At 71.5% G+C, this 228,510-nt stretch carries 205 protein-coding genes and 7 tRNA genes (1 of these 212 only partly in view); 108 read left to right on the top strand and 104 right to left on the bottom strand.

From position 1 onward, the window contains the following. Positions 1-108, bottom strand: the beginning of a protein-coding gene (locus AB0K67_RS28550; protein ID WP_364066452.1) for a zinc-binding dehydrogenase. The gene continues 864 nt to the left of window position 1, outside the view; only the first 108 of its 972 coding nucleotides appear in the window; its start codon is at positions 106-108; its stop codon lies off the left edge, out of view. A 178-nt stretch (positions 109-286) separates the two neighbouring features. On the opposite strand from AB0K67_RS28550, the gene AB0K67_RS28545 reads away from it, so the two are divergent. Next, positions 287-814 (top strand): GNAT family protein, encoded by a 528-nt coding sequence (locus tag AB0K67_RS28545; RefSeq protein ID WP_364066449.1) that lies wholly within the window; start codon positions 287-289, stop codon positions 812-814. A gap of 8 nt (positions 815-822) precedes the next feature. Here AB0K67_RS28545 and AB0K67_RS28540 read toward each other — a convergent pair whose 3' ends face one another. The 3 genes from AB0K67_RS28540 to AB0K67_RS28530 are packed head-to-tail and all read right to left on the bottom strand — an operon-like array spanning position 823 to position 3,429. Continuing rightward, positions 823-1,365, bottom strand: coding sequence for a TIGR00730 family Rossman fold protein (locus AB0K67_RS28540; RefSeq protein ID WP_364066446.1), 543 nt, complete (start codon positions 1,363-1,365; stop codon positions 823-825). A gap of 24 nt (positions 1,366-1,389) precedes the next feature. After that, entirely contained in the window at positions 1,390-2,484 is a 1,095-nt protein-coding gene (locus AB0K67_RS28535; RefSeq protein ID WP_364066443.1) for a zinc-binding dehydrogenase, read from the bottom strand. A gap of 24 nt (positions 2,485-2,508) precedes the next feature. Continuing rightward, positions 2,509-3,429 carry a LysR family transcriptional regulator gene (locus AB0K67_RS28530; protein WP_364066440.1) on the bottom strand — a complete coding sequence of 307 codons (921 nt, stop codon included), beginning with the start codon at positions 3,427-3,429 and terminating at the stop codon, positions 2,509-2,511. A 68-nt stretch (positions 3,430-3,497) separates the two neighbouring features. On the opposite strand from AB0K67_RS28530, the gene AB0K67_RS28525 reads away from it, so the two are divergent. The 5 genes from AB0K67_RS28525 (at position 3,498) to AB0K67_RS28505 (ending at position 11,876) form a co-directional block, all read left to right on the top strand. Next, positions 3,498-5,015, top strand: a complete 1,518-nt coding sequence (locus AB0K67_RS28525) for a HAMP domain-containing sensor histidine kinase (RefSeq protein WP_364066437.1) — start codon at positions 3,498-3,500, stop codon at positions 5,013-5,015. A gap of 546 nt (positions 5,016-5,561) precedes the next feature. Next, entirely contained in the window at positions 5,562-7,454 is a 1,893-nt protein-coding gene (locus AB0K67_RS28520) for a cellulose binding domain-containing protein (protein ID WP_364066435.1), read from the top strand. 269 nt (positions 7,455-7,723) lie between these two features. After that, the gene (gene rpoB, locus AB0K67_RS28515) at positions 7,724-11,191 is read left to right on the top strand and encodes a DNA-directed RNA polymerase subunit beta (protein WP_364066433.1); all 3,468 of its coding nucleotides are present in this window, start codon (positions 7,724-7,726) and stop codon (positions 11,189-11,191) included. Between the two features lie 98 nt (positions 11,192-11,289). Further along, a complete protein-coding gene (locus tag AB0K67_RS28510) occupies positions 11,290-11,475 on the top strand; it encodes an AAA family ATPase (RefSeq protein ID WP_364066430.1) in 186 nt (61 codons plus the stop codon). Positions 11,476-11,504: 29 nt separating this feature from the next. Then, positions 11,505-11,876 carry an ATP-binding protein gene (locus AB0K67_RS28505; RefSeq protein ID WP_364066428.1) on the top strand — a complete coding sequence of 124 codons (372 nt, stop codon included), beginning with the start codon at positions 11,505-11,507 and terminating at the stop codon, positions 11,874-11,876. A gap of 5 nt (positions 11,877-11,881) precedes the next feature. Here AB0K67_RS28505 and AB0K67_RS28500 read toward each other — a convergent pair whose 3' ends face one another. From AB0K67_RS28500 to argG, 9 genes are all read right to left on the bottom strand, one after another. Further along, positions 11,882-13,090, bottom strand: a complete 1,209-nt coding sequence (locus AB0K67_RS28500; RefSeq protein ID WP_364066425.1) for an MFS transporter — start codon at positions 13,088-13,090, stop codon at positions 11,882-11,884. Between the two features lie 221 nt (positions 13,091-13,311). Then, complete coding sequence (locus tag AB0K67_RS28495; RefSeq protein WP_364066423.1) at positions 13,312-13,707, bottom strand: hypothetical protein; 396 nt, start codon at positions 13,705-13,707, stop codon at positions 13,312-13,314. A gap of 361 nt (positions 13,708-14,068) precedes the next feature. Then, positions 14,069-14,302, bottom strand: a complete 234-nt coding sequence (locus tag AB0K67_RS28490) for a hypothetical protein (RefSeq protein WP_364066420.1) — start codon at positions 14,300-14,302, stop codon at positions 14,069-14,071. Beyond that, positions 14,290-15,072: a nucleoside hydrolase gene (locus AB0K67_RS28485; protein ID WP_364066418.1), complete on the bottom strand. Its 783-nt coding sequence runs from the start codon at positions 15,070-15,072 to the stop codon at positions 14,290-14,292. Before AB0K67_RS28485 ends, AB0K67_RS28490 begins: the two co-directional genes overlap by 13 nt. A gap of 412 nt (positions 15,073-15,484) precedes the next feature. Further along, positions 15,485-16,663 (bottom strand): glycosyltransferase family 4 protein, encoded by a 1,179-nt coding sequence (locus tag AB0K67_RS28480; RefSeq protein ID WP_364066415.1) that lies wholly within the window; start codon positions 16,661-16,663, stop codon positions 15,485-15,487. Beyond that, positions 16,660-17,529, bottom strand: a complete 870-nt coding sequence (locus tag AB0K67_RS28475; protein WP_364066412.1) for a sulfotransferase — start codon at positions 17,527-17,529, stop codon at positions 16,660-16,662. The genes AB0K67_RS28480 and AB0K67_RS28475 overlap by 4 nt, the downstream gene beginning before the upstream one ends. A 382-nt stretch (positions 17,530-17,911) precedes the next feature. Continuing rightward, a complete protein-coding gene (locus AB0K67_RS28470) occupies positions 17,912-18,271 on the bottom strand; it encodes an ATP-binding protein (RefSeq protein WP_364066409.1) in 360 nt (119 codons plus the stop codon). 156 nt (positions 18,272-18,427) lie between these two features. Beyond that, positions 18,428-19,228, bottom strand: a complete 801-nt coding sequence (locus AB0K67_RS28465) for an SAM-dependent methyltransferase (RefSeq protein ID WP_364066406.1) — start codon at positions 19,226-19,228, stop codon at positions 18,428-18,430. Positions 19,229-20,168: 940 nt separating this feature from the next. Further along, positions 20,169-21,635, bottom strand: coding sequence for an argininosuccinate synthase (gene argG / locus AB0K67_RS28460; RefSeq protein WP_364066403.1), 1,467 nt, complete (start codon positions 21,633-21,635; stop codon positions 20,169-20,171). A 296-nt stretch (positions 21,636-21,931) separates the two neighbouring features. Here argG and AB0K67_RS28455 point away from each other — a divergent pair, with 296 nt between their 5' ends. Genes AB0K67_RS28455 through AB0K67_RS28435 form a run of 5 tightly spaced genes read left to right on the top strand, consistent with a single transcriptional unit; the run spans position 21,932 to position 25,947 of the window. Continuing rightward, a complete protein-coding gene (locus AB0K67_RS28455) occupies positions 21,932-22,600 on the top strand; it encodes a TetR family transcriptional regulator (RefSeq protein ID WP_364066400.1) in 669 nt (222 codons plus the stop codon). Next, positions 22,597-22,797 (top strand): ferredoxin, encoded by a 201-nt coding sequence (locus AB0K67_RS28450; RefSeq protein ID WP_364066397.1) that lies wholly within the window; start codon positions 22,597-22,599, stop codon positions 22,795-22,797. The genes AB0K67_RS28455 and AB0K67_RS28450 overlap by 4 nt, the downstream gene beginning before the upstream one ends. Then, on the top strand, positions 22,794-24,017 hold the full coding sequence (locus AB0K67_RS28445; protein ID WP_364066395.1) for a cytochrome P450: 1,224 nt from the start codon (positions 22,794-22,796) through the stop codon (positions 24,015-24,017). Before AB0K67_RS28450 ends, AB0K67_RS28445 begins: the two co-directional genes overlap by 4 nt. Before the next feature lie 48 nt (positions 24,018-24,065). Beyond that, the gene (locus tag AB0K67_RS28440) at positions 24,066-24,722 is read left to right on the top strand and encodes a nucleoside/nucleotide kinase family protein (RefSeq protein ID WP_364066392.1); all 657 of its coding nucleotides are present in this window, start codon (positions 24,066-24,068) and stop codon (positions 24,720-24,722) included. A gap of 58 nt (positions 24,723-24,780) precedes the next feature. After that, positions 24,781-25,947, top strand: coding sequence for an MFS transporter (locus tag AB0K67_RS28435; protein WP_364066390.1), 1,167 nt, complete (start codon positions 24,781-24,783; stop codon positions 25,945-25,947). 1 nt (position 25,948) lies between these two features. Here the strand turns inward: AB0K67_RS28435 and AB0K67_RS28430 are convergent, their stop codons facing one another. After that, positions 25,949-26,371, bottom strand: a complete 423-nt coding sequence (locus AB0K67_RS28430) for a hypothetical protein (RefSeq protein WP_364066388.1) — start codon at positions 26,369-26,371, stop codon at positions 25,949-25,951. A gap of 242 nt (positions 26,372-26,613) precedes the next feature. On the opposite strand from AB0K67_RS28430, the gene AB0K67_RS28425 reads away from it, so the two are divergent. Continuing rightward, positions 26,614-27,096, top strand: a complete 483-nt coding sequence (locus tag AB0K67_RS28425; RefSeq protein WP_364066385.1) for a hydrogenase maturation nickel metallochaperone HypA — start codon at positions 26,614-26,616, stop codon at positions 27,094-27,096. Here the strand turns inward: AB0K67_RS28425 and AB0K67_RS28420 are convergent. After that, positions 27,084-28,376: an ArsB/NhaD family transporter gene (locus AB0K67_RS28420; RefSeq protein WP_364066383.1), complete on the bottom strand. Its 1,293-nt coding sequence runs from the start codon at positions 28,374-28,376 to the stop codon at positions 27,084-27,086. The genes AB0K67_RS28425 and AB0K67_RS28420 overlap by 13 nt on opposite strands. Before the next feature lie 152 nt (positions 28,377-28,528). On the opposite strand from AB0K67_RS28420, the gene AB0K67_RS28415 reads away from it, so the two are divergent. The 6 genes from AB0K67_RS28415 to AB0K67_RS28390 all read left to right on the top strand — a co-directional run bounded on the left by AB0K67_RS28415 (position 28,529) and on the right by AB0K67_RS28390 (position 33,280). After that, entirely contained in the window at positions 28,529-29,263 is a 735-nt protein-coding gene (locus AB0K67_RS28415) for a class I SAM-dependent methyltransferase (RefSeq protein WP_364066381.1), read from the top strand. 199 nt (positions 29,264-29,462) lie between these two features. Then, positions 29,463-29,861, top strand: a complete 399-nt coding sequence (locus AB0K67_RS28410; protein WP_364066378.1) for a hypothetical protein — start codon at positions 29,463-29,465, stop codon at positions 29,859-29,861. A gap of 138 nt (positions 29,862-29,999) precedes the next feature. Then, positions 30,000-32,246: a protein translocase subunit SecD gene (gene secD / locus AB0K67_RS28405; protein WP_364066376.1), complete on the top strand. Its 2,247-nt coding sequence runs from the start codon at positions 30,000-30,002 to the stop codon at positions 32,244-32,246. A gap of 205 nt (positions 32,247-32,451) precedes the next feature. Beyond that, positions 32,452-32,841, top strand: coding sequence for a VOC family protein (locus AB0K67_RS28400; protein WP_364066374.1), 390 nt, complete (start codon positions 32,452-32,454; stop codon positions 32,839-32,841). A 51-nt stretch (positions 32,842-32,892) separates the two neighbouring features. Further along, the gene (locus AB0K67_RS28395; RefSeq protein WP_364066371.1) at positions 32,893-33,141 is read left to right on the top strand and encodes a hypothetical protein; all 249 of its coding nucleotides are present in this window, start codon (positions 32,893-32,895) and stop codon (positions 33,139-33,141) included. Beyond that, a complete protein-coding gene (locus tag AB0K67_RS28390; protein ID WP_364066369.1) occupies positions 33,107-33,280 on the top strand; it encodes a hypothetical protein in 174 nt (57 codons plus the stop codon). Before AB0K67_RS28395 ends, AB0K67_RS28390 begins: the two co-directional genes overlap by 35 nt. A gap of 30 nt (positions 33,281-33,310) precedes the next feature. Here the strand turns inward: AB0K67_RS28390 and AB0K67_RS28385 are convergent, their stop codons facing one another. Next, positions 33,311-35,401, bottom strand: coding sequence for a SpoIIE family protein phosphatase (locus AB0K67_RS28385; protein ID WP_364066367.1), 2,091 nt, complete (start codon positions 35,399-35,401; stop codon positions 33,311-33,313). Positions 35,402-35,565: 164 nt separating this feature from the next. Continuing rightward, the gene (locus AB0K67_RS28380) at positions 35,566-36,192 is read right to left on the bottom strand and encodes a TetR/AcrR family transcriptional regulator (protein WP_364066364.1); all 627 of its coding nucleotides are present in this window, start codon (positions 36,190-36,192) and stop codon (positions 35,566-35,568) included. Positions 36,193-36,333: 141 nt separating this feature from the next. Between AB0K67_RS28380 and AB0K67_RS28375 the strand changes: the two genes are divergently transcribed. The 4 genes from AB0K67_RS28375 (at position 36,334) to AB0K67_RS28360 (ending at position 41,456) form a co-directional block, all read left to right on the top strand. After that, complete coding sequence (locus AB0K67_RS28375) at positions 36,334-37,521, top strand: SGNH/GDSL hydrolase family protein (protein ID WP_364066362.1); 1,188 nt, start codon at positions 36,334-36,336, stop codon at positions 37,519-37,521. A gap of 198 nt (positions 37,522-37,719) precedes the next feature. Then, positions 37,720-39,120, top strand: coding sequence for a xylan 1,4-beta-xylosidase (locus AB0K67_RS28370; RefSeq protein ID WP_364066359.1), 1,401 nt, complete (start codon positions 37,720-37,722; stop codon positions 39,118-39,120). Positions 39,121-39,276: 156 nt separating this feature from the next. Next, the gene (locus tag AB0K67_RS28365; protein ID WP_364066357.1) at positions 39,277-40,275 is read left to right on the top strand and encodes a sporulation protein; all 999 of its coding nucleotides are present in this window, start codon (positions 39,277-39,279) and stop codon (positions 40,273-40,275) included. Positions 40,276-40,478: 203 nt separating this feature from the next. Further along, positions 40,479-41,456, top strand: coding sequence for a winged helix-turn-helix domain-containing protein (locus AB0K67_RS28360; protein ID WP_364066355.1), 978 nt, complete (start codon positions 40,479-40,481; stop codon positions 41,454-41,456). A gap of 69 nt (positions 41,457-41,525) precedes the next feature. Here the strand turns inward: AB0K67_RS28360 and AB0K67_RS28355 are convergent, their stop codons facing one another. Together AB0K67_RS28355 and AB0K67_RS28350 are read right to left on the bottom strand one after the other, a co-directional pair. Beyond that, on the bottom strand, positions 41,526-42,062 hold the full coding sequence (locus tag AB0K67_RS28355; protein ID WP_364066353.1) for a hypothetical protein: 537 nt from the start codon (positions 42,060-42,062) through the stop codon (positions 41,526-41,528). Positions 42,063-42,195: 133 nt separating this feature from the next. Continuing rightward, complete coding sequence (locus AB0K67_RS28350) at positions 42,196-43,674, bottom strand: Nramp family divalent metal transporter (RefSeq protein WP_364066350.1); 1,479 nt, start codon at positions 43,672-43,674, stop codon at positions 42,196-42,198. 200 nt (positions 43,675-43,874) lie between these two features. Here AB0K67_RS28350 and AB0K67_RS28345 point away from each other — a divergent pair, with 200 nt between their 5' ends. Continuing rightward, positions 43,875-44,294, top strand: coding sequence for a hypothetical protein (locus AB0K67_RS28345; protein ID WP_364066348.1), 420 nt, complete (start codon positions 43,875-43,877; stop codon positions 44,292-44,294). A gap of 325 nt (positions 44,295-44,619) precedes the next feature. Here the strand turns inward: AB0K67_RS28345 and glgC are convergent, their stop codons facing one another. After that, on the bottom strand, positions 44,620-45,855 hold the full coding sequence (gene glgC, locus AB0K67_RS28340) for a glucose-1-phosphate adenylyltransferase (protein ID WP_364066346.1): 1,236 nt from the start codon (positions 45,853-45,855) through the stop codon (positions 44,620-44,622). 157 nt (positions 45,856-46,012) lie between these two features. Here glgC and glgA point away from each other — a divergent pair, with 157 nt between their 5' ends. Then, positions 46,013-47,185 carry a glycogen synthase gene (gene glgA, locus AB0K67_RS28335; protein WP_364066343.1) on the top strand — a complete coding sequence of 391 codons (1,173 nt, stop codon included), beginning with the start codon at positions 46,013-46,015 and terminating at the stop codon, positions 47,183-47,185. Between the two features lie 165 nt (positions 47,186-47,350). Here glgA and AB0K67_RS28330 read toward each other — a convergent pair whose 3' ends face one another. Then, positions 47,351-47,755: a nitroreductase family deazaflavin-dependent oxidoreductase gene (locus AB0K67_RS28330; protein WP_364066341.1), complete on the bottom strand. Its 405-nt coding sequence runs from the start codon at positions 47,753-47,755 to the stop codon at positions 47,351-47,353. 98 nt (positions 47,756-47,853) lie between these two features. Here AB0K67_RS28330 and AB0K67_RS28325 point away from each other — a divergent pair, with 98 nt between their 5' ends. Then, positions 47,854-54,912, top strand: coding sequence for a CHAT domain-containing tetratricopeptide repeat protein (locus tag AB0K67_RS28325; protein WP_364066339.1), 7,059 nt, complete (start codon positions 47,854-47,856; stop codon positions 54,910-54,912). 113 nt (positions 54,913-55,025) lie between these two features. Here the strand turns inward: AB0K67_RS28325 and AB0K67_RS28320 are convergent, their stop codons facing one another. From AB0K67_RS28320 to AB0K67_RS28300, 5 genes are all read right to left on the bottom strand, one after another. Beyond that, complete coding sequence (locus AB0K67_RS28320) at positions 55,026-55,472, bottom strand: hypothetical protein (RefSeq protein ID WP_364066336.1); 447 nt, start codon at positions 55,470-55,472, stop codon at positions 55,026-55,028. Positions 55,473-55,583: 111 nt separating this feature from the next. After that, positions 55,584-56,132: a GNAT family protein gene (locus tag AB0K67_RS28315; protein ID WP_364066334.1), complete on the bottom strand. Its 549-nt coding sequence runs from the start codon at positions 56,130-56,132 to the stop codon at positions 55,584-55,586. 43 nt (positions 56,133-56,175) lie between these two features. Beyond that, positions 56,176-56,883, bottom strand: a complete 708-nt coding sequence (locus tag AB0K67_RS28310; protein WP_364066332.1) for a hypothetical protein — start codon at positions 56,881-56,883, stop codon at positions 56,176-56,178. 162 nt (positions 56,884-57,045) lie between these two features. Then, positions 57,046-57,978: an SPFH domain-containing protein gene (locus AB0K67_RS28305; protein WP_364066329.1), complete on the bottom strand. Its 933-nt coding sequence runs from the start codon at positions 57,976-57,978 to the stop codon at positions 57,046-57,048. 132 nt (positions 57,979-58,110) lie between these two features. After that, positions 58,111-59,442, bottom strand: a complete 1,332-nt coding sequence (locus AB0K67_RS28300) for an MFS transporter (protein ID WP_364066327.1) — start codon at positions 59,440-59,442, stop codon at positions 58,111-58,113. A 103-nt stretch (positions 59,443-59,545) separates the two neighbouring features. Here AB0K67_RS28300 and AB0K67_RS28295 point away from each other — a divergent pair, with 103 nt between their 5' ends. The 3 genes from AB0K67_RS28295 to AB0K67_RS28285 all read left to right on the top strand — a co-directional run bounded on the left by AB0K67_RS28295 (position 59,546) and on the right by AB0K67_RS28285 (position 61,282). Beyond that, positions 59,546-60,217 carry a GntR family transcriptional regulator gene (locus AB0K67_RS28295; protein WP_364066325.1) on the top strand — a complete coding sequence of 224 codons (672 nt, stop codon included), beginning with the start codon at positions 59,546-59,548 and terminating at the stop codon, positions 60,215-60,217. A gap of 11 nt (positions 60,218-60,228) precedes the next feature. Continuing rightward, on the top strand, positions 60,229-60,588 hold the full coding sequence (locus AB0K67_RS28290; RefSeq protein WP_364066323.1) for a DUF2203 domain-containing protein: 360 nt from the start codon (positions 60,229-60,231) through the stop codon (positions 60,586-60,588). A 64-nt stretch (positions 60,589-60,652) separates the two neighbouring features. Further along, the gene (locus AB0K67_RS28285; RefSeq protein WP_364066320.1) at positions 60,653-61,282 is read left to right on the top strand and encodes an alpha-ketoglutarate-dependent dioxygenase AlkB; all 630 of its coding nucleotides are present in this window, start codon (positions 60,653-60,655) and stop codon (positions 61,280-61,282) included. A 135-nt stretch (positions 61,283-61,417) separates the two neighbouring features. On the opposite strand, the gene AB0K67_RS28280 is transcribed toward AB0K67_RS28285, so the two are convergent. Then, positions 61,418-62,296 carry a D-alanyl-D-alanine carboxypeptidase family protein gene (locus AB0K67_RS28280; RefSeq protein WP_364066318.1) on the bottom strand — a complete coding sequence of 293 codons (879 nt, stop codon included), beginning with the start codon at positions 62,294-62,296 and terminating at the stop codon, positions 61,418-61,420. A gap of 323 nt (positions 62,297-62,619) precedes the next feature. Next, positions 62,620-63,798 (bottom strand): glycosyltransferase family 4 protein, encoded by a 1,179-nt coding sequence (locus tag AB0K67_RS28275; protein WP_364066316.1) that lies wholly within the window; start codon positions 63,796-63,798, stop codon positions 62,620-62,622. Positions 63,799-64,082: 284 nt separating this feature from the next. Here AB0K67_RS28275 and AB0K67_RS28270 point away from each other — a divergent pair, with 284 nt between their 5' ends. Next, a complete protein-coding gene (locus AB0K67_RS28270) occupies positions 64,083-65,057 on the top strand; it encodes a LacI family DNA-binding transcriptional regulator (protein WP_364066703.1) in 975 nt (324 codons plus the stop codon). Positions 65,058-65,175: 118 nt separating this feature from the next. Here the strand turns inward: AB0K67_RS28270 and AB0K67_RS28265 are convergent, their stop codons facing one another. After that, positions 65,176-66,672, bottom strand: a complete 1,497-nt coding sequence (locus AB0K67_RS28265) for an alpha-N-arabinofuranosidase (RefSeq protein WP_364066314.1) — start codon at positions 66,670-66,672, stop codon at positions 65,176-65,178. 303 nt (positions 66,673-66,975) lie between these two features. On the opposite strand from AB0K67_RS28265, the gene AB0K67_RS28260 reads away from it, so the two are divergent. Genes AB0K67_RS28260 through AB0K67_RS28250 form a run of 3 tightly spaced genes read left to right on the top strand, consistent with a single transcriptional unit; the run spans position 66,976 to position 70,057 of the window. Further along, positions 66,976-68,310: an extracellular solute-binding protein gene (locus AB0K67_RS28260; RefSeq protein WP_364066311.1), complete on the top strand. Its 1,335-nt coding sequence runs from the start codon at positions 66,976-66,978 to the stop codon at positions 68,308-68,310. Continuing rightward, complete coding sequence (locus tag AB0K67_RS28255; RefSeq protein WP_364066309.1) at positions 68,307-69,227, top strand: sugar ABC transporter permease; 921 nt, start codon at positions 68,307-68,309, stop codon at positions 69,225-69,227. The genes AB0K67_RS28260 and AB0K67_RS28255 overlap by 4 nt, the downstream gene beginning before the upstream one ends. Beyond that, on the top strand, positions 69,224-70,057 hold the full coding sequence (locus AB0K67_RS28250) for a carbohydrate ABC transporter permease (RefSeq protein WP_364066307.1): 834 nt from the start codon (positions 69,224-69,226) through the stop codon (positions 70,055-70,057). The genes AB0K67_RS28255 and AB0K67_RS28250 overlap by 4 nt, the downstream gene beginning before the upstream one ends. Before the next feature lie 382 nt (positions 70,058-70,439). On the opposite strand, the gene AB0K67_RS28245 is transcribed toward AB0K67_RS28250, so the two are convergent. The 4 genes from AB0K67_RS28245 to AB0K67_RS28230 form a co-directional block, all read right to left on the bottom strand. Next, positions 70,440-70,514, bottom strand: a tRNA-Val gene (locus AB0K67_RS28245). Positions 70,515-70,518: 4 nt separating this feature from the next. Then, positions 70,519-70,589, bottom strand: a tRNA-Cys gene (locus AB0K67_RS28240). Positions 70,590-70,608: 19 nt separating this feature from the next. Continuing rightward, a tRNA-Gly gene (locus tag AB0K67_RS28235) sits at positions 70,609-70,680 on the bottom strand. Between the two features lie 42 nt (positions 70,681-70,722). Next, on the bottom strand, positions 70,723-71,358 hold the full coding sequence (locus tag AB0K67_RS28230) for an ACT domain-containing protein (RefSeq protein ID WP_364066304.1): 636 nt from the start codon (positions 71,356-71,358) through the stop codon (positions 70,723-70,725). Between the two features lie 83 nt (positions 71,359-71,441). On the opposite strand from AB0K67_RS28230, the gene dusB reads away from it, so the two are divergent. Continuing rightward, the gene (gene dusB, locus AB0K67_RS28225; protein ID WP_364066302.1) at positions 71,442-72,554 is read left to right on the top strand and encodes a tRNA dihydrouridine synthase DusB; all 1,113 of its coding nucleotides are present in this window, start codon (positions 71,442-71,444) and stop codon (positions 72,552-72,554) included. Positions 72,555-72,671: 117 nt separating this feature from the next. Here dusB and AB0K67_RS28220 read toward each other — a convergent pair whose 3' ends face one another. Beyond that, the gene (locus tag AB0K67_RS28220) at positions 72,672-73,826 is read right to left on the bottom strand and encodes an ROK family protein (RefSeq protein ID WP_364066299.1); all 1,155 of its coding nucleotides are present in this window, start codon (positions 73,824-73,826) and stop codon (positions 72,672-72,674) included. A 171-nt stretch (positions 73,827-73,997) separates the two neighbouring features. Here AB0K67_RS28220 and AB0K67_RS28215 point away from each other — a divergent pair, with 171 nt between their 5' ends. The 7 genes from AB0K67_RS28215 (at position 73,998) to AB0K67_RS28185 (ending at position 83,635) form a co-directional block, all read left to right on the top strand. Beyond that, positions 73,998-75,317, top strand: coding sequence for a glycoside hydrolase family 36 protein (locus tag AB0K67_RS28215; protein ID WP_364066297.1), 1,320 nt, complete (start codon positions 73,998-74,000; stop codon positions 75,315-75,317). Next, the gene (locus AB0K67_RS28210; protein WP_364066295.1) at positions 75,314-76,258 is read left to right on the top strand and encodes a sugar ABC transporter permease; all 945 of its coding nucleotides are present in this window, start codon (positions 75,314-75,316) and stop codon (positions 76,256-76,258) included. Before AB0K67_RS28215 ends, AB0K67_RS28210 begins: the two co-directional genes overlap by 4 nt. 7 nt (positions 76,259-76,265) lie before the next feature. Continuing rightward, complete coding sequence (locus AB0K67_RS28205; RefSeq protein WP_364066292.1) at positions 76,266-77,093, top strand: carbohydrate ABC transporter permease; 828 nt, start codon at positions 76,266-76,268, stop codon at positions 77,091-77,093. A gap of 41 nt (positions 77,094-77,134) precedes the next feature. After that, complete coding sequence (locus AB0K67_RS28200) at positions 77,135-78,481, top strand: sugar ABC transporter substrate-binding protein (protein ID WP_364066290.1); 1,347 nt, start codon at positions 77,135-77,137, stop codon at positions 78,479-78,481. 8 nt (positions 78,482-78,489) lie between these two features. After that, complete coding sequence (locus AB0K67_RS28195) at positions 78,490-80,031, top strand: alkaline phosphatase D family protein (RefSeq protein WP_364066288.1); 1,542 nt, start codon at positions 78,490-78,492, stop codon at positions 80,029-80,031. Between the two features lie 137 nt (positions 80,032-80,168). Continuing rightward, on the top strand, positions 80,169-82,013 hold the full coding sequence (locus tag AB0K67_RS28190) for an NPCBM/NEW2 domain-containing protein (protein ID WP_364066285.1): 1,845 nt from the start codon (positions 80,169-80,171) through the stop codon (positions 82,011-82,013). Positions 82,014-82,027: 14 nt separating this feature from the next. Next, positions 82,028-83,635 carry a beta-N-acetylhexosaminidase gene (locus tag AB0K67_RS28185; RefSeq protein WP_364066283.1) on the top strand — a complete coding sequence of 536 codons (1,608 nt, stop codon included), beginning with the start codon at positions 82,028-82,030 and terminating at the stop codon, positions 83,633-83,635. Between the two features lie 18 nt (positions 83,636-83,653). Here the strand turns inward: AB0K67_RS28185 and AB0K67_RS28180 are convergent, their stop codons facing one another. The 4 genes from AB0K67_RS28180 to AB0K67_RS28165 form a co-directional block, all read right to left on the bottom strand. Beyond that, positions 83,654-84,157, bottom strand: coding sequence for a DUF2087 domain-containing protein (locus AB0K67_RS28180; RefSeq protein WP_364066281.1), 504 nt, complete (start codon positions 84,155-84,157; stop codon positions 83,654-83,656). A 239-nt stretch (positions 84,158-84,396) separates the two neighbouring features. Continuing rightward, entirely contained in the window at positions 84,397-86,895 is a 2,499-nt protein-coding gene (locus AB0K67_RS28175) for a DUF3516 domain-containing protein (RefSeq protein WP_364066278.1), read from the bottom strand. A 54-nt stretch (positions 86,896-86,949) separates the two neighbouring features. Continuing rightward, positions 86,950-87,453, bottom strand: a complete 504-nt coding sequence (locus AB0K67_RS28170; RefSeq protein ID WP_364066276.1) for an N-acetyltransferase family protein — start codon at positions 87,451-87,453, stop codon at positions 86,950-86,952. A 68-nt stretch (positions 87,454-87,521) separates the two neighbouring features. Continuing rightward, positions 87,522-88,814: an acyltransferase gene (locus tag AB0K67_RS28165; protein ID WP_364066274.1), complete on the bottom strand. Its 1,293-nt coding sequence runs from the start codon at positions 88,812-88,814 to the stop codon at positions 87,522-87,524. A gap of 191 nt (positions 88,815-89,005) precedes the next feature. Here AB0K67_RS28165 and AB0K67_RS28160 point away from each other — a divergent pair, with 191 nt between their 5' ends. Together AB0K67_RS28160 and AB0K67_RS28155 are read left to right on the top strand one after the other, a co-directional pair. After that, positions 89,006-90,253: a sensor domain-containing protein gene (locus tag AB0K67_RS28160; protein ID WP_364066272.1), complete on the top strand. Its 1,248-nt coding sequence runs from the start codon at positions 89,006-89,008 to the stop codon at positions 90,251-90,253. Next, on the top strand, positions 90,244-90,891 hold the full coding sequence (locus AB0K67_RS28155) for a response regulator transcription factor (RefSeq protein WP_364066269.1): 648 nt from the start codon (positions 90,244-90,246) through the stop codon (positions 90,889-90,891). The genes AB0K67_RS28160 and AB0K67_RS28155 overlap by 10 nt, the downstream gene beginning before the upstream one ends. Before the next feature lie 780 nt (positions 90,892-91,671). Here the strand turns inward: AB0K67_RS28155 and mihF are convergent. Together mihF and AB0K67_RS28145 are read right to left on the bottom strand one after the other, a co-directional pair. Continuing rightward, positions 91,672-91,977 (bottom strand): integration host factor, actinobacterial type, encoded by a 306-nt coding sequence (gene mihF, locus AB0K67_RS28150; protein WP_364066267.1) that lies wholly within the window; start codon positions 91,975-91,977, stop codon positions 91,672-91,674. Between the two features lie 590 nt (positions 91,978-92,567). After that, positions 92,568-93,905 carry an ROK family protein gene (locus tag AB0K67_RS28145; RefSeq protein WP_364066265.1) on the bottom strand — a complete coding sequence of 446 codons (1,338 nt, stop codon included), beginning with the start codon at positions 93,903-93,905 and terminating at the stop codon, positions 92,568-92,570. Positions 93,906-93,928: 23 nt separating this feature from the next. On the opposite strand from AB0K67_RS28145, the gene AB0K67_RS28140 reads away from it, so the two are divergent. The 10 genes from AB0K67_RS28140 (at position 93,929) to rbsK (ending at position 105,614) form a co-directional block, all read left to right on the top strand. Continuing rightward, positions 93,929-95,533 carry an MFS transporter gene (locus tag AB0K67_RS28140; RefSeq protein ID WP_364066263.1) on the top strand — a complete coding sequence of 535 codons (1,605 nt, stop codon included), beginning with the start codon at positions 93,929-93,931 and terminating at the stop codon, positions 95,531-95,533. Positions 95,534-96,146: 613 nt separating this feature from the next. Then, a complete protein-coding gene (locus AB0K67_RS28135; protein WP_364066261.1) occupies positions 96,147-97,187 on the top strand; it encodes a LacI family DNA-binding transcriptional regulator in 1,041 nt (346 codons plus the stop codon). Then, positions 97,184-98,098, top strand: a complete 915-nt coding sequence (locus AB0K67_RS28130; protein ID WP_364066258.1) for a sugar ABC transporter permease — start codon at positions 97,184-97,186, stop codon at positions 98,096-98,098. The genes AB0K67_RS28135 and AB0K67_RS28130 overlap by 4 nt, the downstream gene beginning before the upstream one ends. After that, positions 98,095-98,913, top strand: a complete 819-nt coding sequence (locus tag AB0K67_RS28125; protein WP_364066255.1) for a carbohydrate ABC transporter permease — start codon at positions 98,095-98,097, stop codon at positions 98,911-98,913. The genes AB0K67_RS28130 and AB0K67_RS28125 overlap by 4 nt, the downstream gene beginning before the upstream one ends. A 9-nt stretch (positions 98,914-98,922) precedes the next feature. Continuing rightward, on the top strand, positions 98,923-100,221 hold the full coding sequence (locus AB0K67_RS28120; RefSeq protein ID WP_364066252.1) for a sugar ABC transporter substrate-binding protein: 1,299 nt from the start codon (positions 98,923-98,925) through the stop codon (positions 100,219-100,221). After that, positions 100,218-101,264, top strand: a complete 1,047-nt coding sequence (locus AB0K67_RS28115) for an ADP-ribosylglycohydrolase family protein (protein WP_364066250.1) — start codon at positions 100,218-100,220, stop codon at positions 101,262-101,264. Before AB0K67_RS28120 ends, AB0K67_RS28115 begins: the two co-directional genes overlap by 4 nt. Positions 101,265-101,270: 6 nt before the next feature. Continuing rightward, positions 101,271-102,269 (top strand): ADP-ribosylglycohydrolase family protein, encoded by a 999-nt coding sequence (locus AB0K67_RS28110; protein ID WP_364066248.1) that lies wholly within the window; start codon positions 101,271-101,273, stop codon positions 102,267-102,269. Continuing rightward, positions 102,266-103,405, top strand: a complete 1,140-nt coding sequence (locus AB0K67_RS28105; RefSeq protein WP_364066245.1) for an ADP-ribosylglycohydrolase family protein — start codon at positions 102,266-102,268, stop codon at positions 103,403-103,405. The genes AB0K67_RS28110 and AB0K67_RS28105 overlap by 4 nt, the downstream gene beginning before the upstream one ends. After that, positions 103,402-104,733, top strand: a complete 1,332-nt coding sequence (locus AB0K67_RS28100) for an ADP-ribosylglycohydrolase family protein (protein WP_364066242.1) — start codon at positions 103,402-103,404, stop codon at positions 104,731-104,733. Before AB0K67_RS28105 ends, AB0K67_RS28100 begins: the two co-directional genes overlap by 4 nt. Further along, a complete protein-coding gene (gene rbsK, locus AB0K67_RS28095) occupies positions 104,730-105,614 on the top strand; it encodes a ribokinase (RefSeq protein ID WP_364066239.1) in 885 nt (294 codons plus the stop codon). The genes AB0K67_RS28100 and rbsK overlap by 4 nt, the downstream gene beginning before the upstream one ends. Positions 105,615-105,860: 246 nt before the next feature. Here rbsK and AB0K67_RS28090 read toward each other — a convergent pair whose 3' ends face one another. Further along, complete coding sequence (locus AB0K67_RS28090) at positions 105,861-106,556, bottom strand: FadR/GntR family transcriptional regulator (protein ID WP_364066236.1); 696 nt, start codon at positions 106,554-106,556, stop codon at positions 105,861-105,863. A 209-nt stretch (positions 106,557-106,765) separates the two neighbouring features. On the opposite strand from AB0K67_RS28090, the gene leuA reads away from it, so the two are divergent. Beyond that, complete coding sequence (leuA, locus tag AB0K67_RS28085; RefSeq protein WP_364066701.1) at positions 106,766-108,514, top strand: 2-isopropylmalate synthase; 1,749 nt, start codon at positions 106,766-106,768, stop codon at positions 108,512-108,514. Positions 108,515-108,589: 75 nt separating this feature from the next. On the opposite strand, the gene pyrF is transcribed toward leuA, so the two are convergent. After that, on the bottom strand, positions 108,590-109,414 hold the full coding sequence (gene pyrF / locus AB0K67_RS28080) for an orotidine-5'-phosphate decarboxylase (protein WP_364066233.1): 825 nt from the start codon (positions 109,412-109,414) through the stop codon (positions 108,590-108,592). A 152-nt stretch (positions 109,415-109,566) separates the two neighbouring features. On the opposite strand from pyrF, the gene AB0K67_RS28075 reads away from it, so the two are divergent. Further along, a complete protein-coding gene (locus tag AB0K67_RS28075; protein ID WP_364066230.1) occupies positions 109,567-109,836 on the top strand; it encodes a hypothetical protein in 270 nt (89 codons plus the stop codon). A gap of 14 nt (positions 109,837-109,850) precedes the next feature. On the opposite strand, the gene AB0K67_RS28070 is transcribed toward AB0K67_RS28075, so the two are convergent. Continuing rightward, on the bottom strand, positions 109,851-110,234 hold the full coding sequence (locus AB0K67_RS28070) for a hypothetical protein (RefSeq protein WP_364066227.1): 384 nt from the start codon (positions 110,232-110,234) through the stop codon (positions 109,851-109,853). A gap of 63 nt (positions 110,235-110,297) precedes the next feature. On the opposite strand from AB0K67_RS28070, the gene AB0K67_RS28065 reads away from it, so the two are divergent. Beyond that, positions 110,298-111,101, top strand: coding sequence for an HAD family hydrolase (locus AB0K67_RS28065; protein ID WP_364066224.1), 804 nt, complete (start codon positions 110,298-110,300; stop codon positions 111,099-111,101). 157 nt (positions 111,102-111,258) lie between these two features. Here the strand turns inward: AB0K67_RS28065 and AB0K67_RS28060 are convergent, their stop codons facing one another. The 5 genes from AB0K67_RS28060 to AB0K67_RS28040 form a co-directional block, all read right to left on the bottom strand. Further along, positions 111,259-111,855, bottom strand: a complete 597-nt coding sequence (locus AB0K67_RS28060; protein WP_364066221.1) for a hypothetical protein — start codon at positions 111,853-111,855, stop codon at positions 111,259-111,261. 43 nt (positions 111,856-111,898) lie between these two features. Continuing rightward, a complete protein-coding gene (locus AB0K67_RS28055; protein WP_364066218.1) occupies positions 111,899-112,525 on the bottom strand; it encodes a TIGR00645 family protein in 627 nt (208 codons plus the stop codon). After that, positions 112,525-112,671 (bottom strand): hypothetical protein, encoded by a 147-nt coding sequence (locus tag AB0K67_RS28050; RefSeq protein WP_364066215.1) that lies wholly within the window; start codon positions 112,669-112,671, stop codon positions 112,525-112,527. Before AB0K67_RS28050 ends, AB0K67_RS28055 begins: the two co-directional genes overlap by 1 nt. Positions 112,672-112,767: 96 nt before the next feature. Continuing rightward, on the bottom strand, positions 112,768-112,968 hold the full coding sequence (locus tag AB0K67_RS28045) for a hypothetical protein (protein WP_364066213.1): 201 nt from the start codon (positions 112,966-112,968) through the stop codon (positions 112,768-112,770). 72 nt (positions 112,969-113,040) lie between these two features. Further along, complete coding sequence (locus tag AB0K67_RS28040; protein WP_364066210.1) at positions 113,041-113,400, bottom strand: helix-turn-helix domain-containing protein; 360 nt, start codon at positions 113,398-113,400, stop codon at positions 113,041-113,043. Between the two features lie 103 nt (positions 113,401-113,503). Here AB0K67_RS28040 and AB0K67_RS28035 point away from each other — a divergent pair, with 103 nt between their 5' ends. Continuing rightward, positions 113,504-114,322: an NAD(P)-binding domain-containing protein gene (locus AB0K67_RS28035; protein WP_364066207.1), complete on the top strand. Its 819-nt coding sequence runs from the start codon at positions 113,504-113,506 to the stop codon at positions 114,320-114,322. Positions 114,323-114,437: 115 nt separating this feature from the next. Next, the gene (locus tag AB0K67_RS28030) at positions 114,438-114,809 is read left to right on the top strand and encodes a hypothetical protein (protein WP_364066204.1); all 372 of its coding nucleotides are present in this window, start codon (positions 114,438-114,440) and stop codon (positions 114,807-114,809) included. 169 nt (positions 114,810-114,978) lie between these two features. Here AB0K67_RS28030 and nfi read toward each other — a convergent pair whose 3' ends face one another. Next, positions 114,979-115,635, bottom strand: a complete 657-nt coding sequence (nfi, locus tag AB0K67_RS28025; protein ID WP_364066201.1) for a deoxyribonuclease V — start codon at positions 115,633-115,635, stop codon at positions 114,979-114,981. A 45-nt stretch (positions 115,636-115,680) separates the two neighbouring features. On the opposite strand from nfi, the gene AB0K67_RS28020 reads away from it, so the two are divergent. Further along, positions 115,681-116,871 (top strand): alpha/beta hydrolase, encoded by a 1,191-nt coding sequence (locus AB0K67_RS28020; protein WP_364066198.1) that lies wholly within the window; start codon positions 115,681-115,683, stop codon positions 116,869-116,871. Positions 116,872-116,938: 67 nt separating this feature from the next. Here AB0K67_RS28020 and AB0K67_RS28015 read toward each other — a convergent pair whose 3' ends face one another. From AB0K67_RS28015 to AB0K67_RS28000, 4 genes are all read right to left on the bottom strand, one after another. Beyond that, positions 116,939-117,655 carry a type 1 glutamine amidotransferase gene (locus tag AB0K67_RS28015; protein ID WP_364066195.1) on the bottom strand — a complete coding sequence of 239 codons (717 nt, stop codon included), beginning with the start codon at positions 117,653-117,655 and terminating at the stop codon, positions 116,939-116,941. Between the two features lie 122 nt (positions 117,656-117,777). Beyond that, a complete protein-coding gene (locus AB0K67_RS28010; protein ID WP_364066192.1) occupies positions 117,778-118,605 on the bottom strand; it encodes a bifunctional 5,10-methylenetetrahydrofolate dehydrogenase/5,10-methenyltetrahydrofolate cyclohydrolase in 828 nt (275 codons plus the stop codon). Positions 118,606-118,642: 37 nt separating this feature from the next. Further along, positions 118,643-119,248 carry a cyclodeaminase/cyclohydrolase family protein gene (locus AB0K67_RS28005; RefSeq protein ID WP_364066190.1) on the bottom strand — a complete coding sequence of 202 codons (606 nt, stop codon included), beginning with the start codon at positions 119,246-119,248 and terminating at the stop codon, positions 118,643-118,645. Between the two features lie 29 nt (positions 119,249-119,277). Next, positions 119,278-119,799, bottom strand: a complete 522-nt coding sequence (locus AB0K67_RS28000; protein ID WP_364066188.1) for a hypothetical protein — start codon at positions 119,797-119,799, stop codon at positions 119,278-119,280. 170 nt (positions 119,800-119,969) lie between these two features. On the opposite strand from AB0K67_RS28000, the gene AB0K67_RS27995 reads away from it, so the two are divergent. Next, positions 119,970-120,890 (top strand): superoxide dismutase, encoded by a 921-nt coding sequence (locus tag AB0K67_RS27995; RefSeq protein WP_364066185.1) that lies wholly within the window; start codon positions 119,970-119,972, stop codon positions 120,888-120,890. A gap of 51 nt (positions 120,891-120,941) precedes the next feature. On the opposite strand, the gene AB0K67_RS27990 is transcribed toward AB0K67_RS27995, so the two are convergent. The 8 genes from AB0K67_RS27990 to AB0K67_RS27955 form a co-directional block, all read right to left on the bottom strand. Further along, positions 120,942-121,601, bottom strand: a complete 660-nt coding sequence (locus AB0K67_RS27990) for an FMN reductase (protein WP_364066183.1) — start codon at positions 121,599-121,601, stop codon at positions 120,942-120,944. Positions 121,602-121,634: 33 nt separating this feature from the next. Then, the gene (locus AB0K67_RS27985) at positions 121,635-122,729 is read right to left on the bottom strand and encodes an LLM class flavin-dependent oxidoreductase (RefSeq protein WP_364066699.1); all 1,095 of its coding nucleotides are present in this window, start codon (positions 122,727-122,729) and stop codon (positions 121,635-121,637) included. Between the two features lie 148 nt (positions 122,730-122,877). Continuing rightward, the gene (locus tag AB0K67_RS27980) at positions 122,878-123,528 is read right to left on the bottom strand and encodes an epimerase (RefSeq protein ID WP_364066180.1); all 651 of its coding nucleotides are present in this window, start codon (positions 123,526-123,528) and stop codon (positions 122,878-122,880) included. Between the two features lie 27 nt (positions 123,529-123,555). Beyond that, a complete protein-coding gene (locus AB0K67_RS27975; RefSeq protein WP_364066178.1) occupies positions 123,556-124,284 on the bottom strand; it encodes a helix-turn-helix domain-containing protein in 729 nt (242 codons plus the stop codon). A 284-nt stretch (positions 124,285-124,568) separates the two neighbouring features. Next, positions 124,569-124,640: transfer RNA gene (locus AB0K67_RS27970), tRNA-Val, on the bottom strand. A 10-nt stretch (positions 124,641-124,650) separates the two neighbouring features. Then, positions 124,651-124,721, bottom strand: a tRNA-Cys gene (locus tag AB0K67_RS27965). A 15-nt stretch (positions 124,722-124,736) separates the two neighbouring features. Then, positions 124,737-124,808: transfer RNA gene (locus AB0K67_RS27960), tRNA-Gly, on the bottom strand. An 89-nt stretch (positions 124,809-124,897) separates the two neighbouring features. Next, a complete protein-coding gene (locus AB0K67_RS27955; RefSeq protein WP_364066175.1) occupies positions 124,898-126,097 on the bottom strand; it encodes a hypothetical protein in 1,200 nt (399 codons plus the stop codon). Between the two features lie 124 nt (positions 126,098-126,221). Here AB0K67_RS27955 and AB0K67_RS27950 point away from each other — a divergent pair, with 124 nt between their 5' ends. Genes AB0K67_RS27950 through hutH form a run of 3 tightly spaced genes read left to right on the top strand, consistent with a single transcriptional unit; the run spans position 126,222 to position 129,092 of the window. Next, positions 126,222-126,773, top strand: a complete 552-nt coding sequence (locus AB0K67_RS27950; RefSeq protein ID WP_364066172.1) for a hemerythrin domain-containing protein — start codon at positions 126,222-126,224, stop codon at positions 126,771-126,773. Between the two features lie 44 nt (positions 126,774-126,817). Further along, positions 126,818-127,525: a helix-turn-helix domain-containing protein gene (locus AB0K67_RS27945; RefSeq protein WP_364066169.1), complete on the top strand. Its 708-nt coding sequence runs from the start codon at positions 126,818-126,820 to the stop codon at positions 127,523-127,525. Positions 127,526-127,541: 16 nt separating this feature from the next. After that, positions 127,542-129,092 (top strand): histidine ammonia-lyase, encoded by a 1,551-nt coding sequence (gene hutH, locus AB0K67_RS27940; protein ID WP_364066166.1) that lies wholly within the window; start codon positions 127,542-127,544, stop codon positions 129,090-129,092. A gap of 3 nt (positions 129,093-129,095) precedes the next feature. On the opposite strand, the gene AB0K67_RS27935 is transcribed toward hutH, so the two are convergent. After that, the gene (locus tag AB0K67_RS27935; protein WP_364066164.1) at positions 129,096-130,349 is read right to left on the bottom strand and encodes a Rid family hydrolase; all 1,254 of its coding nucleotides are present in this window, start codon (positions 130,347-130,349) and stop codon (positions 129,096-129,098) included. Between the two features lie 58 nt (positions 130,350-130,407). Here AB0K67_RS27935 and AB0K67_RS27930 point away from each other — a divergent pair, with 58 nt between their 5' ends. The 4 genes from AB0K67_RS27930 (at position 130,408) to AB0K67_RS27915 (ending at position 133,840) form a co-directional block, all read left to right on the top strand. Next, positions 130,408-131,325 carry a LysR family transcriptional regulator gene (locus AB0K67_RS27930; protein ID WP_364066162.1) on the top strand — a complete coding sequence of 306 codons (918 nt, stop codon included), beginning with the start codon at positions 130,408-130,410 and terminating at the stop codon, positions 131,323-131,325. Then, positions 131,292-132,305: a chorismate-binding protein gene (locus AB0K67_RS27925; protein ID WP_364066160.1), complete on the top strand. Its 1,014-nt coding sequence runs from the start codon at positions 131,292-131,294 to the stop codon at positions 132,303-132,305. Before AB0K67_RS27930 ends, AB0K67_RS27925 begins: the two co-directional genes overlap by 34 nt. Beyond that, positions 132,302-133,132, top strand: coding sequence for an aminotransferase class IV (locus tag AB0K67_RS27920; RefSeq protein WP_364066157.1), 831 nt, complete (start codon positions 132,302-132,304; stop codon positions 133,130-133,132). The genes AB0K67_RS27925 and AB0K67_RS27920 overlap by 4 nt, the downstream gene beginning before the upstream one ends. Positions 133,133-133,369: 237 nt before the next feature. Continuing rightward, a complete protein-coding gene (locus tag AB0K67_RS27915; RefSeq protein WP_364066155.1) occupies positions 133,370-133,840 on the top strand; it encodes a hypothetical protein in 471 nt (156 codons plus the stop codon). 6 nt (positions 133,841-133,846) lie between these two features. Here the strand turns inward: AB0K67_RS27915 and AB0K67_RS27910 are convergent, their stop codons facing one another. Next, complete coding sequence (locus AB0K67_RS27910) at positions 133,847-135,451, bottom strand: hypothetical protein (protein WP_364066153.1); 1,605 nt, start codon at positions 135,449-135,451, stop codon at positions 133,847-133,849. A 221-nt stretch (positions 135,452-135,672) separates the two neighbouring features. On the opposite strand from AB0K67_RS27910, the gene AB0K67_RS27905 reads away from it, so the two are divergent. Beyond that, the gene (locus tag AB0K67_RS27905) at positions 135,673-136,212 is read left to right on the top strand and encodes a DUF305 domain-containing protein (protein ID WP_364066151.1); all 540 of its coding nucleotides are present in this window, start codon (positions 135,673-135,675) and stop codon (positions 136,210-136,212) included. Between the two features lie 75 nt (positions 136,213-136,287). On the opposite strand, the gene AB0K67_RS27900 is transcribed toward AB0K67_RS27905, so the two are convergent. After that, the gene (locus AB0K67_RS27900) at positions 136,288-136,704 is read right to left on the bottom strand and encodes an SsgA family sporulation/cell division regulator (RefSeq protein ID WP_103958541.1); all 417 of its coding nucleotides are present in this window, start codon (positions 136,702-136,704) and stop codon (positions 136,288-136,290) included. Between the two features lie 463 nt (positions 136,705-137,167). Here AB0K67_RS27900 and AB0K67_RS27895 point away from each other — a divergent pair. Continuing rightward, positions 137,168-137,242, top strand: a tRNA-Val gene (locus AB0K67_RS27895). A 380-nt stretch (positions 137,243-137,622) separates the two neighbouring features. On the opposite strand, the gene AB0K67_RS27890 is transcribed toward AB0K67_RS27895, so the two are convergent. From AB0K67_RS27890 to AB0K67_RS27845, 10 genes are all read right to left on the bottom strand, one after another. Then, positions 137,623-138,771, bottom strand: coding sequence for a site-specific integrase (locus AB0K67_RS27890; RefSeq protein ID WP_364066148.1), 1,149 nt, complete (start codon positions 138,769-138,771; stop codon positions 137,623-137,625). After that, complete coding sequence (locus AB0K67_RS27885) at positions 138,771-138,992, bottom strand: helix-turn-helix domain-containing protein (protein WP_364066146.1); 222 nt, start codon at positions 138,990-138,992, stop codon at positions 138,771-138,773. Before AB0K67_RS27885 ends, AB0K67_RS27890 begins: the two co-directional genes overlap by 1 nt. Continuing rightward, complete coding sequence (locus AB0K67_RS27880; RefSeq protein WP_364066144.1) at positions 138,989-140,116, bottom strand: AAA family ATPase; 1,128 nt, start codon at positions 140,114-140,116, stop codon at positions 138,989-138,991. Before AB0K67_RS27880 ends, AB0K67_RS27885 begins: the two co-directional genes overlap by 4 nt. After that, entirely contained in the window at positions 140,113-141,009 is an 897-nt protein-coding gene (locus tag AB0K67_RS27875) for a bifunctional DNA primase/polymerase (RefSeq protein WP_364066141.1), read from the bottom strand. Before AB0K67_RS27875 ends, AB0K67_RS27880 begins: the two co-directional genes overlap by 4 nt. Before the next feature lie 12 nt (positions 141,010-141,021). Continuing rightward, entirely contained in the window at positions 141,022-141,273 is a 252-nt protein-coding gene (locus AB0K67_RS27870; RefSeq protein WP_364066140.1) for a hypothetical protein, read from the bottom strand. 142 nt (positions 141,274-141,415) lie between these two features. Beyond that, positions 141,416-143,593 (bottom strand): cell division protein FtsK, encoded by a 2,178-nt coding sequence (locus AB0K67_RS27865; protein ID WP_364066137.1) that lies wholly within the window; start codon positions 143,591-143,593, stop codon positions 141,416-141,418. A gap of 148 nt (positions 143,594-143,741) precedes the next feature. Beyond that, positions 143,742-144,695 (bottom strand): DUF2637 domain-containing protein, encoded by a 954-nt coding sequence (locus AB0K67_RS27860; RefSeq protein WP_364066135.1) that lies wholly within the window; start codon positions 144,693-144,695, stop codon positions 143,742-143,744. A gap of 20 nt (positions 144,696-144,715) precedes the next feature. Then, positions 144,716-144,940 (bottom strand): hypothetical protein, encoded by a 225-nt coding sequence (locus AB0K67_RS27855; protein WP_364066133.1) that lies wholly within the window; start codon positions 144,938-144,940, stop codon positions 144,716-144,718. 224 nt (positions 144,941-145,164) lie between these two features. Continuing rightward, positions 145,165-145,482: a WhiB family transcriptional regulator gene (locus AB0K67_RS27850; protein WP_364066131.1), complete on the bottom strand. Its 318-nt coding sequence runs from the start codon at positions 145,480-145,482 to the stop codon at positions 145,165-145,167. After that, positions 145,479-145,670 (bottom strand): hypothetical protein, encoded by a 192-nt coding sequence (locus AB0K67_RS27845; RefSeq protein WP_364066128.1) that lies wholly within the window; start codon positions 145,668-145,670, stop codon positions 145,479-145,481. Before AB0K67_RS27845 ends, AB0K67_RS27850 begins: the two co-directional genes overlap by 4 nt. A 202-nt stretch (positions 145,671-145,872) precedes the next feature. On the opposite strand from AB0K67_RS27845, the gene AB0K67_RS27840 reads away from it, so the two are divergent. Beyond that, entirely contained in the window at positions 145,873-146,685 is an 813-nt protein-coding gene (locus tag AB0K67_RS27840; protein ID WP_364066126.1) for a GntR family transcriptional regulator, read from the top strand. Further along, complete coding sequence (locus AB0K67_RS27835; RefSeq protein ID WP_364066124.1) at positions 146,678-147,238, top strand: GNAT family N-acetyltransferase; 561 nt, start codon at positions 146,678-146,680, stop codon at positions 147,236-147,238. Before AB0K67_RS27840 ends, AB0K67_RS27835 begins: the two co-directional genes overlap by 8 nt. 10 nt (positions 147,239-147,248) lie before the next feature. Here AB0K67_RS27835 and AB0K67_RS27830 read toward each other — a convergent pair whose 3' ends face one another. Both AB0K67_RS27830 and AB0K67_RS27825 read right to left on the bottom strand, forming a co-directional pair. Then, a complete protein-coding gene (locus tag AB0K67_RS27830) occupies positions 147,249-147,473 on the bottom strand; it encodes a hypothetical protein (protein WP_364066122.1) in 225 nt (74 codons plus the stop codon). An 87-nt stretch (positions 147,474-147,560) separates the two neighbouring features. Then, a complete protein-coding gene (locus AB0K67_RS27825; RefSeq protein ID WP_364066119.1) occupies positions 147,561-147,809 on the bottom strand; it encodes a hypothetical protein in 249 nt (82 codons plus the stop codon). A 101-nt stretch (positions 147,810-147,910) separates the two neighbouring features. On the opposite strand from AB0K67_RS27825, the gene AB0K67_RS27820 reads away from it, so the two are divergent. Next, on the top strand, positions 147,911-149,140 hold the full coding sequence (locus AB0K67_RS27820; RefSeq protein ID WP_364066117.1) for an XRE family transcriptional regulator: 1,230 nt from the start codon (positions 147,911-147,913) through the stop codon (positions 149,138-149,140). 174 nt (positions 149,141-149,314) lie between these two features. Here the strand turns inward: AB0K67_RS27820 and AB0K67_RS27815 are convergent, their stop codons facing one another. Continuing rightward, a complete protein-coding gene (locus AB0K67_RS27815; RefSeq protein WP_364066114.1) occupies positions 149,315-150,322 on the bottom strand; it encodes an endonuclease domain-containing protein in 1,008 nt (335 codons plus the stop codon). Positions 150,323-151,047: 725 nt separating this feature from the next. Here AB0K67_RS27815 and AB0K67_RS27810 point away from each other — a divergent pair. Continuing rightward, entirely contained in the window at positions 151,048-151,659 is a 612-nt protein-coding gene (locus AB0K67_RS27810) for an amino acid transporter (protein WP_364066697.1), read from the top strand. A gap of 100 nt (positions 151,660-151,759) precedes the next feature. On the opposite strand, the gene AB0K67_RS27805 is transcribed toward AB0K67_RS27810, so the two are convergent. From AB0K67_RS27805 to AB0K67_RS27795, 3 genes are all read right to left on the bottom strand, one after another. Continuing rightward, positions 151,760-153,292 carry a hypothetical protein gene (locus AB0K67_RS27805; RefSeq protein WP_364066112.1) on the bottom strand — a complete coding sequence of 511 codons (1,533 nt, stop codon included), beginning with the start codon at positions 153,290-153,292 and terminating at the stop codon, positions 151,760-151,762. A 1-nt stretch (position 153,293) separates the two neighbouring features. Continuing rightward, complete coding sequence (locus AB0K67_RS27800; protein ID WP_364066110.1) at positions 153,294-153,614, bottom strand: hypothetical protein; 321 nt, start codon at positions 153,612-153,614, stop codon at positions 153,294-153,296. Positions 153,615-153,816: 202 nt separating this feature from the next. Then, positions 153,817-154,413: a GntR family transcriptional regulator gene (locus AB0K67_RS27795; RefSeq protein WP_364066695.1), complete on the bottom strand. Its 597-nt coding sequence runs from the start codon at positions 154,411-154,413 to the stop codon at positions 153,817-153,819. Between the two features lie 62 nt (positions 154,414-154,475). Here AB0K67_RS27795 and aceE point away from each other — a divergent pair, with 62 nt between their 5' ends. Then, positions 154,476-156,932: a pyruvate dehydrogenase (acetyl-transferring), homodimeric type gene (aceE, locus tag AB0K67_RS27790; protein WP_364066107.1), complete on the top strand. Its 2,457-nt coding sequence runs from the start codon at positions 154,476-154,478 to the stop codon at positions 156,930-156,932. Positions 156,933-157,008: 76 nt separating this feature from the next. On the opposite strand, the gene AB0K67_RS27785 is transcribed toward aceE, so the two are convergent. From AB0K67_RS27785 to AB0K67_RS27755, 7 genes are all read right to left on the bottom strand, one after another. After that, positions 157,009-158,304 (bottom strand): HAMP domain-containing sensor histidine kinase, encoded by a 1,296-nt coding sequence (locus AB0K67_RS27785; protein ID WP_364066105.1) that lies wholly within the window; start codon positions 158,302-158,304, stop codon positions 157,009-157,011. After that, positions 158,301-158,990 (bottom strand): response regulator transcription factor, encoded by a 690-nt coding sequence (locus tag AB0K67_RS27780; RefSeq protein WP_364066103.1) that lies wholly within the window; start codon positions 158,988-158,990, stop codon positions 158,301-158,303. Before AB0K67_RS27780 ends, AB0K67_RS27785 begins: the two co-directional genes overlap by 4 nt. Positions 158,991-159,082: 92 nt before the next feature. Beyond that, entirely contained in the window at positions 159,083-160,423 is a 1,341-nt protein-coding gene (locus AB0K67_RS27775; protein WP_364066101.1) for a cation:proton antiporter, read from the bottom strand. Next, positions 160,380-161,978 (bottom strand): cytochrome P450, encoded by a 1,599-nt coding sequence (locus tag AB0K67_RS27770; RefSeq protein ID WP_364066098.1) that lies wholly within the window; start codon positions 161,976-161,978, stop codon positions 160,380-160,382. The genes AB0K67_RS27775 and AB0K67_RS27770 overlap by 44 nt, the downstream gene beginning before the upstream one ends. Next, positions 161,972-163,042 (bottom strand): alpha-hydroxy acid oxidase, encoded by a 1,071-nt coding sequence (locus tag AB0K67_RS27765; protein WP_364066096.1) that lies wholly within the window; start codon positions 163,040-163,042, stop codon positions 161,972-161,974. Before AB0K67_RS27765 ends, AB0K67_RS27770 begins: the two co-directional genes overlap by 7 nt. A gap of 284 nt (positions 163,043-163,326) precedes the next feature. Further along, positions 163,327-164,883, bottom strand: a complete 1,557-nt coding sequence (locus AB0K67_RS27760) for an NAD(P)-binding domain-containing protein (protein ID WP_364066094.1) — start codon at positions 164,881-164,883, stop codon at positions 163,327-163,329. Between the two features lie 340 nt (positions 164,884-165,223). Continuing rightward, the gene (locus tag AB0K67_RS27755; RefSeq protein WP_364066092.1) at positions 165,224-165,994 is read right to left on the bottom strand and encodes a DUF4352 domain-containing protein; all 771 of its coding nucleotides are present in this window, start codon (positions 165,992-165,994) and stop codon (positions 165,224-165,226) included. 136 nt (positions 165,995-166,130) lie between these two features. Between AB0K67_RS27755 and AB0K67_RS27750 the strand changes: the two genes are divergently transcribed. Both AB0K67_RS27750 and AB0K67_RS27745 read left to right on the top strand, forming a co-directional pair. Further along, entirely contained in the window at positions 166,131-166,877 is a 747-nt protein-coding gene (locus AB0K67_RS27750; RefSeq protein WP_364066089.1) for an SDR family oxidoreductase, read from the top strand. A gap of 93 nt (positions 166,878-166,970) precedes the next feature. Then, a complete protein-coding gene (locus AB0K67_RS27745; protein WP_364066087.1) occupies positions 166,971-167,876 on the top strand; it encodes a hypothetical protein in 906 nt (301 codons plus the stop codon). A 70-nt stretch (positions 167,877-167,946) separates the two neighbouring features. Here the strand turns inward: AB0K67_RS27745 and AB0K67_RS27740 are convergent, their stop codons facing one another. The 3 genes from AB0K67_RS27740 to AB0K67_RS27730 are packed head-to-tail and all read right to left on the bottom strand — an operon-like array spanning position 167,947 to position 173,180. Then, entirely contained in the window at positions 167,947-171,165 is a 3,219-nt protein-coding gene (locus AB0K67_RS27740; protein WP_364066085.1) for an AAA family ATPase, read from the bottom strand. Beyond that, the gene (locus AB0K67_RS27735) at positions 171,149-172,447 is read right to left on the bottom strand and encodes an oxygenase MpaB family protein (protein WP_364066082.1); all 1,299 of its coding nucleotides are present in this window, start codon (positions 172,445-172,447) and stop codon (positions 171,149-171,151) included. Before AB0K67_RS27735 ends, AB0K67_RS27740 begins: the two co-directional genes overlap by 17 nt. Positions 172,448-172,469: 22 nt before the next feature. Further along, entirely contained in the window at positions 172,470-173,180 is a 711-nt protein-coding gene (locus AB0K67_RS27730; RefSeq protein WP_364066080.1) for a Crp/Fnr family transcriptional regulator, read from the bottom strand. A 179-nt stretch (positions 173,181-173,359) separates the two neighbouring features. Here AB0K67_RS27730 and AB0K67_RS27725 point away from each other — a divergent pair, with 179 nt between their 5' ends. Further along, a complete protein-coding gene (locus tag AB0K67_RS27725) occupies positions 173,360-173,974 on the top strand; it encodes a sigma-70 family RNA polymerase sigma factor (protein ID WP_364066078.1) in 615 nt (204 codons plus the stop codon). Here the strand turns inward: AB0K67_RS27725 and AB0K67_RS27720 are convergent. The 3 genes from AB0K67_RS27720 to AB0K67_RS27710 all read right to left on the bottom strand — a co-directional run bounded on the left by AB0K67_RS27720 (position 173,952) and on the right by AB0K67_RS27710 (position 177,378). After that, entirely contained in the window at positions 173,952-175,247 is a 1,296-nt protein-coding gene (locus AB0K67_RS27720; RefSeq protein ID WP_364066076.1) for a hypothetical protein, read from the bottom strand. The two genes, AB0K67_RS27725 and AB0K67_RS27720, sit on opposite strands and share 23 nt — an antisense overlap. Positions 175,248-175,577: 330 nt before the next feature. Further along, positions 175,578-175,997, bottom strand: coding sequence for a hypothetical protein (locus AB0K67_RS27715; RefSeq protein ID WP_364066073.1), 420 nt, complete (start codon positions 175,995-175,997; stop codon positions 175,578-175,580). A 214-nt stretch (positions 175,998-176,211) separates the two neighbouring features. Continuing rightward, positions 176,212-177,378: an alpha-hydroxy acid oxidase gene (locus AB0K67_RS27710; protein ID WP_364066071.1), complete on the bottom strand. Its 1,167-nt coding sequence runs from the start codon at positions 177,376-177,378 to the stop codon at positions 176,212-176,214. A gap of 88 nt (positions 177,379-177,466) precedes the next feature. On the opposite strand from AB0K67_RS27710, the gene AB0K67_RS27705 reads away from it, so the two are divergent. Continuing rightward, positions 177,467-178,132, top strand: coding sequence for a metal-dependent phosphohydrolase (locus AB0K67_RS27705; RefSeq protein WP_364066069.1), 666 nt, complete (start codon positions 177,467-177,469; stop codon positions 178,130-178,132). Here AB0K67_RS27705 and AB0K67_RS27700 read toward each other — a convergent pair. Together AB0K67_RS27700 and AB0K67_RS27695 are read right to left on the bottom strand one after the other, a co-directional pair. Beyond that, positions 178,085-178,348: a DUF4031 domain-containing protein gene (locus AB0K67_RS27700; RefSeq protein WP_364066693.1), complete on the bottom strand. Its 264-nt coding sequence runs from the start codon at positions 178,346-178,348 to the stop codon at positions 178,085-178,087. The two genes, AB0K67_RS27705 and AB0K67_RS27700, sit on opposite strands and share 48 nt — an antisense overlap. Before the next feature lie 516 nt (positions 178,349-178,864). Then, positions 178,865-180,046, bottom strand: coding sequence for a cytochrome P450 (locus tag AB0K67_RS27695; protein WP_364066067.1), 1,182 nt, complete (start codon positions 180,044-180,046; stop codon positions 178,865-178,867). A 456-nt stretch (positions 180,047-180,502) separates the two neighbouring features. On the opposite strand from AB0K67_RS27695, the gene AB0K67_RS27690 reads away from it, so the two are divergent. The 3 genes from AB0K67_RS27690 to AB0K67_RS27680 all read left to right on the top strand — a co-directional run bounded on the left by AB0K67_RS27690 (position 180,503) and on the right by AB0K67_RS27680 (position 183,141). Then, on the top strand, positions 180,503-181,744 hold the full coding sequence (locus AB0K67_RS27690; protein WP_364066064.1) for a hypothetical protein: 1,242 nt from the start codon (positions 180,503-180,505) through the stop codon (positions 181,742-181,744). Between the two features lie 57 nt (positions 181,745-181,801). After that, on the top strand, positions 181,802-182,497 hold the full coding sequence (locus tag AB0K67_RS27685) for a DUF2786 domain-containing protein (protein WP_364066062.1): 696 nt from the start codon (positions 181,802-181,804) through the stop codon (positions 182,495-182,497). A gap of 89 nt (positions 182,498-182,586) precedes the next feature. Further along, positions 182,587-183,141, top strand: coding sequence for an SDR family oxidoreductase (locus tag AB0K67_RS27680; protein WP_364066691.1), 555 nt, complete (start codon positions 182,587-182,589; stop codon positions 183,139-183,141). A 115-nt stretch (positions 183,142-183,256) separates the two neighbouring features. Here the strand turns inward: AB0K67_RS27680 and pgm are convergent, their stop codons facing one another. Next, positions 183,257-184,888, bottom strand: coding sequence for a phosphoglucomutase (alpha-D-glucose-1,6-bisphosphate-dependent) (gene pgm, locus AB0K67_RS27675; protein WP_364066060.1), 1,632 nt, complete (start codon positions 184,886-184,888; stop codon positions 183,257-183,259). 96 nt (positions 184,889-184,984) lie between these two features. Here pgm and AB0K67_RS27670 point away from each other — a divergent pair, with 96 nt between their 5' ends. From AB0K67_RS27670 to thrS, 3 genes are all read left to right on the top strand, one after another. Then, a complete protein-coding gene (locus AB0K67_RS27670; RefSeq protein ID WP_364066055.1) occupies positions 184,985-185,887 on the top strand; it encodes a TIGR03564 family F420-dependent LLM class oxidoreductase in 903 nt (300 codons plus the stop codon). Positions 185,888-185,926: 39 nt separating this feature from the next. Next, the gene (locus AB0K67_RS27665) at positions 185,927-186,523 is read left to right on the top strand and encodes a GH25 family lysozyme (protein WP_364066053.1); all 597 of its coding nucleotides are present in this window, start codon (positions 185,927-185,929) and stop codon (positions 186,521-186,523) included. Between the two features lie 67 nt (positions 186,524-186,590). Continuing rightward, on the top strand, positions 186,591-188,555 hold the full coding sequence (gene thrS, locus AB0K67_RS27660) for a threonine--tRNA ligase (protein WP_364066051.1): 1,965 nt from the start codon (positions 186,591-186,593) through the stop codon (positions 188,553-188,555). A 590-nt stretch (positions 188,556-189,145) separates the two neighbouring features. Here thrS and AB0K67_RS27655 read toward each other — a convergent pair. After that, the gene (locus tag AB0K67_RS27655; protein WP_364066048.1) at positions 189,146-189,871 is read right to left on the bottom strand and encodes a PIG-L deacetylase family protein; all 726 of its coding nucleotides are present in this window, start codon (positions 189,869-189,871) and stop codon (positions 189,146-189,148) included. Positions 189,872-190,114: 243 nt separating this feature from the next. Further along, entirely contained in the window at positions 190,115-190,429 is a 315-nt protein-coding gene (locus AB0K67_RS27650; RefSeq protein ID WP_364066046.1) for a hypothetical protein, read from the bottom strand. A 76-nt stretch (positions 190,430-190,505) separates the two neighbouring features. On the opposite strand from AB0K67_RS27650, the gene AB0K67_RS27645 reads away from it, so the two are divergent. Beyond that, on the top strand, positions 190,506-191,036 hold the full coding sequence (locus tag AB0K67_RS27645; protein ID WP_364066044.1) for an HIT domain-containing protein: 531 nt from the start codon (positions 190,506-190,508) through the stop codon (positions 191,034-191,036). On the opposite strand, the gene AB0K67_RS27640 is transcribed toward AB0K67_RS27645, so the two are convergent. From AB0K67_RS27640 to AB0K67_RS27630, 3 genes are all read right to left on the bottom strand, one after another. Continuing rightward, complete coding sequence (locus tag AB0K67_RS27640) at positions 190,992-193,094, bottom strand: hypothetical protein (protein ID WP_364066042.1); 2,103 nt, start codon at positions 193,092-193,094, stop codon at positions 190,992-190,994. The genes AB0K67_RS27645 and AB0K67_RS27640 overlap by 45 nt on opposite strands. A 202-nt stretch (positions 193,095-193,296) precedes the next feature. Beyond that, positions 193,297-194,856, bottom strand: a complete 1,560-nt coding sequence (locus AB0K67_RS27635) for a family 10 glycosylhydrolase (RefSeq protein ID WP_364066039.1) — start codon at positions 194,854-194,856, stop codon at positions 193,297-193,299. 166 nt (positions 194,857-195,022) lie between these two features. Further along, positions 195,023-197,161 carry an elongation factor G-like protein EF-G2 gene (locus tag AB0K67_RS27630; RefSeq protein ID WP_364066036.1) on the bottom strand — a complete coding sequence of 713 codons (2,139 nt, stop codon included), beginning with the start codon at positions 197,159-197,161 and terminating at the stop codon, positions 195,023-195,025. A 255-nt stretch (positions 197,162-197,416) separates the two neighbouring features. On the opposite strand from AB0K67_RS27630, the gene pgsA reads away from it, so the two are divergent. The 21 genes from pgsA to AB0K67_RS27525 all read left to right on the top strand — a co-directional run bounded on the left by pgsA (position 197,417) and on the right by AB0K67_RS27525 (position 220,969). Next, complete coding sequence (gene pgsA, locus AB0K67_RS27625; protein WP_364066033.1) at positions 197,417-198,061, top strand: phosphatidylinositol phosphate synthase; 645 nt, start codon at positions 197,417-197,419, stop codon at positions 198,059-198,061. Then, a complete protein-coding gene (locus tag AB0K67_RS27620; RefSeq protein WP_364066030.1) occupies positions 198,058-198,969 on the top strand; it encodes a phosphatidylinositol mannoside acyltransferase in 912 nt (303 codons plus the stop codon). The genes pgsA and AB0K67_RS27620 overlap by 4 nt, the downstream gene beginning before the upstream one ends. Beyond that, entirely contained in the window at positions 198,966-200,096 is a 1,131-nt protein-coding gene (locus AB0K67_RS27615; RefSeq protein WP_364066027.1) for a glycosyltransferase family 4 protein, read from the top strand. The genes AB0K67_RS27620 and AB0K67_RS27615 overlap by 4 nt, the downstream gene beginning before the upstream one ends. Positions 200,097-200,157: 61 nt before the next feature. Beyond that, on the top strand, positions 200,158-200,700 hold the full coding sequence (locus AB0K67_RS27610) for a hypothetical protein (protein ID WP_364066024.1): 543 nt from the start codon (positions 200,158-200,160) through the stop codon (positions 200,698-200,700). A gap of 62 nt (positions 200,701-200,762) precedes the next feature. Continuing rightward, positions 200,763-201,785 carry a DUF3048 domain-containing protein gene (locus tag AB0K67_RS27605; protein ID WP_364066021.1) on the top strand — a complete coding sequence of 341 codons (1,023 nt, stop codon included), beginning with the start codon at positions 200,763-200,765 and terminating at the stop codon, positions 201,783-201,785. A gap of 129 nt (positions 201,786-201,914) precedes the next feature. Next, entirely contained in the window at positions 201,915-202,829 is a 915-nt protein-coding gene (gene pdxS / locus AB0K67_RS27600) for a pyridoxal 5'-phosphate synthase lyase subunit PdxS (RefSeq protein ID WP_364066689.1), read from the top strand. Positions 202,830-203,032: 203 nt separating this feature from the next. Then, entirely contained in the window at positions 203,033-204,721 is a 1,689-nt protein-coding gene (locus tag AB0K67_RS27595; RefSeq protein ID WP_364066018.1) for an alkaline phosphatase D family protein, read from the top strand. 162 nt (positions 204,722-204,883) lie between these two features. Continuing rightward, positions 204,884-205,264 carry a MarR family transcriptional regulator gene (locus AB0K67_RS27590; RefSeq protein WP_364066015.1) on the top strand — a complete coding sequence of 127 codons (381 nt, stop codon included), beginning with the start codon at positions 204,884-204,886 and terminating at the stop codon, positions 205,262-205,264. Between the two features lie 49 nt (positions 205,265-205,313). After that, positions 205,314-206,504 (top strand): MFS transporter, encoded by a 1,191-nt coding sequence (locus AB0K67_RS27585; RefSeq protein ID WP_364066012.1) that lies wholly within the window; start codon positions 205,314-205,316, stop codon positions 206,502-206,504. Positions 206,505-206,656: 152 nt separating this feature from the next. Then, positions 206,657-207,250: a pyridoxal 5'-phosphate synthase glutaminase subunit PdxT gene (pdxT, locus tag AB0K67_RS27580; protein ID WP_364066010.1), complete on the top strand. Its 594-nt coding sequence runs from the start codon at positions 206,657-206,659 to the stop codon at positions 207,248-207,250. 4 nt (positions 207,251-207,254) lie between these two features. Next, complete coding sequence (locus tag AB0K67_RS27575) at positions 207,255-208,007, top strand: YebC/PmpR family DNA-binding transcriptional regulator (protein ID WP_364066007.1); 753 nt, start codon at positions 207,255-207,257, stop codon at positions 208,005-208,007. A 259-nt stretch (positions 208,008-208,266) separates the two neighbouring features. After that, the gene (locus tag AB0K67_RS27570) at positions 208,267-210,102 is read left to right on the top strand and encodes a hypothetical protein (RefSeq protein WP_364066005.1); all 1,836 of its coding nucleotides are present in this window, start codon (positions 208,267-208,269) and stop codon (positions 210,100-210,102) included. 10 nt (positions 210,103-210,112) lie between these two features. Beyond that, positions 210,113-211,255 carry a GNAT family N-acetyltransferase gene (locus AB0K67_RS27565; RefSeq protein ID WP_364066002.1) on the top strand — a complete coding sequence of 381 codons (1,143 nt, stop codon included), beginning with the start codon at positions 210,113-210,115 and terminating at the stop codon, positions 211,253-211,255. A 90-nt stretch (positions 211,256-211,345) separates the two neighbouring features. Then, a complete protein-coding gene (gene ruvC / locus AB0K67_RS27560) occupies positions 211,346-211,870 on the top strand; it encodes a crossover junction endodeoxyribonuclease RuvC (RefSeq protein ID WP_364066687.1) in 525 nt (174 codons plus the stop codon). Positions 211,871-212,239: 369 nt separating this feature from the next. Further along, the gene (gene ruvA / locus AB0K67_RS27555; RefSeq protein WP_364065999.1) at positions 212,240-212,860 is read left to right on the top strand and encodes a Holliday junction branch migration protein RuvA; all 621 of its coding nucleotides are present in this window, start codon (positions 212,240-212,242) and stop codon (positions 212,858-212,860) included. Positions 212,861-213,370: 510 nt separating this feature from the next. Further along, positions 213,371-214,405 carry a Holliday junction branch migration DNA helicase RuvB gene (ruvB, locus tag AB0K67_RS27550; protein WP_364065996.1) on the top strand — a complete coding sequence of 345 codons (1,035 nt, stop codon included), beginning with the start codon at positions 213,371-213,373 and terminating at the stop codon, positions 214,403-214,405. Positions 214,406-214,616: 211 nt separating this feature from the next. Next, the gene (yajC, locus tag AB0K67_RS27545; RefSeq protein ID WP_364065993.1) at positions 214,617-214,997 is read left to right on the top strand and encodes a preprotein translocase subunit YajC; all 381 of its coding nucleotides are present in this window, start codon (positions 214,617-214,619) and stop codon (positions 214,995-214,997) included. Positions 214,998-215,087: 90 nt separating this feature from the next. Further along, complete coding sequence (gene secD / locus AB0K67_RS27540) at positions 215,088-216,914, top strand: protein translocase subunit SecD (protein ID WP_364065990.1); 1,827 nt, start codon at positions 215,088-215,090, stop codon at positions 216,912-216,914. A gap of 1 nt (position 216,915) precedes the next feature. Next, complete coding sequence (gene secF / locus AB0K67_RS27535) at positions 216,916-217,905, top strand: protein translocase subunit SecF (protein ID WP_364065987.1); 990 nt, start codon at positions 216,916-216,918, stop codon at positions 217,903-217,905. A 168-nt stretch (positions 217,906-218,073) separates the two neighbouring features. Further along, the gene (locus tag AB0K67_RS27530) at positions 218,074-218,592 is read left to right on the top strand and encodes an adenine phosphoribosyltransferase (protein WP_364065985.1); all 519 of its coding nucleotides are present in this window, start codon (positions 218,074-218,076) and stop codon (positions 218,590-218,592) included. Positions 218,593-218,779: 187 nt separating this feature from the next. Then, complete coding sequence (locus tag AB0K67_RS27525; RefSeq protein ID WP_364066685.1) at positions 218,780-220,969, top strand: bifunctional (p)ppGpp synthetase/guanosine-3',5'-bis(diphosphate) 3'-pyrophosphohydrolase; 2,190 nt, start codon at positions 218,780-218,782, stop codon at positions 220,967-220,969. A gap of 115 nt (positions 220,970-221,084) precedes the next feature. Here AB0K67_RS27525 and AB0K67_RS27520 read toward each other — a convergent pair whose 3' ends face one another. The 3 genes from AB0K67_RS27520 to AB0K67_RS27510 form a co-directional block, all read right to left on the bottom strand. Further along, positions 221,085-222,176 carry a cupin domain-containing protein gene (locus AB0K67_RS27520; RefSeq protein ID WP_364065982.1) on the bottom strand — a complete coding sequence of 364 codons (1,092 nt, stop codon included), beginning with the start codon at positions 222,174-222,176 and terminating at the stop codon, positions 221,085-221,087. A 185-nt stretch (positions 222,177-222,361) separates the two neighbouring features. Beyond that, positions 222,362-223,591 carry a DUF349 domain-containing protein gene (locus tag AB0K67_RS27515; protein WP_364065980.1) on the bottom strand — a complete coding sequence of 410 codons (1,230 nt, stop codon included), beginning with the start codon at positions 223,589-223,591 and terminating at the stop codon, positions 222,362-222,364. 62 nt (positions 223,592-223,653) lie between these two features. After that, positions 223,654-224,520 carry a peptidylprolyl isomerase gene (locus AB0K67_RS27510; protein ID WP_364065977.1) on the bottom strand — a complete coding sequence of 289 codons (867 nt, stop codon included), beginning with the start codon at positions 224,518-224,520 and terminating at the stop codon, positions 223,654-223,656. Positions 224,521-224,658: 138 nt separating this feature from the next. On the opposite strand from AB0K67_RS27510, the gene AB0K67_RS27505 reads away from it, so the two are divergent. Genes AB0K67_RS27505 through aspS form a run of 3 tightly spaced genes read left to right on the top strand, consistent with a single transcriptional unit; the run spans position 224,659 to position 228,387 of the window. Then, positions 224,659-225,339 (top strand): MBL fold metallo-hydrolase, encoded by a 681-nt coding sequence (locus tag AB0K67_RS27505; RefSeq protein ID WP_364065974.1) that lies wholly within the window; start codon positions 224,659-224,661, stop codon positions 225,337-225,339. Further along, positions 225,339-226,601: a histidine--tRNA ligase gene (gene hisS, locus AB0K67_RS27500; RefSeq protein ID WP_364065971.1), complete on the top strand. Its 1,263-nt coding sequence runs from the start codon at positions 225,339-225,341 to the stop codon at positions 226,599-226,601. The genes AB0K67_RS27505 and hisS overlap by 1 nt, the downstream gene beginning before the upstream one ends. Before the next feature lie 55 nt (positions 226,602-226,656). Beyond that, positions 226,657-228,387, top strand: a complete 1,731-nt coding sequence (aspS, locus tag AB0K67_RS27495; protein ID WP_364065968.1) for an aspartate--tRNA ligase — start codon at positions 226,657-226,659, stop codon at positions 228,385-228,387. The last annotated feature ends 123 nt before the right edge of the window (positions 228,388-228,510 follow it).

The following is a 228,510-nucleotide window of genomic DNA, read 5'->3' as shown; positions in this document are numbered from 1 at the left end:
GGCCTCGACCGCGACGAGCGCCTGCCCCTCGCCGGGGACCGGGGCGGGCAGCTCGACGACCTCCATGCCCTCGGGCGGGCCGAACTCCTGGATGACCACTGCTTTCACGGGTCTCGCCTTCCTTCATCGCGCGCATGCGCGGGCTTAGCGGACGATGTTATTCCGCTTAATCAGCTTACCGGACGATGCCCTTCCGCTTATCCGGGGGCTGGAGGGAAAATGCGTTGTCCCTCGTCATGGCCGGTTGGTAGACCTGGCGTTCTCCGACGATGAGGGGGATGTCGCGATGCTCACCGGTGCGCTCGTCCGGCTGCGGGCCCTGGAGCCCGCCGACAGCGAGGCCATGTGGCGCTGGTACCACGATCCCGAGGTCGGCCGGTGGATGGACGCCGGCCCGCCCATCTCGCTGGCCCAGAACATGGAGAAGGGCCAGAACCGGCCGCGCAACACGTTCGAGCAGATGCAGCTCGGCATCGAGACCCTGGAAGGGCAGAAGTTCATCGGCTACGTCGCGCTCGGCGACACCGACTTCGTGCGCGGCGAGGCCGTGCTGCAGAGCGTCGCCATCGGCGACCCCGGCTACCGGGGCGGCGGCTACGGCACCGACGCCGTCCGCGTGATCAGCCGCTACGCGTTCGAGGAGATGGGCCTGCACCGCCTGATGCTGTGGGTGGTGGCCGACAACGTGCGGGCGGTGCAGGCGTACAAGAAGGTGGGCTTCGTGGAGGAGGGACGCCGCCGCGAGGCGTTCCGCGCCCGCGGCAAGCGCTACGACTACCTGATGATGGGCCTTTTGGAGCACGGGCTGAAGTAGCCCGTACGTCAGCTCCGCAGGCCGGCCCGCTCCTCCAGATAGGCGAGGGCGCCGACGGCGTCCTCGGCGAAGAACACCAGCTCGGTGACGGGGACGGGGAGGAAGCCCTCGGCCTCCATGCGCTCGAACTGCTGCTTGAGCCCGTCGTAGAAGCCGGCCGTGTTGAGCAGCACGACGGGCTTGGCGTGCATGCCGTGCTTCTTCAGCTCAAGGATCTCGGTGGCCTCGTCGAGCGTGCCGCTGCCGCCCACCATGACGACGAACGCGTCGGCACGGGCCAGCAACCGCGCCTTGCGCTCGGCCAGGTCACGAGTGATCACCATCTCGTCGGCGCCGGGACGGGCCAGGTGGGCGAGGAACTCGACCGAGATGCCCACCAGCCGCCCGCCCGCCTCCTGCACGCCGTCGGCCATCACCTTCATCAGTCCCGAGTCGGAGCCGCCCCACACCAATGTGTGGCCGCCCTCGCCGATCAGCTTCGCCAACTCGCGGGCGGGCACGGTGTAGCGGTCGTCGAGGTCGGCGGCGGAGCAGAAGACGCAGATGTTCACGCCGGCCACTGTACGCCCGTGCGCTCACGGCACGATCAGCGCTTTGACCACCCGCTGAGCCGCCACGTCCTCCAGGGCGCGCTGCGCGTCGCGCAGGGCGTACTCGCCGCTGACCAGGCTCGACCACGGGAACAGCCGCTGGTAGCGGGCCAGCACCTGCACGCCGCGCCACAGGTGCCCGGCGTCGCTGCCCCAGCAGCCGCGCAGCTCCAGGTGGCGGCGGTTGAGGTCGCGGTGCGGGTTGAACGTGGCCTCGCCGGTGTCGGTGTACTGGCCGGCGACGACGTACCGGCCGGCATCCCGGGTCAGGCGCATGCCCTGCGGCACCGCCGACGGCACCCCGGTGGCCTCGATGGTGACGTCCGCGCCCCGGCCGCCGGTCACGTCCATGATCGTCTCCAGGCGCTCGTCGGCGGTCATGGCGGCGATGTCGAGCACGAGGTCGGCGCCGAGCCGCGCGGCCGCGTCCAGCCGCACCCGCGAGCCGCCGATCGCGATCACCTGTCCGGCGCCGCGGAGCTGGGCCAGCGCCACCGCGCACAGTCCGACGGGGCCGATGCCCTGGACGACGACGGTGTCGCCGTACGCGATCTCGCCGAGCGTGGCCGCGTGCAGCGCGGTCGGCAGGCCGCAGCCGCCCGCCAGGAACGACCGCCAGTCCAGGTCGGGCGGCAGGGCCACCACGTGCACGCCGGGCTTGAGATGGATGTACTCGGCCCAGCCGCCGAACAGCCCCTCGTCGGCGGGCATCGTCACCCCGTACACCTTCCGCTCCGGGCAGCGGGTGGTGGCGTGTGCGACCGTGCAGAACCAGCAGCGGCCGCAGGTGCCGTGCACGTCGTGGAAGGTGACGGTCTGGCCGATCTCCAGCTCCTCGCCCCAGATATCGTGCGCCGGCGGCCCCGGGCCCAGCTCGGCCACCTTCCCCACGCTGATGTGCCCGGGGATGATCGGGTACGGCACGCCGGCCAGCCGCCCCTCCCACAGGTGCACGTCGGTGCCGCACACCTCGCTGCCGAGCGTCCTCAGCAGCACCGCGCCGGGCTCCAGGTCGGGACGCTCGTACGAGCGCGGCTCCAGCGGCGCCCGAGGCCCCGGCATGACGACCGCAGAGATCATCCGGTCTCCCTTCCGCCAGGTCCGCTATCGGCGCCGGCCCGTGGCCGCGACGGCCCTGTCCACGGGCTCTCGCGGCAGGCCGTCACCGGGCGGCACGGAGCCGTACAAGCTGCGGATCATCGCGAGCAGCGCGGCGAGGTACGGCGGCGGGTCGTCCTTCCACCAGGCCAGCAGTACCTGGACGTGCGGCGCGTCGGTGACGTGGCGGTAGGCGACCCCGGGGCGCGGGTTCTGGTTGGCGGTGGACTCCGCGGTCACGCCGACGGCCTGGCCGCAGGCGATGACCGTGAGCCACTCGTCGACTCCCTGCACGGTTCTGATGGCCGGGCGCGCGTCCGGCGGCCATAGCTCGGGCGTGGCGGTGCCGGTGCGCGGATCCAGCGCGACGGTGTAGCGGGCGAGCTGGTCGAGCCGTACGGAGCGGCGCCTGGCGAGCGGGTGGTCGGTGTCCATGGCGGCGTAGCGGGCCTCGCAACCCACCAAGGCCACCTCGAACCGGTCGTCGACGAGGGGGCGGCGGAGGACGGAGACGTCGGCGACGCCTTCGGCGAGGCCCGCCGTGGCCGTGTTGGAGTGCACGAACACCAGCGGCAGCCACGGGTAGGCGGCGGCCCACGCCTTCATCAGGTGGCGGGTGTGCTTGCCCAGGGCGCCGAAGGCATAGCCGAGCCGCAGCTCCGAGTACGCCTCCTGGGCGATTCGTTCGAGCCGGGCGACCTCGTCGAGCACCCGCCGCGCGCGGGTGACGAGCCGGGCGCCGGACTGCGTGAGCTTGACGCTGTTGTTCGAGCGTTCGAGCAGCCGGGTGCCGAGCGTGCTCTCCAGAGCGGCGACGGAACGGGAGACGGCCGCCTGCGAGCAGCCGAGGAGGATCGCCGCGTCGGTGAAAGTGCCCGCGTCGACCACCGCCACGAAGGCGCGGAGGTGTCGAAGCTGCACGTCCATGCGCCTAGCGTATAAACCCGACAAAAGGCGTATTGCATAACAAACGTCATAATTTGGACACTGGGGTCATGCCGAGGTCATGGAAGGGCTCCATCCGAACCAGGTACACGGTGATCGCCGCCGTGTTCTCCTTCGTCGTGTACTCCGCGCTCGGGGTGGCGCTGGACCTGGCCGTGCGCCACCACCTGGAGACCGCCGTGTTCGAGAAGATGGAGCGGGCGGCCAGCCAGTGGAGCGCGGCCGCGCACCATGGCGCCCTGGATCGCCCCGTTCCCTCGTACGAGCCGATCGAGCTCATCCAGATCGTCGGCGCGAACCACCAGGTGAAGGCCGCCGGCCGGCGCGCCTCGCCGACCGTCCCGCTCAGCCTGCGGCGGCCGCCGCCCAACGACCGGTTCCAGCGCTACGTCGAATGCGACGAGGGCACCGGCTGCCTGGCCCTGATGGCCGTCCGGCTGAGCCCCGACGAGGAGTCGTGCGTCGTCTACGCGGCCGCGCACGAGCCCGGGCTGCTCGTCGGGCACCGCCTGGAGCTGCTCATCGGCGGCGTGATCGTCTTGTTCACGGGCATCACGGCGTACCGGACCTGGACCGTGGTCGGGCGCACGCTGCGGCCGGTCGCCGCGATCAGGTCGCGCATGTCCGAGATCACCGTGAGCGACCTGAGCAAGCGCGTCCCCGTACCGGACGGCGACGACGAGATCGCCGAGCTCGCCACCACCGCCAACCAGACGCTCGCCCGCCTGGAGGACGCGGTGGAGCAGCAGCGCCGCTTCGCCTCCACCACCTCGCACGAGCTGCGCACCCCCATCGCCGGGCTGCGCGCGCTGCTTGAAGAGGCGGTCAGCTACCCCGACGACATCGACCCGCGCGAGACCATCCGCGACGCCCTCACCAGCACCGACCGGCTCGCGGCCATCGTGGACGACCTGCTGGCGCTGGCCCGCCTTCAGGTCGGCGAGCCCGTGCCGCCCGAACCCGTCGATCTCGGCGAGCTGGCCCGCGCCGAGATCGCCGCGCTGCCGCGCCGCGTGCCCATCGCGGTGGACGCGCCCGAGGGCGTCGTCGTACTCGGCTCGCGCGTGCAGCTCGCCAGGGTGCTGAACAACCTCATGGCCAATGCCCAGCGGCACGCCGGCTCGGGCGTCGAGGTCACGCTGACCGCGCAGGACGGCGAGGCCGTGCTTGCGGTCACCGACGACGGCCCCGGCGTCGACCCCGCCAACCGCGAACGCATCTTCGAACGCTTCGTCCGCCTGGAGGACGGGCGCCTGCGCGACCCCGGCGGGAGCGGGCTCGGCCTGGCGATCTCCCGCGAGATCGCCTGCGCTCACGACGGCTCGCTGCGCGTCGAGGACTCGCCGAAGGGCGCGCGCTTCGTGCTCCGCCTCCCGCTGGCCGATCCGGAGAAGCCGACCTGCCAGGAGGAGCGGCCCTCCCCGGGGGAGGGGTCCCGCTCGGGGGAGGGGTCCCGCTCGGGGGAGGGGTCCCGCTCGGGGGAGGGGTCCGGCGCCGAGGATCCGGACGAGTGGTCCGGCCCGGAGGACCCGGACGAGCCGCCCGCCATGGCACAGTCCGGCCGGTAGGGCTCCGCCGTGGAGCGCGGCCCGCCTGCCCCGCCCGCCGATGCGCCCCGCCTGCCCGGCCTGCCGGTGCGGTCCGGCTGTCCCGCCTGTCGGTGCGGCGCTGCCGTCCCAGCCTGCGGGTGCGGACCCGGCCCCAGCGCGTGCTCGGTCACTGGGGCCGAGCAGGCAGAGCCGACACGAGGGATCGGGCAAGGCCGAGCAGGCAGAGCCGACACGAGGGATCGGGCAAGGCTGAGCAGGGGATGGCAGCGGTCGCCCGGCCGAGGAGTTCTGGCAGCGTTTCTCGCCTGCTCGGCCCCGCCTGCTCGGCCCCGCCTGGGGCGAATCGTCCCCTACCGAGAGCGCCGCACTGGGCCTCCGTGGGGGCGGCTCTTAAGCCTTAATTTCACCTAATTTCCGATAATTTCGGCGTCCAACGGCTCGTTCTACCAGTTCAGGGCGATGAGGCGTCTGAGAAGACCCGAAACATTTCGGCCGATGATTGACACCTTTCGGAGGCGTTCGCACACTGATCGCCAACTACCCCACCCGGAAGGGAGCCCTCTAGTGATCACCGGCTTGGCCCGCTCCAAGATCAGGTTAAGGATGGTCGCGTCGGCGCTGGCGGCCATGCTCGCGGCCGCGGGAGCGGTGGCGACGATCCCGGCCGAGGCGCACGCGGCCTCGGGAGTCGAGAACGAGGGCGCCGACTGCCAGGTCCCCGGCCTGCCCGACGAGGGCTCGCTGCCCACCGTCTCCCGGCTGCCCGACCCGTTCACCAAGCTGGACGGCACCCGCATCACCGGCAAGTCCGACTGGCGCTGCCGCCGGGAGGAGATCAAGAGGCTGGCGGAGAAGTTCGTCTACGGGGAGAAGCCGCCCAAGCCGTCCAGCGTCACGGGCACGGTGTCGCCTACCGGCATCACCGTCAATGTCTCCCACAACGGCAGGAGCGCCTCCTTCTCCGCGGGCGTCGATCTGCCGAGCGGCAACGGCCCCTTCCCGGCCGTCGTCGTGCTCGGCGGGTTCGGCGCCGACACCGCCGCGATCAAGGCGGCGGGCGCGGCCGTCATCAGCTACGACCCCCTCGCCGTCGGCAGGGAGGGCACGCCGCGCGACAACAAGCAGGGCGCCTTCTACACCATCTACGGCGCCAACAGCTCCACCGGCATACTCGCCGCCTGGGCCTGGGGCGTCAGCCGGATCATCGACGTGCTCGAACAGTCGGGCGGCGGCATCCTGCGGGCGGACGCGACCGGCGTCACCGGCTGCTCGCGCTACGGCAAGGGCGCGTTCGTCGTCGGCGCGTTCGACCAGCGCATCGCGCTGACCATGCCGATCGAGTCGGGCAGCGGCGGCGTGGCCGCCTTCCGCGCCATCCCCGGTGAGAGCGGCGCCCAGCCGCTGAGCAGCGCCTACTCCGAGCAGCCCTGGCTCGGCGACGCGTTCGGCTCGTTCACCGGCAGCCCGGCCCGGCTGCCCGTGGACACCCACGCGGTCATCGGGATGATCGCGCCGCGCGGGCTGTTCATCATGGACAACCCGCACATCGACTGGCTCGCCGCCAGGTCCGCGAGCGTGGCCGCGCTGGGCGGCGCCGAAATCTACAAGGCGCTCGGGGCGGAGGGCAACATCACGTACTGGTCGGCTGTGCAGGACGGCACCCACTGCGCGAGCCGATCGGAGTGGCGCACGCCGCTGCAGCAGAACATCCAGAAGTTCCTGCTCGGCACCGGCAGCTACACCGGCTCGATGCGGATCGCCGCCAACAAGAGCGGCAACCTGGCCGAGTGGCGCGACTGGCAGACGCCCACCCTCGGCGACGGCGGCGGCGATGACGACACCACGCCGCCCACCGCGCCGACCGGCCTGGCGGCGGCGGACACCACCGCCACCGGCACCACCCTCACCTGGACGGCCGCCACCGACGACACCGGCGTGGCCGGCTACGACATCCTGCGCGCGCCGGGCGCGAGCGGCGGCACGTTCACCCAGATCGGCACGTCCGCCACGACCTCGTACGCCGACACCGGCCTGACCCCCGCGACCACCTACCGCTACCAGGTCAGGGCGCGCGACGCCGCCGGCAACGCCTCGCAGGTCTCCAACACCGTGCAGGTCACCACCCAGGAGGGCTCGGGCTCGCCGGAAGGCGGGTGCACGGCGGTGCCGACCGTGCAGACGCAGTGGAGCACCGGGTACGTCATCCAGCCGCTCACCATCACCAACACCGGCACCGCGACCATGAACGGCTGGACCGTCACCTTCACCCTGCCCGCAGGCCACCGGCTCGCCGGCTCCTGGAACGGCACCGCGACCGTCAGCGGCCAGACGGTGACCATCAGGAACGTCGCGCACAACGGCACCCTGGCGCCCGGCGCCTCCAACGGCAGCGTCGGATTCCAGGCCGACCGCCCGAGCGGCGACACGAGCCTGCCGTCCGGCTACACCTGCGCATAAGCCCTGGTCCCCCTCGGCCCGCCAGGCAGAAAACGGGCCGAGGGGGACATGACACGAACGCCGGGGTCTGTTGACGGGCCGTCCCCGTCGTGACATAGTGAAAGCGGCACGGAGGGTTGACTTCCCCTTAGTGGTGGACATTCGTTTCTCATCTGCGTTAATCTACTGCCCTCACGCTGCCGTGACGTCCCGCTTTCGCCTTAGTGATCGACGGGTCGTTTGGCATGCGTGGAGCTCTGCCCCATCCGTGCCATCCGGAAGGACCTCTGTTGGCAGTCTCGCGCACCGCCTCCGCCGCGTTCACCGGGCCCCGTCGCGTCTCGTTCGCCCGTATTCACGAGCCTCTCGAAGTCCCGCACCTCCTCGCGCTGCAGACCGAGTCGTTCGACTGGCTGGTCGGCAACGACCGATGGCGCGCCCGCGTCGAGGCGGCCCGCCAGGCCGGGCGGTCCGACGTACCGCTCCAGTCGGGCCTGCAGGAGATCTTCGACGAGATCAGTCCCATCGAGGACTTCTCGGGGACCATGTCCCTGTCGTTCCGCGACCACCGGTTCGAGCCGCCCAAGCACTCCGTTGACGAGTGCAAGGAGAAGGACATGACCTTCTCCGCCCCGATGTTCGTCACGGCGGAGTTCATCAACAACACCACCGGTGAGATCAAGAGCCAGACGGTGTTCATGGGCGACTTCCCGCTCATGACCCCGAAGGGCACCTTCATCATCAACGGCACCGAGCGCGTGGTGTCGTCGCAGCTCGTCCGCTCGCCGGGTGTCTACTTCGAGCGCACCGTCGACAAGACCTCCGACAAGGACCTGTTCGGCTGCCGGGTCATCCCCTCGCGGGGCGCCTGGCTGGAGTTCGAGATCGACAAGCGCGACAGTGTGAGCGTCCGCGTCGACCGCAAGCGCAAGCAGCCCGTCACCGTGCTGCTCAAGGCGCTCGGCTGGACCAGTGAGCAGATCCTCGAGCGCTTCGGCCGGTTCGAGGCCATGCGGGCCACGCTGGAGAAGGACCACACGATCGGCCAGGACGACGCGCTGCTCGACATCTACCGCAAGCTGCGGCCTGGCGAGCCCCCGACCAAGGAGTCGGCCCAGGCCCTGCTCGAAAACCTGTACTTCAACCCCAAGCGCTACGACCTGGCCAAGGTCGGCCGCTACAAGGTCAACAGGAAGCTCGGCGTCGACGCCGACATCACGGTCGGCACGCTGACCGAAGACGACATCGCCGCGATGATCGACTACCTGCTCCACCTGCACGCGGGTGAGGAGTCGATGCCGGGTGCCCGCGGTGACGTGGTGGTCGAGATCGACGACATCGACCACTTCGGCAACCGCCGCCTGCGCAGCGTCGGCGAGCTGATCCAGAACCAGGTCCGCCTGGGTCTCGCCCGCATGGAGCGGGTCGTGCGCGAGCGCATGACCACGCAGGACATCGAGGCGATCACGCCGCAGACGCTGATCAACATCCGCCCGCTGGTGGCGGCGCTGAAGGAGTTCTTCGGCACCTCGCAGCTGTCGGGCTTCATGGACCAGATCAACCCGCTGTCCGGGCTGACCCACCGCCGCCGCCTGTCGGCGCTCGGCCCCGGTGGTCTGTCGCGTGAGCGGGCCGGCTTCGAGGTCCGTGACGTGCACCCGTCCCACTACGGCCGGATGTGCCCGATCGAGACCCCTGAAGGCCCCAACATCGGTCTCATCGGCTACCTCGCCTGCTACGCCAGGATCAACCCGTTCGGCTTCATCGAGACGCCGTACCGCAAGGTCGTCGACGGCAAGGTGACCGACCAGATCGACTACCTCACCGCCGACGAAGAGGACCGTTTCGTCATCGCGCAGGCCAACACGGCGCTCAACCCCGACGGGTCGTTCGCCGAGCGGATGGTGTCGGTGCGGCGCAGGGGCGGCGAGTTCGAGCTGGCCAGGCAGGAAGAGGTCGACTACATCGACGTCTCGCCGCGCCAGATGGTGTCGGTGGCCACCGCGATGATCCCGTTCCTCGAGCATGACGACGCCAACCGGGCCCTGATGGGCGCCAACATGCAGCGTCAGGCCGTGCCGCTGATCAAGGCCGAGGCGCCGCTGGTCGGCACCGGCATGGAATACCGTGCCGCGACCGACACCGGTGACGTGATCCTCGCCGAGCAGGCGGGCGTGGTCGAGGAGGTGTGCGCCGACTACGTCACCACGCACAACGACGACGGCACCCGCACCACGTACCGGATCGCCAAGTTCAAGCACTCCAACCAGGGCACGAGCTTCAACCAGAAGCCGATCGTGTCCGAGGGCGACCGGGTCGAGGCCGGTCAGGTGATCGCCGACGGTCCCTGCACCGACCAGGGCGAGATGGCGCTGGGCAAGAACCTCCTGGTGGCGTTCATGCCGTGGGAGGGCCACAACTACGAGGACGCGATCATCCTGTCCCAGCGGCTGGTGCAGGACGACGTGCTCTCCTCGATCCACATCGAGGAGTTCGAGGTCGACGCCCGCGACACCAAGCTCGGCCCTGAGGAGATCACCCGCGACATCCCCAACGTGTCGGAAGAGGCGCTCGCCGACCTCGACGAGCGCGGCATCGTCCGCATCGGTGCGGAGGTCGTCCAGGGTGACATCCTGGTCGGCAAGGTCACCCCGAAGGGTGAGACCGAGCTGACCCCGGAGGAGCGGCTGCTGCGCGCGATCTTCGGTGAGAAGGCCCGCGAGGTGCGCGATACCTCCCTGAAGGTGCCGCACGGCGAGCAGGGCAAGGTCATCGGCGTGCGGCTGTTCTCCCGCGAGGACGGCGACGAGCTGCCGCCGGGCGTCAACGAGCTGGTGCGCGTCTACGTCGCCCAGAAGCGCAAGATCACCGACGGTGACAAGCTGGCCGGCCGCCACGGCAACAAGGGCGTCATCGCCAAGATCCTGCCGATCGAGGACATGCCGTTCCTGGAGGACGGCACCCCGGTCGACATCATCCTCAACCCGCTGGGCGTTCCCGGCCGAATGAACGTCGGCCAGGTCCTGGAGACACACCTCGGCTGGGTGGCCGCACGCGGCTGGGACATCTCCGGCATCGAGGAGGAGTGGACCGCCCATCTCAAGCAGAACGGCCACGAGAAGGCCGAGCCGTGGACGAAGATCGCCACCCCGGTCTTCGACGGCGCGGGCGAGGACGAGATCGTGGGCCTGCTCGGCAACACGCTCGTCAACCGCGACGGCGACAGGCTCGTGCAGCCGACGGGTAAGGCGCAGCTGTTCGACGGGCGTTCCGGCGAGCCGTTCCCCTACCCGATCGCGGTGGGCTACATCTACATCCTGAAGCTGCTGCACCTGGTGGACGACAAGATCCACGCGCGGTCCACCGGCCCCTACTCGATGATCACGCAGCAGCCGCTGGGCGGTAAGGCCCAGTTCGGCGGCCAGCGGTTCGGAGAGATGGAGGTCTGGGCCCTTGAGGCCTACGGCGCCGCGTACGCTCTGCAGGAGCTGCTGACCATCAAGTCCGACGACGTTCTCGGCCGAGTCAAGGTCTACGAGGCCATCGTCAAGGGCGAGAACATCCCCGAGCCGGGCATCCCCGAGTCCTTCAAGGTCCTCATCAAGGAGATGCAGTCGCTGTGCCTGAATGTCGAGGTGCTCTCCAGCGACGGCATGTCCATCGAGATGCGCGACGCCGACGAGGACGTCTTCCGCGCGGCGGAAGAGCTCGGTATCGATCTGTCCCGGCGTGAGCCGAGCAGCGTGGACGAGGTCTGATCGAGCACCCGGGGGTGGGCACGCCATCGGGCACGCCGGTGGGTGCGCCGGTGGGTGCGCCGGTGGGTGCGCCGCCCACCCCCGCGATCACCACGCCTATGACGCGTTTCATCCTCACCGGCACCCCCGGCGCGGGAAAGACCACGATCCTGCACGGCCTGGCCGCGCGTGGCCACGCCACCGTCGAGGAGGCGGCCACCGCGGTCATCGCCGCCGAGCAGGCGCGCGGCGATGCCGAGCCGTGGACCCGCCCCTCGTTCATCGGCAAGGTCGCCGAGCTGTAGCGGCGGGCAGGATCAGGGCCGGGGGCGGGGTGCGGTTCTTCGACCGCTCGCCGGTGTGCACCCACGCGCTCAGCACGTACGCCGGCCACCCCGTGCCGCCCGCGCTCACCGCCGAGATCGAGCGGATCACCCGCGAGCGGGTCTACGACCGGCACGTGTTCTTCGTCCGTAACCTCGGCTTCTGCGAGCCGACCGACGCCCGCAGGATCAGCTTCGAGGAGTCCCTGGAGTTCGAACGCCTCCACGAGGAGACCTACCGGGCGTTCGGCTACCACCTCATCGACGTGCCCGCCGGGCCGCCGGACGAGCGGATCGCGCTGGTCGAGGAGACGGCGTACCGGCTGGCGGACGGCGCGGGCTGCCCCGCCCGCTCTCAGCCGTCATCACGGGTGCTCTTCTGACGTCATCACGGGGTCACCGGCACCGCCTGGCGGACCGCGGGGGAGAGCCACGACAGCGCGAGCGCGGTCAGCGCGGCGGCGAACGCGGTCAGGATCGGCAGCACGGAGGCGACCTCGTACAGCGCGGTGCCGAGCAGCGGGCCGACGATGAACGTGGCGCCGATCGTCGCGTTGATCAGCCCCGCCACCGAGGCGTGCTGTCCCGGCTCGGCCACCAGGGTCGGCGCGGCGGTGAAGCCGGGCGCCGCCAGGCCGAGCCCCAGCCCCAGCACCACGAACGAGGCGACGATCAGCCAGAGCGTGTTCGCCGCGGCGAGCAGCGCGAAGGCCACGGCCGTGATCGGGGCGCCCACCCGCATCAGCCGCAGCACCGGCCAGCGCAGCACCGGGATGAGCGCGCCCTGCACGGCGACGAGGATCAGCCCGGCCGCGACCAGCGTGACGCCCACCGCCCCGGCCGTCTCCTGCGGTCCGAGGTGCAGGCGGTCGGATACCAGGAAGCCGACGATCACCTGCACCAGGCCGAGCGAGAGGTAGAGGCAGAAGCCGATCGCGAGCAACGGCCACATGCGCGCGTTCCAGGGACGCAGCTTCGCCGGGGGCCGCTCGGGCGGCGGGTCCTGCGCCGCCGCCGGCGGCCGTACGGTGGCCAGCACCCACACCGTGAGCAGCAGGCACACCACGGGCGCCAGATAGACCGGCAGCATGAGCGAGACCACGGCAAGCGCGCCGCCCCCAGCCGGTCCGAGCACCAGCGAGAGCCCCTGAGCCGCGCCGATCAGGCCCGTGGCGCGGGTGCGCTCATCCTGAGTGCTGGTGCTCGCGGCGGCGACGGCGAGCGTGGCCACCGGCAGCGCGGCCAGCCCCGCGCCGAAGACGAGGCTGCGGGTGACCAGCAGCAGGCCGAACAGCAGCGGGGACGACAGGCGGCCGTCGAGCCCCAGGGCGGCGACGACCCCGAACCCGGTCATGCCCGCCGTCGCCAGGCCGAGCCCGCACAGCAGCACCAGGCGTAATCCGAGCCGCCGCAGCGCGAGCCCCCACAGCGGGCTGGCGACGGTCAGCGCCGTGGCGGCGGCGGTGACGACGAGGCCGAGCTGGGTCTCGGTCAGGTGCAGCTCGCGGGAGAGCGGGGCGAGGACGGGGGTCAGAAGTTGCTGGGCCGAGAAAACCACCAGGACGGTGAGAAGTAACGGGATCAGGGCCTTGCGCACCAGATGTCCTTTCTCCGAAAGGTCAGGGACAGCGTACGTGTGCGCAGGAATAACGACAATCATTTCCCGACATGATGGTGTTAGTCAGCACAACCCCATTTCCCGATTTTTCGTGAAACGGGGTTTTTCATTTGGTGCGAAAACTCAGGGCTTGCGGACCGCCCGGCAGACCGCGTTCCGTGCCCCGCCGCGATGCCGTGACGGGGTGGCAACCACCGAGATCACGTCCTGAATGACCTGATCGACGTGGACGCCAAGGGGAGCAGGGACATGAGCGGGTTCACGAACCCTCCGATGATCGACACGCCGGCCGCGCCCAGTGAGCCGGCCGCCGGTCCCGCCGCTATCTGGCCGAGCGGTAAGGCCGCGAACGAGCCGAGATCGTCGTGGGAGGCCACACGGGAAAGCGCCCTTTCCGGTACTCCATGCTGGAGAGCCGTCTCCCAGGCGACGGCGAGGGCTCCGGATCCCAATCCTCCTATTGCCGCGCTGAGAATGAGCAGGGGAATGCGAGCGTGAAATCCGATGGCGATAAGGGGCGGGCACGTCAGTGCGAACGCGATCCGCCCGAAGACGAGAGGCGCCCGAACCGTCAACCGGTACATGGCGATGCTCATGGCGAGCACTCCGGCGGCTCGCGCGCTGAGCGCCGTTCCCCAAGTGGCCGCGCCGAATGTGCCGGCGGCGATGCTGGGGCCGATCACCCCCCCAGACACCGGCGGAGATGCAGTTCGACACGGACGACGTGCACACGATGACCCATCGCCAGGTCGTGCGGCGGAAGATCCGCCGCCCTTGCGTGACCGGAGCCATCGAGCCGCCCATCAAGGAGGCGGCGCGTGGGATGAAGAAGAGACGGAACGACCGCTGTCGAAGAGGCGTGGACACTAAGACTTTCCTCCACGCCGGTCGATCTCGCCGTCCATCGACGCATCGTCATCGAGGGACGGCGGGCGATCGATCTTGTCCCTGCGCTTCTCAGCGGCCGTTCAGCACGTCGAGGAAACGCTGCTCGAAGGCGGCGGTGCCGGCCGTCGTGGCGTACTGGATCAGGCGTCCGGTGGGGGAGAGCACCGTCCGGCCGGCCGAGGGGCCGTCCGTCACGACGTCGATCCTGCCCCGCGCGAATCCGACGTGCCCGGGGCGTACGGCGCTCATCGCGGCCAGCGGGTCCCACCAGTAGAGCAGCCGGTCGGCGATCAGCGGCCGCACCTCGGGATGCGTGACGATCTCCAGTACGGTGTCCGCGGCCGGCGTGCCGTGGTCGGCGGCGAGCCGGTCGAGGAAGCGTCCGTGATGAGCACCTCGTTGGCGGCGTCCAGCGACACCATCCTGAACACGCCCGTGCCGCGCGTGACCACCGACCGCGCCGCTCCCGGGTCGAGCCAGTAGTTGAACTCCTGCGTGCCGTCGAACTCCGGCGGTGTGCCGCAGCACAGGTTGCCCGGCACGTGCACCGCACCGCCCATCGAGGTGAGCCGGGCGGGGGAGTGCGGCAGCGCGGCGGCCAGGCTGGTCAGCGGCTCCGTGGCGATCACCGGGATCCCGGGGTCCTCTCTGACGAGCTGCCTGATCAGCTCGGGCGCGCGGGTGCGCGACGGGCTCTCGTCACCGGCGCAGCCCGGCGTCGCGGCCGTCAGCACCCGGTCGAACGGCTCGCGGAGATCGGCGGGGAAGGAGTGAGGGCCGGTACGGGAGTCGTCGGCGATCGCCACCCCGCGCAGGCCCAGGCGGTCGGCCAGGCACCTGGCGTACCTGATCGCCCGGCCCGGCAGCCCCGCGCCGGCGCTCGTGACCGTGATCGCGCGCAGCTCGATGCGGCCCGCCCGGTGCTCCTGGGAGAGGTACGCGAGCGTGGCCGCGTCGTCGAAGTCCATGTCGGTGTCGAAGATGACGGCGGGCGGACGGGGGTGGGCCGCCGCCGGTGTCGTGAGGGAGGTGAGGGTGAGGGCCAGGGTCAAGACGAGCAGGAGACTTCTCATGGCGCTCCCGTGGTCGGAGACGTTGACGTCCAGTTGAACCGAGCGCGATCGGCTTGTGGAGGAGCGATCCGGAGCGGCCCGAAGTCACGCCCGCCCGCCCGAACGCCGACACCCAGGCCGGACTGAGTTTCGGACATCGCCTGGCAGGCGGGACATCACCGGTCAGACAGGATGTTGTCGGGCAAGCGGGATATCGTCGGGCAGGCCGGCGGCAGATCAACGCCCGGCCCAGGCGGCGACCACACGGTCACGCGCCAACCCGCGCTGCCGGTGGCCGGGGCGTGGCGGTTCGCTGGGCCGGGTGCGTCACGCTCCGGCGCGCGCTCCCAGCGGACGGGAGCGCGTCGGCACGCTGGGCTTGGCGCTCTGCCGGTGGGGAAGCGCACCGGGAGGCAGGACCGAGCGCCGGACGTCAGCGGGTCGCCCAGGCGGTGTCGTCGAGCGGCCGGCCCGCCTCCAAGGCGGCGAAGAGCTTCTCCCAGAGCGGCATCACGACCTCGGGCGTGTAGCCGTGGGCGGTCTCCGCGGCGGCAGCGCCCAGGCGGAGGCGCAGGTCGCGGTCGCCCATCACCTGGCTGAGCGAGCGGGCGAGCGCGTCGACGTCTCTGGGCGGCACCAGGATGCCGTCCTTGCCCGGGGTGAGCACGTCGGCAGGACCGGTGGGGCAGTCGAAGGCGACGATCGGCAGGGCGTGGCCCATGGCCTCGATCATGGCCATGGGCAGTCCCTCGATACGCGAGCTGAGCGCGTAAATCGACGCCTTCGCCAGCTCTTCGTGAATGCGGTTGCTACGCCCCATGAGCTTGATGCGGTCGCGCATGCCGGTCTCGTCGATGCGCTCCTGCAGCCGCTCCTTCGACGGCCCCGTCCCGAAGATGCGCAGCTTCCACCCCGGATGCTCGGCCGCCGCGGCGGCGAACGCCGGGATGAGCATGTCGAAGCCCTTCTGCGGCACCAGCCGCCCCACCGCGATCACGACGGGGTTGCTCTGGTCGGAGTGCTTGCGACGGTCCATGCTGACGGCGTTGGGGATGCGGACCACCGGCGTGCCGGGCACCAGCTCGCGATATTCGCGGCGGCTGGTCTCGGTGAGGACGGCGATGGCGTCGAAACGGCCGTAGTAGCGGCCGATGTGCTCGCGCACCGCCTCGTGGTAGGAGGCGAGGTTCATGTGCTCCTGCGCGACCCTGATCACGCCGCCCGTGGCGCGGCGGGCGGAGATCAGGTTGAGCGCGGGGCGGGTGGTGACGAGGATGCCGTCGCGCAGGCCGGAGACGTAGTCGATGGCCGCGCCCTCCACGCGTTCGGTGAAGTATTCGGCGGCGAACTCGCCGTACGGGACGATCTTGCCCCTGGCGCGCCGCCACACCTTGCGCACCAGCGAGTCGGTCGCGATGCCGTCGCGCTGGTCGACCAGCGTGGCCAGCCGCACCCGCGGGTCGAGGGCGAACTGCGGCTCGTCACGGCGGCGGACCACGCTGATGATCTCCACGTCGTGGCCCGCCTCGGCCATCGCGCCCGCCTGGTTGAAGACGGTACGGATGGTGCCGCCCATGCCGTACGCGTGCAGCAGCATGTAGCGGATCTTCACGAGAGGTACTCCCAGGTCCGGCACATGTCCTTGAGTACGTCCGGGATCTCATCGGGGGAGGGCAGCTCGCGCCCTCGTTGCACGGTGCCTGACTGGATCTTGTCCTTCCAGTCGCCAAGGCCCTTGACGACCACCTCGGGCTTGCCGTACGTGAGGATCTGCGGTGACCAGGGCACCGACAGGAAGTCGCAGATCTCGCGCCCGACCTTCTCCGGCTCCGCGGTCAGCTCCTCGTATCGCACGGTCAGGCCCGGCAGGGCCTTGCGGGCCCGCTGCACGGCCTTCATGTAACGCAGGGCGTCGGCCGCGGCCTCCTCGCGGGTGCGCTTGCCGGGGCTGGCCTCGTACCAGGAGGCCGCGATGGAGGCGGGATGGCGCAGCAGGAACACGAACCGCGCGTCCGGCCAGCAGGCCGCGAGCCGCTCGTACGCGAACGCGTTGGCCGGGGTCTTCTCCACGATGAACCGCTTGCCGCTGCGTACCAGCTCGCGGTGGAGCACGCGGTCCCACAGCAGATGTTCGAGGTCGGCCTTGTTGTGCCCGAGGGCTTCCATGGCCTTTTCCGCCAGCGAGGTATCGAATTCCACGCGCAACCGGCGCACGTGCAGCTCATGAGGGGCGTGCAGGTCGGGGTGTGCGTTGAGCATCGCCCGCAGCAGCGTCGAGCCCGACCGTACCGGCGAGATGATGAACACCGGCTGCTTGACGAGGCGATCGGTCTCCGGATCCGCGGGTGGCCGGAACGGCGTCTGCGGCCGCTTCTGCGGAGCGGGTTTCGACGGCTTTTGTCCCGCTTTCCCTACTCGGTTGAGCTGGAATCCTGTGTACCTGGCCAGCGCTCCGTTGATAGTGCGCTGCCACTTCATGCCGAGCGAGGCTACCTGTCTTACCTGGGGATTGCCTGAAGGATGGAAAGGGGTCTCCTGCAGCTTACCCGCTCGTCACACAGGCGCGGTTTCGCCTGGTCAGGGCCTCTGGTTCGTCAAGGGGCAGGGCCTGTGGCCGGTGGAAGGTCAAGGCCGCTGGGCGGTCAGAGGCCGGTGCGTCCGGCCGGTCAAGGGGGGCCGATCGGTCGGGATGTCCTGCCGGTCAGGTTGGTCGGGATGTCCTGCCGTCAGGCGGCTGTAGGTCAGGGCGGCCTGTCGATCAAGGCGTCCGGTCGGGCGCGGCGCCCAGCCGGGCAGATGGCCCGGTCGGTCACTGGGTGCGTCTGGCCACGGGGTGCGTCTGGTCACGGGGTGCGTCTGGTCACGGGGTGACCGCGAACCACACCACCTTGCCGTTGTCGGTGGCCGTCACGCCCCAGTCGTCGGCTATCGCGCCGACGATCTGCAACCCCCGCCCCGAGATCGCGTCCATGTCCGCCGGCCGCAGGCGCGGCATGCCCTCGCCGGGGTCGAAGACCTCCCCGTACACCTGGCCCTCGCGCTTCTCCAGGCGCAGGGCGTAGGCGGAACCCCCGTAGCGTACGGCGTTGGTGACCAGCTCGCTCACGATGAGCAGGCAGTCATCGACGACGTGCGCGAGTCCCCAGTCGGTCAGATCGGTCCTGATCAGCTCCCGCGCCCTGCTGACGCCCGACGGGACGGAGGGCAGAAGGTACTCCACCGTGTGCACCGGTGGCGCCGACAAGGACCCTTGTCGGAGGGCCATACGCATCACATCTCTCGGGTCTTGGGAGCGCTCCCAAACCCACGATAAACGTTCGGCCTCACTCTTGGGAATGCGCGCCGGAAAAGTTTGCCAAACGAGACTTGCGGCGTATCAGGGGATGCGGGCGACGGCGCCGTAGTTGCCGGACTTGCTGGGATCCTCTTGGCAGGCGAGATCGTTGCCCAAAGGCCGCCACTCCGGCACCCAGACCAGGCCGGGCGCCACCAGATCGAGCCCCTCTAAAAGAGCCGCCACCTCTTCCCGTGACCGGACCGCCAGGTGCGGCAAGGTCATCGCGAGCGTGTCGCTGATGGCGGGCAGCAGCTCTTGTGGGACGCCGTCGAACGTGGTGTGCAGTAGAGCCAGAAAACTACCGGCGGGAGCCGAGTGACGGAGTCGCTTGATGACATAGTGGGCATACTCCTCATCGTGGAGGCTGTAGGCCGACAACAGGAGCACCGCCACCGGTCGTTCCCAGTCGATGAAGGTCGTGACGACGTGATCGCTCAGGATCTCGTCGATCTCCCGTACGTCTCCCTCCACTACTCGCACCAAATCCGTGAACGGCTCGATGGTGGCCTGGGCCAGGGTCACCACCATCGGGTTGTTCTCGACGTACAGCACTCTGGGGTACGGGCAAGCGGCGTGTTTCGCCATGTCATGCAGCCCCTGACCGGCGGACAGGCCGCTCGGAATTCCACTGCCGACGATCACGAATTGATCCACTTCTTCCTGGACCGCCAGATAGCGGATCACCCGCGAGCAGAATTCCAGCACCGCACGGGCGGCGTTCGTCAGGGCGGGGGCCGCTTGATCGAAATGGCGCACCGCGTCCTTGTCGGCCTGGAAGTTGTTCTTCCCGCCGGCGGCAGCGTCGAAGATACGCGTGATCCTGGCCTGCGTGGTCTCCAACTTCGCCAAATTACGGACGGCACGCTGGTGCATGAGCGTTGCCCCTTTCCCCTCGCCGCTGACCCTTTTTCGCGGTAAGCGATCTTTGGACCTCACTCAGGACTCGAACCATATGTTCCAACAATTCCAGTCAATGACAACCCGATAGACCCGTTATCTTGGGAAATGTTTGTGACCAGAATCATCGTGGCAAGAAGCACTGAGTGCGGCGCGATGCCCCGAATGTCGGCGCTCCCGCGAGTGATAGCCCTGTGAACAGGGCGGACGCGGATATCGCCCCCCGGACGGCCGGTCGCCGGCCCCTCTGATAAGCCGAGCCGAGCCCGCCGCGCCGGGGTCCTTCAAGGCCAAGCCAGGTTAGCTGCGCTGCGCCGCCGGAGGGGGCTGATTGTGGAGGGATGGTTTAGCTCAGGGTCGGCTGCGCCAAATGTCTGCACCGGGGGTGACTGTGGTGGATGTGAAATTCGGGGCGAAGGGGGTGGACGCCAGCCTGTCCCGCTCGGTGGTCCCGCTCAGCCGGCCGCCGAACGGATCCCCTCGGTGACCAGTTCGACCCGCGCGCGGTCGGACAGGTGGGTTGCGATGAATCGCCTCGCCTGGTCGTTCGGGTCAGTGGGCGGCTTGAGGAAGGTTGCGTGTCGCCGTCATCGGCTGCGGCGGTGGGCTTGCCGGGCGGCATGTGCGGCGGGCCGTGCCGGCTCTGTCGCTTGGAGCGGTCGGACCGGCCGTCGGGAGCACGAAGCCGCTGCCGGCTGGGCTCACCAGCGCACGCAGCCGGACGCGGGACGGCCGGGCTCCCGTGGGAACCCGGCCGGTGGTCGGTGACCGAGCCCGAGCGGAGGTCGATCGGGCTGGGCCGCTGATCGACGTCAGCGGCGCTGGTCGGTGTCCGGATCTCGAGTGAAGGTCCGGGCCGGGCTCAGGGCGAGCCCGGCCGGAGTCAGTCGGTGCCGGACTCCATGGCGGCGTGGTCGAGCATCTCGTCGTCCTCCGGGACCTCCGAGCGGGAGATCGCGTCGCCGCGCGCGGCGATCGCCTCGGCGCCGCCCTCCGTCAGGGAGCCGATGAGGCCGCTGGCGGCCGTCTGCGTGGTGCCGAGAAGCGCCTGGTGGGGGCTGCCCACCATGCCGAGCCCCGCGTACTGCTCCAGCTTGGCGCGCGAGTCGGCGATGTCGAGGTTGCGCATGGTGAGCTGGCCGATGCGGTCGAGCGGGCCGAACGCGGCGTCCTCGACGCGCTCCATCGACAGCTTGTCCGGGTGGTAGCTGAACGCCGGGCCGGAGGTGTCGATGATCGAGTAGTCCTCGCCGCGCCGCAGGCGCAGCGTGACCTCGCCGGTGATGGCCATGCCGACCCAGCGTTGCAGGGACTCGCGCAGCATCAGCGCCTGCGGGTCGAGCCAGCGGCCCTCGTAGAGCAGCCGGCCGAGCTTGCGGCCCTCGGTGTGGTACGCGGCCACGGTGTCCTCGTTGTGGATCGCGTTGACCAGCCGCTCGTACGCCGCGTGCAGCAGCGCCATGCCGGGAGCCTCGTAGATGCCGCGGCTCTTGGCCTCGATGACGCGGTTTTCGATCTGGTCGGACATGCCGAGCCCGTGCCGGCCGCCGATGGCGTTGGCCTCGAGCACCAGGTCGACGGCGGAGGGGAACTCCTTACCGTTGATGCTGACCGGGCGCCCGCGCTCGAAGGCGATGGTGACGTCCTCGGTCGGGATCTCGACCTCCGGGTCCCAGAAGCGCACGCCCATGATGGGCTCGACGATCTCGATGCCGGCGTCGAGGTGCTCAAGCGCCTTGGCCTCGTGGGTGGCGCCCCAGATGTTGGCGTCCGTGGAGTACGCCTTCTCGGTGCTGGCGCGGTACGGCAGGTCGCGGGCGAGCAGCCACTCCGACATCTCCTTGCGCCCGCCCAGCTCGCTGACGAACTCGGGGTCGAGCCACGGCTTGTAGATGCGCAGTGACGGGTTGGCGAGCAGGCCGTAGCGGTAGAACCGCTCGATGTCGTTGCCCTTGAACGTGGAGCCGTCGCCCCAGATCTGCACGCCGTCGTCGAGCATGGCGCGCACCAGCAGCGTGCCCGTGACGGCGCGGCCGAGCGGGGTGGTGTTGAAGTACGTGCGGCCACCGGACCGGATGTGGAACGCCCCGCAGGCCAGCGCGGCCAGGCCCTCCTCCACGAGGGCCTCCCGGCAGTCGACCAGGCGGGCGACCTCGGCGCCGTACGCCGTCGCGCGCCCGGGCACCGAGGCGATGTCGGGCTCGTCGTACTGGCCGATGTCGGCGGTGTAGGTGCAGGGCACCGCACCCTTCTCGCGCATCCACGCGACCGCCACGGAGGTGTCGAGGCCGCCGGAGAAGGCGATCCCGACCCGTTCGCCTACTGGGAGGGAGGTGAGCATCTTGGACACGAGTAGAAGTATATACACACCAATGCATGATCATTCAAAGCCTGCCCCATGAAATGGCGTGACTGAGAGGTGTCATGCCTGGTCAGGGGTGGTTATTGCGGTTTGTGGCCCAGTCGCAGCCGAGGGTGACCGGCCCGTCCGGCGCGGCGATCTCCGGTGCCGCGTCAAGCCCGTGCCGCGGCGCGGCAAAACTTAAAGCAGTTGCTTGACTTACGTTCACCGGCTTGATTTTCTGAATCTGCCCGAATCCGACAAGACCGGGTCAGGGTGTGTCAATCCTCATGTGAGAGGTGACCGTGGCCACCAGGACGGCCCGCGCCGAGCGCGTCAACGCCACCCGCGAGCAGATACTCACCGCCGCCGAGCGGCTCTTCGCCGAACGCGGCGTGTACGCGGTCTCCAACCGCCAGGTCAGCGAGGCCGCGGGCCAGGGCAACAACGCCGCCGTCGGCTACCACTTCGGCTCCAAGGCCGACCTCGTACGCGCGATCCTGCGCAAGCACTCCGGCCGGATCGAGGAGCAGCGCCGCCGCATGCTCGCGGAGGTGGAGGGCTCGACCGAGGTCAGGGACTGGGTGAGCTGCCTGGTCCGCGCGATCACCGGGCACCTGGACGCCCTCGGCAACCCCACCTGGTACGCCCGCTTCGCCGCCCAGCTCATGACCGACCCCGCGCTCCGTCAGATCGCACGAGAGGAGGCGCTGACCTCGCCCGCCTTGACGCGCATCCTGGAGGGCCTGCGGGGCTGCCTGCCCGAGCTGCCCGCCGACGTACGCGCGGAACGCCACGAGATGGCGAGCCAGCTCCTCGTCCACATGTGCGCCCAGCGGGAGCGCGCGCTCGCCGAGGGCCTGCCCACCCCACGAACCACCTGGCACGACGCCGGGACGGGCCTGATCGACGCGATCGCCGCGATCTGGTCCGCCCCGGTCACCAAGGAAGCCAAGGAAGGAAGTACCTCATGAAGGTCACCGTGGACCGGGACAAGTGCTGCGGCGCGGGACAGTGCGTGCTGCTCGCGCCCGACGTGTTCGACCAGGGGGAGGACGACGGCATCGTGCTGCTGCTCGACGCGGAGCCGCCCGAGTCGCTGCACGCCGCCGTACGTGAGGCCGCGGCCGTCTGCCCGGCGGGCGCCATCGACGTGAGCGAGGACGCATGACCGACACCGTGCGAGAAACCGCAGGCGAGACCGAGATCCCGCAGTTCCCCGGCGTCAGAGCCGCGAAGTGCCCCTTCGACCCGCCGCCCGAGCTGCGGGCGCTGCAGCAGAACGGGACGCTGGCGAAAGTGCGGCTGTGGAACGGCAGCACCCCGTGGTTCGTGACCCGGCACGCCGCGCAGAAGGAGGTGCTGAGCAGCCCGAAGGTGAGCGCCGACGTCACCAAGCCCGGCTACCCGATCCACACGCGCGCCTTCGGCGGCGGCGGGCTCAGCTTCATCCTCAAGGACGACCCCGAGCACGCCAGGCTGCGCCGCATGGTGCAGGCGGCGTTCACGGTACGCCGGGTGGAGACCATGCGCCCGGCCATCCAGCGCATCGTGGACGACCTCATCGACCAGATGCTCGCCGGGCCGAAGCCGGTGGACCTGGTGGAGGCGTTCGCGCTGCCGGTGCCGTCGCTGGTCATCTGCGAGCTGCTCGGAGTGCCGTACGCCGACCACGACTTCTTCCAGCACAACAGCAAGACGATCATCAAGCGCACCGTGACGCCCGAGGATCGCGCGGTCGCCTTCGGCCGCCTGCACGAGTACCTGGACGGCCTGGTGGCGCAGAAGCTCGACGACCCGGCCGACGACCTGCTGTCGAAGGTGGCCGCCCGGGTCGAGGACGGCGAGCTGACCCGCGAGGAGGCCGCCCAGATGGGCGTGCTGCTGCTCATCGCGGGCCACGAGACGACCGCGAACATGATCGCTCTCGGCACGCTGGCCCTGCTCCAGCACCCCGGCCAGCTCGCCCTGCTGCGCGAGACCGACGACCCCAAGCTGGTCGCGAGCGCCGTCGAGGAGCTGCTGCGCTACCTCAACATCACCCACAGCGGGCGCCGCCGCGTGGCCGTGGAGGACATCGAGATCGGCGGGCAGGTCATCCGCGCCGGCGAGGGCATCATCATCCCCAACGACATCGGCAACCGCGACCCCGAGGTGTTCCCCGACCCCGACCGGCTCGACGTGCGGCGCGACGCCCACCGGCACGTCGCCTTCGGCTTCGGCGTGCACCAGTGCCTCGGCCAGTCCCTGGCCAGGGTCGAGCTGCAGGTCGTGTACGGCACCCTCTACCGGCGCATCCCCACGCTCAAGGCGGCCGTGCCGATCGAGGAGATCCCGTTCAAGCACGACGGCCAGGTCTACGGCGTCTACGAGCTGCCCGTCACCTGGTAGCCGATCGCCTGCCGCGCGAGCCCCCTCGATAATGAGGGGGCCAGGTGGGTGAACGGGGGTGCGTGGTCGATGGGCGCGGAGCTGGCCGAGCGGGTACGCGGGCTGTGCGAGGGCGAGGATCGGGTGCTCGTCGGCATCGCCGGCTGCCCGGGCGCGGGCAAGTCGACGCTGGCCTCGTGGCTGGCAGGTGCGCTCACCGGGGCCGGGCTGCCCGCCGTCCACGTGCCCATGGACGGCTACCACCTCGCCGACGTCGAGCTCGAACGCCTCGGGCGGCGCTCCCGCAAGGGCGCCATCGACACCTTCGACGCCCACGGCTACCTGGCGCTGCTGCGGCGCGTACGCACCGAGACCGGCTCGATCGTCTACGCGCCGTCTTTCGACCGCGAGATCGAGCAGCCCATCGCCGGCGCCATCCCCGTCCTGCCCGAGACCCGCGTCGTCGTCAGCGAGGGCAACTACCTGCTCTCCCGCACCGACCCCTGGCCGGCCGTGCGGGCCGCCATGACCGAGGTCTGGTACGTCGACCTCGACGACCGTGTCCGCCTCGACCGGCTGACCAGGCGGCACGTCCGGTTCGGCAAGACACCGGAGGAGGCGGCCCGGTGGGTCGCCTCGGTCGACGAGCCCAACGCCGCCGCGATCCGCGCCACCCGCGACCTCGCCGACCTCCACATCGACTTCGACGCGCTCACCCTGCCCTGAGCCGCCCCGGCCGCCACGACGGAGTTGCCGGTCCCGCCGGGCCGGGTTAGCGTGCCGCATGCTTCCAGGCGGAGACGCGTCGGAGGCCGAGAGGCCGGGCGGCGCGGGCGAGCGGCCGGTGGGCGGCGCGGGTGAGCGGCCGGTGGGCGGTGCGGGTGAGCGGCCGGTGGGCGGTGCGGGTGAGCGGCCGGTGGGGGGTGCGGGTGAGCGGCCGGTGCTGGCCGAATGTCCGGACTTCCTGCGCCTGTTCGCCGGGAACACGGTCTCCCTGCTCGGATCGAGCGTGACCACGGTGGCGCTGCCGCTGACGGCGGTCGTCCATTTGGGCGCGTCGGCCGGCGAGATGGGCGTGCTGGGCACGCTCGCCCTGGTGCCGCACCTGGTGCTGGGCCTGCCCGCCGGCGTCTGGGTCGACCGCTTACCGTACCGCCGGGTGGTGGTCCTGGCCGACGCGGTCAGGGTGGTGCTGCTCGGCGCGCCGCCCCTGCTGGCCGTGCTCGGGGCGCTGCGGATGTGGCACCTGTACGTGGTCGTCACGCTCGCCGGGGTCGCCGGCCTGTTCGAGTCGGTGGCCGCCCAGTCCTTCACCCCGAAGCTCGTGCCCCGGGACCGCCTGCCGGCCGCCAACAGCACGCTCATGCTGAGCAACGCCACCGTCGGCACCACCGGGTCGGCCGTGGGCGGCCTGCTCGTCTCGGCGCTCACCGCCCCCGTCGCCATCGCCGTGGACGCCGCCTCGTTCGCCGTCTCCGCGCTGGTCAAGTCGCGCATCCGCACGGACGGCCGGCTGCCTGAAGCGGAACGGCGCACCCCCGAACGCGGCCGCCTGCCCGGCGCGCGGCCGGCGAAGGAGATCGGCGAGGGGCTGCGGGCGGTGTTCGGGCACCCGGTCATGCGGGCCGTGTTCCTCGCCGCCACCGTGGGCGCGTTCGCCGTCCTGCTGCTCGCGCAGGTGCTGAAAGGCGCGGGACCCTCCCTATACGGCGTCAACCAGCAGACCTTCCGCCAGATCCTGATCCCCGCCGGGCTGCTCTCCCGCGCGAACGCCACCTGGCGTTTCCTCGCCTACGGCGGTCAGTCGCTGGGCGCGCTGGCGGGCGGCGCGGCGGGCGCGCTGCTCGGGCTGAAGGCGACGCTGGTCGTGACGTCGTGCCTGATGCTGGCGGGCACCGGCATCGGGCTGTTCTCGCCCGTACGCGGCCTGCGCCGCCTGCCGGACGGCTGAGTCAGTGGTGCGTCATGGCGGGAAGCAGCAGATACCGGTACACCTCGTAACCGACGAAGGCCAGCACCGGCACTCCGGTCGCGATCAATAAGCGGCGCGGCAGCGGCACGCGTGCGGCGGGCCGGGTGACCGGTTCGACGGGCAAGGAGGGCACCCTGGCGGGCGGCAGCGGGTCGGCCGCCGCCAGCTCGGGATGGCGGTCGAGGTAACCGGGCGGGAACGAGGTCAGCCGGGACGACCCGCACGCCGGGCAGCACGGCCCCGACCAGGGCGGCTGCACGGGAAGCCCGTGCTTCGACCAGACCTCGACGGTGCCGCCGTGGCCGTCGGCGAGATGCCGGACCACGTACGGCTCCTCCCAGACGTGCAGGCAGCGCAGGCACTCGAACGGCCAGGAAACGCGGGATTCGAACTCTTCGCGCAAGAGGAAGCACCCCCGGGCGGACTCCGGCGATCAGCGTTCGCTTTGAGTGTCCGCCCGGTGGCACGTCCTCCTTCAAGGCGAGGTTGCGACACTTTCCGCTACACAATGGTCACCGTTTGTGGTGTTGCGTGGCCATAGGAGCTGACTTCTGACTGCGGCCGGCGGACGTTTGTGCAGGTCAGGCGTGCGGTATGTGCGTTACCGGCCGCCCGGGCAGGGCCGGCGTGACAGGAGGGGGACGGATGCCGGGGTTGCGGGGGAACGAGAGCGAGCTCTGCGCCGAGTTCGCCGAGGTGATCGACGACCAGGCGGCCGGGCGGCGGGTGGAGGCGGTCCGCGTGCGCATCGGGGCCAGGCACGCGGTGGACGCGGAGGCGTTCAGGCGGGCCTTCAGCGAGGCGGCGCGCGGCACGGCCGCTCAGGACGCGGCGGTCCACCTGGTGCTCTCGCCGGTGACGGTCGAGTGCGAGGCGTGCGGGCGGCGTACGGAGACGCTCGACCCGCCGCTCAGGACGCCCGCGCACGCTCAGACGGCGGCGCGGGGAGCCGCCGGAGCGCCGCCACCGCGCACCTGGACAGGTGACGCAGGGGACGACCGGGACGAGGAGGCGTACGCCTGCCCCCGCTGCGCGAGCGACCGCGTGACCGTGACCGGCGGCGACGAGCTGGCGCTCGAGGCCGTCTGGTTCCGCACGGAACCGATCGTGCCCCCTCAGACCAGGTAGCGCAGCCACAGGTACGGCGCGCACAGCCCGATCGTGACCACGGTGACGATCAGCCCGTACCGGGTGAACTGCCAGAAGCTGATCGGGGTGCCGTTGCGCGCGGCGATGCCGAGCACCACCACGTTGGCCGCCGCCCCCACGGCCGTGGCGTTGCCGCCCAGGTCGGCACCGAACGCGAGCGCCCACCACAGCACCTGCGCGTGCTCGTTGCCGCCCGCGGCCTGGACGAGGTCGGCCACGATGGGGCTCATGGTGGCGACGTACGGGATGTTGTCCACGATCGCCGACAGCAGGCCGGACGCGCCGAGCAGCACCATCGTGGTCAGCCCCAGCCGGCCCTGGGTGGCGTCGGCCGCCGCCCGCGACACCTGCTCGATCACGCCGGTGTGCACCAGCGCGCCGACCATGATGAACAGCCCGGCGAAGAACACCAGCGTCGGCCACTCGACCTCGCGGATCGCGTCCGACGTGGTGACCTTGGTGGCCGCGACCAGCACGCCCGCGCCCAGGATCGCCACCACGGACGGCTCGTAGTGCAGCACCGGATGCAGCACGAACGCCGCCATGACCAGCGCGAGCACGGTCAGCGACTGCCACAGCAGCCGCCGGTCGGCGATGGCCTCGCGCTCGTCGAGCGCCATGACCTCGGCCGCGCGCTCCGGGTCGTAGGTGAACGCCTTGCGGAACAGCACCCGGCACAACCCGATGAAGACGATCATCAGGACGACCACCATCGGCGCCATGTGGACGAGGAAGTCGTTGAAGCTGAGACCGCCCCGGCTGGCGATGATGATGTTCGGCGGGTCGCCGACCAGCGTGGCCGCGCCGCCGATGTTGGAGGCCATCGCCTCCGCGATCAGGAACGGCGCCGCCGGCAGCGCCAGCCGCTCGCACACCAGGAACGTCACCGGCGCGATCAGCAGCACGGTCGTCACGTTGTCGAGCAGCGCCGAGGCCAGCGCGGTGATGACCACGAGCAGCACCATCAGCCGGTACGGCCGCCCCTTGGCCCGCTTGGCCGCCCAGATCGCGAGGTATTCGAAGACCCCGGTCTGTTTCAGCACGCCGACGATCACCATCATGCCGAGCAGCAGGAAGATGACGTTCCAGTCGATGCCGGTCTCTTCGGAGAAGAACGCCGCGCTCGCGTCGGTGGCGTGGATCAGCAGCATGATCCCGGCACCGCCGAGCGCCGCCGCCACGCGGTGCACCTTCTCGCTGGCGATGAGGGCGTACGCGACCAAGAACACCGCGACGGCGGCCCACGCGAGAACCGTCACGGGCGGATCTCCGGGGAGAACGTGCTCGGCATGCGGTGAAGCCTCCTCAGGGAACGACGACGACCATCGCCGACCAGACTTCCCGGCACACCTGCCACCAACGTATCAACTAGCGCCAAACAGCACATCATCGGGCGGCATAGGGTGGCCGCATGGCTGACGCGCACTTCGAACACCCCCGCCTCGCCGCCGTCTACGACCCCCTCGACCCCGACCGGGGCGACCTCGACGTCTACGCCGCCATCGCCGCCGAGCTGGGCGCGCGGCACGTACTCGACGTCGGATGCGGCACGGGCACGTTCGCGCTGCTGCTGGCCGGGCGCGGGCTTGAGGTGACGGGCGTCGATCCGGCGGCGGCCTCGCTCGACGTGGCGCGCGCCAAGCCGGGCGCCGAGCGGGTGCGCTGGATCCACGGCGACGCGACGGCCGTGCCGCGCACGCTGGAGGCCGACCTCGCCACCATGACCGGGAACGTGGCCCAGGCGATCGTCGGTCCGGATGACTGGGCGGCCACACTCGACGCCGTGCACGCGGCACTGCGGCCGGGGGGACACCTGGTGTTCGAGACCCGTGACCCGGCCAGGCGGGCCTGGCTGGAGTGGAACAGGGAGCAGACCTACCTGCGGGCCGACATCCCGGGTGTGGGCGTGGTCGAGCACTGGGTCGACCTGCTCGACGTCAGCGGGCCGCTGGTGACCTTCCGCGGCACGTACGTGTTCGCCTCCGACGGTCAGGTGCTGACCTCCGAGTCCACGCTGCGCTTCCGGGAGTGCGACGAGGTGAGCGCCGACCTGGCCGCACACGGCTACGCGGTCAAGGAGGTCAGGGACGCGCCCGACCGGCCGGGCCGCGAGTTCGTCTTCCTGGCCGAACGCCCGGCCGGCTGACAGCCGCGCTTCCCGGCCGGCCGATGCGGCGACGCCCGGCCCGTTGACTCCGGTGACGGGCTCCGCGTGGCACGCCCGCACCTCGGTGTCGACGGGCTTCGGGCGGCGCGCCCGCACCTCGGTGTCGACGGGGCCCGCGCGGCATGCCCGCGTTCCGGCTTCCGAGGGCTAGGGTGAGGCGCGAAGGGAGGGGAGCGACATGCGCAACCGGCTGCCGGCCGTTCTGCTGCTGCTCCTGTCCTGGTTCCTGCCGGCCACCGCGCACGCGCAGGCCCAGCAGGCCGCCGCCGCGCACGCGGCCGTCCAGGGGATCGACGGCCTCAAGCGCGAGGTTCCCACGGTCCACGCCGCCTCCTGGCCGGCCGAGCAGCGGCACGCCGCGCTCCGGCACGTGCCGCACCCGCCGCCGGCCGTACGCGCCTGGTCGCCGCCCGGCATCGCAGGCGGCGTGCCCGGTGTGGCCGACGTGCCACCGCCCGCGCAGGCCGACTTCCGGCATCCGTGGGCCGTCGTCGTCCCGCGCGCCTCCTGCGGCGCTCCCGCGGGCTGCCGGCCGCCCGCCACGCCGCCCCGCGCTCCGCCCTCCACACGGCACTGACAGCGTCCCTTTTCCGGAACGACCCGCCGCCGCACGCCGCCCCGGCGCGCCCGCGACCCTCCCCGAGTACGGCGAGGGCGCGCGGCATGTCCGCGTGACGGCATGCGCGGGCGGCGGGCCAAGCCTGTGGAGGCTCCCATGAAACGTGCGCCGCTCTGGCGTGCGCTGGCGGCCTGTGCCGTCATCGTGATCTCAGTGATCATCAGCTTCACCAACAGTCCTCGCCTGGGTCTCGACCTGCGCGGGGGCACCCAGCTCGTCTTCGAGACGAAGGACTCGCCCAAGGTCAAGGCGGACGCCGCCGCCACCGACCGGGCGATCAACGTGCTGCGCCAGCGCGCCGACGCGCTCGGCGTGGTCGATCCCACCCTGGTCCGCTCCGGCGAGCGGCGGATCATCGTCGAGCTGCCCGGCGTGCTCGACCCCCGGCAGGCAGCCGAGGTCATCGGGCGTACCGCGCAGCTCTCCTTCCACGCCGTGCTCGGCACCGCGGAGGAAGGCGACAAGTCGGCCGTACGGGACGAGAGCGGCGCGCCGCTCAAGATCGGCCCCGCCGTCATCACCGGCGACGGGGTCACCGACGCCGTCGAGCGCAGCGACCCCCAGCGCGGCCCCGGCTGGTGGGTCAGCATCGACTTCCGCGACGGCGAGGCGTGGGCCAAGCTCACCGGGGAGGCCGCCTGCCAGGCGTACGGCGATCCCCGGCGCCGGGTCGCCATCCTGCTCGACAACGAGGTGATCTCCTCGCCGTCGGTGGACCCGTCCATCGCCTGTGGAGTCGGCATCACCGGCGGCGGCACCGAGATCACCGGGTCGTTCACCCACGAGGAGGCGCGCGACCTGGCCGTGCTGATCAAGGGCGGCGCGCTGCCCGTCCCGCTCGACCTGGTCGAGCAGCGTACGGTCGGCCCGACCCTCGGCGAGGCCGCCATCAAGGCCAGCGCCGAGGCCGCGGTGACCGGGCTGCTGCTGACCGCCGTGTTCATCGTGGCCGTCTACCGCCTGTCGGGGCTGCTGTCCACGATCGCCCTGCTGTGCTACGGGCTCATCTCGTACGCGGCGCTCGTCGCGATGGGCGCCACCTTCACGCTGCCGGGCCTGGCCGGGTTCGTGCTGGCCATCGGCATGGCCATCGACGCGAACGTGCTCGTCTTCGAACGGGCCAGGGAGGAGTACCAGCAGGCGCCCAAGCGGGGGCTGCGCGCGGCACTCCTCCGCGGCTTCAAGAACGCCTGGAGCGCCATCGCCGACTCCAACATCACCACCCTGATCGCGGCCGGGCTGCTGTTCTGGCTCGCCTCGGGGCCGGTCAAGGGGTTCGGCGTCACGCTGGGCGTCGGCGTGATCGCCTCGCTCGTGTCGGCCATGGTCATCACCCGCGTGCTCACCGAGGCCGTCATGAACCGCGCGGGGCCGCGCATCTCCGGCCTCGGCTCCCCGGGCGCCGTCAGAACCTGGCTCAACCGGCGGAACCCGCAGGTCATGCGGGGACGCAGGCTGTGGCTCGCGATCGCGGGCGTCCTCGCGGCGGCGGCCGTCGCCGGGCTCGCCGTACAGGGGCTGAACTTCGGCGTCGAGTTCACCGGCGGGCGGCTCGTCGAGTTCGGCACCTCCAAGCCGATCTCCGCCGAGGCGGCGGGGCAGGCCGTCGCGCGGGCCGGATTCCCGTCCGCCGTGGTGCAGACCGGCGACGACGGCGTCACCGTACGCGCCGCGCGGCTCGGCCTGGAGGAGACCGCCAGGATCGAGCAGGAGCTGAAGAAGACCGACGCCGGAGAGGTCACCAAGCGGCGCGAGGAGTTCATCGGCCCCAGCCTGGGCGAGGAGCTGCGGCGCAACGCGCTCATCGCGCTCGGCGTGGCCGTGGCCATGCAGCTCGCCTACCTCGCCTTCCGCTTCCGCTGGACGTTCGGCGCGGCGGCGGTGACCGCCCTGGTCGTGGACGTCGTCCTGGTGGTCGGCATGTTCGCCTGGCTCGGCAAGCAGATCGACGGCGTGTTCCTGGCCGCGATGCTCACCATCGTGGGCTACTCGGTCAACGACAAGGTGGTGGTGTTCGACCGGGTCAGGGAGCTGTGGGCGGCCCGGCCCAAGGAGCCGTTCGCCGCGGCGGTGAACGGCGCGATCCTGCAGACGCTGCCGCGTACCGTCAACACCGGTCTCGGCGCGCTGTTCATCCTGGTCGCGCTCATGGTGTTCGGCGGCGACTCGCTGCGGGACTTCGCGATCGCGCTAGTCGCGGGCATCGTGGCGGGCACGCTGTCGTCCGGCTTCGTGGCCGGGCCCGTGGCGATCCTGCTGTCGCGCTTCGACCGCAAGCCGCCGCCCGCGCCGCCCGCACCCAAGCCCAAGCGCGAACGCCAGGGCACGGGCGCCGTCGTCTGACGACACGCCGGGGAAGCCGGGGCGCGTCATGGCGTGGCGCAGGCCGCACGTCTGGCGGCGCGTCAGGAGGGCCGGGCGTCTGGCGGCGCGCCGGGAGAGCCGGGCGTCCGGCGGCGTCGGGGAGGCCGGGCCGCGAACGTGCGGCCTCCCCGGCCTCCCCGGCCTCCACCGGCATTCCCGGCCCGGTGCGGGGAACAGGTCGGGAATGGAGGTGCTGAGCAGCCGCGTACTGCTGCGTCCCCGCGACCCCGAGCGCAGCCGCCGCTTCTACGCCGAGACCCTCGGCCTGGCCGTCTACCGCGAGTTCGGTCCGCCCGAGCAGCCCGGCACCGTGTTCTTCCTCGGCCAGGGCTTCCTGGAGCTCTCGGGCACCGCGCGGGGCACCACCGACGGCTCGCCGTTCGCCCTCTGGCTGCAGGTACGCGACGTCGCCCGGGAGGAGCGGCGGCTCAGGCAGGCGGGCGTCACCGTGCTGCGCGAGGCGCGCAAGGAGCCCTGGGGCCTGGTCGAGCTCTGGATCGAAGACCCCGACGGCCACCGCATCGTGCTCGTCGAGGTCCCCGCCGACCACCCCCTGCGCCGCGACACCCGCTGACCGGCGCGTCCGGGACCGGTCCCGCATGCCACGATCACCGCTGCTCTGGCGGTGGCCGCGTCCGTCGCGTTCGCCCCCGCCGCCGGTACCACCGCCGCGGCACACACCGCCGCCGCGCAGGCCGCCGCGACGCACGCCGCCGGGAGCACGGCGGCGAAGCCGAAGAAGAAGAGCAAGAAGCCGAACCTGCGGGCCTGCTACGACGGCACGTGCAAGCTCACCATCACCAAGCCCGTCTCGTTCCGCGTTCACCCCCAAGCTCGGCGTGACGCGCCTGTCCATCTCCTTCTCCTCCACTGAGGTCCACGTACGGGGCTTCGGCGGGGGCGTGATGGTGGAGAGCTGGTTCGACAAGTACTCGAGAGGCCCGATCAACGACATCAAGGTCAAGGTGATCTCGGTGTCCGAGGAGAAGGCCGTCCTTCGGCTGCGCGCCTGAGGGGACGAGTCGTCCGGCCGGCCGCGCCGGCTACGACCCGCCGGCGTTGCGCAGGAGCAGTACGGCGATGTCGTCGAGGCGCTGTTCGATCACGTCCGCGCCGGTCAGCCTGTCGGCCAGGTGGTGCAGGGGCCTGCCGGGCTCAGGGCGGAACCGGGCGGCCAGGGCGGTGATGCAGTCGCCCAGGTCGAGCCCCGGCTCCTCGATGAGGCCGTCGGTGTAGAGGGCCAGCACGGAGCCGGGCGGCATGGGGATCTCGGTGGCGGTGTACGTGGCGCCGGGGTCCACGCCGAGCAGCGGGCCCGGCACGGTCTCGACGACGCTGCCGGGGCCGCCCGGCCGGCCGAGCACCGGCGGCGGGTGCCCGGCGCTGGCCAGGTGCGCGGTCTGGTCCGACAGATCGATGCAGACGTACAGGCAGCTCGTGAAGCGGTCGGGGCTCACCTCGGTGAGCAGCCGGTTGGTGTGCGCGAGCACCTCGCCGGGGTCGGCGCCCGCGGTGGCGTGGGCGCGCATGGCGGTGCGCACCTGCCCCATGAGGGCGGCGGCGGTCACGTCGTGGCCCTGCACGTCGCCGATGACGGCCGCGGCCGTGTCGTCGCCGAGCTTGATCAGGTCGTAGAAGTCGCCGCCGATGTCCATGCCGGGGGTGGCGGGCACGTACCGGGCGGCGACGTCGAGGCCACGGATGCGGGGGAGGGCGTGCGGCAGCAGCTGTTCCTGGAGGCACTGGGCGAGCTCGTGGTTGGCGTCGTAGAGGCGGGCCCGCTCGAACGCCTGCGCGATCAGCCCGGCCAGCGCGGTCAGCGTGGCCCGCTCGTCGCTGCCGAACCGATGCGGGCGGTCGTAGGCGAGGACGCAGGAGCCCATGGGCCGCCCCGAGGTGATCAGCGGCAGGAACGCCCACGCGGACATGTCGTCGAAGCGCAGCGAGCCGGGATAGGCCGCGCGCAGCTCCTCCCACGTCGAGAAGAACTCCGGCCGTTGCCCGCCCGGAGGCACGGGCTTGACGGCCGGGCGGTCGTTGAACGTCTTGACGGCCTTCCTGCTGAAGCCGCGCGATGCGGCCACCCGCTTCCTTCCGCCCGCGCTGGTGAGGATGGCCAGCGCCTGCACGTCGTAGACGGGCATGACGTGGTCGGCGACCAGGTCGATCACCTCTTGGGCGGTCACCGCCCTGGCCAGCGCGGCGGCGAGCTGCAGCATCTCGTGCACGGCGATGACGCGCGGCCGGCGCGCACCGGGCGGGCGGCGCACGTCCATGGCGGGCGTGATGCGCAGCGTGACGCCGGAGGGGCCGGGGAACATCTGGAACGACAGTGCGCGCCCGACGGGGTCGCGGGTGGTGACGTGGGTGACCTCGCGGGCGACCACGGCGGCGCGGTAGCCGTCCTGGAACGCGGGGTCGCGCAGCCATGGCAGCGCGTCCCACAGCCGCGCGCCGACCACGTCGGCGGGAGAGCGGCCGAGCAGGTCGGCGGCGGGGGCGCTGAGCAGGGTCACGTGGCCGTCGGTGTTCAGCGCGCAGTGGCCTTCCGGCAGCCGGTTGAGGCAGTCGAGGGCGACGAGCCGCGGGTCGGCCTCGTCGGACGGCGGCGGGGGCAGCACGCGGGGCCGGGGGCCCGCGGTGATGGGCCGGCCCGCCCGGTGCGCCCGGTGGATCAGCAGGCCGATCTCGTCGCAGGCCCGCTGGATGACCTCGCGCTGGCGTCCGGTCAGCTCGCGGGTGCGCCCCGCGGGCCACAGCAGCATGACCCCGCCGCAGATCCGGCCGTTGGCGCGCATGGGGGACAGGGCGACGGCGTAGTGGTAGGGCAGGGTCAGCGCGGCTTCGGGGAACTCCCTGGCGAGCTGCTCGCGCCCGGTGATCCAGACCAGCCGCTCCTCACGGACGGCGACGGCGATGGGCATGGGGTCGCCGGTGCGTATCCGCGCCCAGGAGCGGGCGATCGGCGCGGGCATCCCGGTGGCGGCGGCCATCTGGAGCACGTCGCCGGCCTTGTCCAGCAGGTACGCGGCGCCGATGTGGGCGCCGGTCCCGGTGACGGCCTCGATCAGCAGCCCGTCGAGGCGGGACGAACCGTTCGCCGCGCCGCGGGCCTGACCATGCCTGCCGAGCACCTTCTCAGCACGCCTCGCTCACAGCACGTGAACACGGCCACCAGAAGAAACCTCGCATACGTGAAGAATACGCCCACCAGAGGAAATAATCGGTTACGTTCCGCTCATTTCCTTGCCGTCGCCCACAACGGGACCAGGGGCATACCTGAGCGCGCCACCGCAGGTCAGGACACGGGTTCGGGGAGGCGGAGCCCTCGCTGCAGAAGCTGGTGCAGGTGCGCGCGGAAGCGCCGCAGCTGCTCGTGGTCCTCGACGCCGCGCCGCGTTCCCGTACCGTCGAGCACGCCGCTCAGCGCGAAGCCGTGGATGCACCAGATCATCGTGTACGTCGTGTGCAACGCGTCGGCCCCGGCGGGCCCGGCCACCGTGGCGATGGAGTCCACGATGTGCTGGGTCAGCGGCTGCGCCCCCTTGAGCTCCAGATCGACCACGTCGCTGGCGTCGGACAGCCAGCGGTGCGCCCACAGCGCCGCCACCTCGGGATGGTTCACGCACCCGTCGATGTAGGCGTCGATGAGCGCGCGCAGCGCCTCGGCCTTGTGCTCGGGCGGCGCCGCCCCCACCGCGTCGGCCCTCGCCTGGAGCGGCCCCGCCAGGATCTCGCGGGCCCGTTGCATGACCTCCACGTACAGCTCCCGCTTGGCAGGGAAGTGGGCCGCGACCTGCGCCGGGTCCAGTCCCGCCGCCTCGGCGATCTGCGCCATCGAGGTGACGTCGTAGCCGAGCCCGGCGAACAGGCGGGTCGCCGTCCGCAGGATCAGCTCCCGGCGCTCGCCATCAGGAGAGTCCATGAACGCGACCCTAGGCGTACGAAGCAGCCATTCCTACGACGTAACCGGCAAGAGCCGGTAAAACCCCACCCGACCCCGGCGGGACGCTGAAAGGTTCGATAAAGTGCCGAAAATCTGGCGTGTCGATGGGAGGCCGTTCGCATGGACCAGGCGCCGATCCGTCCCGCCCGGCACTGGGTGACCACCTGGACGGCCATGCCCCAGCTCACCGAGCCGGACAACATGCCGCCGCCCCCGTACGCCAAGGAGGGCCTGAGCCTGCCCGACACGACGCTGCGGCAGACGGTCAGGGTGTCGGCCGGCGGGCGGCGGATACGGCTGCGGCTGTCGAACGCCTTCGGCGGCGCGCCCCTGCCGCTCACCCGCGTCTCCGTGGCGCTGCCGCGCGGCGGCGCGGCGGGCACCAGCGCGATCCTGCCCGGCACGTCCAGGCCCGTGACGTTCGGCGGGCGGGCCTCGGCGGTCGTGCCGGTGGGCGCGCACGTGGTGTCGGACCCGGTGGAGCTCGATCTCGCGCCCGGGTCGGTGCTGACGGTGAGCGTCCACCTGGCCGAAGGGCTGGCGTCGGATGAGCTGACCTCGCACCCGGGCTCGCGCACCACCTCGTACCTGATCGGCGGCGACCACGTGACGGCGGAGGACCTGCCCGGCGCCACCCCCGTCGACCACTGGTACCTGATCAGCGCCGTCGAGGTGTGGGCGCCGGAGAGCCTCGGGACGCTCGTCCTGCTCGGCGACTCGCTGACCGACGGCAGGGGCTCCACGACCAACGGCAACGACCGCTGGCCCGACCTGCTGTTCGACCGGCTGCCCGGCATCGCGATCGCCAACCAGGGTGCGGGCGGCAACCGGGTGCTCAACGACGGGCTCGGACCGAGCGCCCTGGCCAGGCTCGACCGCGACGTGCTCGCGCAGAGCGGCGTCCGCTGGCTGGTCGTCTTCGAGGGCGTCAACGACCTGGGCACCGCACCCGCGACCCGCGAGGCGCAGCAGGAGGTCGCCGACGCGCTGATCGCCGCGTACGAGCAGATCGTCGTCCGGGCCAGGGCCAGGGACCTGCTGGTGTACGGGGCCACGCTGACGCCGTTCGGCGGCCACGACCCCTACGACGACCCCGACGGGCACCGGGAGGCGGCGCGGCGGCGAATCAACGACTGGATCAGGACGGCGGACCGCTTCGACGCGGTGATCGACTTCGACGCGGCGGTCCGCGACCCGGCCGCGCCGCACCGGCTCGGGGCCGCGTACGATGAGGGCGATCACCTGCACCTCGGCCCGGCCGGCTATCGGGCGCTGGCCGCCGCCGTCCCCGAGACCCTGTTCCTGTGAGGTACGGAGTTCCTGTGAGGTACGGATGACGCGCTTGACCGCGTTGACCGCGTCCGTGCAGCTCTGCGGGACCTCTGCGGATCGATAACGATTATCTGAGAATCATCTGAGAAATCCGCCCCCCGCCCGTGACCCTCCGCCCACTCATGGAACGCTACCTGCGGAATGCACACGGTTCATGAGTCAGGTGAGTAACGGGTGGCATCGGACAACGGCGGATCGTTCTGGCGCGGGTGGGGAAGGAGCGCGAGGAGGGCGGCGGTCGCCGCGGGCGTCACGGCCTTGGCCGTCGTGGTCGCGAGCTGCGGCACCCAGGGCACCGGCGAGGCGGGCGCGCCGCCGCCGCAGCAGACCTCCGCCGCGCCCCAGACCCAGAGCGCCGCTCCTGAAGGCGACGCCGTCAAGCCGCCGCCCGTGCCGGACGACTGGCCGCGCTGGGGCCTGACGCACACCGGCGTCAGCGCCAACAACGTCACCAGGCGCTTCGAGCAGGTGGTGGCCGGCTGGCTGGGCCGTACGCCGATGCTGCAGAACCAGCACATCATGGGCTTCGGCGCGGTCAACCCCGAGCCGTACCCCGGCGAGTTCTACTGGGAGGACCTCGACAGCCGGCTCAACCTCATGAAGCAGTCGGGCGCCACGCCGATCATCACGCTCTGCTGCGCGCCCGACTGGATGAAGGGCGGCCCGAAGGGGCCCACCGAGGAGTCGGCCTGGGCCGAGCACCTGGAGGACGCCCCCTACCCCGAGCACTTCGACGACTTCGCCGAGCTGGCCGCCGCCGTCGCCGAGCGCTACAGCGACGTCAAGTACTTCCTCGTCTGGAACGAGCTCAAGGGCTTCTGGAAGGACCACTCCAAGCCCGCCGACTACAAGGGCTACACGCAGCTCTACAACAAGGTCTACGACGCGGTGAAGAAGGTGCGGCCCGACGCTCAGATCGGCGGCCCGTACATCGGGTTCGACAGCAACCGCAGGGGCGACTCCGAGCTGCGCGGCGACTGGGGCGTGGTCAACCAGCACGTGATCGACGCCTTCGACTACTGGTTCGAGCACAAGAAGGGCGCCGACTTCATCGTGGTCGACGGCGCCTCGCCCACCGACGCCCACGAGCTGCTGCCCGACGAGTTCGGCGCGCTGTCGAAGTTCGCCGACGTCACCGCCTGGCTGCGGAAGAAGACCGGCGACATGCCGATCTGGTGGTCGGAGTGGTACTTCGTGCCCGAGGACGGCACCCGCTGGAAGGAGCCCATGCGGCTCGCCGTCCAGGCCGTCTCCATGATGGAGCTGGCCCGCGGCGGCGCGGCCACCGCCCTCTACTGGAACCCGCAGGCCAAGGAGGGCGAGTGCGTGGGCTGCATGTGGGACCCGCGCACCGGCGCCCAGACCCCGACGGGGAAGCTGGTCGCGAACTTCACCCGGTGGTTCCCCGCCGGTGTGCCGCTCGACCCCGTGACCTCGTCCGACCCGGCCGTGCGGGTGCTCGCGCAGCCGGAGCAGCTCCTGCTGGTCAACACCAGCGACGGGCCCGTCACGACGACCGTGGACGGCAAGGAGTACCGGCTCAAGGCGTACGAGATCAAATGGACCGGCCGCTGACCAGCCGTAACTTCCGATCTGACCACGGCGCGGACTATGAACGTGCAGGTCAGACCGGATCGGTATGGATGCGCGAGCCCCGGAACTTGGGCGGCGAGCTGATCGTTGACGCCAGCGGCACACAAGTCGATCTTCGAAACAGGGAGAACTAGAGCCGTGGTCTTCAAGAGGATGCTGGGAGCGTTCGGCGTCGGCGCGCCCTCGGTGGACACCGTCCTGTCCACGCCGCGGACCCAGCCGGGCGGCACGCTGGAAGGTGAGGTACGGCTCAAGGGCGGCGAGTTCGACGCCGAGATCGAGCACGTCACCCTCGGCCTGGTCGCCCAGGTCGAGATCGAGCACGGCGACGGGGAGGCGGCCGGGCTCGGCGAGTTCTCCCGCGCTCAGGTCTCCGGCCCCTTCACGCTGCGCAAGGGCGAGGACCGGGTCATCCCCTTCCAGATGCCGGTGCCGTGGGAGGCCCCGATCAGCGAGATCGGCGGGCAGCCGCTGCGCGGCATGGCCGTGGGCGTGCGCACCGAGCTGGCCATCGCCAAGGCCGTCGACAAGGGCGACCTCGACCCGGTGGCCATCGAGCCGCTGCCCTCGCAGCTGCGCATCCTGGAGGCGTTCCTGCAGCTCGGCTTCGCGTTCAAGTCGGCCGACCTGGAGGCGGGGCAGCTCTACGGCGTGCACCAGGAGCTGCCGTTCTTCCAGGAGATCGAGTTCCTTCCCGGCGGCAACTACGCGGGCCTGGTGGGCGAGGTCGAGGTGACCTTCGTCGCCGATCCGGCGGGCCTTGAGGTGGTGCTGGAGGCCGACAAGCGCACCGGCCGCTTCTCCTCCAGCGACGCCATCGGCCGCTTCACCATCAGCCACGACGACGCGCTGCGCACCGACTGGCCGGGCGAGCTGAGCCGCTGGCTCGACTCCCTCGCCCAGTACGGCCACGCCGCCCCCTACGGCCACCACGACGCCCACTACGACCCCCATCACCATGGGCACCACGACCACCACGGTCACCACGGGCACCACGGTCACCACGGCGGTCCCGGCCTCGGCATGGTGGCCGCGGCGGGCGCCGCCGGCGTGGTCGGCGGGCTCGTCGCCGGCGAGGTCGTCGAGGAGGTCGTGGAGGAGTTCTTCGAGGGTGACGACGAGGGCGGCGACTGGTAGCCGTCACCGCCTCGCCCGTCACCGCCCCCGGAGCCGCGCCGCCGGGGGCGGTTCTTGTTCTCCGGGGGGAGACGCAGGTCAGCCGGGGTGCGAAGCGTTAATAACCGTGCAATCGGGCTGAAAGTGCGAAGAAAGCGCCCTGAATAGGTTGGCTCACTGTCCGTAGAGCCGATCTTCAAGGAGCCGACGTAAACAGCACGACCGTGTGGAGCGAGCTGCACATCACCGCCACGCCTCAGCTGTCCCTCTCGATCTCCCCGCACGTCACGGCGCTGGCCTGGCTGGCCGACGCGCTCGCGGGCCGCCGCCGCGGCCTGCCGGATCTGTGGCGCAAGGCCATCGGCGCGCGCGTCTCCCGGCTCGGTCACCAGGCCGTACGCCCCCTCGCCGCCCCCGGCGCCGCCGCGGGACCCGACTGCCTCGTGCCCCGCCTTCCCAGCGAGGGCGACGCCTCCATGCACGACCAGCTCGCCGCCCTGCGCGACATGCCCCCCGACCGGCTGGTCCGCGACCTGGAGCAGGCGTTCGGCACGGGACCGCTGCCCGTCCAGTGGCGCTCGGCCGCGGAACGCCCCCGCCAGTGGCTGCACGGCTACGCCGGCGCCGTCGCCGACGTCTGGAGCATCGCCGAACCCCTCTGGAAGCGCGCCCGCGCCCTGCTGGACCGCGAGATCGCCCGGGTCGGCGTGGCCACCGTGCGCGGCGGCCCCGAGCTGGTGCTCGGCGCGCTCAGCGACCGCATCGCCTGCACCGAGCGCGGGCTGCGCATCAACGGCCTGGACGGCGGCCGCCACGACCTCGGGGGCAGGAGGATCGTCCTGGTGCCGATGCTGGCCGGCAAGGACGCGGTCATCGCCGGTCTCGACGGCTCCGACGCCGTCTGGATCGCCTACCCGGTGCCCGGCGCGCAGACGCTGTGGAGCAGGCCCGCCGCCCCGGCGCACGACGAGTTGTCGGCGCTGATGGGCCCCGTGCGGGCCGACCTGCTCTGCGCGATCGGCCGGCCGATGACGATGAGCATGCTCGCGGCCGACATGAAGATCACACCGAGCAGCATCACGTACCACTGCGACCGGCTGCGGGACGCCCGGCTGATCACCAAAGAGCGGCGCGGCCGTGAGGTCTGGGTGGGCCGCACCCGCCGCGCGGAGGAGCTGCTCGAGCTCTACCACCGCCGCTGACACAGGGGACGAAACGGAAGGGGCGCGCCGGTCCGCAGCAATCCGGCGCGCCCCCCGTGCTGTCGTCGCTCAGCGGCTGAACTGGTACAGCAGCGGCCCGTCGAGCTTCCAGCCCGGCTCGTTGGCCAGGATCTTCTCGGTGTGCGCGGCGATCGCGAGCCGCCACCTGCCGTTGTTGGACAGGCGGAACACCTTCACGTCACCGCCGGCGCGGGCCGACCCGGGAGCGTAGCCCAAAATGCCGTCATAGCGGAACTTGCCCGACGAGACCAGGCGCTCCCGCTCGTCGACCGACGCCGTGACCAGGTAGCTTGCCTTCTTCTCCCAGCGCAGCCGGAACAGCGGCTTGCCGCCGGGGAAGGGGCTGCGCGAGATGTAGTACAGCGGCGTCTGGGTGGTCGACCAGCCGTGCTTGGTGATCGCGGTGTTCTTCTCCGACTCGCTGCTGGTGTAGAAGAACCCGCCGTCCTTCGTCACCAGCTCGTAGACCTTGACGTGCTCCGCGGCGACCGTCGTCCTGGCGGTGGCGGCCTGGGCGGGGGAGAGGCCGGCGGAGAGCGTGGCGCCTAGCGCCACCGCCAGCGCGAGGCCGGCGGAACGGGTCATACGGCCGAACGGCAAGGCCATCGTGTGTTACCTCCGTTGCTGAATCGGGACGCGCTCAGCTAACACCGCCCGACCGGCTCCGGATCGTCATTTCGGCTATGTTCAAAGCATCGTCGCGGTAGCCCTTTTCGGCCTAGAACGTCACCAGCGGATCCCCGACGAAGTCGGCGATGAAGTTGACGAAGAAGAACCCGAAGAACAGCACGTTGAGTACCAGGATCACGTAGTGCCACGGCCGCGGCCTGGCCGGGCGCGGCAGCCTGCTGTTGAGGTACATCAGCAGGAACGGATAGAGCAGCGCCCCCAGGTTCGACATGTTCGCCGACCACTCCACCAGCCCCACGGGCAGCGACTGGAAGATGATGATCGAGATGACGACCAGCAGCAGGAGCATGAACGGGTAGTAGAAGCGGCGCGGGTCGCCCTCGATCAGCCGGCGCAGGCGCGGGCTGGTGGCGTTGGCCGCGTCGGTGGTGACCCGGACCATCGCTTCGAAGATGCCGAGCTGCGTCGAGAACAGCACCATCACCCCGACGACCAGCGCGATGTAGAAGACCACCCGGCCGTACTCGCCGCCCAGCGCCGAGGCCACGAACGTCGGCACGTTCGCGCGGGTCGGCCGCTCGCCCGCCAGCGTCACCGCCTGGGCCATGAGCAGGGTGGGCAGCAGCATGCCGAGGATCGCCCCGACGAAGAACACGCCCCACATGTCCACCATGAGCAGCCGGTACCAGCGCTTCCACAGGCCGCGGTTCTTCTCGTCGTCGGGGAACGTGATGCCGCTGGCCAGTACCGTCGTGCGGTCGCCGCGCAGGCCGGAGATGTAGCCGACCCGGTGGCCCATGCCGTAGCCCTTGTCGCGGTAGTGGCCCATGACGTACCAGTTCAGGCCCGAGGCCAGCGCCGTGAACCCGGCGAGCGCGCCGAGCTGGGTGGCGGTGATCCCGGCCGGCGGCGCCGATGGCGTCAGGAAGCCGCGGATGCCCTCCCACCACTGGCTCCACGGCACCACCAGCAGGTCCACGGCCAGCAGGGCGATCAGAATGCCGCCGATCATCACCCAGTTCGCCAGCTCCAGGGCCCGGCTGATCTTGCGGGCCGCCGCGGTGATGAGGAAGACCAGCACGAGCAGGGCGGTCGCCCACAGGCGCGGCTCGGTCGCGTCGGCCGCCGGAGGGACGCCGTGCACCAGCGCGTACACGCCCTGGCCCGCCGACGCGGCCCAGCCGCCGGCGATGAACGAGAAGATCACGATGAGCACCGACAGCGGCACCCACAGCGGCCAGCCCGGCGGCACCCGCCCCCAGCCGACCACCGGCGTCTCGCCGGTCGCGATGACGTAGCGCGAGCACTCGACGTTGTAGAACGTCTGCAGCAGCGCCGACACCACGATGACCCAGCCGACGCCGACGAATCCGTACTGGCCCACGCTGAGCGGGCCGAGCAGCCACTCTCCGCTGCCGATCGAGATGCCGAGGGCGATCAGGCTCGGCCCCACGGCGTACTTGAGAATCTCCTTGAAGCCGATCTTGGAGACCTTGAAGACCTCCTCCGGCGCGGGCAGGTCGGCGACTTCCAGGTCCGGACGGCTGACTCCGAGTGGGTGCGACATCTCACTGCCTCCTGCCGTTCAGCGTGATCCCGGACGGCCACCGCAACAAGGCCCAATTGCCCGCTGTACGCGGTGATCCGGCGACTTCGCCGCAGTCCCCGCCAAGGTGACGAGACGGTTCAGGCGTGGCGGTTCCTCACCCCTCGGAACGATTACGTAGAGTAGTGGTCGATGTCACAGAGTGACTACAGGGGGGGATCATGAAAGGTAAGCTCATAGCGGCAGGCGGTGCGCTCGCCACCGCCGCCGCGCTCTGCGCGATGGCCACGCCGGCCCAGGCGATCGAGCGCTGCGACCTCGGCATCAGTGACCGTACGCACACGCTGCGCATCGACCCGTGGGGCGTGTACGCGGGCAAGCGCAAGGCCAAGGCCTGCCACCGCAAGCGGGTCCACCACGACCGCTTCGACCGCTTCGACCGCGGCTTCGACGACCTCGGCGACGAGTTCGACGAGGATCTCGGCGACGACGAGGCGGTCGAGGACGAGGACCTCGACCAGGCCGACGAGCGTCCGCACTGGAGCTTCTGGGGCCACCGCGGCTTCGACAACGGCTACGGCGCCGCCCGCTACGGCAACTGGAACGGCTACAACTGGCCGGGCCCCTGGTACGGCGTGTAGTGACGCCATCGGCCGCGCCGGCTCGTAGGCTCGGCCGCCGCCCCGGGGCGCTCTCGCGGCGCCCCGGGCACCCCTCCACCCCCTGTATCACCCTCTGAGCCGCGCCCAGCGGCCCCGCGCCGGCCTCCCAGGAGGCCCGCCCCCCTCACACCGAACGTTCTCCGGCCGCCTCGGCGGCCTTCCGCGTCACCCTCCCGCGGCCGTCGCCTTCGCATGCGCCACCCCACCCGCCGCGCTCACGGCGGGGTCTCAAGGCATGCCCGTGCACCCGTACACACCGAGGGGCGGTGCGCCTCGGAGGGAACCCGAGGCGCACCACGCTGCGTCAGCGGTCGACGATCTCGTTCTTGCCGATCACCACGACCCCGCCCCGGGTCAGCGCGAAGCGGCTGCGGTCGTACTCCGGGTCGAAGCCGATCCGCGCGCCGTCGGGAATGACGACGTTCTTGTCGATGATCGCCTTGCGGACGACCGCGCCGCGCCCGACCTTGACGTTCTCCATCAGCACGGAGTCCTCCACCAGCGAGTGCGAGTGGAGCACCACCTTCGGCGACAGGATGGACCTGATCGCCGTGCCGCCGGAGACGATCACGCCGGGCGAGACCAGCGAGTCGATCGCCCGCCCCACCCGGTCGCCGTCGTTGTGCACGAACTTGGCGGGCGGCAGCGGGTCGTGCCCGGTGAAGATCGGCCACTTGTCGTTGTACAGGTTGAACACCGGATGCGCCGAGATGAGGTCCATGTGGGCCTCGTAGTAGGCGTCCAGCGTTCCGACGTCGCGCCAGTAGCCGCGGTCGCGCTCGGTCGAGCCGGGCACGATGTTGTGGGCGAAGTCGTAGACGTCCGCGCCGCCCGACTTCACCAGCATCGGGATGATGTTTCCGCCGAGGTCGTGCTTGCTGGAGGGGTCGAGCGCGTCCTCACGCAGCGCGTCGATCATCGCCTGCGTCTTGAACACGTAGTTGCCCATCGACGCGAACACCTCGTCGGGGGAGTCGGCCAGCCCCACAGCGTCCTTCGGCTTCTCCCTGAACGCCACGATGCGGCGCCCCTCGGGATCGGTCTCGATCACGCCGAACTGGTCGGCCAGCGACAGCGGCTGCCTGATCGCGGCCACCGTCACGTCCGCACCCGACTCCTCGTGCTGCTCGACCATCTGCCGGGGGTCCATCCGGTAGATGTGGTCGGCGCCGAACACGATGACGTGCTCGGGCTCCTCGTCGTAGATCAGGTTCAGGTTCTGGAACAACGCGTCGGCGGAGCCGGAGAACCACCTCGGCCCGAGCCGCTGCTGCGCCGGCACCGGCGTGACGTAGTTGCCCAGCATCGCCGACAGCCTCCACGTACGCGAGATGTGCCGGTCGAGGCTGTGGTTCTTGTACTGCGTCAGCACGACGATCTTCAGGAACCCGCCGTTCGCGAGGTTGGACAGCACGAAATCGATGAGCCGGTACATGCCCCCGAACGGCACCGCCGGTTTCGCCCGATCCGCCGTGAGAGGCATGAGCCTCTTGCCCTCTCCACCTGCCAGCACAACCGCAAGCACCCTCCGGGACCTCATGCCCAGGACGCTACCCTCAAATGGCCGATCTATCGACGAAACCCGCAGCGAGATCCTCCCGTGTGTCGGTATTTGCGATGCAATGTACGAACCGGAGTTGCCGAGCTTTGGTTTGTCGCTGTGTTCGCTGTGCTCAACCAGCCCGTAGTGTCGTCTCATGCGCGTTGATCTGCTCAGCCGGGAATATCCGCCGGAGGTGTACGGCGGGGCCGGGGTGCACATGGAATACCTGGCCAGAGAGCTGCGGAAGCTGGCCGACGTACGCGTGCGCTGCTTCGGCGCGCCCCGCGTCGAGCCCGGCGTCTCCGCCTACCGCGTCCCCGACGGCCTGGCGGGCGCGAACGCGGCCCTGCAGGTGCTGGGCGTGGACCTGGAGATGGCGGCCGCGTGCGAAGGCGCGTCGATCGTCCACTCGCACACGTGGTACGCCAACTTCGCCGGGCATGTCGCGAAGCTGCTGCACGGCATGCCGCACGTCGTCACCACCCACAGCCTGGAGCCGCTGCGGCCGTGGAAGGCCGAGCAGCTCGGCGGCGGCTACGCGATCTCGTCGTGGGCCGAGCGCACCGCGCTGACCGCCGCCGACGCGGTCATCGCCGTCTCCGAGGGCATGCGGCGCGACGTCCTCGCCGCCTACCCCGAGATCCCGCCGGAGCGGGTCAGCGTGATCCACAACGGCATCGACACCGTCCAGTACGCCCCCGACCACGGCACCGACGTGCTGGAGAAGCACGGCGTCGATCCACGCAGGCCGTACGTCGTCTTCGTCGGCCGCATCACCCGCCAGAAGGGCCTGGTCCACCTGCTGCACGCGGCCCGCTCCTTCGACCCGGCGGCGCAGCTCGTGCTCTGCGCGGGCGCTCCCGACACGCCGGAGATCGCCGCCGAGGTGACCGAGCTGGTCCGCGGGCTCGGCCGCGACGGCGTGTTCTGGATCCAGGAGATGCTGCCCAAGCCGGAGGTCATCCAGCTCCTGACGCACGCCACCGTCTTCGTGTGCCCGTCGGTCTACGAGCCCATGGGCATCGTCAACCTGGAGGCCATGGCCTGCGAGACGGCCGTCGTGGCGACCGCCACCGGCGGCATCCCCGAGGTGGTCGCCGACGGTGAGACCGGCCTGCTGGTGCCGATCGACCAGGCGGCCGACGGCACGCCGCACGATCCCGAGCGGTTCGCCGCCGACCTCGCCGAGCGGGTCAACGCCCTGCTCGGCGACCCGGAGCGGGCGCGCGCGATGGGCGCGGCGGGCCGGGTGCGCGCCATCGAGCACTTCTCCTGGGAACGCATCGCCCACCGCACCGTGGAGCTCTACGAGTCACTGGTGTCCTGACGACGCGCCGAGGGGCCGCTCGTGGCGCCTTGGCGGCGCGCGGAGGGGCGCTCGTGTCCCGGCGGCATGGTGCCTTGCCGGCGTGCCGAGGGCGGTTCGTGTCCTGGCGGCGGCGTGTCGAGGGGGCCTCGCCGTGGCGAGACCCCCTGGCCGGGCGTGGGAGCGTCAGTTGACGCGTTCGAGCACGACGACCGGAATCTCCCGGTCCGTCTTCTGCTGGTACTCGTCGTAGTCGGGCCACGTCCTGACCATCGTCCGCCACATCTCGGGCTTCTCCGAGGGCTCGGCCGTACGCGCGCGGGCGCGGAACCTGTCGGCCTTGACCTGCACCTCCACCTCGGGCTCCGCGAGCAGGTTCTTGTACCACAGCGGATGGTCGGGAGCGCCGCCTTTCGACGCCACGACCAGGTAGTCGTCGCCGAAGCGCTGGTAGATGAGCGGAGTGGTGACGAGCTTGCCGGACTTGCGGCCCTTCGTGGTCAGCAGGAGGACGGTGGTGTTGTTCCAGTCGTGGCCCTCGGCACCATCCGTCTCCTGGTACCGCCGCACGTGTTCCTTGCCGTAGAGCATGCGACGCCTCTACCCATCACGCGCGCCGCCTCACAGCGCCATCGCCCGTCCGGCCCGTCCGGCTGTACGCGGCGGCACGTCGATGAGAGTCTTTGCCCATGACCGATCCGGCCGGGGCGCTGGCAGCCCGCATCGAGCGGTTCGAGCAGGCCGCGGATCCCGAGCTGATCTGGGATCCCGAGGCGCTGTCCGAGGCCGAGCAGGCGATGCTGGCCTGCGCGGGAGACCGGTCCGACGCGGCCACCTGGCGGCTCATCGGCATGCTGCACCTGGCCCGCTACCGGCTCGACCCGCGCACCACCCGCGACGCCGCCGTGGCGGGCGCGTTCTTCGCCGCCGTCGCCGTCGCGGACCCCGGCAGGCTGCAGGAGAAGCTCCGTGGCACGAACCTCCCGCCCGGCGAGTCGGCGGGCACCTGGGCGGGGCTGGTCGAAGAGGTGTGCCGGCACGTCGACCCCGGCGCGTACCGGCATGTCGGGCTGCTCATCCACGCGCTGGTCCGCCGCGCGATGGCCGATCCGATCGCGGAGGTGTCCGAGCGGCTCGGCGAGTTCCTGCTGCAGGAGTCCGTACGATCGTCCGACCCGTCGTGGGCGCCCGGCGCGCTGGGGCCGCTCGGCGCCGGGCTGCTGCGCCTGTACGAGGCCACCGGCGAGCGCGAGGTCATCGACGACGCCGTCCACGTGCTGCTGCGGGCCGCGCTCGGCGAGCCCGCCTACACCCGCGACCTGGCCGCCGCGCTCGCCCTCGCCGCGCCCGGCGACGACGAGCTGGCCCGCGCGTACCTGGCGGCGGCCGAGTCCGGCCCTGGCGACCCCGACCGGTCGCGAGCGCTCCTTGAGCTGGTCGAGCTGATGCGGGCGCGCTCGGTCGCCTCCTGCGCCGACGACGACCTGCTCGCGTTCATCCGGGTCGGGCAGTGCGCGCTGGACTTCTGGCACGAGCGGTGGGCCCATCCGGGGGTGCTGGCGCCGTACGCGTCGGGCCTGATCGAGTGGTACGTCGTCACCGGCGACGAACGCTCGCTCGAAGCCGGCATGGAGATGCTCGACGCGCTGCGCGTCACCCCCGACGAGGACGTGCGCGAGCTGCCCGACCCGCTGGTCCGGCTCCGCCTGCTCGGCGACCGCCGGATGCGCCGCTACGACGTCACCGGCGACCCCGCCGACCTGGAGTCCGCCGTCGAGGCCAGGCGCGAGGCCGTCGGCCAGGTCCCCGACGGGCATCCCGCCAGGGCCGCGCTGCTCGCCTCGCTCGCCGGCGCCCTGCTCAGGTTGGCCGCCGCGACCGGCGGCGACCCCGCCGAGCCCATCGCCGCCGCCCGCGCCGCCCTGGCCGCCCACGGCGAACACGACCCCGCCAGGCCCGACGTGCTGCTGCTGCTCGGCCAGGCCCTGACGCTACGCCTCACGTCCTCGTCCGCTGGGCCCGCTCGGCCTGGCGAGCCCTTGTCTTCCGGCGCGTGCGACGGGCCCGCGCCTTCGGGTGGGGTCGCGTCTTCGAGGGGATTCGCTTCCTCCGGCGGGGCGGACTCTTCGGGTGCGCCGGCCTCTTCGGGCGGGCCGTCCTCTTCGAGTGGGCCGGCTCCTTCCGATGGCTCGTTGCCGTCGGCCGGTGACGCCGACGAGGCCATCGCGGTGTTACGCGAGGCGCTCGCAGCCGAGGAACGGCTCGCCGGGCGGGTCGAGGCGTACGGGCTGATGTCGGAGGTGCTGCGCTGGCGTGCCGCCCGAGCCGACGGCGACCGGCGCGCCGCCGACCTGCGCGAGGCCGTACAGGCCGCCCGGCGGGCCGTGGAACTGGCCGCGAAGGACGCGCGCGGCCAGGCCGGAGCACGGCGCGCGCTGGAAGAGGCGCTGCTGGCGCGCTACACCGCGTACGGCGACCCCCGCGACCTCACAGAAGCGCTGTCGCTGGAGGCCGAGCACCTCGCCCCGGCCCCTGCATCGGACGCGCCCAGGGACACCGCTGAGGCCACCGGCGGCGATGCCGCCCAGGACACCGCCGGGCCCGCCGGTGGAGCCACCGCGCCGGGCTCCGCCCGGGATGCCGCAGGAAGGCCCGCGCCGGAGAGCACACCCGGCTCGGCCCTTGAGAACGCCGACGACGCCGACGACAACGAGAACACCCTCGACGCCGTGCTGAAGAGCGTGGTGGACCGGGCGGCCGAGGTGGACGAGCAGCTTGCGGCCGCCGCGACCGAGCTGGCGCTGCGCACGCCGAGCGAGGATCGGGCGCTCACGCTGCTCCAGGTGGCCGAGCGGCGGGCGGCGAGCGCGGCCGAGCGCGGCGAGTTCCTCTCCGAGGCCGCGTCGCGGCTGATCGAGGCTGGGCGGACGGGCGTCGCAGGGCGCGTACTTGAGCGGGCGGCGCAGGCGTTCGAGGCGGCGGGTGAACGTTCGCGCGCCGCCGACGCGCTGACCCGGCTGGCACGGCTCTCCGCACCGGCCGCGCCGGAGCGGGCGTTGGCGGCGTACGAGCGGGCGGCCGCCGCACACCACGACCTCGGCGACCCCAGCGCGGAGGCGCGCGAGCTCACCGGCATGGGTCTGCTGCACCTCGCCTCCGGCGACCCCGCCCGCGCGGCCGAGCTCCATCTGCGGGCCGCCGCCCTGTGCGAGCAGGCCGGGCTGCCCGCCGACGAGGCCGTTCACCAGCGGCACGCCGCGCAGGCGCAGCTCGCCGCCGGAGACCCGGACGCCGCCGTCGCCTGCGCAGCGCGTGCCCGCGACCTGCACCACCACCTCGACGAACCCGTGCCCGCCGCGCTCGCCCTCGTCATCGCCGCCCGCGCGGCGCTCGACCAGGGCGACCTCACCGCCTCAGGCGAACGCATCACCGCCTGCGCCATCGAGCTGGAGGCCGCAGGGGCCTGGGAGGAGGCGTGCCGGGTGCTCGACGCGCACGCCGTCCTGCTCGCCGGACGCGGACACCCCGGGCAGGCCGCCGCCTGCGAGACCCGGCTCGTCGAGGTCGTACGTCGGCACGGGCTGCGGCGCGAGCCCGCCGACGAGTGGTACCGCATCGCCCAGCGCCGCCGCGCCCGGGGCGACGCCGCCGGTGCCCGGGTCGCCTTCGAGCTGGCCGGACGCGAGTACGACGCGCTCGGCAACCCCGACGGGGCCGCGTCCGTGCGCTACAACCTGGGCGTCCTGGCGTACGGGGAGGGCGAGGCCGGGCAGGCGATGGAGGCGTTCGGGGCGGCGGCCGAGACGTTCGCGCAGCTGGACGACCCGGTCAAGGAATCCATCGCGCTGACCATGCGGGCCGCCTGCCTGACCGCGCTCGGGTCGCCGGACGACGCCCTGATCGACCTCGACCGCGCCCTCGAAGCGGCGGGCTCGGATCGGTACGCGCTGCTCATCGCCACCCTCGGGCGCGCGGCCGCGGACGTCGAGCTGGGCGATCTCCAGCAGGCCCGGGAACGGCTCCGCGCGGCCCTCCCGCTCGCGGGTGACGACCGGCTGGCCGAGGGCGTCGTACGGGACCGGCTGGCCGCGCTGCACGGGCTCGCCGGTGAGCTCGACGCCCAGGTGCCGGACCTCGAGGCGGCGCTGTCCGCCTTCCGCGACGCCGGCCGGCCTTGGCTCGCCGCCCTCACCGCCGTCAAGCTGGGTTTCGCGCTGGAGGCCCGCGGCGAGCTCCGCCGTGCCCGCCACATCCTCGAAACCGCTCTCACCACCCTCCAGCCCGCCCCCACCACACCGCTGCCCGGCGAGGAGCTTTTTTTGAAGACGGCGGTGAGCGATCGGACGGCGGCACCTCAGGACCGATCGGTGGGCGCACAGGCGGCTGCCGCTGCAAGCGAAGCCCGGGTCGAGGAAGGCGCCGGCCCAGGCTCCGAGTCCGGCCGCGCCCCGATGGCCGACTCCGCGGAGCGTCCGGCGAGCCTCCCCTTCGGTGCGCAAGGGCCGGGCTCTGCCGGCTCCTCGCCGGATGGAGCCGCCGCCGACGCTCCCGGAGCCGGCCGGACCGGCAGGCTCCTGGGCGGGCCTGCCGGTGTTTCCGGGGCCGGTCGGGTCGGCGGGCCGTTGGGCGGGCCCGCCGGTGTTCCCGGGAGCGGCCGAGCCGGCGGGCAACGAGGCGGTTTCACCCGCGGCTTGACGGCTGTCCCCGGCGACCGCCACGCAGGCGCGCCGACGAGCGGTCCAGCGGGCAGCACGGCGAGCGGCGGCGGTGCCGGGAGCGGCTCGGTGGGTGATGCTGCGGGCGGCTGGATGAGCGGCTCCGTCACCAGCGGCGCCGTCAGCAGCGGCGCCGTCAGCAGCGGCTCCGTCAGCAGCGGCGCCGTCAGCAGCGGCGCCGTCAGCAGCGCCGCGGGCGGCCTTGCGGGCGGTTACGCGGGTGGGGCTTCGGGCGGCTCTGCGGGTGGGGCCGTGGAGGAGGCGCCGTTCGAGCTGATCGCCGTCATGCACACCGACCTCGACGCCGCGGCCCTGTCCCGCCTGGCCGCTCTCCACTTGACGCTCGGCGACCTCACCAGCGGCCGGGCCGCCCTCGCGTCCCTGCGTGCGGGCGGGCGCTGGGGTGACGCGGTCGCCCGGCTGGAGCTCTGGCTCCGGCTGGCGGAAGCGGAAGCAGCCGGCGACTTCGCCCAGGCCCGCGACCTCGCCACCCAAGCCCTCGCCTCCACCCTGGGCGCGCCTGCCGGCGGCGCCGCTTCGCCGGGTGCTTCCGGGGGCGACTCAGCCGTGCTGAGTGCCTTTGAGGGCGTCACAGCTGTGCCGGGTGCTTCTGAGAGTGTCACAGCTGTGCCGGGTGCCTTTGAGTGCGACGCAGCCGCGCCGAATGCCTCTGCGGGCGTCACAGCCGCGCCGGGTGCCTCTGCGGGCGACGGAGCCGCGTTGAGCGCGCTCACTGCGGCGGGGGAGCGGTCGTACTTGCTGGCCAGGCTCTCGTTCTACTGCCGGGCTCTCGGGGACCTGCCGGCCGCCTACGCGTACGCCGCCCAAGGGTGCGAGTTGGGCGACGAACGGGTCAGCGAGCACCTGCGGAACCTGGGGGCGGCGGCTCTGGAGCTGGGCCGGGTGGAGGAGGCGATCACGCACCTCGGCGCGGCGGCCGAGCGAGCTCGCGAGGCCTCGCCGATTCAGCTTGCCGGGTCTCTCGCGCTGCTGGGCGATGCGTGCAGTGACGCGGCACGGTGGTCGGAGGCCGCGCAGGCGTACGAGGAGGGGCTGGCCCTGACCGCGCCCGCCGTGTGGCGGCCGCTCCGCATCCCCCTCCTGGCCGGTCGCGCCGCCCTCCATCTCAGGCTCGGCGAACTGGACGCGGCCACCGCCCGCTACCGCGAGGCCATCGCGCTCGGCGAGGAGCTGGCCCGCCACGGCGGCCTCGCCACCGCGTACGCCGACCTGGCACTCGTACACGAGCTTCGCGGCGACCCGGCGGGAGCCCGTCCACTCGCCGAGCGTGCGCTCGACCTCGCACGCGCCCACAACGATGCCCGCGGCACCGTGCTCGCGCTGATCGCGCTCGCCCGCCTGGGCACCACCGAAGCCCGCAGGTGGCTGGAGGAGGCGGCGGAGCTGGCGCGGGAGGCCGGGTACCGGGCGGGAGAGGCGGTCGCGCAGCGGCACCTGGCGGCGCTCGACCTGGCCGAAGGTGCGCACGACCGGGCCCGCCACCGCCTCCGTACGGCCATCGACGTGCTGGCCGGCCTGGGCCACGACCTGGAGCTCCGCGAGGCGCACCACCTGAGCTCCGTCGCCGCCGAGCACCGAGGCGACCTCCCCGCGGCGCTGGACGACGCAGAACGCGCCTGCGCGCTCGGCCACGCCCCCGCACGCGACCGCGCGCTGCGCCTGGCCGTCAGCCTGGGACGGGGAGCCGCGGCGTGGACGTACGCCGAACAGGCCAGGCTCGCCGTCCTGGCCGCGCAGCTCGGCGACCGCCCCTGGCCGCCACCCCCCGGCGTCCCCGCCGACCTCCTGCAAGCCGAAGACGAGGCTCTGACCGCCGTGAGCACGCTCACGTCGGCCGCCGCCCGCACCCGCGACCCGGACAGGGCCGCCCGCCTCGTCCAGCGTGCCCGCACGGCCCTGGCCGGCCTCGAAGGCGTCTGGCAGCGCATGCGGCCCTCGGCACCCCACCACGTCGCCTTACGCCGCCACGCCCGAAGCCCCCAGAAGCACGTGACCGGCCCGCTGAAACACGGGGCCGAAGGGCCGGTGGGGATGCTCGCCTTCCACCTGGACCAGGCCGCCGGCACCACCACCGTGCTGGCCCACCGTACGGGCTGGCCGGAGCCGCGCGCCTTCACCACAGACGTCGGCCGGGAGCTGCTCGACGACTTCCTGCACGCCACGTACGCCCCCAGACCCGGCCTCCTGGACATCGAGGCCCGCCGCCGCCGCGCCGACGCCTGGCGCCGCCTCGGAGACGGCCTGCTGGCCGACGCCCTGCCCGCCCTGGACGGTCAGGCCGGCGACCTCGCCAGGCTGCACCTGCTGCCCGGCGCGGGCTGGCACGGCGTCCCGCTGCACGCGCTCGCACTCTCGGGCGGTCGCCCGCTCATCGAGCGCTGCCCCGTCACCTACGACACCGTCACGAGCGCGGACGGCGGGGCACCGGCGCGGCGCGGCGCGCCCCTGGTGGTCGGCTTCAGCACGGACGGCGGCGAGCGCCCGGCGGTGGAGGAGTCGGGGGCGCTGCTCGGCACGCTCCCCGTCACCGGCAGGGACGCCGTCTCGGCCCGCCTGCCCGGCGTCCGGCCCGTGCTGCACCTGGCCACCCCGGTGGTGCTGGACGAGCGGGACCCGTTCGGCTCGGGCGTCCGGCTGGCCGACGGCCTGCTCACCGCCCGCCACCTGATGACCATGAACGTGGCGGCGGACCTCGTCATGCTCACCCCGCACACCGCGACGGTCATGACCGGCACGGCAACGGCCGTGGCCGCGCTGGCGCACGCCTTCCTGCGCGCGGGGGCGCGCCGGGTGCTGCTCACGCTGTGGCCGGTCGCCCCGGAGATCACCGCCGCCCTCGTGCGCGACCTGCTCTCACGGGTGCGCACCGGCGACGACCCTGCCGAGGCACTGCGCGCCGCCGTGCTGGGGCTGCGCGAGCTCTACGGCCCCGCCGAGCCCGACCTGTGGGCGTCGTACGTGCTCATCGGCCCGCCGGACGGCCCGCCCATCCGCCTGACCGGCCCAAGGTGACCGAAGCCACGTGGCCGGGCGCGAGGTGACCGAGCCACGCCGTGCGTGACCGAGACCACATGACCTGCCGTGAGGTGATCGAAGCCCCGCGCCCCGGCACGAGGCGACCCGGGCTAGAGGTAGGACCGGGTGGCGCTGGCCAGCTCGACCGCCCCGTCGCGGGTGTCGACGTAGATCGCGGTCTCCGGGGTGCGCTCGCGCACGTCCTGGTCGCGGATCGCGAACACGGCGGGCGGCACGCCCACGTCGCCGTACCGCGCGGTGACGGCGGCCCCGATCGCCCGCCGCACGTCGGACACCACCTCGCGCGATCCCTGCCCGGCGCCGGAGGCCGCGAGGTAGCCGAGCATGCCGGCGAAGCGCGGCTCGGTCTCGGCCGGCGGCCGCTGCCCCGGCAGCACGGGACGGTCGAGCCAGAACACGTTGCCCGCCAGGAACGCGGGATAGCCGTCGCCGAGCGTGCGCGCGGTCTCGGCGAGCAGCTCGCCGAACTCGGCCAGGTCCGCCCCGGGCGGCAGGTCCGTGGTGACGAACAGGGGCACGATCAGCGAGTCGAGCATGTGACTATCCCTCCGTGAGGTGCCTCATCGTAGGATGCCCGACCGACAATCCCAGCGCCCGCAACTCCGCGCGGGCTTGACCCGGCGGCGGTGGAACGCGGGGAATGAGGATCAGCGCTCGACCCACTCGTCTTCGAGCGCGGAGTGCACGATGGAGTCGCGCCAGCCCTGCGGCGTGCGCAGGTGGTGGCGGATGCGGCCCTCCTCGACCATGCCGGCGGTGAGCATGGCGAGCTGGGCGGGCAGGTTGGCGGGGGAGCGGGCGCCCCAGATACGGTGCAGGCCGAGCCGCCCGAACCCGAACGACAGCAGCAGGCGCACGAGGTCGGTGCCGATGCCGCGCTCCCACTGCCCGGGATGGAGGCCGAACCCGATCTCGGCGCTGTGCGGCAGCTCGGCCTCGATGCGCAGCCGCGCGACCCCGACCACGTCGCGGTGCCGGGCGTCGAGCACGGCGAGCAGATAGAGCAGGCGCGGCTCGGCCGCGGCGGCCTTCACGGCCTCGTCGACGAGGCCGGCCACCTCCTGGAGGGCGAGCGGCCCGAAGGGCATGTGCTGGGTGGCCGCGGGGTCGCCGTAGACGCCGTGGAGAGCGGCGACGTCCGCCTCCGTGACCTCACGGAGGCAGACGCGTTCGCCTTCGCAGACCACGCGGCGCATGCGCCGACGGTAACGCGAGTCCCGTGATCTTCACAAGCCCTTGTCAAGAGGCGAGTTGACTACCGTAAGCCCTTGCGACAAGTTCTGCGACGGCGCTGTGCGAGCCCAGCGGCTCGGCGTGACCGGCGTTGACCGCCGCCGCGGCCTGCTCGACCAGCGAGCGCGGCGCCTCGTGGCCGATCATGCAGGGCGCGATGGCCAGCCGCTCCGCGCCCGCGGCGCGCAGCCGCTGGGCCGCGACCGGCACACCGGGCTCGGCGTCCAGCGCCGCGGCGACCACCGGCAGCGTGAGCCTGGACGCGAGCAGCACCGCGGTCGCCTGCACGGCGTGCACGGCGCGTTCTCCGCCCACGGTGCCGAGGATCACGGCGTCGACGGGGCTGGAGACGTTGAGCAGGCGCACCCGGTCGGCTCTGGCCAGGCCGCGCTCGGCGAGCCGGATGTGCAGAGCCTCGGCGAGCAGCGGGTGCGGGCCGAGCGCGGGGGTGACGGCGGCGCTGGATCCGGCGGCGGCGACGGCCTTGCCGATCTCCGCGAGTACGACCGGATCATCCCAGGTGAGCAGCGGTACGACGACGGCGTCGCGGCCGGAGGGCAGGGAGTCTGCCAGGTCGCTCACGCTCGTCAGGAGCACCTCGATCTGGGGGTTGTCGACGCGTACCACGGCCGCGATCTCCTCGGCCACGCCTTCCGTCGGGCCCGGGGTGGCGAGCACGAGCACGGGGGCGTCGGGCGGCAAGGACGTAGGCACGGGACGGCGGTGACGACCACCGCCCGGCCGGCGGGAACGTTCTCGTACAGGCAGGCTCACAGGCGGGCAGTTTATGCGCATTCCGAAACGGTTGTTCGGTGAATCGATGGCGATACGGTCACAACCCCGTTGACATGGGCCCGATCCTGGTCCGCAGAGCACTCAGCGGGACGGTATGACGACCGACTGCGGGTTGCCGGGGGCGTAGACGGTGATGCCCTGCGGCAGCGCCTTCAGCTTCTCGATCTCGGCGCAGGATGGGCACTTGTCGTAGCCGTCCTGGCGCGCCTTGTTCGCCTTGGCCTCCGCTTCGGCCTGGGCCACCTTCGCCTCCGCCTCGGAGACGGCCACCATGGCCGCGAGCGACTCGTTCACCGCCTGCTGCACCTCGCCGGGCAGCGTCACATGCGCCAGCGTGAAGCGCATGTCGGTGAAGAACTCGCCGCCGAGCGTGGCGGGCAGGTCGCGGGCCAGGGAGGCGTTGACCGCGTCCTGCACCCGCGCGATGGCGGTGTTGCCGTCCTGCGGCTTGAGCGTGGCGTTCTCCAGCAGCCCGCAGGAGGGCACCAGCTCGGCGCAGCGCAGGGAGCCGATCTGGCTGCGCAGCGCATTGTCGATCACAGGGCGGACGGCCTGGCCGAAGAAGGCGGACCAGCCCGCGTCGCCGTCCCACGCGTGGAGCGATTGGTCGTTCTGGGCACGGTAGGTGCGGGTGCCGTACTTGTCGTCGAACGTTTTCAGCGTCTCGTGGTCGAGGTTGAGCGTGAAGTAGAAGGTGCCCTCGATGCCGAGGTTCACGCCGTCGCTGCTCGGCACCGTCACCACGTCCACGCCCAGCGCCGTGGCCCGCTTGGCGTCCGCGGTGATCGTGTAGAAGCGCTGCTGGGCCGGATAGGAGTGGACGGAGGACCACAGGCCGGTCCAGGTCAGCCCCGACCCGGGGTCGATGACCTGGCGGACCCGGTTGTCATCGAGCGGGCCTCCGTCGCGGACGACGGCCACCTCGCCGCCGTCCGTGCTCCTCAAGCCCAGCACGCTCCCGACGAGCAGCGGGAACACGATGAGTGCTGTGATGACGGCTAAGGCGGTTCTCATGGGGCCCCTTCCCGCGGGCGGCGTCGGCAGCCGCCGCCCGCTGCTTCCGCGGCATTTCCTGCGATGGTGCTCCGTGGTGCTGCTCGTCGTGCTTCGTGGTGTTTCGTGTCTGGTACGTGCCCCGGCCGGCCGTCAGGCGAACGGCCCCACCGGCCGGGCCTTAGGGGCGCCCTCGTCCTCGGGCACGGCGACCAGGTCGAGGTCGCGGGTCTCGGGAGCGATGGCCAGGCCCACGGCGGTCACGGCCAGGGCGACGACCACGTACGCGGAGACCGCGATCGTGGACTGGAACGACTCGTACAGCTGCAGGGCGATGATCGGGGCGAGCGCGCCGCCGACGACGCCCGCCACCTGGTAGCCCATGGAGGCGCCGCTGTAGCGCAGCCGCGTGCTGAACAGCTCGGCGATGAACGCGGCCTGCGGGCCGTACATCGCGGCGTGGGTCACCAGCGCCACCACGGCGGCCAGCGCGATCAGCGGGAACGAGCCGGTGTCGAGCAGCGGGAAGAAGGCGAACACCCACACCGCCGCGCCGACCACGCCGGCCAGGTAGACCGGGCGGCGGCCGTACCGGTCGGACAGGGCGCCCGCCAGCGGGATCAGCACGAGCTGCAGGGCCGAGCCGATGAGCACGGCGTTCAGCGCGTACGAGCGCGGCAGCTCCAGCGTCCCGGTGATGTAGACGATGATGTACGCGGTGAACGTGTAGAACGCGACGTCCACCCCGATACGCGCGGTGAAGGCCGACAGCAGCGCCCTCGGGTGCGTCCGCAGCACCTCGAGCAGCGGCATCTTGGCCTTCGCGCCCCGCTGCTCGACCTCGGCGAAGAGCGGCGACTCGGTGATCTTCAGCCGGACCCACATGCCGACGAAGACCAGCGCGCCCGACAGCAGGAACGGCACCCGCCACCCCCACGACAGGAACGCCGTGTCCGACATCGTGAACGACATGATCGTCAGCAGGCCGGTGGCCAGCACGTAACCGGCGGGCACGCCGACCTGCGGCCAGCTCGCGTTGAAGCCCCGACGGCGGCCGTCGCCGTGCTCCAGCGACATGATGACCGCGCCGCCCCACTCGCCGCCGAGACCCAGCCCCTGCACGAACCGCAGCAGCGCGAGCAGGATCGGCGCCAGCACGCCGACGGCGGCGTAGCCGGGCAGCACGCCGATGAGGAACGTCGAGACGCCCATCATCAGGAGCGTCACCACCAGCACGGTCTTGCGGCCGACCCGGTCGCCGAAGTGGCCGAACACCACCCCGCCGAGCGGCCTGGCGACGAACGCGACCGCGTTGGTGGTCAGCGAGGCCAGGACCGCCGTGAACGGATCGAGCGACGGGAAGAACAGCTTGGGGAAGACCAGGGTCGCCGCGGTGGTGTACAGGAAGAAGTCGTACCACTCCAGCGACGTGCCGATCAGGCTGGCGAGGATCACCCGCCGGGTCTGTTGCGTGGAGCCTGACATCGGATCGCTCCTTGAATCGATTGGGGGATAGTCTTCAACGTAAGGATCGTTCAACAATTCGACAAGAGGTTTGCTCCATGATTATCTGGTGAATGTGGATAACGTGGTCGCTGATCTCTCTCAGGACCGGCCCCGCCTGGGACGCAGCAGCACGGCCGAGCGGGTGGCCGACATCCTGCGTGACCGCATCAGCGAGGGCTTCTTCCAGCCCGGCCAGCGGCTGTCGGAGGAGTCGATCTCCGAGGCGCTCGGCGTCTCGCGCAACACGCTGCGCGAGGCGTTCCGGCTGCTCGGCCACGAGCGGCTGCTGGAGCACCGGCTCAACAGGGGCGTGTTCGTCCGCCTGCCGTCCGCCGAGGACGTCTCCGACCTCTATCGCGTGCGCCGCGTGCTCGAAGGCGCCGCCGTGCGCCGCCCGCCGTCCGACCACGCGCTGGCCCTGATCAAGGAGGCTTTGCAGGACGCCGAGCGCGCCGCCGCGGAGGACGACTGGCAGGGCGTCGGCACCGCCAACATCCGCTTCCACCAGGCGCTGGTCTCGCTCAACGAGAGCCCCAGGATCGACGAGGCGATGCGCCAGCTCTTCGCCGAGCTGCGGCTCGTCTTCCACGTCATGGAGAACCCGCGCGCCTTCCACGAGCCGTTCATCGAGCGCAACCACGCGCTGCTCGGGCTCATCGAGTCGGGCAAGCCCGACGAGGCCGCCGCCTATCTCGACGACTACCTCGACCATGCGGAACGCCTGCTGATCCACGCCTACGAGCCCACTCGGTAACGTTGTCGGCCATGGACCGGCTCTTCACCGTGGACGAGGCCCGCCTGCTGCTCCCCGGCGTCATGAAGGACGCCGCCGAAGTGATCGCCGCCCGCGCCGACATGGCCGAGATCGACTTCGCCCGCCGCTCCGGCGGCCGGTCCGAGCTGGGCGGCCTGCCCGAGCTCAAAGGGCTCCAGGCGCGCATCGACGAGATCATCACCGAGTGGAGCCGGCAGGGCATCGAGGTCAAGGGCATCGCGCCCGTGCTCATCGACTTCCCGGCCGTGCTCGACGGCGTGTCCGTACGGCTGTGCTGGATCGAAGGGGAGCGGCAGCTCGGCTGGTACCACCGTACGGAGCTCGGCTTCGCCGGCCGCCGCCCCCTGTGACCGGCGCGGCCGCTCCGCCGCCCTACTCGAAAGGATGTTTGAAGAGTGACGTAGACTCGGCTTCATGACAGCCGCGTTCCAAGCATCTTTGCTCTCCTTCGGCGAGGAGCTCGGGCTCGGGCCGCTGGCGGGCGCCGTCCGCCGCACTCACCTCGGCCACGGCGCCTGGATCGACCTGCGGCCGGGCTGGCTGAGCGGCGCCGACACGCTGTTCGAGCGGCTGGCCGAGCAGGTGCCCTGGCAGGCCGAGCGGCGGCGCATGTACGACCGCGTCGTCGACGTGCCGCGCCTGCTCGCGTTCTACGGCGAGGGCGAGACGCTGCCCGACCCGGTGCTCGACGACGCCCGTCGCGCGCTCGACGCCTACTACGGCGAGGAGCTGGGCGAGCCGTTCCGCACCGCCGGGCTCTGCTTCTACCGCGACGGCCGCGACAGCGTGGCCTGGCACGGCGACACGATCGGCCGGGGCAGCACAGAGGACACCATGGTCGCGATCCTCTCGGTCGGCGACCCGCGCTCGCTCATGCTCCGCCCGCGCGGGGGCGGGCCCTCCATCCGCCACGACCTCGGCCACGGCGACCTCATCGTGATGGGCGGAAGCTGCCAGCGGACGTGGGAGCACGCCATCCCCAAGACCAACCGGCCTGCCGGGCCCCGCATCAGCATCCAGTTCCGCCCCCGAGGCGTCCGCTGACCCCTTCAGGTCTATGCGGGCTGCGGTCCTTCGGGATGGGCTGTTGAAGGCTCCCGCGAGTCCGTCGGTCCCGCACGTCGGTCCTTGGGCGGTCGGGGGGTGCGGTGTTCCTCGGCGGGTACGTGAGTGCCGGGGTCAGGCGCGTCGCTGGGCGGCGCCCCAGTCGAGCAGGTTCTCGGCGGTGCTGAAGCGGCGGCTGGAGCTCGACTCGTCGAGCAGCACGCCCACCAGCAGGCGGCCGTCGCGCTCGGTCGCGAACGCCAGGCAGTAGCCCGCCGCCCGGGTGAAGCCCGTCTTCAGGCCGATCGCGTCGGTGTCGCCGATCAGGCGGTTGGTGTTGCGCCACAGGTACGAGCGGTGCTCGTCATTGGCGTCGACGTAGTGCCGGCGGGTCCCGGCGACCTTGCGGATGAGCGGCACCTTCAGCGCGGCGGCGGCCAGCACGGCCTGGTCCCTGGCCGTGGAGTAGCCGTCGCCCCTGGGGGTGGGCAGGCCGTCGGCGTTGACGTACTCGGTGTCCTTCAAGCCCAGCTCGCGGGCGGTGGCGTTCATCTTGGCGACGAAGCCCTTGACGCCGGGTCCGTACGTGCGGGCCAGCGCGTGTGCGGCGTCGGCCCCCGAGGGCAGCATCAGGCCGTACAGCAGCTCGCCGACCGTGAGGCGGTCGCCGGGCCGCAGGCCGGCGGTGGTGCCGCCGCCGGCCTCCGCGTACTCGACGTCCGCGGCCGTGATCCGCACCACGTCGGTGGGCTTGGCGGTCTTCAGCACGACGTAGGCGGTCATGGTCTTGGTGAGGCTGGCGATCGGCATGCGCTTGTCGCCGGCCTTGTCGAGCAGCACGTCGCCGGAGCTCGCGTCCATCAGGTACGCGGCCCTGCCGTAAACGGCGGGGGCGTCCGGGTTGAGGGCGGGAGCCAGGTTGGAGGAGGCCTCGGTGACGGCCGCATTGGAGGTCGCGGTGGTGGCCTCGGCGGGCGCCGTGAGCCCCGTGACCAGGGCAAGTGCGCCTGCCATGGCGGTCAGAAAAACTTTCCGGTCACGCATGCGGACAGAGTGCCGCCCTCTTGGGCCTGCTTTTGCCGAAATGAGGCAGATTTTGTGCAGACTCATCCGGAAACCCCGATATTTCCGGGGAAAAGGGAAGGTAAATCTTTTCGGGGAAAGCCGTGGGGTAGCCGCTCAGCGGGCCATAAGAGGCCACCGGGAGGCCGGTGAGCGGGTCGGGCCGGGCTGTGAGGGGAGCCGGTGAGCGGGTCGGGCCGGGCTGCGAGGGGAGCCAGGTCAGCGGGTCGGGCCGGGCTGCGAGGGGAGCCGCCGGGCCGTTCAGGCCACTCCGCTCAGCGGCTCGGCCAGAACGTGTCCGAGATCCGTTCGCCCGCCGCCAGCTCCGAGAACAGGTCCTCCCACAGCGGCATCACGTGCTCGGCCGCGTACGCCCGCGAGGTCTCCTGCGCCTCCTTGCCCATGCGCACCCGCAGCTCGCGGTCGCCGATCAGCCGGTTCAGCGCGGCGGCGAACGCGTCCACGTCCTCCGGCGGCACCAGCAGGCCGTCCACCCCGTCGGTCAGCACGTCGCCGGGCCCGGTCGGGCAGTCGAACGCGACGACCGGCAGCGCATGCGTCATCGCCTCGATCATCGTCATGGGCAGGCCCTCGTACCGGGAGCTGAGCGCGTACAGGGACGCCCCGGCCAGCTCCTGGTGCATGCGCGCGGTGTGGCCGGGCAGCGACACGTGCTCGCCGAGCCCGTACTGCTCGATGAGGCCCGCCAGCTCTCCTTGGCGCGGTCCGGCGCCGAAGATGCGCAGCCGCCACTGCGGATGCTCGGCCACCACCCGCGCGAACGCCTTGATCAGCAGATCGAACCCCTTCTGCGGCACCAGCCGCCCGGACGCGATCACGACCGGCTCGGTGTGCCGGGACCGCTTGCGGTCGGCCCTCGCGACGGCGTTGGGGATGCGCACGATCGGGGTGCCCGGCAGCAGGCGCTGGTAGTCCTGCATGTTGGCCCGCGTCAGCACCGTGACCGCGTCGAGCGCGCCGTAGTGGCGGGCGATCTCCTTGCGGATCGTCTCGGGGTACGCCGACAGGTTCATGTGCTCCTGCGCCACCTTGATCACCGGCTTGCGGGCGCGGCGGGCGGCGATCAGGCTGAGCGCGGGCCGGCTGGTGACCAGGACGCCGTCCCGCAGCCCCGAGCAGTACTCCATCGCGGCCCACTCCACCCGCTCGGTGAAGTACCCGGCCGCGAACTCGCCGCGCGGCACGACCTTGCCGCGCACCCGCCGCCACGCCCTGCGGGCCAGCGAGTCGGGCCGCCGGCCGGCGCGCTGATCGACCAGAGTGGTGACGGTGATGCGGGGATCGACGGCGAAGTGCAGGCGGTCGCGGCGGCGTACCAGGCTGACCAGCTCGACGTCGTGCCCGGCGGCGGCCATCGCGTTCGCCTGGTTGACCACGGTCTTGACCGTGCCGCCCACCCCGTACGCGTCGAGCATGAGGTAGCGGATCCTCACCGGCCGCACCTCCCGGCGGGGGCAGGGCCCGGACGCCGGGGCGCGCCTCGTGTCAGGGCCGTGACCAGCGCGTTGTCCATCTTCCTCGGCACGTTCATGCGGAAGAAGATTACTGTCCGTTCCTGGCAGTTAGCTGAGAACGTCCGGCCGGCCACCGATCAAGCGCCCTGACGACACCCTTGACGCGACCGCTGAGATCGCGCGCTCGCCCGCCCGGCCTGTTAGCGTTACCGCTAAGGGGGTGAGCCGCGGTGAAAAGCAAGCCCGGCCGGCCTGCGGTGCTCATGGACGTCGCCGTGCTGGCCGGTGTCTCCACCATGACCGTCTCGCGGGTGCTCAACACACCCGATCGCGTCCGCGCCGAGACCAGGGCCCGGGTCCTGGCCGCCGTGCGCGAGCTGGACTACCGCCCCAACCAGGCGGCCCGCCAGCTCGTCACCGGGCGCTCAGGTGTGCTCGGCGTGGTCAGCATCGACACCACGCTCTACGGCCCGGCCACGACGCTCTACTGCATCGAGCAGGCCGCCAGGAACGCCGGCTACAACGTCAGCATCGCCAGCCTCAGCTCGCTCAACCGCACCTCCATGGAGGAGGGCCTGCAGCGGCTGCGCACCCAGGGGGTCGACGGCGTGATCATCGTCGCGCCGCACGAGTCGGCCGTCAACGGGCTGCGACACCTGCCTCCCGAGATGCCCGTCGTCGCGGTCGACGCCGCCGACGACATCCCCGTCCCGGTGGCGAAGGTCGACCAGGTCGCCGGAGCCGCCCGCGTCACCCGCCACCTGCTCGACCTCGGGCACCACACCGTGTGGCACGTCGCGGGCCCGGCCGACTGGCTCGACGCCAACGGCCGCATCGACGGCTGGCGCGGCGTGCTGGAGTCCGCGGGACGCCCGGTGCCCGGCGTGCTGCGCGGCGACTGGAGCGCGCGCTCCGGCTACCAGCTCGGCCGCCGCCTGGCCGAGGAGCCCGACCTCACGGCCGTGTTCGTGGCCAACGACCAGATGGCGCTCGGCGTGCTGCGCGCGCTGCGCGAGGCGGGCAAGCGGGTGCCCGAGGACGTCAGCGTGGCGGGCTTCGACGACATCCCCGAGGCCGCGTACTTCTGGCCGCCGCTGACCACCGTCCGCCAGGACTTCCGCGAGGTCGGCCGGCACGCCTTCCACATGCTGCTCGACCGCATGGCGGGCGCGGAGCCCGAGAGCCGCCGCCTGGTCGAGCCGGAGCTCGTCGTCCGCGACAGCACCGCCCGCGCCTGAGCCCGGCACCCGCCTGTCCGGGGCTGGGGAACGCCCGGCCGAGCCGGCGCCCGCCCAGAGCCAAGCGGCTCAGGCGGGCATCAGGCGGATGGCTCCACGAGGTCGTCAGGCGGATGGCTCAGGAGGTCGTCAGGCGGATGACGTTCCAGGAGACCGGCGGCAGCAGCACGCGCAGCGGTTCCTGCTCGACGTCCGGGTTCGGCCTGGGCGCCACCCGGTCGGGCTCGTCGGCGGTGTTGCGGGCGTAGACGTCGGGGTCGGTCATCGTGGTCGCCTCGGCCACCCGCACCGCGCCCAGCGCCCGCGCGTCGATCTCCAGCGACAGCGGCCCGTCCATCGACCGGTTGACGGCGAACAGCGTCGTGCCGTCCTCGCCGTGCGTGGCCACCGCGTGCACCAGCGGCACCTCGCCGTACGCCTTCGTCTCGTAGACGGGGGAGACCGGCTCCACCCGGAGCACGTCGCCCGTGGCGTACCGGGAGGTCTGCGCGAACGGGTGGAACGTCGTCTGCCGCCAGGCCCGCCCGCCCGGCTCGGTCATGATGGGCGCGATCACGTTGACGAGCTGGGCCAGCGACGCGGCCGTCACCCGGTCGCTGTTGCGCAGCAGCGTGATCAGCAGCCCGCCGAACGTCACCGCGTCGGCCAGGTGGTAGTGGTCCTCCAGCAGCCGCGGGGCGACCGGCCAGTCCTCGGGGGTGCCGGCGTCCTTGAAGCGCGACTGGTACCAGACGTTCCACTCGTCGAAGGAGATGTTGATCCGCTTGCGCGACTTCAGCCGCGCCCCGACGTGGTCGGCGGTGGCCACGACCGACGAGATGAAGTACTGCATGTCGGTGTCGCTGGCCAGGAAGCTGCCGAGGTCGCCGTCGCGCTCTTCGTAGTAGGCGTGGCAGGAGATGAAGTCGACCAGCTCGTACGCCTCCTCCAGCACCTCCGCCTCCCATGCGCCGAACGTGGGCATGCTGGAGCTGGACGAGCCGCACGCCACCAGCTCCAGCGACGGGTCCACCATGCGCATCGCGCGGGCGGTCTCGGCGGCCAGCCGGCCGTACTCGCGGGCGGTCTTGTGCCCGGTCTGCCAGGGGCCGTCCATCTCGTTGCCCAGGCACCACATCCTGATGCCGTGCGGCTCCTTGGCGCCGTTGGCGACGCGCAGGTCCGACAGGGCCGTGCCAGACGGGTGGTTGCAGTATTCGAGCAGGTCGAGCGCCTCGGCGATGCCGCGCGTGCCGAGGTTGAGCGCCATCATGGGCTCCACACCGGCCTTGCGGCACCAGCGGACGAACTCGTCCACGCCGACCTCGTTGGTCTCCGTGCTGTGCCAGGCCAGGTCGAGCCGGCGGGGCCGCTGTTCCTTAGGGCCGATGCCGTCCTCCCAGCGGTAGCCGGAGACGAAGTTGCCGCCCGGGTAGCGGACGGTGGACACGCCCAGCTCCCTGGTCAGCTCGAGCACGTCACGCCGGAAGCCGTCGTCGTCGGCCAGCGGATGGTCCGGCTCGTATATGCCGGTGTAGACGCACCGCCCGAGGTGCTCCACGAACGCGCCGAACGTGCGGCGGCGTACGGGGGCGACCTTGAAAGCCGGGTCGAGAGTGATGGTGGCCTGGTGCACGGAGGCGACTCCCTGATATTTCCGTGACGTTACGCGTTTCCCGATTGTTAGCGTTATCAACGTCCCAGGTCAAGAGCGGGAAAGCGGTTGCCCGCTGGGTCTTGACAGGTTTCTTGTTACCGCTAACACTCGGGTAACCCCGCTGAAACGCGGGGCACGCGCGGCGGCCTTCCGCGACCCGGACGGCCCGCCATGTCCGCCTCCGCGCGGAGGCGCCGCTCGGCTGTCCTGAATCCTTCTTTCGTCGCCAGAACTGTCAGCACTGTCAGCGAAACAACCCGGTGCAAGGAAGAGGCCCATCCAGTGCACGGTCCCCCTGACATCAACCGCCGGCACCTTCTAGGCGGCGGCCTCGCCCTCGTCGCCGCCGCAGCGTCGGGATGCGCGCTCCCCGTGGGGTTCGGCTCCTCCCAGACCCGCATCCGGTACTGGCACTTCCTCGGCGCCAGCGACGGCATCACGATGAACGGGATGGTCCGGGCGTTCGGCAAGGAGCACCCGGACATCTTCGTCGAGGAGAACGTGCTCCAGTGGGGCGAGCCCTACTACACGAAGATCGCCATGGCCGGGGCCGGCGGGCGCTCGCCCGACCTGGCCACGTTCCACCTTTCCCGGCTGGCCGGCATCGGCGCCGGGCGCATCCTGGACCCGATCAACCTGGACCTGCTGGCGGAGGTCGGCCTGAAGGCCGCCGACTTCAGCCCGCCCATCTGGCAGCGGGCGCACCTCGACGGCGTGCTGTACGCCATCCCGCTCGACGCCCACCCGATGGTGCTCTACTACAACACCGACATCTGCGAGAAGGCCGGGCTGCTCGGCGAGGACGGCAAGCTGCGGCCCACCACGGGCGTGGACGAGCTGATCGCCGCGCTGACCAAGGCCAAGGAGGCGATGGGCGGCAAGCCGCCGCTCACCATGGACGCGCTCGGCCTGGGCACGGTGGGCCCCTGGCGAGTGTGGTGGACGCTCTACTCGCAAAGCGGCGGCGCGCTGCTGACGCCCGACAACACCGCGATCGCCATCGACGACGCCAAGGCCCTGGACGCGCTGCGGCTGATGCAGCGGCTCGGCACGGAAGGGCTGTGCGACCCGCGCACCGACTACGGCGCCTCCGTCGCCAAGTTCACCAACGGCGAGGCGGCGTTCCTGTGGAACGGCGACTGGGAGACCACCGGCCTGAAGGAGCGCGGCACGCCGTTCAGCATGACCCGCTTCCCCAACGTCTTCGGCACCGGCGCGGCGCAGGCCGACTGCCACGCGTTCGTCCTGCCCCACCAGCGCAGCCGGGACCCCGAGATCGAGCGGGCCACCTACCGCTTCATCGCCTACCTGGTCAAGAACAGCGCCGACTGGGCGGTCGCCGGGCACGTGCCCGCCTACCTGCCCGCGCTCGAAGAGCCCGACTACCTGGCGCTGCACCCGCAGTCGGAGTACCGCTCGGTCATCACGGAGGTCGCGCTGGACCCGCAGGTGTGGTTCACCGGGTCGGCCTCGCGCCTGTGGATCGAGTTCGGCGGCGCGTTCTCGCCCGTCCTCAGCGGCGAACGCAGCCCCGAGGACGGCCTGGCCGCCGCCAAGGCGGCGCTCGACCGGCTGATGACGGCCCCGAACCCCTTCCCCGCCGAGGAGCGCTCATGACCGCCACCGTCGCGCCTCCCGCGAGCGCCGTCGCCGCCGTGAAATCGAAGGTCCGGCGCGGCTGGACGGAGCACGGCCTGCTGTTCGTGGCCCCGTTCCTGCTCATCTACACGATCTTCCTCATCTGGCCGACGCTGCTCGGCTTCAAGATGAGCATGTCCAGCGTCAACGTCGCCGGCACCAACGACCACTTCATCGGCTTCGCCAACTACGCCGAGGCGTTCGCCGACCCGCGCATGTGGCGCTCGCTGTGGAACACGCTGGTCTTCACCGTGCTCAGCACAATCCCGCTGGTGCTGCTCGGCCTGGCGCTCGCGCTGCTGGCGCACCACCTGCGCTTCATGCAGTGGCTGTGGCGGCTGTCGTTCTTCGGGCCGTTCCTGCTGCCGTCGGCCGTGGTGTCGATCCTGTGGCTGCAGATGATCTACCCGCCCGAGTACGGCCTCATCAACGGCACGCTCGGCATCGACATCGTCTGGCTGGGCGATCCGTCGATGGCCATGTGGTCGGTGGTGCTGACCACCGTGTGGTGGACGGTCGGCTTCAACTTCCTGCTCTATCTCGCCGCGCTGCAGTCGATCCCGCAGCACCTGTACGAGGCCGCCTCGATCGACGGCGCCGACGCCTGGGACAAGCTGCGCTCGATCACCCTGCCGCTGCTGCGCCGCACCACGGCGCTCATCGTGGTGCTGCAGCTGGTGGCCTCGCTGAAGGTCTTCGACCAGATCTACCTGATGACCGGCGGCGGCCCCGAGGACGCCACCCGCTCCATCATCGAGTACGCCTACGACATCGGCTTCACCGGCTACCGCACGGGCTACGCCTCGGCCGTGTCGTACATCCTGTTCGTGATCATCGTCATCGTTTCCCTGGTGCAGCTCCGGCTGTTCCGCAAGCGCGAGGAGGCCGCGTCGTGACCAGGCGGTTCAGCTTCAGCCAGTTCGTCCTGCTGGTCGCCGCGCTGGTGCTGGCGGTCCTGTGGCTCGCCCCGATCGCCTGGGCGGTGGCCACGTCGCTCAAACCGGAGTCGGAGACCACGAAGCTGCCGCTGGAGTGGTTCGGCAGCAGGATCACGTTCGAGTCGTACGAGCTGGTGCTCGGCACCGGCGGCATCGTCAAGTGGGCGGTCAACTCGACGGTCACCGCGGTGGTGGTGACGTTCATGACCGTGCTGTTCTCGGCGATGGCGGCCTACGGGTTCGCGCGCACGCAGTTCAAGGGGCAGCGGGTGCTGCTCGGGATCATCCTGGCCGGCATCATGGTGCCGCCGCAGGTGCTCATCGCGCCGCTGTTCGCCGAGATGGTCGCCTTCGGCCTGGTGGACACCTGGTGGGCGATCATCCTGCCGCAGGTGGCCGCGCCGCTGATCGTCTACATCCTGGTGAAGTTCTTCCAGGACGTGCCGGAGGAGCTCGAGCAGGCGGCGTTCGTGGACGGTGCCGGGCGGTGGCGGGTGTTCTTCACGATCGTGCTGCCGCTGTCGCGGCCGGTGCTGGCGGCGGTGTCGATCTTCACGTTCATCAACACCTGGAACAACTTCCTCTGGCCGTTCCTGGTCTCCACCGACCCGAACACGATGACGCTGCCGGTGGGCCTGGCGAACGTCGTGCAGGGCACCTTCGGCCTGCGGTACGCGCAGATCATGGCCTCGGTGGTGCTGGCCGGGCTGCCGCTCCTGGTCGTGTTCGTGCTGTTCCAGCGGCAGATCATCCGCGGCGTCGCGCACACCGGCCTCGCCGGCCAGTGACCTCGCCCGCGGGCCCGCGTCGGCCAGTGACCTCGCACGCGGGCCCGCGTCGGTAGGTGACCTTCGACCGCCGGACGCCTCGCCACGCCGTGATGCGCGCCCGCGGAGACCTTGCGGGTGGTCGGGGTGTGCGGCCTTGGGGGTCGTGAGCGCGCTCCCGCGGAGGTCTCGTGCACGGCCCCGTCGGGCGCCTTGCGCACAGCGCCCCGTCAGGCGGTGGCGAGCGCGCCCGCGGAAGCCCCGCGCACGGCTTTCCGTCAGGGGCGCCTCGCGCGCGGACCCGTTCGACGTGGTGGTGAGGTGCGCTCGGGAAGGTGCCTTGCGGACAGTGAGGCGCACACACGCGAAAGCCCCCGGCCAGACGGCCGGGGGCTTCGTCACGTGGTGGACGATACTGGGATTGAACCAGTGACCTCTTCCGTGTCAGGGAAGCGCTCTCCCGCTGAGCTAATCGTCCATCGAGGTGGCGACGGGATTTGAACCCGTGTGGACGGCTTTGCAGGCCGCTGCCTCGCCTCTCGGCCACGCCACCGAGGTCAAACCCCTCTCCGAGCGGAAGACGGGATTCGAACCCGCGACCCTCACCTTGGCAAGGTGATGCTCTACCCCTGAGCCACTTCCGCGCTGTTGCGTGGTTAACAATAGCGCGTTTTCGGACCGGATGCTTACTTGCGGAGCTGGCGGGCCACGCTTCGCTCGGTCGCCGGGAGGCTCAGGAAGATCTCCAGGATCCGCGTGAGCCGGTGGACCTCGATGCGGTGGAAGGCCGGGCCCTCGCTGCGGCCGAGCAGCAGGGAGAGCGCCAGCGGCGGCAGCGGCGCGTGGATCAGGTGGGGGCCGCCCTCGATGGTCAGCGCCGTCGGCCGGGCCGGCACGTCGGCGGGGAGGGTGAAGTCTTCGGGCGCGCGCCAGCTCGCGTACACGATGCGGCCCTCGGCGGCGGTGGCCGCCCAGTCGGCGCTGAACAGCACCGGCAGCGAGTCGATCAGCGTGGTCAGCGCGCGGTCGCCCGCGGTGGTGATGTATTTGAGTATCTCCAGCTCGGGGTAGGTGCCCGGCGCCTCGCGTGTGGGCCAGATGCCGTCGACGCTCACGCCGTCGATGCTCTCCAGGGATTTGGCCAGATCTTGCCTGGACGTGCTCTCGGGGCTGAAGATCGTGATGTCGTCGACCGCCCGGCCGTCGCCCCTGTCGAGCACGGTCACCTGCGTGATGTCGGCCCCGGCGGCGCCCAGGGCCTTGGTCACCTGCGCCAGCGAGCCCGGCCTGTCGGGCAGCGTGAGGCGTACGCGAAGAAGCATCCATCCCCCTCAACCGACGATGCTGATCACAGACTATCGGGCGGAATACCGGTTACGGCCTGACCTGCGCTACAACTGACGGGGTGAAGATTGGGCCGATCGGGGTGTGGCCCCCGGTGGTGCTGGCGCCGATGGCGGGCATCACGAACGCGCCGTTCCGGGTGCTCTGCCGGGAGCAGGGCGCGGGGCTTTTCGTCTGCGAGATGATCACCACGCGGGCCCTGGTCGAGCGCCATCCGAAGACGATGCGGATGATCAGGTTCGCCGAGTCGGAGCGGCCGAGGAGCATCCAGCTCTACGGCGTCGATCCCGTCGTCGTCGGCAAGGCGGTCCGGATGATCGTGGACGAGGACCTCGCCGACCACATCGATCTCAACTTCGGCTGCCCGGTGCCCAAGGTGACCCGGCGCGGGGGCGGGGCGGCGCTGCCGTACAAGCGGAACCTGCTGCGGCGCATCCTGCGCGAGGCCGTCTCCAACGCCGGGCCGCTGCCCGTGACGATGAAGATGCGCAAGGGCATCGACGACGACCACCTGACCTACCTCGACGCCGGACGGATCGCCGCCGACGAGGGGGTCGCGGCGATCGCGCTGCACGCCCGCACGGCCAAGCAGCACTACGGCGGCGTCGCCGACTGGGAGGCCATCGCCCGGCTGAAGGAGGCCGTGCCGGAGATCCCCGTGCTGGGCAACGGCGACATCTGGTGCGCCGACGACGCGCTCGCGATGGTGGCGCGCACCGGCTGCGACGGCGTCGTGGTCGGGCGCGGCTGCCTCGGGCGGCCGTGGCTGTTCAAGGACCTGGAGAACGCGTTCAACGGCAGCGCCGAGCGGGCCCGCCCGACGCTGGGCGAGGTCGCCGACGTGATGGCCCGCCACGCCCAGGGGCTGGTGGAGAGCTTCGAGACCGAGCGCTACGCGATCGCCGACTTCCGCAAGCACATCGGCTGGTACTTGAAGGGCTTCACGGTCGGCAGCGAGCTGCGGCGCGAGCTCGCCACCGCCCAGTCGCTCGACGCGCTGCGCGAGAGCCTGGCGAAGCTGGAGCGCGACCAGCCGTGGCCGCCCAACACCGACACGCCGCGCGGCAAGTCGGGGGAGCGGCCGAAGGTGCACCTGCCGGACGGATGGCTCGACGACCCGTGGGACTGCCCGATCCCCGAAGGCGACGCCGAGTCCGATATCTCCGGCGGCTGATCCGGCCAGGCCGAAGCCGAACTGACCCGGCCCCGCTGCTCCGGTCCGGCCGGCCCCGTCCTGAGGCTGCCCGATGCGGCTGAACGGGCCCCCGTGCCGTTCAGCGCGTGACCGGAGTCAGCGGGTGACCGGGAGCGGGCCCGCGTCGGGCGTGAAGAGCTGCTCGTCCAGGTGCTCGACGGCGTAGTCGATCGCGCCCGCCACCACGCACTCGTCGCCGAGCGCCGACGCGCGCACCTCGGGCAGCCGCATGCAGCGCCGCTCCAGGCGGTCGCGCAGCCGGTCGAGCAGCACGTCGGCCGAGCGGGAGAAGCCGCCGCCGAGCACCACCATCTGCGGGTCGAGGATGAGGACCATGGCGGCGGTGCCCACGGCGAGGTCGTCGACGTAACGCTCGACGGCCTCGATCGCGACCGGGTCGCCGTCACGGGCGGCGGCCAGCGTGTGGCCGGCCGCGTCCTCCGGCGGCGTGCCGGGCGGCACGGACGCGCACCGCTGCAGGTGCTCGGGAGCGTCGAACCAGCGCGCCTCCTCCAGCATGGAGATCTCGCCGGCCGCCGCGCCGAAGCCGCGGTGCACCTTGCCGCCGATGATGAGCCCGGCGCCCATGCGCCTGCCGACGTGCAGGAACACCACGTCCTTCGCCCCCTTGGCCACGCCGCGCCTGGTCTCGGCCATGGCGGCCAGGCGGCTGTCGTTCTCGATGAGCACCTGGCAGGGGAACATCTCGCGCAGCTTGCCCGCCAGGTCGAGATCGCGCCATGCGGGCACGGCGGCGGAGTAGACGACGTGGCCCTCGACGTCGATGACGCCGATCGTGCCCGCCGAGATCGTCCACACGTCGGAGATCGCCGTATGGCTGAGCGTCAGGCACCCGGAGACGGCCTGCTCGATCGCGGACAGCCTTTCATCGAGCGGCGCGTCGGGCGCGACCGGGCGCCGGGTCTCGGCGAGTATCCGCCCGTCGAGGTCGGACACGGCGGCGCGGATGTTGTGACCCCCGATGTCCACGCCCACGAGGTAGCCGCTGTCGGCGCGGAACCGGTAGCGGCGGGCAGGACGGCCCATCGTGCCGGGGCTCGGTGGCACCTCCTCGACCCAGCCGAGCGCCATCAGCTCGTCGGTGACCTCCTTCATCGACGGCCGGGACAGGCCGGTGCGCTCGGCCAGCGCCGACAGGGTGAGCGGCCCGGCGCCGCGCAGCGCCCTGATGGCGGTCAGGGTGTTGAGCTGCCGCAGCCGGGACAGGTCGCCGCCGCGTAGGTCCGCCATCAACCGTCCTTAATGTAGGTGTCCTCTGTAAGGCGCCATTATGCCAGCTCGTCAGCACCCGTGTAATTCGGCGGCCTCCCATGGTGCAGGAATCGGAGCATTGACCCTCTGTGAGAGCCGGTGCTACTAATGAAGTGCTCCTTCGTAAGTTGCTGAGGAAGTGAGAGCCCCATGCCGTTCGCGGACGTCGGCGACGTCAGGTGCCGCCCTCAAGACGCTCGGATCTTCGAGCACGGCTGGCAGTCCTGGAGCCCCACGGGCCGGTACCGCTGGACCGACGCGCCGCCCCGGGCGGCCACCGAGACGATCCAGATCCTCGCCTACCGGCCGGAGACCCCCGTCCCCGACGGCGTCTTCCAGGGCGAGGGGCTGCTCGCCATCGAGCCGGACGGCGGCGAGAGCGGGGTGGTCGAGCTGTGGTCGGCGCCCGGCCCCGAGCAGGTGCCCTCCATCAGGGTCCGCGAGGAGGGCGGCCGGCTGGTCGTCTCCGCCGACGGCCCGGTACGCCACCACCGCTACGAGGGCGGCCTCGACCGGGCGTTACGTGCCTGGGCCGACGAGATGGCGCGCGGCCACGCGCCGGAGCGTTTCCCCGCCGTCCCGCCCATGTGGTGCACCTGGTACGGCTACTGGGACAAGGTCACCGACACCGACGTCATCGACAACCTCATGCTCTGCGAGCACGAGGGGGTCGGCGCCGAGATGATCCTCATCGACGACGGCTACGAGGCCGAGATCGGCGACTGGCTGGAGGGCAGGCCCGGGTTCGGCTCGCTCCGGCGGGCCGTGGACGCCGTCACCGAGGCCGGCCTGCGGACCGGGATCTGGACCGCGCCGTTCCTCGTCGGCCACCGCAGCCGCATCCACCGCGAGCACCCCGACTGGCTGGTGGGCGGCGCGTACGCCGGCCACATGTGGAACCAGGAGCTGGCCGTCCTCGACGTCACCCACCCCGAGGCCGCCGAGCACCTGGTGAACGTCTTCCGCACGCTGGCCGGGATGGGCATCAGCCACTTCAAGCTCGACTACATCTACGCCGGGGCGCTGACCGGGCGGCGGCACGAGGACATCGACCCGATCGCGGCGTACCGGCTGGGCCTGGAGCTCATCCGCAAGGGCGCGGGACCCGACACCACGCTGCACGGCTGCGGCGCGCCCATGCTGCCCAGCATCGGGCTGGTCGACATCATGCGGGTCAGCCCCGACATGGCCCCCACGCTGCTGCCCAAGTCCGGCGACATCAGCCAGCCCTCCCAGCTCGGCGCCCGGCTCACCGGCGCGGCCCGCGAGTTCCTGCACGCACGCTGGTGGGTGAACGACCCCGACTGCATCATCCTGCGGCCCGAGGTCGAGGCCAGGGAGGAGTGGGCGGCCCACATCGAGGCCACGGGCGGGCTGCGCGGATCCAGCGACCCGATCGCGGCGCTCGACGAGTGGGGCCTGGAGACGACCAGGCGGCTCATGGTCCCGACGGCGACGGACCCGTCATGACCAGCGGCACCGCGCAGCGCCGTGTCGCCGGTGCCGCCGGCCTGGCCCGCCGAGCCGAACGGCCGCCCCGCAGGCGGGGCCGCTGGCACCCGTACCTGTTCATCGGGCCGAGCCTGTTCGGGGTGGTGGCGTTCCTGCTGCTGCCCATGGTCATCGTCATCGTGCTCAGCCTGTTCGACTGGGAGCTGCTGTCGGCGCCCGAGTTCGCCGGTCTGGACAACTACCGCAGGCTGATCGGCGACGGCGAGACCTGGCACTCGCTCGGCGTCACCGTCGGCTACGTGCTGCTCAGCATCCCGCTGCAGACCGTGCTCGCCCTGGCGCTCGCGCTGCTGCTCGACCGCAAGATCACGGGAATGCGGTTCTACCGCGCGCTGTTCGTCGTGCCCTGGATGGCCACGCCGATCGTGCTCGCCCTCATCTGGAGCTGGATCTTCGACCCCCGCGACGGCGCGATCAACAGCGCGCTCGCGATGATCGGCATCACCGGGCCCGACTGGCTGTCCGACCCGGCCTGGGCGCTGCCCGCCGTCGCGCTGGTCAGCGTCTGGCAGTACACGGGCTACAACATGCTGTTCTTCCTGGCCGGGCTGCAGGGCATCCCCAAGGAGCTGCACGACGCCGCCGCCATCGACGGCGCCACCTCGGCCCAGCGGTTCTGGCGGGTGACGCTGCCGCTGCTCAACCCCACGATGTTCTTCGTCATGGTGACGAACATGATCGGCGCGTTCCAGGTGTTCGACACCGTCTACGCGATGACCGCGGGCGGCCCGAGCCGCAGCACCGAGGTGCTCAACTTCCGCATCTTCGAGACCGCGTTCAAGCAGTTCGACTTCGGTTACGCCGCCACGCTGTCCACGCTGCTCTTCGTGATCATCTTCCTGGTCACGGTGGCGCAGGTCAGGTTCTTCGGCAAGCGCACCACCTACGACCTGAGCTGAGGCCGTCATGACTCCCATCACCGCCAGGATCCGGCGCGCCCTGCTCTATGCCGTGCTGGTCGCGGGCGCGTTCATCTCCGTCTTCCCGTACCTGCTGGTGCTGCTCACCGCGTTCAAGACGCAGGCGCAGCTCAGCTCCACCGCGCCGTGGCTGCCCGGCCTGCCGCCGACCACGGACAACCTGGCCACCATGCTGTCCGGCGACTTCCCGCGCTTCATACTCAACACCGCGATCATGACGGCGGTGCTGACCGCCGGGCAGCTCGTGTTCACCACGTTCGCCGCGTACGCGTTCGCCAGGCTCCGCTTCCGCGGCAGGGACGTGCTGTTCTGGCTGTTCGTGGCCACGATGATGGTGCCGAGCGCGGTGACCATGATCCCGCTGTTCCTCATCATGCGGGAGCTCGACCTCGTCAACACCTGGTACGGCCTGCTCATCCCGTACGTGCTCGGCACCCCGTACGGCATCTTCCTGATGCGGCAGTTCTTCAAGACGCTGCCCGCCGGCCTGGAGGAGGCGGCCAGGATCGACGGCGCCGGGCCGCTGACGATCCTGCTGCGCGTCCTGCTGCCGCTGTGCCGGCCGGCGCTCGGCACCCTCGCCATCATCACGATCATCTCGTCCTGGAACAGCTTCCTGTGGCCGCTGATCATCACGAGCGGCGACGAGACCAAGGTGATCACCGTCGCGATCGCCACGCTCAAGGACGGCATCGGCGTCGACTACCACCTCATGATGGCCGGCAGCCTCATCGCGCTGGCCCCCATGGTCGTGATCTTCATCTTCTTCCAGAAGTACATCGTCAGGTCGGTGGTCCTCACCGGCCTCAAGTGAGCCTGCTCCGGCAGGCGCAGACCGCAAGAAGAGGTCAGCGAATGCTGAAGAACCCCCCGATTCGCTGCGCGTTGCTCGCCAATGTGCTCGTCAAAGGGCTCGCCACCACACTCGCCTCCGTGCTCGCCCTGTCCGCATGCGGAACGGGCGGGGGAGACGGCGGCGGCGACGGCGGCGGCGAGAAGGTCACCTTGACCTACCGGCTCTGGGACGACCAGCAGAAGGTGGGCTACGAGAAGGTGATGGCGGCCTTCGAGAAGGCCAACCCGGACATCGACGTGCGGATCGAGCTGCTGCCGTACGACCAGTACTGGACGAAGCTCACCGCCGACGCGGTCGCCGGCACCGCGCCCGACGTGTTCTGGATGACCCCCACCCAGTTCCCCGAGTACGTCACCAAGGGCGTGCTGGCCCCCGTCAAGGTGGACACCGCCAAGTACCACCCGACGGTCGCCGCCTCCTTCGAGTACGAGGGCAAGATGTACGGCGTCCCGAAGGACTGGGGCATCGTCGGCCTGCTCTACAACAAGGACCTGTTCAAGAAGGCCGGCGTGGAGATGCCGGACAAGCTCACCTGGGCCGCCGACGGCTCCGGCACCCTGCTGGAGACGGCGCGCAAGCTGACCGTGGACGAGGCGGGCAAGCACCCCGGCGACGCCGGGTTCGACCCGGACAAGGTCGAGACGTACGGCTTCGCGTCCTGGAACCACTACCAGACGCAGTGGATGAACTGGATCGCCTCCAACGGCGGCAAGCTCGTCGACAAGCCGTTCGGCACGTACGTCTTCAACGACGCCGCCTCCGTGCAGGCCCTGCAGTTCGGCGTGGACCTGGTCAACAAGCACCACGTGTCGCCACCCGCCACCCAGACCAACCCGCCCACCGGCAAGGTCACCGACATGTTCAAGGCGGGCAAGATCGCGATGTTCCCCGCCAACAACGCGCTGCTGCCGTTCGTGGCTCCGGAGTCGACGTTCGAGGTGGGCGTCGCGCCCATGCCCGAAGGGCCGCAGGGCCGCGCGGTCAACCTCAACGGCCTGGCCGAGGCCGTCTACGCCAAGAGCAAGCACCCCGAAGAGGCGATGCGGCTGGCCACCTGGCTCGGCACCCAGGAGCCCCAGAAGATGATGGCCGACGAGGGCTACGTCTTCCCCGCGCTCACCGGCCTGGAGCAGGGCTACGTGGACTTCTGGAAGGCCAAGGGCATCGACGTCACGCCGTTCGCCGAGGAGGCGAAGGGCACGACCTTCCCCCTGCCGATCACGACCGGCTTCACCGGGTTCGAGACGAAGCTCAACCAGATCTTCAACGAGATGTATCTCGGAAAACTCTCTCCGCAACAGGCGGCCGACCAGGCTGTCGCCGAAGGCAACGCCACCGTCAAGTGAGGACCCCCATGATCACCCGGCGTGCTCTTTTCGCCGGGGGCGTCAGCCTGGGCATGTCCGCCGCGCTGGGGGTCACCCCCGCGCGTGCCGCCCGCCGCGCCCCCATCTCCGACCCCTTCCAGCTCGGCGTCGCCTCCGGCGAGCCCACCCCCGACGGCGTGGTCCTGTGGACCCGCCTGGCGATGAACCCGATCGCGCTCGACGGCCGCGGCGGCATGCCCGACCGGCCGGTGACCGTCGAATGGCAGCTCGCCGAGGACGAGAACTTCCGCAAGATCGTGAGAAGCGGCGCCGAGACGGCCCTGCCCGAGTCCGCCCACAGCGTGCACGTGGAGCTGGAAGGGCTCAGGCCCGGCGCGGAGTACTTCTACCGGTTCAAGGCGGCGAACGAGCTGAGCCCCGTCGGCCGTACGCTCACCGCCCCCGCGCCCGGCACCAGGACGAGGGCGCTGAACCTGTCGTTCACCTCCTGCGCCGACTACCAGGCCGGCTGGTTCACCCCCTACCGGCGCATGGCCGAGGACGAGCCCGACCTCATCGCCTTCCTCGGCGACTACATCTACGAGTACGGCGACTACAAGTACCCCGTACGCGACCAGGCCGGCGGCGAATGCCTCGACCTGGCCGGCTACCGGCTGCGCCACGCCCAGCACAAGGCCGACCCGGAGACGCAGATGGCGCACGCCATCGCCCCCTGGGTCGTGGTGTGGGACGACCACGACATCGAGAACGCCTGGGCCGGCGACGTGCCCGAGCAGCCCGACCCGCCGTTCCTCGAGCGCCGGGCGGCCGCGTTCCAGGCGTACTACGAGAACATGCCGCTGCGCCGCGCCCAGAAGCCCGACGGGGCGTACCTGCACCTGTACCGCAGCATCCGCTGGGGCGCGGTCGCCAACCTGCACCTGCTCGACACCCGCCAGTACCGCGACCTGTACGCCTGCACCGGCAAGAGCGGCACGGTCGGCCCCGACTGCATGGAGCGCTTCGAGCCCAACAGGACCATCCTCGGCAGCGAGCAGGAGTCCTGGCTGGACAAGGAGCTGAAGGACTCGGCCGCCACCTGGGACCTGCTCGGCCAGCAGGTCTTCTTCATGGAGATGGACTGGACGAACGGCGAGGGCAAGGGCTACTCCAACGAGGGCTGGGACGGCTACGTCGCCTCCCGCAACCGGCTGACCGCCGCCATCGACACCTACAAGCGCAACGCGGTCGTGCTCACCGGAGACGTGCACTCCCACTGGGCCGGCGAGGTCAAGCGCGACTACCAGGACCCCGAGTCCAAGTCGGTGGCCGTCGAGCTGGTCACCACCTCGGTGACGAGCGCGGGCGACGGCCTGGACGAATACCCCGACACAACCGTCCTGCTGCAGGAGAACCCGCACGTCAAGTTCTTCAACGGCCGGCGCGGTTACGTACGGACCCGGATCACCGAGAGCGAGATGAAGGTCGACTTCCGCTCGCTGGCGCGCGTCACCGAGCCGTACGCCCCGGCCTACACCTCCGGCTCCTTCGTCATCGAGCCGGGCGATCCCACCCTCAACCCCGCCTGACCAGGAGCACCATGCGCATGCTCAAGACCGCTTTCACAAGGGTCGGGGCGGCCCTTCTCGCCCTGCCTCTGACGGCCGCCCTGTTATCCCCGCCGGAGGCCGCGGCGACCGCCACCGCACCGCTGACAGCGCCGCCCATGGGGTGGAGCACCCGCTCGCTCGGCTGCTCGGTCTCCGAGCAGTCCGTACGCAAGGCCGCCGACGCCATGGCGAGCCTCGCCCCGCTCGGCTACCGCTACGTCATCATCGACGACTGCTGGCTGGCCGCCCAGCGCAGCGGCGGCAAGCTGGCCCCCGACGCCACCCGCTTCCCCGGCGGCATCGCCGGCCTCGCCTCCTACCTCCACTCCAAGGGGCTGAAGCTCGGGCTCAGCCTCTCCGCCGGCACCACGGCGTGCTCGGGCGGCGGGCCCGGCTCGTACCGCAACGAGGCCGCCGACGCCGCCCAGATCAAGGCCTGGGGCGTGGACTACGTCAAGTACGACTGGTGCAACATCCCCACCGCCGACTTCCCCGGCAAGAACGTCCAGCAGATCGCCGAGGCGCTCTACCGGCCCATGCGGCAGGCGCTCGGCCAGGACATCGTGTTCGCCATGAACAACGAGGACGGCAGCACCGTCCCGTGGCTGTGGGGCAAGGACGCGGGCGCCACCACCTGGCGCACCAACGTCTACAACAAGCCCATCAACGGCACCTACCCCGACATGGTCGCCATCTGGGAGTTCAACCAGCTCAGAGCCGAGTACGCGGGCCCGGGAAGCTGGGCGGACCCCGACCTCGTCCAGGCCGGCCGCACCGGCATGACCGAGACCGAGCACCGCACCCAGATGACGCTGTGGGCCATGGCCGCCGCCCCGCTGATCCTCCAGACGCCCCCGCAGCAGGCGCCCGCGTCGATCGTCGCCAACCCCAAGGTCATCGCCGTGAACCAGGACCCGCTCGGCGTCCACGGCACGTTCGTCAAAACCGACGGCTGGTACCACGTGCTCGCCAAGCCCCTCGCGAACGGCGACCGGGCGATCGCGCTGTTCAACGAGAGCGACCGGGCGGCCGTCATCTCGGCCAGGCTCGGCAGCGGCCGCTACCGCGTGGAGGAGCTGTGGACCGGCGAGGTCTCCTCCACCACCGGCGAGCTGGCCGCCCAGGTGCCCGCGCACGCCGCCCGGCTCTACCGGGTCGCCGCGACCGACGCGGACGAGCAGGCGCCGCCGCTGGTCACCTTCGAGGCTGACCCGCAGAAGTTCCCCGGCGACGACCGGCCGTCCGTGCTGGAGCCCGGGGTGCCCGGCGAGATCGTCACCCGCGTCACCAACACCGGCGCCACCGCCGCGCTGCGCGACATCGAGGTGACCGCGAAGGCGCCCCAGGGCTGGACGATCGAGGCCGGCACCCCGGCCAGGACCGGCCTGCTGAAGCCGGGCAAGACGTTCACGGTCAGGTGGAACGTCACGGCGACCGCCCCGCCGGGCAGCTACGAGATCGAGTTCCGGCAGGGCGAGCGCACCGCCACCGCCGTCATCATGGTCGCCAAGGGGCCGGGGCCCGGCACGACGTACGTGAGCGACCTCGAATGGACGGCCGTCAAGAACCACTTCGGCCCCGTCGAGAAGGACACCAGCAACGGCGACCAGGCCGGAGGCGACGGCAGGCCCATCACCATCGAGGGCGTCCGCTACGCCAAGGGCCTCGGCGCGCACGCGCCCGCCGACATCGAGTACTACACCGGCGGCCGGTGCACGACCGTCCAGTTCTTCGCCGGCATCGACGACGAGGTGGGCGCGAACGGCTCGGCCGGGTTCGAGGTCTGGGCGGACGGCGGCCGTGTCGCCTACTCCGGCCTGATCACCGGATCGATGCCGGCCCGCAAGGTCACCGCGAACATCGAGGGCGCCCGATTCGTCCGGCTGGTCGCGACCAACGGCGGCGACAACGCCTACTACGACCACGTCGACTTCGCCGACGCCACCATCACCTGCACGTAAGGAGCCGCACGTTCATGATCGTTCCGAAGCCCGTCATGCAGGAGTCCAGGCCGGGGACGTTCGTCCTCGACGCCGGGACCTCGCTCGCGGCCGATCCCGCGCTGAGCGAGGTGGCGGCCTGGCTGCGCGGGGAGCTGGCCCCCGTCACCGGGGGCGAGCTGCTACCGGGTCCGGGCACGGAGTCGGGGGCGATCAGGCTGGTGCTCGGCGAGCTGCCGCCGGAGGCGTACCGGCTGAGCGTCGGGGAGCGCGTCGAGATCGTCGCGGGCGGTCCCGCCGGCGCCTTCTACGGCGCGCAGACGTTCCGGCAGCTGCTGCCCGCCGCCGTGTACCGCAAGGCGCCCGGCGGGCCGCTCGCCGTGCCGGGCACGTACGTCGAGGACGCGCCGCGCTTCGCCTGGCGCGGCTGCGTGCTTGACGTCGCCCGCCACTTCCTCACCAAGCACGAGGTGCTGCGCTTCATCGACCTGATGGCGCTGCACAAGCTCAACGTGCTGCACCTGCACCTCACCGACGACCAGGGCTGGCGGGTCGAGATCCGCCGCTACCCCCGGCTCACCGAGGTCGGCGCGTGGCGCAAGGAGAGCCAGACCGGCTGGAACGGCGCCATGGACGGCCGCCCCCACGGCGGCTACTACACCCAGGACGACCTCAGGGAGGTCGTGGCCTACGCCGCCCGGCGGCAGATCACCGTCGTCCCCGAGATCGACCTGCCCGGCCACACCCAGGCCGCCATCGCCGCCTACCCGGAGCTCGGCAACCTCGACACGCCGCTGGAGGTGCGCACCACCTGGGGCGTCGGCAGGAACGTGCTGAACGTCGAGGACTCCACGATCGCGTTCTTCCAGAACGTGCTGGAGGAGGTCCTGGAGATCTTCCCCAGCCCGTACGTCGTGCTCGGCGGCGACGAATGCCCCAAGGACCAGTGGAAGGAGAGCCCGGCCGCCCAGCGCCGCATCGCCGAGCTGGGGCTGCGCGACGAGGAGGAGCTACAGGGCTGGTTCATGCGGCAGTTCGGCGACTTCCTCGCCGAGCGCGGCCGGCGCATGGTCGGCTGGGACGAGGTGCTGGAGGGCGGCCCGCCGCCCGGCGCGATCATCGCGTCCTGGCGCGGCGAGCTGGGCGCGGTGGCGGCGGCCCGGCGCGGCCACGACGTCGTCAACTGCCCCAACACCTCCGTCTACTTCGACTACCGGCAGGGGCCGGGGGAGGACGAGCCGGTGCCGTTCGGGACGGTGCTGACGCTCGAGGACGTCTACGCCTTCGAGCCGATCCCGGCCGAGCTGCGCGGCGAACCGGCCGCCCGGCACGTGCTGGGCGCCCAGTGCGGCGTCTGGACCGAGCTGATCGACTCGGGCCGCCGGATCGACTACATGGCCTTCCCCCGGCTCGCCGCCTTCGCCGAGACCGTGTGGAGCTCCGAGTATCGCGATCTGCCCGGCTTCCTGCGCCGTCTTGAGGAGCACCTGCGCAGGCTCGACGCGATCGGCGTGGAGTACCGGCGGGCCGAGGGTCCGCTGCCCTGGCAGACCCGGCCGGGCGTGCCCGGCAGGCCCGAGTCGCCCGAACGGTGGCAGGCCAAGCTGGACGCCTGGACGAGCAGGCTGCGCGCGCTGAGCTGACGGCAACGTGAGAACCCGTCAGACGTCCACGGGGCCGCCGCTGCGCCAGTAGACGTTGCCCTCGCGGGACAGCAGCCCCTCGTCCACCAGATAGCGGCGCAGCGCCGCGTAGTCGTCGTGGAAGGCCCGCAGGGCGACGTCGACGTCCTTCTCGGGGTAGCGCACGCCCGGCTCGAAGACGCGCGAGACGTAGCGCAGCACGACGAGCCGCTTGTCGCGCCGCATCGCCAGCGTCGTCAGCCGCCCGTCCACCAGGAACGTGCGCAGCACCCGCTCCTCCTCGCTGAGCCGCTCGGCCGGCTCGGCGTGCGAGCGCAGCAGCTCGCGGAAGCGTTCGGGGGTGGCGCGCCACTTGCCGCTCTCGTCGCACGCGGCCAGCCCGCCGGCGGCCAGCTTGCGCAGCGCCTCGGGCGACCGGCACTCGGGCAGGCCGAGCACCAGGGAGGCGAAGGCGGTCAGGGTGTCGTTCTGGTAGAGCAGCCCCAGGACGCGGCGGATCTCTTCGTCGTTCACCTCCCTCATTGTGGTGAACGGCCCGCCCGCACCGCCACGCGTTATCGCCCAGGCGCCAGGCGTGTCCGCACGGCCACGGGCCGCTGGATACGGGGAATGTCACGATCTTGCGACACGACCATGACGAATCTCCGACGTTTTCCGGCCGACACTGAAGGTGACAGGCCGGTGCCGGGACGCCCGTTGCCAGTCCGTTCCGGCACACGGCTTGTTCTTTCTCCGCCTCCCATCGGGTGACCCCGGCGGCGTTACAGCCGGTTGAGACCCTGCACGTGCAGGACCGCCCGGCCCTCCTCGTCGGAGGCGGCCAGATCCACCTCGGCGTCGATGCCCCAGTCGCCGTGACCCTCGGGGTCCCTGATCGTCTGGCGCACCTTCCAGACGCCGTCCTCCTCCTCGATGCGCAGCAGCGCGGGGCCGCGCGCGTCGGCGTCGGTGAGGATCTCCTCGTGCTCGTCGTAGTACGCGTCGAGCGCCGCACCCCAGTCGACGTCGGGAGCCAGCTCCTCCAGCTCCTCCTCCTTCTCCAGGGCGCACAGCTCGACCAGCCGGAACATCGCGTTGCGCACCAGCACCCTGAAGGCCCGCGGGTTGCCGGTGACCGGCCGCACCTTGGTCTCCAGCTGCTGCTCCTCCTCCAGCGCCGCCGCCGGGTTGGTCAGCTTCTCCCACTCGTCGATCAGCGACGAGTCGACCTGCCGCACCATCTCGCCCAGCCACTCGATGAGGTCGACCAGGTCGTCGGTCTTCAGGTGCTCGGGCACCGTACGCGACAGCGTGCGGTAGGCGTCGGCCAGGTAGCGCAGCACCGTGCCCTCGGAGCGGGCCAGCTCGTAGAACTGGATGTACTCGCTGAACGTCATCGCCCGCTCGTACATGTCGCGCACCACCGATTTCGGGCTGACCGTGTAGTCGGCCACCCACGGGTGCCCGCGCCGGTAGGTCTCGTACGCGCCGAGCAGCAGGTCTTCGAGCGGCATCGGGTACATGACCTCGGCCAGCCGCTCCATGCGCTCTTCGTACTCGATGCCGTCGGCCTTCATCTGCGCCACGGCCTCGGCCCTGGCCTTCTTCAGCTGGGCCGACAGGATCTGGCGCGGGTCGTCGAGGATGGACTCGACGATCGAGACCATGTCCAGCGCGTACGACGGCGACTCGCGGTCGAGCAGGTCGAACGCCGCCAGCGCGAACGTCGACAGCGCCTGGTTGAGCGCGAAGTCCTCCTGCAGCTCGATCGTCAGCCTGGCCCGCCGCCCCTGCTCGTCGGGCTCGGGGAACTGCTCGACGATGCCGCCGGCGAGCAGCGACCGGTAGATCGCGATGGCCTGGCTGATGTGCCGCCGCTGCCATTTGCGGTCTTCGTGGTTGTCGGTCAGCAGGTGCTTCATCGCCTGGAAGCAGTCGCCAGGACGGTTGATCACCGCGAGCAGCATCGCGTTGCTCACCTTGAACCGCGAGGTGAGCGGCTCCGGCTCGGCCTCCTGGAGCTTGACGAACGTCTCCTCGCTCCAGCCCACGAACCCCTCCGGCGGCTTCTTGCGGGCATAGCCGCGCCGCCGCTTGGGGTCGTCGCCGATCTTGGCGAGCGCCCTGGCGTTCTCGATCTCGTGCTCGGGAGCCTGGCAGGCGACGTAGCCGATGGTGTCGAAGCCCGCGCGCCCGGCCCGGCCGGCGATCTGGTGGAACTCGCGGGCGCGCAGCCTGCGCACCTTGTTGCCGTCGAACTTCGACAGGGCCGTGAACAGCACCGTGCGGATCGGCACGTTGACGCCGACGCCGAGGGTGTCGGTGCCGCAGATGACCTTGAGCAGCCCCGCCTGGGCCAGCCGCTCCACCAGCCTGCGGTACTTCGGCAGCATGCCGGCGTGGTGGACGCCGATGCCGTGGCGCACCAGCCGCGACAGCGCCCGGCCGAACCGCGTGGTGAAGCGGAACCCGCCGATCATCTCGGCGATCGCTTCCTTCTCCTCGCGGGTCGCCATGTTGATCGACATCAGCGCCTGGGCGCGCTCCATCGCCGCGGCCTGCGTGAAGTGCACGACGTAGATCGGCGCCTGGCCGCCCTCGAGCATCTCCTCGATCGTCTCGTGCAGCGGCGTCATCCGGTACGAGTAGACCAGCGGCACCGGCCGCTCGGCGTGCTTGACCACCGCGGTCTCCCGCCCGGTGCGGCGGGTCAGGTCCTCCTTGAACATCGTGACGTCGCCGAGCGTGGCCGACATCAGGATGAACTGCACCTTCGGCAGCTCCAGCAGCGGCACCTGCCAGGCCCAGCCGCGGTCGGGCTCGGCGTAGAAGTGGAACTCGTCCATCACGACCTGGCCGATGTCGGCCTCGGCGCCGTCGCGCAGCGCCACGTTCGCGAGGATCTCGGCCGTGCAGCAGATGATCGGCGCGCCCGGGTTGACGCTCGCGTCGCCGGTCATCATGCCGACGTTCTCGGTGCCGAAGATCGCGCACAGGTCGAAGAACTTCTCCGACACCAGCGCCTTGATGGGGGCCGTGTAGAACGTGCGCTGGTCGCGGGTCAGCGCCGTGAAGTGGGCGCCGGCCGCCACCAGCGACTTGCCCGACCCGGTCGGCGTGGCCAGGATCAGGTTGTTGCCGGAGACGACCTCGATGAGGGCCTCTTCCTGAGCGGGATAGAGGGTGAGCCCCCGCTCGGCGTTCCACGCGACGAACGCGTCGAAGATCTCGTCGGGATCGGCGTCGATGTCTTCGGGCAGGCGGTCAACGAGAAGGCTCACACCCCTATCCTGCCGAAGTTCACCCGGTGCTCGAACCGCCGGAGGCCACCCGAGTCAGGAAGCGCGCAGGTCGAGCTGGAAAAGCGCGGTGTCGATCCAGCGGCCGAGCTTGAAACCCACCGCCTTCAGCCGGCCCGCCGCGCGGAAGCCGAGCCTCTCGTGCAGCCGCGCCGACGACGGGTCGCCGGTGTCCGCGATCACCGCGACGAGCTGCCTGGCCTGCGTCTCGCGCGCCCGCCCGATCAGCTCGCCGAGCAGCCGCCCGCCCAGGCCCCTGCCGGTGTGCTCGGGCGCGAGGTAGATGCTGTCCTCCAGCGTGTGGCGGTAGGCGGGCTTGGGGCGGTACTGGGAGAGGTAGGCGTACCCGGCCACCTTCCCGTCCACCACCGCCACCAGGAACGGCAGGCCCGCCTCCGAGATGGCGGCGGCCTTGGCCCGCCAGTCGCCGAGCCCCGGCGGCGTCTCGTCGAAGGTCACCGCGCTGGTCGTCACGTAGTGGGCGTAGATGTCGGCGACGGCCGGCAGGTCCGTCTCGCCGAGCGGGCGAATCAGCGTCATGCCCCGATTCTCGTGATCGGCGCATGACATCCGTATTTCCGGCTCATCACCGGGCCCGCGCCGCCGCCTCAGGACTCCAGCCGGGGCACGGTCATCAGCAGGCCGCCGAGCAGCGCCAGGACCGCCAGGAACGGCCCCGCGCCGGGCGCGAAACCGCCCACGGTCAGCGTCAGCACCCCGGCACCGACCAGCGCCGACGCGGCCAGCATGCCGCGCGTCCCGGTCTTGCCGTACGGCAGCGCGGGCGGCGCCTCGAACCTGGCGAACCACTTCACCAGCGGCCACATCACCAGGCACAGCAGCCCGAACCAGACCGGCCACCCGGCGAACCACAGCACGCTGCCCGGCCGCGGCGTGTCCACGCCCAGCAGCACCACGACCACCCCGGTCACCGCGAACAGGGCCGGCATGTGCCACAGGTACACCGTCATGACGCGCGGCCCCGCCCAGTCCAGCAGGCGGCCGAGCGGCAGCCGCACCAGCGCCGGACGCAGCAGCACGGCCAGCCCGATCTGGCCCAGGCCCACCGCCAGCATGGCCAGCGTGGGCGGCGCCATGTTCGACACCTCGGCGCCCGGCAGGCCGATCATGCTGCCCGGGTACGGCCCGTACGCCACCAGCAGCGCCGCCGCGCCGAACCCGCCCGCCGCCAGCAGCCCGGCGCCGCGCAGCCTGCCCTCGGCGTAGAAGAAGCCGAGCTGGTGCACCGCCAGCCAGACGAACACCACGTTCAGGTAGCCCACCGGATCGAACCCGGTCGAGAAGCGCGCCACGTCCGTCACCACCGCGCCCAGCGCCAGCGCCGCCGGCACCCGCCAGCCGTGCCGGGCGTGCAGCCGCAGCGCGTACGGGGTGGCGACCACCGCGATCAGGTACACCGCGAGGAACCACAGCAGCTGCCCGGTCAGCCGCGCGCCCACCTCCAGCGGCTGGGCGGGCACGCCCAGCGTGAGCAGCAGTTGCGGCAGCGGGATCCACACCGCCGCCAGCGGCAGCAGCGGCCAGGCCAGCCGCCGCAGCCGTACCGCCAGCCACGCGGGCGCCTGCGCCCCGGCCTGCTCCGAGCGGGCGAAGCTGATCGCGTTCGCCGCGCCGCCCGCGAAGAACACCAGCGGCATCACCTGGCTCAGCCAGGTGACCACCCACACGCCGGGCGTGGCCAGCGCGTTGCCGGTCGTCAGCCGGCCGTCCTCGTAGTCGAGCACCGGGATCGTCCAGTGCTGGAAGACGATCAGCGCCATGCCGGCCACGCGCAGCAGGTCGATGAACGGGTCGCGGCGCGAACGCGCGGGCCGCGCGGGCGCCGGCCGGGTCGCGGGCGGCGCCGCCTGGACAGGGGGCCGGTCCAGCAGCACGGTCATGACGGGAGCCTCGATTCGCACGGGGGAGAGCGGACGCACTCCAGGCTCCCGCCGCGCGGCCCCGCGCACATTGACGCGAGCCGCACTCCTTCGGTCGGCACGCCACCACCACCAGGGGTAGGGCAAGCCCTACCACCGGACACCGGTGCACCCACTCGATCCGCCGGGTTCCGCCGCCTACCGTGGTGGCCATGCGCTCCCTGACGAGGCGTGTCCTCCTTGACACCCGATACACGCTGGTCGGCTTCCCGACCACGCTCATAGGCTTCGTGCTCATGGTGACCGGCCTGGCCGCAGGCGTCGGCACGGCGGTCATCTGGATCGGGCTGCCGCTACTGGCCGGGACGCTGCTGATCGCGCGCGGGTTCGCCGACGCCGAGCGGGGATGGCTCGCCGACGTGCTGCAGCGGCCGCCCGTACGGCCGCGCTACAAGCCCGCGCCGCCCGGGGCCGGCCGCTTCCGCCGCATGGTCAACCCCCTGACGAGCGGCCAGTCCTGGCTCGACCTGCTGCACGGCATCATCAACCTGCCGTTCGCGGTCATCTCGTTCGTGGTGACGGTGGTGTTCTGGATCGTCCCCCTTGCCTGCCTCGCCTGGCCGCTGTACGGCATCATCACCATGCGCATCCCCGGCAACATCGAGCTGCCCGAGCTGCTCGGACTCGGCGACGGCTACCTCGTCAACGCCGCCTTCTACGTCGTCGTCGGCCTGTTCTTCCTGCTGCTGAAGCCGTTCGTCATCCGGGGCGCCGCGCTGCTGCGCGCCGGGCTCGGGCGGGCGCTGCTGACCGGCGTGGCCGAGCTGCAGGAGCGCATCGACGACCTCGCCGAAGGCCGCGCCGCCGCCGTCTCCGCCGAGGCCAACGCGCTGCGCAAGCTGGAGCGCGACATCCACGACGGGCCGCAGCAGCGGCTGGTCTCACTCGCCATGGAGCTGTCGAGGGCGCAGCGGCAGCTCGCCAAGGACCCCGAGGCGGCCCAGGCCACGCTCAAGTCGGCCATCGACGCCACCCGCGAGACCCTCGACGAGCTGCGTGCGCTCTCGCGCGGCATCGCCCCGCCCATTCTGTCCGACCGCGGCCTCGCGCCCGCCCTGGCCGCGCTCGCCGGCCGCTGCACGGTTCCCGTCGATCTCGACGTACAGACCGTCGAGCGCTACTCCGCCGCCATCGAGAACGCCATCTACTTCGTCTGCGCCGAAGCGCTCACCAACGTGGCCAAACACAGCCGCGCCACCGTCTGCACCGTCCAGCTCGTCCGTCTCGGCGACGCCCTCATGCTCACGATCGGGGATGATGGGGTCGGCGGCGCACACGTCGCCAAGGGACACGGGCTCGCGGGGCTGGCCGACCGGCTGCGCGCCGTGGACGGCGAGCTGACCGTCCAGTCGCCTGAAGGCGGGCCCACGGTGATCGTGGCGGAGGTGCCGTGCGGGTAGTCGTGGCCGATGACGCGGTGTTGATCAGGGAGGGCCTGGTCAGGTTGCTCGAGGAGTTCGGCTGCGAGGTGGTGGCGGCGGTCGGGGACGGAGACGCCCTCGTCGAAGCCGTCACCGAGCACAAGCCCGACGTGTCGGTGGTCGACGTGCGCATGCCGCCGTCGTTCACCGACGAGGGCCTGCGGGCCGCCGTCGAGGCCAGGCGGCGGGTGCCCGGCGCGCCGGTGCTCATCCTGTCGCAGTACGTCGAGGTCTCCTACGCCGACGACCTGCTGGCCGACGCCAGGGGCGCGGTGGGCTACCTGCTGAAGGACCGCGTCGTCGACGTCGACGAGTTCCTGGAGGGCCTGCGGCGGGTGGCCGCGGGCGGCACGGTCTTCGATCCCCAGGTGGTGTCCCAATTGATGGTACGAAGGCGCAAGGACGACCCGCTGGCGCAGCTCACGCCGCGCGAGCGCGAGGTACTCGGACTCATGGCCGAGGGCCGCTCCAACCCGGCCATCGGGCGGCAGCTCGTCATCAGCGACGGCGCCGTGGAGAAGCACATCAGGAGCATCTTCAGCAAGCTCGGCCTGTACGCCGAGGACACCGACCAGCACCGCCGCGTCCTCGCCGTGCTGATGTACCTGCGCTCCTGACCTGCCGCCTGCCTCGGCCGGTTTCGCGCGGTCGCCCCGGCCTGACACGGGCGCCCTTGACCGCGGTGCGCCGGCCGCGCCCTCACCTGCCGTACCGGCTCCGTCCTGGCCGATGCGCCGATCACCACTGACGACGAGCGCCGGCCGCGCCTTAGCCCGATGCGCTGGTCGCGGCCGGCGCCGATGCGGATGCGCCGGCCGCCGGACTCGGGGTGTGCCGGCCGGCCTTCGCCGGACCGGCCGTGAGACTCGCTCTGCCGCCGTGACGCGGCCAGGACCGCTCATCGGAAGGGTTCGCGCGCCCTTGGCGGCCGAGAGGCCGTGAAAGAGGCTCTCAGGCGAGCCGGAGGACGGCGACGGAGGGGCGGGGCGCCGGAAGCGGGGCGAGCCCTTGGCGTGGGCTGCTCGGGCGGAAACGCGCCCTTGGGCGGCCGGTGGGCCGGCGGAGGCGGAGACGTGCCCTTGGTGCTCGGTGGGGTGGCGGAGGTGGGGACGCGCCCTTGGAGGCCGGGGGCTGCCGGGTGCGGAGATGGGCCCTTGGAGGCGGTGGGCCGCCGAGACAGACAGCTGGGCGGGGGCGTCGGAGGGCGATGAGGCGTTTGCAGGAGTGGCCCTGGGCGGCGGGGTGGGGGTGGCCCCTTGGGCGGGAGCCGGGGGAGGGCTCCCTGAGGGGCGGCCCGCCGGCCGAGCGGGGCGGCTCCGCTCGCCGGGTTCTCCTGGGCTGCCAGGGTCGCCGGCCGGTCCGCGCGGCCTCACGCGCGCGGACCTGGCCGCCCGGCATCAGCCGAGCGCTTCGACCAGCTTCTTGCGCTGCTGGGCGCCCAGGCCGCCGAGGCGGCGCTTCTCGTCGACGCCCGCCTCCTCCATCAGCGCGTTGGCCTTGGCCGGCCCCACGCCCTTGACGGCGCGCAGCGCCTGCGACACCTTGATCTTCTTCGCGATGTCGTCGTCGCGCTCCAGCAGCTGGGCGAACGTCAGCTCGCCCGCCTTGACCTTGGCCAGCAGGGCCGTGCGGGCGGCACGGGCCTCGGCGGCCTTGGCCAGAGCGGCTTGACGCTGCTCGGGGGTGAGAGTGGGAAGTGCCATCTCAGTTCTCTCCTCGGGGAGTTTTACGTTCGGGTCCTGTAACCCGTGGTGCAGTGGCTAATCATGGCGGATACCAGCGGTTCGTGTTGCGGAAAGCGCCCTGTCAACGTGCCTGTCACCCCGATGCGGCGGCCTCCGCACACCTCGCGCCCGGCGCGACGGTGCCCCCGCTGACCCCTATGCCGCCGACCACGCGTTCTGTCACACCGTAGCCCTAAAAGGGCGGAATGCCCCCTTCGCTCGGGCGAATCCGGCGCCGCTCGGGCCCGCCGTCACCCCTGCGGAGGGTGACGGTCGCGGCGGCTCTCGCAGGAGTGGAAGGAGCCGGGTGCGGGCATCGGTCCGAGGCGTCCGGGACCCGTCATGAGCTGGGCGGACGCGCGGTGCGCCGTCGCGCAGGAGGCCCCGGCGAAGATCGCCGTCGAGTGCGGAACCCCTGCTCGGGGGTCGCCTCGGTCCTGTGCGGTGCGCGTACGGGAGCGACGGGCGCCCGCCCCCAGATCATGATCGTCCCGCTCCTCCTGACCCCTCCGCTCCGGTCGCGGACGCCTGGCCTGCCAAGATCGCGTACGGGGCCTTCCGCGAGCGTGTTATGACGGCCGGCCCCCGCCCGGGGTGGAATGCGTCACACTTTGCCGTTCGGGCGTGTCGCGGGCCTGGTCAGGGTGGTTTTCGCGCCACATCTCCAGCCCTTCGACGGTCAGGAACGCGTCGAACACGGACTCCATAGCACCCAGAAGCGCTCCACGCCACCCGAGCGCCGACGCCTCGATCCGCGGCGGCCGCTCGCGGCGGATCGCCATCAGGTACGGCTCGCACGCCTCCAGGAGCGCCGCTCCGGCCCGTTCGTACAGCTCAGGGCCGTGCCCCGACAGCGTGACCACCTCGGGATCGTGCGCGTTCACCAGGCTCGCGATGCCGCGCCCCAGCGTCCGCGCGGTCTCCTCGACCGCCGCCGCGTCGGTGGCCAGCACGTGCTCGGCCTCCTCCCGGCCCCGCCCGCCTCCGTGGGCCAGGCCCGCGTGCCGCAGCAGTGCGTTCGCGCCCACGTCCGCGCCCCAGCAGCCGAGCGCCCCGCACGCGCACAGCCGCTCGCTGCCGGTGAGCGTCATGTGGCCGAACTCCGCGCCCGCGCCGCCCGCCCCGGCGACCGGCCGCCCGTCCACCACCAGGACGCCGCCCAGGTCGAAGTCCACGTGCAGGTGCAGGCCCACGCGCACGTCACGCAGCCGCCCCCGCCGCGCCTCGGCGAGTGCCGCGAACGCGGTGTCGTTCCCGACGACCGGCATCCCCGGCATCCCGGACGCACCCCGTCCAGCCCCGGCCTCGCCCCCTCGCGGGACGTCATCCACCTCGGCCCCGGACGGCTCTCCGGGCGCCCCGGCCGCGCCCTCCCGGCGAGCGCCGGCGGCCAGGAGGGCGGGGACGTCCACCGCGTTCCAGCCCAGGTGGGCGATGTCCACCAGGCCGCCGTGGCGTACCGGACCCGCCAGGGCGACACCGGCGCCGATGAATCGGTTGCCGAGCCGTTCGCGGTGCGCGGCCAGGGCCTCGCCCAGCGGGTGGAGCACGCCCTCCGGCGTGCCGTCGTGCGGGCGTACCTCCAGCACCGTGATCCGGCCGCCCAGCTCGCACTCCGCCAGCTCCCAGGCGTCCTCGCGCACGTCCACGGCCAGCGCGACCGGCCCGTACGGATGCGGCCCAGGCACCTGCGTCGGCCGCCCGCGCCCGTGCTCGGGTGCGGGCTCCTCGTGCAGCAGCGCGTCCTCGGCCAGGCCGGCCACCAGGACCGAGGCCGTGCCCCTGGCCAGGCGCAGGTCACGGGTGAGCTGGGAGCGGGTGCGGGTGGCTCCGCAGTCGTGCACGGCGCGCAGCAGCCTGACCCGGTTGTGCGCGCGAAGCTCGCCACTCGTCGTAGCACCGTTCACGATCCACAGTTTATGCTCTAGCCGTGAACAAAAGCGCCATAGTCGCCAGACGGGCTCGTGTCGGAGTTTTCGGATTCTTCTTTCTCGCCGGTCTTGTCATGGGCGTGTGGGCCGCCGGGCTGCCCTCGCTCAACGACCGGCTCGACCTGGGGCCCGCCCTGCTCGGCCGGGTCCTGCTGCTGATCTCCGGTGGCGCTCTGGCGTCGATGCTGCTCGCCGGGCGGCTGGTGGACCGGTGGGGAAGCAGGCGGCTGTGCTGGATCGCCGGGCCGCTGTCCGGGGTGGCCCTGCTCGGGCCCGCGCTGGCGCCGTCGCCCTGGGTGCTGATGGTGCTCGCGGTGGTGTTCGGGATGGGGCTGGGAGTCCTGGAGATCGCCATGAACGCCCACTCCGTCGAGGTCGAGCGGTGCTACGGGCGGCCGATCATCTCCGCCTTCCACGGCACCTGGAGCCTCGGCGGCGCGGCCGGCGGCGGGCTCACCTCGCTCGTCCTCCAGGGCGGGCTGGACGCTCAGGGGCTGCTGGTGGTGGCGGCGATCGTGGTGCCGTTCCTGTACCTCCCGGCCGCCCGCCTCCTCCTCCCCGACGCCTACACCCGCCCCGGTCCCGCTGGAGAGGCGGCCGTTGACGCGGGCGGGGGAGTGACCGGAGCCGCCGCAGGGCCGGGCGAGGGTTCTGCTGGCTCGGGCGGGCTGAGCGCTCCGGGCGAGGTCCCCGGCGAATCGGCGGGGAGCGCCGCAGGGTTGGGCGAGGGCGCTGGTCAGTTGGCCGGGACCACCGCGGGGCTGGGCGAGGGCGTCGGCGGATCGGCCGGGACCACCGCGGGGCTGGGTCAGGAGGCTGAGAAGCCGGCGGGGAGTGCCCCAGGGGCGGGCGATGGCGCCGGGAAACCTGCCGGGACCGGCGTCAAGCCTGGCCAAGGGGCTGGGAAGCCGGGCCGGAGCGGGGGTGATGGCGGGCTCAAGTGGGGGCTGATCGCGCTGCTCGGCCTGGCCGCGTTCGCCGGGCACCTGAGCGAGGGTGCGGCCATCGACTGGGCCGCGCTGCACGCCAGGATGGTGCTGGAGGCGGACCCGGCGCTGGCGCCGCTCGCGTACACGATCTTCTCGATCGCCATGACGACCTTCCGGCTGCTCGGCGACCCGATCAGGGGACGGCTCGGCTCCGTGCTGACCATCCGGCTCGCGGGCGTCCTCGCGACCGCCGGGTACGCCCTGGTGCTCGTGTCTCCGATCTTGGGCGACCCGCTGCGGGTGGTGTGCGCGTGGACCGGCTGGGCGCTGGCCGGTGTGGGGCTGGCGACGGTGGTGCCGGTGCTGTTCAGCGCTGTGGGCGCGGCAGGCGGCCGGGTCGGGCGGGCGCTGGCCATGGTGACCGCCTTCGGCTACAGCGGCCTGCTGCTCGGGCCCGCCGTGCTCGGCTTCGTTGCGGAGGCGGCGTCCCTGCCGGTGGCGCTCATCATCCCGGCCGTGCTTGCGGCCGTGGTCACGGCGGCCGGCTCCCCGGCCATCCGCGCCCTCCTCGCCTTGTCCAGCGCCGCCCCGTCCGAGCCCTCGACTCCGGGAAAGGAGCCGACCCCGAACTCGGCCCCGGACCTGGCCCCAGACCGGGCCGCCATTCGCGACTGAGCCGACCGGGCCGCTGCCCGTGCCTGAGGCGCGTTCCAGGGTCCGCGCGCACGCACTCGCTCCCGGCGGTGACCTGGGCAGGGAGGTTGGCGTGCGGTGCCGTGCTCAGGCGCCGGGCACTGGGTCGGCTCCAAGCGGGTCCGTCCCCTCGGGGTCCGGAGGGGGAGCCGACCTGCGCGTGCCGGCCCGCTGCAGGCAACGCCCGCACATGCTGCACTCGGGCGCGGATGCGCCTGCAGCGCCCAGCGCTGCGCGACGGCGGTCGTCAACAACGCCCGCAGGTGCTGGACGCGGGCGCGGATGCGCCTCCGGGAGGCGCGCGCAAGGCCGATCCCAGAAGGCCGGTCCGTGCGCGGGGCCGCCTCGGGTGAACCTTCACGGAAAAGCGCCCGTCGGCGTGCGCCGGGGGAGCCCACGCGAAGGGCCGGGGCGGTCCATTGGGGCCGACCCGGTTCCCGGTCCCGTGGTGATCGGTTTGCTCAAAGCGCCGCTGACCTGGTGTTATGCGATCGTGACTTGACCTGCAAGTTACATGCAGGTTTCATGTCCCCCACGCCGTAAACGTTTACAGCAGATCATCTGTAAACGTTTACACCACGAGGGAAGGACAGCCTTGGCCGACGGACCCACGATCACCACGATCGCCGAGCGCGCCGGTGTCTCGATCGCCTCCGTCTCGCGGGTCCTCAACGGCCTGCCGACCAGGCAGGAGACGGTGCGCAAGGTCATGGCGGCCGCGGACGAGCTCGGCTACGTGCGCAACGCCGTGGCCAGGTCGCTCAAGTCGCGCCGCACCAACCAGATCGCGTTCGCGATGGCCGACGTCGGCAACCCGGCGTACCTGGCGATGCTGCGGGAGATCCAGCCGGTGCTGAAGGCGGCCGGCTACCGGCTCGTGCTGCACTCGACCGACGCCGTCGTGGCCGACGAGATCGACGTGCTGCACAGCCTCGGCGAGCGGTACGTGGACGGCCTCATCATGAGCCCCCTGCGCGTCACCGACGCCCACCTGGAGATGCTGGCCGCGGCCAGGGCCCCCGTCGTGATCATCGGCTCGGTGCCCGACGGCACGCGGGTGGACAACGTGCGCGCCGACTCCCGCACGGGCGTCCGCCTGGCGATTGACCACCTGTACGCGCTCGGCCGCCGCCGCATCGCCATGGTGAACGGCCCGCTCGACACCGTGCCGGGCGCCGCGCGCGGCGCCGCGTACCGGGAGGCGCTGGCGGACCTGGGGCTGCCCTACGACGAGAACCTGGTGCAGATCGGCGACTTCTACCGCGCCGAGGGCCGGCGCGCGGTGGCCGAGCTGCTCGCGCGCGCCCCCGAGGTGGACGCGCTGATGTGCGCCAACGACCTGATCGCGCTCGGCGCGCTCGACGTGCTGCGCGAGCAGGGCCGGCGGGTGCCGGAGGACGTGGCGGTGGTCGGCATGGACGACACCGACCTCGCGGCGGCGTCGTGGCCGTCGCTGACCAGCGTCTCGCTCGGCTCGGCCGAGCGCGGCAAGGCGGCCGCCGAGCTGCTGCTCGAACGTCTCAAGGGCGACGACGGGGAGCCCAAGCGGGTCACCGTTCCGCCCAGGCTGGCGATCCGCGCCTCGACGGCCGGCCCCGGCTACGAGCACTCGCTGAGGAAGGAGGGCGGCGCGTGACGGCGACCGTGGCGCGACCCGCGCCGCCGCGCAGGCCGGGAGCCCGGCACCGCGCGGCCTCGCGGCAGCGGCGCGAGATGTGGCTGCTGATGCTGCCGGCGATGGTGCCGGTGGTGCTGTTCAGCGTGGGCCCGCTGCTGTACGGCATCGGCCTGGCGTTCACCGACGCCCGCAACACCCGTAACCACCAGACCGCATTCGTGGGCCTGGAGAACTTCACCAGGCTGCTGACCGACGACGAGTTCTGGGCGTCGTTCCAGATCGGCGCGATCTGGTCGGTCTCGGTGACGGTGTTGCAGTTCCTTGCCGCGCTCGGCCTGGCGCTGCTGCTCAACGAGAAGCTCAGGGGCCGGGCCGTGGCCAGGGTGCTGTCGGTGGTGCCGTGGGCGATGCCGCCGGTCGTGGTCGGCCTGATGTGGAAGCTCGTCTACCACCCCGACGCGGGCATCCTGAACGACCTGCTCGGCACCCACATCAACTGGCTGGCCGACTTCTCGCTGGCACTGCCGGCGATCATCGTGGTCGGGGTCTGGGCGGGCATGCCGCAGACGACGGTCGTGCTGCTCGCGGGCCTGCAGAACGTGCCCAAGGAGCTGTACGAGGCGGGCGCGATGGACGGCGCGGGCACCTGGCGGCGCTTCTGGAACATCACGCTCCCACAGCTCCGTCCGGTGATCGTGGCGATCACCTCGCTCGACTTCGTGTGGAACATCAACCAGTTCGGCCTGGTCTACGTGCTCACGCAGGGCGGGCCGGGCGGGCGCACCCGGCTGCCGATGTTGTTCGCCTACGAGGAGGCGTTCAGGTACCGCATGGCCGGTTACGCCTCGATGCTCGGCCTGGCCATGGCCATCGTCGTGCTCGCGGTGCTCGGCCTGTACCTGTGGCGCCAGATGAGGGAGGCCAGGTGAAGCGCGTCGCCCAGTACGCCGCTCTGCTCGCGTACGTCGTCTTTCTGGCGTTCCCGCTGCTGTGGCTGCTGTCCACGTCGCTGAAGACGCCGCAGGAGATGGCGCTGACGGAGCCCACGTGGATCCCGCGCGAGCCCACGCTGGCCAACTTCAGCGCCGCGTTCGGCGAGCAGGACCTGGTGGGCGCGGCGCTGCGCAGCCTGCTGGTGGCGCTGTTCGCCAGCGTGATCACGGTGCTGATCTCGCTGCCCGCCTCCTACGCGATGGCCCGCTACCGCGGCCTGGTCAACAAAATCGCGATCGGGTGGGTGCTGGTCAGCCAGGTGTTCCCGTTCATCCTGATCATCATTCCGCTCTTCATGATCCTGCGGGATCTGGAGCTGGTGAACACGCTGCCCGGCCTGGTGCTCGTGCACGTCACGTTCACGCTGCCGTTCGCGCTGTGGATGCTCCAGGGGTACGTGCGCGCCGTGCCGCCCGAGCTGGAGGAGGCCGCGGCGGTGGACGGCGCGTCCCGGGTGCGGGCCATCGCCACCGTGGTGGCCCCGCTGCTCGCGCCCGGCGTGGTGGCGACGTTGCTGTTCTCGTTCATCTCGTCCTGGAACGAATTCATGTTCGCGCTCGTGATCCTCCAGGACCCCGACGTCATGACGCTCCCGCTGACGCTGGTGAGGTTCACCGGCCCGGAGGGGGTGGCCAGGCTCGGCCCGCTGGCCGCGGCGTCGCTCATGGCGACGATCCCGAGCCTGATCTTCTTCGCAATCATCCAGCGGCGCCTGAAGTCCGGCCTGATGGCCGGCGCCGTCAAGGGCTAGGAGGCTCACATGCGTATCAAGTCCGCTCTGGCGGTGGCGGCGGTCCTCACGCTGGCCGCCGCGTGCGGCGGGGGAGGCGGCGAGTCGTCCGCCCCCGGCGAGCCGGTCAAGATCGATTTCCTCAGCCTGGCGTGGCAGAAGGAGTCGGTGGCCGCCAACAAGCAGATCGTGGAGGAGTGGAACAAGGCTCACCCGGACATCCAGGTGACCTACGTCCAGGGCAGCTGGGACAACGTCAACGACCAGCTCGTCACCCAGTTCTCCGGCGGCACCGCCCCCGACGTCATCCACAACGACTCGCCCGCGCTGGCCGGCTTCGCCTCCGACGGCTACCTGCTGGACCTGAAGGACAAGCTGCCCGCCGAGCTGAAGAACGACATCCCGCAGACGGCCTGGGACACCGTCACCTTCGACGACGGGCAGGGCGGCCAGGGCGTCTACGGCGTGCCGTTCCTGCAGGAGTCGCAGGTCATCATCGCCAACAAGAAGCTGCTCGACGCCGCCAAGGTCCGCATCCCCACCCCGGACGACCCGTGGTCGTGGGACGAGTTCTCCGAGGCGGCCAAGAAGATGACCAAGGGCGGCACGTACGGCGTCGCCTGGCCGATGAAGTCGCCGGTCAACAAGACGCTCAACCTGGCGCTCAACTTCGGCGGCACGTTCTTCCAGACCACCGACGGCAAGACCACCGTCAAGGTCGGCCCCGAGGAGCGCGAGGTGCTCCAGCGCATCCACGACCAGCTCTACAAGGACAAGTCGGCCGACCCGGCCGCGCTCGGCCAGGGCACCGCCGACCCGCTGCCCGCCTTCTACCAGGGCAAGTTCGCGATGCTGCCGACCGGCGTCTACCTGCGCCAGCAGGTGGCCGAGCAGGCTCCCGACGGCTTCGAGTGGGTCACGCTGCCCGCCCCCAAGGGCACCACCGCCGAGCAGGGCGCGGTCTCGCAGACGCTGTCGATCGCGCAGGACAGCAAGCACCCCGACGAGGCGATGCAGTTCATCGCGTACTTCCTCAACGCCGAGAACCAGGCCAAGCTCGCCAAGGGCGACTGGCTGCTGCCGACCTCACAGAAGGCCGCCTCCGACCCGGCCATCACCACGAAGGAGAACGGCTGGGACGTGGCGACCGCCTCGGCCAAGAACCTCGTCGTGGCGCCGTTCCTCAAGGTGAACGGCTTCGACGAGTGGAAGACCAAGGTGGCCACCCCGGCGCTGCAGGAGTACTTCGCCAATAAGATCACCATCGACGAGGCGGCCAAGCGGCTGGTCGAGGACGGCAACAAGGTGCTGGAGCGGTACTACCGGTGACGTCACCACGCGACAGGGCCCGGGGGTGCCTGCTCGGCCTGGCGGCCGGCGACGCCCTCGGCGCCCCTGCCGAGAACCTGACCCCGGAGGAGATCCGCCGCAGGTGGGGACGGCTCACCGAGATCGAGGGCGGCGGCACCGACGACACCGAGTACGCCATCTACGCGGCCTCCCTGCTGGTCCGCCACGGCCACGCGCTCACCGCGGCCGACGTGGCGGCGGCCTACCGGGCCGAGGTGATCCCCAGCGTGACGGGCCCCATGCGCGGAGCCGGCTTCTCCGAGCTGGGCACCGTCGAAGCGCTTCGCCGCGGGCTGGAACCGCCGCTGACCGGGCTGGTGCACAACCACGGCTGGTCCGACGGGCTGGCCATGCGCGCGGCCCCGTACGGGATCTTCTGCCCGGGCGACCCGGCCGAGGCGGCCCGGCTGGTGGAGCAGGACGGCCTGGTCAGCGCGTCGGGTGAGGGCATCACCGGCGGCCGTGCGGTCGCCGGAGCCGTGGCCGCCGCCATGGGCGGCGCCGTACCGCAGGAGGTCGTGGACGCGGCGCTGTCGGTCGTCCCGGCCGACTCGTGGACCGCGCGCAACATCAGCAGAGCGCGCGAAGCACTCAAGGCCGGAGACCCCGCCGCGCTGCACGAGGCCGTCGTCGTCAAGCACTACCCCTGGACCGACGTCGCGCCCGAGGCCGTGGCGCTGGCCATGGCCGCGTTCCTCGCCGGGGACGGCGAGGTCGAGGCGGCCGTCACGTACGGTGTCGGCCTCGGCAGGGACGCCGACACCATCGGCGCCATCGCCGGCGCGCTGGCCGGAGCCTCCCGGGGAGAGAGCGGCGTGCCGTCCCGCTGGGCCGCCAGGATCGGGCCCGTGACCGGCAAATGCCTGCCCGTGGTGGCCGGACGGCACGTACTGGACGTCGCCGACGAGCTGGCCGACCGGCTGGCGGAGGGCGGCGGACAGGCCGGCGCTCCCGCCGAAGCCGGAAAGCCCGCCGAAGCCGGCAAAACGGCCGGAGCCGACGCGCCGGCGGAAGGACTGTAGATCGATATGTCGGGGGACAGAATCAGGGGAGCCTTCGCCGGGCTCGCCGCCGGTGACGCCGCGGGCTGGCCCGCGACCCGGCACCGCGCGGCCCTGCACGCGCCCTGGAGCCGCCGCCTGCACCGCGAGCTGGACACGTTCGCCGAGGAGCACCGCGTCACCACGCTGCCGGTGCCGTTCGCGCTCAACCAGCCGGTCGCGCCGCTGCGCCTCGGCCCGTCGGACGACGCCGAGTGGCTGGCCTGGACGGTGCTGACCATCGACCGGCCCCGCGCGGAGGCGTACGCGGAGCTGGTGCCGCTACGTCCCGGCACCGGCCCGGAGAGCATCAGGGCCCGCATCTCCGTCGCGACGGCGCTGGACAACCTGGCCAAGGGGATCGCGCCGCCCGCGTCCGGGCACGACAACCCGCACCACTTCGACGACGCCGCCGCCGTCAGGGCGGTCGCGTACGGGGTGCTGCGCCGCGACCCCACGCCCGACGCCCAGGTGACGAACGCCTACGACGGCGTGCTCGCCGCCCGCGCGATGGCCGCCGCCGTGGCCGAGGCCGTCGACTCGGGCCAGGTGGGACGGGCGGTCGAGGCGGCGCTGGCCGAGCTGCCCGAGGACACCGCGATCGGGCACAACGCCCGGCTCGCGCTGGCCGCCGCGCGCAAGGCGGGCGACGCGTTCGCCGCCGTCCCCGCACTGGACGCCGCCCTGCTCGACCACGTCTACAGCTACGGCGTCGGCGCCGCGCAGACCGTGCCGGCCGCGCTGGCGCTGGCCGAGGCGGCGGGCGGCGACCTCACCCGCGCCGTACCGGCGGCGGCCTGCCTGGCCGCGCTCGCCGACTCGGCGCCCGCGCTCACCGGAGCGCTCACCGGAGCCTGCGGCGGGCTGGAGGCGATCCCGGAGGGGTGGATCGCCTCGGCCCGCACGCTCACCGGCTGCTGCCTGCCGGACCTGGCGGGCCGGGATCTGATCGAACTAGCGGACACACTTTCGGAGGGAATCGCATGACGCCGCTTGAGGACAGGGCGACTGGCTGCGTGGCGGGGGCGGCGGTCGGTGACGCGCTGGGCGGCGCCACCGAGGGCTGGACCGCCGAACAGATCGTGGAACGTTACGGGGGCCGCGTCGAGGGCATCGTGCCGCCGTTCAACGCCGACTGGCGCAACGCCCGCCCCATCGCCCCGTACCACAAGGGCGACGGCCACATCACCGACGACACCCTCATGACGCACGCGCTGATCCGTGTGTACGAGAAGGCCGGGCGGCACCTGGACGCGTACGCGGTGGCCGAGTACCTCGTGCCCGAGCTGATCGGCGAAAAGCGCTGGATCCCCGAGCTGGAGGACGAGGCGCTGCCGCTGCAGCGGATCTTCCTGGCCGAGAAGTGGATCGTGGCCCGCCTGCACTACGGGCACGCCGACCCGCGCGAGGCCGGCGTCGGCAACATCGTCAACTGCGGTGCCGCCATGTACGTCGCCCCCGTCGGCATCGTCAACGCCGCCGACCCCGACGCCGCCTACGCCGAGGCCATCGACCTGACCGGCGCGCACCAGTCCAGCTACGGCCGCGAGGCCGCCGGCGTGATGGCCGCCGCCGTCGCCGAGGCCATGCGTCCTGGCGCCACCGCCGACTCCGTGGTCGGCACCTGCCTGCGCCTGGCCAAGGACGGCACCAGGGCCGCCATCGAGGCCGTCTGCGAGACCGCCTCCGGCCTCGGCCACTGGGAGGGCTCGTTCGAGGCGCTGCGCGCGGCCATCCGGCCGTTCGACACGGTCGCCGACACCTACCGCGACCAGGGGCTCGGCGCGCGGCGGCCGAGCCGGGTGCACAGCATCGAAGAGCTGCCGCTGGCCCTCGCCTTCCTGGTGATCGCCAAGGGCGACTACCGCGACACCGTGCTCGGCGGCGTCAACTACGGCCGCGACGCCGACTCCATCGCCTCCATGGGCGGGGCCATCGCGGGCGCGCTCGGCGGGCTGTCCAGCGTGCCGGCCGAGTGGGTCGAGCAGGTCGGTACGGCCAGCCGTACCGACCTGGTGGCGCCCGGCAAGGCGATCGCCGAGGTCGCGCGCCGCCTGCACGCCGCCGATGTGGCCCGCCGCCGCGCCCACGAGGCCGCCTTCGCGGAGCTCGATCGCGCATGATCCGCCTCACCTGGGTCCAGCCCGAGGACCTGATCGGGCACGAGCTGCGCCAGGCCGCCGAGGACGGCCGCGACGCCCGCGACATCGCCGCGCGCTGGCACGCCGCCGGAGGCCACGACGCGCCGCCGCGCGCCGGAGCGTCCGAGCCGGGCGCCGCCCGCCTGCGCGGCCTGGCCGAGGAGCTGCTGGACGAGCTGGCCGCGCTGCCCGCGCCGCCCGGCGAGCCGTCCGACTGGGACGCCATCGTCGCCGCCTGCCCCGACTGGCCCGCGCCCCGGCAGGGGAGCGCCGAGGTGGACCCGGACCGCGTGCTGGGCGCCTGGCTCGGCCGGGCCGCCGGCTGCGTGCTCGGCAAGCCCGTCGAGAAGATCCCGCGCGAAGGCATCAGGGAGATCGCCGAGTCCACCGGCAACTGGCCCATCACCGGCTGGTTCACCGGCAAGGGCCTGCCGGAGGACGTCGCCCGCCGCTGGCCGTGGAACCGCCGCAGCGCCGTCAACTCCCTCGCCGAGAACATCGACGGCATCCCCGAGGACGACGACCTCAACTACCCGCTGCTCGCCCTGTCGGTGCTGGAACGCCACGGCCGCGGCTTCACCACCGACGACGTGGCCAAGCTCTGGCTGGACGAGCTGCCCGCAGGGCGCACGTTCACCGCCGAGCGGGTCGCCTACCGCAACCTCCTCGACGGCGTCGAGCCGCCGGAGACCGCCACCAGGCGCAACCCGTTCAGGGAGTGGATCGGCGCGCTCATCAGGGCCGACGTGTACGGCTGGGTCAACCCCGGAGACCCGGCCACCGCCGCCGAGTACGCCTGGCGCGACGCCCGCCTCACCCACACCGCCAACGGCGTCTACGGCGCCATGTTCACCGCCGCGATGTGCGCCGCCTCCCTGGTCGCCACGTCGGCCGAGGAGGTCGTGCGGGCCGGGCTGTCCGTGGTCCCCGCCGGGTCGCGGCTGCACGAGGCCGTCACGCTCGCCGTCGCCGACGCCGAGCGCGAGAGCGACTTCGAACGCGTCATCGACCGCCTGCACGAGCGCCACGGCCACCTGCACTGGGTGCACACCGTCAACAACGCCGCGCTCATCGCCGCCACCCTCGTGCACGCGCGCGGCGACTTCACCGCCACCATCGCGGGCGCCGTCGCCGGCGGCTGGGACACCGACTCGGCGGGAGCCACCGCGGGGTCGGTGGCGGGGGCGCTGAACGGCGGCGTGCCCGAGCGCTGGCGCATCCGCGACAGCCTGGCCAGCAGCCTGACCGGGTTCGACGGGGTCAGTCTCGCCGAGCTGGCCGCGCGTACACAGGAGATGATGAAGCCATGATCTCGGTATTCGGCAGCGCCAACATGGACCTCGTCGCGTACGTCTCCCAGGCCCCCAAGCGTGGCGAGACCGTCACCGGCCACAGCTTCCGCACCGTGCCCGGCGGCAAGGGCGCCAACCAGGCGATCGCCGCTTCGCGGGCGGGCGGTGAGGTGGCGTTCCTCGGCGCGGTGGGCGACGACGCCTTCGGGGCCGAGATGCGCGCCACGCTCGCCGATGCGGGGGTCGACGTGCGCGGGCTGCGCCAGGTGCCGGGGCCCAGCGGCATCGCGCACATCGTGGTGGACGACTCCGGCGGCAACTCGATCATCGTCGTCCCCGGCGCGAACGGCACGATCACCGGGCCGTCGGGGAGCGACCTGGCCGTCATCGCCGGATCCCAGGCGCTGCTGCTCCAGCTCGAGCTCCCCATGGAGGCCGTGGTCGGCGCCGCCCAGGCGGCCCGGGTGTCCGCCGTCCCCGTCTACCTCACCCCGGCGCCCGCCCAGCCGCTGCCGGACGAGCTGCTCGAGGCCGTCACCACGATCGTCCCCAACGAGCACGAGGCGGCCGCCATCACCGGCGTCACCGGCCCCGGCGAGGCCCTCGACGCGCTGCTTGAGCTGGTGCCCGAGGCGGTGATCACGCTCGGCTCCGAGGGCGCCCTCTACGGCTCGCGCTCGGGGGAGCGGCACCGGGTGCCCGCCAGGAAGGTGAACGCCGTGGACACCACCGCCGCGGGTGACACCTTCGTCGGCGCGCTCGCCGTCGCCAGGTCCGAGGGGATGCCGGTGCCGCGCGCGCTGGAGTTCGCGACGGTGGCGGCGGCGCTGTCGGTGCAGCGGGAGGGCGCGAGCACCTCGATGCCGGCCCGCCGCGACATCGAGGCGGCCCTCACCTGACAGCACCGGAACCGGTACGCGCGGCGGGCGCGCCCGCTCCGGCACGGCGAAGGACGCGGCCCCTGGGGATGCGGCCCCCTGGGAAGCCGCGTCACCCGCCCTTCGCACGCCCGGCCGCAGGCAGCACGCGACCGCCCGATCTCCGCACGCCCGGCCGGCGGCCGCATGCGGCCCTCCGCCCTTCGCACGCCCGGCCGGAGGCAGCACGCGACCGCCCGCTCGGCCGGGGCGGGAGCGGGCGATCGATCAGAGGCGGCGGCTGTGGAGGCGGGCGAGGGTCTGGTCGAGCTCGTTCTGCAGGATCGTGCCCGCCGCGTCCGCGTCGCCGTCCCTGATCGCGGCCACCAGCGCCGCGTGCGTGCCGTGACCCGTGTTGGGGTCGCGCTCGCGCAGTGACAGCATCTCGACCAGGTCGATCAGCCCCTCTTTCAGTACGGGCGCGAACTCGGCGAACAGGTCCGACAGGACCGGGTTGCGCGCCGCCGCCACGACCGCCGCGTGCAGGTCGATGTCGGCCGCGACGAAGGCCGCGTCGTCGCCCTCCGACGCCCGGACGCGGGCGGCCAGCGCCGCCTCCAGCGCCGCCACGTCCTCCTCGGTACGCCGCTGCGCCGCGAGCCGCGCCGCCTGGGTCTCGACGATGGCGCGGACCTCGTACACGTCGGTGATCGCGGCCCGCCGCAGCCGGGCCGGCCAGTCCTCGGCCGGCTCGGCGGCGATCACGTACACGCCGGAGCCCTGCCGCGCCTGCACCAGGCCCGCGCCGGCGAGCGCCCGCAGCGCCTCGCGCACCGTCGAGCGGCCCACTCCGAGCGTCTTGGCCAGCGCGTTCTCCCCTGGCAGCCGGGTGCCGACCGGCCACTCTCCCTGGGTGATCTGCTCGCGCAGATGCTCGGTGGCCTGCTCGACGAGCGGGCTGGGGCGGATCGAGCCGAGCGGCATGGGCGCCAACCTCTCAGGTTGTCTGAGGACCTGTGGTGTGGTTAGTCTACCCGGCATGACGTCGTACGGTCTGCTGCTTCTCGGCCGCCGCGGCGGGGCTTGACCGGACCGGCACCCCGCCGCGGTGGTCAGGGTGCCCGCCGGTCCTCGAGGAAGCGACCGTGAAGGAACACGTGATGTACGACTGGAACCGGCAGCGTCCGAGCGCGATGCCATACCACCGCTACCGCCCCGCCCACGAGCGCGTCGAGGTGCCGCTGACCGATCGCACCTGGCCCGCGCGCCGCATCACCGAGGCGCCCCTGTGGGTGCCGGTGGACCTGCGCGACGGCAACCAGGCGCTGGCCGAGCCGATGGACCCGGCACGCAAGCGCCGCATGTTCGACCTGCTCGTCCGCATGGGCTACAAGGAGATCGAGGTCGGCTACCCGTCGGCCAGCCAGATGGACTTCGACTTCGTCCGCCACCTCGCCACGCCGGGCGTCGTGCCGGACGACGTGAGCGTGGTGGTGTTCACGGCGGCGCGGCGCGATCTGATCGAGCGCACGTTCGCCGCCATCGAGGGCATGTCCCGCGTGGTCGTCCACCTCTACACGGCCACCGCACCCACCTGGCGCGAGATCGTGCTCGGCCACGACAGGGCCGAGCTGCACGCCATGATCAGGGACGCCGCCGAGCACGTCGCCCGCCTGGCCGGCGACCGCGACATCCGCTTCCAGTTCTCGCCGGAGGTGTTCAACCTCACCGAACCGGACTACGTGCTGGAGGTCTGCAACAGCCTGACCGCCCTGTGGGACGCCTCGCCCGACCGCCCCGTGATCCACAACCTGCCGGCCACGGTCGAGATCGCCACACCCAACGTGTACGCCGACCAGATCGAGTACATGCACCGCCACCTCGACCGCAGGGACGCGGTGATCCTGTCGGTCCACCCGCACAACGACCGCGGCACCGGCGTGGCCTGCGCCGAGCTGGCCGTGCTCGCCGGGGCGCAGCGGGTGGAGGGCTGCCTGTTCGGCAACGGCGAGCGCACCGGCAACGTGGACCTGGTCACGCTGGCGCTCAACCTGCACTCCCAGGGCGTCGACCCGATGGTGGACCTGTCGGACATCGACGAGGTCCGCAGGGTGGTCGAGCATTGCAACCGGCTGCCGGTGCCCGACCGCCACCCGTACGCGGGCGACCTCGTCTACACCGCCTTCTCCGGCACCCACCAGGACGCCATCAAGAAGGGCCTGGCCCACCACGCCGAACGCGCCGCCGAGCTGGGCGTGCCGCCGGAGCAGGCGCCGTGGGACGTGCCGTACCTGCCGATCGACCCCGCCGACGTGGGCCGCGACTACCAGGCGGTCATCCGCGTCAACAGCCAGTCGGGCAAGGGCGGCATCGCGTACCTGCTGCACACCCGCTACGGCCTGGAGCTGCCGCGCCGCCTGCAGATCGACTTCTCCTCGGTCGTGCAGCGGGCCACCGACGGCAGCGGCGAGGAGATCACCGCCGAGGAGCTGTGGGAGCTGTTCCACGCCACCTACATCGCGCCGGGCGAGAGCGCCGCGCCGGTGGAGTGGAAGGCGGTGGAGACCGGGCCGGGCGTGCACGAGTTCGAGGGGACGCTGCCCGACGGGCGTCGCCTGCACGGCACCGGCAACGGCCCGCTCGCCGCGCTGACGTCCGCGCTCGCCGCCGACGGCACCGAGGTGGACATCCTGCACTACGCCGAGCACGCGCTCGACCCCGGCAGGGGCGGCAGGGCCATCGCGTACGTGGAGGTGCGCGCGGGCGGCGTCACTCGCTGGGGCGCGGCCCAGGACACCTCGGTGCTGACGGCGTCGGTGCAGGCCGTCCTGGCCGCGGTCACGCGGGCCAGGAGCGCTGGGAGCGTCGCCGCGCAGGGCCCGGCGGCTGTTGAGGCGCCCGCGCAGGGCCCAGCGGCTGTTGAGGCGTCCGCGCAGGGCTGAGCGACGGTCTCAGGGCGACGCTCAGGGCTGAGCAGCCGTCGCTGAGGTGAGTCAGGGCTGAGCGTCTGAGGCGGGTCAGGGCTGGGCGGCGGTCTGGGGAGACAGGGCGGCGGCGCATTCGTCGCGGTAGCGCAGCACGCGCTCGCGCAGCCGCGCCGGGTCGGCGAGCACGGCACGGGAGACGGACGGCACGACGGCGTGGCGCACCGGCCCGAACAGCCGTGCCACGTCGGCCGGCGTCGCCCCCTGCGCGCCCACGCCGGGGGCCAGGATGGGGCCGTTGAGGTCGTCGAGCGGGTGGTCGAGCCGCCCGAGCGTCGCCCCGATCACCAGGCCGACCGGCCCGAACGGCGAGTGGCCCGCGTTCGCCTTGGCCGCGCCCTCGATCACCTGCCCGGCCACCGGCCGCTGGAAGCCGGCCGACTCGGGGTTGGAGGTGCGGGTCACCACGAACACGCCCGCGTCGTTGGCGACCGCCGACGTGATCGCGCCCTCCAGCGACCCGAACCCCTGGTACGGGCTCAGCGTCACCGCGTCGGCCGCCAGCGGGCTGCCCCGGTCGAGGTACGCCTCCGCGTACGCGGCCATGGTGCTGCCGATGTCGCCGCGCTTGGCGTCGAGCAGCACCAGCATGCCCGCCGCGCGCAGGTCGGCGATGGTGCGCTCGAGAACGGCGATGCCGCGGCTGCCCCAGCGCTCGAAGAAGGCCGACTGCGGCTTGACCACGGCGGCCACGTCGGCGACCGACTCGACCACCGTGCGGCTGAACCGCTCAAGATCGGCCGGGGCGTCGTCGAGCCCCCAGGCGTGCAGCAGTGCGGGGCTGGGATCGATGCCCACGCACAGTGGCCCGTAGGCGTCGAGCCTGGCTCGAAGGCGGGTCCCGAACGACTCGTTCATGTTGCGACTTCCTCACGGCCGCGTCGGCGGCGGCCCTGGACGGCGCGGGCGCGGATGGCTCTCCGGCGACCCTAAGGCACGGAGCCGGCCGCTGCCTAACCACCGCGGCGCACGAGTCTTTCTGCCGCATCCCGGAGGGTAGTTCGACAGACATGTACGAGATCGCCCAACGGGTGCTGGTGCTGCGTACCGAGCCGCCGCGTGAGGTCGTGGTGACGATCGGCCTGCCCTACGAGGAGCCCACCGGCGAGTGGTCGTGCCCGTACCGGATCGACGGGCTCGAAGGGTGGGAGCACGAGCGCAAGGTGAGCGGGCTGGACTCGCTGGAGGCGGTCGAGCGGGCGATGACCACGGTACGGGCGGCGCTGGCGGACTCGCCCGAGGCCAAGGAGGGGCTGCTGTCCTGGGAGGGCGCGCTCTGACCTCGGACGGGCGGTCAGCGGGAGAGCAGCCAGCGCCAGCGCGGCAGTTCCAGCACCACCGTCACCACGCCGAGCACGGTGACCACCCCGGCCACCACGGCGTGCCAGACCGTCCACGCCGCCACCACGGCCGCCACGATGTGCAGCACGACCAGCGCGATCGTCACCCAGCCCGGCACCGCGACCACCACGTGCCGCTTGTCGCCTGGCGTGGAGAAGACCGTGGGCAGCCCGATCAGCACCACCACGGAGAGCACCGCCAGCGGCACCGAGTACGCGGCGAGCGCCCACGGCGTGGCGACCCACGCCAGCAGCTCGACGGCGAACCGGAACGCCGAGGCGAGCCGGTCGTCGGGGCGCGCCGCCGAGGGCCGCGGTGAGGGAGTGGCGGATGACACGCGCGTACCCTAACAGGCCGCGATCGGGGTGATCTAGGAAGCCAAGTTTGGTAAATCACGTTTGTGACCTCCGCACCCTTTCCGCGCATTGTCGCCACCGACCTCGACGGCACGCTCCTCGCTTCCGACGGCACCGTCAGCCCGCGTACCAGGAAGGCGTTACAGGCGGCCCGCGCCGCCGGCGCCGAGATCGTCTTCGTCACCGCGCGGGCGCCGCGCGGCGTCAGGGAGGTCGCCCGGCAGGCGGGTGTGAACGGCACCGCCATCTGCAGCAACGGCGCCCTCGTCTACGACCTGGCCGCCGACGAGGTGGTCGGCAGCAGCCCGCTCGCCCCCGAGACGGCCCGCAAGGTCGCCGAGGCCCTGGCCAGGGCGCTGCCCGGCGCCGGCCTGGCGGTGGAGACGGGCACGAACGTGCTGGCCGAGGCCGCCTACACGCGGCGGGTCGCCCAGGACATCGCCGCCTATCGGGAGGTCGCCTCGGTCTTCGACGCCGATCAGCCCATCGTCAAGCTGCTCGCCATGTCGCCCGCGCACACGGCGGACGAGATGTACCAGGCCGTCGCCGACGAGGTCGGGGATCTGGCGGAGGTCACGTACTCGGGAACCGAGGGGCTGCTGGAGATCAGCGCCGCCGGGGTGAACAAGGCGTCCACGCTCGACCGGTTCTGCCGGGAGCGGGGGATCGGCGCGGGGGAGGTCGTGGCGTTCGGCGACATGCCCAACGACCTGGCGGTGCTGCTGTACGCGGGCATGGGCTACGCGATGGCCAACGCGCACCCGCTCGTGCTGGCGGCGGCGCCTCGCCGCACGCTCTCCAACGATGAGGACGGTGTCGCCGCCGTACTGGAGGCACTTCTGCCCTGAACCGGCTGCCCCGGCCGCGTGCGCTGCCGGTACGCCTGTCAGGCCGGGGGGTGCGGCGTGCCCGTTCGTGTGGAGGCGGTGGATGCGGCGTGTTCGCCGGCGCGTGGGGCCGGGGATGCGGCGTGCCCGCCCGCGCGGATGGCGGGCACGCACGGCGTCACGCGTCGTCGTCGGACACCCGCGACGCGCCGGGACAGGTCCCGGAGGACTTGCTGAGCACCGGCACCAGCCCGCCACAGGTGGTCACCGGGAACGACACCGGCTCGACGATCTCGTCATTGAAGACGGTGATGTCGCCGATCAGCGGGGTCGCGCCGGATGCCGGCGCGGGCTCGGCCGGCTCGGCTGGCTCTGCGGGCTCAGGCGGCTCTGCGGCGGGCGGCTCTGCGGTGGGTGCCGGTTCCGCCGCGGTCGCGGGTTGCGCGGGGGGTTGCGGCTGCGCGGCCGGCGCGGGTTGCGCGGGGGGTTGCGATTGTGCGGGCGGCGCGGGCTGCGCGGCGGGTTGCGGCGCCGCGGCGTTCACGGACGGCCCGGCCGGCTGCGGAAGCACGGTGGTCGCGGGCGGCTGCACCGGTTGCGGCAGCGCGTACGCGGGGGCGCCGCCGAGCAGCGCCATCGCCACGCCCGTGCCCACCAGCCCGGGGACCCGCGCCGCCGAGGCCCGCGTCCTGAGGACCGCGGCACCGAGGCGGGCGGAGCGCGTCACGATGGTGCGCGCGCCGAGGCGGGACGGCCCGGGAAGTCTCATTGCCACGGCCACCGCCTCTCCGGGCAGCGCCATGTGCCGCGCCGCCGGGTTAGGCGGCGGCCCTGCGCTCCTGCGATGCCTGCCCCGGCTGCTGCTCGCTGCTGCCGGTGCCCTGAAGGGGACGCCCACCCGCCATGATGCGGTCGATCCAGGCGAGTGCGAGCGCCGAGACGACGAAGGTCAGGTGGATCAGCGTTTTCCATATCAGCTCCCTGTCGGTGATGGTCGGACGGGCCGCGTTGATGAAGATCTGCAGGAGGTGGATCGAGGAGATGCCGATGATCGCCATGGCCAGCTTGACCTTGAGCACGTTGGCGTTCACATGCGAGAGCCACTGGGGCTGGTCGGGGTGTCCCTCGATGCGCAACCGGGAGACGAACGTCTCGTAGCCGCCGATGATGACCATGATGAGCAGGTTGGAGATCATCACGACGTCCACGAGACCGAGGACGATCAGCATCACGGTGGTCTCCGGCGGCGTGCCGCCGAAGCCCAGGTGGACCAGGTGGACCAGCTCCGCCATGAAGCGCCATACGTAGACGACCTGGGCCACGATCAGCCCCAGGTAGAGCGGCACCTGGATCCATCGGCTGAGGAACATCACATAGCCGACGTGCCGGACCGGTGAGTGGGCCCCGGCCTTGGCGCCGGCCACGGGCACTTGCGCGAGACGCACTACGACGTCAGGACGTTGATGTGCTGGATGAAGGTCTGCATCTCAATGAGCGGGGGATCCAGCGCGCCGAGCGTGTCGACGAGGATCGGGGGCACACCGGACGCCAGCACCAGGGCGGTGGCGGCCGTCAGGACTCGTACCTTCAACGGAACTCCTTGCTGCTGCGCTTCGATGGCTGGGACCGGACGGTGTGCGGTGCCGTCAGTGCCGGTGTCGAGGGGTGGTCCCTGGCCGGCGTCGCGTCAGGGCGCCAGGCAGCCCGTGAGGGGGAGCTCGGTCGTCAGGGCGGCCGGGTCGAGCAGCCCGCCGACGTCGGTGGCAGCGGTGAGGCAATCGAGCACCACGGCCGGGTCGATGACGGCGTGCGACGCGGGCGCGGTCGCCAGCATGAAGCCGCCGGCGGCGGCCACGGCGACGGCTGCCCTGCGCAAAGCGAATCGCATGAAACCTCCTGGGTAACGGTGTGGAACATCCTCCAACTGACTACTTAGAGTAGTCAATTGGTAACGCTGAGTCTATGGCGCGTCACGAGAACGCATGGCATCCATCCGCTCCTGCGCCGCCATCACCTCGTCGGCGTGGTCGAACGCCCATTCGCCGAACGCCTCGATCGGCGGCAGCAGGGAGCGGCCGAGCGGCGTGAGCTCGTACTCGACCCTGGGCGGGGCCTCTGCGTAGGCGTGGCGGGCCACCAGGCCGTTGTACTCCAGGCGGCGCAGCGTCTCGGTCAGCACCTTGGTCCTGATGCCGCCGATCTCCTCGCGCAACTGCCCCGGCCGGCGCGGGCCGTGCCGCAGCGCCCACAGCACGACCGCGTTCCACGTGTTGCCCAGCAGGTCGAAGGCCAGCCTGGCCTGGCAGTCGGCGAGGAACAACGGGGGCCTCCGATAGGCACCGAATGGTGCGCAACGTGCTTCCTACTGTCCTCCTCAACGGTAAAGCCCCACATCGGGGACTCATGGCAGGAGGGCATGACATATGAGGATCGGGATCCTGGGCGCGGGCGGCATGGCGGACGCTCTGGGCACGCAGTGGGCACGTGCCGGGCACGCGGTGATGATCAGCGGCCGCGACGCGGCACGCACCGCCGAACGAGCCGCCACCATGACCGCCGCCGCCGCCGACCGGACGGCCGCCGAGCGAGCCGCCACCATGACCGCCGCCGCCGACCGGACGGCCGCCGAGAGCGCCGCCGCCGCTGAAGGGGCGGTCGCTTCCGCCGAGCGCGGGATCGCCGCAACCACCCCCGCTCGTCGGAGCGGCTCGCCCGACAGCCTCGCGACCGGAGCCGGGCGCGTGGAGGCGGGGTCGTTCGGGGAGGCGGCCGCGTTCGGCGAGGTCGTCATGGTGGCGGTCAGGGAGGCGGGTCTGCTGGACACGCTCAGAGCCACCGGTACGGCCCTGCGCGGCAAGCCGCTCATCGACGTCGTCAACACCGCCGACATCTACGCCTACGACCCCACCCGCCCGATCGCCAGGCTGATCGCCGACGTCACCGGCGGGCACGTGGTGAAGGCGTTCAACCTGTGCCACGTGGACGTGTGGCGGATGACTCCGCCGGTGTTCGACGGCCGGCCGCTTGCGGTGCCGCTGTGCGGCGACGACGAGGAGGCGCTGGCGGCCGCCCGCACGCTGGTCGCCGACCTCGGCTGCACCCCCGTGGACGGCGGCGGCCTCGACCGGGCGATGCTGCTGGAGGCGACGGCGGCTTTCGTGATCGGCCTGTGGTTCGGCGGCGCCGACGCCCAGGCGATACTCCCGCCGCTGGCCGCGTCGGGCGCGCACGGCCGGGGCTGACCGCGCGTACGACCGGTGGTGTAGAGGCGATCGCGACGTACGGCGGATGCCCGCAGCGCCGCCCGCCGAGATGCTGATGTTCTTCGTTCAGCGGTCGGTCAGAAGGAGAAGTCGAGTGGTCACCGAGGTCGCACAGAAGAGCGGGTACGCAACCACGTTCAAGGTCGTCGCCGCGCTCAACGCGCTCGTCGTGCTGCTCCAGGCGGTGACGGCCGGGCAGCTCATGAGCGGGGGAGCGGGGGACCTGCACGGCCTGGGGTCGTTCGCGGTGCACCTGCTGGGGCTGGCCCTGCTCGTCGCGGGCGTGCTGCTGTGGCGGCCTGGGCGGGGCGCCGGGTGGCCGGCGGTGGCGAGCGCGGCGGTGCTGCTGCTCGGGTTCGTCCAGTCGGCGGCGGGCGGCTCCGGGGCGATGGCGCTGCACGTGCCGCTCGCAATGACGCTGTTCGGCCTCAGCATCTGGCTCGTGGTCTGGTCCTGGCGCCGCTGACCCTTCCGGGACGCGGCCGCCCGGACCGCACGGGGACCGGGCCCGGGTGGCCGTACGGGCGCACCTGGCCGAGCCGGGCGGGTCACGGCCGACGGGGGCGTCACGGGGTCGGCCAGGGAGCGATGGGCGGGGCGTCAGGGGGTTGGCCAGATACCGGTGGGCGGGGGCGTCAGGGGTGGCGGGCCAGGTGGTCGGCGTGGCGGATCGGTTCGGGCAGGCGGTAGCGGGCGGCCAGGTGGAGCACCTGCTCGGTGGCGACGTCCAGCGAGATGCGGTGGCCCTGCGACACGTACACCGGCTTGACGCCCCGCCGCGTACGCAGGGCGCGCCCCACCACGGCGCCCTCGTGCACGATCGGCGTCCAGGAGCCGCGCTCCTCCCCGGGCGGCTCGTGCGTGCCCACGAACGGCGTCTTGCCCACGCCGAGCGACGGCAGCCCGGTCAGCACGCCCAGGTGGCACGCCAGGCCGAAGCCGCGCGGGTGCGCGAGTCCGTACCCGTCGCAGACCAGCAGGTCGGGCGTGGTCGTGAGCCGTTCCAGCGCGGTCACGAGCGCGGGCAGCTCGCGGAAGGCGAACAGGCCCGGCACGTACGGAAACGCCGCCTCCCCGTGCGCCACCACCTGCTCGACCGGCTCCAGCGTGGCGGCGTCCAGCACGACCACGGCGGCCGTCAGCGCGTCGCCGCCCCTGTAGTGCACGTCGAGCCCCGCGACCAGCGTGAACGTGTCCGGCCCGGTCAGCTCGACCCTGGACCTCAGCCGGTCCTGGATGGCCTCGGCCTCGGCGATGCCGGCCGGCCACGGATGAAGCCGCTTCACACGCACCCGCCTAAGCTATCCCGTCGCCCGCCCTCTGTAGGGTCGGGGATCATGAGCGAGGTCCTGGTGGTGGTCGGCCGTGGCGTGCCGGCCGACGCGCGGCTGCTCGACGAGATCGCCGAACGCGAGTTCGCCGCCCAGGAGGTGACGGGCGCCGTCGTCCACGCCCGCGACACCGCCCACCTGCGGTCGCTGCTGGCGGAGCGCGAGACCGCGGTGGTGCTGCCCGGCCCTGGCGACCGCGCCCTCGCCGGCCGGGTGCCCGAGCCGCCGGTGACGGTGTGGGTGGACATCGAACGCACGGACACCGCCCCGGCGCACGTCCGGCGCATTCAGGGGCGCGGCGTCCAGGGGCTGGCGTGGGGCATCCGCCACGCCGTGCACCGCATGCGCCACCCCGGCATCCTGCGCGTCCCCTACGGCCCCGCCCCCGACCAGTGGGCGGACCTCTACCTCCCGCAGCCATCGGCTCACGGCACCCGGCCGGCGGCCCCCGCGTCAGATGCCGGTGACCGGCCGAGTGCCGGGGTCCGGTCGGTGAAGCCGGCGTCCGGCCACCACTGCCTACCGGACCCCGCGCCAGGCGCGGCCGGTCCCCCTGTGGTGACGTTGATTCACGGCGGTTACTGGCGGTCGATCTGGGCGGCCGACCTCATGGAGCCGCTCTGCGCGGACCTGCTCCAGCGCGGCTTCGCGGTCTGGAACGTCGAGTACCGCCGCCCAGACCTGCACGGCTGGGACGCCACCACCGAGGACGTCGCCACCGCCCTGTCCACCCTCCACACCACGGCGAGAGGGGAGATGGACCTGAGCAGGGTGGCCGTGGCGGGGCACTCGGCGGGAGGCCAGCTCGCGCTGCGGGCGGCGGCGGACGGAGCGGGCGTGGCCCTGGCGGTGTCGCTGGCGGGCGTGCTCGACCTCGAGGCGGGCGACCGCCGCTGGCTCAGCGCCGGAGCCGTCGCCCATGCCCTCGGCCACCCGTCGCACGAGCCGGGCACCGGCCGGTACGCCGCGTCGTCCCCGCTGCTGCGCGTCCCCCTGGGCGTGCCGCAGCTCGTCGTCCAGGGCGCGGAGGACGATCTTGACCTGGTCGACTTCTCCCGCCGCTACGCGGTGGCGGCCAGGGCGGCGGGCGACGACGTGACGTACCTGGAACTGCCCGGCCACCACTTCGACGTGATCAACCCCGAGAGCCCGATCTGGCGGGCCACCGCGAGCGCCATCACCGCCGCGCTCGCCTGACCGGGAGGCGGCCGGTGCGGCTGCTCCTTGAGCAACGCCTGCGCGAAGCTCTTGGCCCGGCCGCGGGTCACGCCCGCCCGGCGGAGGCGGGGGAGGACGCGGCGCCGGCGGTCAGGGCGGCGAAGCGTCCGGCCACCCGCCGCCAGACCGGCGTGGACACCGGCTCGTCGGCCACGGCCTGCGCGTAGACCTCCTCGGGGTCGAACCCGTCGGCCCGCCACTGGCGTACGCGCTCGGGCAGCACCTCCGGATGGAACTGCACGCCCCACGCCCGCTCGCCCACCCGGAACGCCTGATACGGGCAGCGCTCGGTCTCGGCGAGATGGACGGCGCCGTCGGGCAGCCGGGTCACGGCGTCCTTGTGGTGCTCGATGGCGGGCACGACGGGCGGCAGGCCGTGAAAGAGCGGATCTTCGGCCGCCTCGGCGCGGATGGTGACGGGCAGGCTGCCGTTCTCGGGCAGGCCGGTGTCGCCGGTCACCTCGCCGCCCGCCACCTCGGCCAGCATCTGACCGCCCAGGCAGATGCCGAACAGCGGCACCTCGTCGGCCAGCGCCTGCCCCATGAGCCGGCGGGCGTCCGCCAGCCAGGGCGCGCGGTGGTCGTCGCCCGGCAGGTAGCCGCCGCCGAGCATGATCAGGGCGTCGTGCTCCAGCCGCTGGGGGAGCGCGGCGCCCTCGTGGGCGGGCACCACGTCGAGCCGCAGCCCTGACTCGGCCAGCCAGTCGCCCAGGCGGCCGGGGCCGCCGCTCCTGCTGTTCTGGATGATGAGGACGTCAGGCAACGCCGGCCTCCAAACACAAAGGGGTGAAAACAGCGGCGGGGACGGGTCAGCGCTGACCCCGCCGTACGGGCACGGTCGAATCAAACACGGGTCGGATCAGGCACGATCACACAGGGGCACGGTCACGGCAGGTTGGCCGCCCTGGCGGTGTGGCGCAGCAGCAGCGCGGTGGTCACCGGCCCGACGCCTCCGGGCACCGGGGTGAGCGCACCGGCCACGTCGGCGACCGCGGCGGCGTCGACGTCTCCGGTGAGCCCGCCCTCCTCGGTGGGGTTGGTGCCCACATCGATCACCACCGCGCCCGCAGCCACGTGGCCGCGGCCGATCAGCCCGGCCCGGCCGGCGGCGGCGACCAGCACGTCGGCCTGCGAGGTGACGGCGGCGAGGTCACGGGTGCGCGAGTGGGCGACGGTGACCGTGGCGTGCCGGTCGAGCAGCAGGTGGGCGACCGGCTTGCCGACCACGGTCGAGCGGCCGACCACGACGGCGCGGCGCCCCTCGAGCGGCACCTCGTAGTGGTCGAGCAGCGCCAGCACGGCGGCGGCCGTGGCGGGCGGGAACGCGGGCAGCCCGGCGGCGAGCCTGCCGAGCGAGAGCGGGTTGGCGCCGTCGACGTCTTTGCGCGGGTCGATGGCGGCGGCCAGCTCCTGCGCCGACGCGCCGGCGGGCAGCGGGGTCTGCAGCATCACGCCGTGGACGTCGGGGGCGGCGGAGAGCCTGGCCAGCGTCTCGCCGATCTGGTCGGCGGCCGCCTCGGGGCCGAGATCGACGACGTCGCAGGCGATGCCGACGCCGGCCGCCGCCTTGGCGATGGAGCGGACGTACCACAGGCTCGCCTCGTCGGCGGTCGCCACCACCATGGCCAGCCGCGGCTGCGGGCCGGCGGCGGCCTCGGCCTGCGCCTGGGCTCTGATGGCGGCCGCCAGGTCCTTGCCGGTCAGCGTCTTCAACGGTCGTCTCGCCCCTTGCTCTCGCGCGCCGCTGCCGTCACGGCTTGATCTGCTCGCGTACCTCGGCGGTCACCCAGTCTGCCTTGGCGACGGCGGCGTCGACACCGGACAGGCGGATGTTCAGCTTCTCGCGTACTTGCTCGTCCTTGATGCCGCCGAGGTTGATCTCGACGTTGACCCGGCCCGTGGTGAGCGCGGCGCGGGCGGCCTCGGCGGCGGCGGCCACATCGCTGAGCACGTTGCGGTTGCAGATCGGCAGCAGCACCTCGCACAGCTCGACCACCCGCGCGGCGGCCTCGATGACCCGGGCGGGCGGCTCGGCCGCGCCGGCCAGCGCCCTGGCGATGGTGGCGCTGCGCTCCTCTCCCTTGGGCAGCCGGTAGGCGTCGGTGACGGCGGTGAAGGCGGCCGCGTCCTCCTCGGCCAGCTTCAGCGCCCGCGCCCGCAGCGTGTCGGTCTCGGCGATCACGGCGGTGACGGTCTCGGCGTGGCCGGCGTACTTCTCGCCCGTGGTGTAGCGGGCCACCATGCCGAGCAGCGCGGCGGCCTGGGCGGCGTGCAGGGCCGCCGTGGCGCCGCCGCCGGGCGCGGGGACCCGGCCGGCCAGTTCGGTGAGGAAGCCGTCGATCGTCATGTCGCGCATGACGGCCATTCAACCAGGCGGGGCGCTGCCTACTCGCGGTACATCGGCCGCGTGGCGTCCTCGGGCAGGCCGGTGGACGGCGGCAGGTAGGGCGACGGCGCCGACTGCCACTGCCCGTCGTAGGCGTCCGCTTCCTGAGGGCGGCCCCGCCACCGCGACGGGAACGTGGAGACGGCCAGCAGCGCCACCCCGAGCAGGAACAGCAGCCCCGAGTAGGTCACCGTCATGAAGCCGCTCCGCAGGGAGGACGGCAGCAGACCGTCGGGCAGCAGCCGCACGCCCGTGGCCATCTCGGCGAACGGCAGCGCGCCCAGCCCGGTGAAGGCGAGCCCGCCGAGCAGCGAGGCGACGGGCGACAGGCGCGAGCCGAGCAGCAAGGCCAGGAGGATCCCCGAGGCGGCCAGCACCACGATCCCGGTCCAGGAGAGCCGGAAGTCCCGCTGGGCGGTGAGTGACAGCTCGCCCACGCCGTACCAGAGGCCGGCGGCGAGCAGCGGCGGCAGGAGCAGCCCGGCGAGCACTCCCAGGACGTGACGGGCACCGTTTGTCATGATCTACCCCGTTTGGTTGGCTCCGTCCCAACCTACTCGCCGCGATCGCCCGCCGCAGGACCCACGCCGCAGACTTCTCAAAAGCCGGGCAGGTGAGAACATTCTGAAAACTCCGTGAGAAGCCGTTCACGGGGCTTTGCCGCGGCAGGTGGCGCGTGCATCGTGGGCGCATGAGATCCGCGATCCCCAAGACCGCACTCAGCGCGTTCACCGCGGCCCTGCTCGGCGCCACGCTGCACGGCGGGCCCGCGCAGGCGGCGACGCGACCCGGCACCTTCCCCCTCCCCAACGGCTTCCAGCCGGAGGGCATCGCGATCGCCGGCGGCCACGCCTACTTCGGCTCGCGCGCCACCGGCGACATCTACCGGGCCGACCTGCGCACCGGCAGGGGCAAGGTGATCACCAAGGGGCCCGGCACGCCGTCGCTCGGCCTGGAGACCGACGGGCGCGGGCGGCTGTTCGTGGCCGGCGGCAGCGGCGGCGACGCCCGGGTGGTCGATCTGCGCACCGGGAAGGTGCTCAAGTCGTACCGGCTCGCCACCGGCACGTCGTTCGTCAACGACGTGATCATCGCCGGCGGCGCCGCCTACTTCACCGACTCCAGCAACCCCGTCCTGTACAAGCTGGACCTCGGCAGGGGCTGCAGGCTGCCGGAGGAGGCGGTGAAGATCCCGCTCAGCGGTGCCATCCAGTACGGCGACGGCATCAACGCCAACGGCATCGTGCGCAGCCCCGACGGCCGCTCGCTGCTGATCGTCCAGTCGAACACCGGCAAGCTGTTCGAGGTGAACCCGAAGTCCGGGGCCACCACGGAGGTCCGGCTCGGCGATGTGAGCCTGGTCAACGGCGACGGCCTGCTGCTGTCCGGCCGCACCCTGTACGCCGTGCAGAACCGCGACAACTCGATCGCCGTGATCAAGCTGGCGCCCGACGGCGGCTCCGGAAAGCTCGTCAGGCGGATCACGCATCCGAAGTTCGACGTGCCGACCACGGTCGCCGCCCGCGGCCACCAGCTCTACCTGCCCAACGCCCGCTTCACCACCACCCCCGGCCCCGACACGACGTACGACGTCGTCTCGGTCAAGCGCTGAGCGTCCTCCCCGGGACGCGCGATCGCGTCCCGGGGAGCTCTCCGCCGCCGGTCACTCGCGGTGACCGTTGCCCGCCGCGGAGCTCCGGCCGTCCGGGCGCAGCGCGGCGAGCTGCTCCTCGAACGGCACGACCTCATCGGGCTCACCCGCCTTGCCGGGCCGGCGGGGCGCGCGGTTCGCCAGCAGCGCGGCCAGCTCGTCGGCGGCGCGCTCGATGCGCTCGCTCAGCCCGTCGGTGAACGCGTCCTTGCCGCCGCCCCAGTCCTCAGGAGCCGCGTACACGGCGGTCGGCACCACCACGGCCCGCAGGTACGCAAACAGCGGCCGCAGCGCGTGATCGAGCGCCAGTGAGTGCCTGGCGGTGCCGCCGGTGGCCGCGATGAGCACCGGCTTGCCGGTCAGCGCGGTGTTGTCGATCACGTCGAAGAAGCTCTTGAACAGCCCGCTGTAGGAGCCGCTGAAGATCGGCGTGACCGCGACGAGCCCGTCCGCCTCCGTCACGGTCTCCAGGGCGGCGCGCAGCCTGGCGCCGGGGAAGCCGGTGACGAACGCGTTGGCGATGTCCACGGCCAGGTCGCGCAGCTCCACGTTGCGGACCTCGGCCGCCTCACCGGCGCCGGCCCGCCGCGCCACCGCCTCGCCCAGGCGGTCGCCGAGCAGGCGGGTGGAGGACGGCTGGGTCAGTCCCGCCGTGACGACGGCAAGCTTCATGAGGGTCGTCTCCTTTCCGGAGGATGCGGGGGGTCAGGCGCCGACGGCGGCCGAGGCGTTCTTCGCCGCCACCAGCGAGGCGTGCGTGGGCGCGTCGGGCACCCCGGCAGGGCGGTCCTTGGCGAACTCCTTGCGCAGCACCGGCACGACCTCCTCGCCGAGGATGTCGAGCTGCTCCAGCACGGTCTTCAGCGGCAGCCCCGCGTGGTCCATGAGGAAGAGCTGGCGCTGGTAGTCGCCGAAGAACTCCCTGAACTCCAGCGTCCTGTCGATGACCTGCTGCGGGCTGCCCACGGTGAGCGGGGTCTCGGCCATGAACTCCTCCAGCGAGGGCCCGTGGCCGTAGACGGGGGCGACGTCGAAGTACGGGCGGAACTCGCGTACCGCGTCCTGGGAGTTCTTGCGCATGAACACCTGGCCGCCGAGCCCCACGATGGCCTGCTCCGGCGTGCCGTGGCCATAGTGGGCGTAGCGCTCCCGGTAGAGGTTGATCAGGCGCATGAAGTGCTCCTTCGGCCAGAAGATGTTGTTGGCGAAGAAGCCGTCGCCGTAGTAGGCGGCCTGCTCGGCGATCTCGGGGCTGCGGATCGAGCCGTGCCAGACGAACGGCGGCACGCCGTCGAGCGGGCGCGGGGTGCTGGTGAAGCCCTGCAGCGGCGTACGGAAGCGGCCCTCCCAGTCGACCACGTCCTCGCGCCACAGCCGGTGCAGCAGCGCGTAGTTCTCCACGGCGAGCGGGATGCCCTGCCGGATGTCCTGGCCGAACCACGGGTAGACCGGCCCGGTGTTGCCGCGGCCCAGCATGAGGTCCACCCGCCCGTCGGCGAGGTGCTGCAGCATCGCGTAGTCTTCGGCGATCTTCACGGGGTCGTTGGTGGTGATCAACGTGGTGGCGGTGGAGAGCAGCAGGCGTTCGGTCCTGGCCGCGATGTAGCCGAGCAGGGTGGTGGGGGAGGACGGGACGAAGGGCGGGTTGTGGTGCTCGCCGGTCGCGAACACGTCGAGGCCCACCTCTTCCGCCTTGAGGGCGATCGCCACCATCGCCTTGATGCGCTCGTGCTCCGTCGGGGTCCTGCCGGTGGTGGGATCGGTGGTCACGTCACCCACGCTGAAGATGCCGAACTGCACGTTGGTCACCATCCATGACTGTTGAATATTTGACGGCTACCGTAGCGCGGGAGCACGCCGCGATATTCCATCATCGGGCATCCCTCGTAAACGACTCATGCGGAAGAGGGCCGGTCAGAGGGCGTTGACGACCGTGTGGAGCGGCGGGTCAGAGGGCGTTGATGTCGGCGGGGCCGAGGATCCGCTTGGCCGCGCCATGCTCGGCCACCGCGATCATCGCCTGCCCGATGCGTTCCGTCGTGGTCACCTCCTCGGCGAACAGCTTCCGCAGGAGCGGCCAGAGCGGCCTGGTCACCATGTACGCCACCCGGTACAGCGGCGTCTGCGGGGTCACGCCGTGCAGCGGCTGGATGTAGCCGGGCCGGAACACGTACGCCGCCAGCGGCAGCTCCAGCAGCGCGTTCTCGGTCTCGCCCTTCACCCGGGCCCACATGGCCCGCGCGCCGGCGTCGGTGCCCGCGCCCGAGACGTACACGAAGGCCGATCCCGGGTTGAGCCGGGCCAGCGTCCGTCCGGCCGCCAGCGCGAAGTCGTAGGTGACCCTGCGGTAGTCGGGCTCGCGCATGCCGGCCGAGGACACCCCGAGGCAGTAGAAGCAGGCGTCGTGGCCGCGCAGCTCGTCCTCGATCGGGCCCAGGTCGGTGAGGCCGGCGTGCCGGATCTCGCGCAGCTTCGGGTGAGGAACGCCCGTGGGGCGGCGGCCGACCGCGAGCACGGCCGTGACCCGCTCGTCGGCCAGGCACTCCCTGAGCACGCCCTGCCCGATCATGCCGGTCGCCCCGAACAGGATCACCCTCATGCCGCTGTCCTACCCTCAGGCGGGCGATCACGCGAGGTCGCGGGCGGCCTCGGCGAGGCGGGCGCGGGCGCGCGCGGGGACGCTCAGCCCGCGGGCCGAGATGCCGACGGCCCACGACGTGCCGGGCACCACCGCGCCCGCGCAGGCCACCTCGTCCCTGAACTGCCCGTGCTCCTCCACCACCTCGCCGGGGCATAAGCCGGCCAGCTCCGCCTCGACGTCCTCAACGCTGGTGGGGGTCGCCGAGGTGAAGCGCGGCAGGCCGTACTCGGTCAGGACCTCGCGCCGCACCCGCGGCGGCAGCGCGAGCAGCAGCGCCTTGCCGAGCGCGGTGGCGTGCGGCGCGGCCTCCAATCCGGCCCGCAGGTCCTCAAGCCACGGCGAGCGCGGCCCCTCGGCCACGTCGAGCACGACCAGCCGCCCGCCCACGAGCTGCGCCAGGTACGCCGTGTGCCCCGTCACGGCCGCCAGGTGACGCAGCACCACCGAGGCGCGGGGCGGGCGGTCGAAGGCGTCGATCATCTCGTGGAACCGCTCGGCGACCTTGGAACCCGGCAGGTAGTCGCCGTCGGGGCATCGATGGAGGTAACCCTCGTAGCACAAGGTGCGGACGAGGTGATAGGAGGTCGACAGGGTCAGCCCGCACCGGCGTGCGATGACCTTGACGGACAGCGGCCGGTCGGCGCGCGAGACCTCCTCCAGGACGCGAAGGGCGCGGGAGACGCTGCGGATCAGATCGCTGGGTTCTTCGGTCATCCCTCAAGCATGTGCGCTATCTGAAAATCGGACGCCTACCCCAGGCGGCACACCCGTCCGGCGAAGAGGCCACGCCGGGGCTACCGCTGTGGGCCGGTGCGGTTCTGGTGACCGTGCGCCGGCACTGCTCCTCCACCGGCTCCACGCTGCGCCGCCCGTCCGGGGAAGTGCGCCTCGGCCGGCGATCTCCTGCGCGTCCGCAGGGCGATCGTCTCATCTGCGCGCGGACCGCGCTCGGGTGGAAAAGACGAAGCCCCAGCCGGTGAGGGCTGGGGCCGAGAGAGTGGACGATACTGGGATTGAACCAGTGACCTCTTCCGTGTCAGGGAAGCGCTCTCCCGCTGAGCTAATCGTCCTTTGATACTGAGGTGGCGACGGGATTTGAACCCGTGTGGACGGCTTTGCAGGCCGCTGCCTCGCCTCTCGGCCACGCCACCGAGCCGGAAGCTCCGAGCGGAAGACGGGATTCGAACCCGCGACCCTCACCTTGGCAAGGTGATGCTCTACCCCTGAGCCACTTCCGCGTGTCGCCCCGGTCGCTGCCGGGTGACGAAGAGAACTCTAGCGAATTCCGGCCGAGTCCCCAAACTGAAATCCTGCGAGCAGGTCACGGCTAGGGCGTGAGCCGTACGCCGACCGGGTGCGGACCCTCCGTCTCCAGCCGGTACTCCCGCCCGGAGATGGCCCGGTTGTCCTCGATCACCCGCTCCGACGGCGGCTCCTCGCCGCCCATGACGGCCTGCTGCATCCGGGTGAACCGCTCGTGCGCCTCGCGTACGTAGCCGGTGCCCAGGGTGGTGACGTCCACCTGGGTCGTGAGCAGGTCGCGGATGTAGCCCTTGTTCGACTCGAACGTCACGGGCGGCGGCAGCGCGGGCGCGAGCACCTGCTCGGGGTCGCGCCCGTCGAACCGCTTGAACAGCTCGCCGGCCAGCCGCAGGTGCTCCAGCTCCATGCCGAGATGCAGCTCCCAGATCGCGCGCACCCTGGGGTCGGTCTCGGTCTCCATGAACGAGTGGTACAGGTAGCACTCGTTGAACTCGTGGTTGAGCAGCATCTCCCACCAGCTCTCGCCCGGATCGACCAGCGACTCGTAGTGGGTGACGTGCTCCTCCTCCACCATGCCGATCTCCTGGTAGAGCTGCCGCGCGATCGGCTCCATGTGGAGGGGGCCGACGTTCATGTAGAAGTTCATCGTCTGCTGCTCGGCCGCCGTGATCGTCAGCGCGTGCAGCCGCGACAGCGGCTCGGTGCGGGAGCGCTCGTAAGGCCGGCGCACGTTGTCGACGGGGTCGCGATGGTGCAGGTACGTCGGCCGCCCCGGCATGACCTCGGTGAGCCGGTCGACGATCTTGTCCGCCTTGCGGTGCTCGATCATCTCGTACAGGTTGGCGTACCGGTAGAGGTGGTCGAAGTCCTCCAGCACGCCGAACTGGTACGCCTGCTTGAGGTAGGGGTCGGGCTCCATCCGCGCCACCCACGCCGTCAGATCGACCGCGACCTGCTCGTAGGCGATCGTCGTCTCCAGCACCGACGACGAGCCGGGCAGCAGCCAGTTCACGGCCTTCTGCTGCTGGGACTCGATGTAGCGGACCTGCACGAGCCGCCGCTTGACGTCCGGGTCCGAGCAGTGCCTGGCCGCGTGATGGCTGAACATGACGGCCTCGACCTCGATGCCGTTCATCGTGATGATCCGGCAGCGGGTGTACGGATCCGCGGCGTCCGGGTCGATCGGTGTGACGTTCAGCTCCCGCCAGTTGCGCAGTTGCTCGTCCAGCGGGATACCCCGCTCCTGGAGTGGGTCGAAGGCCATGTCGCAGCGCGTACCCGCGCCGGTGCCCGGCAACCTCCGCGTTCGGTGCGCGAAACGCCCGCGTTCGGTAAGGCGGCGCGTGCCTGCGCGGGGGCGGGGTAGGCCGCTCGACGTGGCTGAACGCGTGGTTGAACACGATGTCATCGATCTCCTGATGGCCCAGCACGGGCGGATCAGGGACCTGTTCGACGAGGTGGAGCAGGCGCCTCCCGACAAGATCGGGGAGGCGTTCGAGCGGCTGATGCGCCTGCTGTCGGTGCACGAGACCGCCGAGGAGGAGATCGTCCACCCGTACGCGCGCAGGAAGCTCGACAACGGCCAGGGCGTGGTGGCCGACCGGCTGGCCGAGGAGAACAGGGCCAAGCGGCTGCTGCTCGACCTGCACAAGGCGGGCGTGGACGACCCGGGGTTCTGGGAGGGGCTGGCGGAGCTGCGCACCGCGGTCACGGCGCACGCCCGCAGCGAGGAGCGCTACGAGTTCACCAAGCTGCGCGCCAAGACGTCGGTGGCCGAGCGGCGCACGATGGCGGCGGCGGTGCGCGCGGCCGAGTCGATGGCGCCCACGCGTCCGCATCCCGGCACCGAGTCGATGACGAGGAACATGCTGCTCGGCACGCCGATGGCGGTCATGGACCGGGCCCGCGACATGATCCGCAAGGCGCTGGGCAAGCGCTGACCCTTCGACGTGCGACGAAATGTCGGCGTACTAGCGTCGCGGACATGGAGTACATCGCCGCTGACGCCGACATCGCACCCGTCGCCGCGCTCATCGCCGAACCCGCGCGGGCCGCGATCCTGACCGCGCTGCTCGGCGGCCGCGCGCTGGCGGCGGGCGAGCTGGCCAGGATGGCCGGGGTCAGCGCCGCCACCGCGAGCGCCCACCTGGCCAGGCTGCTGGACGGCGGGCTGGTCGACGTCGTACGCCAGGGCCGCCACCGCTACTACCGCCTGGCCGGTCACGAGATCGCCGAGGTGCTCGAAGCGCTGGCCAGGGTCGGCACCCGCCCGCCGGTGCGCTCGCTGCGCCAGTCGCGCCAGGCGAGGCTGCTGGAGGAGGCCCGCACCTGCTACGACCACCTCGCCGGACGCGCCGGGGTGGGCCTGCTCGACGGGCTCAAGCGCGGTGGCCACTTCGACGGCCACGGCCTCACCGGTTCCGGGGAGTCGCTGATGTCCCGGCTCGGCGTGGACGTGGCCCGCGCGCGCAGGTCGCGGCGGCTGTTCGCGCCCGAATGCCTGGACTGGACCGAGCGCAGGGCGCACCTGGGCGGCGCGCTCGGCGCGGCCGTCACCGAGGCGCTGTTCGAGCGCGGCTGGCTGCGCAGGGGCAGCGTCCCGAGGGCCGTGATCGTGACCGACGCGGGACGGGAGGGGCTCGCGGAACTCTTCGGAAGTAAGGAGCTAACATCGGGTACGCCGGTTACCTAAGCGAGAGAGACGCACCATGCGCGACAACGAAGTCGTGACCGTCGGCCCAGAACCGCTGACCTTCGACGACGTCATCAAGGTGGCCCGCCACGGCGCCCCCGTACGCCTCAGCGACGACGCCGTCGCCGCCATCGCCGCCGCCCGGCAGCGGGTGGACGAGCTGGCGGAGAGCCCCGTCCCCCACTACGGCATCTCCACCGGGTTCGGCGCGCTCGCCACCCGGCACATCGACCCGGCGCTGCGCGCCCAGCTCCAGCGCTCCCTCGTACGCTCGCACGCCGCAGGCAGCGGCCCCGAGGTGGAGACCGAGGTGGTGCGCGCCCTCATGCTGCTGCGCCTGCACACCCTGGCCACCGGCCACACCGGCATCAGGCCGACCACCGCCAAGACGCTGGCCGCACTCATCAGCTCAGGCATCACGCCGATCGTGCACGAGTACGGCAGCCTCGGCTGCTCCGGCGACCTCGCCCCGCTGGCCCACGTGGCGCTGACGCTCATGGGCGAGGGCGTCGTCAGGGACGCATCCGGCGCGGTGCAGCCCGCCGCCGAGGCGCTCAAGCAGGCCAGGATCGAGCCGGTCGAGCTGGCCGCCAAGGAGGGCCTGGCGCTGATCAACGGCACGGACGGCATGCTCGGCATGCTCATCCTCGCCATCGACGACCTCACCAGGCTCGTCAAGACCGCCGACGTGAGCGCCGCGATGAGCGTCGAGGCGCTGCTCGGCACCGACCGCGTCTTCGCCCCCGAGCTGCAGGCGCTGCGCCCGCACCCCGGCCAGGCGCTCTCGGCCGCCAACATGGTCAAGGTGCTGCGCGACTCCGGCATCATGGCCAGCCACCGCGACCCGGCCGCCTGCACCCGCGTGCAGGACGCGTACTCGCTGCGCTGCGCCCCGCAGGTGGCCGGCGCGGCCCGCGACACGATCGCGCACGCCGCCACCGTCGCCCAGCGGGAGCTGGCCAGCGCCGTGGACAACCCGGCCGTGCTGGCCGACGGCCGGGTGGAGTCCAACGGCAACTTCCACGGGGCGCCGCTCGCGTACGTGCTGGACTTCCTCGCGATCGTGGCCGCCGACCTGGCCTCGATGTCGGAGCGGCGTACCGACCGGTTCCTCGACGTGGCCCGCAACCACGGCCTGCCCGCGTTCCTCGCCGACGACCCCGGCGTCGACTCAGGACACATGATCGCCCAGTACACCCAGGCCGCCCTGGTCTCCGAGCTGAAGCGGCTGGCCGTGCCCGCCAGCGTCGACTCCATCCCCAGCTCGGCCATGCAGGAGGACCACGTGTCCATGGGCTGGTCGGCGGCGCGCAAGCTGCGTAAGGCGGTGGACGGCCTCACCAGGGTGCTGGCCGTCGAGGTGCTGACCGCCGCCCGCGCGATCGACCTGCGCGCCCCGCTGGAGCCCGCGCCCGCCACCGCCGCCGTGGTGCGGGCGCTGCGCGAGACCGTGCCCGCGCCCGGCCCCGACCGGTTCCTGGCCCCCGAGATCGAGGCCGCGGTCCGGCTGGTCGCCGAGGGCGGCGTGGTCGCCGCCGCCGAGTCGGTCACCGGCCCGCTGGACTGACCGCTATCGGTGCGGCAGGGCCACGATCAGGTCCACCTCCAGGCGCAGCCCCGGCATGAACAGCTTCGACACCTCCACGGTCGTGCTGGCCGGGGGAGTGCCGGTGATGTAGCGGCGGCGCACGTCGCGGTAGGCGGGCAGGTCCGAGAAGTCCGTCAGGTACGAGCGGATGAACGCGACGTCCTCCCACCTCGCGCCCTGGTCGGCCAGGATCCGCGAGATGACCTGGAAGACGTGCTCGGCCTGCTCCGCCATGGTCTCGCCGACCACCTCGCCGCGCTCGTCGAAGGCGGCCTGGCCGGAGATGTAGAGCATGTCGCCGACGCGGACGGCGTGGGAGTAGGCGCCGTTCGTCTGCGGGACCGTCGGCGGGTTGATCGGCACCGTCCGGCGCGCGGCGTGGCCGCTCGCCGGTTCGCCATCAGGTGGGCTCGCGGGAACGCCCGCCGAGCCGCTCGCGGGTCCGCTCGCTGAGGGGGCCGCCGCTTCGCCGGCAGGCCCCGTGAGGTGGGACGCGATGGCCGTCAGGTCGTGCCCGCCGAGCCCGGCCGCCTGCGCCTCCTGCAGCCGGGCGCGGGCGGCGGTCGCCAGCGTGGCCTCGGGCCAGGCGGCCAAGCCCAGGTCCTTGGCCGCGTGCGCGAGCGCGTACCGGGTCTCCTGCGCCGGGGTGCGCAGCCGCTCGGCCAGCGCGCCCAGCGGGGTCGCCCCCAGCACGTCCGCCAGGGCGTCGCGGTCCACGCCGTGCGCCCGCGCGTACGCGAACGTCTCGGCGAGCAGCACCTGGGCGGGCACGAGCGCGCTCATGACGGCGAGCTTCATGGCCGCGCCCGACCCGAGCGGGCCGAGCTCGCGCACCTGCCCGAACACCGACAGCACCTCGCGGCAGCCCGACACGTCGCCGCCGGCCAGCACCGTCAGCGTCCCGTCGGCCGCCGGGCCCACGCTGCCCAGCACCGGCGCGTCCACCAGGCCCACCGTCGGCGGCAGCAGCGCGCGCAGCTCGCGCACCGCCTCGGGCCCGATCGTGGACATCTCCACCACCGTCGCGCCCGGCCGCAGCCCGGGCAGCGCCGCCGTCAGCACCTCGCGCACCGCGGCCGGGTCGCTGAGCATGGTGATCACCAGCTCAGCCTGCTCCACAGCGGCGGCCACCGGGACACCGTCCGCGCGCCGCCACGTCGTCACCTTGTGCCCGGCCTCCACGAGCCGCCGGGCCATGGGGACGCCCATGCGTCCCTGTCCGAGAAAAGCAATCACAATCGCGAGTCAAACCGACGGCTTGGTATTCCACCAACAACTTGATTGCATGGCTGCCATGCATGAGCCGAATGCCTTTGACACCGGCACGTTGCAGCTGTTCGACGAGGTGGTGCGCAGCGGTTCCATCACCGCCGCCGCCGAGCTGCTCGGCTACACCCAGTCGGCGCTCTCGCGCCGCATCGCCGCCCTGGAGCGCGCCGCGGGCGGGCCGCTGTTCGAACGCCTGCCGCGCGGCGTCCGCCTCACCCCCGCGGGAGCGGCCCTGCACCGGCACGCCGTCGCCGTGCTCGACCGGCTCGCCCGCGCCGGAGAGGAGCTGGCCGCCATCCACCGGGGCGCGGGCGGGCAGCTGCGGGTCGGCTCGTTCGCCACGGCCAACGTCGCGCTCGTGCCGCGCGCGCTCAAGCGGTTCGCCGAGCGGCGGCCGGGCGTCGAGCTGCGCCTCATCGAGGGGCTCAGCGCGCCCCTGGTCGAACGGCTGCACGCCGGAGCGCTCGACGTTGCCGTCATCAGCGACTACCCGGCGGGGCTGCCGGCCGAGGAGACGCGCGTCGTCCCGCTGCTGGAGGACCGGCTGCTCGTGGCCCTGCCCGCCGGGCACCGCCTGGCCGCCGAGCCGGACGTGGACCTGCGCGACCTGGCCGGCGAGACCTGGATCGAGGCCGCGCCGCGCGGCCAGCCGACGCTGCTGCTCAGAGCCTGCGCGGCGGCCGGGTTCACGCCGCGCGGCGGGCTGCGGGTGGCCGAATGGACGGGCAAGTTCGGGTTCGTCCTGGCCGGGCTCGGGGTGACGCTGGTGCCGGAGCTGGCGGCGGAGGCCGTACCGGCCGGGCTGGTGCTTAAACCCCTCAGGGGTACGGAGCCCGCACGCCGGGTCTACGCGGCCCTGCCCGATACGCCACTGCCCGCGGCGCTGGAACTGGTGGAAATGCTGGGAGAATGGGAGATGTGCACCACGACTACGCCCACTTAGGGCACGTCCTCGCCACCGGACTGCGTGACGTGACCTCCGACCTCGCCGCACTCGACGGCGAGGGCTGGTGGGCCGTTGTCGTCGATTACGAGGGCAAGGTGACGTGCGCCCGCTTCGACCACGTACGCCCCGCGCCCCTGCCCGCTCCCACCAGGCCCTGGCACGGTCCACGCCCGGACCAGTGGCGCAGCTCGCTCGACCGCGCCGCCTACGAGCGGGGCGTCCAGACCATCCGCGCCCTCATCGAGCAGGGCGAGGTCTACCAGGCCAACCTCTGCCGCGTCCTGAGCGCGCCCATCGCGCACGACGCCGACCCGCTCGCGCTGGCGGCCAGGCTCGCCGCGGGCAACCCGGCTCCGTACGCGGGCGTGATCAGCCTGCCCGGTCTGAGCGTGGTCACCGCCTCGCCCGAGCTGTACCTGTCGCGCGACGGCGACGTCGTGGAGTCCCGCCCGATCAAGGGCACCGGCGTCACCGCCGACGACCTGCTCGACAAGGACTACGCGGAGAACGTCATGATCGTCGACCTCGTCCGCAACGACCTCGGCAGGGTCGCCGAGGTCGGCTCGGTCGAGGTGCCCGCGCTCTGCGCGGTCGAGGAGCACCCGGGTCTCGTCCACCTCGTCTCCACGGTGCGCGCCCGCCTCCAGGCGGGAGCGGGCTGGCCTGAGCTGTTCGCGGCGACGTTCCCGCCCGGATCCGTCACGGGCGCGCCCAAGTCGTCCGCCGTGCGCATCATCAATGAGCTCGAACCAGCGCCGCGAGGCCCGTACTGTGGGGCCGTGGGCTGGGTCGACGCCGACCGTGGCAGGGCGGCGCTGGCCGTAGGCATCAGAACATTCTGGATCTCGTCCGGCGAGATCCGGTTCGGCACGGGAGCGGGCATCACCTGGGGCAGCGACCCCGGGCGCGAATGGCTCGAGACCGAGCTCAAAGCAGCCAGGCTGATCGCGCTGGCATCACAGGAGGAATCTGCATGAACGTCCCTGTCTGGGTCAACGGGGAGCTGATCGACCCCGCTCAGGCCACCGTCTCGGTGTTCGACCACGGCCTCATGGTCGGCGACGGCGTCTTCGAGACCATCAAGATCGTCAACGGCAAGTCGTTCGCGCTCACCCGCCACCTCGATCGGCTCACGCTCTCCGCCCAGCGCATGGACCTGCCCGAGCCCGACGTCGAGGCCATCGCCGCCGGCATCGGCAAGCTGCTCGACGCCGCGCCCGCCTGGGAGCTCGGCCGCATCCGCGTCACCTACACCAGCGGCCCCGGCCCGCTCGGCTCCGACCGCGGTGATCAGGGCACCACCACCGTCGTCATCGTGGACGAGCAGAAGCCGTTCCCCGCCACCGCCAACGTCACCGTCGTCCCCTGGCCGCGCAACGAGCGCGGTGCCCTGGCCGGCGTCAAGAGCACCTCGTACGGCGACAACGCCAAGGCCCTGGCGTACGCCAAGCAGCGCGGCGGCGGCGAGGCGATCTTCGGCAACCTGGCGGGGAACCTGTGCGAGGGCACCGGCTCCAACGTGTTCATCGTCCGCGACGGCCGCCTCATCACCCCCACGCTCGCCTCCGGCTGCCTGGCCGGCGTCACGCGTGCGCTGGTGCTCGAATGGTGCGGCGCCGAGGAGGCCGACGTCCCCCTCCAGGCCCTGTACGAGGCCGACGAGGCGTTCCTCACCTCCACCACGCGCGACGTGCAGCCGATCAGGCTCGTCGACGACACCGAGCTGCCGGTCGCCCCCGGCCCGATCACCACCAAGGCGATGCGGATCTTCGCCGAGCGCTCGGCCGCCGACCTCGACCCGTGACGTAGGGCCCTGCCTTTCGACGGCCCCTGCCGCGATCGGCGGCGGGGCCCGATCGGGCCTTGGCACGGGCTGTCGGACATCGGGGGCTTTCGGATATTCCCGAATACGCACCGTTTTCGCATGACCGCTCGGCGGCGCGCTCGCACGGCGTTACGCTTTCGTTGCAGATGACGCCCGAAGCGATGAGGGTTCGCTATGAGTGGGGATGGCGGCGCCTGCGTGCCGCCGATTGCGAAAATGGGCGCGATCGTCACCGTGGAGCGGGTGCTCGCCCGCACGCCCGCGCTCGCCGTGCTGCTACCGATGATCCAGGTCTACGACGTCGGCTGCCTGCTGAACCTCGACGTCGTGGCCCGTAACGCCACCGCGCCTCCAGGGCTCGCGCTCCAGCTCGATTCGGCGTTCTCCGGCGAGGGGAGCACGTCGATGCACATCGTGCTGCGCTACCCGGGCGGCGTCGAGGTCCACTCCGACCATGACCGCGACTGCGCGCCGCCGAACCTGTCCTGGTTCCCCGGCGGCGTACGCGGCGACGCCGCTCACACGCTCTACCACATGCCGCTGTGGCTGCATCCCGTGCCGCCCGCCGAGGAGCTGCTGCTCACCCTGGAGTGGCCGTGGGCCCGCATCGAGCCCACGGCCGTCACGCTGGACGGCGCCGCCATCGCCCGCGCCGCCAAGCGCTCCTCGCCCTGCTGGCCGCCCTAGACCGCCTCAGTACGACTTCTGCGTCTGGACGTTGAAGTCGTCCATATGGACCTTCGCGGCCGGGTCGGTGAGCGGGTCGTCGATCTTCAGCACGTCCAGGCCCGCCCGGATGTCGCTGGAGTAGATGTAGCCGTTGTAGTAGTACGCCGACCACGAGCCCGCGATGCCCTCACCCGGGTAGGGGCCGCGGTCGAAGAAGCCGATCTCCTTCGGGGCGGACGAGTCGGTGAAGTCCCAGATCGACACCCCGCCCTGGTACCACGACTGCACCATGACGTCCTTGCCGGGCACCGGGATGAGCGAGCCGTTGTGCGCGACGCAGTTCTCGCTGGGCTGCTGCTCGCGAGCGATCTTGAAGTAGCCGCGCCGCTCCAGCCGGCCGTTCACCAGGTCGTACACCGCGTTCGCGCCCTTGGTCGGCGGCGTGTTGCGGTCGCAGGTGGCCTGGTTGCCGCCGCCCAGCTCGTCGCTGAAGACGACCTTCGTCCCGTCGTTGTTGAACGTCGCCGAGTGCCAGATCTGGAAGTTCTCGGTGTCGGTGAGCCGCTGCGTCACGCGCGGATTCACCGGGTCGCTGATGTCGAGCAGCACGCCGTCGCCGAAGCAGGCCGCCGCCGCCACGTTCTTCTCCGGGTAGGCGGTGATGTCGTGGCAGCCGGAGTCGTAGTCGCTGTTCGCGCGGTCGGGGAACAGGTCCGGCTTGGCCACCACCCTGGCCGTCTCCGGCGCGCCCAGCGGGATCTCCACGATCTGCAGCAGCTCGTGCGGGGCCGGGCAGGTCGGCGAGTCCGGCTCGGGGCCGGGGGAGGAGACGTACACGTAGAGCGTCTCGCCCGCCGGGACCATCGTGTGGGTGTGCGAGCCGCACTCGGTCTGGACGGCGCCGATGAAGCGCGGGCTCTTCTTGTCGCTGACGTCGAAGAGCCGCAGGCCCTCCCACGCGCGTGGGCTGTCGGCCGCGTCGCACTCGGGGCCGCTGCGCGGCTCGTCGATCGACAGCACCAGCAGATCGCCGTGGATCGTCACGTCGTTCTGCTGGGCCGGGCAGGAGACCTGGCTGACCACCCGGGGCTGCTCGGGCCGGCTGATGTCGACGATCGAGAAGCCGCCGAAGTTGCCCACGTACGCGTAGTCGCCCTGGAAGGCCAGGTCGGTGTTGAAGTCCTCGTCGCCGTTCAGCGGGGCGGTCCGCGGGATGTTGGCGACATGCCGGACATTGGGGCTCGTCTGCGGGCCGTTCCCGCCTCTCTGCTGCGTCCTGGGCGGGTTGTTCTGCTGCGTGCCCGGCGAGGCGGGCTCGGAGGCGCCGCGCTCCTCGGCGGGCGCCGCGCCGCAGGCGGCGACCAGCGCCAGGACGACGCTCAGCAGCGTGGCCCGCAGGGTGCCGCGCCGCAGCGCCCGCCTACGAGACGCCCCGCCGCGCGATGCGGGCTCGGACGCGGTCGCCCCGCGGCCGCCGGCCGCGCGGCCGGGCGGCCCGTGGTCTGCGGGCCGGCGTTCGCGCCTGGGCGCGGTCGATTCGCCGCTCGCGGACCTGTGCGCCCCGGTCGTGGCACCCGCTATGACCTCGGCCTTACTTGCTGTGGCGTCACTGCGCGTGGCGTCACGCACTTCGGCCTTACCCCCCTTGATTAAGCGCACTTTGGTCTCGCGCGATTCGGCGAAGATCAACGCGCATCCCCTTTGTCTCGTAGCTCACTATGGAAGCTATGTCAGCAGGTTTGGGGACGCGTGCGGTAATCGTCACGCTTATGGTGGCATTCGCCCTTGCAGGCTGCTTGCAATCGCCCGCCGCTCCGGCGGGGCCGTCACCCGTGGGCACGGAGGCGCCGGTGATCGTGCCGGGCCGCCCGGGGGAGCCCGCGCGTACCGCGAGGCCGGGGGAGCGGGTGGGGCGCACGCCGTCCGGGGTGGTCGCCGCCGACGTGCGCTTCGCCGAGGGCATGATCCCGCATCACCGGCAGGCGCTGGAGATGACCGCGCTGGTCGAGGAGCGTACGACGACCGAGAGCATCCGCGCGCTGGCCCGCCAGATCACCGCCGCGCAGACGCCGGAGATCAGGGCCATGACGAACTGGCTCGCCGGACTCGGCCGCCAGGCCCCCGCCGGTCACGACCACGCGCAGGGGGCCGCGTACGGGATGGCCACCCAGGAACAGCTCAACGCACTGCGGGCGGCCAGGGGCGGCGCCTTCGACCGCTTGTTCCTGCAGCTCATGACCCGGCACCACGAGGGCGCGGTCAAGATGGCGGGCGAGCAGCTCGCCGACGGCCGCGACCAGCGCATGCGGATGATGGCCAAGGACGTGTACTCGGGCCAGAGCATCGAGATCGCGCGGATGCGGCGCCTGCTGGAGTCGCTGCCGGCCTGATCGACCTCATGCACGAGCGACGTCCGGCGCTCCCGGGGGAGAGCGCCGGACGTCTCAGGTCTTCGGTATGCGGGGTCAGGACGGCCAGAGCATGTTGGTCAGCTCGGCGTCCAGGTCCATGTAGTCGGTCTCCCGCCCGGCCGGCACCTTCTCGTACGTCCGGTGCAGGAACTCGGTGAGCGGGGCCAGCGGCACCTCGAACAACGCCTGCCCGAAGGGGGACGTCAGGCTGATGTGCAGGGTGCGCTCGCCGTCGGCGCGCGCCGGCCACACCTGCACGTCGCCGTCGCCGACACGCCGCACGATGCCCACGGTCAGCAACTCGCGGGCGAAGATCCACTCGACCGGTTCGTCGTTCCCTACGTGGAAGGCCATGCGGATGGCGTACGGGTCGTCGGCTGTATAGCTCAGCCCGGCGAGCAGGGGGACGGTCGTACGGTCGGGGACCACAAGCCGAAGGCCAAGCTCGGCGGAGACGGTGGTGCTGTTCATCGTCAGCCAAACCTTTTCGTCGTAGGTCCCCTCTTCGGGGCTTTCACTGCTCTGACGGACTTCGTCCTGAGCTATGACGCGGAACGAAGAAACCCGTAGGAAAGATTCCGCCCCAGGGGCCTTCTGTAACGCACATCACAGCTGGACATTTAGGCATCTACCAGGCTAAACGGCATCAATCGGGTCGTATTTACAAGGGTTTTGCGTGCTGTGGAGCCTGCCCCGGACGCACCGTCCATGAACGTCCCAGGACCAAGATCCTGACCCAAGATCGTGGCCGATGCTTCCCGGACAGGACGATGGTATGCCACACGCCCGCCCCGCCGGTGGGCAACCGCCGCGTTTCACCCGAATCCCTCTGGCTCGGCCTCCCCGGGCCGGGCCCCGGGGGGCTATTGGTTCGCTGTAGGTGCCGGAGTGCGGTATGGTTTTCCCCGTCGGAACCGCGAGGGACCGGCAGGGCGGGCGATTAGCTCAGCGGGAGAGCGCTTCGTTCACACCGAAGAGGTCACTGGTTCGATCCCAGTATCGCCCACCAGCTCAGAGGCCACTTCCCGCTTGGGAAGCGGCCTCTCTTGCTTTCTGCGTGACTATCTGAGTGACTACGCCTCCGGATCTTGCTCTGTCGGAGCAGCCTCGAATGGCCGTGTTCGTGATCCCTAGTTGGGGAGGGTCTCGGTTCGAGTCCGGGGCTTCCACAGGCGGGGCCGTCGCTGCTTGTCTTCTCGTCGCTCCAGAGTTCCGCGATCTTTGGAAGAGAGGTAAGCGGATGGTCTCTGAGGTTCTGAAGCGCAAGCGGTACGCGTCTCTTCGGGTCTCCCTGGCGGTTGCTGGTGTAATGGGCAGCACGTCCCCTGGCTAGGGATCACGAGCAACGATGGCGGCTGGCCATAGCGGGCCAGACCGCCATACAGAGGCCTACTCTTCTCGAAATATCCGGTCCATCGCCACCGCACCACTCTGGAGAACAGGGCGGATCTGTTTGCGGTAGACGGTCTCGGTCACGGCCGTGCTGCGATGGCCGACAAGCCTGGAGATCTCCTCCAGCGGAACGCCGTTGTCAGAGAGCAGTGAGACGAAGCTGTGGCGGAGTTCGCGGGGTGTCCACTCCTTCGGGTCCACGCCTTCCGCGTCCTTGATGGCGTTGCGGAAGTCGCGGCGGACGTTGGCGGCGTCCAGCGGCTTACCCGTGGCCGTTGCGAACACCAGCCCGTTCTCCGACCATGCGTCGCCTTGCTCCCGCTGCTGAGTTTCACGGTGCCGGCGCAGCAGCTCCACGCAGCGCTTCGGAAGGGCAAGAGTACGGCGGGACTTGCGGGTCTTGGTGTCGCCTCCGGCACGTACGGAGCGCCAGACGGCGACGTGCGGAGGGACGGGCGGGTCGGCGTCCGGAGCGCCGTCCAGGTCCACGTGATCCCACGTCAGCGCCCGCAGTTCCTCCGTACGGGCACCCGTGAGCAGCGAGAGCACGATGTAGGCGTACATGCGGGAGCATTCAGCCGCTTTGAGAACGGCCTCCGCCTGGGCGAATGTCAGAGCTTTGGACGGGCGACCGGATTTACCCTTAGGCACCGAACATAGGGCTACGACGTTTCGCTTGACCTTGTCCCGCGCCATCGCTCGTTTGATCGCGCGGTTCAAGCAGCTGTAGAGACTCTGCAGGGTCCGAGTGCTGAGCGTCTTCGCCTTCGCCGCGAGCCACTTGTCCACGTCTTCCGCGCTCAGGTCGCGCAGCTTCCGGGCTCCTAGAGCAGGGATGATGTGGTTCCTGCACAGGATTGTGCAGGTCTTCACGGTGGCCGGATCGCGACCGTTCAGGCCGTGGGCAAGCCAGTCGTTGATCGCGCGTTCCACGGTGTAGTCGGCCGGGGCGATGGCCAGGCCGTCCTCGTAGTCTCGGAGGACCTGCTTCAGCTTCTCCTTGGCCTCGGTCTTGGTCTTGCCGCTGCCTCGCTTCACGATGCGCTTGCCGTTGGGTGCGTAGCCCAGGCTGGCGGTGGCGATCCAGCGTTGGCGTTTGGCGTCCCAGTGGAGGCCGCCGTCTCCTCTGCTGCGTCGCTTGGGCATCAGGCTGCCTCCTCTGCTTCCTTCTCCAGGAGTGCGATGTAGTCGCGGATGGCTTGGGCGGTGATGAGGCGAGCACGGCCTTGCTTGACGGAGCGGAGCCGGCCGGTGCGGATCTGCTCGTAGATGACGGTGCGGCTCATGCGGAGCAGGGACATGACGTCGGTGACGCGGTAGAGCTGGGTGTCGGTGAGCCGGACACTGTCCGGCGCTGAGGTGGTCAAAGGTGGTGCTCCTCGTCGGCGGGGACAGTGGTGACGGGCAGGAGGGTCGGTTGTCCCTCCTGAGTGTGGGCGTTGGTGCTGGTCGTGGGCTGCGCTGGGACGTTCGGGACGGCCGGGACGTCCCCACGCGTGCCGGGTAGGCGGTAGTGGCCGGTGGCGTTCACGCAGAGCTGGCCGTCGGCGTTCATTCGCTGGCAGGTCTTGCGGACGTTCTCGTACGACAGGCCGGTGGCCTCGGCGATGGCCTTGGGCGTGCTTCCGGGGTGCCGGCGGACGTGGCGGATGATGGTGGCCCTGGTGTCGGACAGGGCGTGGTCTTCCGGTGGGCCGTCCAGCAGGTGCCAGGTGCCGGTGGCGGGCTGGAAGGCCATGGCGTACTCGGCCTCTTCGACGTCGCGTCCGGTGACGTGCAGGACGCCGTCAGCGGTGCCTCTGGCGCGTTTGAGGACGAGGGTGGCGTCCGCTGCCCCGGCCAGGCCGTTGGTGCCGGAGACTTCGCTCAGGAAGTCTTCTGAGGCCATCTTGCGGACGTGGTGGATCAGGACGACGGCCACGCCGTAGGTGTCGGCCAGGCGCTTGGCGCGGCCCATGGCGGCGTAGTCGGCGTCGTACGCGGACAGGCCGGGCGGTGCGGTGCCCCGGATCTTGGCGAAGACGTCGATGACGACCAGGCGGGCGTTGTCGTTGCGCTCCAGCCAGCGGGCGATGGCCTCCTCCCCGCCCGCAGGCATGGTCGGGCATGTGGTGGCCAGGGTCAGGTCCTTCGGCGCGGGACGGCCGCTCAGGATCTTGCCCATGCGGTTCTGGAGACGGCGGGCGGTGTCCTCCAGGGCGAGGTAGAGGACCGGGCCGGGCTCCACCTCGATGGACTCCAGGGCCTTGGCGCCGCTGGCGACGGCGATGCCCAGGCCGAGGCTGAGCCAGGACTTGCCGACCTTCGGCGGGCCTGCCAGGAGGCTGAGCCCTTCGGCGATGATGCCGGGGACGGCCCAGCGGGGCTCCGGGAAGGTCATGGCCATGAGTTCGTCGGCGGTCCAGGACGTGCGGAACGGCACAGGTCGGCCCGGCGCGTTGACGGCATCACCGTGGACCAGGCGCAGGTGGGTGCTGCGGTCGTTGGTCATGCGGCCACCGTCCGGGGCCGGCGGGCTCCGGCGCGCAGGCCGGAGGCGATGGTGCGCTGGGCCTCGCGCCAGGGCTGGCCGACCTGCGTGGCTGCCTCCGTAAGCCACGAAGTGACGGCGGCGGCGTCTAGCTCGCCTCCGGCGACGAGCTGGCCGAGCGCGACGGATGCCAGGTAGAGCGCGTTGTTGTGGCCGTGCGGCGGCGAGTCGGTCACGCGCCGCAGCTCGCCGAGGACGGCGGCGCGGATGTACGCGCCGTGGCGGTCGGTGGCGAGGGGCACGGTGATGGGCTTCTGGGGTGGCAGCGGGGCCGGGCGCAGGCGTTCGGCCAGCCAGGACGGGAGCGGCGCGGGCGGGATCTGGTGCAGGACCTCGTAGGTGCCGCTGCCGTGTTCGTCGGTGACGTGGCTGCCGGGGCCGACGACGTACCCGCCGTTGGCGCGGGTGTCGATCAGCCAGCCGAGGCCGCCGGTGCCGCCTTGGGTGTTGGTCAGGGTGACTCCCTCGGGTGCGGTGAAGTACAGGTGCAGGCCGCCGCGCCGGGTACGGACCTGGAAGGTCTCCAGCGGGAGCGGCTGCCCGGCCTCGTCGCAGAGCGCGGCGAGGACGTCGGCGCCGTCCCGGATCCCGGGGCGGTTCCACGGCGGAGGTGGTTGCTCGCCGGGCTTGGGCCGGTCCAGGTCGATGACGACCAGGCCGGACGGGCCTGTGGCGATGCCGATGTTGTACGGGCGCTGCCAGATGCGGCGGATGGTGTCCGGGTCGGTGGTGGTGCGGTGTTGCCAGGCGGTGAAGCCGCGGGGCGGGGTCTTGCCGTTCGGCGCGAGCGGGAAGACGTGCCAGCCTCGGGCGGCGGCCGCGAGGGCGTAGCGGGTGAGGTTCGTCATGGTCATAGGCGGCTCCAGTCAGCGGGTTTTGTCGCGGTGCAGGGCGCGGGCGTGGTTCCAGATGTGGCGGCCGAGCCGCAGGCGCAGGCCCGTGGCGCGGCAGTGCCGGCAGTCGTGGGGGCCGCGTCCGATGCGGTTGGGCTTGCGGCCCTTGCCCTGGCAGGCGCGGCAGGGGCGGAAGGGCCGGATGTAGCACTCGGCGGCGTAACGGACGGCGATGAACAGGCTGATGACGATCAACGTGCTAGCGATGGGCACGACAGGGTCCATGAGTGGCCTCCCGGGCCGTTTTCGGGTGTCGTCGGCCGAGGGCGCTAGCGTGCTAACGCCCTGGCCAGGCGGTGTTCTGGTTGCTAGCGGGGGTGCTAGCGATAGCAGGGCTGGCCGCTATCGCTAGCAGCCCCGGCTGGGCTCATTCGGTGCCGGTTCGGCGGTTGCGCTCCGCGATGGCGTCGGTGAGGTCGTCCAGGCGGATGCCGCGCCGGGTGACGGGCTTTCCGTCGATGCGGCGGCCGATGGCCTGGACGGGTACGCCGTGCGGCTTGAGCGCCGAGGTGAGCTGTTCGGAGGCCCAGCCGGTGTAGAAGTCGGGCCGGAGTTCGGCCAGGCGGCTGCACAGGGCCTCGTTCCAGGCGGCCGTCTCACCTGCCGGCCAGATCTCGGCGAGGTCGGACAGCAGGTCGAACGTAGGTGCGTCGGTGCGGGTCTGGGTGCCTTCCTCCGGCAGGGTGCCGGCCAGGCCGCGTAGCCGCATGGCGCGGGCCACGACCTGCTTGGCCTTGTCGGTGTCCACCTCGAACGAGCGGCGGGCGGCGGGCTTGCCCAGGCCGGACAGGATGCCCCATCCGGCGTCCTTGACCGGCTCGAAGATGGTGGCGCGGTAGCCGTTCTTGTACATCGAGGTGCCGAGGATCATGTCGTTGGCGACCTGATCGGCCACGCTCATGCAGTAGCGGGTGTTGACGTTGCGGGTGATGCCGGTCGGCAGGCTGTCCTTGTCCGGGATCTGCGTGCCGATCAGCAGGATCACGCCCAGGGCGCGGCCCAGCTTGATGACCTTCTCCAGGACCTCCCCGGCCTCCCTGCCGTACTGCGGGTGCAGGAACAGCTCCTGGATCTCGTCGATGGCGACGATCAGCGGGTGCAGGCCCGAGTCCTTCAGCGAGGCCAGCTCCGGGGTGACCTTGTTCTCCGGGGCCTTGCCGAGCTGGGCGTAGTGCGCGATGCGCTTGGAGCGGCGCTCGCACTCCTTGTACAGCCAGCGGATCATCCCGGCGCAGCGGGCGATCGTCTCGTCGTCGAAGCCGTTGCCGTACTCGGTGCAGACCGGCTCCAGAACCTTGAAGTCCCCCACTCCCTTCAGCTCGTAGATACGCAGCTCCGCACGCGGGTCCAGGCTGGCGGCGAGTACGGCCAGGCGCAGGGCGAAGGTCTTGCCCGAGCCGGGCTGCCCGCCCACGAGCCAGTTGCGGAACATCAGGGCGGCGTTGACCGTGTCCATGCGGGGCGTGGTGGCGAACGGGAACGGCTTGAACACGTCCACCGTGCCGTCCTTGAGCAGCGGCCAGGCGGGCTGCTTCATCTGGGAGGCGGGCTCGTAGCCGACCCACAGCGCCAGCCGTCCTGGATGGCCGTCGCCGGGCTCGGGCCAGACCTGGTCCAGCGGCAGCCGCATGCCGGAGGCCAGCCGTCCGCGCCGGGCCACTACGTCGGCGGCCTCGACGCCGAACGGCAGGTCCACCACGGCCAGGTGGCCGGGGCCGTCCCGGTGGATCTCCTGCGGGAAGCTGATGGCGTTCGGGTCCTTGCTGACGGCCTGGTTGATGCCGGCGATGCCGCACGACAGCAGCGCGCGGCGCACCAGCTCGGCCGTCAGCTTGCGATAGCGCGGCCCCTCCGAGACGCGATCGGTGATCGGCCGGTCCGAAGGCCGGCCTGCGCGGGCCAGCAGCGGCACGAGCGCGGCCACCGCCAGCACGCGGCCCCACGCCGGGATGTCGGCCAGCAGGAAGACCAGCAGACCGATCATCACGATGACGGTCAGGGCGGTCACGACCGACCAGCGCCACCGGGACTGGCGCTGACGCTGTCGATCCAGCTTCAGCCACATCTCCGGGTCGTTGTGGTCGGCGGCGTACTGCCGCAGCGCCCAGTTGCCCTCTTCGGCCGTGGCCCAGTGCAGCAGCTTGCCGGTGGCGCGGAAGAACCCGACCGGGGCGTACAGCAGGGCCTTGGCGGCGTACTTCGGAGCGCGGATCGCGTGGTAGCCGGCGACGTACCCGGCGTCCTTCGACGCCCAGACCAGCGCCGTGCGCATGCTGTTCCAGGAGCGCAGGGTGTCCGGGATGATCGGGGCGCGACGCCGCTCGTGGCGGGAGCGGCGAGGCACCTCGTCGTCCGGCGGATCGACCGGCGGTCCGAGGACCGTCCCCTCGATCGCGACCGTCTCGCGGTCGAAGAACTCGTCCTCATCGTCCGCGCGGCGGGAGCGGCGGCGCGCCGCGTCCAGCGGGACGACCTCCCCGCCGCCGGCGGGCGGTCCGTCCTCCTCCGCTGGGTCGTGTTCGTGCTCGTGAGGGTGGTGCGTCATGATGTGTGAACCTCGTGTGCGTAACTGCCGGCGGGGTTGCGGGGCGCGGCCGGAGTCTTGGCGGATGAGGCCGCGTCCCGTACTGGTGTGAGCTGGGACGATGTGCGGTCGGACCGTGCCGGGTCCGTGCGGGCGGTCGAGGCGGTCGTCAAGCGGCCTCCTGTTCGGTCGGACCGGGCTCCGTCCGCAGGCGGGCGAGCAGCGCTCCGGCCCGGTCGGTGGAGATGGATCGTCCGGTACGGCGGACGGCGTCCCTGAGGCGGTCCCGGGTGAGCGGTATGCCGCGTGCCTCGTGGTCGGCGGCGATCTCCCGGCCCAGCGGCATGAGGTCGTCCACCTCCACCGGGGCGGGACGCTGCGCCTTTCGCCGCTTCGGCCTGCGAGTGGACACGGCGGTCAGGGCCGGGCGGGCGGCCGGTGCGAGCCGTACCGTCTCGGCGTGGGCCGGTGCCAGCTCGCCGAGCTTGTACAGGGCGCGCTCGCGGCGCGTGGCCTTGAACCGCCAGAGGCGGCCGTACCGGTCCTGCAGGTCGGTCCTGGCCAGGATGCGCTCACGCTCGCGGCGCAGGGCCTCGGGGTACGAGCGCACCTCCCAGAGCACCATCCGCCGCCACAAGGCGAACGTCGGTGCTGGGGACAGCAGCCAGCGCGAGAGTCGGATGCTGTCGAGCCGGCGGGATGGACTGGCCAGGTCGGCGCGCTTGCGTACGGCGTGCGTGCCGACCTCCACGGCCACCACCCACAGGCCGGGCAGGATCGCGTGCGCGACCACGGCGAACCAGTCGGGCCCCGTGATGTAGGAGGCGACGTTCAGGTAGACCGTGGCGGCCGTGAGCGTCCATGGGATGTATCGCATCCAGCGCACCCGCATGTCCATCCGGGCGAGGACGATGTCCAGCGCGGAGAACACGGCGATGCCGAGATCCACCCCGAGGGGCAGCAGGAAGGCGAGCGGTCCGAACGTGGGCTTGGCCGCGTCCATGACGGTGGCGAAGGAGATCACGAACCCGATCAGGCCCAGCGCGCCGACAGCGGCGGCGGTGACCTCGATCAGGGTCCGTTCTCCATCCGACAGCGGGCGAGTGCCGGGATGGTCGTTCACGGTCGTGGCTCCGTTCGAGTTCAACGGCCCCACCGCCGTCCCCAGCAGCGCGGGCAACCGGGCCGGCTGCACCAGTTGCGCGGTGAGGCGGCCCAGCCTCGGGCGACGGTCTCCAGGGAGTCGCCATGGCGGATGGCGGCGCGGGAGACCTGCCAGAGCCGGTAGCGCTCCTGGCCCGCGCGCACCAGCTCGTTGAAGAGGCCCCCTATGAGGAAGACGGCGAGGTAGGAGATGACGGTGATCATGAATGGCTCCAGTGGTGCTGGTCGGTGGTGACGTTCGAGTCGTGGGTCACGAGCGATCTCCGGTCAGTGATCGGATCGGAAGAGGACACGGCAGAGTCGGCAGGAGGGGCGGCAGCGCGCGCCGTGGATGACGCAGCGCTGGGCCGGACGGCCGCCGCCGCAGCGGCAGCCGAACGGGTCGCCGGAACGCCTGCCGCACTCGCGGCACTGGAAGCGGGCGGCCATCACGCCACCTCATCGGCGCGGTGGCCGGCGACGAAGCTGAGGAGCGGACGTACTTCCCGCAGCTCTTCTGCGGTGTAGCCCGCCCAGACGCCCTCCTCAGGTTCGAGCGCCAGCGCGTACGACAGGCAGGCGGCGCGGGCCGGGCAGCGCGTCTGGCAGACGGCCTTGGCGGTCGCCTCCCGCGTCCATCGCTCCTCGTCGGTCTCGTCGTCGGAGCCGGTGAAGAGGACGGCCATCGTGGAGTCGCACGCCGGTTCGGCGTTGATGAGGTCGTCCAGCAGGTCGGCGGCGTCGTACTCGTCGTGGTGGTCGTTCACAGCTCCACCCCCAGCGCGCGCAGGGCCTGGACGAGGGCCAGGCGGATGCAGGCGGGGCAGATCGGCGGCGACGGCGGCTCGGCGTCCGGCGCGGACTCCTCCACGCCGTCGCACATGAGGCACGTCCATCGCGTGGACTCGGCGAGGTCGGCGGTGACGACCCGCATGGATTCGGACCCGTAGGTCATGATGAGAACACCTCTCTTGAAGGGGCGCCGGGGTGCGGGACTGGTTTGGCGACTAGGGACCGCATCCCGGCTTCTTCGTTGTTCGGGCTGGTCAGACGGGCTGATCATCCCCGTGGTGCTGCTTATTTAAACAAGGCGAACAAGCGTGGTCAACGACCACTGGCATACTTGTTTGAACAAGGCGAATGAGAGGGGCTCGAACATGCCCAGCCAGAGGCGGCGCGACGCGCTGCGCGGGGACGTGTCGGCGCGGATCGCCGACGACCTGCGCCAGGCCATCCTCAGCGGCGAATATGCCGAAGGGGACCGGCTGCCCAGCACGTCGGAACTCATGGAGCAGGAGCAGGTGTCGTCGCTGAGCGTGCGACACGCCTACCAGGCGCTGATCAACGAGGGCCTGGTCGTGGCCGTGCCGAAGAAGGGCTTCTACGTCCGCGAGTCGCTGTGCATGACCTGGCACATGACGACCTGGCAGGACCCGAAGCGGCTGGCGACCGTCAAGACCGACGGCTGGACGGCCGACGTCGAGGCCGCCGGCTACTCACACCGGCAGACCATCAGCGTCAGCATCCTGCCGGGCAGCCACCTGGTCGCCGGAACACCCATCGCCAAGCGGCTCGACATCCCCGAGAGCGAGCGTGTCGTCGTACGCAGCCGCGTCCGCTACATCGGCCCTGGGCCGGACCAGCCCGCCAACGAGCCGGAGTCGCTGGCGGACTCCTACTACGCGTACAACCTCGTCAAGGACACCAAGATCATGGAGCCGGACAGCGTGAACACCGCGCAGGTCCTGGCCGAACTCGGGTGTCCGATGCGCGACCACATCGACGAGCTGACCCCCCGCATCGCCTCCCGGCAGGAGACGGAACGGCTGCAACTGGCCGGGGTCATGGCGGTGCTCGAAGTCGTGCGTACGACGCTGACCACGTCAGGCAAGCCGGTGCTGGTGCTGCACCAGATCAGGCCGGGGAACGGGTCGAAGTACATCTACCACGTGGAGGCCCGCGATGACTGACCGTCCCGTCCTCGTCGCCCGGCTCGCCGTCGAGAGCGACACCGAGCGCGTCATCGGCCTGCGGACCGAGTCCGAACGGTGGCTGGCCGAGCGCGGCATCCAGCAGTGGACGGCGAAGTGGGACGAGATCGGGCGGGAGAAGATCCGCCGCAACATCGCCAACCGGGAGACGTGGGTGTTCGAGACCGGGGGCCAGGTGGTGGCGACCGTCACCTTAAACAAGCGGCCGGACCTGGACTTCTGGGACCCCGAAGCCGATGGGCCGGCCCTGTACATGTACAAGCTGCTCGTCGCTCGGAGCCAGGCCGGCCGAGGGCTGGGTGCGGACATCGTGGACTGGTCGGTGGACCAGGCCTCGCAGCGCGGGCTCCCCTGGCTGCGGCTGGACGTCTGGCGCACCAACCATGGCCTACAGCGCTACTACCGGGAGCGCGGGTTCGAGCACGTACGGACCGTCGTGGTCGACGGGCGGGACTCGGGGGCGTGCTTCCAGCGGCGGGCGGTGCCCGTGTCGGTGCCGAACATCGTGCAGGAGCAGCGCTCCGTGACCTGAGGGGACGGTGTCATGGCACTCGTTTGTGCTGGTGAGCCTTCACCAGGGTGTTCCACACCTGGCGGGCTTGGAGGTAGCGGCCTCGGCCGGTCTCCTCGTAGCCGTTGTCGTCGGTATGGCGGAGGACGAAGAACTGGCCGGCCTCGCAGCACCATTCGTACTCGCCGCAGCACGAGGTCTCGGTCACACGGACCGGCCGGTTGCTGCACGGGATGTGCGGTTCCCAGTGGTACATGCGGCGTGCTTCCGGTGGCTCAGACGGCGAGGGCGACGCATGTGCGCGCCGCCCCCGGTGGTGCGTGCTGGTGTGGCGTGGCCGGCGTCAGTCGCACGCGGGGGTTTTCTCCGAGGGGAGGCGCAGCAGGGTCGCGCCGTAGATGTAGGCGGGGTCGGATGCGTAGCGATCGAGGCGTACGTGCTGGACCGCGCCGGTGGCGCCGGGCGCCAGCGACTCCAGGGCCTCGCGCAGGAGCGTCGCGGCACGTTCCAGTTCACCGGTGATGCCGCACGATCCCCGGCCCTTGTCGTCAGCGGCCGTCCACGAGTAGAAGCCATCGCTGTCGAAACGCACGACTACATGACAGCCACCAGCGGTACCACCCCTGTAGAGGACACCCAGAGGCGACCGTGTTGTCCGCCCCTCGTGTCCTCCCGTCCCCGCAGGAGCACCAGATGACCGGCACCACCAAGACCCCCGCCTGGGCCGCCCGTCTGCTCGCCGCCCGCAACGCCCGCGGCTGGTCCCAGCGCGACCTGGCCCGCGAGCTGATCAAAGCCTCCGACAAGCCGCTGACCGAGCTGCCCAACCTCATCCGCCGCATCCGGGGCCACGAGACCGGCGAACACCGCCCCGACGCCTTCTACACCCAGCTCTACTGCAAGGCGTTCGGCCTCACCGAAGACCAGCTCTTCGGCACCGTCACCAAGCCCGTCCCCGCCATCGCCCTGCCCACCCTGGCCCCCGACGCCGACCTGTACGAGCGCATCACCCGCGCCATCGATCAACCCTCCCGCGTGGACGCGGCCACCGTGCAATGGCTGGAACACTGCCTGGCCGAACACCGCCGCGTCGAAGACACCATCGGCAGCCGCCCCCTCCTCCCGCTCATCCACGCCCAGCTGTCCACCGTGGCCGACCTCGCCCGGGGAGCCCGAGGGCCGCTCGCCGACCGGGCCGTGGCCGTGCTGGCGCAGTACGCCCAGTTCATCGCCTGGATGTGCCACGACTCCCACCGCCACGCCGCCGCTTTGGCCTGGTACGACCGCTCCCACGCCTGGGCTCTGGATGCCGGCGACGCCGCCCTGGCCGCCACCACCCTCAACATGCGCGCCCACCAAGCCTGGAGCCTCGGCGACGCACCCCGCTGCGTCCGCCTGGCCGAAGCCTCCCGCTGGCACGACGGCCGCACCACCCCCGGCGTCCAGGGCATGGCCGCTCAGATGGCCGGCCGAGGCCACGCCCAGATGGGCGAGGCGAACCTTGCCCGCACCCGCCTCGCCGAAGCCGAAGAACTCATCCGCACCGCCGCCGAACACCCCGAAGACGAACCACCCTGGATGTACTTCTACGACGAGGGCTGGTTCCTCATGCAACGCGGCATGGCCGAACTCGAACTGGGCGACGGCCGCCGCGCCGCCGACTACCTCGAACGCGGCCTGTCCACCCTGCCCGAGCACTACCGCCGCGACCGCGCCTGGTACGGAGCCTGCCTCGCCCGCGCCCACCTCATGCAAGGCGACGCCGAAGCCGCCATCGCCACCGCCCTGGCCGTCGCCCCGGACGCCAAGGAAGTCAACGCCTACGCCGTGACCGAACTTCACCGCACCGCCCATGACCTCGCTGCAAGAGGCGCTCCTGGTGCCGAGGTGATCAGAAGTTCCTTGGCAGGCTCCAAGTCATAGATCAGTGTCCCCGTTGTCCCTCTGTCCCCGTGCCACTCTCGAAATGCGGTATCAACGGGACCAGGGCGTGGACGGACGGGGGCAGTGCTGATGGTGGTGTCCCCCGTTCACAAACACCAGCTCGAGTGATGCCCCCGGTGTTTCAGCGCATGCAACTAGGGTCAGCATCGGCGCCTATTCGTCTATGGTCTCTATAATTGCCGCCGAGCGAAACGTCGAAGGCAAATAAAGAACTTTGATATCCAGAATCTGACTAGGGGGCTGCTGGCGATAATTCTCGAAAAGTAAGCTTGTGGAGGTGCCTTCTAGTCTATTGCATCGATCACATAGGAGGCCGCGAATCCAGCCAGTTTTGTGATCGTGATCTCGTACAAGGGTGCCGTTCGATGGCCCCTGGCCGCAGACCCCGCACCTGCCGTTGTGCCATAGCTCCAGCATCCTGAAGGCTTCCGCATGTTCCGGCAAGACGCTGGAGGTACTCTGTGGGTGCTGAGCAGCTTGAATTCTCAGTTGCTTCAGAAATGTCTCATCGGCTTCCCATGACCAGCAGGCTGGTTGCAGAGTGGCTGAGGAAGGATCGAGATCGGGGAGCGGTGGCTTGCATGATCCGCACATCTTGGCTTGAGCAGCAGCAGTTCCGCGCCAGATCATTATTTCGCGTACGTAGTCGAGGCCGACTCGTCGTGGGTTGCGAGAGGACTGCTGAATTAAGTCCTCGAAGAAGGCTTCCAGATTTTCGTTGTGATATTCGAACATTATGCCGAAGGTGTGTAGGTCTTCGGGGAACGGTCGAAGGGAAGCCTTGGGCGGGTGTCGACAAGTAAGTGTATGAATCTTTCCCTTATTGAGGATATATGGAAAGTCGTCTGGATCAAGCCGTTCGTGACTTTCTGTCCATTCTCGGGCGATGCTGTGATATATTTCGCGGGCTTCGTCGTAATGCGACATTGCTCGGTCGCAAGATTCGCAGCAGCCACTTTCTCGCGTCGTCGCATCGAGAAGGTATTTTCGTGCCACCCTCGCGTCTATATCTCCGGCTGCAATGCGCTCGAGAATCCAGAGAACCGACGGTATGTCGATCTGCCAGTATTCAACTCGGCCAGAGGTTAAGGATGTCAGCGTCGAATTGTCATAACGATGACCGTTGATTTCGATGTGGAATGAATAGTTTCTACCTTGCACTGCCGCCCTCCGAAGCTCACTGTGCCCCTGGTCAATGGTTGATCGTAGTGACCGAGTGTGACATTTCAGGCCGATGCTGGCGGGAGCGGCGGCATCGCTATGACTTGCCCGAGGGTGCTGTGCAGTGCATGCAGCTGGCTCCGGCTGTCGAAGAGAGGTGATGCCATCGTGCACCTGTCCAGTCAGAACTGGGCTGAGTGACAGGCTGAGTGACAATCGCTGTGGTCGATCACGAACGTTGACAGACGCAGACGCACTCTTTCGGCAGGTCAGAGAGCGTACATCCCCCCATCGCATGCGGTGTTCGATTTGCTTCACACCGAAGAGGTCACTGGTTCGATCCCAGTATCGCCCACCACAAAGACGCGGGTAGACGGGGTTTCGGAGCTGATCCGAGGCCCCGTTCCTCGTATCTGGGGGCGCTGGGGAGCCGATCGGGGCGCCATCCCACTCCGGCTCCCTGTCGGAGACGGCTTGCGCTGAGCATGGTGTTGATCCTTTGGGCCTCCTCGATGATCCTCGGCTTACGCTCCCAGCGCAGCGCTCAGGCTTCCTCGGTTCGGACGCCCGCGGTGAGGCTTGGCCCATCACGCGGTTAGGTCGAAGCCATCCGGTACTGAACAGGCGCGAGTGGCGAGTGCTCCAGGGGCGGCGGTGAGGATGATCACCTGATGCGTACCCATGGCGACGCCCACCACCACGCTGATGGGAGAGGAACCCGGGTGATGGAGCTTGAGGACTCGTGGGGGCGCTGGGAGGCTGCGCCGCTGGGCGAGGTCGTCGCCCTGATGCGGGGGCTGGCGGCGCCGTGGTGGGTGGGCGGTGGGTATGCGATCCAGCTGGCTGTCGGCCACGCCTATCGCGAGCATGAGGACGTGGACATCGTGCTGCTGCGCCGGGATCAGCTCGAGGTGCGGCGGCTGCTGGACGGCTGGGACTTCCACGTCCCGGGCCTCACCGACGGACTGCGGCCGTGGGCACTGGACGAGGTGCTGCCCGGGCAGGCGCACAACGTCTGGGTGCGCGAGCGCCCCGGCGGACCGTGGCGGTTCGAACTCCTGCTGGAGGACGTCGATGGTCAGGAGTGGATCTACCGGCGCGACCGTCGGATCCGCCGCCCGCTGGCGGAGCTGACCGTCGAGGCGGACGGTCTTCGTCTGGTCGCCCCTGAGGTGCAGTTGCTCTACAAGGCCAAGGGCACGCGGCGAAAGGACGAGGTGGACTTCGAGGCGATTCTCCCCCGGTTGACGCAAGGCCAACGGTGCTGGCTGGAGGCGGCGCTAGAGGTCGGGCACGACGCACATCCCTGGCGCGAGCGCCTGCGCCACATGGCTTGACAGATCGGTCGCCCACGACGCTGCTTGTTCGTCGAGCGGCCTGGCCTGCTCGACGCGGTGTCCGTACCCTTCTCGCCTCTGGCCGCTCCGTTCACTCGAATCACGTCCGCCCGGTACTGGCCGCGATGCGCCGCCGTATGGCGGCCAGCGCACGATCGGCCCGGGAGAAATCGACGCGCGATCCCTGCCCGTCATCCGTGCTGACCTTGGTTGTCACCGTGAAACGGTCTCCTGGTACGACGAGCGTGAACCGTTCGGCCACAGTGTTCTTCTCCGGAGCATCCACAAACGCGTAGGTCGGTTCGGCGTCCTCGGTTTTCTTCGCGTCCGGAGGCAGATCCAGCCGGACCGTCTTCACATTCACCGAGACGATGTCCCGGTAGCGATATTCGCTGGTCTGTTCTTCCCGCTCACGCCTGCCGGTCACCGAGTCCAGCACCGTACGGTATGCGCCGAGTTTCTGATCCGCCATGCACACGACGAAGACCGTGTAGCGGGAGGCGACATACCCGTTGCCAACCCGGTGATGCCGGACCAGTTTTGTTTTCGGAGGATCGGCGGGGCCGACGATCACCAACGGCTCGGTGATGCGTCCGGTGGTGTGCAGCTCCTCCATCACAATGCCCAAGCGGGTGAGCGCGCGATCGACGATCACCTTGACGTCATGCTGCAGCCATCGGCTGATCTGCGCATCAGAAGGGAGAGCGTCCTCATAGACGCGGAGCTTGTCCTGGTAGTCGTTCATGGCACGGTTGAACGCGCGGTTGTTCCTCCAATTGGCGAACGCCGCTCCGCAGGTCAGCCAGCCGCCGAGAATGGTTGTGGCAAGGCCGATGATGCCGATGTACGGAGCCGGCGAAAGCAGCGAGCGGAGGGGATGCGCGTAAACGGTCAGCAGCGTAATGGCCACGCAGATGGTCATGCCGCCGCCCGCCAGCGGGAGAACTCCGTAGAGCGGATTCAGCCGCTGCTCCGGTACGGGCACCGTCGGGGGCGGCGTGAACAGGGTCCTCATGCGATGCTCGCGTTCGGCTTGTTCCTTATCGCTGAGCGCAGGAACACGAAGCGGTACGGTGGCGGTAGGGTTCACCCGCCGTTCGAGCGCCTGCCATGTCGGTGATTCGTGGACTCTGAGCGTCGTGACGATGCGCCGCGCCCACTCCAAGTCCAGGTTCGCGCTCGCCTCCTGAGCCTCCGCCGAAGGGCCGCCCTCGCTCGCGAAAGCGTGATCAAGATCTTCGTCGCAGATGGCCATGAGAACGACGGCCGCAGGTGACTCCGGATCGAGTTCACGTGCCTTGATGAGGAGCGAGTAAATCTCGTCCTGGACTTGATCATGATGGGCGCGAGGGCGTCGTCCTTGTAGTTTCGCGAAAGCCTCCTCCGTGCGGGTCTCGGACATCGTCCTCGGCGTGCCCGGTGGTTCGCGCTCGTGGTACGCGGCGTAATTCTTGCACGCCTGTTTCCATTGGCGTTCGGCCAGCGCCCGCCGAGCCGCGTCCAGATGATCCTGTGGCGTGCGGCTCTCCGCGTAGAAATTGTTGTGCTGATTCTCGACCGGGGCGAAGTTGTTGACATGCATCTCGCCCGGATCGGGAACAGCGGTATCACTGCCGCTGGCGAGATCGGTCATCTCATCCGCCGACGATCCCCGATATCGCGGTGATCGCGGCGGCGATCTTTGCTACTTCGTCGGCGGAGGCTCCTCCGACCGCGAGCATGTCTCGGAGTCTCTGCAGCGACGCTTTGAGTCGGCCGGTAGGTCGCCCGTCCGCACCGTTCAAGCTCTCCTCGGCTTCGGTGACGACCTCCGTCCCGATGACCTGCGGAATAGCCCCGGCGGCGATCAGCTTCCTGAGCTGTGCGATTCCATCCTGAATATCGTCCCTGGGAAAGGAGAAGCTGCGGTCGATGTTGGTCTGGTTGGTCACCGGCCCGAAATTGTTGACCTGCACGACGCCTCCTGTCGGTTCGGCGTGCCCATCTCCTCGTCGAATGAAGAATCAAGGCGGCACCGGCCGTATATCGTTCCAGGGAGCAAGAGCGTTGCGCGCCGCGGCGGAATACCGGGAATCGGGTAAAAGTATCCGGATGGATAGCCGTTCTCGATGAGATGCCGGATTACGCCCGTGCGCCACAGATCGGGCCGGTGGCGCGTCAGGGGACATACGCCAGGACGTGGTCGCGAAGGAGGGCGGGAAGGGCGGGGTCGTCGCGTTCGATCGCCTCCACGAGCGGCTCGTGGTCGCACGCGTTGTCGTACGGCCGCAGCCCCAGCAGGCGGATCGACAGGTGGGTCCAGACCTCGACCCCCAGCGATTCCCACACCGACAGCAATACCTCGTTTCCCGCCGCCGCCACGATCTCGCGGTGGAAGGCCACGCCGTGGCGGACCTGGTCAGTACGGGAGCCGGTGGCGATGGCCCGGCGCAGGTGGCGTAGGTTGTCTCGGAGCGCGTCGGGGGAGGGGCGGCCAAGACGGACGGCCGTCTCCTCGAGGCCGGCTCGCACCTGGTAGACCTCCCGCAGGTCGGCCTCGGTGAAGCCGCGCACCTGCGCGCCCTTGTTAGGGGAGGTTTCGATCAGCCGCAGTGTCTCCAGCTCGCGGAGCGCCTCGCGTACCGGGGCCTGGCTCACGCCGAGCTCAGCAGCCAGCCGGCGCTCGACGATGCGATCGCCGGGCGCCCATCGGCCGTTGATCAGCCCCTCAACGATCGAGGTGCGGATCTGTTCGCGCAACGGGACCCTCACCACCGGTTTCACGCCACGATCCTAGCCGCCTTCGCACATCGGATGATCGATCATAGGATGGATGTATGGAGACAGACTGGGACCCCCAAGAGACGGCGGAATGGCTTGAGTCGCTGGAAGCCGTCCGCCGGGAGGCCGGCCCCGACCGGGCCGAGTTCCTGCTGCGGCGGCTGGCCACGAGCAGCCGCTACGTCAACACGGTGCCGACCGAGGACGAGCCCGAGTACCCGGGCGATCTAGAGCTGGAAGAGCGCATCGCGGCATACGACCGCTGGAACGCCGCCGCGATGATCACCAGGGGCAGCAAGCTGGGGCTCGGCGGCCACCTGTCCACCTACGCCTCTGCCGCCTGGCTCTACGAGGTCGGTTTCAACCACTTCTTCCATGGTGAGCACGACCAGGTGTACTTCCAGGGGCACGCCTCGCCGGGCATCTACGCCCGCGCGTTCCTGGAGGGCCGCCTGAGCGAGCAGCAGCTCGACCTGTTCAGGCGCGAGCCGGAGGGCGGCCTGCCGTCCTACCCGCACCCGCGGGCGATGCCGGGGTTCTGGCAGTTCCCGACCGTGTCGATGGGCCTGGGGCCGCTCAACGCGGTCTATCAGGCACGGTTCAACCGCTATCTGCACAACCGTGGCATCAAGGACACCTCGGCCTCTCACGTATGGGCGTTCCTCGGTGACGGTGAGATGGACGAGCCGGAGGCCACGGCGGCGCTGACGCTGGCCGCGCGCGAGGGTCTCGACAACCTCACCTTCGTGATCAACTGCAACCTGCAGCGGCTCGACGGCCCCGTACGCAGCAACACCCGCATCGTGCAGGAGCTGGAGGGCGTCTTCCGCGGCGCGGGCTGGAACGTCGTCAAGGCGCTGTGGGGCCGCGACTGGGACCTGCTGCTGCAGGACGACGAGCTGGTGGCGCGGCTGGCGGAGGTGCCCGACGGGCAGTTCCAGACGTTCGCCGCCTCCTCCGGCGAGTACATCCGCGAGAAGCTGTTCCACGGCCTGAAGGCGCCGGTCTCGGACGAGGAGCTGCGCCGCATCGTGGGCGGCTCGCGGGCGGGTCACGAGCCGCGCAAGGTGTACGCCGCCTACCGCCGCGCCGTCGACCACAAGGGCGCCCCCACGGTGATCCTGGTCCAGACGGTCAAGGGCTGGACGCTCGGCGCGGGCGTCGAGGCGCGCAACGCCAACCACCAGATGAAGAAGCTCTCCCAGGACGAGTTCCGCGCCCTGCGCGACCGCCTGGGCCTGCCGATCAGCGACGAGGCGCTCTCCGGCGAGCTGCCCCCCTACGCGCACCCCGGCCCCGACTCGCCCGAGGTCCAGTACGTGCTCGAGCGGCGCCGCGCGCTCGGCGGCCCGGTGCCGGCGCGGAAGGTGTCGTACCACCCGCTGCCCGTCCCCGCCGACCGCAACTTCGCCAAGCTGGCCAAGGGCTCGCAGCAGCCGGTCGCGACCACGATGGCGCTCGTGCGGCTGCTGAAGGACCTGATGCGGGAGCCGGAGACGGGCCGCCGCTGGGTGCCGATCGTGCCCGACGAGGCGCGTACGTTCGGCATGGAGTCGCTCTTCCCCTCAGCGAAGATCTACTCGCCGCTCGGCCAGCGCTACGACGCGGTGGACCGCGACCTGCTGCTCGCCTACACCGAGTCCACGGAGGGGCAGATCCTCCTCGAGGGCATCACCGAGGCCGGCTCGATGGCGTCGTTCACCGCCGCGGCCACCAGCTACGCCACCCACGGCGAGCCGATGATCCCGCTCTACATCTTCTACTCGATGTTCGGCTGGCAGCGGACCGGCGACCAGATGTGGGCGCTGGCCGACCAGCTCGGCCGGGGCTTCCTCATCGGCGCCACGGCGGGCCGCACCACCATGACGGGCGAGGGCCTGCAGCACGCCGACGGGCACTCCCAGCTGCTCGCCTCGGCCAACCCGGCCTGCCTGGCGTACGACCCGGCGTTCGCGTACGAGATCGGCGTGATCGTCCGCGAAGGGCTCCGGCGCATGTACGGCGAGCAGGGCGAGGACGTGTTCTACTACCTGACCGTCTACAACGAGCCCAAGCCGCAGCCCGCCATGCCGGAGGGCGTCGAGGAGGGCATCATCAAGGGCATGTACCGCTTCCGCGAGGGCGGCGGGCAGGCCCACCTGCTGGCCAGCGGCACCGCGATCCACTGGGTGCTGGCGGCGCAGGACCTGCTGCGCGAGGAGTACGGCATCGGCGTGGACGTCTGGTCGGTCACCTCGTGGAGCGAGCTGCGCAGGGACGCGATGACGGCGACGGGCGTGCCGTACGTCCAGGAGGCGCTCGCCGGGGCGAACGGGCCGGTGATCGCGGTCAGCGACTGGATGCGGGCGGTGCCCGACCAGATCGCCCCCTGGGTACGCCAGCCGTGGACCTCGCTCGGCACCGACGGCTTCGGCCTGTCGGGCACCCGCGAGTCCGTGCGCGAGCACTTCGGCGTCGACCCCCGCTCGATCGCGGACGCCGTGCTCAAGGCCGTCCAGGGGAACGCCTCCTGAGCCCTCACGCGCGATCGTCAGGCCGTATGTGAACAAGAGCCGGGCGGGGAGTCCCCCGCCCGGCTCTGCGGCGCTCTCACGGCTTCCAGGCCGGTTCCGGGCGGGGCTCGACGGCGGGTCCCGGCGCGTGGGCGGGCAGGCGTACGGTGAAGGTCGCGCCCTCACCGGGCCGCCCGTCCGCGGTGATCGTGCCGTGGTGGCCCTCGACCACCTCGCGCACCAGCGCCAGCCCGAGCCCGAACCCGGTCCCCTCGAACCGGCCGAACAGCCGCTCGGCGTCCCCGGGGTCCAGGCCCACGCCGTCGTCCTCGACGGTGAGCAGCACGACGCCGGGCTCGCCGGACAGCCGCACGCGGATGTGCCCGCCGGGCCCGGTGTGGCCGAGCGCGTTGTCCAGCAGCGCCGAGACGACCCGGCGCAGGGCCGACTCGACCCCGCGTACGACGTGGTCGCCGGGACCGTCGCAGCGGACCTGCAGGTCCACTCCGCGGGCGGCGGCCCTGGGGCTCTCCGCCGCGACCGCCTCGGCGGCCAGCACGGCGAGGTCCACCGGCCCGAACGGCCGCCGCAACTGCTGGAACTGGGCCGAGCGCAGCAGGTCCTCCACCACCTCGCCGAGCTGCCTGGTGCCGGTCACGAGGTGATCGACCTCGTCGATGAGCAGGATCGGGTCGGTGCCGCCGCGCAGCCGCCGCGACAGGAGCTGGGCGCGGGTGTTCAGCCGGGTCAGCGGGGTGCGCAGCTCGTGGCTGACGTCGGCGGCGAAGCGCCGCTGCCTGGCCAGTGCCTCGCCCAGCGGCGCGATGGCCCGCCGGGACACGACGTGGCCGACGACCAGCGCGGCCAGCAGCCCGGCCACCTCGGCCCCGATCAGCGTGTGCAGCAGCCGCTGCCGCTCCGACACTTGGTAGCGCAGGTCGAGCGCGGCCTGCACGACGGTGTCGCCGCGGCGGCGGGTGTGCACGAGGTACTCCTGCCCGGCCACCGTGACCTCGACGGTCTCCTTGCTCTCGCCGCCGCCCGCGACGTGGTTGAGCGAGCTGCGGACGGGCAGCTCGGCGGGCGCGCCGGGCGAGGCGGCGATCGTGCCGTCGGCGCGCAGCTCGTACAGCCAGACGCAGGGCGGCGGGTACGCGACCGGCGAGCGGGCGGCGGTGACGGTCAGGTCGCGCAGGGCGGCGGTGCCCTGGCTGTGCACCATCGCGCACCACACCAGCACGCCGACCAGCGCGAGCACCACCGAGAACGCGCCCGCCACCTGGAAGGTGATGCGCCGCCTGGCGCGGGCCAGCAGGCGGCGGTCGGGATCGGGATCGGGGCCGGGCGGCCTGCCGGGGTCCGCCGGGCGGCGCAGCGGCGCGATGACGCTCACAGCGAGCCCAGGCGGTAGCCCACGCCCCGTACGGTGCTCACCACACCTTGTCCCAGTTTGCTGCGCAGGTAGTACACGTAGGTGTCCACGATCGACTCCTTCTTCGCCCCGTCGAAGACCTGCTGGCGCAGCGCCCTGCGGGTGTGCACCTGCCGCGGGCGCGCGGCCAGCGCGCTGAGCAGCCTGCACTCCTGCCCCGACAGCGTCACCTGCTCGCCGCTGGGCAGCCGGACGATGTGCGCCTCGGCGTCCAGCCAGCCGTCGCCCAGCGGCAGCAGCGTGGCCATGTCGAGATTGCGGCGGTGCAGCGCCCGCACCCTGGCCAGCAGCTCGTCGATGTCGAATGGTTTGACCAGGTAGTCCTCCGCGCCGGCGTCGAGCCCTGTGACCCGGTCGGAGACCGAGCCGAACGCGGTCAGCAGCAGCACCGGAGTGGTGATCGCCTGCCGCCGCAGCCGGCGCAGCAGGTCGATCCCGTCCATCGAGGGCAGCCCGCGGTCGACGATGAGCACGTCGTACGGGCGGCTCAGCCCCAGATGCAGCCCTCGCTGCCCTTCCGGCGCCAGATCGACCGTGTAGCCCTGCTCGGTGAACAGGTCGACCAGCATCTGCCCTAATTCGCGGTCGTCCTCGACGAGCAGCAGCCGGCGGGAGGGCGAGCCGGCCGTGCCTGTAGTCCCAGCCACGGCACCACGGTTACACCACTGTGGCGGAAAAACCAGGTCCACTTCGCCTCCGGAGTCCCAGAAGTCGTGTCTGCAGCGGCCGACCTGGGCGATCATGAGGAATTGGACTGCAACTCCACGGGCTGCGGCGCGGGCGCGCCGGTCTTCCTGGTGCTGAGCTCCAGGCGCTCGGGCAGCGCGAGCTTGTACAGCGGCATCGCGCCCGCGGTGGTGAGCACGGCCACGAGCACCAGCATCGAGAACAGCTCCGTGGTGATCATCTCCTGCGCGAGCCCGATGTTGATGAAGATGAGGATCATCAGGCCGCGGGCGTTCATCAGCCCGCCCACCGCGTACGACTCCCGCCACGAGAACCCGAGCCCTCGCATCGCCAGCGAGCACCCGAAGTACTTGCCGGCGAACCCGGCCGCCAAGATCAGCAGGAACGCCAGCACCATCGAGCCGCCGGCGATGCCGCCGAGCTGGGTGTTCAGGCCGGAGAACGTGAAGAAGACCGGCAGCAGCAGGGTCGAGACGACGTCCATCATGCGGCCGTGCAGCATCTGGCGGAAGGCGGCGTTCCTGGGCATCGCCAGGCCCGCGAAGAAGCCGCCGAAGACGGAGTAGACGCCGATCCAGTCCGTGATCCAGCCGGCGGCCAGCGGGACGAGGATGACGACGTACATGCCGGTCGGGCCGAGCCGCCCCGTGCGTGCGACGCTCTCGCCCAGCGGCCGCAGCAGCGGGGCCACGACCTTCAGCATCACGATCGCGAACACCGCGGTCAGCGCGATGGTGGGCAGCGCGCCCGTCACGCCGTCGCCCAGGTGCATGGCCGTCAGCACGGCCAGCAGGCACCAGGCGAGCGCGTCGTCGATGGAGGCGCCGAGCAGGGAGAGCCGGCCGAGCGGCGAGTTCTCCAGGCCGCGCTCGTACAGGATCCTGGCCAGCATGGGGAAGGCGGTCAGCGAGAGCGCGCCCCCGACGAACAGGGCGAACTGCATCGGCGGCACCTCGGGGCGGGACAGCAGGTCGTACAGGACGAGACCGGCGCCCGCGCCGAGCAGCAGCGACGGCAGGATGCCCGACGCCGCGAGCACCGACGCCTTGCGGGCCTCGCCGGGCGTGCCGGCGCTGTGGTCGAGGCCGGCCCCGACCAGGAACATGTAGAGGGTCAGGCCGATGGTGCTCAGCACGTACAGGACCGGCCGGACGTCGGGCGGGAAGAGAGCCGCCTGCGCCTCGGGGAACAGCCAGCCGAACAGCGTGGGGCCGAGCAGCACGCCGGCGACCATCTCGCCGAGCACGCGCGGCTGCATCACGAGCTGGGCAAGCCGGCCGCAGATCGCCGCCGTGACGAGGATGACGACGAGCGCGGGCAGGACTTTGAGCACCAGGGCGAGGTTGGGGTCAGCGGGTGCGGCGTGAGCCAGGGTGACGACCATGGTGTGCATACCGGTTCTCCGCATCGAAGGCGTCGGAAGCGTCAGGAGCGTCGGTGGTGCGGTCAGGAGCGTCGGTGGCGCGGTCGGGGGCGTCGGTGGTGCGGTCAGGGGCTTCGGCGGCCGTCGGGGCCTCCGTCTCGGCCGGGTCGCCTTCCTCGGCCGGGTGGCGTTCCTCGGCCGGGTCACGGGCGGCGGCCTCGGCGAAGTGGCGCTCGCACAGCCGCAGCCGGTGCGCGTCCCAGACCATGTACGTGCCGAGCACGAGCTGCACGAGGCTGCGCCAGACGTCCTCCCAGCGGTCGCGCACCCGCATGTAGGCGAGCGCGAGACGGGGCCGGTGCGGGGCGCCGCGCGGGGTGAGCAGGCAGGGCCCGCGGCTGGGCAGGGACCTGGTGTGGGAGACGGACGAGTCCAGCACGTAGCGGTCCAGGACCTCCCGCGCCACCACGCGCATGACGATCGGCGCCAGCCGCCAGGCCGGGCAGGGGCGGTTGGCCGCGACGCCGAAGGGGATGTGGTTGAGCTCCTTGGCGGGCCGGTCGAACCGGCCGGGATCGAAGCGATCCGGATCGGCGAACCCCGCCCGGTGGAACTCCGGATAGTTGAAGCAGAGCACCGAGCCGGCCGGGATCGTGGTGTGCTCGTCCAGCGCGATGTCCCCGCTGGTGATCCGGTGGGCGATGCCGAACAGCGGATACAGCCGCAGCGTCTCGTTGATCACCCGGTCGAAGTGGCGGTCGTCGGACGTCCGCGCGCGCTCCTGCTCCTCCGGATGCCGGGCGAGGACGAGCAGCAGGTGCGCCATGCCCTCGGAGAGCTGCACGACGGCGGTGTTGAAGAACGCGCCCTGCAGGTAGTACGCCTGCTCCAGCGGCGTCAGCCCGTCAGGCAACGGCACCCTGACCTTGTCCAGGCGGGGCAGCAGGTAGCGGGTCAGGCGGTCACGGCGGTCCATGTGCCGCAGGCCCGTGCACTTGAGCGAGGTGACGACGTCGTCGGCGTTGGCCGCGATCAGGTCGCGGGCCTCGCGCGGGCAGGGTTCGGCGAAGACCAGCTCGTACGCGAACTCCGCCCACAGCGGCATCATCAGATCCCGCAGCCTGACCATCCCCCGCACGCCCTCGAGACGGCGGGCCGCGCAGCGGCGGGCCAGCTCCTCGGCCTCGGCCTTGGGCACCGCGAGCAGGGAACGGGTGGTGCGGGCCACGGCGTCGTACCGCTCGCCCGGCTCCAGGTGCTCCTGGTGCATCTCAGGGCCGGGGGACAGCCAGTACCAGAACAGGTCGGACAGGGCCGCGCCCCTGCTGCGCCCGTTCGCGGCCGGATGGGAGTACAGCTCGCGGAAGCGGTCCACACCGGCCAGGCCGCCCGGCACCGGGATGCCCTCGTCGCCGTTGATCCTGGCGAACACCCGCTCCCGCAGCGCCACCACCCGGCGCGGCAGCCAGTACGGCAGGCTCACCAGCACAGCCACCACCGCGAGCGCCACGGCGATCGGCACGGCGATCGGCACGGCGATCGGCACGGCGATCGGCACGGCGATCGGCACGGCGACGGTCAGCATGGCGGCACCACGCTCCGCACCATGTCGGGGGTCAGGTCGCCGACGCCGGCGCAGCCGCACAGCGTCATGGCCTGCTCGACCTCCGCCCGCAACAGGCCGAGCACGCCGGCCACGCCCGGCTCGCCGCCCGCGGCCAGGCCCCACAGCACCGGCCTGCCGACCGCGACGGCGGCGGCCCCCAGCGCCAGCGCCTTGACCACGTCGGTGCCGCGCCGCACCCCGCCGTCCACGAGTACCGGTACCGTGCTCCCGTCCGGGCCCGCGACCTCGGCCACGATCTCCGGCAGCAGGTCGATCGCCGTGGGCACGCCGTCGAGCTGCCGGCCGCCGTGGTTGGACACCATGATCGCGGCCGCGCCGTGCTCGATCGCGAGACGGGCGTCGGCCGGGTGCGTGACGCCCTTGACCACGATCGGCAGGTCTGTCATGCGGCGCAGGACGGCCAGGTGCTCCCACGACAGCTCCGGCCACATCGCGATCGGCCGCACCGGGCCGCCGGGGCCGTCGCGCAGGTTCTCGCAGTGCAAGTGCGCGGGCAGGTCGAGGAAGCGGTTGCGGATGTCGCGCCGGCGCACGCCCATGACCGGCGAGTCCGCCGTGACCACCAGCGCCCGGCAGCCCGCCGACTCGGCGCGGCGCACGATGCGCTCGGTGAAGGCCAGGTCGGGCTGCACGTAGAGCTGGAACCACAGCGTCGCCCCCGGCGCGGCGGCGCCCACCTCCTCGACGGCGACCGTGGCGGCCATGCTCACGATCATGATGGTCTCCGCGGCGGCCGCGGCCCGCGCGGTGGCCCGCTCGCCCTGCGGGTCGGCGAGGCGGTGGAACGCCGTCGGGGCGATGAGCACCGGCATCGACGCGCGGCAGCCCAGCAGGGTCACACCGGTCTCCGGGCGGCCCGCGCCGCGCAGGACCCTCGGCACCAGCGCGAGCCGGTCGAAGGCGGCCACGTTCGCGCGCAGCGTGATCTCCTCGCCCGCGCCGCCGGCGAAGTAGTCGTAGTGGGCGGGGGCGAGGCGCTCGCGGGCGGCGGCCTCGTAGTCGCACAGCCGCCAGCCGCTCATGGGGCCGCGCGCCTCGGTGGCCGCCGGGTGCGCCTCGGTGGCCGTCCGGTGCTCCGACGGGCCATGCGGACCGAGCGGACCGGGCTCTCGGTGTGCGGTGGGTTCCGGGCGTGGAGCGGGTTCCTGGTGTGCGGTGGGTTCCCGGTGTGCGGCGGGTTCAGGGCGTGGGACGGGTTCTGGGCGTGCGGCGGGTTCCAGATGTGCGGTGGGTTCAGGGCGTGCGGCGGGTTCCGGGTGCGGGGCGGGGGCCCGGTCGTCGACGGGGGTGGCCATCGTCGTGCGCATCACGCCGGGACCGCGGCCGCGCGCCGGGCGAAGAAGGCCCGCAGCGGCTCGACGTGCACCTCGGGGGAGTCCCACTCGTTCTCCAGGTTCTCCGTCACGTGGTGCACGGCGACGGGCTCGCCGGGGAGGTGATGGCGGACGACCGGATGCAGGTAATGGCCCTCGTGCGCGCGGGCCGCGTCACCTTGGCTCGGCCGGCTCACCTCGATGTCGAACGGGTCCACCTTGTCGTGGTCGGGGCCGTACTCCAGGGTGATCGAGAAATGGCCGTGCGCGCCGATCGGGTCCTCCTGGAGGTCGTACGGCACCTCTTCGAAGTAGCGCGCGGTGCCGCCGTCCACCGTGATCACGTCGGCCAGCAGGCCGAACTGCTGCCACAGGGCCGAGGTGCGGTTGATCCTGGCGATCACCGCGTCGGCCATCGCCGCCGGGTCGGCGGGCAGCTCCCGGCTCGGCCACGGCACCCCGTGGTAGCGCTGCTCCAGCACGCGGTGCAGCGCCCGCGCGCCGTAGCGGAAGCCGTGGATGAAGCCGCTGGTGCCGCACTTGAAGTCGCGCGACTGGGTGAGGGTGCCCGCGAAGTACAGGCCGGGCACGTTCACCGACTCGTACGCGGGCGTCAGCTCAGGGAACCTGCCGTTCGCCGCCGGCATGGGCAGGCAGTCGTCTGCGAAGATCGAGGAGTCGAAGCGGAACCCGGTGCACAGGATGACCTTGTCGTACGGGATGTCCTTGGTGACCTCGTTGACCCGGACGAAGGCGACGGTCACCAGGTAGGTGCCGTCGGGTTGCCGCTGGATGTTCCTGATGTGCCCGTCGAGCACGGCGTTCTGGGACTTGAGCTGGTAGGTGTCCAGCATGCCGTTGTTGATCGCGCGCAGGTGGCCCACGTAGTGGGTGCGCCAGGCCAGGCGCAGCGAACGGGGGCCGGCGATGTGGATGACCGCGGCCGTCTCCATCAGGTTGTCGGCGGTCTCGAACGCGGAGTTGCCCTTGCCGACGATGAGCACCCGCTGGTCGGTGTAGTCGGCGGGGTCGAGGGAGGCGGTGCCGTACAGGTCGGCGGTCTCGATGCCCGGGATGGGCGGGATGTTGGGCTTGCTCACCCCGGTGGCCACGATGACGCGCCGCGCCTCGAACGTACGGCCGTCCTCGGCCGTCACCACGAACGGTCCCGGGCGTTCCACCCTGGCCACGCGGGTGCCGTACGCGATGCGCAGATCGCGCGCCCGCGCGAAATCGCCGAGATAGCGGACCATGTCATCGGCATGCGGGAAATATCGGTCGCTGTAGCGGGTGAACAGCAGCTCCGGATCGTCCGACAGCAGGGAGTTCCAATCCATCCGCAGATTGAGCTCGGGATCGTCCCAGCCGGTGTGCTTCTTGTTGATCGAGATGAGCGTGCGGTGGCGCGGGAACGTGCGGAAGAACTGTCCGGGCTCCGCCCCCGCCTCCAGGATCAGGTAGTCGCGGCCGGCTTGCTGCAGGAAGTGACCGAGCTGCAGGCCCGCGGGGCCGGCGCCGATCACCAGGTAGTCCAGGGATTTGTCCGCCATTGCCGCCTCCGTCAGACAAAGTGCTTGACAGGACGATCGACATTTTTGGCAAGGAAATCTCAGAGAATGCTCAGAGCATCGTCCGCCCGTTCCTTCTCCGGCCCGCCCCGGCGTGCGGGGTTCGATGCGTGAGGGTGCGCGGCCCGCAGCTCGGCGCGGCCGAGGCCGCGCGCCGCGACCCCGGCGCGGCAGCAGGCGTGGCCCCCAGGGCCGGGGCCGCGCGGCCTTCCTGCGGGACTCCGCCGACGATCCCCGTCTGGGACGGGCCGTGTGCGTGTCAGGCGGTTGAGCGCGGGGCGGGCGTCGGGCGAGGGTCCACTCGGCTAGCGCGGGGCGGGCGTCAGGCGAGGGTCCACTCGGCTCTTTGCGAGCCCAGGCCGCCCCTGATCGCGTACTGCAGCTTGGCCGCCCGCGCCGTCTGCGGCACCTCGAACACCACCACGCCCTTGCGCGAGTCGCCGCCGCTGATCGACACCGTGCCGCCGAAGTCCTGGCCCTCGCTGATCTGCTTGAAGCTGGGCGTGTACTGACGGCTCTCGTGGTCGATGAGCCAGACACTCGTCAGCGGCGAGTCGCTGTAGTCGGTCTGGCCGGTGTTGGCGAGGGTGAGCTCCACCGCGATGAGCTTCTTGCCCGCCGCGGGCTTGAGAAAGTCGTTGGCGGGCGTGGCCGGGTCGATGACGCGGCCGACGGTCACGGTGACCTTGAGGCCGGGGTCGGTGGCCTGGAGCGCGATGGAGCCGCCCAGGCCCGCGGTGCCCTGCCCCTGCACCGTCTGCTGAGGCTGAGCGGCCGGGTCCGTGGGCTGGGCCTGCGCGGGGTCGTGGAAGGACTGGGCAGGGCCGGGCTCCTGGGTGCCGGCCAGCGGCTCCCTGGACGGCATGACCATGGTGGCCGACCCGCGCGTGTCCGGGCCGCCGTCCTCCGTCAGCACGATGGCCAAGGACGCGCCGCCGCCGGCGAGCAGCAGCGGAAGCCCGACCACGAGCAGCACGATCAGCGGAAGGTTCTCGTTGCGCGGAGCCGTGGGCGGCCCGTGGTGCGGCTGCCAGTACGGCGGCGGAGGGCCGTAACGCGGCGGCTGCCAGTACGGCGGGGGCGGGTATCCCACGGGTGACTCCTGGTAGGCGACGGGAGAGATGGGACGTTCCACCCGGCCATCCGGTTGTCCTTGATCGGTTTCCGGGGGCGCTGTCCATCCTAGGCCGCCGGACGGCCGCTGCCGAGCGTCCCATATCGTGCGGGGGATGAGCAGACGTGGAGTACTTGTCACAGGGGCGTCGCGAGGCATCGGACGGGCCGTCGCGGCGGCCTTCGCAGAACGTGGCGACCGGGTCGCGATCCACCACCGCGACTCCGCCGAGGCGGCCCAGAGCCTCCTCGAATCGCTGCCGGGCGACGGGCACGTGGTGGTCCAGGCGGACCTGGCCGACCCCGAGGCGGTCAGGACCATGGTGGACGCGGCGGCCGGCGAGCTGGGCGGCCGGATCGACGTCCTGGTCAACAACGCGGGCGTGTTCCTGCACCACCCGATCATCGAGCTGTCGTACGAGGAGTGGCAGGACGCCTGGCGGCGCACCCTCGGCGTCAACCTGATCGGCGCGGCCAACGCCGCCTGGTGCGCGCTGCGGCACATGGGCGAGGGCGGCAGGATCGTCAACGTCTCCTCGCGCGGCGCCTTCCGCGGCGAGCCCGACAGCCCGGCGTACGGCGCGAGCAAGGCCGGTCTGAACGCCCTCGGCCAGTCGCTGGCCGTCGCCCTGGCCCCGCGCGGCATCGCGGTGGCCACAGTCGCCCCCGGGTTCGTCGAGACCGACATGACCAACGAGCACCTCAAGCCCCCGCGCGGCGACGCGATCAAGGCGCAGAGCCCGTTCAACCGGGTGGCGCGCCCCGAGGAGATCGCCGCGGCCATCGTGTACCTGGCCTCGCCGGAGGCCGAGTGGGCCAGCGGGGCAGTCCTGGACCTCAACGGAGCCTCATACCTGCGCTGATGCCCATATGCCGGGGATCTCGTGATCTGTCGGCATTTCAGGGTTATCTTGAGGTTTCAGGACACCTCGGGACCCGGTCGTGAGGGGGTCGGTGTGGCCACTCGCCGCGGCTACGCGTGGTCGTCACTGGCGATCTGCGTGGCGATCGTGCTCTCCGCCTTCCTCCTGCACGGCGTGTTCGGCGAGGTGGGCCTGCTGTACACGGTGCTGCTCATCCCGATGGGCCTGGCCGTGTTCATCGTGGCGCACGACGTGCTCAGCCGAAGGAACACGGCGGCGGCCGAACGGCGGCGGCTGGCCGGGGAGCGCGAGCACGTCCGCCGCACGGTCGACTTCATCGCCGACCCCGACCTGACCGAGCAGCAACGGCTGGCCGTCATCGACGCGCTCATCCCGCGCGTACGTCGCGTGCGGGACCGGCAGAAGGACCGGTACCCGGACCCGCACGAGGACCCGTTCACGGTCCGGTACGTGATCGTCTCCGAGCTGTCACCGCCCGCCCGCGCCCTGCTCGAACGCGCTCGGCGGGCGGTCACCTCCGTCTACGCCTCGCGGGCCATGCGCCTGCGGCTGCTCGACGGGCCGGCCAACGAGATGCTGCTGCCCCGGCAGATCTGGGAGATCGCGCTGCTGCTGCGCGCCCAGACGCGGCTGTGGCAGGAGCAGGAACGGGCCATGAGCGGCGTCGTGACGCCCGAGCTGCGGGCCGTGCTCGAACCGCAGCAGGAGGCGCTGCGCCGCTCGGCGGCGGCCGTGAAGGCCCGGGTGGAACGGCTGGAGCGCTACGCCCGCCGGATCGCCGAGGCCGACGCCGCGCTGCGGGCCCGCGACGCGCTGGCGGCCAACCACAAGTATCGCGCGCTGCTGGCGCGCACCGACGACGCCGAAGGGCCGGCCGTCTTGGAGGCCCAGGCGGAGGCGCTGGAGGAGACGCTGGCCAGGAGCGTCCGCGAGGCCGCCGAAGCCGGCCACACCCTGACCATGCCGGCCGCACCCTGACCATGCCGGCCGCACCCCGCGCGCCGGGCCGCCTGCCAGGCCGTTGCCTAGGGTTCGCCGGGCGCGGCGATCAGACGCGGGCGCGCCGCTCCAGCAGGAGCGCGCCCCGCCCGGCGAGCAGCGTGCGGCACCAGCCGCGCAGGTCCGCCGCCTTCGGCCCGTCCACCTCACCCGTGTCGAGCAGGTCGGCCCAGTCGAGCAGCGACTCGGCCAGCATCAGCGGCACCCCTCGCCGCTCGTGCACCTCGGCCGCCGCCTCGAAGTGCCCGGCGGCCCGCTCCTTGTCGCCCATCGCCACGCACAGGTGCGCGAGGTAGTGGTGCCCGCAGTGGTGGGCGACCGTGCCGTGCCCGAACGTCTCACCACCGCCGGCGAGCCGGTCGTACAGCCGCTCCGCCAGCTCGGCGCGGCCCAGCCGGGCGGCGGCCACGGCGAGGTTGTCCAGCGCGGGCCGGTGGGCCATGTTGCGCGGCGGGGTCTCGCCGCCGCCCGCGAGTATGCGGTCGAGCAGCGGCCCGGCCTCCTCGTCGTCCAGCTCGCACAGGTAGCGCAGCACCGCGTGCACCGGGTCCACGCGGGGGCCCTGCCCGGCCCTGCGCAGCCGGTCGCGCAGCTCCCACAGCCGCCCCTGGAGCCGCCGGATCTCCGCGATCTGCTCGGAGAAGATGGCCACCGCCTCAAGACGGCGGCCGATCTCCGAGCCGAGCCGCAGCGCCGCCTCCGCCTCGGCCTCGGCCTGCGCCAGGTCGCCCTGCATGAGGGTCAGCCCGGCCTTGGAGTAGCCGATCAGCCAGGTGAGGTGCGGCTGGCCCAGGCGGTGTGCCAGCTCGTCGGCCTGGTCGAGCAGCGCCGCCGCCCGCTCCACGTCGCCGCTGTCGAGCACGGGAGGGGTGCGCTGCACGTACGCGTGGAACAGCGCCAGGTCGTCGCCGGTGCGGCGGGCCGCCTCCAGCATCTCGTCGCCGTCGCGGTGGCGCTGATGCAGCGGGTCGGCGGGGATGATGGTGAGGCTGCGCATGCCGAGCACGCTGGCCAGCGTGCGCGGGTCGCCCGACTTGCGGGCCAGCGCCACCGCCTCGTCGCTGAGCGCGAAGCGGCGCTCGCCGTCGGGCGCCCAGATCAGCTCGGAGGCGAGCTGCGCGGCCAGCAGCGCCCTGGTGCTGACGTCGGTGGAGTCGACGACCTTGCGCGCCTCGGTGAGCAGCGCGATGCGCTCCAGGTCGGGGGCCGCCGAGATGCTGCTGCCCCGGTCGCCGCCGAGCGCCGCGGTGACGATGAGGTCGTTGCGCTCGCACTCCCTGGCCAGGTCGGCGGCGTCCAGCAGGGTGCGGCGGGCGTCGGGGTGCCCGGCCAGCCACATCGCCCTGCCGCACTCGACCAGCAGCTCGGCGCGGCGTTCCCGGGTGGCGCCGGGGGAGTCGGCGAGCAGGCCGAGCGCCCGCTGGTACCAGGTGACCGCCTCGCGGTGCGCCAGCCCGGCCAGCGCGTGCTGGGCGGCGTGCACGGCCGCGTCGGCCGCCGCGCTCACCCGGGCCGGGTCGCGGCCCTGCTCGGCGGCGGCCAGCAGATGGGCGGCCACCACGTACGGCCTGGTCCGCATCGCGTCGGGATCGGTGGCGAGCAGCGCGTCGGCCACCCGCCCGTGCAGCAGCGCGGCACGCGGGGCCGAGAACGTGGTGTACAGGGCGGTCCTGGTCAGCTCGTGGGAGAACTGGCAGGACCCGTTGTCCAGCATGGTCACCAGGCCCGTGCCCATGGCCTCCTCGACGGCGGCGACGAAACGCGGCTCGTCCAGGCCGAGACCGCCGCGCAGCTCGGCCGAGTCCATGCGCTCGCCCACCGCGAGCAGGCTCACCAGGTCGCGGGCGTCGGGGTGGAGCTGCGCCAGGCGGGCCGTCACCATCCGGGTGACGGAATCGGGCACGGCCAGCGCGTCGAGGTCCTTGCCCGCGGCCAGCTCCCTGATCACCTCGCTGAGCAGGAACGCGTTCCCGCCGGTGATGCGGTGCAGCCGCTCGGCGTCGGCGCGCGCCCGTGACTGCGTGAGCGCGTCGCTCACCTCGTCGACCCCGAACGCCGGCACCGGGATCACCCGCGCGTCGGCGGTGAGCTTGTGCAGCTCGGGCAGCGTCTGGGAGGGCGCGGAGTCGACCGGCACCGGGCGGGACATGGCGAGGACGAGCAGCGGCAGCGCGTCGGAGTCCCACATCAGGGCGCTGAGCATCTGCAGCGACTCCAGTGTGGCCCACTGCAGGTCGTCGACGATCAGCAGCACCGGGCGCACGGTGGCCAGGCGCTCGATCAGCGTGCGGGCCGCGGCCATGAGCTGGTAGCGCTCGGAGACGGGCTCGGTGGCCGGCGGCACCTGCAGCGACAGCGGCGGCGCGGCCAGCGACGGCGCGAGGCGTACGAGCTGGCCGCACTGCTGGTCGATGCCGGCCCGCAGCAGCAGCGCGGGCGAGGTGCGGGCCAGCCGCTCCACGGCGCCCGCGATCGGCTCGTACGCCTTGCGCGCCGGATCGGTGCACCGCCCGGCCAGCACCGTGAACTGCCGCTTGAGCGCCCGCCGCGCCACCTCGGAGGCCAGGCGGGTCTTGCCCACGCCGGGCTCGCCCTCCAGGATCACCAGCTTGCCGCCGAACTCGGCCGCCGCCAGCTCGCCGTCCAGCGCCCGCAGCTCCTGCTCGCGGCCCACGAACGGCAGCGCGTCGCCGTACTCCAGCCACGGCGCGAGCCCGCCGCCGAGATGGTGGTCGGCGCTCTGCCAGTGCAGCTCGTAGGTGTGCAGCGGCTCGCGCAGGCCCTTGCCGGGCAGCCGCCCGAGGTCCTTGAACTCGTGCCGGCTGCGCCCCTGTGCCAGCCGCCGCACCAGGTCCGTGCAGAGCACCTGGCCGCCTTCGGCCACCGCGACCAGGCGGGCCGCCTCCACCGTCGGCAGCCCGCTCACATCGTCGTGCCCCCAGCACACGTCGCCCGCGGCCAGCGCCGCCCTGATGGAGATCTTCTCCATCGCCCGCTCGTTCTCGTCGGCCACCGCCTGCTGCACCGCGATGATCGCGTCCAGTCCGGCCGTGGCCGAGTCGAACACCGCCATGAGCCCGTCGCCCAGGCTCTTGGTGAACGACGAGCCGCTCGCCGTCACGACCGAGCGCAGCAGCTCGTACAGGCGGCGGAAGACGACGTTGGCGCGCTCCTCGCCGAGCCTGATGCGCAGTGCGGTGGAGCTCACCACGTCGGTGAACAGGATGGTCGCCGTGGTGAGCGTGCCCGGCTCATGTGGGGCTGTCACTGTGCGGCCCTTTCCGCCCGCGGGCGGGCGCTCGTAGCCTCGTGCGTACGTTCCTGCGCATCGCGCGGGCCTTCACCGCGGCGCGCGACTGCCTGATCCGCCAGGCGCGGGCCAGCTCATCCGGGATCCTGAACGCCGCCTGCCCGTCGGAGTGGCGGTCGATCATGGCGACCACGATGTGCCGCCCGGCCTTCCGTACCAGCCAGCGAATCACACCGTCCACCGGCCCGGCCAGCCACGAGGCGCGGTGCGCGGCGCGCGCGGCGGCGAACAGCGCGGTGAACCACCAGGCGGGCGCGGGCACCGCCAGCAGCTCGGGCACCCGGTGCGCGCCGTACGGGGCGTCCCTGAAGATCCAGTGGACCAGGCTGCGCGGCATCTTGCGCCAGCCCAGCGGCATGAACGCCTCCATCTCCCGCAGCATCACCGACATCAGCAGCCGGCCCTCGTCGCTGGCCTCCAGCAGGCGGCCCAGGCGCGCGCTGACCGGCTCGACGTCGTCGAGCGTGAGCGGCCCTTCGCGGCAGACCTCGATGCCCATGAGGTGGCCGAAGACGCTCCAGGTGTAGAGGTTGGCGGCGCGCTCCTCGTCGGTCAGCACCACGCCCATGGTCTCCATGGCCTCCCAGGTCACCACGGAGAAGTCGAAGAGCGTGGCGAGCAGCAGCTCCTGGTTGACCGGCGGCCCGAACCGCTCGGTGTCCCACGTGTCGCCGTACCGCTCGTCGACCAGGGCGCGGACGAACGAGTGCAGGATGCGCAGCCCGATCGCCGTTGTGTGCCCGGGGCCGCCGGGCTGGAGGCTGTCGGACGTCTTCAGCCCCATCACGTCCACCAGCATCTGCCCGGTCTCGGCCACCCTGCGGGTCATGGCGTGCGTGGCGAGGTTCGAGACGCCGGCCAGCACCTTGGCGCTGGACACCTCCGCGTACGCCATGGGCAGGCAGGCGAAGAACAGCGCCGCCGACTGATACAGCCCGTAGTCGGCGAAGACGGCCTGCCCTCTGGCCAGCAGCTCCCGGTCGTTCCCCCACTCCGGCAGCTCCTTGGCGAAGTCGAGCGCGTCGAAGATCTTCGTGGCCGGCGGCTCCGCCTCGGGGTCGCGCGCCGCCCGCTTGGCCGCCCCCAGCTCCGCGACCACCGCCTTGACCAGCTCCAGCGCGTCCCGGCCCGGGGGCTGCGCCTGCAAGTACTCGGCGACCACCTTGTCGACGTCGGGATCGGCCGACTGCCGCAGCCGCCGGAACCGCTCCTGCGGCCAGCGCTCGTCGAGATCGTTCATATGCCCCGTACTCCAGATTCGGTCAGAGGCCGCCCCTTCTCCGCAGGGCGGCGACGTCCAGCAGCCTGATCGTCCGGCCCTCGACGGCGATGAGGTTGCGCGCCACGAGCGACTGCAACGCCCGGTTGACGGCCGGGCGCGAGGCGCCGATCAGCGCGGCGAGGTCGGACTGGGTCAATCCGGGCAGGTCCACCACCTCGCCCGGCTGGCCGTGCTTCTCGGCCAGCTGCAGCAGCAGCTTGGCCAGCCGCCCGCCGAGGTCGAGGAAGGCGAGGTCGGCGGCCTGGTCGGTGAGCCTGCGCACCATGCGGCCGAGCATCCGCAGGAACTCGTCGGCGAGCCCCGGATGCTCGCGCATGAGCTCTAGCAGCCGCGCCCTGGGCAGTGCGAACACCCAGGACGGCCGCGCGGTCACGATGGAGGCCGAGCGCGGCGAGTCGTCCAGCAGCGCCATTTCGCCGAACGTGTCGCCGCGGCCCAGCATGTTGAGGACGATCTCGTCGCCGTGCTCGGTGGTGAACACCACCTTCACCAGACCGTCCAGCAGCACGTAGAGCGACTCTCCCGGGTCGCCCTGATGGAAGATGATCTGGCCCGACCGGTAGCGGCGGGTCAGGCCCGCCCGCGCGGTGTCGCGGATGCCGCTTTCGCCGAGCACCTGGAACAACGGGATCTCCGCCAGCACGGCGACGACCGGCTCGACGTCGTGGGGAAGGCCGCTGCGCCCGCTCATGCAAGAACTCTAGGCCGCATCCGGCCGCCGGGCAGCATGCGGAAAGCGATCTTTGAAATGTGACCAGCGACACACCTAGGTTGTCACGTCCGGAACAGCCATTCCTGATCATCCGGCGCACGGTGGGTGAGCCGGCCGGAGCCGACCCCCCTACTGTCCGGGCCGGCAGGGAGAACGACATGCACGTGGACACCATGGAACGACTCGACACCCGCCCCGTCGCCGGCGCCTGCCCCGACGGCAGATTCGACACGGGCGCGCTGGTGGCGGCCGCCCAGGAGGGCGATGCCGAGGCGTGGGAGCGGCTGGTCGCGGAGTTCAGCCCCATGCTCAAGGCCCGCATCCGCAAGTTCAGGCTCAGCCACGAGGACGCCCAGGACGTGCTCCAGACGACCTGGCTGCTCGCCTGGCAGAACCTCAAGAGCGTCGAGGACGGCCAGCGCATGGCGGGCTGGCTCGCCACGATCGCCTTCCGCGAATGCCTCAAGCTCACCCGCCGTACCAAGGAGATCTGCACCCCTGACCTCGACTCGCTGGGCAGCACCGACGACGTCGACAGGGAACTCGCCAGGATCTGGCTGGCCGGCACCCTCGAAGAGCTGGTCGAGGAGCTGCCCGCCGCCCAGCGGACGCTGTTCAGAGCGCTCACGGAGACCTCCGAGCCCCACTACGTGGACGTGGCGCGCAGGCTGGGCAGGCCGGTCGGGAGCATCGGGCCCACCCGAGCCCGCTGTTTCGCGAAGCTGCGCGGCCTGCTGCAGGCCCGCGAGATCACGCGCGACTTCCTCGACTGAGCCAGTCGCCGCGCTCGCCCGGCGGGTCGAGCGGAATCGCCTCCAGGAACGGCTCGAAGTCGAAGTGCGCCATCTCGTACACGTCGGGGTCGGTCTCCGACGGGTACCGGTAGAGCCTGCGCGGACGCAGCCCGGGACGGTCGGCGAACATCTGGCTGATCGCCTGGGGCACCAGCCCCTTGCGCATCTCCTCGGCCAGCCCGTCCGCCACCTCCGGGTCGAACGGCACCCGGAAGAGGGCGTCCACCTTGTGGTAGACGCGGAAGTAGCTGACGATGAAGCGCATCCTGTCGCGGTAGGACACCCAGTCGCGCACCCCGGCGAGCGACGCGTCGCGGTCCTCGGTGATGAACTCCTCGGCCAGCTTGCGCACCTTCTCGTTCTGGATCGGCACCCACACCTCGTCCAGGCTCACGCCGGGCGGCGGGGTCAGCGGCTTGCCGACCTTGATGTCGCTGAGCGGGGTGGCCACGGCGAACAGGTGGCGGGTGTAGAGCGAGGACCACAGGCTCTCCAGGACGCGGGTCGGCCAGGGCTGGTCTTCGTGCGCGGCGGCGTACAGGCGCAGGCGGGGGAACGGGCGGCGGGTGATCAGGGAGCGCAGCGAGCGCCACGACACCCTCGTCAGCCAGCGCACCGGGCGGTACAGCACCAGCTCAAGCGCCGCCTGGGCGCGCGCCTGCTCGTACGCCGACAGCGCGATGTTGGCACCCAGCAGCAGCTCGGCCCGCTCCTCGGCGTCCTCGGTCCGCGCGGCCTGCACCATGAGCTGCGCCGCGTCCTTCAGGTAGCGCGGGTCGGCCGGCGACAGCAGGCCGGTGAGGAACTCCGGCGGCTGAGGCGTCAGATCCGACTCCGGGCTGACCCTGAGGTAGCGGTCGGGCGTGTCGTTCCACAGGTTGACCGCCAGGCTCGCCGTCTCCAGGAAGATCGCCCGGTTGGCCAGCGACAGCCCGAGCTGGTAGCTCGGCCCGAGCAGCGTCAGCAGCGCGGCCCTGAACAGCCGGCGGAAACGCTGCGGCACGCGCAGGCGGCGGCCGAAGTCCTCGATGAACGGCGAGCCGGGGCCGAGGTCGAGGCTCCTGCCGATGGCCTTGGAGGTCCAGGTGGCGTAGCAGTACCAGTTGTTGGCCGCGCGGCCGAGGCGCACCGCGAGGTCGGAGGCCACGCGATGGTAGCTGTAGGCGATGACCATCGCTTCGAGCGCCGCGCTCCGGTCCTTGTACGCCGCGATGCGCAGCACGTCATCGGCGGTCATCGGAGTGTCGGACATCAAGTCTCCCGTTATGCCGATCCCGTCGCCCCCGGGGCGTGCTCATCGGGTACAGAGTCTTCCCCGGCGGCGTCAGATACAGGACGTCAGTGACAGCCGGCGGCCTGCTTCGCCCCCGAGGCCGCCAGGGCCGGAGCGTAGAAGCGATCGGTTGCGGAGGACTTGCAATCTGACCGCCGTGCTTGTCAGAGGCCATGCCGTTCGTGGTGCTCCGCCCGCTCCGTGCGTGTTGCCCGGGTCGTCCTGTCCGCGCCGCATCGCCCCTGTGCGCGCGCCGGCCCTGAGCCTGCCGTCCTGGCCGCCCCGGGCGCGTCGCCCGGGGCGGGCCGCTCAGTCCTTGACGGTGATCCTGCTGAGCACCACGAAGCCGCCGAGCGCCCCCGCCGTGCCGGCGGCCGTGGTGGTGGTGAGGTTGACCACGAGGTCATAGGTTCCGGGGGCGAGCTGCCCCCGCATCGGGATCGAGGCCGTATATCGCCCGGAGCCCGGGGTGAACGTCATCTCGACAGGCGGCGCGGGGTGCCGCGACTCGCCGCCGCCCATCCGGTCGGCGATGATCTCCAAGCGCCAGCGGCCCGTCAGCCAGTCGACAAGCTCACCGGTGACCTCCCAGCTCACATCCACGGTCCAGCCCTCGTCACGATGGACGACGTTCGTGGGTTGCGCCCCGGGATCGACCACCTGGCCGTGAAGAATGCCGGCAAGCTGCTCGGGCGGCACTTTCATCACCTGGAATTCTCCGGTCGCCATTACGCGCTCCTCTCCGCGGGACGGTCCCCGTGTGAGGAGCAGAGCGACGACGGCGGCGGCGAAATACCCGCATTTCGCAGGGAGGTATGACAGGGTGCGCCCGGCGTACCGATGGCAGTGCCTTCTTAGCCTGACCCCGCGGTGGGGCCGGTGGTCTCCGAGCCGGACCGGGGCCGGAGGCAGCGGTCTCCCAGCCGGACCGGGGGACCGAGAGCTAGCGGTCTCTGAGCCTGACCAGGTCGGGGCCCAGCCCGTCCACGCCGCCCGCGCCGAGCAGTTGCAGCGTCCGTACGAGCCCGGCCCGCAGCAGCTCGAGCACCCGGTCCACGCCCGCCTCGCCGCCGGCCATCAGCCCGTACAGGTAGGCCCTGCCGATGAAGCAGGCGCGGGCGCCCAGCGCGACCGCCGCCGCCACGTCGGCCCCGCTGCGGACGCCGCCGTCGAGGAAGACCTCGCTGCGCCCGTCCACGGCCTCCACGACGGAGGGCAGCAGCTCAAGGGGAGTGGCCGCCCGGTCGAGCTGCCGCCCGCCGTGGTTGGACACCACGACGCCGTCCACGCCCAGCGCGGCCAGCTCCTTGGCGTCGTCGGCCCGCTGCACGCCCTTCACCAGCAGCCGCCCCGGCCACGCCGACCTGATCCACTCCAGGTCGGCGAACGTCACCGACGGGTCGAACATGAGGTTCGTCAGCCCCGCCAGGTCCTCCGGCGCGCCGTCCACCGTGGCGAACCTCAGCGGCTCGCTGGTCAGGAAGTCGAGCCACCACGCCGGATGCCGCACCGCCTCCAGCGCGCCGCGCCAGCGCAGCGTGGGCGGCACCGTCAGCCCGTGGCGCACGTCGCGCAGCCGCGCCCCCGCCACCGGCACGTCCACGGTCACCACCAGCACGTCCATGCCGGCCTCCGACGCCATGGACAGCGTCTCCAGGTTGCGGGCGCGGTCGCGGACCACGTACAGCTGGAACCAGTTCCAGCCCGCCGGGGCGGCCGCGGCCACACCGGCCGGGGCGGTGGTGCCCATCGTGGACAGCGTGTACGGCACGCCCGCGCGCTGCGCCGCCCGCGCCACCGCCCGCTCACCTGCCCGGTGCATCATGCGGGTGAACCCGGTCGGCCCGAGCACGACCGGCATCGAGATACGCCGGCCCAGGATCTCCACCGCCGTCGGCGCCTCCGACACGTCGCGCAGCACCCTGGGCGCGAACTCCACCCGCCGGAACGCCGCCACCGACCTGGCCAGCGACACCTCGCCTTCGGCCGCGCCGTCGACGTAGTCGAACACCATGCGCGGGGCCCGCTTCGCCGCCAGCCGCCGCAGATCCCAGACGTCGGCGGCGGCCGCCACCCGGGCGGCGCGCGACCACCGGGGGCGTTCCGGCATGACGGCTCGCAGCTCCCGCCACCGGGGCAGGCGCCGAGCGTCACCGCCTGTCGTACCGATGCAGGCACGCTACCACTACGGTGTCAGCATGATCGACCGCGCTGCAGGAGATCCGGCGACGGCCTTCGAGCGGTGGGCGGCGCTCGCGGGGGAGTCGCGCGCCTCGCGGGCCGTGCACGCCGAGCTGCTGGCCCGCTGGTCCGAGCCGCACCGCCGTTACCACGACCGCGCTCACCTGGCCGCCGTCCTGTCCGCCATCGACCTGCTGCACGGAGAGGCCGACGACGAGACGGCGGTGCGCCTGGCCGCCTGGTTCCACGACGCCGTCTACGACGGCAGACCGGGATGGGACGAGGAGCGCAGCGCCCAGCTCGCGCAGTCGAGGCTGCCCCGCTGCGGCGTGCCAGGGAGCCGGGTGGCGGAGACGGCCAGGCTGGTACGGCTCACGGCGGCGCACGACGCGCTCGCGCCCGGCGACCGCGACGGCGCCGTGCTCTGCGACGCCGACCTGGCGGTGCTCGCCGGACCCGGCTACGACGACTACGCCCGCGCCGTCCGCCAGGAGTACGTCCACGTACCCGACGACCTCTTCGCCGCCGGCCGCGCCGAGGTGCTGCGCCGGCTGCTCGGCACGCCCGTGCTGTTCCGCACGGCGCGGGGGAGGAAGCTGTGGGAGGAACGCGCGAGGGCCAACATGACCGCCGAGCTAGCGGCGCTTGCGCCGGCGCAGCCCGGCCGCGACGAGACGCCGTAACAGCTCACGCGAGCTGACCGCCTCCGCCCCGAGCGCCACCGCCCGCGCGTGCACGGTCTCCGGCACGTCGTAGTGGTCGCGGTCGAACGCCCGCGCCGGCACCCCCAGCCGCTGCGCGAACTCGTGCAGCTCCTCCAGCGAGCTGTCGCTGACGAGGTGCGACCACATCAAGCCGCGCGGTCCCGGCCAGTTGGGCGGATCGATCAGTACGGTCACCTTCTCAAGGGTAGGACCCGCCCGCGCACCTCCAGCTCGCCCCGCCCGCGCACCTCCTGCTCGCTCAGCTCGCCCACCACACGACCCCGCCCACCACGGCGACCCCGCCCGCCAGGGCGGGCGCGACCGCCGCCCCCGGCGTGCCGCCTGCAGGGCGGCGACCCCGTCCGTGTCGACCTGCTCCAGGGAGGAGCGGTCCTCGGCCAGGCCGAGCCCGTGCACGGTCGGAGCGCACGGCTCGTCGTCGGGCGAGCCCTCGGGCGGGCGGTGATCCCGCGCGCGGCCGGGAAGGTGCGGATGCCGTCGAGCCGCGGGCGGCCGTCCACGTGCCGCAGGTAGTCGTCGCGGATGCCGGACGGCGCCGGGCGGCCGCGCCAGGAACGCGTCGAAGACGTGTTCCCAGGCGGCCGCGTGCACCCGAGCGGTGACGGTGACCACGCCGTCGCTGTCGAAGACGACGGCGCCGATCACGGTCAGGTCGATGACGTGCTCGCCCACATGGCGAACGTGACCGCCCTACCAGGCGACGGGCAGCTCCTTGACGCCGTAGACGATGGCGAGCTCCCTGAACGGCACCTCGCCCGCCACGCGCAGGGTGGGGAAGCGGCGCAGCAGCGCGGGGAAGGCGATGCGCATCTCCATCTGGGCCAGCGGCGCGCCGATGCAGCGGTGGATGCCGTGACCGAAGGCCATGTGGGAGCCCGCGGTCTCGCGGCCAGGGCGCACCTCGTCCATGTTCTCGCCGAGCGCGGGGTCGCGGTTGGCGCCGCTGAGCGAGCATAGCACCATCTCGCCCTTCTTGATCGGCACCCCGTGCAGCTCCATGTCGTCGCGGGCGAAGCGCGGGAAGGCGACCTGCACGACCGTCATGTAGCGCAGGAGCTCCTCGACCACGTCGACGATGTAGCCGTCCACCTCGCGCACCTTCGCGGCCTGCTCCGGGTTCTGCAGCAGCCACAGGGTGCCGAGCGCGAGCATGCTGGTACTGGTGTCGTGGCCGCCGGTGAGCAGGCCGTCGGCCATGCTGGCGAGCGTGCGGTCGTCCAGCTCGTCGCCGTGGTCGCGCAGCAGCTGCCCGAGCAGGCCATCGCCGGGGTTCTGCCGCTCGCGGGCGACCAGGTCGACGAGGTACGTCATCGCGTCGTTGATCGCCTGCAGCGACGCCTCGGGGCCGCTGGTGAAGTCGAACCGGTCCTTGCTGATCTTGACGAAGTCGGCGCGCTCCTCGTACGGGACGCCGAGCAGCTCGCACACCACCAGTGACGGGATCGGCAGGCAGAACTCCTCCATGAGGTCCACCGGCATGCCCTCGGCGCCCTTGGCCTCCACCCGGTCGAGGTACTCCTGGACCATGGCCTCGATGCGCGGCTCGAGGCGGCGCAGGCGGCGCATGGTGAACTCGGGCGTGAGGAACTTGCGCAGCCGCGTGTGCTCGGGCGGGTCGCGGAAGCCCAGGCCGCCCGGATCCTCCTGGTTGGAGCCGAGCCCGATCACGCCGGCGAAGTCGTTGCTGAAGCGCTCGTGGTCGCCGAGCACCGCGCGGACGTCCTCCCAGCGGGTGACGAGGTAGACGGTCTGCCCTCCGGGGATCTCCATCGGGTAGACCGGGTGCTCGTTCCTGATGCGAGCGAGCTCGCCCACCGGGTCGAACCCGTCACGCATGAACTGGACGAGCGGGAACTCTTCTGTCTCTGACATCGATATCCGTCCTGCTGGGATGCATCACACCAAGTCGGGATAAATCCCTCCATCGATGCTCCCATCCATGTGGGTGGATGTTCGCCCTCCGAAAGGAGGAATTTATCCCTCCGACTGACCGGTGACCTCGGCGGGGTCACCTGGCTGAGCTGCCACTTCCCGGCTCTCATTGTGCGTTGACCGACCCCGCCGCTGCCACCCTTGGGGCTCCCGGCCGCCTCTGAACGTGCCCCACCCCTGAGCGCTCGCCCGCCCTTGCGTGTGTCTCCTCATCCCCGGGGAAGCGGGCCAGCGGGGCGGTCGGTCGCGGTCGTGCACGTTGCGTCAAGGTCACAGAACTGCCGTGAAACCTGGGCAAACTGGGGCAGCAGACGGCGTTTGGCGTACAAGATAGCGACATTCTGCAATGATCTCGTCGCATAGAGCCGGAGTTTGAGCCCTCACGGATAGTGACAGATGCCGACATTTGATGAAATAACAGCCTTCATCACCGAGAACCCGCTCGCCACCGCCATCTACGCGCTGCTTGGCCTGGCCGGACTGGGCCTCGCGTTCCTCGCGCTCAGGCTGGTCTGGCGCGTCGTCTCCTGGCTGTGGGCCAGGTACGTCGCCCCGCGCCCCGTCGAGGACGTGCTGACCATCGTGGCGGCCTCCATCGCCACCGGCGTGTCCGCCCAGGGCATGTGGCGCTTCTCCGGTGACGTCCTGGGGCTCGACGGTCCCCTGCGGTTACTGCTGTTCGCGTTCATCGAGGTCGCGATCATCACCAGCGCCGTACGCGCCCGCCGCAACATGCGCGAGAACTACTCCGCCGGCATCGACGGCATCGCCGTGTGGGCCCTGACCTGCCTGACCGCCGTGCTGTCCAGCATGGACGCGCGCAGCCTGCCCGAGGCCGTCTTCCGCCTGGCCGCCCCGCTGGTCGCCGCGTGGCTGTGGGAGCGCGGCATGGCCATCGAGCGCCACCGCATCCGCGGCACCGGCCGCATCAACTGGCGCATCACCCCCGAGCGGATGCTGGTCAGGCTGGGTCTGGCCGAGGTCAGCGACCGCACCGCCAGCGAGGTCGACGCGCACCGCAGGCTGACCAGGGTCGCGCTGGCCGCCAAGAAGGCCAAGGCGCTGCGCGAGGGCGGCGCGTCCGAGCGCAAGATCCGCGCCGCGCTCGCCAAGCTCGACAAGGCGATGGACCAGGCCGTCGAGCACACCGGCCTGGCCGTGGACCCGCAGCGGCAGGAGGCCCTGCTGGCCCAGATCGCCGCGCTCTACAACACCTCCGCGCTCATCGACGCCGACCCCCGCGTGCCCTGGGAGCGCGACGCCGAGCAGCAGCCGGTGCCCGCCCGCCCCGAGCTTCCGCCCGCCATCGCCGAGCTGGTGCGCGAGGAGGACGAGGAGGTCACCGTGCTCGACACCACCCCGCAGGTGCTCAGTGCCGCCGAGCGCGCCGCCCGCATGCGGGCCGCCCGCGAGTACTGGGACCGGCAGATCGCCAAGGGCATCGTGCCCCGCACGATCGACATCGCCCAGGAGATCGGCATCCCGCTGGCCACCGCGCGCGAGTTCCGCGCCCTGTGGAAGCTGGAGCCGCGGGCGCACGCCCTCATCGAGGCGCTCTACCAGCAGCACGGCATCGTCGACACCGGCGCCTTCCCCGCGATCAACGACGACGGGCGGGTCCTGACCACCAAGTCCTAGCCGCCGTTCGCGGCTAGCATCGTGCCCGCAGGTGACCGGGCACGAGAGGGGGCTCGCTTGCGGGAGCGCACGCTCGACCGCGTCAGGAAACTGCTGGCCAAGGCGGAACGCACCGACAACGAGCACGAGCGGGCCACGTTCATGGCCGCCGCGTCGGCGCTGATGGCCAAGTACGGCATCGACTCGCTGCCGCCCGCCGGCACCCGCCAGACCCCCGGCGACCGCATCGTCACCCTGCCGCCCCCGTGGGCGAGGGAGAAGGCCCGGCTGGTGAGCCTGGTGGCGCAGGCCGTGCGGTGCCGGCCGCTGCTCATCGGGCGCGGCGACGGCGGCCAGCGGGTCCACGTCTTCGGCTTCGCCGCCGACCTGGAGCGGGCCGACCTGCTGGCCACCTCGCTGCTGCTGCAGATGGCCTCCGGGCTGGCGAAGGCCGTGCCGCCGCCCGGCGCCGCCGTACGCGCCTACCGGCGTTCGTGGCTGCTCGGCTTCACCGACGAGGTCTACCGGCTGCTGTGCGCGGCCGAGGCCGAGGCCGAGTCCGAGGCCGCCTCGGCCGGCACCGGCACGGCGCTCGTGCTGGCCGACCGCAGGGCCGAGGTCGATCGGGCGGTCGCGGCCCGCTACCCCCGCATCCGCATGAGCGTGCCGAGGACCAGCGGCACCGGCTACCGCGACGGCGTCGCCGCGGGCCGCAAGGCCGACCTCGGACGTACGGAGATGACCACCGCAACGGCCCTGGAGCTCCAGCGGTGAGCCCTTTCCGGCCGGTCCTTTGATCGCCCGGCCGATGGGGCACAAGCGCGCACACGGAACGCAGTCCTGCCGAACCGAGCCAGGCCACCATCGCCGGCCTGCAGGCCACCGGCTCGTCCATCGCGTACGGGGCCGGCAAGGCGGCGCTCATCCACCGCACCCGCGACCCGGCGATAGCGCTCGGCCCCAAGGTGCGGATGAACGCCGTCGCGCCCGGCATCGTCGCCACTCGCTGGCACATCGACCGGGTGGGGGAGCAGGTGTTCTCCGAGATGGCGGCCACGGAGGAACTGAAGGCGCCGCTGCGGCGCACCGCCCGGCCCGAGCACATCGCCCAGATGGTCACGGCGCTGCTGGAGCCGGGCATGGTGACGGGCGCTGCTGGAGCCGGGCATGGTGACGGGCGAGGTGCTGGTCGGCGAGGTGCTGGTCGGCGACGGCGGCCGCGGCCTCGGCTACTGACCCGGCCCCAGGCTTCGCGGAAGGCCCGCGGGTCTCCGGTCCGCCGGTTCACGACCGGCGGGCGTCCGGGTGGCGGGTCTCGGGTGGCGGGTCTCGGGTGGCGGGTCTCGGATGGCGGGTCTCGGATGGCGGGTCTCGGGCGGCGGGTTTCGGGTGGCGGGCGTCCGGCAACGGGCGTCTGACTGGCGGGCGTCTGGGTGGCAGGCCCCAGGCTCGGACCCCGGCGCGGGCCCCAGCCCGCTCCCGGCCCCCGGGGCCCGCCCCGGCCCCGCGCCCCCGGATCGGGGGTAGGGCCGGTCAGCTCAGGGCGGCGGTGACGAGCGAGCGGGCCTCCTCCTGCACCTTGGCCAGGTGGTCGGGCCCCTTGAAGGACTCGGCGTAGATCTTGTAGACGTCCTCGGTGCCGGACGGGCGGGCCGCGAACCAGGCGTTCTCCGTGGAGACCTTCACCCCGCCGAGCGGCGCGTCGTTGCCCGGCGCGGTCGTCTGCACGGCCGTGATCGGCTCGCCGGCCAGCGACGTGGCCGTCACCTGCGCGGCCGACAGCTTGCCGAGCACGGCCTTCTCCTCGCGGGTGGCGGGCGCGTCGACGCGGGCGTACGCGGGCTCGCCGAACCGCTCGGTCAGCTTGCGGTAGCAGGCGCTCGGCGACTCGCCGGTGACGGCCAGGATCTCCGAGGCCAGCAGGGCGAGGATGATGCCGTCCTTGTCGGTGGACCACACCGAGCCGTCGCGGCGCAGGAACGACGCGCCCGCGCTCTCCTCGCCGCCGAACCCGAGCGACCCGTCGAGCAGGCCGGGCACGAACCACTTGAAGCCGACCGGCACCTCGTAAAGCCGCCGGCCCAGCGACTGCGCGACGCGGTCGATGATGCCGCTGCTGACCATGGTCTTGCCCACCCCGGCGCCGGCGGGCCAGCCGTCGCGGTGGGCGTAGAGGTAGGAGATGGCGACGGCGAGGTAGTGGTTGGGGTTCATCAGGCCGCCGTCGGGGGTGACGATGCCGTGCCGGTCGGCGTCGGCGTCGTTGCCGGTGGCGATGTCGTACTCGTCGCGCCCGGCGATGAGCGAGGCCATCGCGTACGGCGACGAGCAGTCCATGCGGATCTTGCCGTCCCAGTCGAGCGTCATGAACCGCCAGGTCGGATCGACCTCCGGGTTGACCACGGTGAGCGCCAGCCCGTGCCGCTCGGCGATCTCACCCCAGTAGGCCACGCTCGCGCCGCCGAGGGGGTCGGCCCCGATGCGCACCCCGGCCGACCTGATCGCGTCGAGGTCGACGACGGAGGGCAGGTCGTCGACGTACGTGCCGAGGAAGTCGTAGCGGCCGGCCCGCTCCAGGGCCGTCGTGTAGGGGACCCGGCGCACGCCCTTGAGACCGTCCTGCAGCAGCCGGTTGGCGCGGTCCTGGATCCAGCCGGTGGCCTCGGTGCCGGCGGGGCCGCCGTGCGGCGGGTTGTACTTGAAGCCGCCGTCGGACGGCGGGTTGTGCGACGGCGTCACCACCACGCCGTCGGCCAGGCCGGTGGTGCGGCCGCGGTTGTGGCGCAGGATGGCGTGGGAGACGGCGGGCGTCGGCGTGTAGCCGTCGCGCGAGTCGATCAGCACGTCCACGCCGTTGGCCGCGAACACCTCCAGCGCCGAGACCCGCGCGGGCTCCGACAGCGCATGGGTGTCGATGCCCAGGAACAGCGGACCGTCGGTGCCCTGGTCGCGGCGGTATTCGCAGATCGCCTGGCTGGTGGCCAGGATGTGGTCCTCGTTGAACGCGGCCTTCAGCGACGAGCCGCGATGCCCCGACGTGCCGAACGCGACCCGCTGCCCGGCCTCACCGGCGTCGGGATGCAGCGCGTAGTAGGACGTCACCAGCCTGGCGACGTCGACCAGATCGGAGGGCCTGGCGGGCTGTCCTGCGCGTTCGTGGGTCATGTAGGTCACTTTACAAACGCGGACCGGCCCGGCGGGTGACCGCGCGGCGGCGTGGGGGATACATTCGCCTCAGCCACTAGAACGGAGTTCTGTTTCATGCGATACGGCATCCTGCTCTCCGAGAACGCCAAGGACGGCGACCCCATCACCGGCCTGCGCGACCAGATAGCCGACGCCGCCGATCGCGGCTTCTCCTCGGCCTGGATGTCCAACATCTTCGGGCTCGACGCCATCGCCGCGCTGACCGCCGCGGGCGTGCAGGCGCCGCCCATCGAGCTCGGCACCGCCGTCGTGCCGACCTACCCGCGTCACCCCGCCGCGCTCGCCCAGCAGGCGATGACCGCCAACGCCGCGCTCGGCGGCCGGTTCACGCTCGGCGTCGGCCTGTCGCACAAGGTCGTCATCGAGGACGTCTACGGCTACAGCTTCGAACGTCCCGGCCGGCACATGAAGGAGTACCTGGAGATCCTGGTGCCGCTCACGCGCGGCGAGAAGGTGTCGTACCGGGGCGAGACCCTCCAGGCCGGCCTGCGGCTGACCACGCCCGGAGCGGGCCTGCCCGTGCTCGTGGCCGCGCTCGGCCCCCGCATGCTCAAGCTCGCGGGCACGCTCGCCGCCGGCACCGTGCTCTGGATGACGGGGCCGAAGACGATCGCCGAGCACATCGCGCCCACCATCAAGGCGGCCGCCGCCGAGGCCGGCCGCGAGGCGCCGCGCATCGTCTGCTCGCTGCCCATCTGCGTCACCGACGACCCGGAAGGCGCCGTCGCCCGCGCCAACGAGATCTTCTCCATGTACGGGACGCTGCCGAGCTACCGTGCGATGCTCGACAGGGAGGGCGCGGCGGGGCCCGGCGACGTCGCCGTCGTCGGCGACGAGGAGACCGTGCTCGCCAGGCTCGAAACGCTCAGGCAGGCCGGGGTGACCGACTTCGTCGGCGCGCCGTTCGCCGGCCGGCGGCGCACGCTCGACCTGCTGACCGGCGCGGCGAAGGGCTGAGCGCAGGACGTCCCCATAAGATCCGACAAGGTGAAGCACGTGCTACATGGCATCGATGTGTCCAACTGGCAGGGCACCGTCGACTGGGCCGGACATGCCGAGGCCGGAGTCGCCTTCGCCTTCGCCAAGGCGAGCGAGGGCGGCGACTTCACCGACAAATGGTTCGCCCGCAACTGGAACGGCATGCGGGAGAGCTGGATCGTCTGCGGGGCGTACCACTTCGCCCGGCCCAAAGGCGACCCCATCGAGCAGGCGCGTCACTTCCTGCGGGTGATCGCCTCGGCGGGCGGGCTGCGCCGCGGCGACCTGGTCGCGCTCGACCTGGAGACCAACGACGGCGCGCGGCCCGAGCGGGTGGCCCGCTTCGCGCGCCGCTGGTGCCATTACGTCGAACGGCACGGCGGCGTGCGGCCGTTCATCTACACCTTCAACGCGTTCGCGCGCGGCGGTCACTGCGCGGGCCTGGGCGAATATCCGCTGTGGATCGCCAGCCCGGAGAGCCCGCGCGGCCGTCCGCCGGTGCCCAGGCCATGGCGCGACTGGACCATTCACCAGTACGCCAACAGCCCCGTCGATCGCAACGTCTTCCACGGATCGCGGCAGGAGCTGACAAAGCTGGGGTTTCACCCGCGATAGCATCGGTGTCCATCCACCGAACCCTGCCTCGGTGCCGGGCATCGAGCGCGATCCATGAGGAGACACCGTGTCAGCCGAGCTACGCATCACCCTCGCCGGAGCCGAGCGTGTGGTGGCGGCGGGCACGACGGCCGGTGAGGCGCTCGAGGCCGACGGCCGTACCGTCATCGCCGCCAAGGTCAACGGCGAGGCCCGCGACCTGACCCACCCGCTGTCCGACGGCGACGTGGTCGAGCCGATCGACATCTCCAGCGAAGAGGGCCGGGCCATCGTCCGCCACTCCACCGCCCACGTCATGGCGCAGGCGGTACAGGAGCTGTTCCCCGAGGCCAAGCTGGGCATCGGGCCGCCCGTCGAAAACGGCTTCTACTACGACTTCGACGTCGACCGGGCGTTCAACCCCGACGACCTCAAGCGCATCGAGAAGCGCATGCGCGAGATCGTCAAGCAGGGCCAGCTGTTCTCCCGCCGGCCCGTCTCCGACGACGAGGCGCGGGCCGAGCTGGCGGCGGAGCCGTACAAGCTGGAACTGATCGGGCTCAAGGGCGGCGCCGACCAGGAGGAGTCCGTCGAGGTGGGCGCCGGGCAGCTCACCATCTACGACAACCTCGACCCCAAGACCGGCGAGCTGCGCTGGAAGGACCTGTGCCGCGGGCCCCACGTGCCCTCCACCCGGTCCATCCCGGCGTTCAAGCTCATGCGCTCCGGCGGCGCCTACTGGCGGGGCAGCGAGAAGAACCCGCAGCTCCAGCGCATCTACGGCACCGCCTGGGAGTCCCGCGACAAGCAGGACGAATACCTCAAGCTGCTCGAAGAGGCCGAAAAGCGCGACCACCGCAAGCTGGGCGCCGAGCTCGACCTGTTCAGCTTCCCACCCGAGCTGGGCAGCGGCCTGCCGATCTTCCATCCCAAGGGCGGGATCATCCGCAAGGAGATGGAAGACTACATGCGCAGGCGGCAGGCCGAGGCGGGCTACGAGTTCGTCAACACGCCCCACATCACCAAGTCGTCGCTGTTCGAGACCTCCGGCCACCTGCCGTGGTACGCCGACGACATGTTCCCGGCGTTCGAGCTCGAGGGCACCGAATACCGCGTCAAGCCGATGAACTGCCCGATGCACAACCTGATCTTCAGGGCGCGCGGGCGTTCCTACCGGGAGCTGCCGCTGCGGCTGTGCGAGTTCGGCTCGGTCTACCGCTATGAGAAGTCCGGCGTGGTCCACGGCCTGACCAGGGTGCGCGGCATGACGCAGGACGACGCGCACATCTACACCACCCGCGAGCAGATGGCCGACGAGATCAAGTCGCTGCTCCGGTTCGTGCTCAGCGTGCTGCGCGACTTCGGCCTCAACGACTTCTACCTCGAGCTGTCCACCCGCGACGACTCCGAGAAGTTCATCGGCGACCCGGCCGAGTGGGAGGAGGCCACCGAGGCGCTGCGCCAGGTGGCCACCGAGTCCGGCCTCACGCTCAAGGACGACCCGGGCGGCGCGGCCTTCTACGGCCCCAAGATCTCCGTCCAGGCCAAGGACGCGATCGGCCGCACCTGGCAGCTGTCGACCATCCAGCTCGACCTCAACCAGCCGAAGCGGTTCGGCCTCGAATACCAGGCCGCCGACGGCTCCCGGCAGACCCCGGTGATGATCCACCGGGCGCTGTTCGGCTCCGTCGAGCGCTTCCTGGGCGTGCTCACCGAGCACTACGCCGGCGCCTTCCCGCCCTGGCTCGCCCCGGTGCAGGTCGTCGGCATCCCGATCGCCGACGCCCACGTGCCCTACCTGCAGGACGTCGCCAAGCGGCTGCGGGAGAGCGGCATCCGGGTCGAGGTCGACGCCTCTGACGACCGCATGCAGAAGAAGATCCGCAACGCGCAGAAGGCCAAGGTGCCGTTCATGCTGCTCGCCGGTGACGAGGACATCGCCAACGGCGCCGTGTCGTTCCGCTACCGCAGCGGTGAGCAGAAGAACGGCGTGCCGATCGACGACGCGATCGCCGAAATCGTCAGCGCCGTCGAACGCCGCGTCCAGGTCTGACCCACCCGGCCCCGTCGCCGGGGCCTTCCCGGATGCCCAGCACGCGCCCGCTCCCCGGGCGGCACGCTGGCTGCCAGTGCGGCGGTACGCGCCTGCCTCCCGGGCGGTGCGCTCGTCTTCTGAGACGGCGGCACGCACCCGCGTCCCGAGCGGGGCGCTCCCGTTCCGAGGCGGCGGCACGCGTCCGCTTTCTGCGTGGCGTGCTCGCGTTGCGGGGCGGCGGCGGCACGCGCCTGCTTCCGAGCGGCGTCCACGCCTCCTCGGGCGGCGGTACGCGCTTCGAAAGGCCCGGCCACGCTTCGGACGTGGCCGGGCCTTTCGCGTCTCCCCCTCTCCCCTCGCGACCCCCGTGGGGCGGTGGGCCGGGAGGGGAGAGGAGAACTCGGCGCGCCTATGCAGCAGGCGGGGCGTCGAAGGCGCGCGTGGGTCGACGGGGTGCCGAGGGCGCCGCGTGGGTCGACGGGGTCCCGAGGGTGCGTGGGCTGCGGGGCGCTGAGGTCGTGCGTGGGTCGCCCGAGGGCGCGCGTGGGGTGCCGGGCGCCGAGGGGCGCGCGCGGGTCGGCGGGCGCTGCGGGTGAACGGGGTGGGGGTCAGCGGGGGTAGAGGCGGAAGGAGACGGCCGGGCGGCCGTTGAAGCGCTTGGCCTCCTCGCGGGCGAAGCCCTCGATGAGCTCGCGGGCGTACACCTCCGGGTCCGCGCCGGGCTGCAGCGCCTCGATGTACGCGCGGTGCTCCATGAGGGAGCGCACACCGCGTTCCAGGCCGTCGGTGACGTCCACGGCGTGCGTCGGCGCATTGGAGCCCGCCACGGCGACCCAGCGCACGCCGTTCCAGGGGCCGGGGCCGGCATCGGGGAAGATCCAGCGGTTGCCGGCGTCGCCGACGGCGTCCATGGTGGCCCGGCCGACCGCGCGGTGGTCGGGCGTGTTCCAGTGCGCGCCGCCCCAGGTGTCGTCGAAGTTCAGCGTGATCACGAGTTCCGGCCGGTGGCGGCGGATGGCGGCGGCGAGATCGCGGCGGAGCGCGGTGCCGTACTCGATCACTCCGTCGGTGTGGTCGAGGAACTCCACGGCCGTCACGCCGACGACCGCCGCGCTCGCCAGCTCCTCGCGCTCCCGCACGGGTCCGGCCTCGGCGGGGGAGAGCGTGTCGATGCCCGCCTCACCTCTGGTCACCATCAGGTACGTGACCTCACGCCCGGCATCGGTCCACACGGCGACCGCCGCCCCGCAGCCGTACTCCAGGTCGTCGGGGTGGGCCACGATGGCCAGCGCGCGCTGCCAGTCGTCGGGCATGGGCTCAAGCTGCTCGGTCATGCCTGCCATCCTGACAGCCCGGGACGGCACGGCGCACCGGCGTTTCCCGGGACGGCGCACTGGCGTTTCGCCGGACGGCGTACCGGCGTTTCCCGGGACGGCGTACCGGCGTTTCGCCGGACGGCGCACCGGGGTTCCCGGACACGCCGCCGGACTCGAGGAGCGGTCTGAGGGCTTCTCAGAGCGCTGAAGCGGCCGTTCTCAGGGACGCGGTCGTCCCAGGGACGCGGCCGTGCTCAGGACTCAGGACGCCGACGAGTCCGCGCGGCGGGAGCCGAGCCCGATGCGGTCGCGTACGGACTCGAAGGCCCGCACGAGGTCGCCGCCCAGGTCGGCGACGCCCGGCACCTCCAGGGCGGCCGGCGCGGCCACCTTCTCCACGACCTCGTCGGCGACCTTGATCCGCCCCTTGACGGCGGCACCCTCGGTGGGGGCCTCGATGGAGGACGGCGCGGCCCCAGAGGAGTCCTCAGCGGAGTCCTCCGGCGAGGTGCCGTCGGCGGGTTCTTCGGAGGCGTCGGCGGGCGGGACGGACTGTTCGGCCAGGGCTTCACGCATGGCGTCCTCCTGTCGGGGGCGATCAGGATTGCGCCGGAAGAGGCCCCGGTTTGTCCGGGGTCCTATGCTGCTAGATATGCACGATCAGGCAGGAGCCGGGACCCCCGACAACTTCGAGCGGCTGTGGACCCCGCATCGGATGGCCTACATCAAGGGTGAGAACAAGCCGACAGGCACCGGTCCCGACGACGGGTGCCCGTTCGACGCCATTCCGAAGATGAGCGACGAGGACGGCCTGATCGTCAAGCGCGGGCAGCTGGTGTACGCCGTGCTCAACCTCTACCCGTACAACTCGGGCCACCTGATGGTGGTGCCGTACCGGCACGTGTCCGGCTACGACGAGCTGGACGCGGCGGAGGTGGCGGAGCTGGGCGAGTTCACCCAGCGGGCGCTGCGGGCGCTGCGCAAGGCGAGCGGCGCGCAGGGCTTCAACGTCGGCATGAACCTGGGCCAGGTCGCGGGCGCGGGCATCGCGGCGCACCTGCACCAGCACGTGGTGCCGAGGTGGGGCGGCGACACGAACTTCATGCCGGTCGTGGCGCGGACGAAGGTGCTGCCGCAGCTACTTCGCGACACCCGCCAGCTGCTCGCCGACGCCTGGGACTGACGCGCGCCGCGGCCTGGGCAGCGCGCCGATGCCGGTGGCCAGCAGCAGCGGCACGGCCAGCGCGAGCGCCATCGACAGCACGGCCGCGCCCGAGTCGTTGACGAGCATGCCGATGACGCCGCTGACGAGCGTGCCGATCAGGCCGGCGCGCAGCGCGGGGGAGTGCTCGAACGCGGCCGGCACGACCCCCGCCGACGCCTGCTCGGGCCGCAGGATCGCGTAGACGAGGAACGCCGCGGCGGCGATCACGATGGGCATGAGGTTGGGGCTGAGCAGGGTGGCCAGCATGGCGTGCAGCTTGCGCCAGATGACGTCGAACGCCTCCCCGGTCAGCACCTGCCCCACGAACCTGCCGAGGTGCGACTGCTCTCTCGGCGGGCGCAGGTAGTTGAGCCAGGCGAAGCCCATCACGATCACGCCGCCGGCCGCGCAGAACGCCCCGAGCTTCACCAGCGAGACCCGGCGTCCCGACAGGATGAGGGCGGTCACCGCGATGCCGGGCACGAACGCGATGACGCCGCCGAAGTCGCTGCCCAGCCCGGAGCCGCCCAGCACCATCGCGAACGCGCCCAGCGCGACGATCGCGCCGACGCCGACGCGGCCCGGCCACCGGTGGGCGATCACCGTGGCGGCCAGCAGCGTGCCGGTCGCGAGCAGTGCGAACGGGATGTTGCCCAGCCCGTAGTAGCGGGCTCCGACGTCGGCGCCGTACCCCATGACGCTGTTGAGCTGCAGCGTGGTGCCGGTCAGCAGGTCACCGGCGAGGGTGAGCGCGGTGACCCCGGCCACGACCGCCAGCGGGCCGAGCGGACGGCGCCGCCACGGCCCGGCGAACGCCAGCAAGGTCACCGCGGCCGTCCACGCCAGCACGCCGCCGACGAGCTGCGGCAGGCCGGACCACGGCAGCAGGTTGACCAGGTAGCTGGAGACGGGCAGGGCGGCCAGCGCGACGGCGGCCACGCGTACCGGAGACAAACCCTTGCGGCGGCGCAGCAGCAGGAACGCCACCAGGTAGAACGACACCTGCAGCACCGCCATCACGGTGAAGTAGCCGCCCTTCACCGACCTGATCGCCTGCGCGGTGGCGTCGTCCCTGCGCAGCTCCGCGATCGAGGCCCCGGCGGAGCCGGCCTTCAGCGGCGTGCCCACGACCGTGGCCGGCACCGGCACGCCCAGCTCGCTCAGCACGGTGGCGGTGAAGTCGGTGATGATCGAGATGTCCTCGCGGTGGGTGGAGGCCGCGCCCAGCAGCCGCCCCTGCGCGTCCGGCGCGCGCATGGCGGCCACCCTCAGGTGCGGTACGGAGCCGTGGTCGGACAGCCCGGCGAGCAGCACCGTCGTGTCCGGAGGCAGCACCGACAGCAGCGCTCCCGCCTTGGCGTCGGCCAGCCGCAGCGCGTCGCGGCGCTCGGCGGCGGGCAGCTCGTCGGGCACCCGGGGCAGGCGGCCGCCCGCCCGGGCCAGGTAGGGCTCGATGAGGTCGTCGACGTCCATGGCGACCAGCGGGCAGCGGGCCAGGTCCGTGCTCCTGACGCGCAGCGGCGAGTCGTGGTAGCGGGCCACCGCGCCCTGCCGGTCGGCCAGCGCCAGCGCCGCGCCGGGACCGATCGCGATCGAGCAGCGGCCGGCCGCCTTGAGCGTCTCGCCGAGCGTGCCCGCCTCCTGCTGCCCGGCCACGTCGATGAGGTAGCGGTAGTGGGGGATGACGGCGCCCTCGCCGGCCTGCCGGGGGACGGGGGGAGCGCCGCACGCGTAGCCGACGGCCGACCTGGTGCCCGCCGACACCGTCAGCCAGCCGTCGTACGGGCAGGTGACGCTGCCGACCGTACGGACCGACAGCGAGCCGATCGCGCTCTGCCCGGCCAGCTCCCACAGGTTGGGCGTGTCGCCCGGGGTGAGGTCGTCCCAGTGCAACCCCGGCACCCCGATGAGCGCCACCCGCCCGGCCGGTTCCGCCGCGTCCCTCACGGACGCCCGGCCGGAGGCGGCGGCGGGAGCCGCCAGACCCACCAGCGCGTGAGCGACCACCACGGCCAGCACGACCAACACGCGCCTCACGCCGACGACCTCCCGTGCTCGCTGCCCTCGCGCGGCGCGGCGGCGCCGGAGCCCCAGCCCGGCCCGCCACAGGACGCGACCACCCTCTCATGCGTCAGACCCGTGCGAGGCCGACTCGCCCCGATCGCGGCCCCGGAACGGCGGAGGGCCGGTCTCCTCGGACGGAGACCGGCCCCTGCGCGTTCAGGTCAGGCGGCGGGCGTCAGGGCGCGTCCGCCTTCACCTTGACCGCCTTGCTCTCGTTGTGCAGCCGGTCGAGCGCGGTGACGAGGTAGGTGCCCGGCGACTTCACCGTGTAGGACGGGTCGCTCACCACGGCCACCAGGTTGCGCGCGTCGGTGGTGCGGCAGTCCTTGCCGGACTTCGGCACCTGGTAGATCGCGTACGAACGGGCGCCGTCGGACGGCTTCCACGACAGGCGCGTGCCGTCGGCCTTGGCGCCCGCCGGCATGGCCGGAGCCTTGCCGCCGCGCTCCTCCATCAGCGGCAGCAGCGCCGGACGGCCGTAGTAGGTCTTGGCGACCCGGTCCATCGCGCCGAGCGGGTTGGTCAGCAGCTGCTTGGCGCTGAAGTAGACGGCGCCGTCGATCTCCTTGCTGTCGCGGTTGAGGCCGATCTGCGCGGCCAGCTCGCCGGGCTTGGTCCAGGCCCTGTCGTCCTTGCTGCCGACGCGGTAGAGGCCCTGGCCGATGTAGAGCTGCACGTCGCTGCCCTTGACCGCGTCGGACCACCAGCGCACCAGCGTGCGGTAGTCGGCCGCCTTGTGGCCGCGCGGCCAGTAGAGCTGCGGCAGGACGTAGTCGACGGTGCCGGCCTTGATCCAGGCGCGGGCGTCGGCGTAGATCGAGTCGTAGGCGGACATGCCCGACGTCTTGGACCCGCGCGGGTCGTTGGAGGTGTTACGCCAGATCCCGAACGGGCTGATGCCGAACTTGACGTGGTTCTTCGTGCGGTGCACGGCCTGGTCGACCTGCTCGACCAGCTTGTTGACGTTGGACCTGCGCCAGTCGGCGAGCTTTTGGCCCTTGCCGTACTTCTTGAAGGCCGCGGCGTCGTCGAACGTCGCCCCGGCCTCCGGGTACGGGTAGAAGTAGTCGTCGAAGTGCACGCCGTCGACGTCGTAGCGGCCGACCACGTCGGTGATGACCTTGGTCACGTGGTCGCGCACGGCGGGCAGGCCCGGGTTGTAGTAGAGGCGGCCGCCGTACTTGACCGTCCAGCCCGGGTGCTTCTTCGCCGGGTGCCCCGCGGGCAGCTTGGCGATGTCGTCGCTGTAGGAGGCGCGGTAGGGGTTGAACCAGGCGTGGAACTCCATGCCGCGCTTGTGCGCCTCGTCGATGAGGAACGGCAGCGGGTCCCAGCCCGGGTCCTTGCCCGCCGTGCCGGTCAGATACTGCGACCAGGGCTCCAGCGAGGACTTGTAGAGCGCGTCGGAGGCCGGCCGCACCTGGACGAAGACCGCGTTGAGGTTGCGCTTGGCGGCGCTGTCCAGGATCTTCACGTATTCGGCCTGCTGCTTGGCCTTGCTCAGGCCCGCCTTCGACGGCCAGTCGAGGTTGGTCGTCGTGGCGATCCACACTCCGCGCAGCTCACGCTTGGGATAGCGGGCGTCGGGCTTGCAGGCCGCGGCGGGCGCGGCGGCGGCCGGCTTCTTCGCGCTCGCCGCCTTGCCCGGCTTGGCGTCGGGGCCCCAGACGTAGGCGGCCGACGTGGTCGCGATCGCGAGAGCGGTGGCGGCGAGAAGTGGGCGTGCAGTTCGCATAGTGCCACCCAGTGTGGCAGCTTCTCAGGCATGCTCGCGACGAAAACCGCAATCATACCGTGACGTGTCTGTGACAATTGCCGCGAGCTGTGCCGGGAGGGACAAATGCCCAGGTGGCATGCCCTCCCGGCGCGTCATGTCCGGTCGCGATCGCCGTGCCCGCCGGTCAATCCGCGGCGGTCACCTTGCTCGCGAGGTTCGGCGGCAGCGGCTCGTAGCGCAGGAACGTCCGCGTGAACGTCCCCGTCCCGTGTGACATGGATCTCAGATCGATGGCGTAGCGCGTGATCTCCAGCTGCGGCACCTCCGCCTTGACCAGCGTGCGGCCCTTGCCCACCGGCTCGGTGCCGAGCACGCGCCCGCGCCGCGAGGACAGGTCGGACATCACCGCGCCCACGTAGTCGTCGGCCACCAGCACCGAGATCTCGTCCACCGGTTCGAGCAGCAGCGTCGGCACCTTGGACGCCGCCTCCTTCAGCGCGAGCTGGCCCGCGATCTGGAAGGCCATGTCGGAGGAGTCGACCGAGTGGGCCTTGCCGTCGTACAGGGTGACGCGCAGGTCCACCATCGGGTAGCCGGCCACGACGCCCCGCTCCATCTGGGTGCGCACGCCCTTCTCCACCGACGGGATGAACTGCCGCGGCACCACGCCGCCCACGATCTTGTCGACGAACTCGAAGCCCGAGCCCGACGGCAGCGGCTCGACCTCCAGGTGGCAGATGGCGTACTGGCCGTGTCCGCCGGTCTGCTTGACGTTGCGGCCCATCGCCTGGCACTTGCCGCCGAACGTCTCGCGCAGCGGCACCCGCAGCTCGACCCGCTCGACCTCGACGCCGTGCCGCTTGGCCAGCCGGTCGAGCAGCACGTCGGTGTGGGCCTCGCCCATGCACCACAGCACGAGCTGGCGGGTCTCTGCGTTGTTCTCCAGCCGCAGCGTCGGGTCCTCGGCCACCAGCCTGCCCAGGGCCTGCGACAGCTTGTCCTCGTCGGCCTTCGACTTGGCCTTGATCGCCACCGGCAGCAGCGGCTCGGGCATGCTCCACGCCGTCATCAGCAGCGGGCGGTCCACGTCGGAGAGGGTGTCGCCGGTCTCGGCGCGCGACAGCTTCGCCACCGCCACGATGTCGCCCGCGATCGCCTTGGGCGCGGTGCGCTGCTGCTTGCCCAGCGGGCAGCTCAGGGTGCCGATGCGCTCGTCCACGTCGTGGTCCTCGTGCCCGCGGTCGGCCAGGCCGTGGCCGGAGACGTGCACGCTCATGTCGGGGCGCAGCGTGCCGGAGAAGACGCGTACGAGGCTGATGCGGCCCACGTACGGGTCGCTGGTGGTCTTGATGACCTCGGCCACGAGCGGCCCGTCCGGGTCGCACGCGATGCCCTGCACCGGCTTGCCCGACAGGTCGGTGATCTCCGGCAGCGGGTGTTCGAGCGGGGAGGGGAAGCCCTGCGTCATCAGCTCCAGGATCTCCTGGGCGCCCACGCCCAGCCCGCTGCACAGCACCGGGTAGAAGCTGCCGCGCGCGACGGCCTTCTCCAGGTCCTCGATGAGGACGCCGGTGTCGACCGGCTCGCCCTCGAGGTAGCGCTCCATGAGCGACTCGTCTTCGCTCTCCTGGATGATGCCCTCGATCAGGGCGCCGCGGTACTCCTCGATCTGCGCCTCGTACTCGGCGCCCGGCTCCTTCTCGGTGCGCTCGCCGGTCGCGTAGTTGTAGAACTTCTGCGTCAGCAGCCCGATCAGGCCGTTGACGTGGCCGTTGGTGACGACGGGGAGGTAGAGGGGCGCCACGCCGTCGCCGAACTTGTCCTGGCAGGTGGCGAGCACCTCGTCGAAGTTCGCGCGCTGGTGGTCGAGCTTGGTGATGACGACCGCGCGCGGCATGCCCACCTGGGCGCACTCCTCCCAGAGCATCTGGGTGAGCCCGTCCACGCCGTCGCAGGCCGAGACCACGAACAGCGCCGCGTCGGCCGCGCGCAGCCCGGCGCGCAGGTCGCCCACGAAGTCGGCGTATCCGGGAGTGTCGAGAAGGTTGATCTTGATGCCGTTGTGCACCAGGGGTGCGACGGCGAGGTTGACGGATCTTTGCTGTTTGACCTCGACCTCGTCGAAGTCGGTGACCGTGTTGCCGTCCTCGACGCGTCCCGGGCGCTGGATGGTGCCCGTCGCGGCCAGCAACTGCTCGACGAGGGTCGTCTTGCCTGCTCCTGAGTGGCCGACCAGCACGACATTGCGAATCGCATCCGCCCTGTCGGCCGCGGGTGCCCTGCCCGCGGCTCCTGCGGCGCCGCCAGAGTGCCTTTCCGCCACATCGCCTCCCGCTAATCTTTCGTCTCACCTCGTGAGACGGCTCGGTCGATGGGGGGACGCCGTCCAGCCGCGTCCGGTAGCTCGCTCCCGTCGCTCCTCGGCCCAGGCGGCGTCGCTCCCTTCGCGTTGGTCCGTCTGCCAACGCCGCGCCCGCGCGGAGGGTGCCGGAAACCGCATGGACGCGGTGTGTTCACCAAATACCCGTGTGGCGGATATCACAAGGGGTCCGGGGCAAAGAAAGTTGTCAGCCCCCGCATGGCCTACGATCGGACCGCGATGCTCAAACTCCTGCGCCCGGCCGTGACCCGGATACTCACCCCGCTGGGCAGGGCCCTCGCCGGCCGCGGGATAGGCCCGAACGCCGTCACGGCGGTCGGCACCCTCGGCACGGTCGTGTCCGCCCTGCTCTTCTTCCCCCTTGGCCAGCTCGCCTGGGGGGCGCTCGTGATCACCGTCTTCGTGCTGTTCGACCTGCTCGACGGCGTGGTCGCCCGGCTCGGCGGAAAGGGGGGCAGCACCTGGGGCGCCTTCCTCGACTCGACCTTCGACAGGGTCGCCGACGCCGCCATCTTCGCCGGCCTGATCCTGTATTTCTTCGAGCGCGACGACACTCTGACGGCCTCGGTGACGCTCGCCTGCCTGATCCTGGGCGCCCTGGTCTCCTACGCCAAGGCCAGGGCGGAAGGGCTCGGCCTGACGGCCGACGTCGGGCTGGCCGAGCGGCCGGAGCGGCTGGTGGTGGCGCTGGTCGCGGCGTTCCTCGAAGGGCTCGGCGTCCCGTACGTCCTGCCGGCCGGCATGTGGCTGCTCGCGGTCGCCAGCCTGATCACCGTGGGCCAGCGCGTGATGGCCGTGCACCAGCAGACCAGACAGCAGACTGGGCAGACGAGGGAGAGATGAGCGACAAGGCATCGTTCGGCGACCGCATCGTGGCCGCCGGGTTCGCGGCCGGCTGGACACTCGTGCCGCTGCTGCCCGAGCGCCCGACGGCCGCGGTCTTCCGGTTCCTGGCCGACCGGGTCCACGCCAGGCGCGGCAAGTCGGTGCGCCGCCTGGAGTCGAACCTCGCGCGGGTGACCGGCCTTGAGCCGGGCGGCCGCGAGCTGCGCGAGCTCACCAAGGCGGGCATCCGCTCGTACTTCCGCTACTTCCACGAGATCTTCCGCCTGCCCAGGATGGACCGCGCCGAGCTGGTGCGGCGCACCCACGTCATCGGCGCCGAGCACATCCACGACAACGTCGCGGCCGGGCGCGGCGTGGTGCTGGCGCTGCCGCACATGGGCAACTGGGACCAGGCGGGCGCCTGGCTGGTGAGCGTGGGCCACCCGTTCACCACCGTCGCCGAGCGGCTGCGGCCGGAGTCGCTGTTCCGCCGCTACGTCGCCTTCCGCGAGGGGCTCGGCATGGAGGTGCTGCCGCTGACCGGCGGCGACGGCCACAACTTCGGCATCCTCGCATCGCGGCTGCGCAAGGGCGGCGTGGTCTGCCTGCCCGCCGAGCGCGACCTCACCAAGAACGGCGTGGAGGTGCGCTTCTTCGGCGCGGCCACCAAGATTCCCGCGGGGCCCGCGCTGCTGGCCGTGCAGACCGGGGCCGCGCTGCTGCCCGCCACCGTCTACTTCGTGGGCGACGACTGGGGCATCCACATCCACGAGGAGCTGCCGGTGCCCGCCGAGGGCACCCGGCAGGAGAAGGTCGCGGTGCTGGCGCAGGGCCTCGCCGACGTGTTCGAGAAGGGCATCTCCGAGCATCCGGAGGACTGGCACATGATGCAGCGGCTCTGGCTGGACGACCTGGATCCCCGATGAAAGTCGGCATCGTCTGCCCCTACTCGTGGGACATGCCGGGCGGGGTCAAACAGCACATCGACGACCTGGCGCAGGCGCTGATGGCGCAGGGGCACGAGGTCTCCGTGATCGCCCCGGCGGCCGACGACGACGAGCTGCCTCCCTACGTGACCGGCGCGGGGCGGGCCGTGCCCGTGCCGTACAACGGGTCGGTGGCCAGGATGTCGTTCGGCTTCCTGTCGGCCGCGCGGGTGCGGCGCTGGGTGCGTACGGGCGAGTTCGACGTGCTGCACATCCACGAGCCGCTGATCCCCAGCCTGGGCGTGCTGGCCTGCTGGGCGGCCAAGGGGCCGATCGTGGCCACCTTCCATGCCTCGTTCAACCGCTCGCGCGCGATCGCGGTGGCCGAGCCGCTGCTGCGCAGCGCGCTGGAGAAGCTGAGCGGCCGCATCGCGGTCTCCGACGCGGCGCGCAAGAGCCTGGTCGAGCAGTTCGGCGGCGACACCGTGCTCATCCCCAACGGCGTCACCGTCTCCCGCTACACCGACGCCGAGCCGCTCGACGGCTGGGGCCCCGACGGCGCCACGATCGGCTTCCTCGGCCGCATGGACGAAGAGCGCAAGGGCCTGCCGATCCTGCTCGACGCGTTCGCCATCCTGGCCGAGCGGCGGCCCGACGTGAAGCTGCTCATCGCAGGGCCGGGCGATGAGAAGGACGTCTACGAACGGGTGCCGAAGCGGTTCAGGGACCGGGTGACCGTGCTGGGCATGGTGAGCGAGACCGACAAGATCCGCGCCTACCACTCGGTCGACGTGTTCTGCGCGCCCAACACCCGCGGCGAGAGCTTCGGCATCGTGCTGGCCGAGGCCATGGCGTCGGGGGCGACCGTGCTGGCCAGCGACATCCCGGCGTTCCGCAAGGTGCTGGGCGAGGGCCAGGCGGGCGCGCTGTTCACCAACGGCGACCCGGCCTCGCTGGCGCGCGAGGCCGCCGCGCTGCTCGACGCGCCCGCGCGGCGGGCCAAGCTGGCGGCCGAGGCGCTGGTGGCGGTGCGCAAGTACGACTGGTCGACGGTGGCGCGCGACGTCGTACGCGTCTACGAGACCGTCACCATGAGCGGCGCCGGCCGCGTGGAGGAGGACCTGTGAGACGCGTCGCGAGCGCGGCGCACACGGCCGCCGCGCCGCCCCGGTTCGCCGAGGAGGACCTGTGACGACCACCATGATCGTGCTGATCGTGGGCATCGTGGTGGTGCTCACGGCGGTGTACATCTCCTGGCGGGCAGGCCGGCTCGACCGCCTGCACCTGCGCCTGGAGCTGGCCCAGCAGGCGCTGGACGCCGCTCTCATGCGGCGCAGGGCGGTGGTGCTGGAGCTGGCGGGCTCCCGCCTGCTCGACCCCGCCACGTCGCTGGTGCTGGCCGCGGCGGCGCACGAGGCGCGCTCCGCGGGCCCCGAGGAGCGCGAGCACGCCGAGAGCGACCTGTCGCGGACGCTGCGCGCGGTGGTGGACCAGGAGCGCTTCAGGGAGAAGCTGTCGGAGTCGCCGGGCGGCCGGGCGCTGCTGGAGGAGCTGGACGCGGCGGTGGCCAAGGTCGTCTACTCGCGCCGGTTCTACAACAACCACGTGGCGGTCACGCGGGCCGCCCAGCGCCGCTGGCTGGCCAGGACGCTCCGGCTGGCCGGGCACACCGAATACCCCCAATTCTTCGAGATTGATGACAATCCGCCGGCAGCTATGGCAACCGAATGACCTAATTTGGGGAAGCCAGTAAGCTTCATCCCGATTTTGGGCTGAAGCGAGGAGATGTACACGTGCGGCTACCCCGGTTGATCACCCTCTGGCTGGCCGGAGCGGCCGTGTTGCTGCCTGTCGCGGCCTGCTCGTCCGAGGAGCCGGCCGCGGGTTCAGCGCCGCAGGCGGCCACGGACGCGCCGAGCGAGACGCCTCAGGAAGAGGAAGAGGTCAAGGCGCATCCGTTCACCGGCAAGCCGTACGACACGCTCAAGCCGGTGCTCGCCGTCAAGATCGAGAACACCGCGGCGGGCAAGCCGCAGCTCGGGCTCAAGAGCGCCGACATCGTCTACATCGAGCAGGTCGAGGCCGGGCTGACCCGGCTCATGGCGATCTTCTCCTCCAAGCTGCCGGCCAAGGTGGGCCCGGTGCGCAGCGCGCGCATCTCCGACCTGCACATCACCCCGCAGTTCGGCAAGCCGGCCTTCTCCTACTCGGGCGCGCAGACCAAGATGCTGCCGCTCATCGCCGAGGCCTCGCTGTACGACGTGGGCGACACGCGCAACCCCGGCGCCTACTACCGCCAGCCGGGCCGCTTCGCCCCGTACAACCTGTTCGCCCACACCAAGAAGCTGCTGGCCGCGGCGCCCAAGGCGAGCAAGGCCAAGGACATCGGCTTCACCTTCGGCGACCCGCCCGCCGAGGGCGGTGTGCCGCGCAAGTCGTACACGGTCAGGTGGCCCGCCGCGCGCTTCACCTTCACCTGGTCCGAGGCCAAGCAGGAGTGGCTGATCTGGCAGGACGGCAAGAAGGACATGGCGGCCGAGGGCGGCCAGCTCAGCGCGCCCACCATCGTCGTGCAGTACACCAAGACCGAGCGCTCGCAGTTCCACGACAAGAACCAGAGCTACACGCCGCTCGTGCACACCACGGGCAAGGGCTCGGCGATCGTGCTGCGCGACGGCAAGGCGTACAAGGCCAGGTGGGAGCGGGAATCAGAGGACAGTGGCACGACGTTCACCACGGAGAGCGGCGAGCCGATGAACTTCGCCCCCGGCCAGGTCTGGGTGGCTCTCGCCAGCCGCAAGCCCGTCATCCCCTAGCCCCACGTCCGCACCACTCTGTAGATGTACGGCGATAAATCCTGACATCTTGGCATGTCGGGGGAGGGGTCGTTCAGGACCTACGATGGGCTTGATAACTTACAGAATCGCCGTTGAGAGCCCGTGAGGATGACCGTGTCCAGCAGCACGCCAGAAAGCACCCCCGTCACCGGAACCGCGCGCGTCAAGCGCGGCATGGCCGAGATGCTCAAGGGCGGCGTCATCATGGACGTCGTCACCCCCGAGCAGGCCAAGATCGCTGAAGACGCCGGCGCGGTGGCCGTCATGGCCCTCGAGCGCGTGCCCGCCGACATCCGCGCGCAGGGCGGCGTGTCGAGGATGAGCGACCCCGACATGATCGAGGGCATCATCAACGCCGTGTCGATCCCCGTCATGGCCAAGGCCCGCATCGGCCACTTCGTCGAGGCCCAGGTCCTGCAGTCGCTGGGCGTCGACTACATCGACGAGTCCGAGGTGCTGACCCCGGCCGACTACGCCAACCACATCGACAAGTGGCAGTTCACCGTGCCGTTCGTGTGCGGCGCCACCAACCTGGGCGAGGCCCTGCGCCGCATCACCGAGGGTGCGGCCATGATCCGCTCCAAGGGCGAGGCCGGCACGGGCGACGTCTCCAACGCCGTCACCCACATGCGCACGATCCGCGCCGAGATCAAGCGGCTCACCTCGCTGCCCGAGGACGAGCTGTACGTCGCGGCCAAGGAGCTGCAGGCCCCGTACGAGCTGGTCGCCGAGGTCGCCAAGACCGGCAAGCTGCCGGTCGTGCTGTTCACCGCGGGCGGCATCGCCACCCCGGCCGACGCCGCGATGATGATGCAGCTCGGCGCCGAGGGCGTGTTCGTGGGCTCCGGCATCTTCAAGTCGGGCGACCCGGCCAAGCGGGCCTCGGCCATCGTCAAGGCCACCACCTTCTACGACGACCCCGACGTCATCGCCAAGGTCTCGCGCGGCCTGGGCGAGGCCATGGTCGGCATCAACGTCGACGAGATCCCGCAGCCGCACCGCCTGGCCGAGCGCGGCTGGTAGACCCCTCGGCGGGTCGCCGCAGGCGTGACCCGCGGGCGTGAGACGATCACCTCCGGGTGACCGGCACGCGCGGCGACGAAGATCTCGGAAAAGGCGGCATCCGCGAAGGATGTCGCCTTTTCTGTTGATCCGTGTTCACCGAACGGTCACGCTGCTCGGTCAAGCTACGGGGGTCCTCACCCTTGATCGTCAAGGAGCCCCCAGTGTCCAAGCTGAACCGCAGGCACTTCCTCGTCACGGGGTTAGCGGCGGGCGCCGCCTCGGCCATCCCCGGCGTCACCCCCGCCGCCGCGCACGCCGGCCCCGGCCCGGCCGCCGAGACCGCTCAGAGCCTGGCCTCGCGCGGGCTGCGCACCGATCCCTTCACCCTCGGCGTCGCGTGCGGCGACCCCGACCACGAGGGCTTCGTGCTGTGGACCAGGCTCGCCCAGGAGCCGCTCGCCGAGGACGGCCTCGGCGGCATGCCGCAGCGGCCCTTCACCGTGCAGTGGCAGATCTACGCCGACGAGCGGGCCCGCCGCGTCGTGCGCTCCGGCGTGGCCGTCGCCGCCCCGGAATGGGGCCACAGCGTGCACGTCGAGGTGCAAGGGCTGAGCTCCGGCCGCGAGTACTGGTACCGCTTCCGCGTCGGGCCGTACGTCTCGCCGCTCGGCCGCGCCCGCACCGCCCCGCACCCCCTGTCGTACGGCGGCGCCCTGGCCATGGCCTTCGTCTCCTGCGCCCAGTACGAGCACGGTTACTTCACCGCGTACCGCCGCCTCGCCGAAGAGCACCCCGACCTGGTGCTGCACCTCGGCGACTACCAGTACGAGTACACCAAGAACTCCTACACGATCCCCGGCGGCAACGTCCGCCACCACGAGGGCCCCGAGACCGAGACCCTGGCCAACTACCGCCAGCGCCACGCCCAGTACAAGACCGACCCCGACCTGCAGGCCGCGCACGCCGCCGCGCCCTGGCTGGTCGTGTGGGACGACCACGAGCTGGACAACAACTGGGCCGGCGAGGTGCCGGAGAAGCCCGAGATCCCCCAGCCGGACTTCATGCAAAGGCGCGCGGCCGCCTTCCGCGCGTACTACGAGAACATGCCGCTGCGCCGCACCTCCATCCCGCGCGGCGTGGACATGCAGCTCTACCGGCGCATCCGCTGGGGCAGGATGGCCACCTTCCACATGCTCGACACCCGCCAGTACCGCGACGACCAGGGCTGCGGCGACGGCTACAAGGAGTGCCCCGACTCGGTCGATCCCGCGCGCTCCATCACCGGCCAGGAGCAGGAGGAGTGGCTGATCGAGGGCTTCCACACGTCGCGGGCGCAGTGGGACATCATCGGCCAGCAGGTCTTCTTCGGCCAGCGCGACAACAACGAGGGGCCCGCCAAGGTCACCTCGCAGGACGCCTGGGACGGCTACGTCGCCTCCCGGCAGCGCATCACCCAGGGCTGGATCGACGCGAAGGTGCGCAACCCCGTCGTGCTCACCGGCGACGTGCACGCCCACTGGGCCGGCGACCTCAAGCTCGACTACGACGACCCGACCGGGCCCAGCGTGGGCTCGGAGCTGGTGACCACGTCGATCACCTCGGGCGGCGACGGCGCCGACTCCGACCCCGCGGCGCACCCGTTCCTGAAGATCAACCCGCACCTGAAGTTCTACAACAACCAGCGCGGCTACGTGCTCACCAAGATCGAGCGCGACCTGCTCACGGCGGACTTCAAGGTCGTGCCGCGCGTCCAGACGCCGGGCGCCGAGGTCTACACCCGCGCCACGTTCGTCATCGAGGACCGGGTGCCGGGGGTGCAGCAGACGTACCTGCGGCCGCTCGACCCGGCGCTGCGGATCCAGCCGCCCACGATCGAGGACACCGTCCGCCTGGAGACCGAGCGCCCCTAACACCACCCCCGATGCCGGGCCGCCTTCCCCGGCTCGGTGCACCCTCGCGGCCCGGCCCCCGACCAGGGGCCGGGCCGCTTTCGTCCGGAATATTAGCCAGGCTAAGTTTGTTCACCGTCCATGCAGGACGATCCCTCTCACCTGGCAGAACAGGTCTCAGCCGTGCTCCGCGACCTGGTGCTCCTGCTCCGGCGCACCGTCGCGGGACAGCCGGTCACCAGCCAGCAGCTCGGCGTGCTCGCCTCGCTCGAACGCGGCCCCAGGCGCATGACCGCGCTGGCCGAAGAGCACGGCGTCCAGCTGCCGACCATGACCGTGCAGATCAACCGGCTCGAAGACGCCGGTCTCGTCGCCCGCGGCACCGCCCCGGACGACGCCCGCGTCAGGACGGTCGAGCTGACCACCGAAGGCCGCGAACGGCTGCACGCCGGACGCCAGGCCAGGATCGCCCGCCTGACCCGTGAACTGGAGGCGCTCACCGACGACGAGCGTTCCGCACTCGCGGCCGCGCTGCCCGTCCTGGGCAGGCTCGGCCGCTCGTAAGCAGCCAAGGAGCAGTATGCAAACCGGCGGCGGCATCCTTCGCCAGCCCATGTCCGTCTGGGCCACCGCGTTCGCCGCGGTCGTGGCCTTCATGGGGATCGGGCTCGTCGATCCCATCCTCCCGTCCATCGCCCAGGGGCTGAACGCCACCCCGAGCCAGGTCTCCCTGCTGTTCACCAGCTACTTCCTGGTCACCGCCGTGGCCATGCTCGTCACCGGCTGGGTCTCCAGCCGCATCGGCGGCAAGCGCACCCTGCTCGCCGGGCTCGCGCTCGTCGTGGTGTTCGCCGCGCTCGCGGGCACCTCCACCAGCGTCGCCGAGCTGGTCGGCTTCCGCGCCGGCTGGGGCCTCGGCAACGCTCTCTTCGTGGCCACCGCGCTCGCCGTCATCGTCGGCGCCGCCAGCGGCGGCGCGGAGTCGGCCATCATCCTGTACGAGGCCGCGCTCGGCCTCGGCATCTCCGCAGGACCTCTGGTGGGCGCCCTGCTCGGCGACTGGAACTGGCGGGCCCCGTTCTTCGGCACGGCCACGCTCATGGCCGCCGGCCTCGTCCTCATCCTCACCCTGCTCAAGGCCACGCCACGGCCGCGGGAGAAGACCCGGCTCAGCGCCCCGATCCGCGCGCTCGCCCACGGCGGGCTGTCCACCACGGCCTTCACCGCGCTGTTCTACAACTTCGCGTTCTTCACCGTGCTCGCCTTCACGCCGTTCATCCTCGGCATGTCGCCGTACGGCATCGGCGCGGTCTTCTTCGGCTGGGGCGTCTGCGTCGCGCTCGCCTCGGTGTTCGGCGCGCCGCCGCTGCAGCGCAGGCTCGGCTCGGTGAAGGTGCTGCACCTGTCGCTCGCCCTGCTCGCCGTCTTCCAGCTCGGCATCGGCCTGTCCGCGTACGAGGGCTCCTGGCAGGCCGGGGTCATCGCCTTCACCGTCCTGACCGGCGTCCCCATCGGGCTCAACAACACGGTCTTCACCGAGTCGGCCATGGAGGTCTCCGACGCGCCCAGGCCCGTCGCCTCCGCCGGATACAACTTCGTGCGCTGGATGGGCGGCGCGCTGGCCCCGTTCATCGCCACCAAGCTCGGCGAGGACGTGGGGGTCGCGGTGCCGTACGCGCTGGGCGCCGCCTGCTGTCTCATCGGCATGGCCGTCCTCTACCTGCGCCGCCACCACCTGCGCTCGCTGATCGAGGTCGACGCCGATCTCGGCGTGCGCGACGCCGCCCCGGTCGCCACGTCCTGACCCCGGGCGCCGCCGCCGCGGCCATTACGGCCTGACCTCCCGTGACGCCGTCATGGCCACTACGGCCTGACCCCGCGCAACGCCTCTCGAACGGCCCCCGTCGGAAGACGGCGGGCCGTTCTGGTGTTGAATTGTCGGAAACCCGTGCCCGGATGAAAGGATCGCCCGTGCCCACGATCGGTGTGCTCGCCCTCCAGGGAGACGTGCGCGAGCATCAGCGCATGCTTCAGGAGGCCGGCGCGACGGCCGTCGCCGTACGCCGCCCCGCCGAGCTGGACGCGGTCGACGCCCTGGTCATCCCCGGCGGCGAGTCGACCACCATGTGGAAGCTCGCCGAGAGCTTCGACCTGCTGCAACCGCTGCGCGTCCGCGTCAAGGAAGGCATGCCCGCCTACGGCTCGTGCGCCGGCATGATCATGCTGGCCGACCGCATCGAGGACGGCGTCGCAGGTCAGCAGACCATCGGCGGCATCGACATGGTGGTCAGGCGCAACGCGTTCGGCCGCCAGGTCGACTCCTTCGAATCCGACCTCGACTTCGCCGGACAGCAGGTGCACGCGGTGTTCATCCGCGCTCCCTGGGTCGAATCCGTCGGCTCGGACGTCGAAGTGCTGGGCAGGTGCGAGCCTGGGGATAGGATCGTCGCGGTCCGTCAAGGTCCGTTGCTCGCTACGTCGTTCCACCCCGAGCTCACCGGGGACGTACGCGTGCACCGTTACTTCGTAGACATGGTGAGGGAGCTCTAGGTAAATGTCCGGCCACTCAAAATGGGCGACGACGAAGCACAAGAAGGCCGCACTCGACGCCAAGCGCGGCAAGCTGTTCGCCAAGCTCATCAAGAACATCGAGGTGGCGGCACGGACCGGTGGCCCTGACCCGGACGCCAACCCCACCCTCTTCGACGCCATCTTCAAGGCGAAGAAGAACTCCGTGCCCAACGACAACATCGAGCGGGCGCGCAAGCGCGGCGGCGGTCTCGAAGCCGGCGGCGCCGACTACCAGACGATCATGTACGAGGGTTACGCGCCCGGCGGCGTCGCGGTGCTCATCGAGTGCCTCACCGACAACCGCAACCGCGCCGCGTCCGAGGTCCGGGTCGCGCTCACCCGCAACGGCGGCTCCCTTGCCGACCCCGGGTCCGTCTCCTACATGTTCAACCGCAAGGGCGTCGTCATCGTCCCCAAGACCGACGGGCTCGACGAGGACACCGTGCTCATGGCCGTCCTCGACGCGGGCGCCGAGGAGGTCAACGACCTCGGCGAGAGCTTCGAGGTGATCTGCGAGGCCGGCGACCTCGTGCCGGTGCGCAAGGCCCTCCAGGACGCCGGCATCGACTACGACTCGGCCGAGTCCAGCTTCGTGCCCTCGATGACCGTGCCGCTCGACGAGGAGGGGGCCAAGAAGGTCTTCCGCCTCATCGAGGCGCTGGAGGACAGCGACGACGTGCAGAACGTCTTCGCCAACTTCGACGTCTCCGACGAGGTGCTCGCCGCCCTCGACTGATCGTCGCGACAGGGCCCGGTGGTGTTTCCGCCGGGCCCTGTTCCGTACGGCGGCAGCGGGCCGCGTTCCGGTCGGGACGCCCTCGAAGAGGTGGGCCGCCTGCAGAGGCGTGCGCATTCCGGTCGGGACGCCCGGAAGGAGCGGGCCGCGTTCCGTACGCGGACGGACGGCGCGCCGCGTTGTTTTCGCTGACGGCCGATGGTCGTTGCCGCATGTGTCGCGTGCGCGGGAGAGGCCCGGCCGCGTAGGGTCGGGCGACGTGAGTTCCCCCATTCCCCCTCGGACCGGCGCCAGGGCGCTCGGCTTGCTGCTCGTCTTACCGGCTCTGGTCGGCACCCTCATCACGCTCGTGCTGCCGACCGCGCAGACGATCTGGCTCAGCTTCCAGAGCGGCGGCGTGCTCCGCGAGATCTCGTACGCGGGGACCGCCAACTACGCCAAGCTGTTCGGCGACGACGCCTCCTGGCGGGCGCTGGGGCTCACGGTGTCCCTGATCGGCTTCCCGCTGCTGGTGGCGCTGGTGGTGGGCCCGCTGCTGGCCCTGGCACTCGACCGGGCGGGCACGTGGGTGCGGCGCGCCGGGCGGGTGCTGCTGTCGCTGGCGGTGGTCACGTTCTCGCCGGTGGCCGTGGCCACGTCCTGGCTGCGCGGGCTGCTGCCCGAGTCGTCCGGCCTGGTCGCCCTGGCTCAGGAGCTGCGCGACCCCGCCACCGCGCCTGGAGCGCTCCGGCTCATCGTGGCCGCCGCCACGTTCGGGCTCGTGTGCGCGCTGGCCGTGATCGCGTTCCTGCCCGCGCTGCGCGGCGGCACCCCGAGAGCGGCGGCGGTCGTGGTGGGCGTCCTCGTCGCGTTGGCCGTCGTCGCGGCCGGGCTGCAGACGTTCGCCCTGGGGCAGGTGCTCACCGGCGCTCAGCGCGCCACACAGACGCTCGCAGGGCTCCAGTACGACTACGCCTTCAGGGAGGCCCAGTTCGGCCTCGGTGCGGCCGTGGCGACGCTCACGGGGGCCGTCCTGGGCGTGCTGGGCATCGCCGCCACGGTGATCGCGGTCGCCTCCGGCCTGCGCATCACGCTGACGCGCAAGGACGCACCGGCCGGCTCCCTCGGCGCGAAGGGCACGGCCGTTCCCATGGCAGTGGGCGCGGCGGCCGGCTACGGACATCAACCGGCCGCCGGTCATGATGGCGGGGCGGGCGCGTACGGCCCCCCGGACGGGCAGCCGTCCCCCTACCTGCAGGGCGGCGGTCAGCCCGCGCGGGCAGGACGGGAACAGGCCGCGTGGACCGGACAGGGACAGGCCGCCTCGCCCGGCGAGCAGGTCGTGGAGGCCGGACAGAAGCGAACGAGTCCGGCGCCGGCGGGCATGGCGATCGGGATCGCCGCGTTAGCGGCGGCCGCGGTGGCCGCGTTCCTGCTCACCTGGCCGTGGATGGACGGCGCGCTCGCCTCCAGGGCGGGCGAGGCCGGCACCTTGCGAACGCAGATCAACACCTGGCTCCCGGCCCTCGTCGGCGCCCTGGTCTCGGTGGGCGTGGCGTACCTCGCGGCGCTCGGCATCGGCGGTCTGCGCCCGCTCGGCCGGGCCAGCGAGTGGCTGCTGCTGATCTTCGCGCCCTGGCTGTTCGTCGGCTCGGGCCCGCTCAGCGTCGCCAACTGGCACAACGCCCGCAGCCTCGGCCTCATCGACACCTTCGCGGCCCTGATACCGCCGCTGCTGGTGAGCGTCCCCGCGCTGCTCGTGCTGACCCTGCTGTGCAAGGGCCTCGCGGAACGCACCGACCGCGACTTCTTCTCCGGCGTGTTCCTGCCCTCGCTGCCCATGGCGGGCATCCTGACCGGCGCCGTCACGCTGGTGAACGCCCACGATGTGCTCTGGCCGCTGCTCGTCGTCCAGAAGCCTGAGCTGCACACCGCCCCGGTCGCCCAGATGATCGAGGCGGGGACCCACGCCCGGGTGGCGGTCGACATCGGGGGCGCGACGCCGCTGCTCGTGGTGGCCGTCGCGCTGGCCGCCCTGGTGGCCGCCCAGCTCCTCTACCTCGACAGGCTCACCGTCACGACGGCCGGTTCGCGCGTACGCAAGGCCGTTCCGTAGGTTGCTGATTGTGGAAATACGCGACATAACGCCCGACGACCTCGACGACGTCATCGACCTGCGCCGCCGGGCGTTCGGTCCGGTGAGCGAGAGCGGCAAGGAGAAGTGGCGCAAATCCGTGCTGCCCGCCCTGGCCGAGCGGCGCTACCTGGGGATGTTCGACGGCGACCGGCTCGCCGCCTCGGCCAGGCTGCGCCGCTTCACCCAGTGGTGGCACGGCAGGCCCCAGCCGATGGCCGCCGTCGCGGGCGTCACCGTCGCCCCCGAGGACCGCGGTCGCGGCGTCGGCACCGGCATCATGCGAGCCGTCATCGAGCGCGCCGCCGCGCTGGGCGACGCGGTCTCCGCGCTCTACCCGGCCACCACCGCCATCTACCGCAAGCTCGGGTACGAACACGCGGGCGCGCGGCACCTCATCCGCCTGCCCGCCGAGGCGCTGCGCGAGATCCGCCCGTCCGGCCACGTCAAGCTGCGCAGGATGGGGCCGGGCGACGCCGCCGAGCTGATCTCGGTGCTGCACCGCGTCCACGGCGCGACCCGCGCCAGCGGCCCCGTCTCCTACGGCGAGGACACCTGGAACCTGTGGCTCGCCAACGAGGACGACTTCCTCTACCTGGCCGACGACGGCTACGCCATCTACCGCTGGAAGGGCGACGACATGGAGGTCGAGAACGTCGTCGCCGGCTCGTCCGGCACCCTGCGCGCGCTGTGGGGGCTGATCGGCAGCGCCTCCTCGGTGGCCCGCGAGGTCGTCGCCGCCGTGGCGCCCGACGACCCGGTGCTGTGGATGCTGCGCGAGCGTTCGAAGGAGCGGGTCACGCAGGTGCGGTGGATGTTCAGGGTGCTCGACGTGGCCGCCGCCGTCGAGCGCAGGGGCTATCCGGCGCACGCGAGCTGCCAGGCCGTGGTGACCGTGGACGACCCGGTGCGCGGCGGAGGCACCTGGCGGCTGGACATCTCCGGCGGAACGGGCACCGCCACTCCGTGCGACGAGCCCGGCGTCACGCTCTCAGTGAACGGCCTGTCCGCGTTGTACGCCGGTGTCCCCTCCTCGACGCTGCGGCTCAGCGGTCTCATGTCCGGAGATGACCGATATGACGAGGCGCTCGACGCGGCCTTCGCCGCCAAGCCGTACATGCTGGACTACTTCTGACTCTCGCTTCCCGGTGCGCGCCCTCTCCGGTCACGGTAAAGTCTCGTGCCGAACAGGTGTTCGGCGGCGCGGTCTCGGGAGGGCATGCCGGTGCGGGTGATGGGCGTCGATCCGGGGCTGACCCGGTGCGGCCTGGGCGCGGTCGAAGGGCGCCCGGGAGCGCCGCTGACGCTCGTGGCCGTGGGTGTGGTCCGCACGGGCGCCGACGAGGAGCTGGGGGCGCGGCTGGTCGGCATCGAGGCCGGCATCGAGCAGTGGCTCGACGACGTACGCCCCGACGCGGTGGCCGTCGAACGCGTCTTCAGCCAGCACAACGTACGCACGGTGATGGGCACCGCGCAGGCCGCCGGCATCGCCGTCCTGTGCGCGGCCCGGCGCGGCCTCCCGGTGGCGCTGCACACGCCGTCCGAGGTCAAGGCCGCCATCACCGGCAGCGGCACGGCCGACAAAAAGCAGATCGGCGCCATGGTCACCCGCCTGCTGCGGCTCACCGAGATGCCCAGGCCCGCCGACGCCGCCGACGCCCTCGCGCTGGCCATCTGCCACGTCTGGCGCGGCGGCGCCCAGCACCGCCTCGCCGACGCCCTGGCCAAGGCCAGAAACCCCCGCCGATGACGACAGGCCGGGCCCGGCGGACCACCGCCCTCTGCGAGGCAGCCGGATCCGCTCCGAGAGGCCACGCCCTCCGGCCGGTCGCAAGCGTCCATGAGACCGCGAGCGAGCGGGCTGCGCGACGAATCGGGTTAGGTCCGCGAGCCGGTTGTGCAACGAGCCGTATCGAGGCCTGCGGGTCGCGATCGGCGTGGCGGGGGCGGGGGAGAGGGCGTATCTGCGCTATGACAGGGGACCAGGCGTGACAGTGCTGACAGTGGCAGTGCTGACAGTGGCAGTGCTGACAGTGGCGGTGCTGACAGTGGCAGTGCTGACAGTGACGGTGCTGACAGTGACGGTGCTGACAGTGGTGACGGAGACGGGAGGCCGAGCGTGATCGCGTCGGTGACGGGCAAGGTGACGGCGATCGCCCCCGACGGGGCCGTGATCGAGGTCGGCGGCGTCGGCATCCTCACCCACTGCACCCCGAGCACGCTCGCCACACTCCGGGTGGGCGAGGAGGCCCGGCTGGCCACGTCGCTCGTGGTGCGCGAGGAGTCGCTCACCCTGTACGGCTTCGCCACCGACGACGAGCGGGCCGTCTTCGAGCTGCTCCAGACGGCCAGCGGCGTCGGTCCCAAGCTGGCGCTGGCGATGCTCGCCGTGCACAGCCCCAACGCGCTCCGGATGGCCGTCGCCAGCGCCGACCTCAAGGCGCTCACCCAGGTGCCGGGCATCGGGCAGAAGGGCGCCCAGCGCATCGTGCTGGAGCTCAAAGACCGCCTCGGCACCCCGGAGGAGACGGTCAACGCCGCGCTCAACGGCGACCGCCGCGCGGCGGTGTGGCGCGAGCAGGTCCACTCGGGTCTGGTGGGGCTCGGCTACTCCAGCAAGGACGCCGACGAGGCCATCGCCGCCATCGAGCCGGAGGCGGAGGCCGACATCGCCGCCGGCCGCCAGCCCCAGATCGCCGCCCTCCTGAAGGCAGCCCTCCGCTCCCTGAGCGTCCGATGACCCACCCGACCGCCCTCTGCCGTCCGCCGATTCGTACGGTGCGGAGCGCGCGTCCGGCCTTCGCAGCGCCGACGGCCGCTGCGCCCCGCCCGGCCCTCGAGACCCGCGCGGGGCCTGCGGCGCCCGTGGCCCGCGTGCAGCCCGAAGCACGTACCGCGGGAACGGCGTCCGCAGCGCCCACAGCCCTTACGGTCCGCTCGGCGCTCGCGCCGTCTGCTGCGTGCTCGGCGTCCGTAACGCCCGCTCCGCGCACTGCCCGTACCGGGTGGTTGCGGGGCACGAGGGAGCGGTTGTCGGTGATACGTGAGATCGTGGCGGTCCGAGGCGATCGCGGAGACGTCCGGTCGGTGGTGAAGGGGCCGCCAATCCAGCGGCCGCACAAGGCCGGGAAGTCGCGAGAGCCCGGGAAAGAGCCGCGGCGGCGACTGGCCGTCGAGTCGGCGCGGCGACCAAGCGCAGGGCCGACTGCACACATGACCGTGAAGCCGATGGAAGAGAGGAGGCGCAGGCATGGGGTACGAGCGGGATGAGATCCTCTCGCCCGCCGCCGGTGGCGACGAGCTGCAGATCGAGGCCGCGCTCAGACCCAAGCGCCTCAGCGAGTTCATCGGCCAGAGCCGCGTACGCGAGCAGCTGTCGCTGGTGCTGGAGAGCGCGCTGCGCAGGCGGCGTCCGCCGGATCACGTGCTGATGAGCGGCTCGCCCGGCCTGGGCAAGACCACGCTGGCCATGATCATCGCGGCCGAGCTGAACGCCCCGCTGCGCATCACCTCGGGCCCGGCGCTGGAGCGGGCGGGCGACCTGGCGGCGATCCTGTCCACGCTGACCGAGGGCGAGGTGCTGTTCATCGACGAGATCCACCGGATGGCCAGGCCCGCCGAAGAGATGCTCTACATGGCGATGGAGGACTTCCGGGTGGACATCGTCGTCGGCAAGGGGCCGGGGGCGACCGCGATCCCGCTGGAGATCGCGCCGTTCACGCTGGTGGGCGCCACGACGAGGGCGGGGCTGCTGCCGGCGCCGCTGCGCGACAGGTTCGGCTTCACCGCCCACATGGACTTCTACGAGGTCGCCGAGCTGGAGCAGGTGCTGCACCGGTCGGCCAAGCTGCTCGGCGTCACGCTGCCGGACGAGGGCGCGCACGAGATCGCCCGCCGCTCGCGGGGCACGCCGCGCATCGCCAACCGGCTGCTGCGCCGGGTGCGCGACTTCGCCGACGTACGGGCGAACGGCGTCATCGACCGCGACGTGGCCTCGGCGGCGCTCAACCTCTACGAGGTGGACGGCGAGGGCCTCGACCGGCTCGACCGGGCGGTGCTTGGCGTGCTGCTGCGCAAGTTCGGCGGCGGACCGGTGGGGCTGTCCACGCTGGCGGTGGCGGTGGGGGAGGAGCCGGAGACGGTCGAGGTGGTGGCCGAGCCGTTCCTCGTACGCCAGGGTCTGCTGGCGAGGACCCCGCGCGGACGGGTGGCGACCGCGGCGGCGTGGGTCCACCTGGGGATGGAGCCTCCGCCCGATGCGTTCGGAGCGTCGCTTTTCGACTGATCACGAATCGGTTGCAACCGTTTCAATATGGGAACTTCCCCGCGTGCCGAAACGCTGCTTCGTTGCCGCCTTTATCAACAAGCGCCTACACTCCGTGGCTTGGCTGGCTGTGTAGGCTGACGGGCTGAGCGGCGCGGCCCGACGCAACGCACGGAATTTCCGGCGCGGGGCCGGTGTCAACTCCTTGTACGACTATGGAAGGTCGCCCCTTATGGAACAACTCGGAAGCATCCTGCCGCTGATTCTTCTGGTGGTGGTGTTCTACTTCCTGCTGATCCGCCCTCAGCGCAAGCGCCAGCAAGAGGCGATCCAGATGCAGAACTCCTTGACGCCCGGCACCCGCGTCATGACCACGACCGGACTGTTCGGGACCGTCACCGCGATAGACAATGAGGACGTCATCCTCGAAGTCGCGCCGGGTGTCGAGACCCGTTGGGTGAAGGCCGCCATCGGCCGTGTCGTCGCCCCCGGTGACGCCCCGGCGGACGAGCAGGCCGCTGACCAGGCCGAGCTCGGCGAGGAAGGCAAGAAGGAGTCCGACGGCACCGCGGAGCCCAACGGTGACCAGGACTCCAGCACCAAGAAGTCCTGACTAAGCTCTGCCTAAACCTCTATCTGAAAGAACTGACGACCAGTGGCCCGACCGACCAGCCGCCACAGCCGACCGGGGCGAACGCTCCTCGTGCTGCTGGCACTCATCCTCGCCCTGGGCGGGACGATGTTCCTGCAGAAGGCGTACACGCCCAAGCTGGGGCTCGACCTAGCGGGCGGCACGACGGTGACCTTGTCCCCGGTGACCCAGAACAACGCGGCGCCGCCCGATGAGATCCTCGACCGGGCGGTCAACATCATCCGCGACCGGGTCAACGGCACAGGCATCTCCGACGCCGAGGTCGCCAAGTCCGGCGACAACATCATCATCTCCATCCCGGGCGTGGGCCAGGACGAGGCCATCAAACTGGTCGCGACGACCGCGGAGCTGCGCTTCCGCCAGGTGCTGGCCATGGAGGCCACGCAGCCGCCCGCCGACCTGGCCACGAACCCGCCGACGCCCAGCCCGTCCGGCAGCCCCTCGGCTCAGCCGAGCGGCAAGCAGTCCGCCAGGCCGTCGCAGTCGGCCGCCACCCCGAGCGCGTCCCCGACCGGCAAGGCGCTTTCGTCCGCACTGCTGTCCCCCACGACGGCCCCGTCGGCGGGTGCGCCACGGGGATCCACGGAGTCCGGTGACGGGCAAAAGGACGGACAGTCGGCCCAAGGCGATGACCAAGCCCGGCAACAGGACCCCGGCGAGCAGGACAACGGCGACGCCAAGGCGCAGAACACCAGGGCGCAGAACACCAGGGGCCAGAACGCCAAGGCCACGCCGTCGGCCTCCCCGACCGCGAGCACGCCGGCCATCACGAACCCGAACATCGACACCACGGGCATCGACCCGCAGGTGCTCGAGCAGTTCAACAAGCTCGACTGCGCCGACCCGGCCAACCGCGGCCAGGGCGTCCAGGACGACCCCAACAAGCAGTACGCCGCGTGTGAGAGCGACGGCAGCTTCAAGTACGTCCTCGACGTCGCCAAGGTCGTCGGCACCGACATCGACACCGCCTCCGCGGGCGTCCGCCAGGGCACCACCGAGTGGGTCGTCCAGCTCGACTTCAAGAGCAAGGGCGCCGGCGAGTGGAGCAAGCTCACCACCGCCGCCTACAACTCGCCCGAGCCGCGCAACAAGGTCGCGGTCGTGCTCGACGGCGTGGTCATCACCGCCCCCAACATCATCAGCCCGATCCCGGGCGGCCGTGCGGAGATCACCGGCGGCTTCGACCAGGCCAGCGCCACCACCCTGGCCGACCAGCTCAAGTACGGCGCGCTGCCGCTGAAGTTCAACCGCAGCTCCGTCGACACCGTCTCCTCGACGCTCGGCCAGGACCAGCTCGAGGGCGGTCTCATCGCCGGCCTCATCGGCCTGGTGCTGGTGGTCATCTACAGCATGCTCTACTACCGGGGCCTGGGCATCGTGGCGGTGCTGAGCCTCGTGGTGGCGACGATCCTGACGTACACGGCGGTGGTCGTGCTCGGCCACAACGCGAACTTCCGGCTCTCCCTGCCGCACATCATCGGTCTGGTGGTCTCCATCGGTATCACCGCCGACTCCTTCATCGTCTACTTCGAGCGCATCCGTGACGAGATGAAGGAGGGCCGGCGCTCGCTGCGGGCGGCCGTCGAGGTGGCCTGGGTCCGCGCCCGCCGCACGATCCTGATCGCCGACGCCGTCATGTTCATCGCCGCGATCGTGCTGTACTTCCTGGCGGTGGGCGGTGTGGCCGGCTTCGCGTTCGCGATGGGCCTGACCACGCTGATCGACATCCTGGTGGTGTTCCTGTTCACCAAGCCGTTCATCGCCCTGCTGGCGCGGCTGAAGTTCTTCGCCAAGGGCCACCCGCTGTCGGGGCTCGACTCCGAGCGCATGAGCGAGGTGCCTTCCACCGGCCACAAGACCACTCCGCAGGAGGCCTGACATGGGACTGGGACGTCGCCTCTATCGCGGCGAGATCGACGTCGACTTCGTCGGCAAGTGGCGCCTGTGGTACAGCCTGTCCGGCCTGCTGCTCGCGGTGTCGCTGGCCGGTCTCATCCTCCACGGCCTCAACCTGGGCGTGGAGTTCAAGGGCGGGACGATCTTCTCGTTCAAGGCCCAGCACGCCACCGTCGAGCAGGTGCGCGCCACCGTCCAGGACCAGGGCGCGCACCAGGTGATCGTCCAGCAGGCCGGTGAGAACGGCTGGCGGGCGACCACCGAAAGCCTGGAGGAGAGCACGCGCTCGCAGGTGCAGAGCGCGATCGCGAAGGACTTCAACGTCCCGACCGATCAGGTCAGCATCCAGGCCATCGGCCCGTCCTGGGGCGGTGAGGTGTCGCAGAAGGCGTGGATCGGCCTGGCCGTGTTCATGCTGGCGATCATCTTGTACCTGTCGATGGCGTTCGAGCCGAAGATGGCCTTCGCCGCGATCGTCGCGCTCTTCCACGACCTCGTCATCACGGCCGGCATCTACGCCTGGTCGGGCTTCGAGGTCACCCCGGCCACTCTGCTGGGCTTCCTGACCATCCTCGGTTACTCGCTCTACGACGCGGTCGTGGTGTTCGACATGATCAAGGAGGTCACGGCCAAGCTGGGCCACACCTCGAAGCAGACGTACTCGATGGCGGCCAACGACGCGCTCAACCACACGCTGATCCGGTCGCTCAACACCTCGCTGGTCGCGATCCTGCCGGTGGCGGCGATCCTGTTCATCGGCACCACGCTGCTCGGCGCGGGCACGCTGAAGGACCTGTCGCTCGCCCTGTTCGTCGGCATGATCGTCGGTACGTACTCCTCGCTGTGCGTCGCCACGCCGCTGCTGGTGACGCTGAAGGAGCGCGAGCCGAAGTACCAGGCCATCGCCAAGCGCCTGGCCTCCACCGGAGGCGGCAAGAAGGGCCACAAAAGCGCGGCCGTAGCCAAGAGCTAGCCGTCCGGCACGACGGGCTCACGAGCGCCCTCGCCCCTTGCAGGGGCGGGGGCGCTTCCGTTCGTCCGGCCGCGGGTCAGGCGGGCTTCTGAGCGCTCCGGGTACGTGTCATGGCCCGATATGCACCATCATGGAGCGCGGCACACGGCCCGGTGAGAAAGGACGACCATGACGGAGCTGCGCACGATGATCCTGGACCGGATCAGGGACGTGCCGGACTACCCCAAGCCGGGGGTCCTGTTCAAGGACATCACCCCGCTGCTCGCCGACCCGGTGGCGATGGCGGCCGTGGTGGACGAGCTCGCCGGGCTGCACCAGGTGGACAAGATCGTGGGCATCGAGGCGCGCGGCTTCATCCTCGCCGCTCCGGTGGCCTACCGGGCGGGCGCCGGGTTCGTGCCGGTGCGCAAGAAGGGGAAACTGCCCGCCGCCACGCTCGAGGAGTCCTACGATCTGGAGTACGGCTCCGCGGTCATCGAGGTGCACCGCGACGCGTTCGCGCCCGGCGACCGGGTGCTCGTGGTCGACGACGTGCTGGCCACGGGCGGCACCGCGAAGGCCACCGTGGAGCTGGTGAGGAGGGCCGGAGCCGACGTCGTCGGCATCGCCGTGCTGATGGAGCTGGCCTTCCTCAAGGGACGCGAACGCCTCCAGGGAGAGCGGTTGCACTCCCTTGTGACCGTCTGAGCCCGCCCGCGCAGGCCCAGGTTCGCTGCCTGGATACACTGGGGGGATCTGGACTCGAACGTGAGGAGCCACTGCGTGAGGAGTCTGTGTGCCCCGTGATGTGGTCGCGCCCGACGTAACCGACTCCGGCAACGCGGAGACGCCCGGTGTGCCGTCGGTGCGCCGCAGGCGATTTGGGGGTGGGGCGATGAACCCGGTGCTGGAGCCGCTGTTCCGTACGGTCCGCGCTACGCACCCCAAGGCGGACCTGCGGTTGATCGAGCGTGCTTACGACGTGGCCGCCTATCACCATCGCGACCAGAAGCGGAAGTCGGGTGACCCCTACATCACCCACCCGCTGGCCGTCGCGACGATCCTGGCCGAGCTCGGCACCGACGACGAGACGCTGTGCGCGGCGCTGCTGCACGACACCGTCGAGGACACCGCCTACTCACTCGACGAGCTGCGGGGCGACTTCGGCGACACGATCGCGTCCCTGGTCGACGGTGTCACCAAGCTCGACAAGGTCAAGTTCGGCGACGCCGCGCAGGCCGAGACCGTGCGCAAGATGGTCGTGGCGATGTCGCGCGACATCCGCGTACTGATCATCAAGCTGGCCGACCGGCTGCACAACATGCGCACGATGCGCTACCTCCCCGAGCACAAGCGCCACCAGAAGTCGCGCGAGACGCTGGAGATCTTCGCCCCGCTCGCCCACCGCCTGGGCATGAACACGATCAAGTGGGAGCTCGAAGACCTGGCCTTCGCCATGCTCTACCCCAAGCGCTACGACGAGATCGCGCGCATGGTGTCGGAGCGGGCGCCGCGCCGCGACCTGTTCTTGCAGGAGGTCATCGAGAAGGTCTCCGGCGACTTGCGCGAGGCGAAGATCCGCGCGGTCGTCAAGGGCCGGCCGAAGCACTACTACTCGGTCTACCAGAAGATGATCGCCCGCGATGTCGCCTTCGACGACATCTACGACCTTGTGGGCATCCGCGTGCTGGTCGACTCCGTACGCGACTGCTATGCCGCGCTCGGCACCATCCACGCCCGGTGGAACCCGGTGCCAGGCCGGTTCAAGGACTACATCGCGATGCCCAAGTTCAACATGTACCAGTCGCTGCACACCACGGTGATCGGTCCCGAGGGCAAGCCGGTGGAGCTGCAGATCCGCACCCACGCGATGCACCACAGGGCCGAGTACGGCGTGGCCGCGCACTGGAAGTACAAGGAGGAGGTCGGCTCCGGGCCCACGGGCAAGGTCAAGCCGGGCAGCGACATGGCCTGGCTGCGCCAGCTCCTCGACTGGCAGAAGGAGACCTCCGACCCGGGCGAGTTCCTGGAGTCGCTGCGCTTCGACCTGTCGGTCTCCGAGGTCTACGTCTTCACCCCCAAGGGCCAGGTCATCGCGCTGCCCGAGGGCGCCACGCCGGTCGACTTCGCCTACGCGGTGCACACCGAGGTGGGCCACCGCTGCATCGGCGCCCGTGTCAACGGGCGGCTGGTGCCGCTGGAGTCGCGGCTCGGCAACGGCGACACCGTCGAGATCTTCACCTCCAAGTCGCCGGATGCGGGGCCGTCGCGCGACTGGCTGAAGTTCGTCAAGTCGGGCCGGGCCCGTAACAAGATCCGGCAGTGGTTCTCGAAGGAGCGCCGCGAGACCGCGATCGAGGCGGGCAAGGAGGCCATCGGCCGGGCCATGCGCAAGCAGGGCCTGCCGCTGCAAAGGCTGATGTCCGGCGAGGCGCTGCTGGCGCTGGCCCGCGACCTGCGCTACCCCGACGTCTCCGCGCTGTATGCGGCGGTGGGGGAGGGCCACATCGCGGCCCAGGCCGTGGTGCAGAAGCTGGTGGCCTCGATCGGCGGCGTCGACAGCGCCGAAGAGGACATCGCCGAGACCTCGCTGCCCACCCGGCTGCGCGGCCGCCCGCGCGGCGGTGGCGGCGCCGGCGTGGTGGTGGCGGGCGACGCCGACGTCTGGGTACGCCTGTCGAAGTGCTGCACGCCCGTGCCCGGCGACGAGATCGTCGGCTTCGTCACCCGCGGCCACGGCGTGTCGGTCCACCGCAGCGACTGCACCAACGTCCAGCAGCTGCGGGCGCAGCCCGACCGGCTGGTCGAGGTGAGCTGGTCGCCGAGCGACGACAGCGTGTTCCTGGTGGCCATCCAGGTCGAGGCGCTCGACCGGCCCCGGCTGCTGTCCGACGTCACCCGCACGCTGTCCGACCAGCACGTCAACATCCTCAGCGCCTCGGTCACGACCTCGCGCGACCGGGTGGCGATCAGCAAGTTCACCTTCGAGATGGGCGACCCCAAGCACCTGGGCCACGTGCTCAAGGCGGTGCGCAGCATCCAGGGCGTCTTCGACGTCTACCGGGTGAGCGGCGCCGGCAACTGACGGCCTCGCCGGGCGGCGTGCCGAGGCGCGCGGCGGCCGGCCGGGCGCGTGGCCTTCGCCGGCGAGCGCGCCGCCTTCCGCCGGGGCCGGCCGTCCAGGGTGCGCGTACCGGGGGTCAGCGGGCGTGCAGGCCGGGCAGGTTGACCACGATCGCCTCCTGCGTGCTGCGCGCGATCACCACCACCGCCTCCTGCGCGGGGTCGGGGTTCTCCTCGCGGTGCGGAACGTACGGCGGCACGAACACGTAGTCGCCGGGCCGCGCGTCGATGCGCCGCTCCCTGCCGTCCTCAAGGAACACGAACGACGGCGTGCCGGAGACGACGTAGATGCCGGTCTCGGAGGCCCCGTGGTGGTGGTCGGAGGAACGGGTGGCGGGCGGGACGTGCGTCTGCCCCATCCACAGCCGCGACGAGCCGGTGGTGGCGCCGCTGACGGCGGCGAGCCTGCGCATGCCCGCGCTCTGCGCCGTCTCGCCCGAGAGCTCTCCTGCGGGCACGTGACGCAGGGTCTGGTGGAACGGGTCACCCTGGGCCCGGTAACCCTCCCAGAGGCGCCCTCCGGCCCGTTCGAGCACGCCTGAGGCGACCGCGGTCAGCTTCTCCGGGTCGTCGTGCACCTTCAGCAGCTCGTCGGCCAGCTCAGGGTCGTGGGCGCGCAGCTCGCGCAGCAGCCACTTGCCGGTGCCCTGCCACCTGCCCGCCAGCCCGAGCGCCGTGACCGCGGTGGCCTGCACGAGCTCCCAGGAGATGAACGCACGCTCGCCGGGATCGGTGGCGCCCGCGAGGTCGTCGAGCAGGTCCGACAGCACGTAGCGGGCCCGCTCCGACTGGTCGGCACGCTGCCCGCCGGGGCCGGCCGAGACCCGCTCGCCCAGCTCCGCCTGCAGGTCGCTGGCCCGGCCGCCGGTCCTGTCGGTCAGCACCGCGCCCTCGGAGCAGATGCGGGCGAGCGTCGGCTTGCGCACCGCGAAGTCCCGCTCGATGTAGGCCGTCAGGCTGGTCTCGCTGTGCACGAACAGCTCGATCGGCCATTCACGCCAGCGCAGGCTCTCGCGATAGGGACGGTCGAGGCCGTCGAGCACCACGATGATGTCCAGATCGGAGGTGCTGGTGCGGCGCTCGGTGAGCACGCTGCCGCCGACGAAGGCGTACAGGGCGCCGGGGAACGTCTCCTCGACGAAGGCGCGCGCGGCGGTCACGGGATCCATGCCGCACAGCCTAGATCGCGGGCCCCGTCGCACGCCGCCCGATTCGGCGACGGCGGCCCGCATGAAGGCCCGCGATGAGGCCTCTCCAAGGCTCGGCGAGATCGGCGATGAGGCCCTCGCCAGGGCCTCGTGCCGGGCTCGGCCAGATCGAGTTCAGCCGGCCCCGCCAGGGCTCCGCGCCGGGATCAGCTGAACTCGGCCAGCGTGCGCTCCGCCTCGGCCAGCCAGGAGCGGCGTGCGGTCAGGGCCTCCTCGGTCTCCTTGATGTCCTTGACCCGGCCCGCCGCCTGCGCCTTGTCCAGGCGCTTCTCCAGCTGCTCGATGGAGGTGCGCAGCTGGTCGACGGCGCTCTGCGCGCGCGCCCTGGCCTCGGGGTTGGAGCGCTTCCACTCCGCTTCCTCGGCCTTGCGCACGGCCTCGTCCACCCGGCGCAGGCCGCCCTCGAGCCGGTCGCGCTGGTCGCGCGGCACGGGGCCGGCGGCCTCCCAGCGCTCCAGGATGCTGCGCAGGGCGGTCCTGGCCGCGCGGACGTCGGTGACCGGGAGGATCTTCTCGGCCTCGGCGAGCAGCTGCTCCTTGACCACCGCGTTGGCGGCCAGGGAGGCGTCGCGCTCGGCGAACACCGCGGAGCGGGCCTGGAAGAACTGGTCCTGGGCGGCCTTGAAGCGCGCCCACAGCTCGTCCTCGGCCTCGCGCGAGGCACGCCCCGCGCTCTTCCACTGCTGCATCAGGTCGCGGTAGATGGCCGCCGTGGGACCCCAGTCGGTGGAGTCGGCCAGCGCCTCGGCCTCGGCGACGATGCGCTCCTTGGCGGCGCGCACCTGCTCGCGCTGCTCGTCGAGCCCCGCGAAGTACGCCTTGCGCCGCTTGGCGAACGCCGTGCGCGCCGCCGACAGCCGCTTCCACAGCACGGCCTCGGTGGCCCGGTCGATGCGGTCGGCGGCCTTCCACTCCTCGACGAGCTGGCGCAGCCGTTCGCCACCCGACTTCCAGTGGGTGGTCTCCTCGGCGATGCGCTCGGCCTCGGCGACGATGCGCTCCTTGACCGCCCTGGCCTCGGCCCGCGCGCGCTCGCGGGCCGCCTTGATCTCCTCGCGGCGCTGGACCACCAGCTCGCTCAACCCGTCGAGCCTGGCCGTCAGGGCATCGAGGTCGCCGACGGCGTGGGCGTCGGCCACGGCCTCGCGCAGCTTGGCGATGCTGGCCTCGGCCTGGGCCGGAGCGAGGTCGGTGCCCCTGACGCGCTGTTCGAGGAGCTGGACCTGGCCGGCCAGCTCGTCGTACTTGCGATGGAAGTAGGCCAGTGCCTCTTCGGGTTCACCGGCCTGCCAGGAGCCGACGGCCCGTTCTCCCTCAGCCGTACGCACGTAGACGGTGCCGTCGTCGTCTACCCGGCCCCACGGGTCGGTGCTCACCGTGTCCTCCCGCACTATCCATCAGACCCTTCGGGACTACTTCGTCCCTAGTTTGTATTACGTCAGCTCTTGCCGGCGATTGTCACGTCTTTGATTTCGACGGTTTGCTTAGGTGCTCCCGTCCCGTCTCCCGAGTCGTTGATCACGCCTGCTTTGTTCACCTTGTCCAGGATGTCCAGACCCTTGGTGATCGTACCCACAGGTGTGTAATCCGGGGTGAGTCCGATGTCGCCGTAAACGAGGAAGAACTGGCTGCCCGTGGTGCCCGGCGCGGAGGTTTTGGCCATCGCCATCACACCGCGCTTGTACTGGGCTCCTTCGAGGTTCTCCTCGGCCATGCGGTAACCGGGACCACCGGATCCGTCCTGGCTCTTGCCGTCGGCCTTGGCGGTCGGGTCACCGCACTGCAACATGGGGAACTGATCGTTGCCGAGCCGGTGGCACTTGCTGCCGTTGTAGTACTTCTTCTTCGCCAGGAACTCCAGCGAGTTGGTCGTGCACGGAGCCTTGGCATTGTTCAGCTCGACCACGATGTCCCCCAAATTTGTGGAGATCGTCATCTTCTTCGTGGCCGGCTCGGTCTTCACCTTCGTCGGCGGCATGCCGACGTCCTTGACCTTCCCGGAAGTGTCCTTGACGTAGTCACACGTGCCCGTGGCCGCGTCGTAAGGCTTCGGCCCCGTGCTCTCCGACGCCTGGGCCGTCTGCCCGGCGGACGCGGAGGGCGAGGCGGCCGCCTCAGTGCCAGGGTCGTTGCCCCCGAGCAACGCGACCGCGGCCACGATGCCGCCGACCACGACCACCACGCCCACCGTGGAGCCGATGATCGCGGTGCGCTTGGCCTTCTGCTCACGCTCCCGGCGGCGCTGCATCTGCCGCTCGTAGTGCTCGCGTGCCAGTTGCCTCTGCCGGTCCTTGCCCGTGGCCACCGCTTTGCCTCCCGTAGTCAATCAACTGAGGTGGGCGAATCGTATCGGCCAACGGGTGATGATTCGCAGCCCGGCGACCCGCACCGGTACCCTTCGGTTACATTCCCATTGGCTTTTCGACGAGATCACCTGAGGCAGATGCTCATCGCCGGCTTCCCCGCAGGGGCCTTCCAGACCAATTGTTACGTAGTCGCGCCCGCGGCCGGTGAGGAGTGCGTCATCGTCGACCCAGGTCAGGACGCCACGGAGGGGGTCGAGGAGCTGCTGCGCGAGCACCGGCTCAAGCCCGTCGCGGTCCTGCTCACCCACGGCCACCTCGACCACGTCTGGTCGGTGGCCCCCGTCTGCGGCGCGCGCGACGTACCCGCGTGGATCCACCCCGACGACCGCCACCTGCTGAGCGACCCGGCCGCCGGCTGGTCGCAGACCAGCGCGAACCTGTTCGGGGGCATCACGCTGAGCGAGCCCGACGACGTGCGCGAGCTGTCCGACGGCGCCGTGCTGCGGCTCGCGGGGCTCGAGCTCGTGGTCGACCACACGCCGGGCCATACCAGGGGGTCGGTGAGCTTCCGGCTGCCCGGTGACCAGATCATGTTCTCGGGCGACCTGTTGTTCGCCGGCTCCATCGGCCGCACCGATCTTCCCGGCGGCGACTACGCCACGATTCTGCGCAGCCTGGCTACCAAGTGCCTGCCGCTGCCTGACGATACGGTCGTTCTGCCGGGCCACGGACCACAAACCACGATCGGCCGCGAGCGCGCGACCAACCCATACCTGAAGGAAGCAGCGCCGCACGCCGGTCCCACACGAGGGATCTGATGAGCTTCCAAGCACCGAAAGGCACGTTCGACTGGTTGCCACCCCGCTCCGAGCGGGTTCTCGCCGTACGCGAGGCGCTGGCCGCGCCGCTGCGACTCGCCGGCTACGGCTACATCGAGACGCCGGTCTTCGAGGACACCCAGCTGTTCGCCAGGGGCGTAGGCGAGTCCACGGACATCGTCACCAAGGAGATGTACACCTTCCCCGACAAGGCGGGCCGCTCGCTGACGCTGCGCCCTGAGGGCACCGCCTCGGTCGTCCGCGCGGTGCTCCAGCACAACCTGCACGCGGGGCAGCTGCCGGTGAAGCTGTGGTACTCCGGCAGCCAGTTCCGCTACGAGCGCGCCCAGAAGGGCCGCTACCGCCACTTCTGGCAGGTCGGCGCCGAGGCGCTGGGCGCCGAGGACCCCGCGCTCGACGCCGAGCTGATCGTCCTCGCCACCCGCGGCTTCGCCTCGCTCGGGCTGAAGAACGTCCGGTTGCTGCTCAACACGCTCGGCGACAAGAACTGCCGGCCCGCCTACCGCGCCGCGCTCCAGGACTTCCTGCGCGGGCTCGACCTCGACGAGGACACGCGGGCGCGCATCGAGATCAACCCGCTGCGCGTGCTGGACGACAAGCGCCCCGAGGTGCAGGCCCAGCTCTCCGATGCCCCGCTGGTGGTCGACCACCTGTGCGAGGCGTGCAAGGCGTACCACGACGAGGTGCGCTCCCTGCTGCGCGAGGCCGGCGTCGCCTTCGAGGACGACCCCAAGCTGGTGCGGGGCCTCGACTACTACACGCGCACCACGTTCGAGTTCGTGCACGGCGGGCTCGGCTCGCAGTCGGCCGTCGGCGGCGGCGGCCGCTACGACGGGCTCAGCGAGATGCTCGGCGGGCCGCCGCTGCCCAGCGTCGGCTGGGCGCTCGGCGTCGATCGCACGTTCCTCGCCATGGAGGCCGAGGGACTGCTCGGCGACGACGCGGCACACGAGCGCGTGCAGGTGTACGGTGTCCCGCTGGGTGACGACGCCCGGCGCCGCATGTTCCTGCTCATCGACGAGCTGCGCGCGGCGGGCCTCAGCGCCGACATGGCCTTCGGCGGCAAGGGACTCAAGGGCGCGATGAAGGGCGCCGGCCGCTCCGGCGCCGCGTTCGCGCTGATCCTGGGCGAGCGTGACCTGGCCGCCGAGGCCGTGCAAGTGAAGGACCTGGCCACCGCCGAGCAGACCGAGGTGCCGCTGGCCAAGGTCGTCGACGTCTTGAAGGGGAAGGTGCAGTGACCGGCGAGCCAGGGCCGCTGCCTCCCCTCACTCATCCGTATGAAGGGAAAGTGCAGTGATCCGCACGCATACCGCCGGGTCGCTCCGCGAGGAGCACGCCGGGCAGAAGGTGACGCTCGCAGGATGGGTGGCGCGCCGCCGTGACCACGGCGGTGTCGTCTTCATCGATCTGCGCGACGCCTCCGGCTCGGCGCAGGTGGTCTTCCGCGAGGAGGACCACGCCCACGACCTGCGCGCCGAATACTGCGTGCAGGTCGTCGGCGAGGTCAGGAAGCGGCCCGAGGGCAACGAGAACCCCGAGCTGCCCACCGGCGCCATCGAGGTCGTGGCCGACAAGGTCGAGGTGCTGAGCGAGTCGGCGCCGCTGCCGTTCCCGATCGAGGGCAACGTGGGCGTGTCGGAGGAGGCGCGGCTGAAGTACCGCTACCTCGACATCCGCCGCCAGCAGGTGGCCGACGCGATGCGCATCCGCTCCAAGGCGACCTACCTCGCCAACGAGGTGATGCACGAGCTCGGGTTCGTCTACGTCGAGACGCCCACCCTGACCCGCTCCACGCCCGAGGGCGCGCGCGACTTCCTGGTGCCGGTGCGCCTGCAGCCGGGCAACTGGTACGCCCTGCCGCAGTCGCCCCAGCTGTTCAAGCAGCTCCTCCAGGTGGCCGGCCTCGAGCGCTACTACCAGCTCGCCAAGTGCTACCGCGACGAGGACCTGCGGGCCGACCGGCAGCCGGAGTTCACCCAGATCGACATCGAGATGTCCTTCGTCGACCAGGAGGACGTCATCGCGGTCGGCGAGAAGCTGATCGGCCGGCTGTGGAAGGAGATCGTCGGCTACGAGCTGCCCAACCCGCTGCCGCGCATGACGTACGCCGACGCGATGGCCCGCTTCGGCTCCGACAAGCCCGACCTGCGCTTCGGCCAGGAGCTCGTCGAGATGACCGACTACTTCGCGGGCACCTCCTTCCGCGTCTTCCAGGCCGACTACGTCGGCGCCGTCGTCATGCCCGGCGGGGCCTCCCAGACCCGCAAGGAGCTCGACGGCTGGCAGGAGTGGGCCCGCTCGCGCGGCGCCAAGGGCCTGGCCTACGTGCTCGTCCAGGAGGACGGCACGCTCGGCGGCCCGGTCGCGAAGAACCTCTCCGAGCAGGAGCTGTCCGGCCTCGCCGCCAAGGTCGGCGCGCAGCCGGGCGACTGCATCTTCTTCGCCGCCGGCGCCAAGAACGCCTCCCGCGAGCTGCTCGGCGCGGCCCGCCTGGAGATCGGCAGGCGCTGCAACCTGATCGACGAGTCCCAGTGGTCGTTCCTGTGGGTCGTCGACGCGCCCATGTTCGAGGAGGACGGCGAGGGCGGCTGGACGGCCGTGCACCACCCGTTCACCGGGCCGAAGCCGGAGTGGGCCGACAACTTCCAGGACCACCCGGGCGAGGCGCTCGCCTACGCCTACGACATGGTCTGCAACGGCATGGAGATCGGCGGCGGCTCGATCCGTATCCACCGGGCCGAGATGCAGCAGCGCGTCTTCGACGTCCTCGGCATCTCCAAGGAGGAGGCGGAGACCAAGTTCGGCTTTCTGCTGGAGGCGTTCAAGTACGGCCCGCCCCCGCACGGCGGCATCGCCTACGGCTGGGACCGCATCTGCATGCTGCTGGCGGGCGGCGAGTCGATCCGCGACGTCATCGCGTTCCCGAAGACGGCCTCCGGCTTCGACCCGCTGACCGGCGCGCCCACGCCGATCACGGCGGAGCAGCGCAAGGAGGCGGGCGTGGACGCCACGCCCAAGCCGTAACCGGCGGGCTCGGCGGCCAGGGCGTCCCTCGTGAGGGGCGCCCGGCCTGCAGAACGGACGACGGCCCGGGTGCCCCGCGCGGGGCACCCGCGCCGGGGGGCGGGCGGGGGCGGGGTGGAGACG

Origin of the sequence: Nonomuraea sp. NPDC052634, assembly GCF_040678535.1 — a bacterium.
GTDB classification, from domain to species: Bacteria; Actinomycetota; Actinomycetes; order Streptosporangiales; family Streptosporangiaceae; genus Nonomuraea; species Nonomuraea fastidiosa.
This window is presented reverse-complemented; position numbering and strand designations above follow the sequence as displayed.

Excerpts from the sequence above, each read along its gene's own strand:
- AB0K67_RS28185 (WP_364066283.1), top strand. The coding sequence starts at position 82,028 with ATGATCGTTCCGAAGCCCGTCATGCAGGAGTCCAGGCCGGGGACGTTC.
- AB0K67_RS28400 (WP_364066374.1), top strand. The coding sequence starts at position 32,452 with ATGGAGGTGCTGAGCAGCCGCGTACTGCTGCGTCCCCGCGACCCCGAG.
- pyrF (WP_364066233.1), bottom strand. The coding sequence starts at position 109,414 with ATGAACGAGTCGTTCGGGACCCGCCTTCGAGCCAGGCTCGACGCCTAC.
- AB0K67_RS27760 (WP_364066094.1), bottom strand. The coding sequence starts at position 164,883 with ATGGCGGACAAATCCCTGGACTACCTGGTGATCGGCGCCGGCCCCGCG.
- AB0K67_RS27750 (WP_364066089.1), top strand. The coding sequence starts at position 166,131 with ATGAGCAGACGTGGAGTACTTGTCACAGGGGCGTCGCGAGGCATCGGA.
- AB0K67_RS27980 (WP_364066180.1), bottom strand. The coding sequence starts at position 123,528 with ATGAGGGTGATCCTGTTCGGGGCGACCGGCATGATCGGGCAGGGCGTG.
- rbsK (WP_364066239.1), top strand. The coding sequence starts at position 104,730 with ATGATCTCGGTATTCGGCAGCGCCAACATGGACCTCGTCGCGTACGTC.
- ruvB (WP_364065996.1), top strand. The coding sequence starts at position 213,371 with ATGGGGTACGAGCGGGATGAGATCCTCTCGCCCGCCGCCGGTGGCGAC.
- AB0K67_RS27765 (WP_364066096.1), bottom strand. The coding sequence starts at position 163,042 with ATGAGCGGCTGGCGGCTGTGCGACTACGAGGCCGCCGCCCGCGAGCGC.
- AB0K67_RS27645 (WP_364066044.1), top strand. The coding sequence starts at position 190,506 with ATGCACGATCAGGCAGGAGCCGGGACCCCCGACAACTTCGAGCGGCTG.
- AB0K67_RS27990 (WP_364066183.1), bottom strand. The coding sequence starts at position 121,601 with ATGAAGCTTGCCGTCGTCACGGCGGGACTGACCCAGCCGTCCTCCACC.
- AB0K67_RS27585 (WP_364066012.1), top strand. The coding sequence starts at position 205,314 with ATGTCCGTCTGGGCCACCGCGTTCGCCGCGGTCGTGGCCTTCATGGGG.
- AB0K67_RS28270 (WP_364066703.1), top strand. The coding sequence starts at position 64,083 with ATGGACGTCGCCGTGCTGGCCGGTGTCTCCACCATGACCGTCTCGCGG.
- AB0K67_RS27705 (WP_364066069.1), top strand. The coding sequence starts at position 177,467 with ATGATCGACCGCGCTGCAGGAGATCCGGCGACGGCCTTCGAGCGGTGG.
- AB0K67_RS28510 (WP_364066430.1), top strand. The coding sequence starts at position 11,290 with ATGACGCGTTTCATCCTCACCGGCACCCCCGGCGCGGGAAAGACCACG.
- hutH (WP_364066166.1), top strand. The coding sequence starts at position 127,542 with ATGCGCGACAACGAAGTCGTGACCGTCGGCCCAGAACCGCTGACCTTC.
- AB0K67_RS27920 (WP_364066157.1), top strand. The coding sequence starts at position 132,302 with ATGAACGTCCCTGTCTGGGTCAACGGGGAGCTGATCGACCCCGCTCAG.
- AB0K67_RS28090 (WP_364066236.1), bottom strand. The coding sequence starts at position 106,556 with ATGCCGCTCGGCTCGATCCGCCCCAGCCCGCTCGTCGAGCAGGCCACC.
- mihF (WP_364066267.1), bottom strand. The coding sequence starts at position 91,977 with ATGGCACTTCCCACTCTCACCCCCGAGCAGCGTCAAGCCGCTCTGGCC.
- AB0K67_RS27995 (WP_364066185.1), top strand. The coding sequence starts at position 119,970 with ATGAGATCCGCGATCCCCAAGACCGCACTCAGCGCGTTCACCGCGGCC.
- AB0K67_RS28290 (WP_364066323.1), top strand. The coding sequence starts at position 60,229 with ATGGACCGGCTCTTCACCGTGGACGAGGCCCGCCTGCTGCTCCCCGGC.
- AB0K67_RS28380 (WP_364066364.1), bottom strand. The coding sequence starts at position 36,192 with ATGGACTCTCCTGATGGCGAGCGCCGGGAGCTGATCCTGCGGACGGCG.
- AB0K67_RS27770 (WP_364066098.1), bottom strand. The coding sequence starts at position 161,978 with ATGCTGACCGTCGCCGTGCCGATCGCCGTGCCGATCGCCGTGCCGATC.
- AB0K67_RS28105 (WP_364066245.1), top strand. The coding sequence starts at position 102,266 with ATGACGCCGCTTGAGGACAGGGCGACTGGCTGCGTGGCGGGGGCGGCG.
- AB0K67_RS28445 (WP_364066395.1), top strand. The coding sequence starts at position 22,794 with ATGACCGACACCGTGCGAGAAACCGCAGGCGAGACCGAGATCCCGCAG.
- AB0K67_RS28180 (WP_364066281.1), bottom strand. The coding sequence starts at position 84,157 with ATGAGGGAGGTGAACGACGAAGAGATCCGCCGCGTCCTGGGGCTGCTC.
- hisS (WP_364065971.1), top strand. The coding sequence starts at position 225,339 with ATGAGCTTCCAAGCACCGAAAGGCACGTTCGACTGGTTGCCACCCCGC.
- AB0K67_RS27655 (WP_364066048.1), bottom strand. The coding sequence starts at position 189,871 with ATGACCGAGCAGCTTGAGCCCATGCCCGACGACTGGCAGCGCGCGCTG.
- AB0K67_RS28205 (WP_364066292.1), top strand. The coding sequence starts at position 76,266 with ATGACTCCCATCACCGCCAGGATCCGGCGCGCCCTGCTCTATGCCGTG.
- AB0K67_RS27900 (WP_103958541.1), bottom strand. The coding sequence starts at position 136,704 with ATGAACAGCACCACCGTCTCCGCCGAGCTTGGCCTTCGGCTTGTGGTC.
- AB0K67_RS28315 (WP_364066334.1), bottom strand. The coding sequence starts at position 56,132 with ATGCGCCGCGTGGTCTGCGAAGGCGAACGCGTCTGCCTCCGTGAGGTC.
- AB0K67_RS28215 (WP_364066297.1), top strand. The coding sequence starts at position 73,998 with ATGCCGTTCGCGGACGTCGGCGACGTCAGGTGCCGCCCTCAAGACGCT.
- AB0K67_RS28410 (WP_364066378.1), top strand. The coding sequence starts at position 29,463 with ATGCGCAACCGGCTGCCGGCCGTTCTGCTGCTGCTCCTGTCCTGGTTC.
- pdxT (WP_364066010.1), top strand. The coding sequence starts at position 206,657 with ATGAAAGGATCGCCCGTGCCCACGATCGGTGTGCTCGCCCTCCAGGGA.
- AB0K67_RS28200 (WP_364066290.1), top strand. The coding sequence starts at position 77,135 with ATGCTGAAGAACCCCCCGATTCGCTGCGCGTTGCTCGCCAATGTGCTC.
- AB0K67_RS28545 (WP_364066449.1), top strand. The coding sequence starts at position 287 with ATGCTCACCGGTGCGCTCGTCCGGCTGCGGGCCCTGGAGCCCGCCGAC.
- AB0K67_RS28210 (WP_364066295.1), top strand. The coding sequence starts at position 75,314 with ATGACCAGCGGCACCGCGCAGCGCCGTGTCGCCGGTGCCGCCGGCCTG.
- AB0K67_RS28300 (WP_364066327.1), bottom strand. The coding sequence starts at position 59,442 with ATGTCAGGCTCCACGCAACAGACCCGGCGGGTGATCCTCGCCAGCCTG.
- AB0K67_RS27805 (WP_364066112.1), bottom strand. The coding sequence starts at position 153,292 with ATGACCGATCTCGCCAGCGGCAGTGATACCGCTGTTCCCGATCCGGGC.
- AB0K67_RS28110 (WP_364066248.1), top strand. The coding sequence starts at position 101,271 with ATGTCGGGGGACAGAATCAGGGGAGCCTTCGCCGGGCTCGCCGCCGGT.
- AB0K67_RS28330 (WP_364066341.1), bottom strand. The coding sequence starts at position 47,755 with ATGCTCTACGGCAAGGAACACGTGCGGCGGTACCAGGAGACGGATGGT.
- AB0K67_RS27840 (WP_364066126.1), top strand. The coding sequence starts at position 145,873 with ATGCCCAGCCAGAGGCGGCGCGACGCGCTGCGCGGGGACGTGTCGGCG.
- AB0K67_RS28450 (WP_364066397.1), top strand. The coding sequence starts at position 22,597 with ATGAAGGTCACCGTGGACCGGGACAAGTGCTGCGGCGCGGGACAGTGC.
- AB0K67_RS28415 (WP_364066381.1), top strand. The coding sequence starts at position 28,529 with ATGGCTGACGCGCACTTCGAACACCCCCGCCTCGCCGCCGTCTACGAC.
- AB0K67_RS28230 (WP_364066304.1), bottom strand. The coding sequence starts at position 71,358 with ATGCTTCTTCGCGTACGCCTCACGCTGCCCGACAGGCCGGGCTCGCTG.
- AB0K67_RS27870 (WP_364066140.1), bottom strand. The coding sequence starts at position 141,273 with ATGGACCCTGTCGTGCCCATCGCTAGCACGTTGATCGTCATCAGCCTG.
- glgC (WP_364066346.1), bottom strand. The coding sequence starts at position 45,855 with ATGAGGTCCCGGAGGGTGCTTGCGGTTGTGCTGGCAGGTGGAGAGGGC.
- AB0K67_RS27845 (WP_364066128.1), bottom strand. The coding sequence starts at position 145,670 with ATGACCTACGGGTCCGAATCCATGCGGGTCGTCACCGCCGACCTCGCC.
- AB0K67_RS27690 (WP_364066064.1), top strand. The coding sequence starts at position 180,503 with ATGCCGACATTTGATGAAATAACAGCCTTCATCACCGAGAACCCGCTC.
- AB0K67_RS28255 (WP_364066309.1), top strand. The coding sequence starts at position 68,307 with ATGACCGCCACCGTCGCGCCTCCCGCGAGCGCCGTCGCCGCCGTGAAA.
- AB0K67_RS27820 (WP_364066117.1), top strand. The coding sequence starts at position 147,911 with ATGACCGGCACCACCAAGACCCCCGCCTGGGCCGCCCGTCTGCTCGCC.
- AB0K67_RS27615 (WP_364066027.1), top strand. The coding sequence starts at position 198,966 with ATGAAAGTCGGCATCGTCTGCCCCTACTCGTGGGACATGCCGGGCGGG.
- AB0K67_RS28525 (WP_364066437.1), top strand. The coding sequence starts at position 3,498 with ATGCCGAGGTCATGGAAGGGCTCCATCCGAACCAGGTACACGGTGATC.
- AB0K67_RS27620 (WP_364066030.1), top strand. The coding sequence starts at position 198,058 with ATGAGCGACAAGGCATCGTTCGGCGACCGCATCGTGGCCGCCGGGTTC.
- AB0K67_RS28530 (WP_364066440.1), bottom strand. The coding sequence starts at position 3,429 with ATGGACGTGCAGCTTCGACACCTCCGCGCCTTCGTGGCGGTGGTCGAC.
- AB0K67_RS27975 (WP_364066178.1), bottom strand. The coding sequence starts at position 124,284 with ATGACCGAAGAACCCAGCGATCTGATCCGCAGCGTCTCCCGCGCCCTT.
- AB0K67_RS27855 (WP_364066133.1), bottom strand. The coding sequence starts at position 144,940 with ATGATCACCGTCATCTCCTACCTCGCCGTCTTCCTCATAGGGGGCCTC.
- AB0K67_RS28160 (WP_364066272.1), top strand. The coding sequence starts at position 89,006 with ATGCGCTCCCTGACGAGGCGTGTCCTCCTTGACACCCGATACACGCTG.
- AB0K67_RS27720 (WP_364066076.1), bottom strand. The coding sequence starts at position 175,247 with ATGTCCGACACTCCGATGACCGCCGATGACGTGCTGCGCATCGCGGCG.
- AB0K67_RS28425 (WP_364066385.1), top strand. The coding sequence starts at position 26,614 with ATGCCGGGGTTGCGGGGGAACGAGAGCGAGCTCTGCGCCGAGTTCGCC.
- AB0K67_RS28280 (WP_364066318.1), bottom strand. The coding sequence starts at position 62,296 with ATGGCAGGCGCACTTGCCCTGGTCACGGGGCTCACGGCGCCCGCCGAG.
- AB0K67_RS28165 (WP_364066274.1), bottom strand. The coding sequence starts at position 88,814 with ATGACCGTGCTGCTGGACCGGCCCCCTGTCCAGGCGGCGCCGCCCGCG.
- pgm (WP_364066060.1), bottom strand. The coding sequence starts at position 184,888 with ATGACCCACGAACGCGCAGGACAGCCCGCCAGGCCCTCCGATCTGGTC.
- AB0K67_RS27915 (WP_364066155.1), top strand. The coding sequence starts at position 133,370 with ATGGGCGCGATCGTCACCGTGGAGCGGGTGCTCGCCCGCACGCCCGCG.
- secD (WP_364066376.1), top strand. The coding sequence starts at position 30,000 with ATGAAACGTGCGCCGCTCTGGCGTGCGCTGGCGGCCTGTGCCGTCATC.
- AB0K67_RS27810 (WP_364066697.1), top strand. The coding sequence starts at position 151,048 with ATGGAGCTTGAGGACTCGTGGGGGCGCTGGGAGGCTGCGCCGCTGGGC.
- AB0K67_RS28495 (WP_364066423.1), bottom strand. The coding sequence starts at position 13,707 with ATGAGCATCGCCATGTACCGGTTGACGGTTCGGGCGCCTCTCGTCTTC.
- pgsA (WP_364066033.1), top strand. The coding sequence starts at position 197,417 with ATGGCCTACGATCGGACCGCGATGCTCAAACTCCTGCGCCCGGCCGTG.
- AB0K67_RS27735 (WP_364066082.1), bottom strand. The coding sequence starts at position 172,447 with ATGAACGATCTCGACGAGCGCTGGCCGCAGGAGCGGTTCCGGCGGCTG.
- AB0K67_RS28035 (WP_364066207.1), top strand. The coding sequence starts at position 113,504 with ATGAGGATCGGGATCCTGGGCGCGGGCGGCATGGCGGACGCTCTGGGC.
- AB0K67_RS27695 (WP_364066067.1), bottom strand. The coding sequence starts at position 180,046 with ATGTCAGAGACAGAAGAGTTCCCGCTCGTCCAGTTCATGCGTGACGGG.
- AB0K67_RS28190 (WP_364066285.1), top strand. The coding sequence starts at position 80,169 with ATGGGGTGGAGCACCCGCTCGCTCGGCTGCTCGGTCTCCGAGCAGTCC.
- AB0K67_RS27650 (WP_364066046.1), bottom strand. The coding sequence starts at position 190,429 with ATGCGTGAAGCCCTGGCCGAACAGTCCGTCCCGCCCGCCGACGCCTCC.
- yajC (WP_364065993.1), top strand. The coding sequence starts at position 214,617 with ATGGAACAACTCGGAAGCATCCTGCCGCTGATTCTTCTGGTGGTGGTG.
- AB0K67_RS28325 (WP_364066339.1), top strand. The coding sequence starts at position 47,854 with ATGACCGATCCGGCCGGGGCGCTGGCAGCCCGCATCGAGCGGTTCGAG.
- AB0K67_RS27890 (WP_364066148.1), bottom strand. The coding sequence starts at position 138,771 with ATGCCCAAGCGACGCAGCAGAGGAGACGGCGGCCTCCACTGGGACGCC.
- AB0K67_RS27575 (WP_364066007.1), top strand. The coding sequence starts at position 207,255 with ATGTCCGGCCACTCAAAATGGGCGACGACGAAGCACAAGAAGGCCGCA.
- AB0K67_RS28045 (WP_364066213.1), bottom strand. The coding sequence starts at position 112,968 with ATGCGATTCGCTTTGCGCAGGGCAGCCGTCGCCGTGGCCGCCGCCGGC.
- AB0K67_RS27925 (WP_364066160.1), top strand. The coding sequence starts at position 131,292 with ATGGGAGATGTGCACCACGACTACGCCCACTTAGGGCACGTCCTCGCC.
- AB0K67_RS27635 (WP_364066039.1), bottom strand. The coding sequence starts at position 194,856 with ATGCGAACTGCACGCCCACTTCTCGCCGCCACCGCTCTCGCGATCGCG.
- AB0K67_RS28305 (WP_364066329.1), bottom strand. The coding sequence starts at position 57,978 with ATGAGAACCGCCTTAGCCGTCATCACAGCACTCATCGTGTTCCCGCTG.
- AB0K67_RS27525 (WP_364066685.1), top strand. The coding sequence starts at position 218,780 with ATGAACCCGGTGCTGGAGCCGCTGTTCCGTACGGTCCGCGCTACGCAC.
- AB0K67_RS28000 (WP_364066188.1), bottom strand. The coding sequence starts at position 119,799 with ATGACAAACGGTGCCCGTCACGTCCTGGGAGTGCTCGCCGGGCTGCTC.
- AB0K67_RS28195 (WP_364066288.1), top strand. The coding sequence starts at position 78,490 with ATGATCACCCGGCGTGCTCTTTTCGCCGGGGGCGTCAGCCTGGGCATG.
- AB0K67_RS27835 (WP_364066124.1), top strand. The coding sequence starts at position 146,678 with ATGACTGACCGTCCCGTCCTCGTCGCCCGGCTCGCCGTCGAGAGCGAC.
- AB0K67_RS28285 (WP_364066320.1), top strand. The coding sequence starts at position 60,653 with ATGACAGCCGCGTTCCAAGCATCTTTGCTCTCCTTCGGCGAGGAGCTC.
- AB0K67_RS27710 (WP_364066071.1), bottom strand. The coding sequence starts at position 177,378 with ATGCCGGAACGCCCCCGGTGGTCGCGCGCCGCCCGGGTGGCGGCCGCC.
- aceE (WP_364066107.1), top strand. The coding sequence starts at position 154,476 with ATGGAGACAGACTGGGACCCCCAAGAGACGGCGGAATGGCTTGAGTCG.
- AB0K67_RS27725 (WP_364066078.1), top strand. The coding sequence starts at position 173,360 with ATGCACGTGGACACCATGGAACGACTCGACACCCGCCCCGTCGCCGGC.
- AB0K67_RS28120 (WP_364066252.1), top strand. The coding sequence starts at position 98,923 with ATGCGTATCAAGTCCGCTCTGGCGGTGGCGGCGGTCCTCACGCTGGCC.
- AB0K67_RS27670 (WP_364066055.1), top strand. The coding sequence starts at position 184,985 with ATGCGATACGGCATCCTGCTCTCCGAGAACGCCAAGGACGGCGACCCC.
- AB0K67_RS28170 (WP_364066276.1), bottom strand. The coding sequence starts at position 87,453 with ATGACGCTGATTCGCCCGCTCGGCGAGACGGACCTGCCGGCCGTCGCC.
- AB0K67_RS27530 (WP_364065985.1), top strand. The coding sequence starts at position 218,074 with ATGACGGAGCTGCGCACGATGATCCTGGACCGGATCAGGGACGTGCCG.
- AB0K67_RS28075 (WP_364066230.1), top strand. The coding sequence starts at position 109,567 with ATGTACGAGATCGCCCAACGGGTGCTGGTGCTGCGTACCGAGCCGCCG.
- AB0K67_RS28535 (WP_364066443.1), bottom strand. The coding sequence starts at position 2,484 with ATGATCTCTGCGGTCGTCATGCCGGGGCCTCGGGCGCCGCTGGAGCCG.
- AB0K67_RS28220 (WP_364066299.1), bottom strand. The coding sequence starts at position 73,826 with ATGGCGGACCTACGCGGCGGCGACCTGTCCCGGCTGCGGCAGCTCAAC.
- glgA (WP_364066343.1), top strand. The coding sequence starts at position 46,013 with ATGCGCGTTGATCTGCTCAGCCGGGAATATCCGCCGGAGGTGTACGGC.
- leuA (WP_364066701.1), top strand. The coding sequence starts at position 106,766 with ATGCCATACCACCGCTACCGCCCCGCCCACGAGCGCGTCGAGGTGCCG.
- AB0K67_RS28345 (WP_364066348.1), top strand. The coding sequence starts at position 43,875 with ATGAAAGGTAAGCTCATAGCGGCAGGCGGTGCGCTCGCCACCGCCGCC.
- AB0K67_RS27955 (WP_364066175.1), bottom strand. The coding sequence starts at position 126,097 with ATGGCCTTCGACCCACTCCAGGAGCGGGGTATCCCGCTGGACGAGCAA.
- AB0K67_RS27730 (WP_364066080.1), bottom strand. The coding sequence starts at position 173,180 with ATGAGCGGGCGCAGCGGCCTTCCCCACGACGTCGAGCCGGTCGTCGCC.
- AB0K67_RS28005 (WP_364066190.1), bottom strand. The coding sequence starts at position 119,248 with ATGCGCGACATGACGATCGACGGCTTCCTCACCGAACTGGCCGGCCGG.
- AB0K67_RS27930 (WP_364066162.1), top strand. The coding sequence starts at position 130,408 with ATGCATGAGCCGAATGCCTTTGACACCGGCACGTTGCAGCTGTTCGAC.
- AB0K67_RS27775 (WP_364066101.1), bottom strand. The coding sequence starts at position 160,423 with ATGCACACCATGGTCGTCACCCTGGCTCACGCCGCACCCGCTGACCCC.
- AB0K67_RS27830 (WP_364066122.1), bottom strand. The coding sequence starts at position 147,473 with ATGTACCACTGGGAACCGCACATCCCGTGCAGCAACCGGCCGGTCCGT.
- AB0K67_RS27945 (WP_364066169.1), top strand. The coding sequence starts at position 126,818 with ATGGAGTACATCGCCGCTGACGCCGACATCGCACCCGTCGCCGCGCTC.
- secF (WP_364065987.1), top strand. The coding sequence starts at position 216,916 with ATGGGACTGGGACGTCGCCTCTATCGCGGCGAGATCGACGTCGACTTC.
- AB0K67_RS28100 (WP_364066242.1), top strand. The coding sequence starts at position 103,402 with ATGATCCGCCTCACCTGGGTCCAGCCCGAGGACCTGATCGGGCACGAG.
- AB0K67_RS28435 (WP_364066390.1), top strand. The coding sequence starts at position 24,781 with ATGCTTCCAGGCGGAGACGCGTCGGAGGCCGAGAGGCCGGGCGGCGCG.
- AB0K67_RS27715 (WP_364066073.1), bottom strand. The coding sequence starts at position 175,997 with ATGGCGACCGGAGAATTCCAGGTGATGAAAGTGCCGCCCGAGCAGCTT.
- AB0K67_RS28020 (WP_364066198.1), top strand. The coding sequence starts at position 115,681 with ATGAGCGAGGTCCTGGTGGTGGTCGGCCGTGGCGTGCCGGCCGACGCG.
- AB0K67_RS28375 (WP_364066362.1), top strand. The coding sequence starts at position 36,334 with ATGGACCAGGCGCCGATCCGTCCCGCCCGGCACTGGGTGACCACCTGG.
- AB0K67_RS27505 (WP_364065974.1), top strand. The coding sequence starts at position 224,659 with ATGCTCATCGCCGGCTTCCCCGCAGGGGCCTTCCAGACCAATTGTTAC.
- AB0K67_RS28355 (WP_364066353.1), bottom strand. The coding sequence starts at position 42,062 with ATGACCCGTTCCGCCGGCCTCGCGCTGGCGGTGGCGCTAGGCGCCACG.
- AB0K67_RS27875 (WP_364066141.1), bottom strand. The coding sequence starts at position 141,009 with ATGACCATGACGAACCTCACCCGCTACGCCCTCGCGGCCGCCGCCCGA.
- AB0K67_RS27880 (WP_364066144.1), bottom strand. The coding sequence starts at position 140,116 with ATGACCAACGACCGCAGCACCCACCTGCGCCTGGTCCACGGTGATGCC.
- AB0K67_RS28485 (WP_364066418.1), bottom strand. The coding sequence starts at position 15,072 with ATGAGAAGTCTCCTGCTCGTCTTGACCCTGGCCCTCACCCTCACCTCC.
- AB0K67_RS28320 (WP_364066336.1), bottom strand. The coding sequence starts at position 55,472 with ATGCTCGACTCGCTGATCGTGCCCCTGTTCGTCACCACGGACCTGCCG.
- AB0K67_RS27865 (WP_364066137.1), bottom strand. The coding sequence starts at position 143,593 with ATGACGCACCACCCTCACGAGCACGAACACGACCCAGCGGAGGAGGAC.
- AB0K67_RS28350 (WP_364066350.1), bottom strand. The coding sequence starts at position 43,674 with ATGTCGCACCCACTCGGAGTCAGCCGTCCGGACCTGGAAGTCGCCGAC.
- AB0K67_RS28475 (WP_364066412.1), bottom strand. The coding sequence starts at position 17,529 with ATGAAGTGGCAGCGCACTATCAACGGAGCGCTGGCCAGGTACACAGGA.
- AB0K67_RS27520 (WP_364065982.1), bottom strand. The coding sequence starts at position 222,176 with ATGGATCCCGTGACCGCCGCGCGCGCCTTCGTCGAGGAGACGTTCCCC.
- pdxS (WP_364066689.1), top strand. The coding sequence starts at position 201,915 with ATGACCGTGTCCAGCAGCACGCCAGAAAGCACCCCCGTCACCGGAACC.